This is a genomic window from uncultured Winogradskyella sp. (genome assembly GCF_947495255.1).
Classification (GTDB): domain Bacteria; phylum Bacteroidota; class Bacteroidia; order Flavobacteriales; family Flavobacteriaceae; genus Winogradskyella.
The window spans coordinates 57672-288357 of sequence record NZ_CANLYI010000004.1; the positions used below are offsets into that span (position 1 = coordinate 57672).

202 protein-coding genes, 2 tRNA genes and 1 CRISPR repeat array (2 of these 205 only partly in view) are annotated in these 230686 nt (G+C 31.6%); of the genes, 85 read left to right on the top strand and 119 right to left on the bottom strand.

Annotated features, from left to right (window positions below; genetic code table 11):
* A protein-coding gene (locus Q0807_RS07120) for a DEAD/DEAH box helicase family protein (RefSeq protein ID WP_299108033.1) crosses the window boundary here: on the bottom strand, window positions 1–2471 show its 5' portion. 166 nt of this gene lie to the left of the window's left edge; the window shows 2471 of its 2637 coding nt (coding positions 1–2471); the start codon lies at window positions 2469–2471; the stop codon falls past the left edge of the window.
* 112 nt (window positions 2472–2583) lie between these two features.
* Between Q0807_RS07120 and hemB the strand changes: the two genes are divergently transcribed.
* Together hemB and Q0807_RS07130 are read left to right on the top strand one after the other, a co-directional pair.
* The gene (gene hemB, locus Q0807_RS07125) at window positions 2584–3576 is read left to right on the top strand and encodes a porphobilinogen synthase (RefSeq protein WP_299108035.1); all 993 of its coding nucleotides are present in this window, start codon (window positions 2584–2586) and stop codon (window positions 3574–3576) included.
* A gap of 86 nt (window positions 3577–3662) precedes the next feature.
* Entirely contained in the window at window positions 3663–4070 is a 408-nt protein-coding gene (locus Q0807_RS07130; RefSeq protein ID WP_299108037.1) for an Lrp/AsnC family transcriptional regulator, read from the top strand.
* A 2-nt stretch (window positions 4071–4072) separates the two neighbouring features.
* Here Q0807_RS07130 and Q0807_RS07135 read toward each other — a convergent pair whose 3' ends face one another.
* Entirely contained in the window at window positions 4073–4801 is a 729-nt protein-coding gene (locus Q0807_RS07135; protein WP_299108038.1) for a GLPGLI family protein, read from the bottom strand.
* Between the two features lie 132 nt (window positions 4802–4933).
* On the opposite strand from Q0807_RS07135, the gene Q0807_RS07140 reads away from it, so the two are divergent.
* The 6 genes from Q0807_RS07140 to Q0807_RS07165 are packed head-to-tail and all read left to right on the top strand — an operon-like array spanning window position 4934 to window position 9405.
* Window positions 4934–6052, top strand: a complete 1119-nt coding sequence (locus tag Q0807_RS07140; RefSeq protein ID WP_299108040.1) for a CNNM domain-containing protein — start codon at window positions 4934–4936, stop codon at window positions 6050–6052.
* Complete coding sequence (locus Q0807_RS07145) at window positions 6052–6525, top strand: methylated-DNA--[protein]-cysteine S-methyltransferase (protein ID WP_299108042.1); 474 nt, start codon at window positions 6052–6054, stop codon at window positions 6523–6525. The genes Q0807_RS07140 and Q0807_RS07145 overlap by 1 nt, the downstream gene beginning before the upstream one ends.
* A gap of 6 nt (window positions 6526–6531) precedes the next feature.
* Complete coding sequence (locus Q0807_RS07150) at window positions 6532–7053, top strand: DUF4442 domain-containing protein (protein ID WP_299108044.1); 522 nt, start codon at window positions 6532–6534, stop codon at window positions 7051–7053.
* A gap of 20 nt (window positions 7054–7073) precedes the next feature.
* Window positions 7074–8213 (top strand): serine hydrolase, encoded by a 1140-nt coding sequence (locus Q0807_RS07155; protein ID WP_299108046.1) that lies wholly within the window; start codon window positions 7074–7076, stop codon window positions 8211–8213.
* A 9-nt stretch (window positions 8214–8222) separates the two neighbouring features.
* On the top strand, window positions 8223–8702 hold the full coding sequence (locus tag Q0807_RS07160; protein ID WP_299108048.1) for a hypothetical protein: 480 nt from the start codon (window positions 8223–8225) through the stop codon (window positions 8700–8702).
* Entirely contained in the window at window positions 8692–9405 is a 714-nt protein-coding gene (locus Q0807_RS07165; protein ID WP_299108050.1) for a 3'-5' exonuclease, read from the top strand. Before Q0807_RS07160 ends, Q0807_RS07165 begins: the two co-directional genes overlap by 11 nt.
* A gap of 59 nt (window positions 9406–9464) precedes the next feature.
* Here Q0807_RS07165 and Q0807_RS07170 read toward each other — a convergent pair whose 3' ends face one another.
* Window positions 9465–13463, bottom strand: coding sequence for an immunoglobulin-like domain-containing protein (locus Q0807_RS07170; protein WP_299108053.1), 3999 nt, complete (start codon window positions 13461–13463; stop codon window positions 9465–9467).
* Between the two features lie 155 nt (window positions 13464–13618).
* Here Q0807_RS07170 and Q0807_RS07175 point away from each other — a divergent pair, with 155 nt between their 5' ends.
* Window positions 13619–15310: an ABC transporter ATP-binding protein gene (locus tag Q0807_RS07175; protein WP_299108055.1), complete on the top strand. Its 1692-nt coding sequence runs from the start codon at window positions 13619–13621 to the stop codon at window positions 15308–15310.
* Here Q0807_RS07175 and Q0807_RS07180 read toward each other — a convergent pair.
* From Q0807_RS07180 to Q0807_RS07225, 10 genes are all read right to left on the bottom strand, one after another.
* Window positions 15305–15430 (bottom strand): hypothetical protein, encoded by a 126-nt coding sequence (locus Q0807_RS07180; RefSeq protein ID WP_299108057.1) that lies wholly within the window; start codon window positions 15428–15430, stop codon window positions 15305–15307. The two genes, Q0807_RS07175 and Q0807_RS07180, sit on opposite strands and share 6 nt — an antisense overlap.
* Window positions 15431–15651: 221 nt before the next feature.
* The gene (locus tag Q0807_RS07185) at window positions 15652–16305 is read right to left on the bottom strand and encodes a CoA transferase subunit B (RefSeq protein WP_299108059.1); all 654 of its coding nucleotides are present in this window, start codon (window positions 16303–16305) and stop codon (window positions 15652–15654) included.
* Window positions 16306–16307: 2 nt separating this feature from the next.
* Window positions 16308–17009 (bottom strand): CoA transferase subunit A, encoded by a 702-nt coding sequence (locus tag Q0807_RS07190; RefSeq protein ID WP_299108061.1) that lies wholly within the window; start codon window positions 17007–17009, stop codon window positions 16308–16310.
* A gap of 94 nt (window positions 17010–17103) precedes the next feature.
* Complete coding sequence (locus Q0807_RS07195; RefSeq protein ID WP_299108063.1) at window positions 17104–19461, bottom strand: transglycosylase domain-containing protein; 2358 nt, start codon at window positions 19459–19461, stop codon at window positions 17104–17106.
* Window positions 19462–19466: 5 nt separating this feature from the next.
* Window positions 19467–19970, bottom strand: a complete 504-nt coding sequence (locus Q0807_RS07200) for a gliding motility lipoprotein GldH (protein ID WP_299108065.1) — start codon at window positions 19968–19970, stop codon at window positions 19467–19469.
* On the bottom strand, window positions 19954–21207 hold the full coding sequence (locus tag Q0807_RS07205; protein ID WP_299108067.1) for a regulatory iron-sulfur-containing complex subunit RicT: 1254 nt from the start codon (window positions 21205–21207) through the stop codon (window positions 19954–19956). The genes Q0807_RS07200 and Q0807_RS07205 overlap by 17 nt, the downstream gene beginning before the upstream one ends.
* Window positions 21208–21367: 160 nt before the next feature.
* The gene (locus Q0807_RS07210) at window positions 21368–21598 is read right to left on the bottom strand and encodes a ferredoxin (protein ID WP_299108069.1); all 231 of its coding nucleotides are present in this window, start codon (window positions 21596–21598) and stop codon (window positions 21368–21370) included.
* Complete coding sequence (locus tag Q0807_RS07215) at window positions 21598–22842, bottom strand: peptidase U32 family protein (protein WP_299108071.1); 1245 nt, start codon at window positions 22840–22842, stop codon at window positions 21598–21600. The genes Q0807_RS07210 and Q0807_RS07215 overlap by 1 nt, the downstream gene beginning before the upstream one ends.
* A gap of 6 nt (window positions 22843–22848) precedes the next feature.
* Window positions 22849–23922 carry a rhodanese-related sulfurtransferase gene (locus tag Q0807_RS07220; protein WP_299108072.1) on the bottom strand — a complete coding sequence of 358 codons (1074 nt, stop codon included), beginning with the start codon at window positions 23920–23922 and terminating at the stop codon, window positions 22849–22851.
* Window positions 23923–24340: 418 nt separating this feature from the next.
* Window positions 24341–25384 carry a T9SS type A sorting domain-containing protein gene (locus tag Q0807_RS07225; protein ID WP_299108074.1) on the bottom strand — a complete coding sequence of 348 codons (1044 nt, stop codon included), beginning with the start codon at window positions 25382–25384 and terminating at the stop codon, window positions 24341–24343.
* Between the two features lie 109 nt (window positions 25385–25493).
* Here Q0807_RS07225 and recA point away from each other — a divergent pair, with 109 nt between their 5' ends.
* The 4 genes from recA to Q0807_RS07245 all read left to right on the top strand — a co-directional run bounded on the left by recA (window position 25494) and on the right by Q0807_RS07245 (window position 29356).
* Window positions 25494–26498, top strand: coding sequence for a recombinase RecA (gene recA / locus Q0807_RS07230; RefSeq protein WP_299108076.1), 1005 nt, complete (start codon window positions 25494–25496; stop codon window positions 26496–26498).
* 102 nt (window positions 26499–26600) lie between these two features.
* A complete protein-coding gene (locus tag Q0807_RS07235) occupies window positions 26601–27053 on the top strand; it encodes a hypothetical protein (RefSeq protein ID WP_299108078.1) in 453 nt (150 codons plus the stop codon).
* Window positions 27054–27077: 24 nt separating this feature from the next.
* Window positions 27078–27623, top strand: coding sequence for a sigma-70 family RNA polymerase sigma factor (locus Q0807_RS07240; protein WP_299108080.1), 546 nt, complete (start codon window positions 27078–27080; stop codon window positions 27621–27623).
* Window positions 27623–29356: a hypothetical protein gene (locus Q0807_RS07245; protein ID WP_299108082.1), complete on the top strand. Its 1734-nt coding sequence runs from the start codon at window positions 27623–27625 to the stop codon at window positions 29354–29356. Before Q0807_RS07240 ends, Q0807_RS07245 begins: the two co-directional genes overlap by 1 nt.
* Window positions 29357–29437: 81 nt before the next feature.
* On the opposite strand, the gene Q0807_RS07250 is transcribed toward Q0807_RS07245, so the two are convergent.
* A complete protein-coding gene (locus Q0807_RS07250; RefSeq protein ID WP_299108084.1) occupies window positions 29438–30175 on the bottom strand; it encodes a 1-acyl-sn-glycerol-3-phosphate acyltransferase in 738 nt (245 codons plus the stop codon).
* A 124-nt stretch (window positions 30176–30299) separates the two neighbouring features.
* Between Q0807_RS07250 and trpS the strand changes: the two genes are divergently transcribed.
* Window positions 30300–31268: a tryptophan--tRNA ligase gene (gene trpS, locus Q0807_RS07255; RefSeq protein ID WP_299108086.1), complete on the top strand. Its 969-nt coding sequence runs from the start codon at window positions 30300–30302 to the stop codon at window positions 31266–31268.
* Window positions 31269–31447: 179 nt separating this feature from the next.
* Here the strand turns inward: trpS and dprA are convergent, their stop codons facing one another.
* Entirely contained in the window at window positions 31448–32551 is a 1104-nt protein-coding gene (dprA, locus tag Q0807_RS07260) for a DNA-processing protein DprA (RefSeq protein ID WP_299108088.1), read from the bottom strand.
* 329 nt (window positions 32552–32880) lie between these two features.
* On the opposite strand from dprA, the gene Q0807_RS07265 reads away from it, so the two are divergent.
* Window positions 32881–33822, top strand: coding sequence for an SPOR domain-containing protein (locus Q0807_RS07265; protein WP_299108090.1), 942 nt, complete (start codon window positions 32881–32883; stop codon window positions 33820–33822).
* A 108-nt stretch (window positions 33823–33930) separates the two neighbouring features.
* A complete protein-coding gene (locus Q0807_RS07270) occupies window positions 33931–34440 on the top strand; it encodes an acyl-CoA thioesterase (RefSeq protein ID WP_299108092.1) in 510 nt (169 codons plus the stop codon).
* Here Q0807_RS07270 and Q0807_RS07275 read toward each other — a convergent pair.
* From Q0807_RS07275 to Q0807_RS07385, 24 genes are all read right to left on the bottom strand, one after another.
* The gene (locus Q0807_RS07275; RefSeq protein WP_299108094.1) at window positions 34437–35660 is read right to left on the bottom strand and encodes a murein hydrolase activator EnvC; all 1224 of its coding nucleotides are present in this window, start codon (window positions 35658–35660) and stop codon (window positions 34437–34439) included. The two genes, Q0807_RS07270 and Q0807_RS07275, sit on opposite strands and share 4 nt — an antisense overlap.
* Window positions 35660–36454, bottom strand: a complete 795-nt coding sequence (locus tag Q0807_RS07280; RefSeq protein ID WP_299108096.1) for a DUF4292 domain-containing protein — start codon at window positions 36452–36454, stop codon at window positions 35660–35662. Before Q0807_RS07280 ends, Q0807_RS07275 begins: the two co-directional genes overlap by 1 nt.
* Window positions 36455–36460: 6 nt before the next feature.
* Complete coding sequence (locus Q0807_RS07285) at window positions 36461–37801, bottom strand: lipopolysaccharide assembly protein LapB (protein ID WP_299108098.1); 1341 nt, start codon at window positions 37799–37801, stop codon at window positions 36461–36463.
* A gap of 10 nt (window positions 37802–37811) precedes the next feature.
* Window positions 37812–38117, bottom strand: coding sequence for an antibiotic biosynthesis monooxygenase (locus Q0807_RS07290; RefSeq protein WP_299108100.1), 306 nt, complete (start codon window positions 38115–38117; stop codon window positions 37812–37814).
* A gap of 50 nt (window positions 38118–38167) precedes the next feature.
* Window positions 38168–39187, bottom strand: a complete 1020-nt coding sequence (locus Q0807_RS07295; RefSeq protein WP_299108102.1) for a sugar phosphate nucleotidyltransferase — start codon at window positions 39185–39187, stop codon at window positions 38168–38170.
* An 86-nt stretch (window positions 39188–39273) separates the two neighbouring features.
* A complete protein-coding gene (dut, locus tag Q0807_RS07300; RefSeq protein WP_299108104.1) occupies window positions 39274–39708 on the bottom strand; it encodes a dUTP diphosphatase in 435 nt (144 codons plus the stop codon).
* A gap of 48 nt (window positions 39709–39756) precedes the next feature.
* Entirely contained in the window at window positions 39757–41217 is a 1461-nt protein-coding gene (locus tag Q0807_RS07305) for an oligosaccharide flippase family protein (protein ID WP_299108107.1), read from the bottom strand.
* A 175-nt stretch (window positions 41218–41392) separates the two neighbouring features.
* Complete coding sequence (locus Q0807_RS07310; protein WP_299108109.1) at window positions 41393–42352, bottom strand: hypothetical protein; 960 nt, start codon at window positions 42350–42352, stop codon at window positions 41393–41395.
* 106 nt (window positions 42353–42458) lie between these two features.
* Window positions 42459–42917 carry a hypothetical protein gene (locus tag Q0807_RS07315; RefSeq protein ID WP_299108111.1) on the bottom strand — a complete coding sequence of 153 codons (459 nt, stop codon included), beginning with the start codon at window positions 42915–42917 and terminating at the stop codon, window positions 42459–42461.
* Between the two features lie 102 nt (window positions 42918–43019).
* Entirely contained in the window at window positions 43020–43880 is an 861-nt protein-coding gene (atpG, locus tag Q0807_RS07320; protein ID WP_299108113.1) for an ATP synthase F1 subunit gamma, read from the bottom strand.
* Between the two features lie 78 nt (window positions 43881–43958).
* Window positions 43959–45539: a F0F1 ATP synthase subunit alpha gene (atpA, locus tag Q0807_RS07325; RefSeq protein ID WP_299108115.1), complete on the bottom strand. Its 1581-nt coding sequence runs from the start codon at window positions 45537–45539 to the stop codon at window positions 43959–43961.
* Window positions 45540–45596: 57 nt separating this feature from the next.
* Entirely contained in the window at window positions 45597–46133 is a 537-nt protein-coding gene (atpH, locus tag Q0807_RS07330; RefSeq protein WP_299108117.1) for an ATP synthase F1 subunit delta, read from the bottom strand.
* A gap of 5 nt (window positions 46134–46138) precedes the next feature.
* The gene (locus Q0807_RS07335) at window positions 46139–46639 is read right to left on the bottom strand and encodes a F0F1 ATP synthase subunit B (protein WP_299108119.1); all 501 of its coding nucleotides are present in this window, start codon (window positions 46637–46639) and stop codon (window positions 46139–46141) included.
* A gap of 98 nt (window positions 46640–46737) precedes the next feature.
* The gene (gene atpE / locus Q0807_RS07340; RefSeq protein ID WP_013993139.1) at window positions 46738–46926 is read right to left on the bottom strand and encodes an ATP synthase F0 subunit C; all 189 of its coding nucleotides are present in this window, start codon (window positions 46924–46926) and stop codon (window positions 46738–46740) included.
* 40 nt (window positions 46927–46966) lie between these two features.
* The gene (gene atpB / locus Q0807_RS07345) at window positions 46967–48145 is read right to left on the bottom strand and encodes a F0F1 ATP synthase subunit A (RefSeq protein ID WP_299108655.1); all 1179 of its coding nucleotides are present in this window, start codon (window positions 48143–48145) and stop codon (window positions 46967–46969) included.
* An 87-nt stretch (window positions 48146–48232) separates the two neighbouring features.
* Window positions 48233–48625 carry a DUF6168 family protein gene (locus Q0807_RS18930; protein ID WP_367180238.1) on the bottom strand — a complete coding sequence of 131 codons (393 nt, stop codon included), beginning with the start codon at window positions 48623–48625 and terminating at the stop codon, window positions 48233–48235.
* Window positions 48618–48839: an AtpZ/AtpI family protein gene (locus Q0807_RS07350; RefSeq protein WP_299108121.1), complete on the bottom strand. Its 222-nt coding sequence runs from the start codon at window positions 48837–48839 to the stop codon at window positions 48618–48620. The genes Q0807_RS18930 and Q0807_RS07350 overlap by 8 nt, the downstream gene beginning before the upstream one ends.
* Window positions 48823–49251, bottom strand: a complete 429-nt coding sequence (locus tag Q0807_RS07355; RefSeq protein ID WP_299108123.1) for a polymer-forming cytoskeletal protein — start codon at window positions 49249–49251, stop codon at window positions 48823–48825. The genes Q0807_RS07350 and Q0807_RS07355 overlap by 17 nt, the downstream gene beginning before the upstream one ends.
* Before the next feature lie 17 nt (window positions 49252–49268).
* Window positions 49269–51887, bottom strand: coding sequence for a tetratricopeptide repeat protein (locus Q0807_RS07360; protein ID WP_299108125.1), 2619 nt, complete (start codon window positions 51885–51887; stop codon window positions 49269–49271).
* Window positions 51888–52076: 189 nt separating this feature from the next.
* The gene (locus tag Q0807_RS07365) at window positions 52077–52799 is read right to left on the bottom strand and encodes an ABC transporter ATP-binding protein (protein ID WP_299108127.1); all 723 of its coding nucleotides are present in this window, start codon (window positions 52797–52799) and stop codon (window positions 52077–52079) included.
* Window positions 52800–52813: 14 nt separating this feature from the next.
* Window positions 52814–54292: a DUF5687 family protein gene (locus Q0807_RS07370; RefSeq protein WP_299108129.1), complete on the bottom strand. Its 1479-nt coding sequence runs from the start codon at window positions 54290–54292 to the stop codon at window positions 52814–52816.
* A gap of 51 nt (window positions 54293–54343) precedes the next feature.
* The gene (locus Q0807_RS07375) at window positions 54344–55033 is read right to left on the bottom strand and encodes a hypothetical protein (protein WP_299108131.1); all 690 of its coding nucleotides are present in this window, start codon (window positions 55031–55033) and stop codon (window positions 54344–54346) included.
* Complete coding sequence (locus Q0807_RS07380; protein WP_299108133.1) at window positions 55030–55749, bottom strand: hypothetical protein; 720 nt, start codon at window positions 55747–55749, stop codon at window positions 55030–55032. Before Q0807_RS07380 ends, Q0807_RS07375 begins: the two co-directional genes overlap by 4 nt.
* A gap of 3 nt (window positions 55750–55752) precedes the next feature.
* A complete protein-coding gene (locus tag Q0807_RS07385; RefSeq protein ID WP_299108136.1) occupies window positions 55753–56085 on the bottom strand; it encodes a PadR family transcriptional regulator in 333 nt (110 codons plus the stop codon).
* A gap of 149 nt (window positions 56086–56234) precedes the next feature.
* Here Q0807_RS07385 and Q0807_RS07390 point away from each other — a divergent pair, with 149 nt between their 5' ends.
* On the top strand, window positions 56235–57293 hold the full coding sequence (locus Q0807_RS07390; protein WP_299108138.1) for a ferredoxin--NADP reductase: 1059 nt from the start codon (window positions 56235–56237) through the stop codon (window positions 57291–57293).
* Window positions 57294–57479: 186 nt separating this feature from the next.
* Here the strand turns inward: Q0807_RS07390 and Q0807_RS07395 are convergent, their stop codons facing one another.
* Both Q0807_RS07395 and Q0807_RS07400 read right to left on the bottom strand, forming a co-directional pair.
* Window positions 57480–58496, bottom strand: a complete 1017-nt coding sequence (locus Q0807_RS07395) for a glycosyltransferase family 9 protein (protein WP_299108141.1) — start codon at window positions 58494–58496, stop codon at window positions 57480–57482.
* 46 nt (window positions 58497–58542) lie between these two features.
* Window positions 58543–59151, bottom strand: coding sequence for a DUF4254 domain-containing protein (locus Q0807_RS07400; RefSeq protein ID WP_299108143.1), 609 nt, complete (start codon window positions 59149–59151; stop codon window positions 58543–58545).
* Window positions 59152–59223: 72 nt separating this feature from the next.
* On the opposite strand from Q0807_RS07400, the gene upp reads away from it, so the two are divergent.
* Window positions 59224–59883: a uracil phosphoribosyltransferase gene (gene upp / locus Q0807_RS07405; protein ID WP_299108657.1), complete on the top strand. Its 660-nt coding sequence runs from the start codon at window positions 59224–59226 to the stop codon at window positions 59881–59883.
* Here the strand turns inward: upp and Q0807_RS07410 are convergent.
* Entirely contained in the window at window positions 59872–60789 is a 918-nt protein-coding gene (locus tag Q0807_RS07410) for a DUF6427 family protein (RefSeq protein WP_299108145.1), read from the bottom strand. The genes upp and Q0807_RS07410 overlap by 12 nt on opposite strands.
* A 74-nt stretch (window positions 60790–60863) precedes the next feature.
* On the opposite strand from Q0807_RS07410, the gene Q0807_RS07415 reads away from it, so the two are divergent.
* Window positions 60864–61091 (top strand): uracil phosphoribosyltransferase, encoded by a 228-nt coding sequence (locus Q0807_RS07415; protein ID WP_299108148.1) that lies wholly within the window; start codon window positions 60864–60866, stop codon window positions 61089–61091.
* Window positions 61092–61104: 13 nt separating this feature from the next.
* Here the strand turns inward: Q0807_RS07415 and purD are convergent, their stop codons facing one another.
* Window positions 61105–62376, bottom strand: coding sequence for a phosphoribosylamine--glycine ligase (purD, locus tag Q0807_RS07420; protein ID WP_299108150.1), 1272 nt, complete (start codon window positions 62374–62376; stop codon window positions 61105–61107).
* Between the two features lie 85 nt (window positions 62377–62461).
* On the opposite strand from purD, the gene Q0807_RS07425 reads away from it, so the two are divergent.
* Window positions 62462–63769, top strand: coding sequence for a phenylacetate--CoA ligase family protein (locus Q0807_RS07425; protein ID WP_299108152.1), 1308 nt, complete (start codon window positions 62462–62464; stop codon window positions 63767–63769).
* Here the strand turns inward: Q0807_RS07425 and Q0807_RS07430 are convergent.
* The 13 genes from Q0807_RS07430 to Q0807_RS07490 form a co-directional block, all read right to left on the bottom strand.
* Entirely contained in the window at window positions 63759–64532 is a 774-nt protein-coding gene (locus Q0807_RS07430) for a glycosyltransferase family 2 protein (protein WP_299108154.1), read from the bottom strand. The two genes, Q0807_RS07425 and Q0807_RS07430, sit on opposite strands and share 11 nt — an antisense overlap.
* Before the next feature lie 8 nt (window positions 64533–64540).
* Window positions 64541–65839, bottom strand: a complete 1299-nt coding sequence (locus Q0807_RS07435; RefSeq protein ID WP_299108659.1) for an exopolysaccharide biosynthesis polyprenyl glycosylphosphotransferase — start codon at window positions 65837–65839, stop codon at window positions 64541–64543.
* A gap of 123 nt (window positions 65840–65962) precedes the next feature.
* Window positions 65963–67219 (bottom strand): hypothetical protein, encoded by a 1257-nt coding sequence (locus tag Q0807_RS07440; protein WP_299108156.1) that lies wholly within the window; start codon window positions 67217–67219, stop codon window positions 65963–65965.
* Window positions 67179–67958: a glycosyltransferase gene (locus Q0807_RS07445; RefSeq protein ID WP_299108158.1), complete on the bottom strand. Its 780-nt coding sequence runs from the start codon at window positions 67956–67958 to the stop codon at window positions 67179–67181. The genes Q0807_RS07440 and Q0807_RS07445 overlap by 41 nt, the downstream gene beginning before the upstream one ends.
* Window positions 67951–68991, bottom strand: a complete 1041-nt coding sequence (locus Q0807_RS07450; RefSeq protein ID WP_299108160.1) for a glycosyltransferase — start codon at window positions 68989–68991, stop codon at window positions 67951–67953. The genes Q0807_RS07445 and Q0807_RS07450 overlap by 8 nt, the downstream gene beginning before the upstream one ends.
* Window positions 68992–69000: 9 nt before the next feature.
* Window positions 69001–70242 (bottom strand): O-antigen ligase, encoded by a 1242-nt coding sequence (locus tag Q0807_RS07455; RefSeq protein WP_299108162.1) that lies wholly within the window; start codon window positions 70240–70242, stop codon window positions 69001–69003.
* On the bottom strand, window positions 70220–71371 hold the full coding sequence (locus tag Q0807_RS07460) for an O-antigen ligase family protein (RefSeq protein ID WP_299108164.1): 1152 nt from the start codon (window positions 71369–71371) through the stop codon (window positions 70220–70222). The genes Q0807_RS07455 and Q0807_RS07460 overlap by 23 nt, the downstream gene beginning before the upstream one ends.
* Window positions 71364–72383, bottom strand: a complete 1020-nt coding sequence (locus tag Q0807_RS07465; RefSeq protein WP_299108166.1) for a polysialyltransferase family glycosyltransferase — start codon at window positions 72381–72383, stop codon at window positions 71364–71366. Before Q0807_RS07465 ends, Q0807_RS07460 begins: the two co-directional genes overlap by 8 nt.
* A complete protein-coding gene (locus Q0807_RS07470) occupies window positions 72380–73813 on the bottom strand; it encodes a polysaccharide biosynthesis C-terminal domain-containing protein (protein WP_299108168.1) in 1434 nt (477 codons plus the stop codon). The genes Q0807_RS07465 and Q0807_RS07470 overlap by 4 nt, the downstream gene beginning before the upstream one ends.
* Window positions 73810–74442, bottom strand: coding sequence for an HAD family hydrolase (locus Q0807_RS07475; protein WP_299108171.1), 633 nt, complete (start codon window positions 74440–74442; stop codon window positions 73810–73812). Before Q0807_RS07475 ends, Q0807_RS07470 begins: the two co-directional genes overlap by 4 nt.
* A complete protein-coding gene (locus Q0807_RS07480; protein WP_299108173.1) occupies window positions 74443–75117 on the bottom strand; it encodes an acylneuraminate cytidylyltransferase family protein in 675 nt (224 codons plus the stop codon).
* Entirely contained in the window at window positions 75117–76667 is a 1551-nt protein-coding gene (locus Q0807_RS07485) for an aldolase catalytic domain-containing protein (protein WP_299108175.1), read from the bottom strand. The genes Q0807_RS07480 and Q0807_RS07485 overlap by 1 nt, the downstream gene beginning before the upstream one ends.
* Before the next feature lie 7 nt (window positions 76668–76674).
* A complete protein-coding gene (locus Q0807_RS07490) occupies window positions 76675–77193 on the bottom strand; it encodes a hypothetical protein (RefSeq protein ID WP_299108177.1) in 519 nt (172 codons plus the stop codon).
* Window positions 77194–77325: 132 nt separating this feature from the next.
* Here Q0807_RS07490 and Q0807_RS07495 point away from each other — a divergent pair, with 132 nt between their 5' ends.
* Window positions 77326–78732, top strand: a complete 1407-nt coding sequence (locus tag Q0807_RS07495; RefSeq protein WP_299108179.1) for an MBOAT family protein — start codon at window positions 77326–77328, stop codon at window positions 78730–78732.
* A gap of 4 nt (window positions 78733–78736) precedes the next feature.
* Window positions 78737–80404: a DHHW family protein gene (locus Q0807_RS07500; RefSeq protein WP_299108181.1), complete on the top strand. Its 1668-nt coding sequence runs from the start codon at window positions 78737–78739 to the stop codon at window positions 80402–80404.
* Window positions 80405–80425: 21 nt separating this feature from the next.
* Here Q0807_RS07500 and rfbD read toward each other — a convergent pair whose 3' ends face one another.
* The 8 genes from rfbD to Q0807_RS07540 form a co-directional block, all read right to left on the bottom strand.
* Window positions 80426–81277 carry a dTDP-4-dehydrorhamnose reductase gene (rfbD, locus tag Q0807_RS07505; RefSeq protein WP_299108183.1) on the bottom strand — a complete coding sequence of 284 codons (852 nt, stop codon included), beginning with the start codon at window positions 81275–81277 and terminating at the stop codon, window positions 80426–80428.
* Window positions 81271–81819 (bottom strand): dTDP-4-dehydrorhamnose 3,5-epimerase, encoded by a 549-nt coding sequence (rfbC, locus tag Q0807_RS07510; protein ID WP_299108185.1) that lies wholly within the window; start codon window positions 81817–81819, stop codon window positions 81271–81273. Before rfbC ends, rfbD begins: the two co-directional genes overlap by 7 nt.
* 1 nt (window position 81820) lies before the next feature.
* The gene (gene rfbA, locus Q0807_RS07515; RefSeq protein ID WP_299108187.1) at window positions 81821–82684 is read right to left on the bottom strand and encodes a glucose-1-phosphate thymidylyltransferase RfbA; all 864 of its coding nucleotides are present in this window, start codon (window positions 82682–82684) and stop codon (window positions 81821–81823) included.
* A 95-nt stretch (window positions 82685–82779) separates the two neighbouring features.
* Window positions 82780–83793, bottom strand: coding sequence for a dTDP-glucose 4,6-dehydratase (rfbB, locus tag Q0807_RS07520; protein ID WP_299108189.1), 1014 nt, complete (start codon window positions 83791–83793; stop codon window positions 82780–82782).
* Window positions 83786–84838 carry a hypothetical protein gene (locus Q0807_RS07525; protein WP_299108191.1) on the bottom strand — a complete coding sequence of 351 codons (1053 nt, stop codon included), beginning with the start codon at window positions 84836–84838 and terminating at the stop codon, window positions 83786–83788. The genes rfbB and Q0807_RS07525 overlap by 8 nt, the downstream gene beginning before the upstream one ends.
* 3 nt (window positions 84839–84841) lie before the next feature.
* Window positions 84842–86533: a hypothetical protein gene (locus Q0807_RS07530; protein WP_299108193.1), complete on the bottom strand. Its 1692-nt coding sequence runs from the start codon at window positions 86531–86533 to the stop codon at window positions 84842–84844.
* Between the two features lie 27 nt (window positions 86534–86560).
* On the bottom strand, window positions 86561–88063 hold the full coding sequence (locus tag Q0807_RS07535; RefSeq protein WP_299108195.1) for a GH3 auxin-responsive promoter family protein: 1503 nt from the start codon (window positions 88061–88063) through the stop codon (window positions 86561–86563).
* Entirely contained in the window at window positions 88063–88932 is an 870-nt protein-coding gene (locus tag Q0807_RS07540) for a M23 family metallopeptidase (RefSeq protein WP_299108197.1), read from the bottom strand. Before Q0807_RS07540 ends, Q0807_RS07535 begins: the two co-directional genes overlap by 1 nt.
* 113 nt (window positions 88933–89045) lie before the next feature.
* Between Q0807_RS07540 and Q0807_RS07545 the strand changes: the two genes are divergently transcribed.
* Window positions 89046–89228, top strand: a complete 183-nt coding sequence (locus Q0807_RS07545) for a twin-arginine translocase TatA/TatE family subunit (RefSeq protein ID WP_299108199.1) — start codon at window positions 89046–89048, stop codon at window positions 89226–89228.
* Window positions 89229–89325: 97 nt separating this feature from the next.
* Here the strand turns inward: Q0807_RS07545 and Q0807_RS07550 are convergent, their stop codons facing one another.
* The 3 genes from Q0807_RS07550 to pgk all read right to left on the bottom strand — a co-directional run bounded on the left by Q0807_RS07550 (window position 89326) and on the right by pgk (window position 93154).
* A complete protein-coding gene (locus Q0807_RS07550; RefSeq protein ID WP_299108201.1) occupies window positions 89326–90309 on the bottom strand; it encodes a DUF4837 family protein in 984 nt (327 codons plus the stop codon).
* Window positions 90310–90333: 24 nt separating this feature from the next.
* Window positions 90334–91893, bottom strand: a complete 1560-nt coding sequence (locus tag Q0807_RS07555) for a lytic transglycosylase domain-containing protein (protein ID WP_299108202.1) — start codon at window positions 91891–91893, stop codon at window positions 90334–90336.
* Window positions 91894–91966: 73 nt separating this feature from the next.
* Window positions 91967–93154, bottom strand: coding sequence for a phosphoglycerate kinase (gene pgk, locus Q0807_RS07560; RefSeq protein WP_299108204.1), 1188 nt, complete (start codon window positions 93152–93154; stop codon window positions 91967–91969).
* A gap of 263 nt (window positions 93155–93417) precedes the next feature.
* Here pgk and Q0807_RS07565 point away from each other — a divergent pair, with 263 nt between their 5' ends.
* Entirely contained in the window at window positions 93418–94572 is a 1155-nt protein-coding gene (locus Q0807_RS07565; protein ID WP_299108206.1) for an ATP-binding protein, read from the top strand.
* Window position 94573: 1 nt separating this feature from the next.
* On the opposite strand, the gene Q0807_RS07570 is transcribed toward Q0807_RS07565, so the two are convergent.
* The 8 genes from Q0807_RS07570 to Q0807_RS07605 all read right to left on the bottom strand — a co-directional run bounded on the left by Q0807_RS07570 (window position 94574) and on the right by Q0807_RS07605 (window position 105005).
* Window positions 94574–95716: an MFS transporter gene (locus Q0807_RS07570; protein WP_299108208.1), complete on the bottom strand. Its 1143-nt coding sequence runs from the start codon at window positions 95714–95716 to the stop codon at window positions 94574–94576.
* A 79-nt stretch (window positions 95717–95795) separates the two neighbouring features.
* On the bottom strand, window positions 95796–96341 hold the full coding sequence (locus tag Q0807_RS07575) for an OmpH family outer membrane protein (protein WP_299108210.1): 546 nt from the start codon (window positions 96339–96341) through the stop codon (window positions 95796–95798).
* Window positions 96342–96597: 256 nt separating this feature from the next.
* Window positions 96598–97458, bottom strand: a complete 861-nt coding sequence (locus Q0807_RS07580) for a class I SAM-dependent methyltransferase (RefSeq protein ID WP_299108212.1) — start codon at window positions 97456–97458, stop codon at window positions 96598–96600.
* A gap of 33 nt (window positions 97459–97491) precedes the next feature.
* Window positions 97492–97962 carry a hypothetical protein gene (locus tag Q0807_RS07585; protein WP_299108214.1) on the bottom strand — a complete coding sequence of 157 codons (471 nt, stop codon included), beginning with the start codon at window positions 97960–97962 and terminating at the stop codon, window positions 97492–97494.
* A 101-nt stretch (window positions 97963–98063) separates the two neighbouring features.
* Window positions 98064–99935, bottom strand: coding sequence for a tRNA uridine-5-carboxymethylaminomethyl(34) synthesis enzyme MnmG (gene mnmG, locus Q0807_RS07590; protein WP_299108216.1), 1872 nt, complete (start codon window positions 99933–99935; stop codon window positions 98064–98066).
* Between the two features lie 79 nt (window positions 99936–100014).
* On the bottom strand, window positions 100015–100428 hold the full coding sequence (gene ybeY / locus Q0807_RS07595) for an rRNA maturation RNase YbeY (protein WP_299108218.1): 414 nt from the start codon (window positions 100426–100428) through the stop codon (window positions 100015–100017).
* Window positions 100421–104059, bottom strand: a complete 3639-nt coding sequence (locus Q0807_RS07600; RefSeq protein ID WP_299108220.1) for a DUF4175 family protein — start codon at window positions 104057–104059, stop codon at window positions 100421–100423. The genes ybeY and Q0807_RS07600 overlap by 8 nt, the downstream gene beginning before the upstream one ends.
* Before the next feature lie 22 nt (window positions 104060–104081).
* Window positions 104082–105005 carry a hypothetical protein gene (locus tag Q0807_RS07605; protein ID WP_299108223.1) on the bottom strand — a complete coding sequence of 308 codons (924 nt, stop codon included), beginning with the start codon at window positions 105003–105005 and terminating at the stop codon, window positions 104082–104084.
* A gap of 213 nt (window positions 105006–105218) precedes the next feature.
* On the opposite strand from Q0807_RS07605, the gene gltX reads away from it, so the two are divergent.
* Window positions 105219–106733 carry a glutamate--tRNA ligase gene (gene gltX / locus Q0807_RS07610; protein WP_299108225.1) on the top strand — a complete coding sequence of 505 codons (1515 nt, stop codon included), beginning with the start codon at window positions 105219–105221 and terminating at the stop codon, window positions 106731–106733.
* Window positions 106734–106790: 57 nt separating this feature from the next.
* Window positions 106791–107774 (top strand): SGNH/GDSL hydrolase family protein, encoded by a 984-nt coding sequence (locus tag Q0807_RS07615; RefSeq protein ID WP_299108227.1) that lies wholly within the window; start codon window positions 106791–106793, stop codon window positions 107772–107774.
* A gap of 10 nt (window positions 107775–107784) precedes the next feature.
* Here the strand turns inward: Q0807_RS07615 and Q0807_RS07620 are convergent, their stop codons facing one another.
* On the bottom strand, window positions 107785–108462 hold the full coding sequence (locus tag Q0807_RS07620; RefSeq protein ID WP_299108229.1) for a hypothetical protein: 678 nt from the start codon (window positions 108460–108462) through the stop codon (window positions 107785–107787).
* Between the two features lie 96 nt (window positions 108463–108558).
* On the opposite strand from Q0807_RS07620, the gene Q0807_RS07625 reads away from it, so the two are divergent.
* Both Q0807_RS07625 and Q0807_RS07630 read left to right on the top strand, forming a co-directional pair.
* A complete protein-coding gene (locus tag Q0807_RS07625; RefSeq protein ID WP_299108230.1) occupies window positions 108559–109491 on the top strand; it encodes an SPFH domain-containing protein in 933 nt (310 codons plus the stop codon).
* Window positions 109484–109999, top strand: a complete 516-nt coding sequence (locus tag Q0807_RS07630) for a hypothetical protein (RefSeq protein ID WP_299108232.1) — start codon at window positions 109484–109486, stop codon at window positions 109997–109999. Before Q0807_RS07625 ends, Q0807_RS07630 begins: the two co-directional genes overlap by 8 nt.
* A 61-nt stretch (window positions 110000–110060) precedes the next feature.
* On the opposite strand, the gene Q0807_RS07635 is transcribed toward Q0807_RS07630, so the two are convergent.
* Both Q0807_RS07635 and Q0807_RS07640 read right to left on the bottom strand, forming a co-directional pair.
* On the bottom strand, window positions 110061–110552 hold the full coding sequence (locus Q0807_RS07635) for a DUF1761 domain-containing protein (protein WP_299108234.1): 492 nt from the start codon (window positions 110550–110552) through the stop codon (window positions 110061–110063).
* 116 nt (window positions 110553–110668) lie between these two features.
* A complete protein-coding gene (locus Q0807_RS07640; protein WP_299108236.1) occupies window positions 110669–112678 on the bottom strand; it encodes a glutamine--tRNA ligase/YqeY domain fusion protein in 2010 nt (669 codons plus the stop codon).
* A 154-nt stretch (window positions 112679–112832) separates the two neighbouring features.
* On the opposite strand from Q0807_RS07640, the gene Q0807_RS07645 reads away from it, so the two are divergent.
* From Q0807_RS07645 to Q0807_RS07655, 3 genes are all read left to right on the top strand, one after another.
* Window positions 112833–113033, top strand: a complete 201-nt coding sequence (locus Q0807_RS07645) for a zinc ribbon domain-containing protein (protein ID WP_299108238.1) — start codon at window positions 112833–112835, stop codon at window positions 113031–113033.
* Window positions 113034–113110: 77 nt separating this feature from the next.
* A complete protein-coding gene (folB, locus tag Q0807_RS07650; protein WP_299108240.1) occupies window positions 113111–113473 on the top strand; it encodes a dihydroneopterin aldolase in 363 nt (120 codons plus the stop codon).
* A 129-nt stretch (window positions 113474–113602) separates the two neighbouring features.
* Window positions 113603–113676 (top strand) — tRNA-Cys (locus tag Q0807_RS07655).
* A 64-nt stretch (window positions 113677–113740) separates the two neighbouring features.
* On the opposite strand, the gene Q0807_RS07660 is transcribed toward Q0807_RS07655, so the two are convergent.
* The 6 genes from Q0807_RS07660 to rnr all read right to left on the bottom strand — a co-directional run bounded on the left by Q0807_RS07660 (window position 113741) and on the right by rnr (window position 118603).
* The gene (locus Q0807_RS07660; protein ID WP_299108242.1) at window positions 113741–114283 is read right to left on the bottom strand and encodes a hypothetical protein; all 543 of its coding nucleotides are present in this window, start codon (window positions 114281–114283) and stop codon (window positions 113741–113743) included.
* A gap of 21 nt (window positions 114284–114304) precedes the next feature.
* Window positions 114305–114988 carry a LysE family translocator gene (locus tag Q0807_RS07665; protein ID WP_299108244.1) on the bottom strand — a complete coding sequence of 228 codons (684 nt, stop codon included), beginning with the start codon at window positions 114986–114988 and terminating at the stop codon, window positions 114305–114307.
* Window positions 114989–115032: 44 nt separating this feature from the next.
* Window positions 115033–115704: a head GIN domain-containing protein gene (locus tag Q0807_RS07670; RefSeq protein ID WP_299108246.1), complete on the bottom strand. Its 672-nt coding sequence runs from the start codon at window positions 115702–115704 to the stop codon at window positions 115033–115035.
* A 10-nt stretch (window positions 115705–115714) separates the two neighbouring features.
* Window positions 115715–115951, bottom strand: coding sequence for a hypothetical protein (locus Q0807_RS07675; RefSeq protein WP_299108248.1), 237 nt, complete (start codon window positions 115949–115951; stop codon window positions 115715–115717).
* A 2-nt stretch (window positions 115952–115953) separates the two neighbouring features.
* A complete protein-coding gene (locus Q0807_RS07680) occupies window positions 115954–116253 on the bottom strand; it encodes a heavy metal-binding domain-containing protein (RefSeq protein WP_299108250.1) in 300 nt (99 codons plus the stop codon).
* 103 nt (window positions 116254–116356) lie between these two features.
* Window positions 116357–118603: a ribonuclease R gene (gene rnr, locus Q0807_RS07685; RefSeq protein ID WP_299108252.1), complete on the bottom strand. Its 2247-nt coding sequence runs from the start codon at window positions 118601–118603 to the stop codon at window positions 116357–116359.
* Window positions 118604–119537: 934 nt separating this feature from the next.
* Here rnr and rpiB point away from each other — a divergent pair.
* Genes rpiB through Q0807_RS07700 form a run of 3 tightly spaced genes read left to right on the top strand, consistent with a single transcriptional unit; the run spans window position 119538 to window position 121327 of the window.
* Window positions 119538–119972 (top strand): ribose 5-phosphate isomerase B, encoded by a 435-nt coding sequence (gene rpiB / locus Q0807_RS07690; RefSeq protein ID WP_299108254.1) that lies wholly within the window; start codon window positions 119538–119540, stop codon window positions 119970–119972.
* Entirely contained in the window at window positions 119973–120884 is a 912-nt protein-coding gene (locus Q0807_RS07695) for a cation diffusion facilitator family transporter (protein ID WP_299108257.1), read from the top strand.
* Window positions 120884–121327, top strand: coding sequence for a GNAT family N-acetyltransferase (locus Q0807_RS07700; protein ID WP_299108259.1), 444 nt, complete (start codon window positions 120884–120886; stop codon window positions 121325–121327). The genes Q0807_RS07695 and Q0807_RS07700 overlap by 1 nt, the downstream gene beginning before the upstream one ends.
* 7 nt (window positions 121328–121334) lie before the next feature.
* Here Q0807_RS07700 and Q0807_RS07705 read toward each other — a convergent pair whose 3' ends face one another.
* The 3 genes from Q0807_RS07705 to rnpA form a co-directional block, all read right to left on the bottom strand.
* A complete protein-coding gene (locus Q0807_RS07705) occupies window positions 121335–122171 on the bottom strand; it encodes an OmpA family protein (RefSeq protein WP_299108261.1) in 837 nt (278 codons plus the stop codon).
* Between the two features lie 63 nt (window positions 122172–122234).
* Window positions 122235–123869: a S41 family peptidase gene (locus tag Q0807_RS07710; RefSeq protein WP_299108264.1), complete on the bottom strand. Its 1635-nt coding sequence runs from the start codon at window positions 123867–123869 to the stop codon at window positions 122235–122237.
* A 74-nt stretch (window positions 123870–123943) separates the two neighbouring features.
* Entirely contained in the window at window positions 123944–124354 is a 411-nt protein-coding gene (rnpA, locus tag Q0807_RS07715) for a ribonuclease P protein component (RefSeq protein WP_299108266.1), read from the bottom strand.
* Window positions 124355–124565: 211 nt separating this feature from the next.
* Between rnpA and Q0807_RS07720 the strand changes: the two genes are divergently transcribed.
* A complete protein-coding gene (locus Q0807_RS07720; protein ID WP_299108268.1) occupies window positions 124566–126560 on the top strand; it encodes a DUF3352 domain-containing protein in 1995 nt (664 codons plus the stop codon).
* A 72-nt stretch (window positions 126561–126632) separates the two neighbouring features.
* Here the strand turns inward: Q0807_RS07720 and Q0807_RS07725 are convergent, their stop codons facing one another.
* From Q0807_RS07725 to Q0807_RS07735, 3 genes are read right to left on the bottom strand one after another with little or no spacing between them, the layout of a single operon-like run.
* A complete protein-coding gene (locus Q0807_RS07725) occupies window positions 126633–128435 on the bottom strand; it encodes a M1 family metallopeptidase (protein ID WP_299108270.1) in 1803 nt (600 codons plus the stop codon).
* A gap of 21 nt (window positions 128436–128456) precedes the next feature.
* Window positions 128457–130055, bottom strand: coding sequence for a S8 family peptidase (locus tag Q0807_RS07730; protein WP_299108272.1), 1599 nt, complete (start codon window positions 130053–130055; stop codon window positions 128457–128459).
* Window positions 130056–130073: 18 nt separating this feature from the next.
* Window positions 130074–130934: an MBL fold metallo-hydrolase gene (locus Q0807_RS07735; protein WP_299108274.1), complete on the bottom strand. Its 861-nt coding sequence runs from the start codon at window positions 130932–130934 to the stop codon at window positions 130074–130076.
* Window positions 130935–131104: 170 nt separating this feature from the next.
* Here Q0807_RS07735 and Q0807_RS07740 point away from each other — a divergent pair, with 170 nt between their 5' ends.
* Window positions 131105–131446: a DUF202 domain-containing protein gene (locus Q0807_RS07740; protein ID WP_299108276.1), complete on the top strand. Its 342-nt coding sequence runs from the start codon at window positions 131105–131107 to the stop codon at window positions 131444–131446.
* Window positions 131447–131452: 6 nt separating this feature from the next.
* Here Q0807_RS07740 and Q0807_RS07745 read toward each other — a convergent pair whose 3' ends face one another.
* Both Q0807_RS07745 and Q0807_RS07750 read right to left on the bottom strand, forming a co-directional pair.
* Window positions 131453–133648 (bottom strand): SulP family inorganic anion transporter, encoded by a 2196-nt coding sequence (locus Q0807_RS07745; RefSeq protein WP_299108278.1) that lies wholly within the window; start codon window positions 133646–133648, stop codon window positions 131453–131455.
* The gene (locus tag Q0807_RS07750) at window positions 133645–134493 is read right to left on the bottom strand and encodes a universal stress protein (RefSeq protein WP_299108280.1); all 849 of its coding nucleotides are present in this window, start codon (window positions 134491–134493) and stop codon (window positions 133645–133647) included. Before Q0807_RS07750 ends, Q0807_RS07745 begins: the two co-directional genes overlap by 4 nt.
* Before the next feature lie 128 nt (window positions 134494–134621).
* Here Q0807_RS07750 and Q0807_RS07755 point away from each other — a divergent pair, with 128 nt between their 5' ends.
* Entirely contained in the window at window positions 134622–136472 is a 1851-nt protein-coding gene (locus tag Q0807_RS07755) for a sodium:proton antiporter (protein WP_299108282.1), read from the top strand.
* A gap of 16 nt (window positions 136473–136488) precedes the next feature.
* Complete coding sequence (locus tag Q0807_RS07760) at window positions 136489–137214, top strand: hypothetical protein (RefSeq protein ID WP_299108284.1); 726 nt, start codon at window positions 136489–136491, stop codon at window positions 137212–137214.
* Window positions 137215–137325: 111 nt separating this feature from the next.
* On the opposite strand, the gene lepA is transcribed toward Q0807_RS07760, so the two are convergent.
* Entirely contained in the window at window positions 137326–139122 is a 1797-nt protein-coding gene (gene lepA, locus Q0807_RS07765) for a translation elongation factor 4 (protein ID WP_299108286.1), read from the bottom strand.
* A 231-nt stretch (window positions 139123–139353) separates the two neighbouring features.
* On the opposite strand from lepA, the gene Q0807_RS07770 reads away from it, so the two are divergent.
* Window positions 139354–141699: a TonB-dependent receptor gene (locus tag Q0807_RS07770; protein ID WP_299108288.1), complete on the top strand. Its 2346-nt coding sequence runs from the start codon at window positions 139354–139356 to the stop codon at window positions 141697–141699.
* Between the two features lie 39 nt (window positions 141700–141738).
* Here Q0807_RS07770 and Q0807_RS07775 read toward each other — a convergent pair whose 3' ends face one another.
* Window positions 141739–142854 (bottom strand): hypothetical protein, encoded by a 1116-nt coding sequence (locus Q0807_RS07775; RefSeq protein WP_299108290.1) that lies wholly within the window; start codon window positions 142852–142854, stop codon window positions 141739–141741.
* A 151-nt stretch (window positions 142855–143005) separates the two neighbouring features.
* Between Q0807_RS07775 and Q0807_RS07780 the strand changes: the two genes are divergently transcribed.
* The 3 genes from Q0807_RS07780 to Q0807_RS07790 all read left to right on the top strand — a co-directional run bounded on the left by Q0807_RS07780 (window position 143006) and on the right by Q0807_RS07790 (window position 145453).
* Entirely contained in the window at window positions 143006–144250 is a 1245-nt protein-coding gene (locus tag Q0807_RS07780; RefSeq protein WP_299108292.1) for a M28 family peptidase, read from the top strand.
* A 238-nt stretch (window positions 144251–144488) separates the two neighbouring features.
* Window positions 144489–144818 (top strand): hypothetical protein, encoded by a 330-nt coding sequence (locus Q0807_RS07785; RefSeq protein WP_299108294.1) that lies wholly within the window; start codon window positions 144489–144491, stop codon window positions 144816–144818.
* Window positions 144819–144859: 41 nt separating this feature from the next.
* Complete coding sequence (locus Q0807_RS07790) at window positions 144860–145453, top strand: hypothetical protein (RefSeq protein ID WP_299108297.1); 594 nt, start codon at window positions 144860–144862, stop codon at window positions 145451–145453.
* Between the two features lie 37 nt (window positions 145454–145490).
* Here the strand turns inward: Q0807_RS07790 and Q0807_RS07795 are convergent, their stop codons facing one another.
* Genes Q0807_RS07795 through Q0807_RS07810 form a run of 4 tightly spaced genes read right to left on the bottom strand, consistent with a single transcriptional unit; the run spans window position 145491 to window position 148378 of the window.
* Window positions 145491–145703: a hypothetical protein gene (locus tag Q0807_RS07795; RefSeq protein ID WP_299108299.1), complete on the bottom strand. Its 213-nt coding sequence runs from the start codon at window positions 145701–145703 to the stop codon at window positions 145491–145493.
* Between the two features lie 2 nt (window positions 145704–145705).
* On the bottom strand, window positions 145706–147097 hold the full coding sequence (locus tag Q0807_RS07800; RefSeq protein WP_299108301.1) for a radical SAM protein: 1392 nt from the start codon (window positions 147095–147097) through the stop codon (window positions 145706–145708).
* Entirely contained in the window at window positions 147087–147830 is a 744-nt protein-coding gene (locus Q0807_RS07805) for a prolipoprotein diacylglyceryl transferase (protein ID WP_299108303.1), read from the bottom strand. The genes Q0807_RS07800 and Q0807_RS07805 overlap by 11 nt, the downstream gene beginning before the upstream one ends.
* A 14-nt stretch (window positions 147831–147844) precedes the next feature.
* Window positions 147845–148378 (bottom strand): hypothetical protein, encoded by a 534-nt coding sequence (locus Q0807_RS07810; RefSeq protein WP_299108305.1) that lies wholly within the window; start codon window positions 148376–148378, stop codon window positions 147845–147847.
* 141 nt (window positions 148379–148519) lie between these two features.
* Between Q0807_RS07810 and Q0807_RS07815 the strand changes: the two genes are divergently transcribed.
* Both Q0807_RS07815 and dusB read left to right on the top strand, forming a co-directional pair.
* Entirely contained in the window at window positions 148520–149173 is a 654-nt protein-coding gene (locus tag Q0807_RS07815; protein ID WP_299108307.1) for a hypothetical protein, read from the top strand.
* An 11-nt stretch (window positions 149174–149184) separates the two neighbouring features.
* Window positions 149185–150180: a tRNA dihydrouridine synthase DusB gene (gene dusB, locus Q0807_RS07820; protein ID WP_299108309.1), complete on the top strand. Its 996-nt coding sequence runs from the start codon at window positions 149185–149187 to the stop codon at window positions 150178–150180.
* 52 nt (window positions 150181–150232) lie between these two features.
* Here dusB and Q0807_RS07825 read toward each other — a convergent pair whose 3' ends face one another.
* Both Q0807_RS07825 and rbfA read right to left on the bottom strand, forming a co-directional pair.
* Window positions 150233–151435, bottom strand: a complete 1203-nt coding sequence (locus Q0807_RS07825; protein ID WP_299108311.1) for an ABC transporter permease — start codon at window positions 151433–151435, stop codon at window positions 150233–150235.
* A complete protein-coding gene (gene rbfA, locus Q0807_RS07830) occupies window positions 151436–151834 on the bottom strand; it encodes a 30S ribosome-binding factor RbfA (protein ID WP_299108313.1) in 399 nt (132 codons plus the stop codon).
* Between the two features lie 144 nt (window positions 151835–151978).
* Here rbfA and mce point away from each other — a divergent pair, with 144 nt between their 5' ends.
* The 5 genes from mce to Q0807_RS18935 all read left to right on the top strand — a co-directional run bounded on the left by mce (window position 151979) and on the right by Q0807_RS18935 (window position 153703).
* Window positions 151979–152383 (top strand): methylmalonyl-CoA epimerase, encoded by a 405-nt coding sequence (mce, locus tag Q0807_RS07835; protein ID WP_299108315.1) that lies wholly within the window; start codon window positions 151979–151981, stop codon window positions 152381–152383.
* A gap of 81 nt (window positions 152384–152464) precedes the next feature.
* Window positions 152465–152538, top strand: a tRNA-Ile gene (locus tag Q0807_RS07840).
* 134 nt (window positions 152539–152672) lie between these two features.
* The gene (locus Q0807_RS07845) at window positions 152673–152993 is read left to right on the top strand and encodes an alpha/beta hydrolase (protein ID WP_299108660.1); all 321 of its coding nucleotides are present in this window, start codon (window positions 152673–152675) and stop codon (window positions 152991–152993) included.
* A 2-nt stretch (window positions 152994–152995) separates the two neighbouring features.
* On the top strand, window positions 152996–153349 hold the full coding sequence (locus Q0807_RS07850) for a hypothetical protein (RefSeq protein ID WP_299108317.1): 354 nt from the start codon (window positions 152996–152998) through the stop codon (window positions 153347–153349).
* Between the two features lie 126 nt (window positions 153350–153475).
* Entirely contained in the window at window positions 153476–153703 is a 228-nt protein-coding gene (locus Q0807_RS18935) for a TMEM175 family protein (protein ID WP_367180239.1), read from the top strand.
* Between the two features lie 672 nt (window positions 153704–154375).
* Here Q0807_RS18935 and Q0807_RS07860 read toward each other — a convergent pair.
* From Q0807_RS07860 to Q0807_RS07900, 9 genes are read right to left on the bottom strand one after another with little or no spacing between them, the layout of a single operon-like run.
* A complete protein-coding gene (locus Q0807_RS07860; RefSeq protein ID WP_299108319.1) occupies window positions 154376–155671 on the bottom strand; it encodes a TRAP transporter large permease in 1296 nt (431 codons plus the stop codon).
* A gap of 1 nt (window position 155672) precedes the next feature.
* A complete protein-coding gene (locus Q0807_RS07865; RefSeq protein ID WP_299108321.1) occupies window positions 155673–156134 on the bottom strand; it encodes a TRAP transporter small permease in 462 nt (153 codons plus the stop codon).
* Window positions 156134–157114 (bottom strand): TRAP transporter substrate-binding protein, encoded by a 981-nt coding sequence (locus Q0807_RS07870; protein ID WP_299108332.1) that lies wholly within the window; start codon window positions 157112–157114, stop codon window positions 156134–156136. Before Q0807_RS07870 ends, Q0807_RS07865 begins: the two co-directional genes overlap by 1 nt.
* Window positions 157115–157134: 20 nt before the next feature.
* Entirely contained in the window at window positions 157135–158544 is a 1410-nt protein-coding gene (gene uxaC, locus Q0807_RS07875) for a glucuronate isomerase (RefSeq protein ID WP_299108334.1), read from the bottom strand.
* Window positions 158541–159710, bottom strand: coding sequence for a DUF4861 family protein (locus Q0807_RS07880; RefSeq protein WP_299108336.1), 1170 nt, complete (start codon window positions 159708–159710; stop codon window positions 158541–158543). The genes uxaC and Q0807_RS07880 overlap by 4 nt, the downstream gene beginning before the upstream one ends.
* Window positions 159711–160505 carry a gluconate 5-dehydrogenase gene (locus Q0807_RS07885; protein WP_299108338.1) on the bottom strand — a complete coding sequence of 265 codons (795 nt, stop codon included), beginning with the start codon at window positions 160503–160505 and terminating at the stop codon, window positions 159711–159713.
* Window position 160506: 1 nt separating this feature from the next.
* Window positions 160507–161346: a 5-dehydro-4-deoxy-D-glucuronate isomerase gene (kduI, locus tag Q0807_RS07890; protein WP_299108340.1), complete on the bottom strand. Its 840-nt coding sequence runs from the start codon at window positions 161344–161346 to the stop codon at window positions 160507–160509.
* A gap of 28 nt (window positions 161347–161374) precedes the next feature.
* On the bottom strand, window positions 161375–162556 hold the full coding sequence (gene uxuA, locus Q0807_RS07895) for a mannonate dehydratase (protein ID WP_299108342.1): 1182 nt from the start codon (window positions 162554–162556) through the stop codon (window positions 161375–161377).
* A 12-nt stretch (window positions 162557–162568) separates the two neighbouring features.
* Entirely contained in the window at window positions 162569–163396 is an 828-nt protein-coding gene (locus tag Q0807_RS07900; RefSeq protein WP_299108344.1) for an SDR family oxidoreductase, read from the bottom strand.
* 344 nt (window positions 163397–163740) lie between these two features.
* Here Q0807_RS07900 and Q0807_RS07905 point away from each other — a divergent pair, with 344 nt between their 5' ends.
* Window positions 163741–167847, top strand: a complete 4107-nt coding sequence (locus tag Q0807_RS07905; RefSeq protein ID WP_299108346.1) for a hybrid sensor histidine kinase/response regulator transcription factor — start codon at window positions 163741–163743, stop codon at window positions 167845–167847.
* Between the two features lie 270 nt (window positions 167848–168117).
* Complete coding sequence (locus Q0807_RS07910; protein WP_299108348.1) at window positions 168118–169470, top strand: sialate O-acetylesterase; 1353 nt, start codon at window positions 168118–168120, stop codon at window positions 169468–169470.
* A gap of 65 nt (window positions 169471–169535) precedes the next feature.
* On the opposite strand, the gene Q0807_RS07915 is transcribed toward Q0807_RS07910, so the two are convergent.
* Window positions 169536–170447 carry a polysaccharide lyase gene (locus Q0807_RS07915; RefSeq protein ID WP_299108350.1) on the bottom strand — a complete coding sequence of 304 codons (912 nt, stop codon included), beginning with the start codon at window positions 170445–170447 and terminating at the stop codon, window positions 169536–169538.
* A gap of 297 nt (window positions 170448–170744) precedes the next feature.
* Here Q0807_RS07915 and Q0807_RS07920 point away from each other — a divergent pair, with 297 nt between their 5' ends.
* The 14 genes from Q0807_RS07920 to Q0807_RS07985 all read left to right on the top strand — a co-directional run bounded on the left by Q0807_RS07920 (window position 170745) and on the right by Q0807_RS07985 (window position 190037).
* Entirely contained in the window at window positions 170745–171785 is a 1041-nt protein-coding gene (locus Q0807_RS07920) for a T9SS type A sorting domain-containing protein (RefSeq protein WP_299108352.1), read from the top strand.
* A 76-nt stretch (window positions 171786–171861) separates the two neighbouring features.
* On the top strand, window positions 171862–173877 hold the full coding sequence (locus Q0807_RS07925; protein ID WP_299108354.1) for a T9SS type A sorting domain-containing protein: 2016 nt from the start codon (window positions 171862–171864) through the stop codon (window positions 173875–173877).
* Window positions 173878–173993: 116 nt separating this feature from the next.
* Complete coding sequence (locus tag Q0807_RS07930; RefSeq protein WP_299108356.1) at window positions 173994–176222, top strand: DUF2334 domain-containing protein; 2229 nt, start codon at window positions 173994–173996, stop codon at window positions 176220–176222.
* 26 nt (window positions 176223–176248) lie between these two features.
* The gene (locus tag Q0807_RS07935; RefSeq protein ID WP_299108358.1) at window positions 176249–179287 is read left to right on the top strand and encodes a TonB-dependent receptor; all 3039 of its coding nucleotides are present in this window, start codon (window positions 176249–176251) and stop codon (window positions 179285–179287) included.
* A 27-nt stretch (window positions 179288–179314) separates the two neighbouring features.
* On the top strand, window positions 179315–180823 hold the full coding sequence (locus Q0807_RS07940; RefSeq protein ID WP_299108360.1) for a RagB/SusD family nutrient uptake outer membrane protein: 1509 nt from the start codon (window positions 179315–179317) through the stop codon (window positions 180821–180823).
* Window positions 180824–180950: 127 nt separating this feature from the next.
* A complete protein-coding gene (locus Q0807_RS07945) occupies window positions 180951–182129 on the top strand; it encodes a glycoside hydrolase family 88 protein (RefSeq protein ID WP_299108362.1) in 1179 nt (392 codons plus the stop codon).
* Window positions 182130–182136: 7 nt separating this feature from the next.
* Entirely contained in the window at window positions 182137–184551 is a 2415-nt protein-coding gene (locus tag Q0807_RS07950; protein WP_299108364.1) for a glycoside hydrolase family 2 TIM barrel-domain containing protein, read from the top strand.
* A gap of 264 nt (window positions 184552–184815) precedes the next feature.
* The gene (locus Q0807_RS07955) at window positions 184816–185496 is read left to right on the top strand and encodes a hypothetical protein (RefSeq protein ID WP_299108366.1); all 681 of its coding nucleotides are present in this window, start codon (window positions 184816–184818) and stop codon (window positions 185494–185496) included.
* A 156-nt stretch (window positions 185497–185652) separates the two neighbouring features.
* Window positions 185653–185952 (top strand): helix-turn-helix domain-containing protein, encoded by a 300-nt coding sequence (locus tag Q0807_RS07960; protein WP_299108368.1) that lies wholly within the window; start codon window positions 185653–185655, stop codon window positions 185950–185952.
* A complete protein-coding gene (locus Q0807_RS07965; protein ID WP_299108370.1) occupies window positions 185949–187145 on the top strand; it encodes a primase-helicase family protein in 1197 nt (398 codons plus the stop codon). The genes Q0807_RS07960 and Q0807_RS07965 overlap by 4 nt, the downstream gene beginning before the upstream one ends.
* A 346-nt stretch (window positions 187146–187491) precedes the next feature.
* Entirely contained in the window at window positions 187492–188352 is an 861-nt protein-coding gene (locus Q0807_RS07970) for a toprim domain-containing protein (protein WP_299108372.1), read from the top strand.
* Complete coding sequence (gene mbpA, locus Q0807_RS07975; RefSeq protein ID WP_299108374.1) at window positions 188330–188842, top strand: mobilization protein MbpA; 513 nt, start codon at window positions 188330–188332, stop codon at window positions 188840–188842. Before Q0807_RS07970 ends, mbpA begins: the two co-directional genes overlap by 23 nt.
* Window positions 188839–189708 (top strand): relaxase/mobilization nuclease domain-containing protein, encoded by an 870-nt coding sequence (locus Q0807_RS07980; protein WP_299108376.1) that lies wholly within the window; start codon window positions 188839–188841, stop codon window positions 189706–189708. Before mbpA ends, Q0807_RS07980 begins: the two co-directional genes overlap by 4 nt.
* Before the next feature lie 17 nt (window positions 189709–189725).
* Complete coding sequence (locus Q0807_RS07985; protein WP_115811682.1) at window positions 189726–190037, top strand: DUF6730 family protein; 312 nt, start codon at window positions 189726–189728, stop codon at window positions 190035–190037.
* 19 nt (window positions 190038–190056) lie between these two features.
* Here the strand turns inward: Q0807_RS07985 and Q0807_RS07990 are convergent, their stop codons facing one another.
* From Q0807_RS07990 to Q0807_RS08000, 3 genes are read right to left on the bottom strand one after another with little or no spacing between them, the layout of a single operon-like run.
* Complete coding sequence (locus Q0807_RS07990) at window positions 190057–190383, bottom strand: hypothetical protein (RefSeq protein ID WP_179353269.1); 327 nt, start codon at window positions 190381–190383, stop codon at window positions 190057–190059.
* A gap of 10 nt (window positions 190384–190393) precedes the next feature.
* Window positions 190394–190738 (bottom strand): hypothetical protein, encoded by a 345-nt coding sequence (locus Q0807_RS07995; RefSeq protein ID WP_299108387.1) that lies wholly within the window; start codon window positions 190736–190738, stop codon window positions 190394–190396.
* The gene (locus Q0807_RS08000; RefSeq protein ID WP_299108390.1) at window positions 190735–191901 is read right to left on the bottom strand and encodes a HEPN domain-containing protein; all 1167 of its coding nucleotides are present in this window, start codon (window positions 191899–191901) and stop codon (window positions 190735–190737) included. Before Q0807_RS08000 ends, Q0807_RS07995 begins: the two co-directional genes overlap by 4 nt.
* A 194-nt stretch (window positions 191902–192095) precedes the next feature.
* Between Q0807_RS08000 and Q0807_RS08005 the strand changes: the two genes are divergently transcribed.
* From Q0807_RS08005 to Q0807_RS08045, 9 genes are all read left to right on the top strand, one after another.
* Window positions 192096–192317 (top strand): helix-turn-helix transcriptional regulator, encoded by a 222-nt coding sequence (locus Q0807_RS08005; protein ID WP_179353262.1) that lies wholly within the window; start codon window positions 192096–192098, stop codon window positions 192315–192317.
* A 334-nt stretch (window positions 192318–192651) separates the two neighbouring features.
* Window positions 192652–192828, top strand: coding sequence for a Fic/DOC family N-terminal domain-containing protein (locus Q0807_RS08010; protein WP_299108395.1), 177 nt, complete (start codon window positions 192652–192654; stop codon window positions 192826–192828).
* A gap of 12 nt (window positions 192829–192840) precedes the next feature.
* On the top strand, window positions 192841–193110 hold the full coding sequence (locus Q0807_RS08015) for a hypothetical protein (RefSeq protein WP_299108397.1): 270 nt from the start codon (window positions 192841–192843) through the stop codon (window positions 193108–193110).
* Window positions 193111–193772: 662 nt separating this feature from the next.
* Entirely contained in the window at window positions 193773–198191 is a 4419-nt protein-coding gene (gene cas9 / locus Q0807_RS08020) for a type II CRISPR RNA-guided endonuclease Cas9 (protein WP_299108399.1), read from the top strand.
* A 3-nt stretch (window positions 198192–198194) separates the two neighbouring features.
* Window positions 198195–199094, top strand: coding sequence for a type II CRISPR-associated endonuclease Cas1 (gene cas1 / locus Q0807_RS08025; RefSeq protein ID WP_115808384.1), 900 nt, complete (start codon window positions 198195–198197; stop codon window positions 199092–199094).
* A gap of 86 nt (window positions 199095–199180) precedes the next feature.
* The gene (gene cas2, locus Q0807_RS08030; protein WP_115808383.1) at window positions 199181–199528 is read left to right on the top strand and encodes a CRISPR-associated endonuclease Cas2; all 348 of its coding nucleotides are present in this window, start codon (window positions 199181–199183) and stop codon (window positions 199526–199528) included.
* Window positions 199529–199787: 259 nt separating this feature from the next.
* A CRISPR array of direct repeats spans window positions 199788–200517; the repeat unit is 46 nt; unit sequence CCTGTAAATGCTATACTAAAATAGTAATCTGAAAGCAATTCACAAC.
* Window positions 200518–201494: 977 nt separating this feature from the next.
* The gene (locus Q0807_RS08035; RefSeq protein ID WP_299108407.1) at window positions 201495–202028 is read left to right on the top strand and encodes a sigma-70 family RNA polymerase sigma factor; all 534 of its coding nucleotides are present in this window, start codon (window positions 201495–201497) and stop codon (window positions 202026–202028) included.
* A gap of 486 nt (window positions 202029–202514) precedes the next feature.
* Window positions 202515–203282 (top strand): type IV toxin-antitoxin system AbiEi family antitoxin, encoded by a 768-nt coding sequence (locus tag Q0807_RS08040; protein ID WP_299108410.1) that lies wholly within the window; start codon window positions 202515–202517, stop codon window positions 203280–203282.
* Complete coding sequence (locus Q0807_RS08045; protein ID WP_299108414.1) at window positions 203275–204174, top strand: nucleotidyl transferase AbiEii/AbiGii toxin family protein; 900 nt, start codon at window positions 203275–203277, stop codon at window positions 204172–204174. The genes Q0807_RS08040 and Q0807_RS08045 overlap by 8 nt, the downstream gene beginning before the upstream one ends.
* A 279-nt stretch (window positions 204175–204453) precedes the next feature.
* On the opposite strand, the gene Q0807_RS08050 is transcribed toward Q0807_RS08045, so the two are convergent.
* From Q0807_RS08050 to Q0807_RS08060, 3 genes are all read right to left on the bottom strand, one after another.
* The gene (locus Q0807_RS08050) at window positions 204454–204630 is read right to left on the bottom strand and encodes a histone H1 (RefSeq protein ID WP_299108416.1); all 177 of its coding nucleotides are present in this window, start codon (window positions 204628–204630) and stop codon (window positions 204454–204456) included.
* Between the two features lie 170 nt (window positions 204631–204800).
* A complete protein-coding gene (locus Q0807_RS08055; protein ID WP_299108418.1) occupies window positions 204801–206009 on the bottom strand; it encodes a site-specific integrase in 1209 nt (402 codons plus the stop codon).
* Window positions 206010–206283: 274 nt separating this feature from the next.
* A complete protein-coding gene (locus Q0807_RS08060) occupies window positions 206284–207315 on the bottom strand; it encodes a LacI family DNA-binding transcriptional regulator (RefSeq protein ID WP_299108421.1) in 1032 nt (343 codons plus the stop codon).
* A gap of 131 nt (window positions 207316–207446) precedes the next feature.
* Between Q0807_RS08060 and Q0807_RS08065 the strand changes: the two genes are divergently transcribed.
* The 11 genes from Q0807_RS08065 to Q0807_RS08115 all read left to right on the top strand — a co-directional run bounded on the left by Q0807_RS08065 (window position 207447) and on the right by Q0807_RS08115 (window position 224052).
* Window positions 207447–210113, top strand: coding sequence for a TonB-dependent receptor (locus Q0807_RS08065; RefSeq protein WP_299108423.1), 2667 nt, complete (start codon window positions 207447–207449; stop codon window positions 210111–210113).
* Between the two features lie 88 nt (window positions 210114–210201).
* A complete protein-coding gene (locus tag Q0807_RS08070; protein WP_299108425.1) occupies window positions 210202–211512 on the top strand; it encodes a trehalase family glycosidase in 1311 nt (436 codons plus the stop codon).
* 9 nt (window positions 211513–211521) lie between these two features.
* On the top strand, window positions 211522–212121 hold the full coding sequence (locus tag Q0807_RS08075) for a GNAT family protein (RefSeq protein WP_299108429.1): 600 nt from the start codon (window positions 211522–211524) through the stop codon (window positions 212119–212121).
* Window positions 212118–213824 (top strand): sodium/solute symporter, encoded by a 1707-nt coding sequence (locus Q0807_RS08080; protein ID WP_299108431.1) that lies wholly within the window; start codon window positions 212118–212120, stop codon window positions 213822–213824. Before Q0807_RS08075 ends, Q0807_RS08080 begins: the two co-directional genes overlap by 4 nt.
* A gap of 11 nt (window positions 213825–213835) precedes the next feature.
* Entirely contained in the window at window positions 213836–214960 is a 1125-nt protein-coding gene (locus Q0807_RS08085; protein ID WP_299108433.1) for a glycerate kinase, read from the top strand.
* Window positions 214961–215932, top strand: a complete 972-nt coding sequence (locus Q0807_RS08090) for a type I phosphomannose isomerase catalytic subunit (RefSeq protein ID WP_299108435.1) — start codon at window positions 214961–214963, stop codon at window positions 215930–215932. It abuts the gene before it with no gap.
* Window positions 215933–216340: 408 nt separating this feature from the next.
* Entirely contained in the window at window positions 216341–218563 is a 2223-nt protein-coding gene (locus Q0807_RS08095) for a glycoside hydrolase family 3 protein (RefSeq protein ID WP_299108437.1), read from the top strand.
* Between the two features lie 19 nt (window positions 218564–218582).
* Window positions 218583–219434 (top strand): prolyl oligopeptidase family serine peptidase, encoded by an 852-nt coding sequence (locus Q0807_RS08100; protein ID WP_299108440.1) that lies wholly within the window; start codon window positions 218583–218585, stop codon window positions 219432–219434.
* A gap of 11 nt (window positions 219435–219445) precedes the next feature.
* Window positions 219446–220405 (top strand): SMP-30/gluconolactonase/LRE family protein, encoded by a 960-nt coding sequence (locus Q0807_RS08105; RefSeq protein ID WP_299108442.1) that lies wholly within the window; start codon window positions 219446–219448, stop codon window positions 220403–220405.
* Window positions 220406–220432: 27 nt separating this feature from the next.
* Window positions 220433–222709 carry a glycoside hydrolase family 3 N-terminal domain-containing protein gene (locus Q0807_RS08110; protein ID WP_299108445.1) on the top strand — a complete coding sequence of 759 codons (2277 nt, stop codon included), beginning with the start codon at window positions 220433–220435 and terminating at the stop codon, window positions 222707–222709.
* On the top strand, window positions 222709–224052 hold the full coding sequence (locus tag Q0807_RS08115) for a GntP family permease (protein WP_299108447.1): 1344 nt from the start codon (window positions 222709–222711) through the stop codon (window positions 224050–224052). Before Q0807_RS08110 ends, Q0807_RS08115 begins: the two co-directional genes overlap by 1 nt.
* On the opposite strand, the gene Q0807_RS08120 is transcribed toward Q0807_RS08115, so the two are convergent.
* From Q0807_RS08120 to Q0807_RS08130, 3 genes are all read right to left on the bottom strand, one after another.
* Window positions 224049–227333, bottom strand: a complete 3285-nt coding sequence (locus Q0807_RS08120; protein WP_299108449.1) for an FG-GAP-like repeat-containing protein — start codon at window positions 227331–227333, stop codon at window positions 224049–224051. The two genes, Q0807_RS08115 and Q0807_RS08120, sit on opposite strands and share 4 nt — an antisense overlap.
* Window positions 227334–227425: 92 nt before the next feature.
* Window positions 227426–228967, bottom strand: a complete 1542-nt coding sequence (locus tag Q0807_RS08125; RefSeq protein WP_299108451.1) for a RagB/SusD family nutrient uptake outer membrane protein — start codon at window positions 228965–228967, stop codon at window positions 227426–227428.
* Between the two features lie 17 nt (window positions 228968–228984).
* Window positions 228985–230686, bottom strand: partial view of a TonB-dependent receptor gene (locus Q0807_RS08130; protein WP_299108454.1) — the 3' portion only. Its footprint extends 1328 nt past the window's final position; only the last 1702 of its 3030 coding nucleotides appear in the window; the start codon falls outside the window, past its right edge; the stop codon is at window positions 228985–228987.

Here is a 230686-nt window from a genome sequence, read left to right on the forward strand (position 1 = left end):
TTTTTATCACCAAATAATTCTGGGATAGGATAGAAATTTTCAACATCGAAATGCTTTCTGAAAAGATTCGTTTTTATTATTAAATATCTAGGTGATTCAATGGGTTCTAAAAGCTCACTCAAGGCTTTGGTGAATAATGAATTTTCTAGCGCATTGGCACCAACTAAATAACAAACCACATCGCCTTTTCCTAACAAATAAGAATTGACTATAATGTCGTTTCTGTTTGAAGTGATATATCTCAACTCATTTAGAGTATCAAGAATGGCTAATCCCATTTTTTTAATTTTCTTATACAAATAGCCATGTCTTACGAAGAGTTTTAAGGCTTTATACAGCTTATAGCCAAACATAGCCACAAACGCAGCAACAAAAGCATAGACAAAATAAAGTACACCTCTTTGTAAAATGAGATTGAAACTATTAACTATAAATTCTACATAAAAAAGCGTTATGGTAATTAACAATTCCATCACAAAAAACCGAAGTACATCAAAATAATAGATTTGTTTTTGTCTTTTAAATGGTCGCTTTCCTTGATGTAAAATCTTTACTTCTTTGGTTAACTTCGTGCCTTTTCCTATAGCATTATTCCATTTTTCGGTAATTAAAATTCGCTTTGTTGCAACATTTAATGTCGATTCATTTAATGCATCAATAGATTCTACAGGAATCTCATCAGGAATATTCAACCGTTCAAAGCCATTAGAAATAAGCGGAATCGTACTGTTTGTAACACCTACAAAAGCTTCAAACCGTCGCTTTAAAGTATCTACTTCTTTTCCGCCGTCTAAATCGGTTGGGTCCACACAAGCTAAATGCCAAATGTTTCCGGTTTTTTTAGGCGAATCTAAATCTTTCCGAATCGCTCTACCTCGCATTTGGTTAGACGATACAAACGAACCAATAAACGAAGCCAGAATTAAACTGTTTATAGATGGCGCATCCCAACCTTCGCCTAACAAGGATTTTGTACCGACTAAAACTCTAATATTTCCAGCTTCAAAAAGTTGTGTAATAATGCTTACTATTGAGTTTTTCGGTTTTCCTTTCGCTGTAACCAATAAAAACGAAGCATCGATTTGCAATGGTGAAAACGAAAAATTATCTAAAGATTCAATCGCTTCAAAAGCATTTAAAATGGATTGATGAATAATTACAATACTGCCAGAAAGCACAGCTAATTCTTCAGGTTTATTGCAATAATGTCTTATATATTGAAAAATAGGAAGCACACCAATTTTATCGATATTTTCTATTTCTTCAGTTGTAATATTTAAAAATTCCTTTCGGATATAATCCGTTAGAATCACGCATCTTAAATCTCGTTTTAAGCTTTCGCGTTCTGCCTTAACAATACTAACGATGCTTTTCAATTTGCTTGGACTGTTAGACAAGGATTTGTAAAGTAGTTGTTCGCCAATAAAATCGACTGAATTCCGCTCAAAAACATTAAGCTTTCGTAATCGTTTCTCTAATGTTAAAATGTACTTCTCTTGCTCTATTAATTGTTCTCTATCGGAAACTAAGATATTCTGAAACAAAATACCAAGCCAATGCAAATTGAGCTCTGGAAACTGAATCATTTCCTTTTCATCGAAACCAAGAACTTCTAATTTTTGATGTTCTATTTCAAAGCCACAGGCATCCAAAAAGATGAGAATAGCAGAAAAATATTCGGTATTAGAATAGAGTTCATCTAAATGCCAATTTGGGTTTTTATAAAAACGATGTTCAATTAAAAAATTGATAAAGGTTTCATCCTTTAATAATTCATCTTTAAAATCTGAAATATTTCGTCTGTAATCAACGATAAAATTTATCTCTAAATCTTCGGGTTTTGAGAAATAAACAAAATCTTGATGTGGACTTAAATCCCCTTCGCGCACTAAATTTGGCACTGCAATTTCATCATCAACTTCGCCACAAAGCGTAAAATATTTAGACACTTCTGCTCTACTGCTATCATAAGGTGGTGTTGCGGTTAATGCTACGATGTAAAACTCAGAATTCCGTTTTAAGTCCATTAAGCAGTTCCACCATGCATTTTTTAAATGATGCGCTTCGTCTAAAACTAAAGTTTCAATATTGTGTTTTTTAAAGAATTGATAATAATCGGTTTTATCTTCAAAGGTTTTATAAAATGCATGAAGCGATTGATAGGTAGAAAATGTAACATCACTTGGCTTTTTAATATCGAATGAATAGGTTTCAAAATCGCAATTCTCAGTAAAAAAAGATTGTAAACGGTCTTCCCACTGATTTCTTATGGTCAACGTTGGCGCTAAAACCAGTGTTTTCTTTCCTAATTTTCTAACGATTTCTAATCCTAAGATGGTTTTCCCAGAACCTGGAGGTGCAATTACATGAAAATGATTATCTGCAATATGACTGCTAAAATGTTTTAAAAGTTCAGCCTGATAGCTTCGCCAAGGAAAAATAAATTCTAAATCATCTAAGGATTTGAGCACTTAAAAATGGGTTTAAATCGTTAACTTTGTATTTGATAAAAGTAATCATAATCCTCATACATTAAAACCCGTCAGGTTTCTAAAACCTAAAAGGTCTACAAAATATAAAATCATGTTTCCAATTAGAAGAAATCGAAGACTAAGAACTAACGACGCTATTAGAAGTTTAGTTAGAGAAACTTATATTACACCAAATGACTTTTTAGTACCACTTTTTGTTGTTGAAGGAAAAGGGATAAAAGAAGAAATTGCATCGATGCCAAATTACTATCGCTTCAGTTTAGATTTACTGAAAGAAGAAGTGAAATTATTATGGAGTTTAGGTTTAAAATCAGTTTTACTATTTGTAAAAGTTGATGATAGCTTAAAAGACAATAAAGGGACAGAAGCTTGGAACCCGAATGGCTTAATGCAACGTGCAATTAAAACCGTAAAAGAGGTTTGCCCAGGAATGTTAGTAATGACAGATGTGGCTTTAGACCCATACTCATCTTACGGACACGATGGTATTGTTGAAGGTGGAAAAATTATAAACGATGCAACCGTTGAGGCGTTAGCTGAAATGAGTTTGTCTCACGCAGAAGCCGGAGCCGATTTTGTAGCACCAAGCGATATGATGGATGGTAGAATTATAGGTATTAGAGAAGCCTTAGACCAATCTAACCTTATTGATGTTGGTATTATGAGTTATTCGGCTAAATATGCATCTGCATTTTATGGCCCTTTTAGAGATGCTTTAGATTCTGCACCAGTGGATTTGGCAGATGTTCCGAAGGACAAAAAATCTTATCAAATGGATTTTGCTAATAGAGACGAAGCTATTAAAGAAACCGAAATGGATATTAATGAAGGTGCAGATATTGTAATGGTAAAACCAGGTCTTTGTTATTTGGATATCGTACGCGATATTAAAAACAATTTTAATGTTCCTTTGGCTGTTTATCAAGTATCTGGTGAATATGCGATGCTAAAAGCTGCAGCCGAAAAAGGGTGGTTAGACCATGACGCTGTAATGATGGAGCAAGTGACTGCTATTAAGCGTGCTGGTGCGGATATTATTGCTAGTTATTTTGCAAAGGATGTGGTTAAGCTACTTAATAAATAACGAATACAGAATACTAAACAAATTATTTTTACTATTTTCAGTTTCGAATCAATCGAATAACCAATAAATTGATTTCGAAACTAAAAATGGACAACATTGACGAAAAAATCATAAAAATGCTCAGTGCAAACGCACGAGAGTCATTTGCAACCATCAGAAAATCCGTAGATTTATCAGCTCCAGCTGTTGGAAAACGCGTAAAACAATTGGAAGAAAAAGGTTTTATTTTAGGGTATTCGCTTCGTGTTAATCATGAAAAATTTGGAGTTAATGTTAAGGCTTATATCAATCTAAAAATCCATCAATCTAGTACTTTAAAAACAGCCTCTAATCAAATTAAAAATATAGATGAAGTTCAGCGTTGTGATCGCGTTACAGGCGAAGATAGTTTATGTATTCTTGCTTATTTTAAAAGCAATAAAGACTTGGTCTTTTTATTAGAACGTATTTCTCAATATGGTGTACCAAATACCAGAATAATTCTAGAAAGTTAAAATTAATCTTCAGCAAAAGGATTACCACAGAACTCTGTAAATTCTTCTTTGGTCATTAAATCGCCTTCATCTGGTTCTATAATATCATCAGCTTCTGGACTTTCAAAATCTATTTTAATGGCTTTCCATAAGTAAATAACGTCTTCAATTTCCATAATTAAGCCTGGTAAACCAAGAAATCCTTTTGGTCCATGTTTCACTGGTATTTCGGGTGTATACCATGCCTTTAGCTTTTTATCATTAAGCTTATCAATTGTGGCTAAATAACAGGTGTAACCATCAATAACTTTAGATTCTTCGGTAAGTGTCCACTCTTTAGGTTTTTGAATCACTCTTACCGTTGGACCCATTATTTCATTTTGTGTAATAGAAAAATCACGACTCATATCATTATAATATGTAGAATTACCGCCTGCCAAAAACAATGACATATTCATTTTACTTCTCGTTATTACAAGACCATCACTACCATTATTCCATCCAGGAATATCAATCTTTGGCTCTACCATATAAATAGAAACACTATCATTAAAGACTAAATAAGCTTCTACAGGCTTAGAATCTTTAAACATTTGTAACGCCTTATTTTTGGCATCTGTGTTTTCTAAATTTTTAAAAGGCTGTTCAATACTATCCATAATAGCTTGAATTCGGTAGGTTACTTTTCCCTTATTTTGAGCAGATAAGGCGTAGGTTCCTATTAAACAGATTATTAAAATAAAATTTTTCATGCTTCAATTTACAAAATATATTAATTCGGTGTTTACTACTAAAAAATATAACTTGGTAATAACTAAAAAAATAGCTAGCCATATTTAAGTATTCATTTTGTAACTTTGTACATCTAAAACTTCAAAATATTAATGGGCTTACTCATTTTTTACGCTGTCATATCGATTTTCTTTTCATTTCTATGTTCTATTCTAGAAGCCGTACTTTTAAGTATTACACCAACTTTTCTTAACCTTAAAAAGAAAGAAGGCAAAGCTTATGCTGAAGAATTAGAGGAACTAAAAAAAGATGTCGATCGTCCACTAATCGCCATTCTTACGCTTAATACCATTGCGCACACTGTTGGTGCTATTTTGGTTGGTGTACAAGCCAAAGTGGCTTATGCAGAACTTTATGGTCGTACAAAACAAACGTTTTTAGGTATAGAATTTACTGAAGATATTATGGTTGGTGTTGTATCCACTTTAATGACCATTTTAATTTTGGTCGCTTCCGAGATTATCCCAAAGACCATTGGTGCAACACATTGGAAAAAGTTAGCCAACTTTACAACTAAAGCACTTAATATTTTGATATTTCCTTTAAAATGGACTGGTATTCTATGGTTACTTCAACTCACCACAAAATTAATTGGAGGTAAAGGTCATGGCAGTGTTTTAAGCAGAGAAGGTTTTGTAGCTATGACAGAAATTGCGCATGAAGAAGGTGTATTTGAAGAAAATGAAAGTAAAGTCATAAAGAACTTACTTAACTTTAAAGAAGTAAGAGCTAAAGATGTAATGACGCCTCGTACAGTTGTAAAAACTGAAAATGAAAGCATGACGGTTGAGGCTTTTTTTAATGCTAATTCTAATATTCGTTTTTCTAGAATTCCTGTTTTCACAAACGAAGCAGATAATATCACTGGTTTAGTTTTAAAAGCTGAAGTATTTAAAGAAATGGCACTTGGTAATGGTTCTAAATTATTATCAGAAATTAAGCGAAGTATTATAATTGTAGATCGTAATTTACCTATTCCGACGTTATTTGAACAACTCATTGAAAGTAGAAATCATTTGGCTTTAGTTGTTGATGAATACGGTACTTTAAGTGGTTTAGTAACTATGGAAGATGTTATTGAAACCTTACTTGGCCTTGAAATTATGGACGAAAGTGATAATGTTTCGGACTTACAAATGCTTGCCAGAAAAAGTTGGGAAACTAGAGCTAAACGTTTAGGCATTATTGATAACGATAAGCCTGTAGAATAATGCATACATGCTATATTGAAACACCTCTTGGACATGCCAAAATTGTAGGAAACGAAAATGGTATTGCTTCAGTTTCAATATTAGATACTCAAGAAGAATTATCAGATACCATTCCAGAATCTTTATTAGATTGTGTGATTCAGCTTAAAGAATACTTTAACGAAACACGCCAAACTTTTGACTTAAAATTGAATCCTGAAGGGACTACCTTTCAGAAAAAAGTTTGGAATCAATTAGAAACCATTCCTTTTGGAAAATCTATTTCCTATCTTCAATTATCTAAACAATTAGGCGATGTAAAAGCCATAAGAGCTGCTGCCAGCGCTAATGGTAAAAACCCTCTTTGGATAATAGTACCTTGCCACAGAGTGATTGGCAGTAATGGAAGTTTAACCGGTTACGCTGGTGGATTACACAGAAAACAATGGTTGCTTAACCATGAAAGTGATTACAAACAACAATCTTTATTTTAGCTTAATATGTACAAAATTGCAACCGAATTTTTAAAACGGTTTATGAAGGTGTCTACCATTTACAAATATGGTTTTAATTGGTCGCCAATGTATAGACGCACCACGGCAAAACTTATAGACGTTAGTGATGATTTACATTTTGTAAAAATTAGATTAAAACTTAATTGGAAAAACCGCAATTACGCAGGAACACTTTTTGGTGGTAGCATGTTAGCAGCCACTGACCCAATTTATATGATACAACTTATTCAAATACTTGGTGACGATTATGTAGTTTGGGATAAAGCAGTTGAAGCTCATTATAAAAAACCAGCAAAATCTACTATTTATGGAGAATTCATCTTTTCGGCTGAAGAAATTACAACTATAAAAGAACTAGTTTCAAAAGACCAGAAAACTGATATTATCAAAACCATGAACCTCGTTGACGACAAACAAAATATTATTGCTACTTTTAAAAAGACGTTATACATTGCTAACAAAGCCTTTTATAAAGAAAAGCTAAAAGCAATGAAATCAAAATCATAAATTCTTACCACAATAAAAATATGAAATTCATTAAAAAACTATTAAAATGGCTCATCGGAATTATTGGTGTGCTTGTTATAGCATCTTATATTTTTGATTACGACTACATTCTAAAAGGCATTAGAGTTGTTTACTTTACAGGTCATACTACAGCTTATATTGATGACTATCCTAATTTTGAAAATGACACTATTAAAAAAGGAGCACATACTGATGTTTGGCCATTACATAAAAATTATAATTCTGTTAATGCTACAAATGGATTAAAAGCAATAAATGAAGAGTATGGCACAGTTGCTTATTTAATTATAAAAAACGACAGTATTTTTTATGAACAGTATGCTGAGGATTACAGTAAAGATTCTAAAACCAATTCATTTTCAATGGCCAAAAGTATAACTACCTCATTACTTGGTAAAGCTATAATGGATGGTTATATTAAGAGCTTAGACCAACCTGTTAGTGATTTTTATCCGCAATTTAAAAACTCTAAAACTACTGTTGGCGACTTATCTTCAATGTCTTCTGGCTTAGATTGGGTAGAATCTTATACAAGCCCATTTTCGATTACTGCAAGAGCGAATTACGATGATGATTTAGCTGAAACTATTTTAAATCAGAAAGTCATAAAAACACCAGGTAAAGATTTTGAATATTTAAGTGGAAGCACACAACTACTTGGTATGGTTATTAAAAAAGCTACCGGAAAACAATTAGCAGACTATCTTTCTGAAAGTTTATGGCAACCACTAGGAGCTCAAAGTGATGCCTTGTGGCAATTAGATGATGATGAAAATAAACTAGCAAAAGCCTTTTGTTGTATTTCTAGTAATGCTCGCGATTTTGGTCGTTTTGGCAAACTTTATAAAGACCATGGAAAATGGAATGGCAAACAAATACTTGATTCTACTTTTGTAGCCACAGCAACCAAGTCTAGATTTAGTGGTCAACCTTATGGTTATGGCTTTTGGGTTAGTGATTATAATAATAAACACACCTTTGCAATGATTGGTATTTTAGGACAATATGTAATTACAATTCCTGAAGATAACGTAATCATTATCAGACTAGGACATCACAGAAGTCCTGAAAAAGTTAATTTTTTCCCTTCGGATTTTTATGTTTATATTGATGAAGCTTATAAAATGATGGGAGAATAATTTTAAAATTTGGATAAATTAATAACAAAACAGCATCTACTTTTTTTAGTAGTGGGAGGATTCAGCATTCTATTAACTGCTGAATTAGCATTCTTTGTAGGTCAAATTACACATCAATTATTTATTATAACCAATCAAAATCCACTGTTTACAATTATAGCTAAGGAAATTGTTCAATTAACAGTATTTATTATTTCCGTTTTTATCATTTTAAAACTAATTACAAAACAAAAAGTATTCAATCAAAAACATCTCAAAAGGCAAATAATTTGGCTGATTACCATCTATTTTATAGTTCAAATTTTACAAGTTCTTTATAATATATATGGTATATCCTCTTTTGAAGGTTATAATGATGAAATAAAAACTTATAGTGAATTTATAAAAGAAAACTATCTCATATTAATTAGTTCATCAATTGTATATTATCTGCAGTTGATATTTTTTGCCTTTATTATAATAAATTATTCTATTAAAGATGATAAATAAACTCAACCTAGAAAATATTCTATTCTTAGATATAGAAACCGTTCCGGAAACAGAAAACTTCTCTGATTTAGATAAAACCAAGCAAGACCTTTGGGATGCGAAATCACGTTACCAACGCAAAGACGAGTTTACAGCTGAAGAGTTTTACGACAGAGCAGGCATTTGGGCAGAATTTGGTAAAATAGTTTGTATTTCTGTTGGGTATTTTAAAATGGAAGGCGAATCTAGAAGCTTTAGAGTTACTTCGTTTTATGGAGATGAAGTAAAACTATTAAAAGACTTTAAAAATCTTCTAATTTCACATTTCAGCTCAAATAAGCATTTACTTTGTGCTCATAATGGTAAGGAATTCGACTTTCCGTATATCGCAAGACGAATGATTATTCACAATATAGAATTACCATACAAATTGAATCTCTTCGGTAAAAAGCCTTGGGAAGTTCCTCATTTAGATACTTTAGAACTCTGGAAATTTGGTGATTATAAAACGTATACTTCTTTAAAACTATTAACCAACGTCCTAGGTATTCCATCTCCAAAAGATGATATCGATGGTAGTGAAGTTTACAGAGTCTATTACAAAGAGAATGAAATAGACAGAATTATAATCTATTGCGAAAAAGACACAATTGCTGTCGCACAGATTTTCTTAAGATTACGAGGTGACGAATTACTTCATGAAAACGAAATAAAACACATATAAAAAAAGTCCTGATATAAAATCAGGACTTTTTCATTACTAACTACAATACTAAGGACCATTTATTCCTTAATAAAACGTTTTACCTGTTTCTTTTCTCCAATATTTAATTGTAAAATATAAACACCATTTTCAAATCTAGACACATCAATTACAGACGTATATCGTCCTTTTGAAACGGTCTGTCCTAACATGTTTTTAATTTCAAATGTTTGTGCTTCATAGCCTACCAAATCAACATTAAGAGTTTCCTTAACAGGATTTGGACGTACTTTGAAAAATTGATCAGGGTTTTCTGAAATTATACTAGGATTACTTACAAATGCTGTACTCGAATTTCCTAAACAGAAATTTGTAGTTTCAGAACTGGTAAAACTAGCTCCTGAAGCCAATATTATACCTGTATCAGTGCTTGTTAATGAATATGAACCATTTCCATAAGAACAGCAAATACCATCACCATAAACATCTGTAATTATAAAATCATAACAACCATCATCTAAACATCCTACAGCAACAGTTAAAGTAGACCCATCTGCTTGAGAAGCATAAGTTCCTCCTGAAGCTATTGTACTACCTGAAGCGTTAACAATACTCCAAGCCGTTTCTTCTGGGTAATTATCAAACGTAATAGATAATGAAACATCAGAACATGTAGTACCTGATCCACCACCTGTAGATAGATTTACAGCATCTACTGCCATATCTCCTTGCCAAGTTGTACCAGTAATACCATTAAAACGTAATTGAACTGAACTACCAACATAAGCAGCTAAATTAACAGTCGCTGTTAACCATGAGTTTCCTTTGTTACCAGATTCGCTCCAAATACTTGTCCAAGATGCACCATCATCATCACTTAATTCTAAAGCCAAACTTCCCATTGCTGATGTGCCATACATATGATACTTAAATTCGAAAGTTGCTTGAGACGCACTACTCAAATCAAAACAAGGTGAATTTAAAATCGCTCTTTTAGTTGAATAATTAGGTGAAGAAGATTCCATATAAATATAATATGTACCGTCATCTGCACTAGATGGACCTGTATTACTAGAAGGTGTAGACCCACTTTGTGTTGTCCAATTAAAATCATCTCCTGTCCCTTGAGTCCATGCACCTAAAGTGTTTTCGAAACTTTCAGAATAAGGGAATGTAGAAATACCACTTGTACATCCGCTTCCCGTAGAAGGCTCTGTTACAATAATTGATCGTGTTCTTTGCGTTGCGGCATTTCCAGCTGCATCACTTACATTATAATACTTTGTATATGTGCCTGCAGAACTCGTATTTACTGTTCCTGTAATTACAATACTAGATGTTAAGTTACCATCTATATTATCTGTGGCTGTTGCACCTAATTCACTATAAGTATCACCAACTTCTAAATTAATTGTAGATGCTCCTGTTAGTGTTATTACTGGTGCTGTTGTATCTGCTGGTTGCGTTACATTTACTGTTCTCGTTACTTGGCTAGCTGAATTTCCGGCTGCATCACTCACATTATAATACTTAGTGTATGTACCAGCTGAATTGGTATTTACCGTCCCTGTAATTACAATACTAGATGTTAAGTTACCATCAATATTATCTGTGGCTGTTGCACCTAATTCATTATAAGTATCTCCAACTTCTAAATTAATTGTTGATGCTCCTGTTAATGTAATTACTGGTGCTGTTGTATCTGGTGTACCACCTAATAAATTTACAGTATAATCCTCTACTTCACCATAAGTAAATGATTGACATTCTGTTGGCACTGCATTATAACTCATAGAAACACGCATTCTAGTATTCCCTGCATAAGTTCCTGTAGGAATTGTAAAATTACCACTAACAGGTGTGTTTTGAGTTGCTACTTGAGACCATACTTGTTCTCCAGAATCAGCAAAGTCACCATCATGGTTATAATCTATCCAAACTGAATAGCCTTCTGCATACGCAGTTCCGGTCCAAGTTGGAGTTACGGTAATCGAATAACTCTGACCTTGACTTAATGCTGTTGACAGATTAGTGAAATCTGAATAAAACTGAGCACCTGATGTATTATCTATAGTGCCTAATTGTACACGACTAATATATTCATCGTTAACATTACTACTTGTAGATGTACAATAGTTTAGTTGCACTTCGGTAGTTGTAAAGTTTACAGAATTAGTATACGATGATGTTGAATTATCAGCACATATACTTCTTAATTGAACTTCATAAGATGTCTCAGGTGTTAAACCAGATAAAGACGTTGAAGTTCCAGAAACTGAAGATGTTGTCCACGTTGATGTTCCTACTTCGCGATATCTAAAATCATATGATGCTCCTGGTACAGCATCCCAAGATACAGTTGCTGTTGATGACCCAAAACCATCAATAGATAATCCTGTTGGTGTAGTTGCGCTACAAACTATTGGTGTACCTGATAAACCTGTTACAATTAATGAGTAGTTTTGGCTTCCTCCAGTTAATGAACCTTTGTGAGTAATAGTAATTGTATAAGTTCCGGTAGCATTAGCCACATCTACTCTTTCATAAGGATCCTTAGAGTTATCACCTTGTCCATTAGTAGTTACGCCTGTTAAACGCCAAGGATTATAAGTCGTTCCTCCTTGAGTTACTCTAATATCTAAATCATTAACTAAGACAGCTGAATTAGAATTAGCTGTAGTTGTAGCAGTTCCTGCTCTATCTGTCCAAGAAATGGATGCATATAAATCATTAACACCATCAGAATCAACCGTAATTTGGTATGATTGTCCATTTGTTAATGTTAATTCCTCTATTTTAGATTCATTTCCATTATTTGTAATGGCTTCAGCAGCACTTTTTGTATTCATTAATCCCCAACCATAGACAGCATCTGGTCCATTAGACCCAACATCATCAGCTGTGTGAAGCGCTAAACCTTTTAACGTAGAAGCTCTTAAATAACTTCCATTTACATTATTAGCATGTTGTTGTAATAACAATAATGAACCAGCTACATTAGGAGAGGCCATAGATGTACCAGTTATACTATTATAAGCTGAATCACTAGACTCATATGTAGAATACACCGAAGTTCCGTTACCAGTAATATCTGGTTTAATTCTATAATCATCAGTTGGTCCTTCACTACTACTACTGTTAATAGAAACACTTACTAAGTTTCCGTTGGTATCTATATTTGCATCATTTGCATTAGCAACAACCATATTGTTTTTTGCCGTAGCATGACCAGAAAGTTTATCATAAGAAGAGTTTCCGTCTAAAGGAGACCCATTTGCAGAATTATCAGAACCATCATTACCTGCTGCTACAACCATTAAATAATATGGTGCATTAAACATAATTTCATCCCAATCTCTAGAATCGGTAATATAGCCTCCAAAATAATAGTCAGGTAATTGTGCTTGACCTGCTGAATTTCTTGCAGCATATCCATAAGAATGATTAGATACTAGCATTCCATTTCCTGCAGCACTTGTTGCTTCAGATGTATCATTATTCCATTCATAACCAACTGCACTTGCTTGAGGAGCCATCCCTTTAGCATTGGCAACAACACCAGATGCAATAATAGTACCTGTAACGTGAGCAGAATGGTAATTTAAGGTTGTAGTTCCGTCACCAATTGAAAATCGGTTGTTACCACCTGCTCCATCGTATTCTTGATGTGAAGCACGAGCCAAACCACCATCCCAAACATGAGCTGTCATATTTTGACCGTCTAAACTTAAACCCAAAGAACCGCCAGAATTTAAATGATTGGTTCTTGTAGATTTTGAAGCAGCAACATTAAATGTAGTATAATATATTGGTGTCCCTTCTGAAGAGATTTTTTGAAGTTCTAAATACGAATTTTCATTCTTTATAATTAATGGCCAGCCTTTTATTAACGCCATATTAATAGCTTCAGCCTTTTCTACTTTTGCTTGTTCATTGAATTTTTCAATTAAATCTTGAATTGCTTCCGAATCATAACGACTTACAATTTGCTCTTTTTGAAGATCTGTTTGTGAATAAGCTGGTAAAATACACAACATAAACAACATTAAACAAACACTATTTAAATAGTTTTTTCTCATACCTATTATCTATTTTTTAAGTTAATTATTGTTAAATATTTACTGAAATTATTAAAATTTTGTTAATTCCGAAAACGTTTTCAAAGAAATACAGCCGAATTTTTAGAGTTACGGTTTTACCACAACACTATTGAAGAAATTGACTACATTTACCTATGGCAAACAAAAATTTACTCGTTGTTGACGCTTTAAATATTTCGTTTTTTAAGAATAAAATAGAGAAGCATATAATTAAGAATATCACATTTCAAATTGAGACTAATGAAATTGTAGCTGTTGTTGGAGAATCTGGTTCAGGTAAATCCATATCATCCTTAGCATTAATGGGATTATTACCAAAACAGATTTCTAAAATCACCTCTGGCTCTATATTATTTGAAGACAAAAATCTTATTGAGTATTCTGAAAAAGAATTTCAAACCTTAAGAGGAAAAGAAATTGCCATGATTTTTCAAGAACCTATGAGTTCCTTAAATCCTTCTATGCGTTGTGGTAAACAGGTTGAAGAAATTCTGAAACAACATTTTAAATTATCATCTTCAGAAATTAAATCTGAAGTACTAAATCTCTTCGAAAAAGTAAAACTTCCAAGTCCAGAACGTATTTACAAAGCCTATCCTCATGAAATATCTGGAGGACAGAAACAACGTGTAATGATTGCGATGGCAATTGCCTGTAAACCAAAACTACTAATAGCAGATGAACCAACAACTGCTTTAGACGTTACTGTACAAAAAGAGATTTTAGAATTATTGAAAGACATACAAACCGAAACAAAAATGAGTGTGCTATTTATTTCTCACGATTTATCTTTAGTCTCTGAATTGGCAGATCGCGTTTTAGTAATGTATAAAGGTGAAATTGTAGAGCAAGGCACAACTAATGAAATTTTTAACGCACCAAAACATAACTACACCAAAGCATTAATAGGAGCGAGACCTTCAACAGAGTATCGTTTAAAAGAGTTACCGACCATTTCTGACTTTATGAATGATAGTGTTAGCACAGCAATTATTTCTGATGCTGAGCGAGAAGCAAATCATAAAAAATTATACAACCAAGCCCCTTTATTAGAAATCATTGATGTAGAAAAAACATACCTATCTAAAACAGGTTGGTTTACAAAAGACCTAGAGTTTAATGCTGTTGATGGTGTGAGCTTTAGAGTGTTTCCTGGTGAAACCTTAGGTTTAGTCGGTGAATCTGGTTGCGGTAAATCTACTTTAGGAAACGCTATTTTACAACTAGACAAAGCTACTTCAGGTAAAATTTTATACAAAGGAAATGATATCACAAAGTTAAAACCATCGCAGATGCGTGGTTTAAGAAAAGAGATTCAGATAATATTTCAAGACCCTTTTGCTTCTTTAAATCCTCGCTTAACTGTTGGTAATGCTATTTTAGAACCTATGGAAGTCCACAATATTGGCAGTTCAAATAATACAAGAAAAGAAAAAGTAATAGAAATATTAGAAAAAGTAGGATTAGATGCTTCAGCTTTTGATCGTTATCCACATGAATTTTCTGGAGGACAACGTCAACGTGTTGGTATTGCAAGAACAATAGCATTAGAACCACAACTTATAGTTTGTGATGAATCTGTTTCTGCATTAGACATTTCTGTACAAGCACAGGTTTTAAACTTATTGAATGATTTAAAAGCGCAATTTGGATTTACCTATATATTTATTTCACACGACTTAGCCGTTGTAAAATACATGGCAGATCAACTGCTTGTAATGAATAAAGGAAAAATTGAAGAAATTGGAGATGCAGACCATATTTATGCATCACCTAAAGAAGCTTACACAAAAAAGCTAATTCATGCTATTCCAAAAGGCTTATAGCATGAATACTTTTTTGGCTAACTTTAAAACACCTGAGACTAATTCAAATGTGTTTTCTAAAATTGAAAATTCTTCATCTTCATTAAAAGTAGGTTCTGGTAGATTAGAATTCATTTTCATAATTCATGGTAGATTTGGAACAAAAAGGTAAATTAATTTGGGTTAATCTATTCGTTTCGTTTGGGACTGCAATATGAAACATATTTTGAATTAATCTGCTTAAATACACTATTAATCGTTGAAATACATATTTTTTTAACACTTAACGTCTTTATCAAAGAAATTACGCACAAAAAAGTCGCTAAAAGTTAGCGACTCATATAGTATTCAGAAAGATTATTTTAGATATTCATTTCAGGAATTTCACCTTCAATAATCAAATCTCCTTCTGTAGCATTTTTAATTTCATCTACAGAAATCCCAGGTGCCCGTTCTAAAAGTTTAAATCCTTTAGACGTTACTTCTATAACAGCCATGTTAGTTACAATTTTCTTTACACAACCAACTCCAGTTAATGGTAGAGAGCACTTTTTTAATAATTTAGAAGCTCCTGCTCTATTAGTATGCATCATAGCGACAATGATATTTTCTGCACTTGCTACTAAATCCATTGCGCCTCCCATTCCTTTAACCATCTTTCCCGGAATTTTCCAATTGGCAATATCTCCATCTTGTGATACTTCCATTGCTCCAAGTATAGTTAAATCTACATGTTGACCTCTAATCATTGCAAAACTTGTTGCAGAATCAAAAAAGGAAGCACCTGGCAAAGTGGTAATGGTTTGTTTACCTGCATTAATTATATCGGCATCTTCTTCACCTTCAAAAGGAAATGGTCCCATACCTAAAACGCCGTTTTCACTTTGAAATTCAACTTCAATATCATCTCTTACAAAATTGGCTACCAAAGTTGGTATTCCTATCCCTAAATTAACATAGTAACCGTCTTTTACTTCTTGTGCGATACGTTTCGCTATTCCGTTTTTATCTAACATAACTATGCTCTTTTTCTAACTGTTCGTTGTTCTATTCGTTTTTCAAAATGCACACCTTTAAAAATACGTTGCACAAAAATTCCTGGAATATGAATTTGATTAGGGTCTAATTCTCCAACAGGTACTAATTCTTCAACCTCAACAACGGTTACTTTAGCTGCACCGCACATATTAGGATTAAAGTTTCTTGCTGTACCTTTAAATATTAAATTTCCGGCAGCATCACCTTTCCATGCTTTAATAAAAGCAAAATCCGCTTTAAATGCATATTCTAATACATGCATTTTACCATCAAATTCTCTTGTTTCTTTTCCTTCTGCGACTTCCGTTCCGTAACCAGCAGGAGTATAAATTGCTGGAAAACCAGCTTGTGCTGCTCTACATCGTTCTGCTAAAGTGCCTTGAGGTATTAATTCTACATCTAATTCGCCAGAAAGCATCTGACGTTCAAACTCATCATTTTCGCCAACATAAGACGAAACCATTTTTTTGATTTGCTTTTGTTGTAATAACAAACCTAAACCAAAGTCATCTACACCTGCATTATTAGAAATACAGGTTAAACCTTTTATATTAAGTTTTACTAAGTGGGCAATTGCGTTTTCTGGAATTCCGGACAAACCGAAACCACCAAACATAAAGGTCATATTATCAGCAACACCTTGTAATGCTTCTGAAATATTCTCTACTTTTTTATTGATCATATTGTTTAAAAATTTAGCTTTTTAAAAATACGAAACTAAGTACTTACTTTATAATTTAATGGTGTTAAATACAGGTGTGACTATTGCTAGATTATTAGAAATCTACATCAACATTATCTTCAGGTTGCTCTGAACCACCTAAATCCCCTTCGTCTCTTGCTTCACAGTTAATATCAATTTTTAAGTTTGAAGGTTTTTCAAATTTACCCTCTGAGACATCTAATGTTTTATCAGCATAACAGGCTTTCATGTACAATCCCCAAATTGGCAAAGCCATTGAAGCTCCTTGGCCATAGTGAATTGATTTAAAATGGGCCGCTCTATCTTCTGCTCCTACCCAAACACCTGTAACTAAATTAGGCACCATTCCCATAAACCAACCATCACTTTGGTTTTGCGTTGTTCCTGTTTTACCAGCTATAGGGTTTTTTAATTCATAAGGATAACCAGTCATTATTTCCTTGTAAACAGCAGATTTTGCTAACCAATCTGAATTATGTCTAAGTCGCTTTCCGGAACCTGCTTGCGTAACCCCTTCCATAAGATTTACAGTAACATAAGCAACTTCTTCACTCAGTACATCTTTACTTTCTGGTTTAAACTGATACAATACAGTACCGTTTTTATCCTCTATACGTGTTACCATTACTGGTTTATTATAAACACCTTTATTGGCAAACGTAGAATACGCAGCAACCATTTCATAAACACTAATATCTGGTGTTCCTAAAGCAATAGCAGGTACTGGTAGAATCTCTGAAGTGATTCCTAATTTTTTTGCCATTTCAACCACAGGTTGTGGTCCAATTTCATTCATTAAACGAGCCGTAACCGTATTAGTAGAACTTGCCAATGCATCCTTTAAAGTTTGCTTACCAGAGTATTTTCCGTCTGAATTTTTAACAGTCCAAGGTTCTGGATTACCATATTTATTGGCTTCAATCGTAATTTGTGTTCTAGGAAAAGAATCACAAGGCGAAAATTGTAATTGATCAATAGCTGTAGCATAAACAAATGGTTTAAATGTAGAACCCACTTGCCTTGCACCTTGCTTAACCATATCGTACTGAAAATGCTTATAATTCATTCCACCAACCCATGCTTTTACATGACCAGTTAAAGGATCCATAGACATCATTCCAGGACGTAGAAAAGATTTATAATAACGCATAGAATCAATAGGTTTCATAACCGTATCTACTTCACTAGCTTTACCATCTATCCATTTAAACACACGCATTTCTGTAGGCTTCTCAAAAGAAGCTCTAATCTGTTTCTCTGATTTTCCTTGGTTTTTAAGAATTCTCCATCGCTCACCTCGTTTCATAGCATCATTCATTAGTTTAGTAACCTCTGATTTATCTAAATCTACAAATGGTGCTGTTTTATTTCTATCTGGTGTGTTTTGGTTATCAAACTCTGCTTGCAATCTTGGCATGTGCTGAGAAATAGCATCTTCCGCATATTGCTGCATCCGAGAATCTATAGTTGTAAAAACTTTTAGACCATCACTATACAAATCGTACTTGCTTCCGTCCGGCTTTCTGTTACTTTCCTTATTAGCCCATTCTTTCATAAAACCTCTAAGGTATTCTCTGAAGTAGGTTGCAATTCCTTCACGATGGGTTTCAGGAGAGAAGTTTAAATCTAATTCTGTTTTTTGAAGTGAATCTTTTTCGCTTTCGCTAATATATTCATACTTCATCATTTGAAATAAAACAACATTACGTCTGTTTTTTACACCAATAGGATTTCTTTTAGGAATAGGATTATATAATGAAGAATTCTTTAACATACCTACAAGCATAGCAGATTCCTTAATATCTAAATCCTTTGGTTCTTTTCCAAAATAAATTCTAGCTGCAGAACGAATTCCATCTCCATTATTACCAAAATCATAAATATTTAAATACTGCGCTATAATTTCCTCTTTGGTATATTGACGCTCTAAACGAATAGCAATAATCCATTCTCTTACTTTTTGAGAAAGTCTTTCAATAATATTTTTAGAAACTTGTTTTGTAAATAAATTTTTTGCTAATTGTTGAGAAATCGTACTCGCTCCTCCTCCTGCACCTAATTTATAAATAGCTCTAAGCGTACCTCTACCATCGATACCTGAATGCTCATAAAACCGAACATCTTCAGTTGCAATCAATGCTTCTACTATGTTTTCTGGTAAGTCTTCAAAAACAATAGGTGTTCTATTATCATCAAAATAGAATTTACCCAATGTTTTATCATCTGAAGAAATAATTTCCGTTGCTAAATTTGTCTCAGGATTTTCTAACTTAGTATGATCTGGCATTTCACCTAACGCTCCCAAAGAGGCTAATAGAAAAATCAAAACGATAGCTACTAAACCACCTAAAAAAAGTATCCAAAACCAACGTACGTATTTTGTATAATCTAAAGTCTCTGTTTTAGACTGTGTTGTTTTCTTTTTTGCCATATTTACTACTTTTGAGCCTGTTCTACTCTAAATCCAATATCTGTTATTCCTTGTAAATTTTCTACACCATTTACTTCGCCATTATTTCTCATGGCATGCTGTATATTAACAGTGTAGTCTCCTTCTTCGCTAAACTTAAAAGGCGTTTTAAAACCTCTAAACCACAATTTATTTTCTTTAATATCTGAAAACCCTGTTCCTAAAAGTTCACCATTTGGTGCTGCCATTTTATACTCTAAAGTATCTTTTACAGCTTTTCCGTTAGGATAATTTAATTCTACAAGAAGAAATAAATTACTAAACTTATAAGCATCTGTATTCCTTAAATTAACATACAAATTGTAATTATTAATAGTATCTGGAGCTTTAAAATTAAAACTGGCAACGGAATCTTTATTCCACTCATTAGGTACTGATTGATACTCATCAAATACAGCATTTGAGTCGCAACTTGTAATTAAAAAACAACTGAGTACAACTAAAAATAACCGATTAGTCTTTTTTAGCATTTGGTTTAGCATTTGTTTTGGCTTTTGGTTTTTGATTGCGGTTTCGATTTTGAGATTTATTAGTGTTTGTATTACCCTTATTGTTGTTTCGGTTTTTGTTATTTCTGTTACTCTTATTGTTTTTACGTTTCTTATTCGGTTTTGGACTATCGAAACGTGTTAAACTATCTTGACCTACAACGTTCTCAAACTCATTTTTAGTGTCTTCTATGTGCTCGGCAGCATATTCTTCTAGACTTGCTACTTTTTCTCTCTTCTTATTTTTCTCTATGATTTCATTGGCTTGCTCTGTAGTAATAATGTGCCAATTCATCCATTCACCTTCATATGCATACCACATTAAACCTTTAAAAATGTCAGTTTTTTGACAAACCGCATTTCCTTTTTCAGTGTATAGTTTAATGTCAGATTTAGGAAACGCTTTTAAGGCATCTAAATATGAATCTAACTCATAATTAAGACAACATTTTAGCTTTCCACATTGTCCTGCAAGCTTTAATGGATTTAAAGATAATTGCTGGTAACGGGCCGCAGATGTACTGACTGATCTAAAATCTGTTAACCATGTAGAACAGCATAATTCCCTACCACAAGAACCAATACCTCCAAGCCTTGCAGCTTCTTGTCTAAAGCCAACTTGTTTCATCTCAATACGCGTTCTAAACTCACGTGCAAAGACTTTAATTAACTCTCTAAAATCTACACGTTCTTCAGCTGTGTAATAAAAAGTTGCTTTACTTCCGTCACCTTGAAATTCAATATCCGAAATTTTCATTTTCAGATTTAAATCTATAGCAAATTGACGGGCTCTTACCTTCATTGGTTCTTCCTTATCTCTAGCAGTTGACCAAATATCAATATCTTTTTGTGATGCTTTTCGGTATATTTTTAAAACGTTTTCAGCGTCGTCAAGTCTCACTTTTTTACGCTTCATTTGTATACTTACTAACTCACCAGTAAGTGTAACCATTCCAATGTCGTGACCAGATTTTGCCTGAGTCGCAACAATATCTCCAATACTAAGTGTAAGGTTTTCTGTGTTTTTATAATAGTGTTTTCTTCCGTTTTTAAAACGTACTTCTACACCAATAAACGGTTTTTGTCCGTTTGGAAGCGACATGTTTGCTAACCAATCAAAAACAGTGAGTTTATTACAGCTATCTGTGCCGCAAGTCCCATTGTTTTTGCATCCTTTTGGTTGGCCATCTTCTCCAGTTGCGCAACTGTTACAAGCCATAAAAATTTTATATATTAAATCTAGACTCTTTAAAATACTAGATATCGGATTCGTAAATAATTAATGAGTAAAGATAAGATTATTTCTTTAGCTTACTAAGACCCAAACTTTATTGTTTTTATTCTGAACAATAAAGAAGCAACGGTCAATAAGGCTTTTATTATATATTTTTGACTGAAATAATTTTTACAGGACAAGCTTTTGCAGCATTTTCGCTTGGTTCTAAAAGCTCATAATCCTTAGATTTAAGTGTAAAAAAGCCTTTTTTTTCTTCGGAATGAAGCAAAACTGATTTACCATCTTTTTTAGACATTTGAAACTGATTTGGTGCTAGCTCCACACAGTAATTACAACCAATGCATTTTTGTCGTTGTAAAGTAATAACAACCATTAGGCTTCCACTTTATTTTCTACAATTTTATATAACTTATCTGATGGTCTAATTCTAAAATCTAAAGGAATTGTAATAGAATCGCCTTTAGTTCCTTTTAATAATTGCTCATCATTAACCAACATTTGCTTTAATTGAAACTCTTTGGCTCCTGTTGTTGGACCTGTAATTAAAATAGTATCATCTATAGAAAGGTCATACGCTTCAATTTTAAATTCTCCTACTTTAGCTTTAGGGTAAAAATGAACCCCTTTACCAATATAAACTTTCTTTTGTGTCGCATGGCTACCTGAACCTTTACTCCATTCACCTAGTTTCTGACCTAAATAATAACCGCTCCAAAAACCACGATTATAAACCTTTTCTAATTCTTGCACCCAAGAAATAACTTGTTCTTTAGAATAATTATCAATGGCTATGCTATCGATGGCTTCTCTGTAACATTTTATAACTTTAGCAACATATTCTGGCGCTCTACCTCGACCTTCAATTTTTAAAACTTTAATACCAGCACCTGCAACTTGGTCTAAGAAATCTATAGTACATAAATCTTTAGGCGACATAATGTACTCGTTATCTAAGTCCATTTCCACACCAGTTTCCTGATCTATTACGGTATATTTTTTTCTGCAATTTTGCTTACAAGCACCTCTATTTGCAGATGAATTGTGCGAATGCAAACTCATATAACATTTGCCAGAAACAGCCATACAAAGTGCACCATGACCAAAAATTTCGATTTCAATTAATCTGCCAGATGGTCCCGTTATCTGCTCTTTTTCAATTTGTTCTGTTATGTATTTTACTTGGCGTAAGCTTAACTCTCTACTCAATACCATAGTATCTGCAAAGAGTGCATAGAATTTTACGGTTTCAATATTTGTAATATTAATCTGTGTAGAGATATGCACTTCCATATTGTGCTCTCTTGCTACAGCAATTACAGCTTGATCCATTGCAATAACAGCAGTAACGTTTGCTTGTTTTGCTTGCTTAATCAATGTTTTTACAATTGATAAATCATGATCGTAAATGATGGTATTTAAAGTAAGATACGTTCTAACGTTTTTTGCTTCGCATCGTTTTACAATTTCTGGTAAATCTTCTAATGTAAAATTAATTGTAGCTCTCGCTCTCATATTGAGTTGCTCTACGCCAAAGTAAATTGAATCTGCACCATTATCTAAGGCTGCCTGCATAGATTCAAAATTTCCTGCAGGTGCCATTAACTCTATATTTTGCATAACTAATTAGATATTGTTAGGCTTCATGGTTTCAAAAATATTACGCAAGTCCTTTTTAAAAGGCAAATGGTCTGCGCGTCCTTTTTTGAAAATATCGTTACTATTACCCTGTCCTTTTCTTAACGCTTTTTGCTCTTCAAAAGGCAAACTATGTATTTCCATACAGTTTGTTGAACAGCAATTTTCCATCTTTTCTTTGCAGTCTTCACATTGAATAAACAATAAATGACATGCTTCGTTTGCACAATTAGTATGCATATCTGCAGGATTACCACATTGATGACAATTGGCAATGACATCATCAGAAATTCGCTCTGAACGTCTTTCGTCAAAGACAAAATTCTTACCTAGAAATTTATTTTCTAAACCTTCGGCTTCAATTTGACGCACATAATTAATGATACCTCCTTCAAGCTGAAATACATTTTTAAAACCCTTATGCTTGTAATACGCACTTGCTTTCTCACAACGAATTCCGCCCGTGCAATACATTACAAGCTTTTTATCTTCTTTATGCTCTCTTAAATCCTCTTCAATTAAATCTAAAGATTCTCTAAAGGTATCTACATCTGGAGTTACTGCATTTTTAAAATGACCGATTTCACTTTCATAATGATTTCTCATATCTACCAAAACAGTGTTTGGGTCTTCAATGAGTTCGTTAAACTTTTCGGCATTAACGTGAACACCTTTATTGGTCACATCAAAAGACGCATCATTTAATCCGTCTGCGACTATTTTATTACGCACTTTTACTTTTAGCTTTAAAAAGGCAAAATTATCGTGCTCTACAGCAATGTTTAATCTTACATTTTCTAAAAATGAAATGGTGTCTAAATGATTTTTGAAATGTTCAAAATTTTCGGCTGGCACAGATAGTTGTGCGTTAATACCTTCGTTTGCCACGTAAATTCTTCCTAAGACATCAAATTGGTCCCAAGCTAAATAAAGATGGTTTCTAAAAATTTCGGTATTATTAATTTTAGCGTACTTGTAGAAAGAGATGGTTAAGCGTTCTTTTCCGGCTTGTTCAATAAGCTCGGCTCTTTCTTTAGAACTTAAGTTGTTGTACAGTTGCATGCTATACTAATTTTAAGGTTAAAGAATAATTGAATAACAAAGGTATTGTTTTTAATGGAATGAGTCAATTACAAAAACAAAAAAGCACTTTGATAAATTCAAAGTGCTTTTAGATTAACTTACTAACTTAAAACAAACTTAAAAAGTTAATCTGCATCGGCTTCACAATTGTTGAGGGATTAACTACAACTGAAACACCTAATGTTTTACTAACCATTTTTTAACCCGCTAATCATTTCTGATTTAATGAATTATCAAACCGAGAAGATTAAATGGCTACAAAACTCTAAAGCGTACCTTAGAGTTTGTTTGTAGCGCATTTCATAGCAATTATTTCCTTTTTCATTTAGTAGATGCAAAAAGTGTAAAAGGGTTGCGTTAAAAATTTCAAAAAATTAAAATAAATGTTTGTTTTTAATTATTCTTTGAAGAATTTTAACGAATCCCCATTTTCAAGTTTAAAAATATAAAAACCAGATATAAGGTTACTAATATCAATTTCCTCTTGATTAGAAATAATTCCACTTTTAATTTTTGACCCTAAAACATTAAAGATTTCATAATTTTTATTGAATTCTAAACCTAATATTTTTATAGTATGTTTTGCAGGGTTTGGATATAATACTAATGACTTTTTATTTAGATACTCATTGATTGACAGGGAAGAAATATCAATCTTTGAAACTTTGTTCCCAAAATCTTCAGATATATATAGTTCATTATTTTTAAACACAAGTCCTGACGGACCATTGAGATCTGTTACAACATCTTCAACTGAATTTGAGGGATTAGTAATATCGATTTTAATAATTTTATTTGTGGTATACTCACTTATATATAGATCATTCCCATTTAATGCCAAAGCTGTAGGATTATTTAAGCCCGTTACAACATCAGTGGTTATTGGATTGGCTGAAGAAAGGTCAATCTTTAAAATCTTATTTGCGCCATAATCAGCAATATAAAGTTCGTCATTAAAAATTAACAAACCTGAAGGATAAAACAAACCAGTTACAACATCAACAACGGTTGGTGGGTTTAATGTTGTATCGATTTTTGAAATCTTACCATCTGTCTGACTAGAAACATAGAGGTCACTACCATTTAACGCAAAATATGTAGCGCGATTTATACCTAAAGCTACATCAATAATTATTGGATTATTTGAAGAAATATCAATTTTTGAAACTTTGTTTTCACTTTGTTGAGTGAAATACAGTTCATTACCTATAAAAATTAATCCCAAAGGATTATATACATCTGTAACAACATTAACTACTGTTGGTGAATCTGATGCAGTATCGATTTTTGAAATTTTATTAGCACCAAACTCACTGATGTATAGCTCACCTCCATTAAATATTAATCCAATTGGCCGATTCAATCCTGTAACTACATCTATCGTTTGTGCTTTAACTACATTAAATAAAAAGATAAAAAGTAAAACGTAAAAATTTTTCATAGTATTTTTCTTTTAAGATGCTATTAACATAAAATGGTTGCGTTATAAAATTGAAAAAATTAAAATAAGTGGTATTTTTGATGTTCATAATTAAGAAAAAATAGAAGAGATGAGCAGTGAAAAAGACGCAAAACTAAAGGCTTTAAAATTAACCTTAGATAAATTAGATAAAGCATACGGTAAAGGAACCGTAATGAAAATGAGTGATCAGGCTGTAGTAGATGTAGAGGCTATTTCTTCTGGTTCTTTAGGTTTAGATATAGCTTTAGGCGTCGGTGGATATCCAAGAGGGCGTGTTATTGAAATATATGGCCCAGAATCTTCTGGTAAAACAACGTTAACACTTCATGCAATTGCAGAAGCACAAAAAGCTGGAGGTATTGCTGCATTTATTGATGCTGAGCATGCTTTTGATCGTTTTTATGCTGAAAATTTAAATGTTGATATTGATAATTTAATTATTTCTCAACCAGATAATGGTGAACAAGCTTTAGAGATTGCTGATAACCTAATTAGATCTGGTGCTATTGATATTGTAGTTATAGATTCTGTTGCCGCCTTAACTCCAAAGAGTGAAATTGAAGGTGAAATGGGAGATTCTAAAATGGGCTTACATGCACGTTTAATGTCTCAAGCACTTAGAAAATTAACAGCTTCGATTAGTAAAACTAATTGTACTGTAATTTTCATTAACCAATTACGTGAAAAAATTGGAGTAATGTTCGGGAACCCAGAAACTACAACTGGTGGTAATGCACTTAAATTCTATGCATCTGTTCGTTTAGATATTAGACGTTCTACTCAAATTAAGGATAGTGACGGAAACGTAATGGGTAACAAAACCAGAGTAAAGGTTGTAAAAAACAAAGTAGCTCCACCATTTAGACTTGCTGAATTTGATATTATGTATGGTGCAGGTGTTTCTAAAGTTGGTGAGATATTAGATTTAGCTGTAGACCATGAGATTGTTAAAAAGAGTGGCTCTTGGTTTAGTTATGGAGACACAAAACTTGGTCAAGGACGAGATGCTGTTAAGCTTTTAATAAAAGATAATCCTGATCTTATGGATGAACTAGAAGAGAAAGTAAGGACCATTATTAAAGAGTCTAAATAACCAAATATTTAAAAATCCTGATTTTTCAGGATTTTTTTTAGTTTTAGACGCAACCCTTTTACACTTTTTGCATCTATATAGTGAAATTGATTATAATTAAGTATGAAAAAAATTGCCCTATTAGCATTTGTATTCATTTTAACCTTCTCATCTTGTAGCCTTGATGATAATCCGGCTGAAACTTTTTATTTAGAAGTTTTACCTATTGAAAGTGTTGAAATGCCTGAATATTTTGTGCACGGAGAAACGTATGAAATTTTAGTAACATACACCAAACCTAATTCTTGTTATTACTTTAATGATTTTATTTACGAAATAGAAGACCAAGAAAGAACGGTTGCCATTGTGAATACAGTCTATTTAAACAGTACAACTTCTTGTGATGGCGAACCAGAACAAGTAACTGTTAGTTTTGATTTTCTTGTTAATGGAAACGAAACATACGTATTTAAGTTTTATCAAGGTGAAGACGAAGATGGAACTGACCAGTATTATTTGGTAGAAGTACCTGTTATGGACGGAAGAGGATATTTTGATCAAACTGCGAGAGACTAATTATTAATTAATTCCGAGAATCATGTGAGTTTAGACAAGCTCATAAAAAATTGTATTAAACAAGATGCTCTAGCACAAAGCCAATTATACAAGCAATTTGCAAGTAAATTATTTTCGGTTTGTCTTAAGTACTCAAAAAACTATGCACAAGCAGAAGATAATCTGCATGATGCATTTATAACTATTTTTAGTAAAATAGAACAGTACAATAATAAAGGTTCTTTTGAAGGTTGGCTTAAGCGCATTGCAATAAACACATCATTGCAACGCTATAGAGAAGATGTTGGCGTTTACGATATTACTAATGAAGGGAATATTGAAGACGTATCGGTAGATATTAATGAAGATGACGTAAGTATTGATTATTTATTAAAAATAATTCAAGAATTACCAGACAGATACAGATTGGTATTTAATTTGTATGTCTTAGATGGTTATTCGCATGTTGAAATTAGTGAATTAATAAATATTTCAACCGGAACGTCTAAATCGAACCTAGCGCGAGCGAGGTTAATTTTAAAAGATAAAATAGAAGATTATAACGCGAATTCAAATTCGCACTCAGTATAATGAACGATAAAAAGAACATAGACAGACTTTTTCAAGAAAAGTTTAAAGATTTTGAGGTAGCACCTAACGATGCTATTTGGGATCGTATAAACGAAAGTCTTCCTAAGAAAAAGAAAAAACGTAGAGTTATTGCACTTTGGTGGCAACTTGGTGGTGTTGCAGCTGCTATTGCTATTATGCTAACTGTTGGTGTTTCTGTATTTAATAATGACGGAATTAATTCTGAAGATTTACCTATCGTAAATACGGACGAAAACAATGAAACTAATTCTGAAATTGACAACACTAACCAATCAATAGAACAAGAAAAAATCGACTTAAATTCTATTAAAGATAGTAATTCTAAGGTAACAGATTCAAATATTGAAAACATACAAGAACCAACCTCAAAAGACGCAACAAATGAGGAACCTTACAAATCCAATCCTTCAAATCAATTAAGGTCGCCTAATCATTCTGTTAATACGTCTAATGCAGTTGCTAATACAAATAATAAAGAAACAATCCGTTCTTCTCAAAACAGCAATAAATCTTCTATAATTTCAAACAAAGAAGAGCGTAGTAAAGTAGCGAATCAAAAGACCTCAAACGAAACTTTAGAGTCTGAAAACAAAACACAACTTAAATCTGAAACAGAACGAAAATCTGCCGTTAAGAAAGCTATTAACGAAAGTGAAACAGCTGTTGTGGTAAACAAGACTGCGAAAGAAACCAAAAAGGAGGTGAATTCAAACACAACTGTAGAATCTAAAAATAAAACACAACTTAAATCTGAGACGGAACGAAAATCTGCCATCAAGAAAGCTATCAGTACAAATAAAACAACTATTGCAGAGAATAATACCTCAAAAGAAATCAAAGGCAGAGAAAATTCAACCTTAACTGATGGAACAAATGCTGAAGGTTCTGATGTTGAGAATTCATTGATTGAAGACCCAATAAAAGAATCTATAGAAAAAGCTATAGCAGAAAATAATGAAACTATTGATGAAGAAGAAAAAGAAGATGACCAAAGCAGGTGGAGCATTGCACCAAATGTTGCGCCTGTTTATTTTAATTCCTTAGGTCAAGGCTCTTCATTAGATAAACAATTCAACGAAAATGACAAAAGCAGTGATGTTAATATGAGTTATGGTATTGCTGGTAGCTATAACATTACTAAAAAACTAAAAATTAGAGCTGGTATTAACCGTGTTAACCTAAATCAAACCACTTCTGATGTTTATGCATTTACGGGAGCAGAAACGGCTGCAAGAGGTGTTGATGCGGAGTTTAATAATATTTCATTTAACGGTAGCGAACAACACGTGTCATTAATGAGTTCTACTATGATGAATAGATCTTCTACTCCAGAATTATTCAACACTAAAATAGCAGGTAAAATTGATCAAAAATTTGGTTTTATTGAGGTACCTGTTGAATTAGAATACAGATTATTAGATAGAAAATTTGGAATTAACGTGATTGGTGGTTTTAGTACGTTCATCTTAAACAACAATGAAATTTACGCAGATGTTAATGGCGCAACTACATTAATAGGTGAGGCAAATAATATAAATGATACTAGTTTTAGTGCCAATTTTGGTTTAGGTATGGATTACAGTTTATCTAAACAATGGAATCTAAATTTAGAACCAACATTTAAGTATCAAATTAACACATTCAATAATACAACAGGTGATTTTAAACCTTTCTTTATTGGTGTATATACAGGATTAAGTTATAAGTTTTAGGTTAGGTTATTGCAACAAAAAAGCTATGATGAATGCAAATGCAATGATTATAAGAGCTACTCTTGGTTAGGGTAGCTTTTTTTATACTCTTACAGAACTTAATTCATTCCAAATTAGAGTTCTCGTTTTTTCATTTAAAGGTTTTGTGTCTTTTGTTGTTAAACCTTCCGTTGGAATAAATCTATGAATCTTAGCACGCATTTTGCCTGGGCTTCCACTAAAAAAAGTATAAGAAAATCGCTTCTTATTATCGTAAAATGTAATTGGAACTATAGGAATTTGATGATTAATCGCCAACCTAAAAGCACCATCTTTAAAATTATCTAACAAAACATCTTCTTCTGGCACACCACCTTCAGGAAATATACAGATACTCACACCTTGTTTTAAACGTCTTTGTGCTCTTAAAAACACAGCTTGTCTACTTTTAGCACTACTTCTATCAACTAAAATACAAGTGCGTTTGTAAAAGAAACCAAATAATGGAATCTTAGCCAATTCTTGCTTACCAACAAAAACAAATGGATTCTTTACAGCAACCAACATTAGCATAATATCTGCCATAGACGTATGGTTGGCAACAAACATATAACTTTTGTTTGGATCCGGAATTTCCTCTCTTTTAATTTTATAACCAAAGCCCATACCAATTAATATAAACTTAGACCAAATACGAGCAAGTTTAAAAAACAAAGGATACCATTGCTCTCTCGAAATAGAAATTATAAGAATAGGGAACATTACAATAATCGGAATGGCTACTAAAACATAGAACCAAATACGATATAAAACCCAAAATGGATATTTAAAAATTGCCATAGCACCAAAACTAACTATTTAAATTAAATCGCTTCTTATAGTTATGCTAAAAAATTTACCTTTGTTCTTTATTTAAGACGGAAGATTAACTTTAAAGAGATTCCTGCTTTTGCAGGCAATTAACATGGCAAGAATATTAACAGGAGTACAAAGTACAGGAACACCACATTTAGGAAATATATTAGGAGCAATATTACCAGCAATAGAAATGGCAAACGATGCTAAAAACGATTCGTTTTTGTTTATTGCTAACCTACATACATTAACTCAAATTAAAGATGCTGAAGCATTGAGAAGTCATACGTATTCTGTAGCTGCAACTTGGTTAGCTTTTGGCTTAGATATTGAAAAAACAGTATTTTACAGACAAAGTGATATTCCGCAGGTAACAGAATTATCTTGGTACTTAAGCTGTTTCTTTCCATATCAACGTTTAACATTGGCACATGGATTTAAAGATAAAGCGGATCGCTTAGAGGATGTAAACTCTGGCTTATTTACCTACCCAATGCTTATGGCTGCAGATATTTTGTTGTATGATGCTGAAATAATTCCGGTAGGAAAAGACCAATTACAACATATTGAAATGACACGAGATGTTGCGTCTCGTTTTCATGCAAAAATGGGTGAAGCTTTTGTATTGCCTGAAGGAAAAGTACAAGAAAACGGTATGTTAATTCCTGGTACAGATGGTGAGAAAATGAGTAAAAGTAGAGACAACTTTATCAATATCTTTTTACCAGAAAAAAAATTACGTAAAAAAATAATGTCTATCGAAACCGATAGCACACCTCTAGAAGAACCAAAAGACTGGAAAACATGCAACTGCTTTGCTATATTCAGCTTATTAGCTTCTAATGACCAAATTTCAGAAATGAAAACCAACTACGAAGGTGGCAACTACGGTTATGGACACGCAAAACAAGCTTTATACGAATTGGTTTTAGAACGTTTTGCTAAACAAAGAGAACGTTATGCATATTATATGGATAATCTTGAAGAAGTTGATGCTGCCTTAGCTAAAGGTGCAGCTAAAGCAAAAATTGTTGCTGACGAAGTCTTAGGCCGTGTAAGAGAAAAGGTTGGGTACTAAAAACAGCTTCAAATTGAATATAAATAAATCACCGCTTAGTTCAGTACTTGTTATTATCGCAATGATATTAATTACAATTTCAAGATTAAAGGATAACGGTTCTATGGATTGGCTGTGTTATGCAGCAATTGCAGTGCTTATCGCCAATGTTTTAAAGTTAATTTTCATAGATAAGAAATCTAAATAACCTCAAACAACTTACCAGGTAAAGGCCTCACAACACCTTTCAATTCCATATTAAGTAAAATGCCAGCAATTTTATAGGTTGGCATTTCACATTTAATAGCAATGACGTCTAATAATTCTTTGTTGTTTTCTTTTAGAAAATTGTAAATAATCTTTTCATCGGGTTCTAGCTCTACAAATAATTGTTGCTGTACTACCGGTTTTTTGTTAGACTCTAATTCCCAATTTAGCATGTAAGGCACATCTAAAGGGTTAGATAATAAATGGGCTTTTTGGAATTTTATTAAATTATTACAACCCACACTTTGGCTATCCGTAGTTCTACCAGGTACTGCAAAAACTTCTCTATTATAAGAATTAGCAATATCTGCGGTAACTAAACTACCACCTTTTTCTGCAGATTCTATAACAATCGTTGCTTCACTAAGTCCTGCAATTATTCTATTACGTTTTAAAAAGTTATTACGATCAAAATTATCTGAGCTCCAAAAATCAGTATAAAACCCACCATGATTTTCAATATCCGCAACATACTTTTTATGGACTTTAGGATAAATTTGATTGAGTCCATGCGCTAAACAACCTATAGTTTGTAAATTATGTTTTACAGCTGCTCTTTGTGCTGTAATATCTGTACCGTAAGCAAAGCCTGAAACAATTATTGGATTAAATTGAGATAGAGCTTCTACTAGTTTTTCACAGAATGCAATTCCACTCGTTGTTATTTTACGTGCACCAACAATACTAATGATACGTTGTTGTTTTATATTTATGTTTCCCGATTGAAACAATACAATAGGACCATCAATACAGTGTTTTAAACGCTCAGGATAGGTGTCTTCTGTAAAGTAATGGGAAATAATATTGTTTTCTTTTATAAATTTTAATTCGAGTTCAGCTTCTTCCAAATGAGTTTTATCAAAAAGACCTTGAATAGTAATGGTACCAATACCATCGATTTTTAAAAGTTTAGAATGTTTCTCTTTTAAAACTGCTTCTGCAGAACCACAATGATTTATTAATTTTTTAGCCGTTGTTGCACCAATTTTTGGAACGTGTTGCAAAGCTAAAGCGTAAATAAGTTGTTGGTCTGTCATTGAAAATTAAGCAGTTGAAGACATTATTCTTCTATTTACGAATATAATTATTTAATTCTGAATGCATTTAAATTTCAAAAAAATATCAATTTATTGTCTATTTTGTTTCGTCATTCAAATACGACTTCAACCTCCTTATCACTTAAGAAATTTGAAGTTTTATGACAATAATTATTAGCTCGTTTGCAACATAAAAAAATAATTTTAAACAAAATTTTTACTGCGAATTAGTAGTAAATCAAACATATATAAAATATTTTTTTTAGATGTTAATAACTAAATCTCACTTAATTTCGTTCAGAAATAAAAATTTTTAACTTTGCCTTCATATGCAGTTAGAGACTTACATTAGCGACCTTTTATACCGTTACGATTGTGTTACTGTTCCTGGTTTTGGAGCATTCTTAACACAGCGTGTTTCGGCCAAAGTGCACGAATCCACAAATACATTTTATCCTCCTAAAAAGGCATTGTCTTTTAATGAGCAACTACAACAGAATGATGGATTGTTGGCTAATTATATTGCTGAGGTTGAAAAACTACCTTACACAACAGCTCTAAACAACCTCTCTAACAAAATAAAATCTATAAAGACTTTATTGGCTGATGGCGAAACTATTCAGCTTAAAAATATAGGTGAGTTAGTATTGAATGCTGATGGAAAGATTGAATTTGACCCATCTCGTCATATCAACTACTTAACCGATTCTTTTGGTTTATCTCATTTTACATCTGCTGATGTTGATCGTGAAATACATTTAAAGAATGTTGAAAATATAGAAGTACATGCTCCTATAATTTTAACTCCAGAAAAACGTGCTAACCGTAATTGGATAAAATATGCTGCTGCAGCTGTATTTGTGCTAGGTTTAAGTGGTTTTAGTGTTGCAACTTATTACAATAACAACACTATTAAAAATCATAATCAATTAGCGCAAGAGGAAGCTAATGAACAACTTGATGCCAAAGTACAAGAAGCAACTTTTGTGATTAGTAATCCTTTACCTGCTGCTACTTTAAATATAGAAAAGCAAGGTGGTAACTACCATATTGTAGCTGGTGCTTTTAGAGTAGAAGCTAATTCTGATAAGAAAGTAAATCAACTTAAAAACAAAGGTTATAAAGCCAGAACAATTGGTGTAAATCGTTATGGTTTGCATGAAGTTGTTTACGGAAGTTATAACTCTAGAGAGGAAGCTCAACAAGAACTTTTTAAGATTCGTCGTGAGCATAATCGTGATGCTTGGTTGTTAATTAAGAAACCTAAGTAATCTTTCACTAAAGCTTTAAGCATTTCGCTAAAGGTGTTTTTCTACTTTTTACTAATATTATACATCTCATTCTAAAATCGCTCTATCTTTGCACAAATTTTAAAATTTATGCAATCTAGAACTGCTTCTCAGTCTAAAACAATAGTTACCGATTTAGTTTTACCAAGTGAAACTAACCCTATCAATAATTTATTTGGTGGTGAACTTTTAGCACGTATGGATCGTGCAGCGAGTATTTCTGCTAGAAGACACTCTAGACGCATTGTTGTAACTGCTTCTGTTAATCACGTAGCTTTTAATAGAGCTGTGCCCTTAGGAAGTGTTGTAATGATTGAAGCAAAAGTGTCGCGAGCTTTTAAATCTTCTATGGAAATTTACATGGATGTTTGGATTGAAGATAGAGAGTCTGGTGAACGCGTTAAAGCCAATGAAGCTATTTATACTTTTGTCGCTGTAGATGACATGGGAAGACCTGTTAGAGTACCAGAATTAGTGCCTGAAACCAAATTAGAAAAACAACGTTTTGATGCTGCTTTACGTCGCAAACAACTGAGCTTACTTTTAGCTGGTAAAATGAAACCTGCAGATGCTACAGAACTTAAAGCACTTTTTGATTAATATTTAGCTAACCAAGGTTCTGGATTAAGAACTTGGTCATTTTTATAAATTCTGAAACCAAGTAGTGATTCTCCTGATGATTTGTTAGAAAATACCTTTCCTATAACTTGACCTGTGACGACTTTATCACCTTTCTTTACATTCACTTCAGAGAGATTAATATAAGCAGAAATATAGTTTCCGTGTCTTATAAGTATCGTTGGGTTTCCACGTTTCATTACATGAATTCCTGTAACAACTCCATCAAAAATAGCTTTAACATCTGAGTTGGCATTCGTAGCGATGTAAATACTCTTATAATTTTGAGTTATAGTATTATCCGTTAAAGAACGTCGTTTACCAAACTTACCTTTTATAACACCTCTCGCAACAGGCCAGCCCAATTTCCCTCTGTTAGCTTCAAAACTCGAAGATAATTTTTTAGCTTCTGGTGTTAAAACAAATTTACCTGTAGAAGATTTTTTTCCAGCCTCTTTATTAGATGCTGCAATAGCATCTTTTATCAAACGATCAATCTCTTTATCTAATAGTGCAGCTTCTTGCTTTTTCTTTTTAATCTGAGCAGAGAATTTTCCCATTTCAGATTTAATAGATGCCATTAAAACTTCGCGTTCTTTTAATTCGCCTTCTAATTCGCGCTTCGCAATACGGTTTTCTTCAATTAGTTTTTGCTTGTCTTCCTTCTGTTTAGACAATTCAACATTCAATTTCTCTAATTCTTTAGTCTTAGATTTTATAGCTTCACCTTGCTCCTTTTGGTAATTAGAATATTGCTTTATATACTGTAGTCTTTTATAGGCTTGCTGAAAGTTGCTAGAAGAGAGTAAAAACATCACTTTACTTTGCTCAGACTTGCTCTTATAGGATTTTACGACCATGGCAGCATAATCTTCTTTAAGCTCTTTTAATTGCGTCTTTAAGCTTGAAATTTCATTTTGATTGCTATTGATTTCTCTTGTAAGCAAATTAGCTTGTTCGTTAGTAATTCTAATTAAATTTTTACGAACATTCACTTTGTAATTAATGTCTTCAATCAGTGTTATGGCTGATTTTTCTTCTTTCTTTTTAGTGAACAATAAAGCATTTATTTGCTTCATTTCTTTTAAAACCTGCTGACGTTGAAGCTCAAGTTTCTTTTGCTTATCGCTTTGCGCAAAAAGTGAAGAACAAGACAGCAAAAGTCCTATTACAAGTGTGATATAAAAACGATTAGTCCTCATTATTTTAAAACTATTTCTTTATAGCCTGAAGGGATTTTAAACGGAAACCGAACCTCATTATTCAAAGATACGGATTTAAACTCCATAGAAACGGTAACTTCATCTGTATCATCTACAGCAATTATACTTATATTTTTAGGAAGAATTTCCTTATCAACTTCTTGGTACGTTGCGTAATCTACCTGAAGCATTCGTTTTTTAGAAAGCTGTTGCAATTGTAAACTGTCCATTTTAAAATGAGACGGGTTTATTAAATAAAACAACTCCATTAACACATCTTGATCTTTTGGACTTACAGCATAAGAGTTTCCGTTTACAGCAACCTGATGTGGTTTTGCTTTAAGATCATAAATTGCTTGACCTAAAAGAATGTTTTGCACTTTAGTAAAATCTAAATTAATACCAACAACATCACTTAAAAGCTTGTAGTCACCATCAAAATATTGATTGTCTAATTTGTTGTAGAATCTAACTTTATCTGGCGTAATCATCATACGAGCCATACCCAAAATAGATTCGCTTAACCATATTACTTTATCTTTTTCTATACGCAGTGTAAAACCAGCGCCTTGCGTTTTGTTATTTTGAGTAATATCTATTTTAACCCTAGCTTTTAAGGTTTTAAAATCACTGCTATTTTTCTCGTGCTGTTTTATAACCTGTTTTACAGAAAGCTTTTCACTCGCTTTACCAGACGCAATAACATTTTTAGCAGAATTACAACTAAATGCTAAAAGGATAAGTAAAGCACCAAGAGTAACTTTGGTGATTTTATAGAATTGAGGTATTTTCATTTATTGTCACAGTTTAAGGGCTTTTGCCTTTTTAGCAAACGTTTCAGATTTACTAATATTATTTAAGGCTTTGTAGGCTATGCTTAATTCAGAATAAAAATCGGCTTCCATGCTTGGGTTATCAATTAAATAATCTAATCCCATTTCTAGGTATTCAATCGCTTTTTTAGAATTCCCTAATTTATTATGAGCAACACCTGTTACTAAATACAACATAGGTTGTGCAGGATATAACTCTAAAGCACTTTCTCCATCGTTTACAACCGCTTTATAGTCTTCTATATCTAATTGAAGTAGTAATACGTCTTTTATTAATTTAAAGTCGTTAGGATTCTGTTTTAAAGCTTCTTTAAAGTTTGAAAGCGCTTTTAACTTATCACCTGCTTTTAAATAATAATGCCCTAAATCGCTATGAGTTTGTGCATCCTTATTTTCGTCGATTAATGAAGTGACATCAATTAAATCAGCTTCGTACTCGGGATTTCTTGCTACAAATGCTACGAAGTCTTTAAGAACCTTGGCTTTGGCGTCTGCATTAATTTCTGGACTCGTTAAAACCGTTTTTACAGAATTAATAGCATCATCTACTTTTCCATCCTGGAGATAAAACTTATACAATGCTAAATGCACAAATCTAGAATCTGGCTTTGCTTTTAATAAATTTTTAGCTGCTTTATATGCGTTTTTCCTATCTCCAGTTTGGCTATATCTGTAAATGAGTTTTAAGTAATTATCTTCATTATTAGGATTATTAACTATACGTTGTTCTAAGTTTTCAATACGATCGTCTGCATTACCAGTAATACTATAGATATCATTACGCATAGCATCTCTAGATTCGCTCAACCCAAATTCAGCATCTAACTCATCTAAGATATCTAAAGCTTGTTTGTACTTTTCTTCTCTAACATAAAGTGATGCCAAATCTTCTTTATAATCTGGGTGATATTTCACCAATTGCTTTATCGTTTTTAAGGCATTTTTAATATCATCTTGCCGAAAATACACATCGTAAAGCTCATCTAAAAACCAAACATTGTCTGGTTGCATAGCAATAGCTTTCTTTAGGTTATCTTCTGCTGCACCAAAATTTTTAAGCTTGTTATAATTTTTTCCAAGTTCAAAATAAATAACAGGAAGCTTACTATTAAGATTTAAACATTTAAGAAGTTCATCTACCGCACGATCATAATTTTCAATTCCCTTTTGTTTTAAGGCTTCGAAAAAATGTTCTTGAAACTCGTCTTCATAATTTCCTAAGTCGTCATCTGGCCTTTTGTTGAAATCAACTTGGGCATAAATCCTCTGAGGAACACTTATCATTCCGAAGAGAAAAACTAATATCAAGATAAATTTCTTATTCACTTTGTTGTTCTTTAAGCAAGTCTTTAATTACTTCTAACTTTTCTAGCACTTCAAATTTTTCGCAAGTTGATTTCATTATATTTCTATAATGATTTGCTTCTTCTGGCAAACTTCCGCCAGCATTATCAAAAGCACTTTGATTAGGCCATTGTGCATATGCCATATAATTTAATGCATCCTTTTTATGTAATCTTGATCCTAAACTACCTTCATATTTATAGATTAAAGATGTTAAGCCTTCCCAAGATTCAATAAATTTTTCTTCTTGGTTAGGTTTTAATAAAAATGAATATATCACAACGTACATACTTGTTTATTTCTATTAGAATGATAAATCTAATTCAATAACTATTCCATAATGGTATAATCACCAATACTAATCTTAGTAAACTCGCCATTATACTTTACGTGATTACCAATCATAGCCTCATCTAACTTGGCATTTTTAATAGTGCTTTGGTTTTGAATTAAGCTATTTTTTATAGTTGAATTCTCAATGACACAATCTTTACCTATTGAAACATACGGTCCAACCGTAGTATTTCTCAATATAGTGCCTTTACCAATATAACAAGGCTCAATAACTTTTGAATTTTCTAAAACGACCGAATCGTCAATTAATTGCTCTTCGTTATCGGCTGTTAAGAAACCTAACATTTTGGCATTTGTTTCTAAAGTAACGGCTTTGTTTCCGCAGTCCATCCACTCGTCAACAGTTCCGGTTTTAAAGACTCTTCCGTCAGCCATCATGCGTTTAATACCATCATTAATTTGGTATTCGCCTCCATTCATGATGTTTTCATCTAAGATTTCCTGTAATTTTTCTTTTAAAACAGCAACATCTTTAAAGTAATAGATACCAATAACAGCTTGATCGCTCACAAAAGTTTCTGGCTTTTCAACTAACTCAACAATATTTTTATCGTCGTTTAATTTTACCACACCATAGGCTTCAGGATTCGCTACACATTTTGTCCATATTACACTATCTGCAGTTGGATCTAAATCAAACTCCGCTCTAATTAAAGTATCTGCATAAGCAATTACTGCTGGTCCAGAAAGTGATGGCTTAGCACTCATAATAGCATGACCAGTTCCTAACGGTTTATCTTGTCTGTAAATAGATGCTTTTGCTCCTAAACCTTCAGCAAGTTCAGTTAAACTTTCTACGACTTCATCACCAAAAAACGCTGGATCACCTAAAACAAAGGCTATTTCTTCAATTGGTTGTTTTAAAACTTTTGCAATATCCTTTACCAAACGATGCACTATAGGTTGACCTGCAACTGGAATTAAAGGTTTTGGTACTGTTAAACTATGTGGTCTAAGGCGAGACCCTCTGCCTGCCATTGGTACAATTATTTTCATGTTTTATGCCTGCGAAAGCAGGTGTCTTTTAATGTTAAACTTTATTTATTTTATTTTGAGACTCTTTATTTTATTAAGACTCATTTTTATTTTATGCCCGTACTTCCAAAACCGCCTTCACCTCTATCTGTATCAGATAAAATTTCAACTTGTTCCCAATCAGCACGCTCATGTTTTGCAATAACTAGTTGTGCAATACGTTCGCCATTATTTATAGTGAAATCTTCATTAGAAATATTCACCAATATAACTCCTATTTCGCCTCTGTAATCTGCATCTACAGTTCCAGGTGCGTTGAGTACTGAGATTCCTTTTTTGGCAGCCAAACCGCTTCTTGGTCTTACCTGTGCTTCTATACCAATAGGTAATTCTATAAATAATCCTGTACCCACAATAGTTCGTTCTAATGGTTTTAAAATCCTAGATTCCGATAGGTTAGCACGCAAATCCATACCAGCTGAAGCTATGGTTTCGTAATGTGGTAAAGCGTGACTCGATTTATTTATTATTTTAATTTTCATGTTAAATTCTATTTAATGAGATTCTTCGCTATCGTTAAGAATGACGCATTAATTTCGTTTTAATAGTTGTTTTAGTTCGTTCTTTTCCAATATAATAACTATTCCCAAAAATACAATTAACATTACACTTCCAATAATATAATTCTCTCGATAGTTGTAGAAAAAGATAAATGAAAATAGAATGGATATAATGAGATACAAGCCTATTTTCTTTAAATCATAAGGAATGGGATAGTATTTTCTACCGAAGTAAAATGATAAAATCATCATTATTGAGTATGCGGAAAGTGTTGCTATTGCTGAGCCTTTAAATCCGATTCTAGGAATTAAAACAAAATTTAAAACCAAGGTTACAATCGCTCCAAATATTGAAATATAAGCACCAAACTTAGTTCTATCCGTAATTTTATACCAAACGGAAAGATTGTGATAAATACCTAAACAAAAATTAGCTAATAAAATAAAAGGTACAATCCACATGGCTTCGTAATACGCTTCACTTAAAATAATATATGGTTTTAAGAGGTCTGCAAAAACAACCACCACCAAAAGAATAACTGATCCAAAAGCTACAAAGTATTCTAAAATTTTAGCATAATTTTTTTGTGGGTTTTTGGTTTTAGAATGACTAAAAAAGTAAGGTTCTATACCTAATCGGAATGCTGTTGCAAACAAGGTCATAAATAAAGCGAGCTTGTAACATGCTGAATACATACCAATTTGTTGGTCTGCAACATCATCTGGTAATAGATATTCTAATAAAATACGATCAAAGGTTTCATTTACAGAATACGCAATACCTGCAATAAGCACTGGCATTGCATAACGCATCATTTTTCTCCACAAAACAGCATCGAATGTTAGCTTTATTTTGGCGTAGAACGGTAATAATAAAAGTAGTGTTAATGCACTTGCAATAAGATTAGAAATAAAAATATAACTAATTTGATAATCTGGAATATATAAACTGTTGAAAAATGAATTGACCTCAGCAAGATCTTTTAAATACAGCAACAAGAATATATTTAACCCTAGATTAACTGCAACATTAAAAATTTTAATAATTGCAAACCGCATTGGTCTTGCAGTTGCTCTTAACCAAGCAAAAGGAACAATAACTAAAGCATCTAAAAGTAAAATTATAAATATTAAATTAAGATACTTAAGATCTATATTTATGAGTGTTGAAATCTGATTTCTAAATAGAAAAGCAATTCCCATTAATGCGAAAGAACTTATAATTAAAGAGATTGCAGATGTACTAGTTACTTTATCTTGATTCTCTTCTTTATTGAAAAACCTAAAAAAAGCGGTTTCCATTCCGTAAGCCAATACCACATTAAAAATTACAAAATAGGCGAATATAAATGATACTCTACCATATTCCTCAACCGATAAAACAGAAGGATTTGTGTAAAGTGGTACCAAAATAAAACTTAACATTCTAGGTAATACAGTTGCTAAGCCGTAAATGAAAGTTTGTTTAAAAAGTGATTTGAATCCGCTCAAGAGTATTGTTAACAGTAAAATTCAAAAGTATTAAATTAATACGTTTTAGTATCAACTAGCTAAAGAATTAATCTTAAACCATTAAAAACTTAATTAAGCATGGGTGTTTTTCACTTTTGCTTATAATGATTACGTAACAAAAACGAAGGAGATTGCTTTTACTTTAATCAACTTTTCATTGATGGAATGCAATAACATCTGTTGTAGTTTTTCTTTGATAAATGTCAGGTGGACCATTTTTGTAATAAACCCCCTTTTTCTCACTAATATCAGACACTTTTACATATTTTACTTCACCATTTTCAATAAAGCTAATAGCACATTCATTGTCCTCTAAAGTAAATGGAAAATCATCATCTTTTTCCGCCTTTTTAAAGGTATAATAGGGTGATTTATTTTTTAAAACTGCAGTATACCTTCCAGAATTCTCAACCAACTTGGCTTTTAGGTTTCTAAAGTATACGCTATCGATTTTAATATTATCTTCTTTATTTACAATTGGAACAAAAACATTCATACCTGTTCCTCCTATTTTTATGCCAGCATACCATTCTTGAAAAGAAATAGTTTTCACTTTAAAGGTTGTAGAAGGTTGAAACTTTGGTGTCGGATTTAAAGCTGAACCTTCACCAGAAACAATCATAGCTTCTCGTCGTCTTTGATATGCTAAAGGGGGACCATCTTTGTAATAAATTCCTTCTTTTTCAATCACATCAGTGACTTTATGGTATTTAACTTTACCATTTTCCACATATCTAATAGCACATTCGTTATTTGATAAAGTGAATGGATAATCAATTCCTTTGTCTGATTCTTGATGGATATACCTAGGAGAGTCGTTTTTTAAAACTGTAGTATATCTGCTGAAATTTCTAACAAGCTGACCTTTAAAGTTTCTGAAATAGATACTATCTATTAATATATTATCTGCTTTGTTAGTTATTGGCACATAAATATTAATACCAGTGGTTTCTTCATTAACACCAGCATTCCATTCTTGAAAAGAAATCGTTTTAACTTTAAAAGAAATTGGTTCTGTTGTTTTATTAGTTACTCTTGAACTCGAACACTGGAAAGTTAATGATGAAATAACACATACAATTATAGCGAATAATGCCTTTCTAAGATGCTTCATTTTTATGTAGGTTAAAGATTTGGGTGTGCAATATATAAATAAATCTATAAAACACACAATAAGTCCGATAAACTACGCTAATTTGTACGTAATTAGGTAAAAATTGTTAAAATCTAGAAGAATCACCAGGATAATTTAGAGTTTTTCTCATTTTAACGTTTACAATTCTATAATACTTCAAGGTGTTGTTTTTAAGAAGTTTATAGCTAATTAAGCATTCATTGTCCTTAATTTGAAATGGAAAAAAGGAAGATTCAGCTAACTCATTATATATCTGATTGTTAAAGCTAAACCGACCTATATACAATAAGCTGTGATTAGAACTCTTACTGAGTATAGATAATTGCCCTCTAAAATACACACTATCTAGTATAATAGGATTGTCATGTAATCCTATGTATAAATCCGTTCCTGAACCACCATCTTTTAATCCAGAATTCCAATTTTGATAATAAGCCTCTTTTAAAGCCTCAGGAGCATGATTAGTTAGTTTCGACACAGAAGCACATTTAACAAAAATTAATGCAAATACAAGTGTAATTATGGCAATTTTGAATACTTTCATAGCTTAAATATAAGACTTAGAAAAATAACGGCATAAAAAAACCTAACTCGTAAAAGTTAGGTTTTCTATTTTATGTGAAAAAGATTATTCCTTTCTCTAAAATTAATTATTTAAAGCTTCTGCTCCACCAACAATCTCCAAGATTTCGTTAGTAATAGCAGCTTGACGTGCTTTGTTATAAGTTAATTTTAATTGATCTCTTAATTCTGTTGCATTATCTGTTGCTTTATGCATTGCCGTCATACGTGCACCATGCTCAGAAGCAAATGAATCTCTAATCCCTTTGTATAACTGTGTCTTTAATGACTTAGGTATTAATTCTTCTACAATTTCTAACTTTGAAGGTTCAAAAACGTAGTCTAAATTTACATTTGTATCATTATCAACAGGCACAATTGGTAAAAATTGCTCAGTTAATACAATTTGTGTTGCAGCATTCTTAAAGTGATTATATACCACTTCAATCTTATCATACTCACCACCGACAAATTTCTCCATTAGCATTTCAGCTATTACAGAAACATTATCAAAAGTAAGATTATCGAAAACTTTACTTTCGTTAGCAATCACTCTATTTTGCTTAGCAAAAGCGTCGTTTGCTTTCTTACCAATAGCTAAAACAGAAACGTTTTTAGTTGGATAAACATCATTAATCAAATTATTAGTTTGCTTAATAATATTAGAATTAAACGCACCACATAATCCTCTATTAGACGTTACCGCAATGATAAGTACATTTTTAACTTCGCGTTGATCCGCATACTTGCTTCCAGAATCTGCGTCTAACGTTGCGCTTAAATTCTGAAGCAACTCCGTTAACTTATTAGAGTAAGGACGCATCGCAGTAATAGCATCTTGGGCTTTCTTTAACTTTGCAGCAGATACCATTTTCATGGCACTAGTAATCTGCATCGTTGAGGATACCGATGATATTCTGTTACGTATTTCTTTTAAATTAGCCATTCTTTATATTATAAAGACTCTTCTGCACTTAACTTACGCATTACGCAAGAGTACCTTAGAGTGACATTAGTTTAATGATTAAGCTCTATACTTTCCTGAAAGATCTTTTGCTACACTTGTTAATGTATCAATAACCTCATCAGTTAATTTACCTGCTTTAAGTAAATCTAGAGTTCCTCTATGCTTTGCATTTAAAAGCTCTAAATAATCGCGTTCAAATTCTTTTACTTTCTCTACAGGAACATCTTTTAATAAGTTCTTAGAACCAGCATATATAATTGCAACTTGATCTTCTACTTTAAAAGGATCATTTTGTGCTTGCTTTAAGATTTCAACGTTACGTTTACCTTTATTAATTACATTCAAAGTAACAGCATCTAAATCAGAACCAAACTTAGCGAACGCTTCAAGTTCACGGTATTGAGCTTGATCTAATTTTAAAGTACCAGATACCTTTTTCATAGACTTAATCTGAGCGTTACCACCAACACGAGATACAGAAATACCTACGTTAATTGCTGGACGAACACCAGAGTTAAATAAATCACCATCTAAGAAAATCTGACCATCTGTAATAGAAATTACATTGGTTGGAATATAAGCAGAAACGTCACCTGCTTGAGTTTCAATAATTGGTAAAGCTGTTAATGAACCACCACCTTTAACCATCGGTTTTAAAACGTCTGGAAGATCATTCATTTCTTGAGCAATAGCATCATTATTAATAATCTTAGCTGAACGCTCTAATAATCTTGAGTGTAAATAAAATACATCACCAGGATATGCTTCACGTCCTGGAGGACGACGTAATAATAAAGATACCTCACGGTAAGCAACAGCTTGTTTTGATAAATCATCAAAAACAATTAAAGCTGGTCTACCAGTATCTCTAAAATACTCTCCAATAGAAGCACCTGTAAAAGGAGCATAAACTTGCATTGCAGCCGGATCTGATGCATTTGCAGCGACTATTGTTGTATAAGCTAAAGCGCCTTTTTCTTCTAAAGTTTTAGCAATTAAAGCTACTGTTGAAGCTTTTTGGCCAATAGCAACATATATACAATAAACAGGCTCACCTGCATCGTAAAATTCTTTTTGATTTAAGATAGCATCAATACAAACGGCAGTTTTACCAGTTTGACGGTCACCAATAACCAACTCACGTTGTCCTCTACCTACAGGAATCATAGCATCAATCGCCTTAATACCTGTTTGTAATGGTTCAGTCACTGGCTCTCTATAGATAACACCTGGTGCTTTACGCTCTAACGGCATCTCATAAGTTTCACCTGCTATTGGTCCTTTACCATCTATAGGGTTACCTAAAGTATCTACCACACGGCCAACAATACCTTCACCTACTTTCACAGATGCAATACGGTCAGTACGTTTTACTGTAGATCCTTCTTTAATTCCTACCGAAGTTCCTAAAAGTACAATACCTACGTTATCTTCTTCAAGGTTAAGTACGATTCCTTCTGCACCACCATCGAATTCAACTAATTCGCCATATTGCACATTAGCTAATCCGTAAGCACGTACAATACCATCACCTACAGTTAATACTGTTCCTACTTCGTCTAATGAAGCACCTGCTTCAAAACCTGAAAGTTGTTGTTTTAAGATTGCTGATATTTCAGCTGGTTTTACTTCTGCCATCTTATTTTAGATATTAGATTTATAGTCACTTCAACGAGTTCAGTGAACAAAATCAATTTAGTTTAATGTAAATTCTCTTTTTAATTTATCGAGTTTATTTGAAATACTAGCGTTATACTGTATATCTCCTACTCTTAATATGAAACCACCTAAAATGCTTTCATCTATAATATTTTTTACTTCCGCTTCTTTACCAGTAAGTTCTTTAACCTTAGCAATTACTTTAGTCTTTAAATCATCACTTAATGGTACCGCAGTTGTTACTGACGCTACTTGACTATCTCTTAACTGATTATACAACTCAACATAACTAGAAGCAACATTATTTAATAATGGCAATCTCTTGTTGGTGATTAACGTATCAATTAAGTTTGTAGTAGCAACATTTGCATCTTTAAATACGGCTGTTAATACTGCTTTTTTGTCTGAAGATCTTACTACAGGACTTTGAAGCATCTGATTTAAATCTTCACTTTTAGCAATAGCTTTAGTAATAGATTTCATATCACTATTCACCGCTTCTGCAGATTTATGATCTGTCGCTAAACTTAAAACTGCTTTAGCATATCTAATGGCTGCTCTTGATCCTGACATTTATCTTAGTTTAAAGTTGCTTCACCTAACATATCTTCAACCAACTTAAGTTGTTTGTCTTTGTTAGATAATTCGTTACGAACTACTTTTTCTGCGATATCTAATGATAAACCTGCAACATGACTTTTTAATTCTGCCATAGCTGCTTTCTTTTCACTAGTAATTGCTTCTTGCGCTTGTGAAATCATTTTATTTGCTTGTGATTTTGCTTCTGCTTCAGCATCTGCAATCATTTTGCTTTTTAATTCACGAGCTTCTTTAAGCATTGTTTCTCTTTCTAAACGTGCTTCTTGCAATAACTTTTGGTTATCTGCCTGAAGATTCTCCATTTCACGCTTCGCTTTTTCAGCTGCATCTAAAGCACCTTGAATACCTTCTTCTCTTTCATTTAATGAAGTAAGAATTGGTTTCCAAGCAAACTTTACCATAAGTGCTATTAATGCCAATAACAATATTGTTGACACTACGAATAAACCTGGTGAAAAATCGTTTAATAACTTATCCATATTATTAAGTAATTATGTGTTTTGTCTTTTTTTTAATTTAAAACACGTCCTGTAACCAACCGTTACAGGATAGTGTTTTTGTAATTTTGATTTGGCTCTTATTTCCCTAAGAATAAAGCTCCAAATGCTAAACCTTCTAAAAGTGCTGCGATGATAATCATCGCTGTCTGGATTTTACCAGTCGCTTCTGGCTGACGAGCAATACCTTCCATTGCTTTTCCACCAATTTGACCAAGTCCAATACCTGCTCCGATTACGATTAATCCTGCTCCAATTAAATTGTACATAGTAAATAAATTTATATAGTTAAATTAAAAAAAACTCTTATTAAATGAAATCTCCTCTTACGTCTTGCGCATCAGGGACTTCGTGACCATGATCATCGTGCTCATGCTCGTGATCATGTTCTGCGACAGCCATACCAATAAATAACGCTGAAAGCATTGTAAATATATACGCTTGTAAAAACGCAACTAATACTTCAATTAGTAATATAAAAAATGATAATACAAATGATAAACCAGTTGCACCTACAACACCTAATGATTCTTTTAAGGTGAACATAATAGCGATTAAGCTCATTACGACAATGTGACCTGCCGAAATGTTAGCGAATAAACGTACTAATAACGAGAATGGTTTAATGATTAAAGCACCTGCTAATTCAATAATAGCTAATACAGGACGAATTAAAACTGGTACTCCTGGCATCCACAAAATGTGCATCCAATAATCTTTATTTCCGCTTACCGTATATATTACAAGTGTAAATATTGCTAAACATGCCGTAACTGCTAATTGACCAGTAACATTAAAACCTAAAGGCGTTAAACCTGCTAAATTTAAAAACCATATAAAGAAAAATACAGTTAAAAGATATCCTGTAAATTTACGGTAGTGCTTTTCACCAATATTTGGTCTAGCGATTTCATCTCTAACGTAAAGCACTAAAGGCTCTAATACACGTCCAAATCCTGTTGGTATTTGTTTCTTCTTATATTGTCTTGCTAAACTAGAAAACCAGAACAACATTAATAATCCAATTACTAAAACACCAAACACACTTTTAGTTATAGAAAAGTCTAAAACTTTATGACCATTTGTAGCGTGATGTTCTGCATCGAAATTTACAGCAGACGCATCTGCATCTAGTTCGTAAATTTTTGAGTGAATCTTGGCGAATTTAACACCGTCTTTTTCTACAATTACATGTCCATCATCATTGTGATGAAATTCAGAAGACATAAATGTTCTTAATCCATCTGAAGACCAAAGTATCACTGGTAATGGAAACCCAAAGTGCTTACGCTCTCCTTCTTCACTTGTATAAGAAAATAATGAGAAATCGTGAGAATCTTGAATGTGATGCAGAATATAATCTTCCACCTCCTTTTTCGTATCTACCTGACCACCATCTCCTCCTTCATTAAGAGCAAAAATGGATACAGGAAGAAACACTAATAATACTAGTGCTAAACTTTTAAAACTTTGTTGAAATATCTTCATCATTATAAAATCAAAAAAAAATCGTCTCAAATTCCGTGCAAAAGTACGTAATTTATTAAAATAACAATACCTTTTTATATTTAAAATTCAGACCTCGTTTTTAGAAATGATTTTTACGACAAAATACACCTCTAACCCTAAGAATAAGAACAATGGAATTAAAAGATTTAATCGTTCAACTATTGACAATACGTCTAAACCAAATACAGAAGATTGAAATATGATAAAAAATAAGATCCCTTTAATAAAAAGGGTTGGTAGATAAATAAAACCTAATTGTGGTTGTAAGCTTTTTTTTAATGAAAAGAACTTAAGGTGAAAACAAATTACCAAAGAAGATATTGTAAAAAACAAATTGGTATCCCAAAGGTTGTACCTAACTGTAAAATTAAAATAATTGAGAATAGAATCTTGAAAAAAATGAACCACTAAAAATAATACCATAAAAGATATTATATAAACCATAATCGTTTTAATCATCTTCTTTAGATACTTTTATAACTTGAGAAATTACTAAATACATAGAAGCAAATACTGATAAAAGGGTAATTGTAGTTTCCCAAAAATCTTTATCGTATTTAGCATCTAACCATTTCCCCAAATAATTACCAAGAAAAATTGTGCCTCCCATTTGAAACGCAACAGATGTAAATCGTAAAAATTTACTTGGTCCTTTTTTATTTGCTTTGGGCACTTTGTGCTTGTTGTGGTCTACTTGCCTCATTAGATAATGACTTAACGGTCCCTTTCATACTACAAGTAGCATTAAAAGTTGCTCCTGGTTCTACAGCCAATTTAGTAATATGAACTTCGCCTTCAATGTGAGCAGTAGACTTTAATGTTAAAGTACCAGACAAAATAAGTTTACCTGAAAATTTACCTTCAAAATCAGCATTTTCACCTTGTAAAGTACCTTTAATATAACCTGATTTACCCACAACCACTTTACCAGAAGTCTTTACATTTCCTTCTACGGTTCCGTCTATTCTAAATGGACCTTGACTAGCTATATCACCTACAATTTTAGTGCCTTGTGCTATTATATTCTGTTGTGTAGTTGCTTCCATGCTTGAGTTTTTTTGTTTTTTTTTGTCTGGAGAAAACATGTTGATTTGGTTTTAAATTACTGTAACTTTAAATACGCATTTAAGTTTTTATGTCTTTGAATTATAGCATAATTCGGTGATGAAATTGCAAAATAAGTTCGCGTAATTTTAGGTTTAATAGGACGTCCTCTTTTGTCTTTTTCTTCTGTTCTAAGCAGTTCTGCAAATCCATTTGCACCACCAATACTTTTTAATCCATGCACTACTACAAAGGTAGTGTTTTCGTCGTAAACATCTTTAGAGGTAGTGAGATCAAAATATGTAATTTTAGCAACCTCTTCATCTAAAATTTTAATAAAGGCATCTACATCTTCTCCTGAATTATTTTCGAATTGAAAAATCACATTGAATTTATCAGAATCATCATCAGCTACAAATTCTTTTTTAGCTAAAACAGGTAAAGCATTATCAATAATGTCTTGTGCTTTTTTACCTTCTTCAGTATTAACATAAGTTAAAGCGATATAATTAATAGCTTCCTTATAAGCTTCAAAACCATAAAGCCTTCCTTTTGCTGATGCTTTTAAAATTTCGAATTTAGGAACATAATCATCACCTTCTAATCGTTTAATCTGTGTTTCTGCTTCGGCAATTACAGCGGCATAATCTTCATCATTAAACTGATTATAAAGTTTTGTATATATAGCTTCTGGACTATTTTCATCTTTAGATAATTCAGACTGTGGATTTAAAAGAATTTCAGCATAACGAGAATCTGGATACTCCTTAATAATAGCTAACTTCATGGCTTCAGCCTTTCTACTTAATCCCAATTCTAAATAAATACGATATAAGTTATATTTTGAAGGTAGAATTAATCGGTCTTCAGGATTGTTACCTAAAAGACTTTCGAGTTTTGATTTTGCTAATTCTAGTTCTTTAAATTTCTCTTTATAAATAATCCCTAATTGATAATATGCGAAATTTCGTTCTTTAGCAATACTATCTAATTCAGTTTGTTTTGTTGGTAATGACGCTAAATATGTTTCAGGATTAAAACGAATATCTTCAACTGTAGAATCTGTTAAAGTATCAGTTTTTGAAGTATTTGTTACATCTGCTCTTTGGTTTGAATGTCTCCAATTATCTTGAAGTTTTCTTTCTCCCCAAATTTTTAAAAATTCACTTTTGCCATAAGCAACTGTTGTTGTATTATAAAAGTAGAAATTACTACCACCTTTGCTCGTTGTTTTTGTTTGAAAACCGCTTCTTGATGCGCCAGGAGGACCACTTAAACTTCTTTGGTCATTATTTATTGAAGTTGTAGGTGCTGATTGGTTCTTCTCTCTCCTTAAAGCTTCTTCTTGTTCTTTTTTTGCCTCAATTTCCTTTAGTCTTTGATTCTCTGCGAATTTTGTATAAATAGCCAGTTGCTCTGCTTTTGGTAAACTAACCATTCTAAGAATACTGTCGTTAGTTTTAGCAATACCCTCATAATAAATAACATCATCAAGATTTTCGCGTTTCTTTTTTATAATTCTATATGGCTTAGTATTAACAACCATTGCTGTCATTGTAGAATCATAATATGCACCTGCAGTTTTATATACATTTTTATCAAAATACATATTACCTAAGGTTTCATAACTAAGTGACCTTAAATATCTATCTGAAGTCGTTTTTCTAAGTGATTTATTATAATACACTTCTGCAAGACTGTCTGACATTTTATTGCGATGATATTCTGCAATACGGTAATAAATTTTGTCTAAAAACGGTCTGTTTTCTCTATTCTCTTCTAAATCCGTTAGATATTCTTGAAACTCAATATCGTCACCGCTTGAAGCATCAAAATTATAAGATTTTTCAAGATGAGCATTGATGTAAAAAGATCTTGGAACTTGACGATGCATTTCTATAACAGCATCGAACTCTAAATTAGCACTATCCTTTTTTCCGAATTCATTATAAAGTTGCCCTTTTATAAAATGATAACGCGCTTTCTCTCTTTTAATTTTTGTGTTTTCTGCTGCAATGGTTAATTGAGCAATAGCACTATCATTAGATTTTGTATTTAAGTAAGCTTGAGCCAAAGCTGCAGAAGCATCTGCTAAATCCTGTCCCTCAATAGCATCTTGCTCTTCTTCGAGTAAACGTTTTAATTTTTCAATAGCACCTGCATCATTATCTAAACGCATACTTGTTTTTTCGCGCCAGATTTTAACCTGATTGATTTTATCGCTTGTAGGATATTTATTTAAAATATTATTAAATGCTGCCATAGCTGGCACAAAGCGTTGATCAAAGTAACGTGCTTGACCTAAAAGCAAATAAGCTTCGTCTATTTGAGGATTTTTTTCCTTGCCTCCTATATTCATTCCGTGTACCTGAATCGCTTTAATAGCTTTTTCTTCTGCACGTTCAAAATCTGCATTTTTAGTTTGTCCTGGTAGAAAAATATCTTCAGAAACACTCATTCTTTCAATAGGTAGAAGTTCCCAGAAATTTTCCGTAAACTCATTGTTTACACCTTCAATTCCTCGTTCTAAAGCAATATTACCATTATAGAGTACATTGTATTTTGTTGCTGTAGCGTGAAACTTTTTATTTAAGAATTTATCTTTTTTACGAGAACAACTTTGAGTAATCAAAGCTATACAAGATAAGAGTAATATGATTTTGTAATAGGTTTTCAAACGTTGGTTCTATTTGGTTAATAGATAACTGAAAAACACACTGTTTAGTGTGTTACGTGGTAAAAATACGTATCTTTTTGAATTTTTGAGTTTATTTCAAGGTTTTTCGAAATAATCGCCAACGTTAAAGCATAAAAAAGCTCGCAACAAAATTAGTTACGAGCTGTAAAATTATAAAACATTTTATTCTTATTCTTCCTCCTGAGAAACCGTTGCACCACTAGCAAAATGTACTTCTAATTCTTTTAATGTTTCAGGATTAGTTTCTAAGTCTTTAATTACATTTCCTTTTTCTAACACAACTATACGCTCACATACATCTGTAACGTGCATAAGATCATGACTAGATACTAAAACGGTTACACCTTGTTTTTCAGCTAAATCTTTTATAATCTGTTTTAGTCTTATTTGTGTGGTTGGGTCTAAGTTAGCGAATGGCTCATCTAAAATTATTACTTCAGGATTACCAATTAGTGCTGCTACAATTCCGGCTTTCTTTTGGTTTCCTTTACTTAAATCTCTAAGATATTTTTTCTTACCTATAATTTCTCCGTTAAAGAAATCTTCAAACTTAGACGTTAAGCTATCTACATCAGCCTTATTTTGCCCACGTAATTCACCTATGAAATAAAAATATTCTTCTGGTGTTAGGTAGCCGATTAAGAAACTTTCGTCTATAAAAGAAGAGGTAAAAGGTTTCCAATCTTCACTTTCATTTACAACAACACTATTGCTTGTGATGTTTCCGGTTGTTGGTTGAATTAAATCGAGTAATAAACTAAAATAAGTGGTTTTACCTGCTCCATTATTTCCTACCAAACCAAAACTTTGGCCTTTAGGAATGGTTAATTCTTCAATATTTAGAACCGTTGTTCCTTTGTATGTTTTTGAAAGGTCTTTTGTATATATCATAATGCGATGTATTATTAGTTGTCTTGACTAAAAGCGTCAATCATTTTGTATTTAGAATCGAGGTATTTTTTTGTAATGCCTTTCATTAATTTTTTATGAAACACAATACCTACAACACCAAGAACGATTAATAAAGCTATTGCGGCAGCAAAACCAGCGAGCCAGTTTACAAGTCCAAACAATGCCATTGGCACCAACATTAATGGAATACCAATTAACCACTGTACAGCTCCTGTACCTTGATAATTAAAGGCTGCTTTTTTATCTAAATCTATTTTTTTACGGTTAAAGGATCCTCCCCAAAGTATCACATGCGTATTTACACCAATATTGTAAATAGCAGCAGCAAAGTGTGCTATTAAGATTTTATATCCGAAATACACGTAAGGAATTCCTAGGACAAAAAGTAGCACAACACTTATCACCATTAAAATAAATTTTGAACGTAAATATTGCTCGTATTTAATATTCTGACTCATTAATAGTTTGTAATAGCCACTATCCCAAGCCGGAATAAATTGCCCGAAATTGATTAGAAAAAATCCTGTTGAAACTATTCCAATTAATGCAAACATAAATACCATGTCAGCATACACTGGGTTTGGGTAAAAGAACAAACCATAAAGCACGCCAATCAATAATAAAAATGCCATAGATTTAGTACGTTTGTTTCTCCAGATGAGTTTTAAATCTAACTGCATAAATGGTGCAACATCTCCAAAACGTTTTGTCCATGATAAATCTGCGGCATTTACCTCAGCTACTTTAGATTTTAGTGAGCTATCTAAATACAGTTTGCTTTTTAAAATTTTAAAGTTGAAAGCATAACATGCCGCCAAAATTACTATAGGAATTATAATAAGAATAGGATTACTCGCTATGGCTAATAATCCACTACCTATTAAAGTCGTCATTGAAAGAATTTCGAAATGATTTAAGGCAAATAAAACTCCAACAACAGTTATAATAGGAAGAAAAGATAATTCCGAATCTGCTGAAAACGCTTCAATTATAAAATTGAAAAAGTTAATAATGAGCACTAGGATTATCATGGTAAAAATCCACGTGATTATCATAGATGTTTCATAGCCATCAAAAATTAACATAATACCAAAAGGTATAATTGCAAATAATGGTAGGAAATTAAAAAATGATACCACCGATTTTCCTAAAACAAAGTTCACAACTGTTGAGCGTTTAATAGGAAGTGTCAACAATGGCTTTACGCTCATTACAGGAAGTTTTTGCATAAAGAATCGCATAAGTAAGTCTCCCATAATCCAGAAAAATATAAATCCGTTTGCAAATACAAATGGATCTTCATCTGGAAAAAACTTTTTTAAACCTGGTAAAAGTCCAAAGCCTAAACTTAAAAACATGACAACAAAATAAAGCGCAAAAAATACCAGTAAGATATTTATAGCCATATTTTTTTGCCAATAAGACGAACGGAAATATTGTTTCCACTCGAGATTGAAAAAATGTTTTATCATAGTGTTATGATGGGTTGGTTTATGAGATAAGTATTAAAAACCACAAATTTGTTACAAACTAAATTCTGGATAGGTTTCACTAAGTAGTTTTTCTGCTTTGTTTGGGATGAGTTCAAAGCTAATGTAATATATTAAAGCAATTGCTGTAAAGGCAATTGACAGAATGAAAATTACATATGGGTTAGATAAAAAATCACCAGTCATTATATGAATATTATAAATCTGTGATAAGAATACGAGAGAAGTACCTCCTGCTTGTTTAAAAATCATTTCTTCTAACAGCCATTTCTTTTTAGATGCTTTTTTTCTTCGTTTAAACTGTCTGTTAAGTAAGAAGCTTTTAGTAATAGACCAAATAACCACTATAACATAGTATGCTATTGCCAACTCAATTGCAAAAGAAGACGTGAAAGACAAATAAAAGAGAAGAAACAGACATAGGGTTGCAAATATCTGAGGAATCTCAAACCATTTTTTAAGCTCGTTCCACAAATATTTCATGTAACGCCTGTTCATTGCTTTTCCTTTTTGCTCAATAGCATCCATAAAACCAAATATCCCGAATTTTTTGAAGGCTTTGTTTTTAGCGTCTTCAAAAGTGAGTTTCGGTTGCTCTTGCCATTGCGTTTCAATATCATTGGCTAAATGGTCTACAAGTTCGGTTTGTAAATCGTAGTGCTCTACAAAATGTTGTCTTGTAAAAGCGTAAAGTTCTTGTATTTGAGTTTCGGTTAGTTTCATGACATTAAAAGTGCAAAGCGTTCTTTATACGTTCTATAAATACTAATGTAATTATTTAGACCATGCCTGCTCATTATAACTAATAAGGTGAAAATCACGAATAATATATAATATGGTTTGGACTCAACACCTTCATAATGATAATTGAATAACATCATTATCCAAAAAGGAATCTGAGTCATTAATAAAGATGATGCAACTGCCATTTGAATGTTTAATGATTTTGATTTGAATTTTTTCAAACCTCCATAAAATAATTTAGTGAACTCTGAAATTATAACTCCTGAAATCAAAACTAAAAGACCAGATTTAATACTGTATTGATACCCTATAAAAGTAAAAAGGCCTAAAACTAGAAACTCCATTAAAAATCTAAATGAGAAAACAAAAGGTAAAAATGTTCTCCAATAGGTATTCCAATGTTTTCTTCTAATTTCTTTCTGTTTTTTTAGTGTAAATTTTTTAAAACCCTTATTATCAATAAACAAACCCTTATTAAAATCAAAGCGATATGTGTAGCCATTACGAATCCTATTACCAAATTTGTGGTGAACCTCCAACAAAGCTTCATTAAAAGAAACACCTTCGTTAGTCATTTTATCTTCAACCGCAGAAACAATGTGGTCTAGTAATTCTAAACGCACATCCCAATACTTCACCTCGTTTTTAATGAGGTAGTTGTCTATGAATTGTATTTCTTGTTTGGTTAGTTTCATAGCTTAAGCTAATTTAGGATTCATCAAAGCTTGCATCGTTTTAATATACTCAGCTAATTCTTCAAGTTTATTTACGGTTTCTTTGGTTCCGGTTTCAGTGAGTTTATAATATTTACGCAGTCGGTTGTCTACTTTTGCAACCTCAACATCTAACAAACCTTCTGCTTCTAGTTTATGCAACGCAGGATATAATGCACCTTCGGTAATTTTAAGTTCGCCTTTTGTTAATGCTTTTACCTTTTGGGTAATCTCGTAACCATACATTTTATCGTGCTCATTTAAAAGCTTTAAAATAATAGTCGTTAAACTTCCTTTATATAATTTTGAATTGCTCATCGTATTACAAATATATACATAATTTTCTTATGTATAAGAAACTTAGGTATGTGTTTTATCATTTTTTAGACCTACAAGGATGGTAAAACCTTGCAGGTCTTTGTCAGGTCTGTAATAGAAATGTTTATCTTTGCAAAAAATTATTTATAATGTCACATTTTCATTCACTCACCATAAAATCAGTTGATAAAGTAACAGACAATTCGGTTGCCATTACTTTTGATATTCCAGATAACCTTAAGGAAAAATTCAGCTTTAAAGCCGGACAATACATCACCTTAAAAACCACCATTAATGGTGAAGACATCCGCAGAGATTATTCTATATGTGCTTCTCAAAATAGCGGAAACGTTACTGTTGCCGTAAAACAAGTTGAAAACGGAACATTTTCTGTTTATGCTAATAACTCATTAAAAGCAGGCGATATATTAGAGGTTGCAGAACCAAATGGCCGCTTTGTGTTTGAAGCTAATGCTGCCAAAACTAGAACTATTGCTGCATTTGCTGCAGGTAGCGGAATTACACCAGTTCTTAGCATTGCTAAAACACTTTTAGAAGAAGAACCTTTTAGTAATTTCATCTTAGTTTATGGTAATAAAACGCTAGCAGATGCCATGTTTGTAGATGAATTACTTCAACTAAAAAAACAATACGATAATCGTTTTCATGCCCATTTCATTTACAGTCAGGCTCAAGAAGAAGATGCCTTATTTGGACGTATTGAAAAAAGCACGGTTAACCTCATCGTAAAAAACAAATACAAAGGTGTTACTATAGAAAATTTCTATCTCTGTGGACCAGAACAAATGATTCATACTGTAAAGGATGTTTTAGTTGAGAATGGTGTAAAAGAAAAAGTTATTAAATTTGAGTTATTTACTGCTCCTGTTACAACTGAAACTGAAGTTTCAACTGATTTACCTTCAGGTGAGACTAAAATCAAAGTTACTGTTGATGAGGAAGAGTTTGAATTTAACATGTCACAGAAACAAACTATTCTCGATGCTGCTTTAAAACAAGATATTGACGCACCATACTCTTGTCAAGGTGGTATTTGTAGTAGTTGCATAGCTAAGCTTACAGAAGGTACTGCAGAAATGCGTCAAAACAATATTTTAACAGATAGCGAAGTTGCAGAAGGGTTGATTTTAACTTGCCAAGCACATCCTACTTCAGCGACTGTTGCAGTTGATTATGATGATGTTTAAAAAAGAACAAAGAATTTAGACCGCTTCGCTTATAGAACAAAGACATTAGACCTGTTAGAATTAAGATTTTGACAGGTCTTTTTATTTCAAAAGGTTTTCGATACAAAATGCTGAAAAAAAGAATTTCACTCGAACTGACGTAAAGTAAGTGATTTTTGAGGCATAAAAAATTTTAAATAAAAGGTACTAAATAACCGCTTTTATTTTTGAAAGAATAGTTTGTTCAGAAACACTACTTGCTGCATTCTCGTAACCTTCTGGAAATTTATTTCCGTAAATTGATGTTGGTATTAGCGGAAAATGCTCTCTGTCTGCCGTCAATGCAAAATCTTTAGGTTGCTCAAAAGGCGCAAAACCAGCAAAAGGATGCGTAACTCCCCAAATTGTTATCACTTTTTTGCCTAACATAGCAGCAATATGTGCGTTACCAGAGTCCATGGTTAGCATAAGGTCTAAATTTGAAATGAGGATTAACTCCTCTTCTAAATTTAATTTACCTGCTGCTGATTTTACGTTATTGTAGTTAGCTTCAAACTGATTTAAAACTTCTATTTCTTTTTTTCCGCCTCCAAATAAAATGACATTGTAGTTTTTAGAAAGTGCCTCAATTACCTTTTCCATTTGAGCTAATGGATACATTTTACTTTGGTGTGCTGCAAAAGGTGCAATTCCGATTGTTTTAAAGTCTTTATTTAAAATGAAAGATTTTAAGTTTTCCGATAACAATTTTGGTTTAGAAAAAATAGGTTGTGATAAATCCACTGAATACCCTAAAGCCTCAAAAACCTCAGCATAACGTTGATGAGTTGTTTTTAATTGCTGAAAATTTTGCCCTGAAGTCAAAGCCTTCTTTTCTTCTCTGCCTTTATCTAATTGCACTACTTTTTTTCCGAAGAAAAAGAACTTTAAAATTTTACTTCGTAATACGTTGTGTAAATCAGCAACAGCATCAAATTGCAATGCTTTTAATTCTTTAGATAGTTTGTAAAGTCCTAAAACGCCTTTGTGATTTCCTTTAAAATCAGCCTCATTAACACTAACATTTTTTAAACCTTGAAAAAATGGTTTAAAAAATGCTCTAGTAACAACTGTGATTTTTAATTCGGGATATTGCGCTGTTAATGCTCGCAAAACAGGAACCGTCATTGCCACGTCTCCCATTGCAGAAAACCTAAGGACTAGTATGTGTTTTGGTTTTGACATTCTTATACAAACCTGTCAGGTTTTAGAAACCTTAAAGGTTCATCAATTATTTCTGTCCTCTTAAAACAGGATTTAATTCATCGTCATTGTACATTTTCATTTGCTTATAAACTTTCATGTACTTATCTCCATTAGAGATATCGTTTAATAAATCGTCAATGGCAGTGCTTAAATCTACTCGTTGTTCTAACAATACATCTAACTTCTTTTGGCAAGCTGCTTTATGCTTATCACTTGCATCATCTCTAACAGTTTCGAGGTGCATGTGGTAAATTTTAAGGGCTAAAATAGATAGTCTATCAATTGCCCAAGCCGGACTTTCAGAATTGATTTTAGCTCCAGGTTTAACCGCAACATCTTTATATTTATCTAAGAAATAGCTATCAACATATTCTACTGTATCTGTTCTGTCTTGATTAGAAGCATCTATCATTCGCTTTAGCTTTAAAGCCGCAACTGGATCTATATTTGGGTCTCTAATAATATCTTCGTAAGCCCATTGAACAGTATCTATCCATGACTTTCTGTATAATAGATGAGCGATTAAATCGTCATTTTTATCATACTTATTTGTAAAAGGTTGATCTACTGTATTTAAAACTTTATAGGTTTTAATAACATCTTGAAAAATTGCGTTTGCTTTTTGCGAAAACATAATGAAATCGATTTAATGTACACAAATATAATAGGAATTATTAACTTTAACGACAGAACTAATTTCCATATTATGCAAATTCATAACCTATCTGATACACCTTCTATTTTAAATACTTTTATGTCTGAGTTAAGGGACAAAAATGTCCAAAAAGATAGTATGCGTTTTCGGAGAAATATTGAACGCATAGGTGAAATTATGGGTTATGAATTAAGTAAATCGCTACAATTTGAGCCTCACAATATTGAAACACCTTTAGGGACTTCTAAAACTTTGTTACATAAAAAAGACATTGTATTGTGTTCTATTTTAAGGGCAGGTGTTCCGCTTCATAATGGGTTATTAAATTATTTTGATGCAGCCGAAAACGCTTTTATTTCGGCTTATAGACATCATAAACATGATCCAGAAAGTTTTGAAATTATCGTTGAGTATTTAGCTTGCCCAAGTTTAGAAGGTAAGACCTTAATTTTAGCGGATCCAATGTTAGCCACAGGACAATCTATGGTTGCTACTTTTGAAGCCCTAAAACCATTTGGAATACCAAAAGAAATTCATTTAGTTAGTATTATTGGTGCTCAAGAAGGCGTGGATTATGTGTCCAAGGCTTTCGATACTGATGTTACGCTTTGGATAGCTGCTATAGATGATAAACTAAACGAAAAAGGATACATCATTCCTGGATTAGGAGATGCTGGTGATTTAGCTTTTGGCAATAAACTACAGCATTAAGCCAATAATTGGTGTTATAATTAATAGAGCGACAAAGACTTCTTTAAACCATCGTTCTGAAATAACCTCTATATAATTCGCCATTATTATAGAAAACGGAGCAAATAAAAAGAGATATTCACTTCCGTTTTTTATTGGTGCTATGATTGCTACTAAAACTGCAATAATAGAAGCCCAAGCAATTATAAAATAAGAAGGCTTTAGCTTTTTATTTTTATCAGGAATATTCTTAAAATAATAAATAAGTGTCCACACAAACGATGCAAATAATACTGTAAGTTTAAGAATGCTTTTTTTAGAATTATATGCTGTATAATCTAAACTTGCAAAACGCTGAAAGTCTGTTGTTCTAAAATACTCATCATACATTACAACATTATAAATTAATAGTAACATTACTGCTGTAATAACACCTGTAAATGGAATAATTATATTCTTAAAATCGTTTTGAGAATAGTAAATCAATGCCACTATCACCAAAGCAAAAAACAAAATTGACCAAAAAAAGAAAAAGGATGCTATTGTTATCCAAAATGCAGCATCAAACAACTTCTTTTTAATGTTTAGTTTGGTGTGTAAACTTATAAGTCTACGTAAAGCAAAAAACACAAATAAATTAGATATTAGTAAGTCTAAATGGGTCATCGCTTCTGGAAAAATTCCTAAAAGCAAACCAAAAGTCATTATAGCATAACTGTTTCTCTGTGAAAGGTTATTTTTAGCCACAACAAAGTCTAGTAAAAAAATCAAAAATAAGGTCATTACCCATTTAAAAAGTGTTGAAAAAGCGGCATTTAAGTCAGAAAAAAGTAACGTGTACGTAGTAATCACAAAAAGCAACGATACATAAACTGCAACAATTATGAAGTTTATAGGCTTAGATTTACTAAAAACACTTGTAATCATGAACTCTTTTTGTATTTTTGCTATTCGATTCCAATTCGATATAAAAATTAGAATTGGTGTAAATTTATAAAGTTATGAATGATTTCTTTAACGGAATAGCGGATTTATTTGTGAATGTATTATTCGCACCTTTTGATGGCCTTAGAGCATTAGAATTAGAAAGCTGGTTTGGCGCTAATTTTATGTCTTGGATTTTTATGGCTATAGGATTTGTTGCAATGGTTTATTGGATGTTACAACTTAAAAAACATAGCGATAATAATGAAGAAGACAAAAGTATTTCTTCTCACTCTTATTTATAAATCTCTTATTGGTTTATAAATCGAAACCAATATCCTTACGATAATTCATCTTATCAAAGTTTAGTTTATCTATACTTTGGTAAGATTTTTTTATGGCCTCTGGATACGTATTCCCGTAAGATGTAATTGCCATTACACGACCTCCTGAAGTTACCACTTTACCATCTTGGTATTTTGCTCCTGCATGAAAAACTATAGAATCTGTTACAGTTTCTATTCCTGTAATTTCTTTGCCTTTCTCATAAGCTTCAGGATATCCACCAGAGACTAATACCACTGTTGTAGCAGCACGCTCATCAATTTCAATATCAATATTAGATAAGGTTTGGTTTGCCATAGCTTCAAAAATGTCTACCAAATCTGTTTTTAATCTTGGTAAAACAACTTCAGTTTCTGGATCACCCATTCTTACATTGTACTCAATCACTTTAGGTTCATCACCTACTTTAATTAATCCTATAAAAATAAAGCCAACATATGGTAAATTATCTTTCTTTAAACCTTCAACCGTAGGAATTACGACCTGGTTTTCAATTTTATCTAAAAACTCTTTAGTTGCAAAAGGTACTGGTGACACAGCTCCCATTCCGCCTGTATTTAAACCTGTATCGCCTTCTCCAATGCGCTTATAATCTTTTGCTGTTGGTAAAATTTTATAATCTTTTCCATCAGAAAGCACAAAACAACTCAGTTCAATACCATCTAAAAATTCTTCAATAACGACTTTAGTACTTGCCTCTCCAAATTTAGAATCTACAAGCATGCTTTTAAGTTCGTCTTTAGCTTCTTGTAAATCATTAAGAATTAATACGCCTTTGCCAGCAGCTAAACCATCTGCTTTTAAAACGTATGGTGCACTTAAGGTTTCTAAAAATTTATATCCATCTTCCACATTAGCTTTTGTAAAACTCTCGTAAGCCGCTGTAGGAATGTTATGGCGAACCATAAATTCTTTAGCAAATTCCTTACTGCCTTCTAACTCAGCTGCTGCTTTCTGTGGTCCAATAACTGAAACATTTTTTAAAGCTTCATCTTGTAAAAAGAAATCGTGAACACCTTGCACTAATGGATCTTCTGGTCCAACAACTACCAAATCAATTTTATGTTCTAAAACGGCAGATTTAATCGCTTCAAAATCAGTAACACCAATATTTAAATTGGTAGCAATAGCTTCTGTTCCTGAATTTCCTGGAGCAACAAAAATCGCCTTGCAACGACTACTTTGAGCTAATTTCCATGCAAATGTGTGTTCTCTTCCGCCAGAGCCAAGTACTAAAATATTCATGATAAAAAATTCTTTGGACAAAAATAATTGGTTTTAAGCTTAAAAAACAATTATTTTACACAAACCTTAATAGCAGAAACAAACCTTGCGACTATTCGATTTTTCTTTAAAAGTTAATGGCTTTAAAATAGACGAGGCTAAAGCTGCTCTGTCTAAAATTCAGGCTAAAAACGATTCTGATTTTAAAGCTTATATAGAGCAACAAAAACAATCTATTATTTCTTATCATTTAGAACATAATTTGTTTTACAAAACTCTAGGGAGCTCTATAAATATAAATGATTGGGATTCTGTACCTATTATAACCAAACGTCATTTACAACAACCTATTGAGCAACGTTTAAGTGATGGTTTCACAACTAAAAATGTCTATTTAAATAAAACATCTGGCAGCTCAGGAGATCCTTTTATTTTTGCCAAGGATAAATGGTGCCACGCGATGACTTGGGCTCAAATTATGGATAGATTTGCTTGGTATGGCATTGATTTTAATAGCTCTAGACAAGCGCGTTTTTATGGGATTCCGTTAGATAAAAAAGGCTATTATAAAGAACGATTAAAAGATTGGTTTAGTAATAGATTTAGGTTTTCGGTTTTTGATTTAAGTGATGCTGCTTTTGAAACAACTTTGACAAAGTTTAAAACTAATAAATTTGATTTTATTAATGGCTACACAAGTCCTATTGTGCAATTTGCTAAATATTTAAAGCAAAAAGATGTTGTTTTAACCTCTGTTTGCCCTACTCTAAAAGTTTGTATTGTTACGTCAGAAATGTTATTTGATGATGACAAAACGTTAATGGAAACTCAATTTGGTGTACCTGTGGTTAATGAATATGGAGCTTCAGAATTAGATTTAATTGCATTTCAGAATACTAATGATGAGTGGCAAATAAATAATGAAACATTATATGTTGAAATCCTCGATGATAACGGAAACGTTTTACCGTTAGGAAAAGAAGGCCGAATTGTAATTACATCATTATACAATAAAGCACATCCATTAATAAGATATGATGTTGGTGATATAGGAATCCTTTCTGAAAAAAGTACTTTAAGAAAGCCTATTCTAAAAAAACTAGTAGGAAGAACAAATGATATTGCCATTTTACCAAGCGGAAAAAAAGCAGCAGGATTAACCTTTTACTACATTACTAAAAGTGTTATTGAGAATGATGGCAATGTTTCAGAATTTGTAATTGAACAATTGGCTTTAGACCATTTTATAATTCGTTTTGTGAGTAGAACAGAACTTTCTAATGAACAAAAAGAAATTATTACAACAGAAATGGAACGTTATTTAGAACCTGGAATTAAAGTGGATTTTGAACGTGTTTCTCAACTAAACAGAACTAAAGCCGGAAAATTAAAGCAGTTTATTTCTAAACTATAGACTTAATTAATCGCTTTTTAATTAATAAATGTTCAAACAAAAATTGTACTAAATACAACGAAGATTTTATATAAGAATACCCTAAGCCTTTATAATACACATTGAAATTGTGTTTTATTAAATTGGTTTTATTTGAAGATAAGGAACCTTCCGTAATACGATAATACGCAATGGTTTCTTGAATACTAATTGCTGGTTTATCACTTCGCTTTAAAGCCTCCAACCACAACAACCAATCTTGACGTTTTTTTAAATCTTTAGTGTAAATTTTACCAAGTTTTTTACAGTTGTAGATTCCTGTTAAATTGCCGACGTAATTTGCTTTAAGTAATTTGTTATAGGTTAATTGTTTTAAGGCTTCTACCCTTTTGTTTAATGGTTTACTTTTAGAATCAATCCATTCATAGGTTCCGAAACTAACATCTGTAATATTATTAATTAGTTGACTAACCTGAAGCTCTAGTTTGTTTTCTTTCCAAAGGTCATCTGCATCTAAAAAGGCTATGTAATCTCCTGTTGCCATTTTAGTGCCTAAATTACGTGCTTCTGCTGCGCCTTTGTTTTGATTGTGTTGAAATAGTTTAATCCGTGAATCGGATTCTTTAAATAGCTTTAAAATAGCTATAGTTTCATCTGAGGAGGCATCGTCAATTAGAAGTAACTCCCAATTGCTGTAAGTCTGATTAATAACACTTGTAATCGTCTCAATAATAACATTAGCGTTATTATACATTGGAGTTATGATAGAAACTAGCGGCTGCATTTTATAATTTAATAAGCTTTATCATCACCTTTTACAGCATTAACAAAAGTTTGAAAAATAATCTTCATATCTAATAAAAGTGACCAATTTTCGATATAGAAGATATCAAATTTTACTCTTCCTATAATATCCTTATCTGTCTCAACTTCGCCTCTGAATCCACTAGTCTGAGCTAGACCTGTTATTCCTGGTTTCACAAAATGTCTCACCATGAATTTATCGATTCTTTTAGCATACATAGTTGTATGGCTCACCATATGAGGTCTAGGGCCAACAACAGACATGTCACCAAAAAGAACATTGAAAAACTGAGGCAATTCATCTATACTTGTTTTCCTAATGAATTTACCAACTTTGGTTACACGATCATCGCCTCTTGTGGCTTGATAAAGATGTGCATCTTTATTTGGCATCATTGACCTAAACTTAAAACAATCAAATTCTTTGTAGTTAAAACCATTTCGAGATTGTTTAAAAAACACAGGGCCTTTAGATTCTAATTTAATTAAAATAGCGATTATTGGTGTTAGCCACGATAGGACAAAAACAATCATAAAACTGGAAAACAAAATATCAAAACCTCTTTTTAAAAAAGTATTAACCGAATCTTCAAGTGGAATATTTCTAAGCGTTAGAATTGGAATATAATCGTAATACTCGTATTGTAGTCTTTTTGCGTAAATTTCTTTACTGTCTGGTATAAACTTTAGGATTTTTAAGTTGTTATCTGCAAAATCTACTGTATCTGCTATTTGTGCATTTGTTAATTCGGAAATTGAACAATAAATTTCGTCTATGTTTTCAGCTAGCACATATTGAAAACATTCAGCTAAAGAATGTTCTTTTTTCTTAAAATCAAAGGTTTTTTTATGTGAATAGCCATATTCTGGATTCTTATTAAAAAAATTGTCTAACGCAATAGTTTTTTTATTTAAACCAAATATAACAGTAGTTCTATAATTACCGCCAAAGGAAGTTCTATACTTCTGCAACAAATAATAGATTGCAAACTTAAAAATAGTTATAAATAGAAAACATAAAAGTAAGTATTTTACAATGGGTCTTGGATATATATCTAACTCGTGATACAGCCCAGAAAATGCAAATACTAGTAATAGAAATAAAATGAACTGTTTTACTGTTAGTGATAAAATACTTATCGGCCTGGTGTATCTATATACTTCATAAAATTGTGAATAAACAGATAATAAAACCCAACCCATTGAAATAAAGATTGAAAAAATAATAGAATTCTTCTCGCTTAATAAATATATTATAGCAATACTGTTGATAACACTTAAATCAATTATATATGAAATAGGCCTTAAGTATCCTGAATATCTTCCCTGTTTAAATAAACTCAATTTTTTTATTATCTAGAAATAGAATACAAATGTATCGTTTACAAAAGTTACGACAAAGATATGTATCTACAATTGTTTTTGGATTGAGTTTTGATAAAAACTAATAGTTACGGCATAATAGAATATTATCAAGTATGGTAATATTGGAACATTGGTAAAAAAACTACCAGAAAGCAATCCACACAATAAAAATGCAATCATAGGAAACCTTAATTTTTTTATTCTCAATAGCTCAGAAAGGATTTTATTATAAAATATTTTTAAATATATAAAAGTCCCTAAAAAACCTAAGAACCAATACAAATCCACGATTTCAATCTCTGTTCTGAAGTTATTAAATTCAGCACCACCGAAAATATAGTTAATGACACTCCAGTTTTTATGAATATAGGGTACAAAACCATCTGTTACATTTATATCTCGATAGCTAAATAACATTGTTAAAATCCCATGATTTTGGTAAACTTTATGAAGCACATAAAAGTTATCTTTAAAAATTTGAATGCCAAAAGAGTAAGTGAACATTATAAATATACCAATAGCGAATAATATAAAAAGCGCATAAATTCGTTTTACAGAAGTATAAAGTAAATACAATAAGAAAAGTAAATTGAATAAATAAATTGTTTTTGTACCAATCATAAAAGAAAAAACAATTGAACACAATAGAAAAATAAAATTAATGTTGGTTTTCTTATTTAAGTAACTGGCAAAGAAATACATTATTAAAATGATATATATATAACTTGAATGACTAGCGTGTAAAAAAAGACCATTGTAACCAAACCTATTAGAGAACCCTATATAAGTTTTAAATAAATCTAAATTAAAAATAAACCCAATCAGAATTGCAAAAGCATTTATTATAAAAATACCTTTAATTGTTGTGTCTAAATAACTCAATTGTTTTTTTGCAATTATTCTGTCAGTTTTGTTTATAGGCTTAAAGGCATAGTACAAAATGAAAACAAAAACATATGAATTAAGCGTATATAAATTTAAAACGAGTCTGTTTAAAAAACTTTCCTTTAAAAGAAAAAATTGTCCCAGTATATAAAACATAGTAAATAGAACTATGCCTTTTAATAATTGTTTACTAAATTCTTTCTTATAAATAAAAATATATCCACATAAAAAAATTTCAACTAAAAGCTTAACAACCCCTGAGACTCTAGTGAAATCAAAATTACTAAACTTTAGATATTTACTTATAAATTCACTGAAGTAAAAAGCAAATAAAATAAGAGAAGGTAATACTAACTTTATATCAAATGAATTAAAGTCAATCTTTTTTTGATCGAAGGATTCTATAGTATTTAACATTCCATTTTATTGTAAACTTTATTATACTTTTTATATTCCAAAAATTATACTTACTAAAAATATTTTTTGAACTAGTCTCATTTAAGTGATGAAATACTATCGCGTCTGATACTGCAATAATTTTAAACCCTTTATTATGAGCTTCAAAACAAATATCAATATCTTCGCAATATAACCTATATCTTTCGTCTAAAAGACACTCATTTTCTTTGAGTAATTTATCGCTAATTAACATACATGCACCAAGACACCAATCTATTTCGGGTCCTTGCATTTGTGATTCGTCTAAAGCTTTTAAAATCCCTAATCTCTTTTTAAATACATTGATAAAATTAGGAAAATGTTTCCAAGTCTTTTGGAGTCTTCCGTCTGGATATTTTAATAATGGTGTAGTAATAGCAATTTTAGGATTGTTTTGCATGGTTTTATATAGAATATCTATAAAATCCATTTCAAAATAAGTATCCGGATTTAATAATAAAAAATACTTTGTTTTAAGATTGAAGTGCCTAATTAGATCATTATTGTTCTTAGAGAACCCTTCTAATTTCTTTTTAATTAAAACAGAATTACTGTAGGAACTATTTAAGAGTATCTCTGCAGTGTTATCACTAGATTTAGCATCACAGAAATAAACGTTTTTTATATTAAAGCGTGTTAAAGAGTTTAATAATTTTTGAATAAAGTCTCCGTGATTATGAGTAACCACAAGAATACTAATATTTCCTTCTTTAGCCATGAAAAGTAATTTTTTTTAGTTCCTTTATATAATCAGCAAACGAATAATTACTAAGATAGGTACGTCTTACAATAGGTTTAATTTCTTCTTTAGTTCTCGAAAACTTATTAAACAATATTTCGAAATTATCTAAATCGTTATTTAAAACTTCAGCTACATTATCATCACAAAGATTTTGCGATACAACTTGTTCTGTTGTGAATACGGTTAGTCCACTCATTAGAGCCTCTATATAAACCAATGGAGAAACTTCATAATTTTCATCACTTAAAAATAATAATGCATCATTTTGCTGTAATGCTTCAAATTTATCATTTTCATTTAGTAAAGGTCCATAATAAGTAAGAAATTGATACTCTTTGTTTAATGCTTTAATCAATGTCTGGTCTTTATCACATAAAATACCACCATAGATATTTAGCTTACATTTAATGCCTTTTGCTTTAATTAATTGTGCTAATTTATCGATTCTATAAATTCCTTTTGCTTTAGAAATATTAGATAAAAAAATAAAATTTACCTCATCAGATTGGTTATATCTCAAAGGTTTAGATGTATAGTAATCTGGCAACGCATTAGGTAATAAAAAACAACTTAGTCCTAATGCTTCAATAATTTTGAATTGAGCTTTATTTATAACAATAATTTTTGTTTTTAAAAACAACCTTTTGTTATAAAACTTAATTTTATCCTCCAATCCATTTGCATGAATATGAATCGTAACATTTAAGGTTTTAAAATGACAAACAAATAAGATGATTAAATCGCGATAAAAAGCAAATCCTTTTGGTGTAAAATTAAGATAGACACTGTCCTTTTTTCTAATTTTAAAAAGTCGTTTAATGACCTTTAAAAGAAACGATATTTTACTAAAACTAAACTTACCAAAATTATCATAGTCCTTGGCTTGTGCTGTATCTATTGTATTAATTTCTATTTCATTATCTAATTCAAGAGCATCTTTTATATGCGTAGATATAACCTTAACACCATTGTTGGGTCCAGAAATCGGAAAAACAAAGAATAGACTCATTTAGCGTTTTCACTTAATTTTTTGATTATTATTAAAATTCACATTTACGAGTAAACATGTAAAAAAGACAAAGAAAATAATTCCTTTATTTCTTACCAAAGCAGACTCTGTTAAATTAAAACACAAATATATAAACCCTATCGCAATTAAAAGCTTATTATGACTTACAAGTCCCTTTTTAAATATAACGAAGAATAGCGAGACTAATACTAAAAACCCAAAAACACCTGTATATATAAACTCAGTTAGATATTGATTATGTGAATTAAACTTTTGGGTTTTTCCATGAATAAAATTATTCTTTTCGTAATACTTCATCAATTCATCAATCTCATCTCCTGGAGAAACTCCTGTCCAAAAATTATTTGATATAAGATCTATTGAGCAATAATATTTAGCAACTCTTGCTCTAACAGCAGTAAAATTAGAGCCAGAAAAATCGCGAGATGTAATATCATTTTTTATATCTATACCATTTAATTTATCTACTACAAATAGTGATGAGAGCGAGACACTAACAAGCAATAAAGCTGCAATAAATAATTTAAATTTAGTATGCTTTTTTAGTAAAAACCCAAAATAAACTATCATTATTAAAAACAATCCCGTCAATAAAAATGAATTAAGAAAAAACAATAACACTGTTAAATATAGAGTTAGCGTTAATCTAAGCGCCATATTTATGTTTAATATTCCTTTTGACTCAATCCCATCATAACCAATAATAAATAGCGCAAACAACACTTGAGTTCCAAAATAAATAGGGTGTGTACCTTCTATAACTTTTGTCAGCTCCATATATGAGAAAAAATTACCATTAATCTGGTTAAATGGATTTGGAGATGCATAATACAAGGTTCTTAAAATAGCCGCACTATAAAAGATAAGACTTGCCAATAGAATTGACAAAACATACCATTTTAAGGTTTTAAAGACGAGTTTTTTATTAATAAAACCAGAAAACAAATAACAAATTATAGGTATTACTAAGAAAACAATACGGTGCTCTAATTTTTTAAACCCTCTATCTAAATTATTTGTGTATAACAACGCAATGACCATTAAAGCAAATAACAATATAAGCGGTGTATATAAAGGTTCCCACTTCTTTACAGACATTCTATTTGTTGCAGAATAGACAATCGCAGTAACCAGAGTTAAAATAATAGCAATATTGTTAGCTAACATCCAAAATGGAATCGTAACTGCAATAGTTATGAATAAAAAATCAACTACTTTTTCGTACTTCATAACTTTCTGGTTGTAGACTGTAATATATTATCAATAGATAAAAGATAAAAAGTGTATCAAAATAGATAAATACATTATCTGACAAAAATAAGAGATTCATAAATATTAAAAGAGGAATCGCCTTTTTGCTCACTAAGTTAATTTTAAAAAAACCAAAAACCCATATTAAGTAGGAAACAAAACCCATTTCCACTATTATTTTTAGAATATCAGAATGTAAGAAACTAATATTCTCAAAATTAGCAGACAAAAATAAATTAGTAGAACCTAACGAATTACCAAAGAAAATATTAGATGAAAAATGATTAATTGTATCTGTATAAACTCTTAATCTTCCTTGTGTAAACCAATTGGGACTAATACCTGTGATATCAGTTATCAACTGGTCAAAATTACCTTGTATAAAATTATATATTATTATTAATAACGTAAAATTGAGAAATATAAACCAATAGTAAACATTTTTCTTATTTGAAGCTTTTTTATTTCTAATACTAAAAAACCAGTATACAGCCAACCCAAGCAATGCGCCTACTATTGAAATTCTTTTAAAAGCCAACAAAAATAAAATGATAGACACAATTGTTCTCACTTTTCGTTTTTCTATAATATAAAAGATCATAAACAAACCAAATGGGAAAGCCATCCAAGATTCTGTTTTTAGGGATGATGTTTTTAGCGCTAGGATAAAATCATTTATAATATTAACATTAAAGAAAAAGCTAATATTGGTAATAATAAAAATTATAGCATAGACAACAAATAGTGAGTCTAAAATAACACCTACCGGCTTTTTAATAACTGTGGTTATTAAAATTATGGATAAAATAGGTAACAATATTAAAAGCGCCTCTTCAAAAAATCGAAAAGACAAATCGTAACTAACTATAGAAACAAATAAGTTAAGAATAATTAAACCCGAAAAAAGCAAAAGGTTTTTTAAAGGCGTCGCATAAATTTTTAATTTTCTAATCCCAGAAAATGCAAATAATAAAAAAATAGGCGGTATCAAATATTTGGTATAGCGTAAAACCGAACCATAGTTAGTTGAAATAGCGGATACACCAACCAACAGGCACAAAAACCATAGTAATAAAGAATCTTTTTTTACTATTAGTTTTTTATCCATTTAAAAGTCTTTCTAAATCAAAATTATTTTTTTCTCTAAATGTTTTAAATAGTAAGTCGTTATCTAAATAATCTTCATAAGAAAAAACCTCACAACCATATTCACTCGCATAAAACAATAATGATGTTGTAAAACCATAAACTTTTAAGCCAGAATTTGTTAAAATAATTTGCTCAAATGCAATATTATTGGGTATAACTTCTGTGTTTATGTTGTGTTGTTTAATTAGGTTTTCGATTTTAATACAGTTCGTTTTAGATTGTGCAGGATGAAATTTTATATAAATTTTACCGGCTGTAACATCTTCTAATATTCTTTTTATTCCGTTAAGCATTGTGCTTAACTTCATATTGCCTTGCTCAACAGCTCCTTCTAAAACTAATACAGAGCTCCCAGAAATGTCATAATCGATATGATTAGATGGTAGCATTTTTATTCTTTCTACATGATATGGTAAACCCTGAAATCCTTTTGAAGTAATTGAATAAAAAATTGAAGGTGTCTTTTTAGCAAATCTTGTTAAATCAAAAGTTTTGACAAAAAAGATACGTTTTTTTCCAATAAACGGTAATGCATTTAAAGTACTCTTAACCAATTCCTTTACGATGCTCTTGTCATTATTATTCATTAAGTATAATGAATAGGCATTTACACCTTCTTCTATAATATGAAGTTCGTCGCATTGATTGTGAGTTACTATAATCTGCATTGCAGGATGAAATACATGTGGCAAATACGCTCTAAACTTTATACCATCTCTAAATTGATTAGTTAATAGTTTATCAATCTTATTAATCTGCTTATGTTTTTTGTAAAAATTTGTGAGTCCAAAAGAATCTAAATCATCATGTATATCAGTAATGTCTATTATTGTGAAGTTACTAATTTCATCGTTTTCATAGTTTCTAGAAATCACAAATACAATATCCTCATTTACCAAATGAAACTTTTTAATAATCGCTTTAGTCACATAATAAGTTAAATGGCTATGTATATAAAAGAGATTTTTCATTTAAACTTATTCACTAGGTTTTTGAAGAATTTACGCTCTAAAATTATTAAAATAATCAAATAATAGAATATAGACAAAGGTACAATGTAATACTTTTTTTCATCTGCTATAAATAAATCTTTTGCTATAAAATAGAATGGTAAAGCTACTAAAGTAGATACTATTATTACTTTAAGAATTTGAATAATTGGGAAGTATGAGAACAAGTTTGTTGATAGCCTTCTATTAATAAATAAAATAGGAATAATTACGGTAGTATAGCTTGCTATTAATGTTGCAATGACAGCTCCAATATTTCCATATATTGGAATCAAAATCAAATTACAAATAACATTCACCACAGCACTCGCAACAACATGGATTGGAGCTAAGTTTTTTAATCCAATTATACCCATAAAAATACTAAACGGAAAAACTGATATTAAAAAACGTAAGGTGTATATTTTAAAAATACTTCCTGATTCTTCAAACCGAGAACCAAATAGTAGAATGATTATCTCTGTAGAAAACAAAAAGCAGAATACTATAATTGGAAGTAATAAAACAGAAATTTGTTTCGTCGTTGTTTTAGTAAGTTTTAGTGTTTTTGTAATATGGTTATCTCGTAATAGTTCTGTTATTTTAGGGGTAATCACGGTAAATAACGATGTTGTAATCACTGCAATAAAAGGAATATTAAATGCACCAACTTGATAGAAAGCAAATACCTCTGGAGTTTCTATGGCAGAGATCATATATTTATCTATTTGCATATTTAGTATGCCTGCTAAAACCAAAAATATAGTTGGCAACACAAATTTTAATTCTTCATTCTTTAGATTAACATCTGTTTTAAAATTAAACTCTTTAAATGATTTAGCAAAAGGAATACTATACACTAAAAACTTCACCACTTCGTATATTAAGAAAAACTGTAAGATTTCAGTAATTGTAAACTCATGGGTTCCGAAATAAAAAAAGCCAGCTAGATAACTTATTAAAAACAAAAAGCTAGTTACGTTTAAATAATTGAGCTTATCAGAGAATAAGAAGAAATTAGAGAAAAAAGTATTCGTTATTTTAAACAAAATAATAAATACAAAATAGACAATATAGATTGGAAAAAAATCATTTTCGAACCATAAAGCAAGCTTGTCCTTTAGTACAAAAAAAAGAAATGCGGCTAACATGGAAAAGAAAATCATACTAAAGAAAAAGCGCTTGTATAGCGCGTTTTTCTCTAAAAAGGTATTGTATTTACTAATATAATAATTGAGTGTTGTCGGAAACGCAGATGCGACCGTTACCGCAAAGGTTAGGATAACGAAAAACTGCTGAAGCTTACCAAATTCAGAAACGTCTAAAATCACTCTAGCTAAACCAATGTTTAAAACTAAAGTCTCTAGAAGTCTAATAAAATTACTTGCACTATATTTTAATTGAGTTTTCAATTCAGTTTTACGGCATCTTGACTAAATGTAGAAATATAATTTGGGCTTACCTCCTTTAGGCTTTGGTTATTATAACCATAAAAAGAGATATCATTATTATCAGCGGCTTCAAAATCATTTATAGAATCACCTATTAAACACGTACTCTGCTTTTCGTAGTTATGTTTACTAATAATATCTTTAACCAACTTGTTTTTAGCTGTTGGCGAACCTTCAATAGATAAGAAATATGCAGATAAATTTAATTCCTTACATAAAAAACGAAGCTCTTCTTGATCAGATCCTGAGACAATGTGAAACTTATAATTACTATAATTTTTTTCTATAAATGAAACACTATCTTTTATTAGATTTTTTTGGTCTATAAGAGATTCTCTCATAATAACAGAAAAACGATTAGCATAATCCAAAATTTCCTCTTCAGTTGTTTCTCTACCAATTATGTGTTCAAAAAAATATCTTATTTTAACATATCTAGAAAGACCACCATTATATCTGTGATAATCAACAAGCTTATCAACTTCTAACGGCTTAAAGTCTTTAAAGATCTCTCTAAACCCAAAGTCTCTAACTTGCATGGAGTCTAATATAACACCATCGAAATCCCATAGAATTGTTTTAAATTTCATTTAATTAAGGTGTTTATATATTAATTCTGCCATATCAAAATCGTCCGGCCAGTCAATATCAAATGATGCATAACCTTTTGTTTCATATAAAAACGGTTTGTTTCCAATTCGATCTAATGTTTCAATGTATTTAGAAACGGAATTTATAAAAATACCACTATTTATCTCATAAAGCTTTGGTAACGTTTGAGTTCTTGGCCATTTTTCTTTATTCCTATCGTAATTAATACTTCCGTTTTTATCCCATAAAAACGTTTGTAAGTTATTTACAGACATTAAACTATCAAATGTATCTTCTTCTAAATTTTTAAGATACGTTTTTATAGCTAAATCATAATGTTCTGCTTTTAAAAATGGTGATGTGACATGTGTCCATAATACATGGCCAGATTTTATTATTTTAGGCACATATTTAATTAGATCATCTGTACTAGTAGAGGATGATGCTAGATGCTCTGGTCTATTGTCTACAATAATTTTATCACCAAAGCGCTCTACAATTTTCTTTACTTCATTATCATTTGTAGAAACAACTATAGTGTCAACTAGCTTAGCTTTTAATAATTCTTTAATCTTTAAAAATAATAATCCTCCTTCTACTTCAGCAAAAGGCTTCGTGTTTTTATTAGGAACTCTTTCACTACCTGCTCTACATGGTAAAAATACTGTAATCATTATATTAGACTATGAATTGAAGATGTTGATAAATTCTTATATTTTGTAGGTGTTAAGGCTAATACATTTAAGTTTTTAATTAATAACAAATCGTTAATAATAGCCTGATTTTCTTGTGCTAATATCTGTTGTGTTTGGTTAATTAAGGCATCATAACCATCAAAACCGACTAAATATACATTGTGGACTCCAAGATCTAAACCTATTTGAATAGCGATAGTTAGAGGTGATTCCGTGGATGATTTAGTAAAGCTTATAGAAGAGAGTTCTTTAGATATTGATTTAATCTCTTTGGGAATAACCGTACCCATTACTCTAGGAAATGGCGGATATATGCACGTTTGAGATAGTTTTGTGTGGTCATTTATGTTACTTAATAACTTTTCGCTCTCAAAGCCAGATAAAGCATAAAACTGATCACATTTCACGTCTAAATAATCCGATACATTCCGTGCGCCAGCATGTATTAAACATACACTCTTTTCTTTTTTTATTAATTTTTTAATCGCAGTGTTATGATTTCTTGCTGATTTTCCTCCTCCCAAAATAATAGTAGTTTTGTAAAACCTCTCTTCTTTTTCTAGAATTGGTAATTTAAAATTATCCTCAATATCTTCCTTTTGGTTTTTTAATGCATTTACCACACTACTCATAGGATATCTATTCATCCCAACCCATTCCATCACTTGCTTTTGAGGAAGTGAAAAAGCACCAGAAAACATATATGGTAAATTTGTTCCCCAACCATGTTTCTTTTTCATGTCTTCAAATGAAGCAACGACTTTACCTAATTTAGTATATTCTATTTCTATGTTTTTAGCTTTATTTAAATAAGTTAAAAAAAGTTCTGTTTTTAGATTACCTGCTCCTCTTCCCATTCCTGTAATTGTACAATCTACAATCTCACAACCTTCATTTATAGAAGTAATAGTATTAATGAGTGCCATTTCTAAATTATTATGTCCGTGAAAACCAAGTTTTACATTCGTTTTTGATTTTACTAAGGTCATAATGTCTACAACATCATTTGGCATGATACCTCCAAAAGAATCTACCATATAAAAATAGTCTATAGTATCTTCTAGTCCTTCTAAGTCATTTAAAAAATCAGAATCTTGTTTCCAATTAGACATATACATAACATTAAAAGCGACCTCAAAACCCATCAACTTTACGGCTTTTGCTAACTCTATTGCTCTTTTAAAGTTTTTTGGGTCTATGGCAATCCTAACCATAGCAATATATTTAAGGCATGGCTTTAATAAATCTTCTACATGATGACCTCTTATATCCTTTTCATTAAGAATTATAGCCAGTTTTTTTGAAGGCATTAACGCTTTCAATTCTGCCATTACATGTTCTGGGCAATAAAAATATTCTCCTAAATACCCATTTAAAGGAATGCTTCGGTAGCCAATTTCTACATATTCAATGGGAAGAACCTCTATGGCCCTACAATAATCATGTACAAGGTCTTTATTAAAGTCCCAATTAGTATAATAACCACCATCTCTTAATGTACAATCTAGTGTCTTAAATTTTTTTTCCATAGCTCTACTAAAATAATCCCATTACCATCTCTTCAATATTTATTGTAACAAAGAATGGGTCATAAAAATTATTTATTGTTTGTCTTTTATACGTGTTAATTCCGTCTGTTTTTTCTAAGTACTTGTTTGGTTTAAAAATTAAATCGAACTCGTTAGAGTTAATTATCTTTTTTTTATTGCCAGTAGAAAAAACGACTTCATCAATTTTAATAACGGTATTATGTTCTTTAGCCCCAACATCTAAACGCAGTTTTATTGGGTATATTTCTTTAGGAAGATTAAAAACTAATTCTTGAGTATTGTTACCTCCTTTAACCTTTAAACTTACGTGCTCGTCTGGGTTATATTGACTTAAAATGTGCTCCGAAAAAAACAAATCAAAAGTATCATCTTCTACAACAATAGCTTTCACTGTAACTGTTAAGAATTCTTGTTTTGCTTTAGCGTTGTCAATAATAGTTGGTTTATTTTTTTCCTCACAACAAAAAAGTGTTAGCAAAACAAAAACTACTAATACTTTTCTCATTAAAAATTTGTTTTAAAATCAATAAAACAAAGATACAATAGTAATCTAGTATACCAAGTAGTCTTATTTTGAGAATGTCAGTGAAAAAATAGAATTATTACGACTATCTTTGAGTTTAATCAATCAGTTTCAATGGTATTTAGTTCTACTGTATTTCTATTCCTTTTTCTCCCCATTTTTTTAACAATACATTTTATAATCCAAAAAAAATACCGAAACATTTTCATTCTGTTTTCAAGTTTGTTCTTTTATGCTTGGGGCGAATTTTATCTTGTGTTTTTAATGATTTGCTCTATTTGCGTGAATTATCTTATTGGCTTAGGACTCTCTCGTTTTGAAGGCAAACAAAAAAAAACCATACTTTTACTAGGTGTTTTAGCTAATTTACTCGTCCTAGTTTATTATAAATATACTGGATTTATTATTGACAACCTTGCAAATATTGGGCTAAATATACCTGTGAATGCTGATAGTATTATTCTTCCTATTGGTGTTTCGTTTTTTACGTTTCAAAATATCTCCTACCTCGTAGATGTTTACCGTAAAGAAGTACCTAGTCAAAAAAATCTTGTGCATTTAGGTTTATATATCTCACTTTTTCCGCAATTAATTGCTGGTCCAATTGTTAGATATGCAGACATTCACAAAGAGATAAAAAACAGAAAAATTGATGCGGCAATGTTTGAATCTGGTATTCAAAAATTTATTAGAGGTTTAGCAAAAAAAGTGCTTATCGCTAATAGTTTAGGTTTTATTGCTGATAAAACTTTTGAAATTGCACCATCAGATTTATCTTCAGGTATTGCTTGGCTAGGCATTATATGTTATTCTCTTCAAATATATTTCGACTTTTCGGGTTACTCAGATATGGCTATAGGATTGGGTCGTATGCTAGGCTTTAATTTTAAAGAAAACTTCAACTATCCTTACATTTCTAAATCTATAAAAGAATTTTGGAGAAGATGGCACATTTCATTATCGTCCTGGTTTAGAGATTATCTTTATATTCCTTTAGGAGGAAATAGAAAAGGAAAACAACGTATGTATTTAAACCTCATCATTGTATTTTTAGTAACAGGTTTGTGGCATGGTGCAAGTTGGAACTTTGTTGTTTGGGGACTATTTCATGGTTTTTTTATTCTGCTCGAAAGAAATATATCTTTTCCATGGGCTAAAAAATTTACATTTCTAAGTCATTTTTATCTTTTACTCACAGTATCGATAGGGTGGGTTTTCTTCAGGTCCGAAGACTTAACTTATGCTGTATACTATATTGCAAAACTATTTTCCTTTTCTAAAGGAACTGATATTTCGCCAATTATGTATTTAAACAATTATGTTGTTTTTATCTTAGTTATCGCACTGCTTTTTTGCACACCAATAAAGACATTTATAAAAAATAAAATATCAGCACTAGTTATTAATAATTCGACCTTGAGCAATTCATTAGGACGAGTTTTTTATTTAATACTATTTGCTTTTACAATTTTAGAATTGTCTCAAACTACTTATAATCCTTTTATTTATTTTAGATTTTAATATTATGAGTAAGAAAACATCTTTTATTATTTCAATCCTTGTTTTTATTCTAGGCTATTTTCTCTTAAGCTTAAAAAAAACTAAGCCTAATGAGATTGAAATAACCATTGAAGCTAAGGTATTAGAAAATGATAATTTTCAAGTTTTCTATTCTGAATCTCAAAATTTTAATCAAGAACAAAGTACTAGAATTAATGTTTTTGGCTCTAATGATTCTCAAAATATTAATTTTAAAATACCTCTTCAAAACATAGAAAATTTAAGATTAGATTTAGGTATTAATAAAGCGCAAAAAAACATTGAGTTAAAAAGTATAACGCTTAAAACCGAGACTGATAAAGTCGTCTATAATGCAGGTGATGTTTCAACTTATTTTAGTCCTAATAAATTTATTAACATCAATAAAGGCATATTAACATTAAATGAAGTTGCTAATGTTTATGACCCTTACTTAATCTCTACAGAATTAGTTACGGCAGATATCGCTAAAATATCACAGATTAAAAACTATATTAGTCCATTAATTGCTATAGTTATTTCCCTTATTATAGGACTTTCAGTTTTCTTTTTTTGCGTGACGGGAATCAAGAATTCAGTACCTTATAAGCCATCACAAATTATTTTTATAACCATTTTTATCGTAGCTCTATTTTCACCTCTAATAGTTAAATTGTTAGGCGTTAATCCTAAAACTAATTTTGTAGAAAAAAGAGAATTAAATACTTTTCCTGATTTTGAATTTTCAAAAGTTTACACGAAGAAATTTGAAGCTTATTATAATGACAATTTTGGACTAAGAAACTTCTTTGTTAAATATTCTGGACTAACCAAAATATACTTATTTAAAACATCTCCTGCACCTGATAGAGCTATATTTGGAAAAGACCATCATATGTTCTCAGGAAGACCTTATGTTTTAAATCCTAAGTTATTTTCTCATTCAGATTTAAAATATAAATGTGAAAGTATCATTGCAAGAAAAACGAAACTCAACAAACAAAACATTACTTATATAGCAGGTTTTTGGCCTAATAAACACTCCATATATCCAGAATTGCTACCAAGTAATGTATATATATCTTTTAAAGATAAAAAAGCCATTAGCGATCAAATGGTCGAGTACTTTAAGGATAAAGACTTTAACTTTTTTGATGTAAGAGAGGATTTAAAGGCAAAGAAAAATGATTATAATTTATATCAAAAGTTAGATGGACATTGGAATGAATATGGTGCATATTTTGCTTATCGTTCTTTCTGTAAACAAACAAAAAAAGAACTTCAACTAACCGCATTTGATTTAGATAAGTTTAATGTTGAAGAAAACACCATATATGGAGGTGATCTTACAAACATTATTGGTGTTAATAGAATTGATGGTTATTCAGATATTTTACCAAAATTCTCTTTAAAAAACCCATCAGAAGGCTTCATGTATTTAGATACAAATGGTTTTCCGCCTCAAACAGTTAGAACAAAAAACACAAACTGTAATAACAAACTGAAAGTATTAGTTTTTAGAGATTCTTATACTATTAACTTGGTTCAATTTCTATCTCTGCATTTTTATGAAGTAACTTATATTTGGAAAACGTATGATGAAACTTATGTAAATAAGTTAAATCCAAATATTGTTATTAGCGGTAAATTAGAAGGCAGCGTTAAGTATATCTAATTTAGAAAAAACTGGTTTGTACTATAATTTTGAAATAGCAATCACCAAACTCTCTTTCCAATTAGGAATCTCAAGACCTAATGTTTTCGTTATTTTTGAAGTCTCTAAAACACTGTACTTTGGTCGTTCTGCTTTTGTTGGGTAATCTTTAGTTTCTATTTTATTTAACTTAACGTTGCTTTCACTTATTCTAAATATTTCCTTAGCAAAACCGTACCAGCTGATAACACCTTTGTTACTGTAATGATAAATGCCATAAGATGTGTTTGTAGATGCAATTAAACGAAGAATAACATTTGCCAAGTCTACAGCATAAGTTGGACTACCAATTTGATCACCAACTACACCTAACTCATCTCTAGTGCTTCCCAAGCGCAACATGGTTTTTAAGAAATTATTCCCAAATTCTGAATACAACCAAGACGTTCTTAAAATAAAATGATTTTCTAAGGTCTTAGAAATTTCTATTTCACCTTTTAGCTTTGTTTCGCCATACACTCCAATAGGTTTCGTATTAGAGTTTTCAGTGTATGGTGTGCTTCCTTTTCCGTCAAAGACAAAATCTGTAGAGATGTGGACTAAAGTTACCTGATATTTAAGACATGCTTCTGCTAAATTTTTAGCCCCTATTACATTAATTTTATAAGCTAATTCTGTTTCTGTTTCTGCATTATCTACATTTGTATATGCTGCGCAGTTTATACAATAGTCATATTGTTGAACACTAAGAGCAGACTCAACTTTAACTTTATTAGTAATATCTAATTCTGAGGATGCTTTAAAGTCAAATTCTAGATTAGGATATTGATGTGCAACGCTCTTAATACATTGTGCTAATTGACCGTCCTTTCCAGTAACCAGTACTTTTAACATTTCTCTGCATTTTTAAATTGTGGTAATACTAAATCTTTTTCGGATAGAATAAAATCAGAAACTGGTAATTGCCAATTAATATTCAAATCTGTATCGTTATAGATAACTCCTGCTTCAGATTCCTTATTGTAAAAATTATCGCATTTATAACTAAAAATAGTTTCGTCTTCTAAAACAATAAATCCATGAGCAAAACCTCTAGGAACAAATAATTGGGTTTTATTAGCTTCCGTTAGTTCTATTGAAATATGTTCTCCAAATGTTTCTGAGTCTAACCTCATATCTACAGCTACGTCTAAAACACTACCCTTTACAACCCTAACTAATTTCGCTTGAGCATATATGCCTGATTGATAATGTAAACCTCTTAAAACACCTTTAGATGATTGAGATTCGTTGTCTTGCACAAAACTAATATCTAAGTTTAATTTTGAATTAAATGTCTTTTGGTTAAAAGATTCTATAAAATAACCGCGTTTGTCGCTAAATATGCTAGGCTGAATTACATAACAACCTTTTAATTTTGTTTCCTTTACAGTCATTCTATTCCGATACTAAACTTAATAAATGTTTTCCGTAGCCGCTTTTTGTTAATGGCTCGACTATTTTTTTAAATTGATTTTTATCTATATAGCCCATTTTGTATGCGGCTTCTTCTATTGCACCAATCTTTAAACCTTGTCGTTCTTCTATAACTTGAACAAACTGTGAGGCTTGCATAAGAGATTTAAACGTTCCAGTATCTAACCAAGCTGTTCCTTTGTCTAATACACTAACCTTTAAGTTTCCTTGATTTAAATACGTCTTATTTATATCCGTAATTTCTAATTCTCCCCTTTTACTAGGTTTTATGTTTTTAGCGATTTCAACAACAGAATTATCATAAAAATAAATTCCAGGAACGGCATAGTTAGATTTTGGTGTTATAGGTTTTTCTTCGATTGAAATTGCAACATCATTTTGATCAAACTCTACAACGCCATAACGTTCTGGGTCATGAACATGATAAGCATAAATAATTCCGCCATTTGGATCGTTATTTTGTTGCAATAAATCAGCTAAACCAGATCCATAGAAAATATTATCACCTAAAATTAAAGCTACTTTATCGTTACCTATAAATTCTTCTCCAATTATAAAGGCTTCAGCTAAACCATTTGGGGATTCTTGCACTGCGTATTGAAAGTTACAGCCATAACACTTTCCATCTCCTAATAATTTTTGAAATAAAGGTAAGTCTTGAGGTGTTGAAATAATTAAAATCTCCTTAATCCCAGACAACATTAGTGTAGAAATCGGATAATAAATCATCGGTTTATCGTAAACAGGCATTAACTGCTTACTTACGGCTAAGGTTAATGGGTGCAATCGGGTGCCTGATCCACCAGCCAAAACTATTCCTTTCATGTGATTATATTTAATGTTTTTTAAGGTCACATAGTGTTCTCTATTAATCATATCCTTGAATGATAAACTTTAGAACTTGCTCTTTTCGTGCTCTTTTAATTTTTGTACTTATCTAAATACCACTGAATTGTTTTTAATATCCCTGTTTCAAAATTTTCATCAGCTTTCCAATTAAGTTCCTTTTCAATTTTAGAGGCATCAATAGCATACCTAAAATCATGTCCTGGCCTATCTTTTACAAAAGTAATTTGTTCAGAATAAAGATTTGTATTTGGTGATAATTCATCTAATATATCACAAATTTTATGTGCTATATATAAATTATCGCGTTCATTTTTTCCTCCTATATTATAAGTTTCTCCTGCCTTTCCATTTTGAAATGCTAAATCGATACCTTTACAATGATCTTCTACATATAGCCAGTCTCTAATGTTTTTTCCATCACCATATATTGGTATAAGCTCATTATTAATCGCTTTTCTAATAATAGTTGGAATAAGCTTCTCATCATGTTGTTTAGGACCATAGTTGTTGCTACAATTTGTGGTAACCACATTCATTCCATAGGTATGGAAATAACTTCTCACAATAAAGTCTGATGACGCTTTTGAAGCACTGTAAGGGCTATTAGGCGCATAAGGTGTTTCTTCTGTAAATAAACCTGTTTTACCTAAAGTTCCATAAACCTCATCTGTAGAAATATGTAGGAATCTGTTTTCTTCACAACCCTCTTTAACTGAAAAAGGAGCATCCATCCAATGATTCTTTGCCGTATTTAATAAATTAAATGTGCCATAAACATTTGTATTGATAAATGTATCTGGATTAGTAATAGAATTATCCACGTGAGACTCTGCTGCAAAATGAATAACACCAGAAAATTCATACTTACCAAAAAGACTTTTCACTAATTTTTTATCACATATATCTCCTTTTACAAAAGTGTAATTAACGTTCGTTTCTAACTCCTTTAAATTTGAAAGATTACCAGCATACGTTAACAAATCTAAATTAACGATTTCAATTTGTCTATTAGTATTTAACAAATAAGAGATAAAATTAGAACCAATAAAACCCGCACCACCAGTTATTAAGATTTTTTTACTCATAATCTTTTATGAATTTGAATGCCTTTAAAGCCAAAAAGATCAAAAAGAAAAAGATCAATGTTAACAGAGGAAAAAGTAAAGAATAGCGTTGCATAATATTATTATCCGTCTTACCAATTTTATCAAAATTAGATAAAACATCATAATAAGTATTTTCTTCCGCAACTATTTGATTTAGCTTATTCAAGTTTCTTCTAAGTTCTTGCTCTTTTAAAAACAGTTCATACTCCTTTGTTTGCGTTTTCTCAATTTGGAGAGGTAATGCTCCTCCTAATCCAAGCGATAAATTTGGTTTTTTTGAATCATTTTTAATGGCTTCTAAATACGTTTTTTGAATGCTATCTAAACGTTCTAATTGCTTATTTAGTGATTCACGTTCAATATATGCCAATGTATCTCTTACCTTTTTTTGGTGCTCAGAAAAACCATTCTCAAACGTTTTTCTAAACCCTTCTGCTAACTTAGGAAAAATATCAATTTTAGAAGATTTTGCCTTAATAGCAAACAACCTACCAGACATTAAATCCCTATTTTTTAAATAGTCTACATAACTTAATTCGTCAACTAAAGACGTGTCTATTGACATTACATACTCATCATATTCCACAAATAAATCGTTCTGCGTTTCTGGACCAGCTAAAAGCTCAAAACCGACTAATACTTCAGCATCAGATTCATCAATTTCAAAAACTTCAGATAATTCACTTAAGTTTTTAGAACCAATTAATGAATTAAAATAACCGATATTACTAGCGAGTTGGTATTTAGAATCAAAATGAGGTTTAACTACCATTTCAGAAAAATAGATAGGATCCTTAGACTTTTCAAATACATAACCTAAAACAGCAGTGATAACAAGTGCTGCTGCAACTATCTTAAAATTATCAACTAATGGTTTTATGGCGTGAATTATCGCAGAGAAAATCCCTTTGAATATGCTACCTATAAAAGCAAATAACTTCTCAAACAATTTACCAATTGCATTAAATAATTGCCCTAAATCAACCTCTTCGTTATTTGGTTGTTGTGGTAATTTTTCACTCATGTGTTATGAATTAAATATTTGTTCTAGTATCTTTTTTGTAATAACGTAAGTTGGTTTTACACCAGATGTCCCTAAACCACCAGAAGCTAAAGTACTCCCTGTTTCTAATGGGTTATCACTTGCATAATATGCATATCTTACTTTTACATCTTTATTAATACTGCCTCTTACTCGAGATGCTGCTTGTATTGCTTTTTGGTAATGTGCACCTTCCATTTCTAAGCCAATAACGTTCCAAGTTGAATTCTTAAAAAACTTCAATATCTCTTTATTTTGAAGCGAAGTACCTAATACTGTAACCATTGTGCCTTCATAAACAGAAACGCCACAATCTAATAAATCATCTTTACTAAGTTCATTTTTAAAAGGATAATTATCCGCAGTACCCTCAAAAATATGTGCATTCGGAATCATTACATCACCTTTTCCACCTTCTAAAATTCCAGCTTTTCCCATTATTGAAATAGACTTCACATCTAAATGAACATTCTTCCCATTAACTTTAATAGGTTTTAAAAATTCATCTAAAGTTTCATAAGCCTGCTCTCCAAAGGCATAATCCATAACAAAAATTACCGCTTTGTTTTCTTTTACTTCTTCCAAATACTTAAATTCTGAATTAGAAAAGTCTATCTTGTCGGTATCAAAAATCTGAACATCAATATTGGTCCCAGAACTATCTTTTATTGGAATCATTCCACTTTGCAACGCTGATTTTTCAACTTTATTGCGTAAAACCGAGTTTTTAGAATCACTTAAAGCTTCATAGGTTTCAAAAATATCTTTTTTAGCATCAGCACCTTTCAGTGTTCCTTTTGCAAACAAAGAATTCATTACACTATGCATATTAGCACTAATGATGTGAATAGGTCGCTCTAACAATCCGTTTTTGTGTAATGCTGATTTAATAGTATCAGCCCACATTTCGCCATGGATATGGTGGCCTAAGCGTTCCCTTAAAACCGGACTAAAAGTAATTGTGCGCTTATTGTTATTAATTGTTTCTTCAATCGCTAATTTACCTAACCAGTAAACAATGTGTAATAAACGCTCTGGTTGGGTATCGGTAGCAAATTTTGGATAAGCTTCCGTTAATTCATTAAACGTTCTACCTAAAATATTCGCTGTATGTGTAATTGCAATTTCGCGTTCTTTCTGTGTCAGTTTTTTAGTTGAAGAAACGGCATTTTCTAATTTCTGCCAATCTCTAACCGTTGTCCCTTCCTCATCAATAATGACGCGTTTACTAATTTTATGAGACTCAACAAACAAGAATGTAAGATGCGTTAAGATATCGTAAATCTCAGAACGGCCTCTTGTAATTTCTATATTCATTTGCTCATCGTCAATACGATAGCAGTTACGTCTTCTTTTTGGTGGAATTATAGCTTTAAAATGTGAATTACCATAACCTTCATCACTAGTTAAGTTAATAAATGTACACTCTTCAATGCCTTGTGGTAAACGGTCTACAACATATAGTAACCCTTCTAATTCTGCTTTTTCCTCTCCAATTGAACCATAAATTTCTGGTCGTAAAAGCAATAAGGCTTCACGTAATGTTTCTCCAGAAACACCCATTGGTTTATAAAACCCACGATTAAAGAGGTGACGCATTGTAATATACATGCGTTCTATGGCACTAGAACTTTCTTGAGCTCTAGTTCTTTTATCTATTTTTTTCATTGTACTCATACGTTACTTTAACACACAAATATAGCTTTATTTAGTCAGATTAAGTTGGTGTAGACTGTCAGCTATTTTTCGGTCGTTAGATAGTCTCGGAATTTTATTTTGTCCACCTAACTTCCCTATTGATTTCATGTAAGATTGAAATCCATCTTTCTTTATTTTTGTAATCTTTAACGGCCTTAAAACTTTACCATCAATTAAGTCTAAATAATAAGAGTTTTGTTTTTTTAATGAGGTCTCTAAGGCTTCAAGTAATTCAGCTTCATTTTCTGGTTCATTTTCAAATTCAATTAACCATTCGTGGTATGGTAAGCCTTCTTCTGGGTTTATTTGAGGTGCAACCGTAAATTCGTTAACCGAAATAGAAGTGTTTTCAGTCGCTTCCTTTAAAGCCAGTTCTACTTCTTTCCCAATAACATGTTCACCAAAGGCTGAAATAAAATGCTTAATTCTTCCACTTACAATCACTCTATATGGTTTTAATGATGTAAACTGAACAGTGTCTCCTATATTGTATGCCCAAAGTCCGGCTGTAGTAGAAATAATCATTACGTAATTTACGTCTAACTTTACATCTGCAATGGTGATACGTTTTGGGTTAACTTCAAAGAAATATTCTGCTTCTACGAATTCATAAAAAATGCCAGAATTAAGCTGAAGTAACATGCCCTTTTCATCCTGTTTATCTTGAAATGCAAAAAATCCTTCACTAGCAGGATACAGTTCTATGCTATCTACTTTTCTTCCTATTAAATTTTCGAATTTGGCTCTATAAGGTTCATAATTTACACCTCCAAAAATGAAAAGGTTAAAATTCTTAAAAAGGTCACCAACGTTTTTACCAGACTTTTCAATCAGTTTTTCAAAATACATTTGCACCCAAGAAGGAATACCAGAAATTATGCTCATATCCTCATTTATGGTTTCATCTACAATGGCTTCAACCTTAGTTTCCCAATCATCAATGCAATTTGTTTCAAGACTTGGTAATCGGTTTTTCTGAAGATATTTAGGAACATAATGTGCTACAATACCTGAAAGTCTACCTAATTTAATACCATTCTTTTCTTCTAAAATAGGGCTCCCTTGAAGAAAAATCATTTTACCATCTACGAACTTTGCATTTCCTGTTTCGTTAATATAAAGTAGAATCGCATTTCTAGCCGCTTCTATGTGTGTTGGCATGCTTTCCTTAGTTATAGGAATGTATTTTGCGCCAGAAGTTGTACCAGAAGTTTTAGCGAAGTAAATTGGTTTCCCTTTCCAGAGAATATCTTCTTCACCTGCAACAACACGTTCTACATATGGTTTTAATTCTTCGTAATCTCTTATGGGAACATTATTCTGAAATTCTTTAAAAGAGGATATAGAACTAAAATTATGGTCTTTACCAAATGTTGTATGTTTAGCTTCAGAAACTAAATTATCAAAAACCTTTTGTTGGGTCTCAACCGGATTGGATGACCATTTTTGAATTCGTTTTGCAATATATTTTGCAAATGGTTTTGAAAGAGCGGCTTTAATTGATGGCATTATTCAAAATCTATAAAATTTGTTGGGTTTACAGGATAACCTTTACTCCATAATTCGAAATGAAGATGTGGTCCTGTGGTTAGTTCACCACTATCACCAGACATGGCAATAACTTCACCAGACTTCACTAAATCTCCTTGTGACTTTGTGATTGCTGCATTGTGTTTGTAAACAGAAATTAACTCTCTGTTATGTTCTATAATGACTACGTAACCAGTTTCTACAGTCCATTCTGCAAAAATCACGGTTCCGTCTGCTGTTGCTTTAACTGGTGTGTTTTCTGGAACAACGATATCTACAGCAAAATGCTTCTCTTCTAAATTGTAACTTTCTGAAATAGTACCATTTACAGGTGGAAAAAGCACATAACTAGAATGGTCACCTGCAATTTCAAATAAATTGTATTTATCTTCTTTACCAACTTTTTCTCTTAATAATGAATCTTCACGACTCGTTGGTACTTGTAAAATATCGAGGTCATTTTTAGCTGCTTCTATTAAAGAATCTCTATTAAAATCTAGCGTAGAAACATCTCCTGTTAGTACTTTTCTAATAGATGCAAAATACAATTTATCGACTTCTAATTTCTGAACTAAAGAGTCTGTTTTATAATTTAACAACGTAGCTTCTTTTTTCAGTTTTGCAGAAGAATAACCAGGAATATACTCTCTTAATGGCGTAAATGCAATCAGTAGAACAGTAAGAAAAACAAGTGAAATAGCAGAAATTGACGTCAAAATAAAAACATTGAGACGCGTTAACTTAATTGCAAAGCGCTCTTCAAAAGTATCTTCGTTTAAGATGACTAAACGATACTTATGAAGCAGCTTTTTAGCTAATTTCTTTTCCTTTTTTTTCTTTTTTGCCATTAAAACAAAATTAGTTAAAATACTCAAATAGCACCATTATAAAGTCCTAAAGTTGCTATTACAACGCTATAATTAAACTATAATTACTAACTTTGCAATCTAAATTAAAAGTTATGAGTTTAAACATTGTCCCATTAATGATTGGATGGCCTCAAGTAATTCTTATTGCTGTTGTTGTTTTATTGCTATTTGGTGGTAAAAAGATTCCAGAATTAATGAAAGGATTAGGAAGCGGTTTAAAAGAATTTAAAAACGCTAACAAAGATGATTCTGTTGACGCTAAAGAGAAAGAATAGCAAATAAACAACGGGAAAACCCATTGTATAAAAAAGGTCTTCTAAAACAATTGTTTTAGAAGACCTTTTTTTGTCTCATAATACGACTTAATAGCGATTATTTAATCACAATCGATTTAATAATCGCCTCTAATTCAAAAATATAGTCTCTCTTTGGTAATGATGGCGCATAAACATAGCCATCTGCTACTAAATATCTGTTGTTAATTTTATCTTCTATAGCATATGTTATAAATGGTCCACCCATACTGTAACCTTGCATATCCCACATTCCTCTTACTTCGTAAGCTGGTTTGTTATCTATGATTGCATTAAATAAAGATGGCGCATAAGCTTCTTCAACAGCCATATAAATACCATCTTCACCAAGAATCTTAGCTTTAGTAATATTATTACGCATTTTTACAATATCTACAATTGTACTATCACCTTTAGAAATCGTTTCCATTGGCACTTCGTAAAGCATTAAATCAATAGTCTTTGTATTTGATAAACTTTTTCTAATCCAGAAGAAATCGTCTTCAGCTTTACCAATTCTATAAGCAGAAGGCATATCTATTGTAATACCCAACTTATCCTCCATTGCTTTATCATCTAATAATGAAAGGTTGATCCTTCTTAGATTCTCCTTAACTTCTTCCTTATTAAAAGCATCAATAATTTTATCTCTATTTTCAGTTAATTGTGCAATAATATCTTTATCCGTTTTACCTCCTACAATTACAACAGTTTGCGGTTTAGCAAAAGCTTCGTGTACTATTTTAGTCGTTGCTTCTACGTTGCCTTTTTCTATTTTTAACACTATTCTACTCCTAGCCGCAAAACCATCGAAAACTTGTGGCGGAATTTGTCTCACATTATACATTGGCTCTTCTGTTGGTAAACCATTTAATGGTGCTGCGAAAATCTTTCGGATATTTTCTCCAACATTATCTTCCCATAATATGTTATCTACAACAACTGAAATTGAATTAAGATTACCATTAGAATCTGGTAAATAAATCTTATTCTCGTCCTTCTTAGTTGTTTCGCCACAAGACAATAACAACGCACAAAATAATACAGTATAAAACGCTCTCATAAATTTAAAATTTTGTTGATTTATCTATTTTGAAACAATTAATGTTGTTCCTATTTTGAGTTTATTACTACTAATATCGTTCCAATCTTTAATATTTTGAACAGAAACTCCAGGAAATTTTTGGGCAATGGTCCAAAGCGAATCTCCAGAGCTCACAATATAGGTTTGTTTTCCTTCGGTATTAATTACTTTTTTGGGAGGTTTAGACTGGCTAACTGCTCCATGATTTCTTGGGTAAATTGTTAAACGCTGTCCTATTTTAAGGTTATTACTTCTTAAACCATTCCATTGTTTTAACTGACTTACTCTTACACCATGTTTTCTAGCAATTTTACCTAAGTAATCACCATTTGCTACCCTATACCTAATTTTCGTATCTGAACTAATAACTTCTGGTAAAGGTTTTTCACGCTGGTTAAACTCGGCATTAGCAAACTCATAAATACGATCTTCGTTTGTTACAAATTTACCAATAGCTTCACGAGGTAACCGTAATGAATACGTTTTGCCTTCAACCTTTGGAATTATATCTAATTTATAAGATGGATTTAAAAACTGTAATTCTTCAATTTTAATTCCTGTAGCTTCAGCAATGTGGTCTAAAGAAATCATTTGCTTTACATGAACAGTATCGGTTTGAATCAATTGAAAAGGTGGACGTTCAGGTTTAAAACCATGCTCTTCAGCATATTCAAAAATATACATCGTCGCTAAAAATGCAGGAACATAGCCAGCCGTTTCTCTAGGTAAATTACTTCTTATATTCCAATAATTCTTAGAACCGCCAGATCGTCTAATCGCTTTATTTACGTTTCCTGGACCCGAATTATAAGCTGCTAAAGCCAAATCCCAATCACCAAAAATGCGATACATTCTTCCTAAGTACTCTGCTGCAGCTGTAGTAGATTTTATTGGGTCACTGCGATCATCTACATAACTACTTACGTCCAAATCGTGCTCTTTACCAGTGCCATACATAAATTGCCAAATACCAGTTGCACCAACTCTAGAGCGTGCTCTTGGTTTTAAGGCAGATTCTACAATCGCTAAATATTTCATTTCTAATGGAATATCATGATTGTCAAATTCTTGCTCGAACATTGGAAAATAAAAATGGCTTAATCCCATTAAACGTTCCATTGATGTGCGTCTATGTTTTAAATACCCTTTTATAACACTTTCTAAAGACGTATTGTATTCTACGTTAAAAGGTGTTCTGGCATTAAGTCTTGCAAGCCTTGCTTTTAATGTATCCGTAGAAAGCTCAGGATAATAAACTGGAGCATAATCTAACTCAGTTACCGATTTGTAAATAGTATCATAAAGTGAATTACTATAAAGTTCCTCTAGCCACTTTGCATCTAGTTCCGCAGCTTGTGGTAGGTCCTTTAAACTCTTAACACCTGACGTGTCTACTTTGGCTTGTATTTTTTTTCCTGTTGAAAAAAGCTTACCGTCTAAAACTTCGCCTTTAGTTGAATCAACTTGAGAGGAATTATTAGAAATGCTATCTGATTTAGTTTGAGAAAACCCACTAAATATAGACAAGCAAAGACAGGCCAATAAAAACGTTTTTAATGTCATGGTTTACAAATTGATTCTTAGTAATCAACGTTATATAAACGTTGGAATCTTTAAAAATAGTGTTTTTTTGCTATTAATCTAATATAGCAGCAATTCCTGGTAAAGTTTTACCTTCTAAGCTTTCTAACATTGCACCACCACCTGTACTTACGTAACTTACTTTATTTTCAAAACCAAATTGTTTCACAGCAGCAACAGAATCACCTCCACCAACTAAAGAAAATGCTCCGTTTTTAGTAGCATTTGCTATAGAGTTTCCAAGTTCAATTGTACCATTTGCAAAACTTTCCATTTCAAAAACTCCTAAAGGACCGTTCCATAGAATCGTTTTACATTGGTTAACAACGGCATCAAAGTTTGCTATAGATTTTGGACCAGCATCCAAACCTTGCCATCCATCAGGAATATGCATAACATCACAAACTTTCGTATTTGCATCGTTACTAAAAGCATCAGCAGCAATAACATCTACAGGTATATGTATTTGTACACCTTTCGCTTTGGCTTGCTTTAAGATATCTAAAGCTAATTCCATCTTATCATCTTCGCAAATAGAATCTCCAATACTTCCACCTTGTGCTTTAATGAAGGTAAATGTCATTCCTCCTCCAATAATTAAATGATCTACTTTATCTAAAATATTCTCAATAACCGTAATTTTTGAAGATACTTTTGCACCACCAAGAACAGCTAAGACCGGTTTTTCACCGTCTTCCATCACCTTTTTGATACTATCAATTTCTTTAGCTAATAAAAGTCCAAAACATTTGAGTTCTGGGAAAAATTGAGCCACAATTGTTGTAGATGCATGTGCTCTATGTGCTGTACCAAAAGCATCATTTACATAAATATCTCCTAATTTAGATAATTGTTCTGCAAAGGCTTTATCGCCTTGTTTTTCTTCTTCATGAAAACGTAAATTTTCAAGCAATAAAATCTCTCCTGGCTGTAAGGCATTAGCCATTTCTTCTGCTTCAGCGCCTACACAATCACCTGCAAATTTAACTTCTACACCTAAAATGTCTTCAATCTTATTTACAATATGCTTTAAAGAGTACTCATCTTGTACTCCTTTTGGCCTTCCTAAATGCGACATTAAAACACAGCTTCCACCATCTTCTAAAATTTTAATAATTGTTGGTTTTGCAGATACAATTCTTGTTGCGTCTGTTACTTCAAAACTATCATTTAATGGTACATTAAAATCTACTCGAATTAATGCTCTTTTATTTTTAAAATTGAAATCGTTTAATGTCTTCATGAGAATATAAATAAGATGTGAAAATATTTTATTTTGAATAACAAATATAAAGATTAGTAAGTTATAAAATATACTTTAATGAATCACTTTTTAATAATCGCATGCCTTTATTTACGATAACCTTTTCGCTTATCTACAATATATATATTTTAGATTCAAATAATATAATTGAAGTATAATTTTAATTCTCTAGTTTGAAAATAATGATGAACTCGAATTAAAAATTAAAGAATAGATTAATAAAAAAAACATAGTTTTGCTTTATGCAATTTTCTGAAGTTTTAGGTCAAAAACATATTAAAAAACACCTTACCACAAGTGTTGATGCTGGTAGAATAGCACATGCACAATTATTTGTTGGTCCTGAGGGTTCTGGTACACTACCAATGGCATTGGCTTATGCCCAATACATTTTATGTAGCAACGTAAATGGTGAAAATACAGGCGGAAAGGATTCTTGTAATATAAAATTTAAGAATTTTTCGCACCCAGATTTACATTTTGCATTTCCGGTAACCACAAGTGATAAAGTAAAAAGTAAACCTGTTTCTAGTTTCTACTTAGAAGAATGGCGACAACTTTTAGACCAACAACCTTACGGAAACTTATTTGATTGGTACAAAATGCTCGGTGTTGATAATAAACAAGGGCAAATTGGTGTTGAAGAGGCCTTACAAATTGTAAAATCACTAACTCTTAAATCTTACGAAGGTGGTTACAAAGTAATGCTCATTTGGATGGCTGAAAAAATGAATACAGCAAGTGCCAACAAACTTTTGAAATTAATTGAAGAGCCACCAGAAAAAACGATATTCATACTTATTGCCGAAGACGAAGAGCAGATTATAAATACCATCCGTTCGCGTTGCCAGATATTACATTTTCCACCTCTTGCAGAAGAAGCTATTTCTGAAGCTTTGATTAAAAACTATCAGATTGAACAATCGGTAGCTACTAAAATTGCCCATCAGGCTAACGGAAATTACAACAAAGCTTGTGACCTTATTTATCACGATAGTGAAGATATACAGTTCGAAAAATGGTTTGTTATATGGATTAGATCAGCCTTTAAAGCTAAAGGTAACAAAGCTGCAATTCATGATTTAATTTCATGGTCAGAAGAAATTGCCAAAACAGGTCGAGAAACTCAGAAGAAATTTCTCAATTTCTGTCTAGATTACTTTAGACAAGCTTTACTTCTTAATTATCAAGCAAATGAATTGGTTTATTTAGAGCCAAAGTCAAACGATTTTAAGCTCGAAAAGTTTGCTCCTTTTGTACATAACTCTAATATTATGGAAATTTCAGAAGAACTTCAAGATGCCATATATCATATAGAGCGTAATGGTAATTCTAAGATTGTTCTCACTGATTTATCCATAAAGCTAACGAGATTGTTGCATAAGAAATCAGAATAGTCTACAAATTATTTTTTTGAGTTTTAAAAAATAATTGAGAAATAGGAATGAACATTAACCCGCAAACGACTAGCGTAAAAAAAGCGTTTTTTAGTCCAAATGCATGCGATAAATAACCAATAAGTAGTGGTCCAATAAACATACCTACAATAGCATAAGTCCCAATAATAGAAATAGCCATTCCTGCAGAGTATTTTTTTGATTTACCAGCTAAAATATAGGTCATTGGAAAAATGGCAGAAACACCTATTCCTACTAAGCAGAATCCAATTAATGCCGTCCAAAATTGTGGAAATAAAATAGTTGTTAATGTACCTGTTGAAATCAACAAACCACTAATAATATATAGTTTTGGCATGCCAATTTTATCTAATACTTTATCTAAGAAAAATCTAGACGTCGCCATAAAAACCATAAATAACAAATAACCATAAGTGAAGACATCCTCTTTAACAACCTCTTTAAAATAGATACCACTCCAATCAAACATACCACCTTCGCATATCGCAGCAAAAAAGATAAGTAAACCTAAATAAAATATAAAAGGGTCTGGTTTGCCAATAATGAGCTTATTTCCAGTTATAGACTTGTCTTTTGTTAGTGAATATTTATAAGCAATTATAGTCGCTAAGATTGTTATTAGAGCAATAGCTAAAAAGTGATTTTGAATAGTAACATTAAACCTTACCATAAACGTAGAAAAAACTACGCCTACGACTCCTCCAAGGCTCCATACACCATGAAAAGAACCAATAATTTTTTTCTCATACAGTGCTTGCAACGTAATAGACTGAGCGTTCATTGCTATATTTAATACTCGCATACAAATAGAAAATAGAGCTAATACAATTATTAATAAAACGGAAGTTTTAACTAAACTAATTCCCAATAATGAGAGGGAGAAAAAAAGAAAAGAAACCAGGAGTAAATCTCTATTGTTAAACTTAGAAATTAACCAACCAGACGTTACTGTGCCAATTAAAGCTGCAAATGGCATTACCAATAAAATACTACCTAACTGAGCATCATTTAAATTAAAATACGCCTTTAAGGTTGGAATACGCGAAGCCCAAGTCGCAAAACACAAACCTGAAAGAAAAAAATAGCCACTTAAAGCAACACGGTTAACCTGTTTTGTATTCAACCTTATTTAATTTTTTTTATTTAACTAAAAAGAGTCAGGCTTTATACCTGACTCTATTCTAAATTTTATAATACATTAACTATTCCTCTGACTTAGGCTCTTCTTTTGAACCACTCGCTTTGTAAGCTTCATTAATTTCTTTAGTTACAACTTCAGTTATGTCGTTAGCTTCAATTCCATAAACAACACTACCTGCTTGATTCTTACCTAAAATAAAAGTATAACCGTTCTTTTTTCCGTAATCTTCTACAAATGCATTCATTTTTGAAATTACAGAATCCATTTCTACATTAAACATTTGCTCCATTTGTTGTTGTTGCATTTGCATTTGTTGCTGAACTGGTTGCCATTTTTGAGAAAAAGCCTGAGACTCTTGTTGTTGTTTTTGTGGCGATAATTTACTTATACGTTGTTGTATAGATTGCATTTCCATTTGGTAAACCATAGCAATACTATCTCTCCTTTTAGAAAAGATTTCATTTTGAGTTTTAAACTTACCCTCAGTATCAATTTTCATTTGATAATCGTTAATCACTTCACCATTATCTATAAATGCTATTTTTTGTTGTTCTTGGCAAGAAGCCGCTCCAACCAAAACCATTAAACCTAAAATTACCTTCTTCATTTTTTTTTGTTATTTAATTATTTACGAAATCTCAAAACTCTCATGTTTGCGTTTCAATTTAATTTTTGCAAATGTATAAAAGTTCAGTTTTGTTTTCATGAATTTTTACACTATTGATATTTTCTATACTATTTTATGTGTCATATTTTTAAAATCTATCAAAAACAAAGCCATATAAAGCGATTTAAGCACGTTTTAAAATTTCGACTTGTTATTCCGTATTTACAATTAAGATACAAAAACAGTGTTGCTTATATTACGATTCAGCGTTCTTTAAGACATAAATATGCGAAGAATACTCCTCAGAACGATTTGCTTTGCGATTAGATTGCCATCCTATCCAAAATGCTTTGATGGGATTCATAAATCCAGATTTATATTTTTCTGAAAGTAAACAGACATAATAAGCGTCAAATTTCATTGGTAAGGTTTTTACCAATGTCATATTCTTAGTTTTAAATATTTCTGAAATTGAAGTTTTAGAAAAATGCCAAAGATGTCTTGGCACATCAAAAGCAGCCCAAAAATTTTTATAATAGTCTGCATCATAACTTTTATAATTGGGAACAGCAATTACCAAAGTACCATTTGGTTTTAAAAGTGATTTAAATAAGGTAGTATGCATTTCTAAATCTGGTAAATGTTCTAAAACATGCCAAAGTGTAATAACATCAAAACTATTAGGTTTAAGCTTCTTTAATTTTTCAGTTTCAAAAACCGAATTACTAGTTTTTGAATTTGCTATTTTACGCGCGCTTTCGTTTGGTTCAATCCCTGTAACCTTCCAATTATCATTTAAAGCCGTTTGTAAAAAATCACCTGTTCCGCATCCAATATCTAAAAGTGATTTAGTTTCTGACTCAAAAGAATTAATTAATTTCAATTTTCGCTTTAGAGAAATTTCCCTCACCTTGTGGTATGCAAATTCTAATAGATTTCGCTTCGTATCTGTATGCGAAATATAGTCTTCACTTTTATAATATTCAGATAACTTTTCTCCCTTTGGTTGAGGAAAAGTTTCTAACATATCAAGTTCCTTATTGTATAATAATTGGAACTGGTCGCCAGAAACTGAATGGTCTTTTAGGGTTAGGTATGTTTGTTTATTGTTTGGCACGAATTCTATTTACATTTTAAATAATTTACAATATCAATGATATAATATTTCTTCAATTTGTCTAACAAATGAAACATTATCCTTTTTTGAAATGAAAAATGCGGAAGGATTAAGTGCACCTGTAAGCGCCAAAACCCCATAATTTTCATTAAATAGGGTGGGTTCTATTCCATCAACTATTGGATTCTTCATCTTATAACAATCAAATGAATTTCCTTCTGAATCGGACAATACTTTTAATTTATCTACTTCATATTGAGAGCCAATATCAAAACTCAAAATTTTAGAATTCAAATTATAGCCAATCTTTAAACTTCTTGACAAGTCTGTTTCGCTAATATAATTATACATAATTACTGAATCTGTAATTGTTTTACTTAGTCGATATTCAGTTCTTAGTTTTAAAGAATCATTAAACAATCCATACAAATACCGTGTTTCAGAAATGGTAGGATTTTGTACAAAAGTCTGTTCATTATATTTTTCTTGGACATCACTTAGCATATAAAAAGTAAATCCAATCGTTGACAAAACAATAATTGCGAAAACAAAAATCAGTATGTCTTTAGTTTTATTCAAATGATTGTTTCACGTGGAACATTATTTTATCTTCCTAAATAAACCAATAAAACAGAAATATCATTAGGTGAAACTCCACTAATTCGAGATGCTTGAGAAATGGTTACTGGTTTAATTTTATCTAATTTTTGCCTAGCCTCTATACTCATGGATTTCAATTTTGAATAATCAAAATCAGCAGGAATCTTTAAACCTTCTAATCGATTTAATTTATCGGCATTGTTTTTTTCCTTCTCAATATAACCAGCATATTTTACTTGAATTTCAGTTTGCTCTATTACTTCATTATCTAAATCATTAGCCTGAATATAGTTTTCTACAGCTTCAAATTTACGTACATCATCTATTGTAATATTTGGTCGAGCATATAACTTAAACATTTTATCTTGCTGCTTAACAGTTGCAGAATTCTTAGATTCTAAAACAGGATTAGCTTCATCTGGTGTTATACTTGTATCTTTAAAAAACTGCACAAAGGCTTCAGATTTAGATTGCTTTTCTTCCATACGTCTTAATCGTTTTTCCGATGCTAAACCTAAACCATAACCTTTTGGTGTTAACCTAAAGTCTGCGTTATCTTGTCTTAAAAGCGTTCTATATTCGGCACGAGATGTAAACATTCTATAAGGCTCTTCAGTACCTTTTGTAATTAAGTCATCTATTAAAACACCAATATAAGCTTCATCACGCTGTAATGTAAACGCTTCCTTTTCTTGCACTTTTAAACTCGCATTAATACCAGCCATCAAACCTTGAGAAGCTGCTTCTTCGTAACCCGTTGTTCCATTTATCTGACCAGCGAAATATAAGCCTTCAACTAACTTAGTTTCTAATGTGTGCTTTAATTGTGTTGGTGGAAAATAATCGTATTCAATTGCATAACCTGGTCTAAAGAATTTTACGTTTTCAAAACCTACAACAGAACGTAAGGCTTTAAATTGAACATCTTCTGGTAATGACGTAGAGAATCCATTTATATAATATTCGCACGTATTCCACCCTTCTGGTTCTACAAATAATTGATGTCTATCCTTATCAGCAAACCGATTAATCTTATCTTCAATTGAAGGACAATAACGAGGGCCAACACTTTTAATTCGACCATTAAACATTGGCGAACGGTCAAAACCTTCACGCAATAAATCATGGACCGCTTCACTCGTATAAGTCAAATGACAAGAACGCTGATGTGTTAGTGGTTTTGTAATATCCAAATATGAAAATTTTTCAGGATTCTCATCTCCTGGCTGTTCAACCATTTTTGAAAAATCTAAAGAACGACCATCAACTCTTGGTGGTGTTCCTGTTTTCATTCTTCCAGATTCGAAACCTAAATTTACAAGTTGTTCTGTAATTCCGGTTGCCGCTCTTTCACCTGCTCTTCCTCCTCCAAAATTCTTATCGCCAATATGAATTAATCCATTTAAAAAAGTTCCGTTAGTAAGTACAACTGACTTTGCTCTCACCTCAACTCCGAGTGATGTTTTTACACCAACCACTTTGTGATTTTTAACAATAAGACCAGATACCATCTCTTGATAGAAGTCAAGATTTTCGGTTCCTTCTAAAAGCATTCTCCAATCTTCCGCAAAACGCATTCTATCAGATTGCACTCTAGGACTCCACATTGCAGGTCCTTTAGATTTATTAAGCATCTTAAATTGTATCGCAGATGTATCTGAAACGATTCCGCTATAACCTCCAAGCGCATCAATCTCTCTTACAATTTGCCCTTTTGCTATTCCTCCCATTGCAGGATTACAAGACATCTGAGCGATGTTTTGAAGATTCATGGTAATCAATAATGTTTTGCTTCCCATATTTGCAGCAGCCGCAGCAGCTTCACTTCCTGCGTGACCTGCACCAACAACTATAACATCATATTCCTCGTTAAACATATTGAATTTTTATTTTGTTCCACGTGGAACAATTAAATTATTAAAATTTTGGATTTGCAAATATACGCTGAAATCGTGACTATAGATTTCGCTTTGCTAAGTAATAATCCTCTTTAGACCTCATCATCTTTTCATCGTCTTCCGATTTATCTTTGTAACCACAATAATGCAACACACCATGAATGATTACTCGCGCCATTTCATCATTAAAAGATACTTTAAAATCTGAAGCATTTTCCTTCACTCTATCCACTGAAATATAAATATCACCATGTAGTTCTTTTCCTACTGAATAATCGAAGCTAATAATGTCCGTTAGTGTATCGTGATTTAAGAAATCAACATTCAATTTGTGTAAATAATCGTCTGAACAAAAAATGTAATTTATCTCTCCTTCTTTACAATGTTCTTCTAAAATGGTATTGCTAATCCAGTCTGAAAAACCTTGTTCTTCGTCTAAATTAAAATCGGTTTCGTAGTTAAAACTAATCATTGGTTTTCTTAAAATACTCTTGAATTTTTTTCTTTAAATGATTTTGCAAAGGTAATGCTTGACGATTTAAAATTTCAGTTGTATTAAAATATTGTTTTGCCGTAGGAATCTGACTTGGATTATTTTGATTAAATTCTTCTTTATTAGTTTCAGATTTACGCTTGGTGTCTTGACCTTGCATAAAAGTCGCGTTCTCCATCTTTAATAATTTATGTTGTACATCCATCATTTTTTGAAGCGTTTGGTTTGTAAATCCTGTATTCAACAAATCGAGTTCAATCTCTTCCATTTGCTTTATTAGTTGTCCGGCAGATTCAATTCTTCCTTCCTTACCAAGTCTGTCTTCTAGTGCTTGACGCAATAATTGTTGTTTCTGATAAATCTTAAATAATTCTCCATTCTGCTCCTCACTTCCACCTTCACCATAACCGTCATTTTTTTCGCCTTCACCTTCGCCATTGCCAGCACCACCATTTTTACCATCTTTTCCATTCTTGCCCTTACCTTCTCCATTTTTACCTTGACCATCACCTTCTTTCTGTCCACCTTCATTGCCCTCATCTTTCTGTTCACCATTCTTACCAGACTTTCCACCTTTTCCACCTTTTCCTTGTCCTTCTCCACTCTTACCGTTATCACCGCTTTTACCGTCATTTCCTTCTTTTCCAGCTTTACCCTTATCCCCTGGTTTTTCACCTTCACCTTCTTTTCCATCTTTACCAGGTTTCTGTCCTTCACCTTCCTTACCCTTATCGCCTTCTTCACCCTTTTCTCCTTCTTTACCCTCTTCACCTTTCTTTACGCCTTCTTCCATCTTTTTATTGAGTTCTTCTTGACTCATAATAATATCTTCCAATTGAGATTCTCCTTCGCCTTCACCTTGAGACGGATTCATATCCATTTCCATGTTATCTAAAACATCACTTAAAAAACTCGCTAATTCATTAGTAGAAGTTACTGCGTATTGTTGTGCACCAACGCCTTGGTACAAACGATTTTCTGAGAGCTGTTCTAGGGCTTTATCGATGTTAAAATAAACCTCTGTAATTTGCGAATTCACTTTTTCAGAAATCTTAGGTTGTCTTAAGGATAACGCAAACAAACTATCATCTATATGTTCAAAATGTTCTCTTAAATTACTTTGTTCAATAATATACTTTCCGTAGTTATTATTATTGATTCCTATACTTTCAAAAGTTTCCATAAGAGCCTCTTGGTCGAAAGAATACAGTAACGAATTTTCTAATATTTGACGTAACGCATCAATATCTTCTGCCGCTTGGTCTCCTCCTCCTCCTCCTCCAGCCGCAGCTTTCTTAAGCATATCACTGATTTCCTTCATTTTCTGAGCAGCTTGCTTTTGCTTCTTTTTAGCCTTCTCTTGCTGTTCCTTAGCTTTTTCAGCATCTTCTTTAGATTCACTATCTTCTTTCTGTTCTAAGGCTTCTTTGGCTTCCTTTTGGTCGAATTTTATCTCATCTTCTAAAAATTCATCTCTAGCAATCTTCATAGGTTTTTGAAGTTGCCTGTCTTCGCGTTTTAAATCTTCTAAATCTTTTTGAAGTTTATCAAAATCCTCATTCAATTTTTCTTGAGCTTCTTTGGTGTTTTCTTTTTCCTTTTTGGATAACTCGTCTTGTTCTTCTGACAGTTTTTCTAATTCACTTGAAACTTTCTCAGCCTTCTTCATCACATAAAAACGTTTCGTCAACTCTAAAAGTTGCTTCATGCTACGTTTCTTATTCTTGTTTTGTTTGGCTAATTCTTCAAGCTTTTGTGTGAACTCTTCCTTGTTGATTTTATCCTTTAATTCTTCAAGCTCTTTGAGTAATTCTTCGTCTTTCTTTAATTGTTCTTCATTCTCTTTTAAACGTTCCTTTAAATCTTCTTTAAATTGGTCGTCTTTCTTTTCGTCTTTTTGAAATTCTTCTAAATTATCTTGTAGTTTTTTGTTGAAATTTTTCATCAACTGTTCCTGATTTTTCTGACGTTTTAAGAACTCTTCAAATTTCTTCTTGTCATTAAAATTTAGACTTTCTTTTTCCTTTTGGGTTTTAGATAATTCTTCGAGTTTTTTATCTTGCTCTTGAAGTTTATCGAACGTTTTACTAATATCTTTTATAGTTTCATTTTGCTCGTTAAGCTGCTTCTGCTCTTCTTCATCTTTAGTCAATTTTCGGTAACTAAATGTTGAACTTTTTGTACGCTTATAATTATGTAATGCATCGTTATCAAAAACCTCAAAATACAGTTGGTAACTTACACCATCTTCTAGGTTGAACTGATTAGGAAACGCACTAACAAACTCACTAAAATTAGACTTTGAAATATTAATAGGCTCTACTACTTTTTTTGATTCATCTTCACTAGGATAATACACCAATTGTAGCTTTGTTAAACCATAATCATCACTTGCTTGACCATAGAAATACAAACTTTGTTGGTCTATTGAATCTATTTGAACCTTGATATTCAACTCTGGATAAATATCCTTTACTACATTAATATTGTACGCCAAATTCTCGTAATCTTTTAAATCACCATTACTTGTTGTAATACTGTAATTGTAATTTTTATAAAGTTGTTTTGACCCTTCAAAATTACCGTTGTCTTTAGACTTAAAACTTAAGGTATCTTGAGCATAAATATGAACACCTGTGGTGGATTTTGTCTTTGCTTTCCAGGTGATTTTAGTCCCTTCAGGAATAACAGCAGAACCTGTACTTTTTAAAACTTCATCTTGTTTTTTGGTGTGTGATGGGTAATCTAATACCATTTCAAAATTCACCAAATTTGGTGTGTTCACCACAGTTAATTTATACGGTTTTGATGTGACATCATTTGCTGATAAGGTAAACTCAACCGCTTCTTTGGGTAAACTGAATGTGTACTGAAATTCGCCAGCTGCAATTTGTTGCAAAAAGTACGATTGACCGTTAAATTTAATTTGTGCGTTCTCAGGAATTACATTTCCTGCAGTTGAAACTTGTAACCTAAAATCTTTATTTTCTATAGCTTGAAGCGATTCATTCAATACAAAAAACTGAAAAGGTGCTGGTGGCTCGTATGCCGTTTTGTAATTAACAACACGTTCGTAACTATCACTAAACCAATTTATTTTTCCGGTAACAAACGACAACAATAAAATAGCAATAGGAATAGCTGCATATTTTAAATATTTGGTATTTGATTTAAAATTAACGGCTGATTTAAAAGGAATGGGTTGTAACTCTTGAGACTTCTGCTCTATACTTGCTAATAGTAAATCGGATTGTTGAGGGCTTTGATTAAGTTGAAGTACGTTTAATAGTTTATCGTTCACTTCTGGAAAATGATTTCCTATAAGTTTTGAAGCCGTTTCAAAATTGATACCTTGTCTTAGTTTGAATAAATGTGACAACGGAATGGCTATGAATTTAACGAAGAGTGCTAATTCTACTGCGATAAACGTCCAAAATAATATCGTTCTAGCTGTTGGATTAAGCCATAACACATATTCTACTAATAATGTAATTATAAGATATAACAAACCAATGGCGAAAAATAAGATAGCACCTTTTAGTAGTTCATTGGTATAATACCTTTTAATGAATTGCTCTAGCTTTTGTTTTATAGTTTCGAAATTGCTCATTTAGCCAATTATAATTCTTCTTTTAACTCCAGTTTATCAAATTATCTTTATCAACAATAGACCAACTGTGCGGATGACGCTCTCCATTAGAACGGTAACCTTTATTTTCTGTTGCAATATACTGCACGTCTTTAAACCCAAAATCCTTCAAAGATTCAGATAGGCTTTTTATATAATATGCATTCATTTCATCATATTTAGCCATTGTTCTTTCTTTCCACCAAAGCGTATCTGGTTCTGTATAAAGTCTAATTCTTGTGTTTTTTAAGTTTTCTATATTATCAAAATTATTCGTCTCTGACGTAAACACAGCAAACGCTTCATAGTTAGAAATGTTTTTATGAGGATTACCAAATTCTTTTCTTAATGTTTGCAGTATCCATGTGCTTTCTTCCATTGTAGAATTAGACAAATTACGCTTTATGTTTTTTTCTGAAGTCTTATACAAAGCTACTAAATCAATAGGCGAATCAACAATAAAAACACCTTCTGGAACTAAATTAGAATTTCCATTAGTCATGTAATCACTTATTAAAAGTGCCATATTTCCACCACTAGAAAATCCACCTATAAAAATATTATCTTCAGGCAATTTATGCTCATTAAAAATAAATTGAAGTTCCTTAGTTAGTTCTTCTAATTCACTTTTTCCGAGCCATAATTTTCTATTATAGTTCATATACAAAACGGCAACGTCATTATTTTTAGCGTTTTCAAGTATTTTAAATTCTCGCTTTACATCTTTAGCCGTTTCAGGAAAACCTCCAAAAAGCACTAAGCTTGCTTTTATATTTTTTGTTGGTTGATGTAATTCATAATTATCGCGTTTTATCTCTATAAACTTTTCTTCTACTAAGTTTTCTGTTTCCTCTTTTACCTCTTTCACTTCATTTTTACATGAGATAAAAACAGTAATTATTAATAGTATTACTAAAAGCTTCTTCATGGATTCAATTGTAAAATAAAAAATGCTAAACTACACTCTATATTACCTTTAACTGACTAAACTACAAATTTATTTTAATCGAAAATAGTTGAAAACTAATAAGATTCTGTTAATATAGAAGAATTAACGCTTAAATACGGTAAAACTTAACAACTGCTTATTTTCTTTGTTCTAAAAATCTATCAAACTATCTTTGCGCTTTAATATACAATTATGTCTAAAAAAGTACGTGTGCGTTTTGCACCAAGTCCAACAGGACCATTACATATTGGTGGTGTAAGAACCGCTTTATTCAACTATTTATTTGCCAAAAAACATGGTGGTGATTTTGTCCTCAGAATTGAGGATACAGACCAAAATCGTTATGTTGAAGGTGCTGAAGATTACATCGTTGAATCATTAAATTGGTGTGGCATTTCTTTTGATGAAGGCCCAAATAAAAACGAAAAATTCGGTCCTTACAGACAAAGTGAGCGTAAGGATTTGTATAAACAATATGCAGATGAATTAATAGCAAGCGGAAATGCTTATTATGCTTTTGATACTGCAGAACAATTAGATGCTGAGCGTAAAGGACATGAAGAAAAAGGTAAAACTTTTATTTACAACTGGCATAACCGTGAAAGAGGACGTTTAGTTAACTCTTTAGTTTTAACTGAAGACGAAACGAAAGCTAAAATTGATGCTGGTGAGGATTTTGTAATTCGTTTTAAATCGCCTCAAGATGAAACGTTACATCTTACAGATATTATTCGTGGAAACATAAAAATTGATACCAATGTTTTAGACGATAAAGTGTTATTTAAAAGTGATGGCATGCCAACCTATCACCTAGCGAATATTGTCGATGACCATTTAATGGAAATTACACATGTTATCCGTGGTGAAGAATGGTTACCATCTTTAGCATTGCATAAATTATTATATGATGCATTTGGTTGGGAAGCACCAGAATTTGCACATTTGCCATTGATTTTAAAACCAACAGGAAAAGGAAAACTAAGCAAGCGTGATGGAGATAAAATGGGCTTTCCTGTATTTCCTTTAGAATATACAGCACCAGACGGAACGGTTTCTAGAGGTTATAAAGAAGATAGCTATTTCCCAGAAGCGGTTGTAAATTTCTTAGCCTTTTTAGGATGGAATCCTGGAACGGAACAAGAGATTTTCAGTTTAGAGCAATTAGTTGCTGATTTTGATTTAGCAAGAGTAAATAAAGCTGGCGCACGTTTTGACCCAGATAAAACCAAATGGTTTAATCATCATTACATGCAACAGCAATTAGATTTAGATTTAGCTGAGCAGTTTAAAGCTATAAGACCAGAATTATCAGACATTGATGTTAATTACATCGCTTTAGTTGTTGGGTTAATTAAAGAACGTGCAACGTTTGTTAATGATTTTTGGGATTTGAGTCACTTCTTTTTTACAGCGCCAACAGCTTATGATGAAAAAGCGTCTAAAAAAGCTCTAAAAGAAGGAACAGCTGATGTAATGACAAAGGTTATTGAACTTGTTAATGCTACTGATGACTTTACGGTTGAAAATCTTCAAACCAACATTAAAGGTTGGATTACTGATAACGAAATTGGTTTTGGTAAAGTTATGATGCCTTTAAGGCTCGCTTTAGTTGGAGCATTACAAGGACCAGATGTTTTTGATATTATGTATATGATTGGTAAAACAGAAACGGTTAGTCGAATTGAAGCTTTAATCAAGCAAGTTTAGTGTACCAACTAAGACCTGTCAGGTTTTAAAAACCTGACAGGTCTGAAAATTATATATATGAAGTCCAATTTTTTCATTTTAATCTTTGTTTTAACGCTAGTTACTTCATGTAAAAGTGAAAAAAAATCAGAAATAGATTTAGTGACTAAAGAATTGCCTTTACACAATAAACGTGTATTAATTTTAGGTAATAGTATTACGCAACATGGTCATTATGTAGACTTTATAGAATATTATCTACGTAAGCAATATACTGATAATCAATTAGATATTATCAGTATAGGCTTATCTAGTGAAACTATTTCTGGGACCTCAGAAGACCAACGTGAGTATCCTAGACCAAATGTTAGAACACGATTAGATAAGGCTTTAACTGAAATTAAACCAGATTTAGTTATTGCGTGTTATGGGATGAATGATGGAAATTATCATCCACTAGATAGCCTTAGATTTCAAGAATATAAAACTGGCATTTCAGAATTAAAAACTAAGGTTGAAGGCATCAATGCTCAATTAATTTTGATGACACCAACTATTTTTGACCCAAATCCTATTGAAGAACGCGTGTCAAAAGATGGTGAAAAACATGAATATTGGCACCCATATTATAAGTATAATGATGTATTAGAAGCGTATGCTGATTGGTTGTTGAGTATAGAAACTGATGCGCTTCAAGTTATAGATTTACACCATCACCTTGGTCCTATTTTGGCTGAAATGAAAACGATTAAAGCAGATTCTACTTTTATTCCAGATGGTGTTCATCCTAATAAAATTGGACATTTATATATGGCTCAAAAAATTTTAAAAGATTTATATCCTGAAATTTCTATTGAACATCCTATTGCTGAAATAGAGTTTTTAAAAATAGATTCGCTTTATAGTTTAGTTAGCAAAAGACGCGAACTACGTTCTGAAGGTTGGCGCAATTACGTTGGTTATACTAAAAATGGTGAGACTATAAAATGGGATTCTATTTCTGCTACCAAAACGGAAGTAGAAAAATTAGATAAAGCCATTGAAAACTTAATGAGTAAATAGGAATTTATTACTACAATGTAATATTTAAAGTTAAAGCCATTAAAGATTGATTCCCTTTAAACTTATCACTAGTTCCAATATTTAAATCTTGGTTATTTAATTTACCTAGCATATTTGTAAAGCCATAAATATATTGCGCTCTAATAAACAAACGTCTTACACCTAAAGTTAAACCTACAGCACCATTGGCATTAAAGTTTGATATTTTTCTGATATCTTCAGTCAATAAACTATTATAACCTATAATAATATAGCCTTCTTTACTTTCGTCCTTAAGTTCTAATTCGCTATTATATTGTAGAATAGGACCCACATCTAATGTTAGGTTATTACTAATTAATTTTATGTGAAACAAGAAAGAAATGTCAGCAGTAAACATTTTGTATTCTACAAACTCATTAGTTAAAAGTCCAATTTTAGATGCATTAATATCTACATGGTTCTGAGATAATTGCATAGTATAACTAACATTATACCATCTATGAGGAAGGTCTACTGAAGCAGACATTCCGCCAATAAAACCAGTATTAGCTTTAGTTTCAAAATTATCTGTCAGAATATCAAATTGTGTAACGCCTCCTTGTAAACCAATACCATTTTTGATTTTATAATTTTTGCGTTGTGCGTAACTTATTGTAACAAAAAGGATACAAATGACGACTAATAGAATAGATTTTGTGTTTTTCATGCTAATAATTAAAAGCTGATAGAGACAAACCTAAGTAAAATAATTAATATTACTTACTTTTAGAGTCTCGTATTATTTAACCTTAAAAAACGTGTTATGGGTCAATTTATTCTAGTTCCAATTATATTTTTTGGAATAATCATTTTAATTTCATCCTTTTTTGTGGTGAAACAACAAACCGCAGCCATTATAGAACGCTTTGGTAAATTTCATAGTATTAGACAATCTGGTTTACACCTTAAAATTCCTTTAGTAGATAAAGTAGCCGGAAAACTGAGTTTAAAAATTCAACAATTAGATGTTATTATAGAAACTAAAACATTAGATGATGTATTTGTTCGTCTTAAAGTTTCTGTTCAATATAAAGTGATTAGAGAAAAAGTTTATGACGCATTTTACAAACTAGATTATCCACATGATCAGATTACATCTTATGTATTTGATGTTGTGCGTGCTGAAGTTCCTAAAATGAAATTAGATGATGTATTTGTGCGTAAAGATGATGTTGCTATAGCAGTAAAAACAGAATTAAATGATGCCATGATGGAGTATGGTTACGATATCATTAAAACCTTAGTAACTGATATTGATCCAGATGCACAAGTAAAAGCTGCTATGAACAGAATTAATGCTGCTGATAGAGAAAAAACAGCTGCTCAATTTGAAGGTGATGCTGCAAGAATTTTAATTGTAGAGAAAGCAAAAGCTGAGGCAGAAAGTAAACGTTTACAAGGACAAGGTATTGCAGATCAAAGACGTGAAATAGCACGTGGTTTAGAAGAGTCTGTAGATGTTTTAAATAGAGTTGGTATTAACTCACAAGAAGCATCTGCACTTATCGTTGTTACACAACATTATGATACGTTACAATCCATTGGAAGTGAAACAAATAGTAATTTAATATTGTTACCTAATTCACCACAAGCAGGAAGTACAATGCTTAACGATATGGTGGCAAGTTTTACAGCTAGTAATCAAATTGGTGAAGCAATGAAGGCCTCTAAGAACAAAAAGAAAAACGATGAATAAATTAAAGAATATTCTATTATTAGTATTATTAGTGAGCAGTACAATTGCATTTTCCCAAACTAAAGAAAGTGCTATAAAAGATGCTACAGCAACAACAAAAGCCAATATAGACATGGATTTTGATACTGTAATAAAACACACTTTACCTGCTGTATTAGACATGATGGGTGGAAAAGATGCTGCTTTACAGGTTTTAAAATCTACTATGGAAGGTGCAAAAGCACAAGGTTTAGTATTTGAAAAAGCGGAAGTTATTAAGGTATCTGAACTAACTAAAGAGCAAGGTCAATCGCGCTGTATAGTTGAAGGCTACACACAAATGACCATGTCTGGACAACGAGTAAAGACTAAAATTCATTACATTGGAATATATAATGATGTTGATAAATACTGGTGGTTTGTAGAAGCAAAGCAATTGAATAATAAAGTTTTGGCTAATAAAATATTACCAAATTTTGAAACTGCTCTTGAGATTCCTGAAGATGATGTACAGGTTGAAAAGATTTAATTAAGTATTATACTATAAAAAAAGCCCTCTAGCATTTTAGAGGGCTTTTTTTATTTTAAGTTTATTTTAAACCACATAGAATACTTCCCATTACAGTTAAAGTTACAATCCAATACCCAACATTTACAAAAATATACTTTACGCTTTTACGCTCAAATAGTGCAATAGTCCCAATAATTGGAAGTGCACCAAGTACGCCAAACATAGCACCATGTAATGCACCATGTTTATAAGTTCTAAAAGTATTTCCGTAATCTGCCATAAACGCTTTAAACGATGGTTCTGCTAACTCTGGTTCTGCTCCTACCATGCTTAAAGCTCCCCATTGATGGTTTGTAAATTGCATTAACAAGAAACTCAACATTGCCGCAAAAATTAAGGCTAAACCAAAAATAATAGCAATGTTTCCACTTTTCATACGTTCTTCGGTCATTCCAGATTCGCGCATCCAAGTAATCCCAAATCCAAATTTAGGATTGTACCATAAAGCTCCAATAAATAAGGCCGCAACAGCTGCAATTGGTATCGCAATTAGATTGATAGGTAATTCCATAATGTCTTTTGTTTTATTAGTTAGTTTGAATTAAAAGTACAAAAAAACCTCTAAACGCTAACGTTAGAGGTTTATGACTTAAAGATATACTCAAATTCAGTATGTCAAATTTTTAACTAAATTTCTGAAGCTTCAGCTACTAAAATCTCGTTTTTATCTTCTTTTGCTTTTTCAATGAAATCATTAATTGCTTCATTTTCTTCTAAGCCATTTTTAAGCAACACTTTTAACGCAATTAAAACTGCGATGCGAGTACCTGATTTTTTCACTGCAGTGCAAAATAATGGCTCTAAATCATCATAAGCAACATCTTTAGCTAACGCTTGTATTTCAGATTTAACTTTTTGTTGTTTTTCCTCTGGCAAATTGGTGTATTTTTTACCAAATTGCTGAATAACACTAATCGCAGAACGTTTTTGTTGTTGCGGTTTTGGTTTATTCTGGTTTTCATTATTTTGAGGTTTAGGCTTTTGTTTTGCCCAACTATCTCTTAACCCAACCGTTTTGTTGAATACTAATTTTTGAGGTGTAGAATCATTGTCTACATTAAAATAACCTAAACGTTGAAACTGAAACTGCTCTCCTACTTCAACATCTGCTAAACTTGGTTCTAAATAACCTGTTTTTATTGTTAAAGAATTCGGGTTTAAGAATTCCATAAAGTCTTTATCCTTATCACTATCTGGTGATTCGTGCATAAACAAACGATCGTATTCTCTTATCTCTGCGGTAATAGCATGTTTAATAGATACCCAATGCAACGTTCCTTTTACTTTTTTAGACGTATCTTCATCATACGTACACTGAATTTCTAATATATCTCCATTTTGGTCTTTTACAACCTCATTAGCTTTAATGATGTACGCATTTTTTAAACGAACTTCACCACCAAGTTTCAACCTAAAATATTTGTTTCTGGCTTCTTCCTTAAAATCGTCTCTTTCGATATAAATTTCTCTTGAAAAAGGTACTTTTCTAAATCCAGCTGAATCATCTTCCTGGTTATTTTCAGCTTCTAACCATTCCTCTTTATCTTTAGGATAATTGGTTATAACTACTTTTACTGGATCTAAAACAGCCATTACTCTATTAGCTGTTTTATTTAAATTCTCACGAATACAGAACTCTAAAAGCGATACATCAATAATATTTTCGCGCTTAGCAACACCTACTTTTTCAATGAATTTACGAATAGAATTTGGTGTATAACCACGACGACGTAAACCAGAAATCGTTGGCATACGAGGATCATCCCAGCCAGAAACTATACCTTCTTCAACTAAACGTAATAACTTACGCTTACTCATTATGGTATAACTCAAATTTAAACGTGCAAATTCACGTTGTTTAGGTGGTAATGGAAATTTATCCTTACTGTATTCATAAACATTATCTCTAAACCAATCGTAAAGCTTTCTGTGAGGTTTAAATTCTAATGAACATAGTGAATGCGAAATTTGTTCTAAGTAATCACTTTCTCCATGCGTCCAATCGTACATTGGGTAAATACACCAATCATCACCAGTTCTATGATGATGTGCATACATAATACGATACATAATTGGATCTCGCATTAACATATTTGGATCCTTCATGTCAATTTTAGCACGCAATAAATGTGTACCTGCTGGAAATTTTCCGGCTTTCATACCTTCAAATAATTCCAAATTTTCTTCAACACTACGATCTCTATATGGACTATTTGTACCTACTTGTGTTGGTGTTCCTTTTTGTTTCGCCATCACTTCAGAAGATTGAGAATCTACATAAGCTTTACCGTCTTTAATCATTAAAACTGCCCAATCGTATAACTTCTGAAAATAATCTGATGAGTACAATTCATTTTCCCATTTATAACCTAACCAAGCAATATCGCGTTTTATAGCATCAACATACTCTTGCTCTTCTTTAGCAGGATTGGTATCATCGAACCTTAAGTTTACAGGTGCATCATACCGCTCTCCTAAGCCAAAACTAATACCAATGGCTTTGGTATGCCCAATATGTAAATAACCATTTGGTTCTGGCGGAAAACGAAAACGAAGCTTATCTTTTGGTAAACCGTTTGCTAAATCTTCTTCTATGATATGCTCAATAAAATTGAGTGACTTTATTTCTTCTGACATGTTTTAGGTATTCGCTGTTGGCAATTAGCTGTTGGTAAAATCTATACACAACAATAAAACTCAACATCATTGTTCCAGTTGGTAAAATTAAACAAATTGTAACATTAATTTACTTTTTTAGACTGATAGTATGTATCAATAATCTTATACAATTATGAATTATAAATGTCCAAAATGCGATAACACAACTTATGAAGTTGGCGAAATGAGAGCCACAGGTGGTAGATGGTCTAAAATATTTGACATTCAGAATAAGAAATTTAGTTCTGTTACGTGTAAAAAATGTAGTTATACTGAGTTTTATAAAGCTAAAACAAGTGCATTGAGTAATATTTTTGATTTGTTTACTAATTAATTATTTCTTCTACTCAACTCAGCAAGCATATAGCTATAAACTGATTAAAATTCATTAAGAAATATTACTTTTGAATTATGGGAATAATAAAAGTTGAAAATATAAGAGTATTTGCAAATCATGGTTGTTTAAAAGAAGAAACAGCGATTGGTAGCGATTACAGAGTAGATTTAGAAGTTAAGGCCAACTTAAAAAAGTCTTCAAAAACTGATGAACTACATGATACTGTAGATTATGTATTTTTAAACAAAGTAGTTAGAGAAGAAATGGCAATACCTTCTAAACTTTTAGAAACAGTTGCTAAGCGTATTTTAGATCGTGTTTTTAAAGAAGACTCATTAATCACTAAAGCCAAAGTTGGTGTTAGTAAAATAAACCCTCCAATTGGTGGTGACGTTGAAATGGTTACGATAAAAATGACTCAAAAGCGAAAAAAGTAATACAGCTTTTTACTACAAATAGATTGAAACATCAAAACATAGCTTAAAATATAATTGTTATAACGTATATAATTTTTATATTTGCGCTCTCATTAAATTAATGAGATTCCTAATTTACTAGGAAAATAAGGTGTCGTGGCCGAGTGGCTAGGCAGTGGTCTGCAACACCATCTACAGCGGTTCGAATCCGCTCGACACCTCCAAAAGAGTTACTTTTTAAGTAGCTCTTTTTTTTGTTTAAATTTTAAGAAAGTTTATAAATAATATTTAATTCTCATTTAACTGTTTAGCATTTCTATCGATTAAAAAATAATCATATATCAATAGAATGCTCATTAGTAAAATTCCAGTAGTAAACAATAATGCGCCATAAGGCCAATGTTGAATTTTAAATAATATTCCGAAAAACAAAGCAAAGATAGTCATTGAAATTAAAAGAAAATAGAAAGCCTTAAGGAATGCATTCTTCTTGTATTTTCTATTTTTAAAATAATAGATACCTTCAAATATAAACCAGTAAATAAAGAGAATTAGTAATGCTATTTCAAATATATAAGGAATATTAATAGCATGAAATGCACTGTTTAAGTAACTAAAAATCCAAAGTAAAATCATAGCAAGTTTTACATAATCTAAACTTTCTTTATTCCTTTTAAAAATAAAACGAAAGGTGTATAATAATCCAACTAAAATACTTCCTATAAGCATTAAAATATTTGCATAAGGCCAATACATTATTTTAAACAACGCACCAAAAATTAAAATAATAATTGATAGACGTAAAGGAAAGGTTAAAATCTTATTTTGCATTTATATAGTTTCCATTAAAGTTTAGTTAATAGGATTAACCTTCTCAATTTGCTCAATACTCTTTTCATAAAGTTCTGGAAACAAACCTTGACTTAAAAGAATAATACCGAAGATTAAAATTACCAAAGACACAATTTTCTTAGTCTTAAAAATACGTCGAGGTGTGAGTTTATTTCGTAATCGTTTTGCAGCAGCAATTTTTACTAAATCAGTTAAAAAATAAGAGATTAACATAGTTGCAATAAAAATCATTACGCCATTTTTAGAAGTTGTTATAGATGTACCAATAACTATAAAGCCTAACCAACCCAACAGTACACCAATATTAATAAAATTGAGTAAAAATCCTTTAATAAAAAGTTTACCGTAATCCTTTTTTGGTAACTCTATTCTGTGATGCTCTTTAACAATAGAACGGAAAGATTTAGAGGTTTTTATAAAGCTTATAAGGCCATATATAAAAAGTAAAACACCACCAAAAACTAATAATTTTGGATCATCTTTAATTTTATCTAAAAGGGAATCTGTACTCTTAAAAATAACGAAGATAAAAACGATATCAGCGAAAATAACACCAAGGTCAAAAATAATAGCACTAGTAAAACCTTTGGTTGCACCTGTTTCTAATAATACAAAAAAAACAGGACCAATGGTAAAGGCTAAAATAATTCCAAACGGAATCGCTGTTAATATATCGTCTAACATCTATAATCTTGCTGTTTACACAAATGTAACAAACTAAGCCGAATTTACATACGTTTTATTCTACCTCCAAGAAGTGTGTTTTCATTAATTTCTTTTGGCTTACCATAAATAAATACATCTCCACCTGCTTTAATACGTACATCTACAGTTTCAGTAGCATTTACATAAGCTTCACCAGCTGCATTAATACTGACTTCTGTATTTTCTGTAATAAATTCTTCACCATTAAAAACACCACCAGTGTAAATCGTAATATCTTGATTTTTAGAACTGCCTGTAATATTAATTACTCCACCTGTAACAGCTCTAAAATTTGCATATGTAGATTCTAGTGATAAAGTGATTTCTGCGCCTTCTTGTGTCCTTAAATCAACCTCATATTGCTTTAAAGTTTCTTTTAACGTAACTTTAGCACCTTCGTTAGCATCAATAATATCTACTGAAGTAAAATATAACTCAACTACTGTATCATTACCATCGTAACTTTCTTCAAGATTCATACGTATTTTAAGTTTTCCGTTGTTGTTTACAACTTCAACATCCTTTCTGTTTTTTCCTGAAATAATCACTTTATTCTCATCTGACTCAATCATTTTTACATGAATTAAATCAAAGACTTTTACGGTTGAGAATTCACCTATTGTTTTCTCAATAGTGTCTTGAGCGTTTATTGTAAAACCTATAGTCATTAGGATTATTAAGCATATATTTTTCATAATTAATAATTTATTTTAAGGTAATTACTTTATTAATAAATAACCATTTGAGTTGAATTTCGTCTCCAGAACGTTTTTTAACAATACGTCTTTGTGGTGATAATAACACCGTTATTACAGCAGAAATTGCTGTTAATAAATACCTGTTAATATCACTGTAAACCAATTGAATTCCGAATCTTATTACCAGATAAGTCACAAAGAATATTAAAAAAACGTAGATGCTTGCTTTTGTAGATGTCTTCATAATTAAACGGCAACTTTTACTGCTGTTCCTGTTACTGAAACCATAGCATAATTAGATGTTGTTAACTCTATTTCAATTTTAATACCAACAACAGCATTTGCATTTAATTTTGCAGCATTATTTTGTAATGTTTGAAAAGCTTCTTCCTTTACAGCTTCAATACTATTCTGTAATTTTGTATAATATTTTGAAGCACTGAAACCCATAGAAACAACTTCTTTATTTAGAGCAACACCTGTTACTATACCTAAATAATCTATTATTTTATGGTCTTCTATAGAATTAGTTGTGGTGAGTATCATAATTTGAATATTTTCTTATTAGTAATTTTATATACCGTAAAGTTACAATTCTATTCGCTTTCAATGAATTTTAATATGCCTTCATAAAAAACGAGAACTGTTATTACTCACTATCAACTTCTGGTTTCCCAACCATATAAAAATCAAGATGTTTCTTGGTTAAATCTGCATTTTTAACTTTTACAATAACTTCATCTCCTAGTTGATACATGATACTAGATTTTTTACCAACCATAGCATATTGATCCTGGTCAAACTGATAGTGATCATCTTTCATATCTCTAACACTTACCATACCTTCACATTTATTAGAAATTATTTCTATATAAATTCCCCAATCTGTTACACCAGAAATAACACCCAAAAATTCTTCGTCTTGATGATCTTGCATAAAACGAATTTGCATGTATTTAATAGAATCGCGCTCTGCTTTAGTTGCTAAATATTCCATATTACTAGAATGTTTACAACGTTCTTCGTAAATTTCTTCGTTAGCTGATTTTCCACCATCTAAATACAATTGTAATAAACGATGCGCCATTACATCTGGATAACGACGAATAGGCGATGTAAAGTGACTGTAATACTCAAAAGCTAAACCATAATGACCAATATTATGTGTTGTATACTCGGCTTTAGACATGGTTCTAATCGTTAATGTATCTACTAAATTTTGTTCTTTTTTACCAACAACATCTTTTAGTAAGTTATTTAAAGATGATGCAATACTACCTTTATCTTTAAAATTTAATTTATGTCCAAAACGTGCTACAACCGTTTGAAGTTGTGCTAGTTTTTCATCATTAGGTTCATCATGCACACGATACACAAAGGTTTTCTTTTGTTTTCCAACAAATTCTGACACCTTTCTGTTAGCTAATAGCATAAATTCTTCAATCATTTTATTCGCATCTTTACTTGTTTTAAAGAATACGCCTACTGGATTTGCTTCTTCATCTAAATCGAATTTTACTTCAACTTTATCAAAAGAAATGGCTCCATCTCGCATACGTGCATTTCGCATTTTACGAGCCAATTGATTCATTTTTATAGTTGCTTGTGCAATATCTACATCAGTTTGATATTCTTCTCCAGTTAATGAGACCTCTGCAGGAATTGTAGTATCAATCTTTTTCTTATGCTTTAAAACATCAACTTCGTTAATTGTTGCGTTGTTTTCAATGATAGCTTGCGCTTCTTCATATGCAAAACGTGCATCAGAATAGGTTACTGTTCTACCAAACCATTCGTTTTTAATTTCGCATTTTTCATTCATTTGAAACACTGCAGAAAACGTATATTTTTCTTCGTGTGGGCGTAATGAACATGCTCCATTAGATAAAACTTCTGGCAACATAGGCACTACTCTATCTACTAAATAAATAGAGGTTGCACGCTCATAAGCTTCATCATCTAAAACAGTTCCTGGTTGCAAATAATGCGATACATCTGCAATATGTATTCCTATTTCATATAAGCCATTATCTAACACTTTAAAAGATAAAGCATCATCAAAATCTTTAGCATCTTTTGGATCTATGGTAAAGGTTAAATCTTTACGCATATCTCTACGCTTTGCAATTTCTTCTGGTTTAATTTCTAAATCAATGTTGTTGGCATAATCTTCTACCTCTTTAGGAAACTCCATTGGTAATCCATATTCTGCCATAATAGAGTTAATCTCAGTACCATGTTCACCTGGTTTACCAAGTACTTCAATAACTTTACCGTTTGGTGAATCTGATTTTTCTGGCCAATCTTCTAAAGAAACCAATACTTTATCACCATCTTCGGCTTTATTAATTTTATTGATAGGTACAAAAATATCAGTGTACATTTTGTTGCTATCTGCTACAACAAAGGCAAAATTCTTTTTCTCATGAATTTGAATAGTACCAACATATTCCGTTTTTGCACGTTTAATAATATTGGTAATTTCTCCTTCTTGTTTGCCTCTATGACGTCTCTTATAAGCGTAAAATTCTACTTCATCACCATTTAAAGCTTTATTAATATTGTTTGAAGCAATAAATACGTCTTCTTCAAAATCATCGCAAATAATATAACCGTTTCCTTTAGCAGCTAAATCTAAAATACCTGTATGATATTCTGTATTTACTATAGCTTTAAATTTACCACGATCCACTTCTTCAATCTCTTGTTTTGCTTTAAGTTGTTGAAGTTTCTTTATAATTTGATTGCGACTACTAGCATCATTAACGCCTAGTTTAGCTGCAATTTGTTTGTAATTAAAAGTTGAGTTTCTTTCTTTTTTTAAAATACTAAGAATTGTATTTGTAAGGTTGGAAATCTTGTTATGTGAAGGTTTCCTGTGTTTCTTTTTTGTCATTTAATTTGTAATCATATTCATTTCCTATAAGTGATAGGAATTCTAATTTAAAACTTAATTAAGGCGAAGAGAGGTTATTAAGTTTAATACAAAGTTACGTTTTAATTTTTTAATGGTGTTTATAGAACGTTAAATTAATGAAAAAGCACTGTAAAATTTACAGTGCTTTAGGTTAGAATTATAATATTAAAACTAGTTTATAATTAACTTTTTAGACCGTTTTCCTTTGTTTGTTTCTATTTCTATTAAGTATAAACATAGTATTAATTTGAGTTATTCACTCATTAAATAGAGAATTTATATTTTACTAAAAGTATATTATTATAAAACAGATTTTAATACCATTTACCTATTATTCACTAAAATTTACAGTTATCAACATATATATACATATAATCAGTTTTCTTTTAAAATTTTAAAAAATAAATGGTGGTTATTATAGTATGTTAATAGTGACTATAACTTTTTGAAATTTTATTTTGATTAACCGTAGTTTACATTTTACAACATTTTAGTTAACATTAAATTTACATATAACTACTTCATTTTAAAGCTAAATTAAAAAGCTATTAACAGTTGTTAATAACAGATGTTAATAGAAATAACTGATATGTTTATTTATAAATCTTGTTCATTTCACTACAAATGATCTTTAATAACTATCTCTAAAAAAATAGCTAACTAATTAGGTTATCTCATCTGTTTTTTGGTTTGGAAAAATAAGTGGATAAACCTAATTTTAGTTTTAAAGAGTTGTGAACAGTTATTAACAAGTAGTGATCATTTTTAGTTGTACTTATGAACAGTGATAATAAAAGCTTATAAAGAACTTAAGTTTCAAACTTAAAATTTATGAATAAGTATGCCGTTATAAGTTATGCTTACTTATAAGCAATTATTAACTTTGATGTTTAATAACAAAACACTTTTTATTATGAAAATTTCTATAGGTAATGACCATGCTGGACCAGATTATAAATTTACTATCGTAAAACATTTAGAAGCTAAAGGCTATACAGTTACAAATTACGGAACAGATACGTTAGATAGTGTTGATTATCCAGATTTTGTACATCCTGTTGCTAAAGATGTTGAAGCTAAAAAAGTAGATTTTGGTATCTTAATTTGTGGAAGTGCAAATGGTGTAGCAATGACTGCTAATAAGTATCAACATGTAAGAGCTGGTGTTTGTTGGACTAACGAAATTACAGAATTAACACGTTTACATAATAATGCTAACATTATATGTATTCCTGCGCGTTTTACATCAATTCCACAAGCCATTAAAATGGTAGATACGTTTTTAGAAACAAAGTTTGAAGGTGGTCGTCATCAAAATAGAGTAGATAAGATTCCAGCATCATGTTAAATGAGTCACTCACATAATCATTCACATAATCATAAAGATTTACAAGGACAGAAGTTATTAATTTCAATATTCTTAAATATTGTTATAACAGTAGCTCAGGTTATTGGCGGACTAGTTTCTGGAAGTTTATCTTTACTTAGTGATGCCTTACATAATTTTAGCGATGTTATTTCTCTGATAGTAAGTTATGTAGCTTCTAAATTATCTAAGCAAAAAGCATCAATAAATAGAACTTTTGGTTATAAACGAGCAGAAATTCTTGCTGCTTTTATCAATGCAAGTACGTTAATAATTGTAGCTGTATTATTAATAATTGAAGCCGTAAAACGTTTTAATAACCCGCAAGAAGTAGAATCTAATCTTGTAATTTGGTTATCTATTATTGCAATTATTGGTAATGGCTTAAGTGTTTTATTATTAAAAAAAGATTCTAAAAATAATATAAATATGCGTTCTGCATATCTGCATTTGCTTACAGATATGTTAGCAAGTGTTGCTGTATTAATAGGTGGATTATTAATGAAGTATTACCAATTATTTTGGGTAGATAGTTTATTAACATTGTTAATTGCTTTGTATTTAATTTGGGTTGGATATGATTTATTAAAGGTCTCTACGAAGATGCTTATGTTGTTTACACCAGATGATATCAATATAAAAAAGGTAGTAAGAGCTGTCAATAAACTACCTAAAGTAAGTAAGCTTCACCATGTACATATTTGGAATTTAAGTGATGACGAATTACATTTAGAAGCCCATTTAGATTTATCAGAAGATATTACGACTACAGAATTTAATAATTTGCTTTTAAAAATTGAGACTATTTTACACAACGAGTTTAATATTAACCATGTCACTATTCAACCAGAGTTTAATAAAGAAGATCCTAAGGAGGTAATTGTACAAGACTAATGCTAGATATATTCACTAAAAAATTCAATGAATTAACAACACAACAACTCTACGAATTGCTTCAATTAAGAAGTGAAGTTTTTGTAGTAGAACAAGATTGTGTATACCAAGATATTGATGGTAAAGATCAAAAAGCGCTTCATATTTTAGGTTATAAGAATGAAAAATTAGTGGCTTATACAAGACTATTTAAACCAGGTGATTACTTTAAAAAATCAAGTATTGGTAGAGTAGTAGTTTTAAAAACTGAAAGGCAACATAAGTGTGGTTATGATATTATGGAGGCTTCAATTGAGGCTATAAAAAATCATTATAACGAAACTGAAATTAAGATTTCAGCACAAGTTTATTTGAAGAAATTTTACAATAACTTAGAATTTAAAGAAATAGGAGAGGAATACTTAGAAGATGGTATTCCTCATATTGCGATGATGCGTTCTTAACAGAAATTTATTTCTTCTCGTAAATCTTAGTTACCAAAATTTCTACACGTCTGTCTAATTTAGGTTCGCCACCAAGTGGTGCTTTACGTCGCATACCAGCAAATTTCATACGGTAAGGTTTTACACCTGCTTTTACTAAATAATCATATATATATTTAGCACGTGCCATAGAAAGGTTACGTTTTTTAGTCTTACGATCAATGGCATCTCTTGTACCTTCTGTACAGCATACATGACCTTCTATAGTGAAATAAACATTGGTACGTTCTACTAAAATTTCTGCAATGCCATCGAGTACCAATTTAGATTCTTTGGTTAAATAACTGTAACCGGTTCTAAATAAAAGATTTTCGAGTAAAATTTTATCACCTTCTTTTAATTCACCTTTTAGAATTTCTTCTGTATTTGGTGTTTTTGGTTTTTCTTCTTTTGGTTTTGGAGGATAAACAGGTGTTACAATAATTTCTACTTTACGGTTTAAACCACGTATTTTACTTAAATTTTCTTCGTGAATAACATTTACTAAGATTTCACCTTTACCATCAACATTGGTGATTACAGATTCATCAAATTCGTTATTAGAGAATACTTCTTTAATAGATTCTGCTCTATTTTGAGATAATACAAGGTTATAATTATCACTACCTCTATCATCCGTAAAACCATAGATAGATATTTTTTGGATATCAATATCTTCAATTTCAGTTAAAAAGAGTAATAATCTACTGTGTTCTGTTTCGGGAATATCGTGTTGATCGGTTTCGAAATAAACTTCGTGTTTCAATTCTTCCTGAGAAAAAGAGAATTGAAAACATAAGCATAAAAGGATAACTAGGGACTTCATTTTATAATAATTTTCTTACTAACAGAAAATGTTTATGATGATAAATATAGAAAAAAATTACGTTTATCTCAAAATACTCGTGTATTGTGTTGGATTATTGAGGATATTTAACGCTTTCTTTATTTCATTATTATTTGCGGTATAATAAGTATATAAACCTTCACTGTAAAAATATCGTTTAATAATTTCGTCTGTTAGTAATGATTTTAATTGTTTTTTATTGCTATCAATAGCACTAGATTTATAAGATTGTAATGCATTAGTTAAGTCATTGTATTCTGATTTAATCACGGCATCTAGTTCTTCTTCTTTTGCTACATTAATTGCATTTGTTAAAGCTATTTCGGTTTTAGTTTTAAAATTAAAACCACTTGTTTTTATATAGTTTTTAAATTTTTTAAAGTCTGAGTCTGATAATTCAAAGCCTTTTAAATCTTCAACTTTATGATCGTAATAATATTTTGTTGCAAAATTAAATACTAGATTTTCATTTGATATTGCTTTAGAAATAGGTGTTTGTTTTGAAAATTCTACTTCAATATCTGGTTGTACGCCTCCACCATCATAAACAGCTCTACCGTTTTTTGTTTTAAAGGCATTATAATTTTCTTCTTGTGTTCTTGTTGCTTTTCCGTTTTCGTCTCTATTCCAATAATCTAATGCTTGAATACAGCGACCAGAAGGTGTATAGTATCTAGAAATAGTTATTTTCATTTGTGTACCATATGTTAATGGTTTTGGTCTTTGTACTAAGCCTTTTCCGAAACTTCTGGTACCAACCACAACTGCTCTATCCATATCTTGTAAAGCACCAGAAACAATTTCACTGGCAGAAGCACTGCTTCCGTCAATTAAGACTACTAGTGGGATTTCGGTATCAATAGGTTCACGTTGTGTATGATATGTCTTATTATATTTTTTAACTTTAGATTTAGTAGTTACTACTAACTGATTTTTAGGCACAAAAATGTTAGTGACATTGACTGCTTCATGCAATAAACCACCAGGATTTCCTCTTAAATCTAAAATAAGTTGCGTTGCCCCTTGATTTTTTAAAGCTTTAATAGCTCTAATAGTTTCTGAAGATGCTTTATCATTAAATTTTCTTAGTACTACATAACCCGTTTTCTCATCTACCATAGAATAATGAGGTACTGCTTTAATATCTAAAGACTCTCTAATAATTTTTACTGTATTGGTTTTACCTTGACGTTTGTAAGTAATAGAAACTTCAGTACCTGCAGCACCTTGTAGTAAATTAGCAGCATCATCTTTAAAATCTTCTACTGTTACTTTATCTACTTTTATAATTTCATCACCTGCTTTTAAACCTGCTTTATCAGCTGCATAATTTTGGTATGGCTCAACAATCACCAATTTATCTTTTAGCGTTAAAACTTTTGCTCCAATACCTGTATAATCGCCTGCATTATTTATTCTAGAAGCTTCTACATCTTGTTCGTTATAAAATTGTGTATAAGGATCTAAATCCTCTAACATGCTCTTAATAGCCGTATCCATTAAATCACCAGGATTGGTATCATCAACGTAATTCATGTTAATTTCTTTAAAAAGCGTTGTAAATATTTCTATTTGTTTTGCAATTTCGAAGAAATCATTTTTAAATGCTGTGGTACTAAAAAAGATAATTACTGCTACAGCAGGAAATAGTATTTTTTTATGTAAAAGTCTTTTCATGAGTCTGCTTATAATGTTTTTGAAGTCGCATTGAGACTTCAATATATAAAATTACAACTTTAATACTTTAGACCTTATGCGTCTGAAGTATTAGATTTTGTATTTTCTACCAAAAGTTCATTTTTGGCGATGAATTTTTTAAACAACAATTTCATACTATGATTAAGTTTATCAAAAGTTGTTCCATCTTTACTAAGATATAAAATCATAAACGCAAAAGAATGAGAACTATTGTTAAAATAAAGCTGTTTATTAAGCCTGTACGCTTCACGTAATAAACGTTTAATTTGGTTTCTAGATACTGCTGTTTTATGTAATCGTTTACTAACAGAAACACCAGTTTTTAGCTGCGAACCATCTTCAAAATCGGTTTTAATATATATAAGTTTAAGTGGGTAAGCTGTTACTGCCTTCCCTTCTGTAAAAAGTTGCTCTATGAGCTTTTTACTTTTTAATTTATCCTTTTTAGAGTATTTAAAAGACATTTTAAGAAATTATGCTTTTAGTAAAGCTTTAAAAATTTACGGTATAATAAGTTAACAAAGTACGTTTAAATCTAAGCAATACTAAAGCTTTAGTGCCAAAAGTTTAATAACCTTAGTAAATGTATGTCTAAATTTTATTAGCAGTTTATTTACAATAATATTAAGTTATTTTTGTTGTTAAGATTTATTTTAACCCAAATCTACTAGTACAATGACAAAGAAGAAATCTCTGTTTGTTATAACCTTACTCATTTTAGGTTTTGCTTTATACTCATTTTACACGTTTTATATAGACAATAATGATAATTTGAAGTCTATATACTTAGTGCCAGAAGATGCGGTTTATATCATAGAAACTCAGGATCCTATTGATAATTGGAATGACATTAGCAAAAGTGATATTTGGAAACACCTTAACACCAATTCTTATTTTAATGAATTAGCAGAAAGCCTTAATAAAATTGATACCATTTTTAAACAAGAAAAAAGTATTTTTAATAGAATTGGGAATAGAGAAATTTTAATATCTGCACATGTTTATAAGCCTAAGAAATATGATTTTTTCTATGTAGTAGATTTACAGAAAATCGCAAAATTAAATATTCTAAAAAATCATTTAAACACCTTTACAAATAGTAATTATAAGGTGAGTAAGCGTAAATATCATAATCATGAAATTATAGAAATTTATGATGTTATAGAACGCGAAACTCTACATATTAGTTTTATTAAAAACCAAATGATAGCGTCTTATGTGCATTCTTTAGTTGAAGCATCTATAGATCAATATCTAGAACCTAAGATTGGTAGAAATTTAGATTTTATTGAAGTTGAAAAAGAGGTTGGATATGGTGATATGTTTAGATTATACGTGCAGTACCAATATCTAGATGAGTATTTAAAAGTTTTTACTAACGATTCTGGTTCCTTAACAAAAACGCTGAGTAGTAGTTTACATTTTAGTGGGTTTAATTTTGATGTGGATGATAATTCCATCACAGCAAATGGCATCACCAATTTTAATGAAGAGGTTAGTTTATATTTAAAATCACTTCAGAATTCTGGAAATAGCTCTAGAAGAATTACAGAAATAGCACCAAAACAAACGGCCTTTTATTTAAGTTTTACTTTTGATCGTTTTGATAAATTCTACACAAATTTTGAAAACGTTTTAAAAGAAAAACCAGAAGAATTTAAAGCTTATTTAGATGGCACAGAACAAATTGAAAATTTCTTAAAAATAGATTTAAAAAAGCATTTTATAAGTTGGGTAGATGATGAAGTAGCCTTAATTCAATTACACTCAACGGTTACAAATTCTAAAAAGGATGTTGCTTTTATTTTAAAAACAACGGATAGTGATGATGCTAAAAAGAATCTACAATTTATTTTAGAACAGATACGACGAAAAAGTCCGGTAAAATTTAAAGAAGTCAGTTACAAAGGGCATTCTATTAACTTTATGGACATTAAAGGTTTTTTTAAAATCGTATTAGGTGATTTATTTAAGGAAATTGATAAACCGTATTTTACTATTATAGATGATTATGTAGTGTTTAGTAATCACCCAAATACATTGAAGAGTATAATTACCAGCTACATTAATGACGAAACACTTGCAAATTTTGAACCTTTCGAAGATTTTGATAATAATTTTGATAGTAGGTCTAGTGTTTTTGCATACATCAATTCACCAAATTTATATAATAGTGCCTATAACTTTGTAGATGCTAATACAAAAAAGGAATTGAGGAATAATAAGGATTATTTTATTTGTTTTTCTCAAATTGGCATTCAACTAAAATCAGAAAATGACCTTTTTGAAACTAAAATTGTGGTAGACTATGAGGACCCTAAAATTGTAAAAACTAAATATACATTTACAGATTCACCAATTAGTAACAAAGGAAACACAACGAGTAAACAAATAGAAATAACAGAGGAGACTATTAATAAAGAAACCGTTTTTAATATTAAAGAAATTTTCCCTTCAGATTTAACGGCTAAAAAATTTGAAAAGAAATACTACAACGGTAAACCAAGATTCTCTGTAGAGCTTAAAAATGGATTAAAACAAGGCGACTATTTAGAGTATTACAATAATGGAAAATTAAAAATAAAAGGAAAATACAAACGAGATAAACAAGATGGTACTTGGCGTGTTTATAATTACAAAGGCGATGTTGTATTTAAAAAACGATTCTAAGCTAAGAAACATAAAATAAAAAAGAGCACAACCAATTAGTTGTGCTCTTTTTTAATTAAGATGATTAATGATTTACTCTAAAGTAAATACATTATTCGCTCTGTTTACATCTGCCATCATTTTAGAATGGTCAATTTCAACAGATTTTACAGCTTTTTTAGCATCAAAAGAATAGGTTGGCATTGCCCAAGCCCAATCATTGATAATAGTAGCTGAGGTTGGCTTTTCGCCACGCATCATTTGTAAAGGAATGTAAAAATCTTCAGTAGTTCCGTCTGTATAAGTTACAGAAAGATCAATAGGCATTGGCATTAAACCAATACGATCTAAAGTAATTGTGTTTCCTTCAACTGTATTTATACCATAGTCAATAGTGTTTGTAGTTTGTGCAAAATCTATAAAATACCAATCGAGTTCAAAATCTGTAACACGTTCTGCAGTTCTAATAATATCAAATGGTTTTGGGTGCTTAAAAGAAAAATCATAAAAATATTTTTTAATGGTTTTATCTAAATTATCATCGCCAATTACATAACCTAATTGCGCTAAGAATACAGCACCTTTACTATAGGCAGCAGCTCCATAAACCTGATTGAATTTGTAACGGTCAGAATGTGTAGTCAATGGTTGTTCATAACCAGAATTAGCTAAACCAATGTAACCTCTATAAGAACCTGAAAGCGGATTAGGATTTTTATCATCCTTAAGCGAGTTCATTGCTAATGCAGAAATGTAACTAGTAAAACCTTCATCCATCCACTCATGTTTAGACTCGTTAGATGCTAACAAAAACTGAAACCAAGTATGTGCTAATTCATGCGCTGTAACGCCTAATAAGCTACCGTATTTACGTTTTCCAGTAATTAAGGTGCACATAGCATATTCCATTCCACCATCACCACCTTGAATAACCGAATACTGTTTGTAAGGATACTGACCAACATGAGTACTAAAGAAATCCATAAGTTTTGCTGTTTCAGCCGGTAACTTTTTCCAATTATCTAAATACGCTTGCTCTAAATCTTTTTTATAGTAGAAGTGAAGCAATGGACCATTTGGCATCTGAAACGTATCATGTATAAAATCTGGATCTGCAGCCCAAGTAAAATCGTGCACATTAGGTGCTTTAAAATGATGGGTTTTCTTTCCAGATTTTTTTGTTGGTTCACCTTGTAAATAGCCTGTACCACCAACAACATAATTTTTGTCGATTGTAAGCTTTACATCAAAGTTTCCCCAAACACCATGAAATTCTCTTCCAATATATGGATCTGCATGCCAACCTTCGTCATCGTATTCTGCTAATTTAGGATACCATTGCGACATTGATAAAGCAACACCTTCCTCGTTATCTCTACCAGAACGACGAATTTGAACAGGAACTTGAGCATCAAAATCCATATCAAAAGTTACTTTTTCACCTGGTTGAATAGGTTGATTTAATTTCACCTCTAAAACCGTTCCTACAGTTTCGTAAGAAATAGAAGTTCCATTTTGCTTTAACCCATTAACTTTAATATAACCTATTTCATTAGGTTGAAGTTTGCTAATACGGTCTGCAATTTTTGGACTAGGATCCTTGATTGTACGTGAGCGCACATCCATTTCACTTCCAGGTTGAAAGGCATTAAAAAATAAATGATAATAGACTCTATTCAGTACATCTGGCGAGTTGTTAGTATAAACTAACTTCTGTTTGCCTTTGTACTGATAGTTGTTAACATCCATATCAATATCCATAGAATAATCTACGTGTTGTTGCCAATAACCATTTATTGAATCTGCTACCTTAGTTATTCCTTTTGTAGATGGGTTTGAAGCACCACAAGAAGATAAAACTAAGAATGAGAAAAGGCTAAAAATGAAATGTTTCATGTAAAAATATATTTTATAGAATTATAACTTTGAAGCCATAATTAAAGCATTATAAGCATTAACTATTCTTCCGGTTTTAGACAATTCTGAAAATGGTTTCACATCAGAAGCATCACCACCTACAACTACTTTAGTTGTTAATGCTAAGCCAGATTCTAAAATCACTTGTTTTACCTGAGAAGCAGTTAATTTTGGATAATAAGAACGCACTAAAGCTGCAACACCAGCAACGGCAGGAGAAGCCATAGAAGTTCCACTTATACTCTTATAATCGTTTTCTGGGAATGTAGAATAAATAGCAGAACCTGGAGCAAATACATCTACGTTGTTTTTTCCGTAGTTAGAAAAACTAGAAACTAATTTAGATCCGTATTTAGATGTTAAAGAACCCACTCTAATGTACGTATTTGAAATCTCTACGAAATCAACATTATCATCAGGGAAATTAGGTTCAACATCTATGTTTTCACTAGAGTTACCTGCTGCATGTACAAATACAACATCGTTATCTGAAGCATATTTTATAGCATCTCTTACCCATTGAGAATGTGGAGAAAAAGATTTACCAAAACTACCGTTAATTACTTTTGCACCATTATCTACAGCGTAACGTATTGCTAAGGCAACATCTTTATCATATTCATCGCCATTTGGTACAGCTCTAACAGACATAATTTGTACATTGTTTGCTACACCATTTGCACCTAAACCATTGTTACGTTCTGCACCAATAATACCAGCAACGTGTGTTCCATGAGATTCAGATTTTTTTACAGGTTTAACGTTTCCGTTACCATAACCTTTATCAGATAAATCGTTAATATCGTCTCCAGTTTTACGACCATTAAAGTCTTTATTTAAGTTAAAGTTTAAACGTTCGTTAATACTTTCTAATGCACCATCAATTTCTACAGTAGCTTCTGCTAAAGTTAAACCATTATCGTTCATACCTTGTGCTACTTGAATAGCTTGCGCTAAAGTTTCATCTTCAGTTTCTACAGTATTAACTTCTTTAATCGTATAATCACTTTTTCCGAAGTGTTTAGTTAAAGTTTTATGTGCATTTTTTACAGCTTGTGCAATTTGATCGTACTGTGTTTTACGACCTGTCCATAATTGGTAATCTTTATCGTACTGTGCTTTTGCAGCAGTAAAACTTGGGTTAGAGGTATCACCAGAAGCTAAAATACGTACAAATTCTAATTGCTCATCGTAAGCATCTCCTAAGAAATTCCATCCATGGATATCATCTACATAACCATTTTTGTCATCATCAATACCATTGTTTGGTATTTCTCCTTTGTTTGTCCAGATAACACCATCTAAATCTTCATGATCAATATCAATACCAGAATCTATAACGGCAACAATTACAGTTTTACCTTTTTTATTATTAATGATTTCAGCATAAGCTTTATCAACACTCATACCAGGAATCGTATCTTTTACAAGATCTAAATGTCCCCAATTATTCTTTTCTGCATCTGTTAGTTCTGTTACTTTTAACGGTGAAGTATCTATATTTTCAATTGGAGTAGAAATAATATCTCCTGTACCACAACCGAAAAATAGTGTTCCCGCAAATCCTAAGTAAGCAACTAGTTTGTAATTAAATTTCATTTTTTTTGTTTTAAAGCTTTAGTTAAATAGTGAGTTTGTTGTAAATGTTTCGTTTAGTCGTACACCTTTTTCAGTGTGTTTAACTGTTATAATTTCGTTATGAGCATCGTGTTCTAAAAACAGATAGAAGTTGTTATCTGCAGCCATGTTCAAAAATAATTCTTTTTCGTCTAATGTTAATAAGGGTCTTGTATCATAACCCATTACAAACGGTAACGGTAAATGACCAACAGTTGGCAATAAATCTGCCATAAAACAAATGGTTTTTCCTTTGTAGTTTATCATAGGAATCATTTGTTTATCTGTATGTCCATTGGCAAAGAAAATATCAAAGCCTAATGCCGAATTTTTTAACATATGCTGATTAGGTACATCAGTAAATTTCAGTTGTCCACTTTCTTCCATAGGGAGTATATTCTCTTTTAAAAATGAAGCAACTTCACGTCTGTTCGGTTTTGTTGCCCAATTCCAATGATCTTGGTTACTCCAAAAGTGTGCGTTTTTAAAAGCAGGTTCATAACCTGTTCTATCTTTATTCCACTGAACACTTCCACCACAATGGTCAAAGTGAAGATGCGTCATAAATACATCTGTAATATCATCGCGATGAAAACCATAAGACGCTAAAGATTTATCGATGCTATCATCTCCATAAAGAAAATAGTAACCAAAAAATTTATCGCTTTGTTTGTTTCCCATACCTGTATCAATTAAAATAAGGCGATCACCATCTTCAATTAATAAACAACGTGCTGCAATATCAATCATGTTGTTATTGTCAGCAGGATTGGTACGTTGCCACAAGGATTTTGGAACCACACCAAACATGGCTCCACCATCTAATTTAAAATTTCCGGAATTAATAGGATATAATTGCATAGACAAGAATTTATAAAGTCTTGCAAATTACTAAAAGCTTTAAAACTAATTGTTGTTAGTTACAATTAATTACAGGATTTTTAACAAATTAGAACCAGATAATCTTATATCTATTCTCAAAAAATAATTACATTTATCTATTAAGCTTTATAAACGATTTATTCAAACTCATGAAGACACCCAAACAGAAATCTAAAAAAAAGTATTTATTGAGTTTTGGTCGTGATTTTAATCCGGATCAAAAAGTAATTTTAAGAGATTATTTAGCTATAGAACGCACACGTTTGGCTAATGAACGTACCTTATTATCTTACATTCGTTCTTCGTTGTATTTATTACTTGGAGCAATTGCGTTATATCAACTAAAGGAGTTTGCTAATTTTGAATATTTAGCATTAGTAGCGTTAATATTCAGCGTTATCTTTTTTATAATTGGTGTGTATCGTTTTTCACTTTTAAAGCGAAGTTTAAAACGATTATACTATAAAACAGAATCGCAAGAAGAGATGTAGTTTTGGTTACTTAGAAATTGCCTGTTTTAAACGTTTACCATAATCAAATAAGGCCTTAACTTCTTTTGTACTTGCTAAACGTTCTTTACTAAAAACCAACAAACATTTACCATTAGATTCTACGTGGTAATAAGGATTGCTTTCAAAGAAATGAGTGATTTCATCATTAAAAAGTGATTTAATAGCCGTTTCATTTTCTCCCAATAAATAGAAACGTTTGTTAAAATCTGAATGTTCTTGAATAGGAATATCCTTATAGCCAGCTAAAGCATATACTTTTTCAAGAAAACCTTCACGATCTAGAGTGAATTTAGGAATGTTTTTATCTAATGTCATATACAACATCGTAGTTCGTATGGTTTCTTTAGCTATAAATTCACCTTCAGAAAATTCGATATCAAAAATGCTAATAGCATCATTTTTAGTGGTTAGTTTATTATAAATATGACCAATAGTTTTTGTTCTAAAAAAATGGAATTTATCTAAAAAGTGAGTTTCTTTTTCGTTCTTAGAATGATAGGATAATTCATAATTTTGAGCAAAATCTTCAAGTGTATTTTGGCGTTTTGTTAAACCGCTTTTAAGAATACCAGGAACGGGTAATAATCGCCTAAGTGCAAATGGATGCTTAGAATCTGAGTCGTGTAAATCTAAACCAATGACATCAAAATGACCATCTCGTTTTATAAACAAATCGCGATAGTTATTAAGGTTTTCCATCACTGTATGATCTACAAATTTGCAAAGTGAAAAATCAATAATGACATCACTATTTTCTGGTACTGCATCTAGCTTTTCTTTTAACCTATAGAAATTTAAAAAGCTACAAAAGTGTTTTACACTCACATAGTAATTTCCATTGTCTTGTTCTTGATACATTAAGACATTGGGTTTTAAAACATTTCTAAAGAATAGTGAAGCACTTTTATTAATAACGATATGAATTAAAAATGTAACAATTACACCAGAAAGAATTCCCGTAATAAGACCAACTTTTAAGGTTACAAATAATGTGACTAAAAATATAATAACCTGTTCTTTACCTATCGAAAATATTCTTTTAATGGTTGTTGGTGATGCTAATTTGTAACCTGTAAATACTAAAATTGCCATTAAAGCAGGTAAAGGAATCCGAGTTAACTGTGTACTAAATAATACAATAAAGATGACTAAAAACGTAGCATGAAAGAAGTTTGAAGACCGATTACTTGCGTTGTTATTAACGTTTACAGAACTTCTTGCTATTACAGTAACGACATTTAAACCACCTAAAAAACCACTACCAATAGTTGCTAAGCCTAATGCTTTTAAATCTAAGTTTACGTTAGAGCGTCTTTTCTCTGGATCTAATTTATCTACAGCTTTTATACTTAGTAGAGATTCAATACTAGCAATTAAGGTTAAAGCTAAAACACTAGACCAAAAAGGAAATGTACCAGCTTTTCCAAAATTTACAGTTGGCAATTGTGCTATGATATCCTTAAATTCTGGTATACCAGAAATCATGTATAACGAAGAAATAGGATTGGTTTCATGTGCAACCAATTCAAAATAATAACTGAATCCAACAGATAGAATAACAATCCACATTGGTGCAGGTATAAGCTGTAAATACTTGTTTCTAATTTTAGGATAGAACACCATAATAATTAAACTTAAAATACCTGCAGCTGCAGCATAAATTAAACCGGTTTTATCATAATGAAGTGCATCGTTTATGGTAAATGGAATTTCTATAAGATAATCTATAGTATCTGCACGCTTAATTTTGTGAGCGAGCATAATATGAAATTGTTTTCCTAATATAATAAGTCCGATTGCAGCAAGCATACCTTGTATAGCAGAAGAAGGGAAAAAATCAGCTAGTTTTCCCATTCTTAAAAATCCTAATACAGCTAAAAGAATTCCAGAACAAATAATAGCAGCATAAGCACTCTCTAAACCTAGTGTTGTTATTGCTACTAAAAGAACACCAACCAATCCGTTACCAGGACCAGCGATGGTAACATTACTTCCACCGAAAATAGAGACTACAACACCTCCAACTACTGCAGCTATAATACCTGAAATCGGTGGAGCTTCACTTGCCATTGCCAAGCCTAAACCTAATGGTAATGCGATAAGACTTACCACAAAACCCGAAAAAATGTTTTTAGGTAATGCCTTAAAAAATGCTTTTAATTTATTTGGTTTTGGGCTCATTGAATAATTAAAACGTCTGTTGGTAGTTCTGTTAATATGTGTTCAATATCGTGAGGGAAAAGACGATCCCAAAAGGTCATTTTACTAGGTGAATTCATAATTAATAAGTCGGCTCTTGCAATTTGAGCGTAATGACCAATGGAATACCCTTTTTTACCAAAAATGGGTTGAGATTTTATAATAACATCTTTTGTGTGATTCTCCGGAATATCCGCAATTATGGCTTTTACACGTGCATTTTCTCTAAGTTTAATACGTTCTTTAACAATATTTGCCATTCTTAGAGATTTATCATCTTCTACTTTTACGGCTAATTCATCTTGTGTTATTTCTTCAACAATTGTCACCTTATTAACACTTAAAGCATTTGCAACATAAAATGCAGAAGCAATAGTTTCTTTAGTTTTTGGGTCTTTTAATCCGTTAACTACAATATGCTCACAAGGAATTCTTTCTACAGACGGTTTTATAAGCAATAAAATAGAACATTTAGCTTGTCGTGTAATTTTTCTGGCAATAGAGCCTACATAGTATTTTAAGAAATTTTCGCGCTGTAGTGCACCTAAAATCAGTAAGTCAATATGTTTTTCTTCTGAAGTTGATAGAATAACATCAACCGGATCTCCTGGCTTAAATACAATTTCTACGTCTAAATTATCATTTAAAAAAGGTTCTAAAATAGCATTGAATTTAGCTTGCTTTTCAGAGGATTTATCACCAACATGAATTAAAACCAAACACGTTTTAAGCATTTGCGATAACCTTGCAGCTTCATAAATATTAGCTTTGAGATTTGGTGAGAAAGTGACACCAATACCTATGGTTTTAAAAGGTTTTAAAGACAATTTAGTTGTTATTGTTTAGTTAGTCAGTTTTGAAAGATAGTAAAATTTAAAAACCTTTAAGTTATAAAACCAATTACTGCACTTTAAAAACTGTATTTATTTAGTATTTTCACAAAAAATGTAATTAGATGTTAGAATTAGCAGGAATCATTATACTTGGCATATTAGCACAATGGGTTGCATGGAAATTTAAAATTCCAGCAATTTTACCATTGATATTAATTGGGCTTTTAGTAGGACCAATTGCAGCAGAGTTTTTAAGTGAAGATGGTACGAAATGGATTGAACCTATTTGGAATGGAACCGAAGGATTATTCCCAGGAGAAAGTCTATTTTATTTTGTTTCTCTTGCCATTAGTATTATTCTTTTTGAAGGTGGTTTAACACTAAAATTAAACGAAATAAAGAACGTTGGACCCGTAATTACAAAGTTAATCACTATTGGTTCTATCGTTACTTTTTTTGGAGCGTCTTTAGCAGCTCATTTCATTTTTAATTTAAGTTGGGAAATTTCATTTTTATTCTCAGGACTTATTATTGTAACGGGTCCTACGGTAATTACTCCGATTTTAAGAAACATACCTTTAAAGAAAGATGTATCTGCCGTTTTAAAATGGGAAGGTATACTTATTGATCCAATTGGTGCTTTAGTTGCCGTTTTGGTATTTGAATTTATTAGCGTTGATGCAGGTGGAGAATTCACAAAAACGGCGTTAATAGAATTTGGTAAAATTGTATTATTCGGTTCTACATTTGGTTTCACTTTTGCACATGCTGTTAATCTTATTTTGAATAAAAAATGGGTGCCACATTATCTTATAAATGTATTCTCTTTAGCCGCTGTATTAGGTGTTTTTGTTTTATCAGATAGTTTTGCTCATGAGTCTGGTTTATTAGCGGTAGTTGTAATGGGAATGGTTTTAGGTAATTCTAATTCTCCTCATTTAAAGGATATTCTATATTTTAAAGAATCACTTAGTGTTTTACTAATCTCAATTCTGTTTATTCTTTTAGCTGCAAATATTAATTTTGAAGAGTTATTATTAATCTATAATTGGAAAACAGCTGTACTTTTCTTAGTCATAGTATTTTTAATACGACCAATAGGTGTGTTTTTAAGTACCTATGGTTCTACATTAAAACTAAATGAAAAACTATTTATAAGTTGGGTAGGCCCTCGTGGTATTGTTGCCGCAGGTATTGCTTCACTATTTGGGTTAAAGTTGGCTAGTAAAGGTGTTACAGGAGCAGAGTATATTACACCTTTGGTATTTGTAATAGTATTAGGAACCGTTTTATTAAATGCCACAACAGCACGATTATTTGCGAGATTAGTTGGTGTATTTTTAACAAAATCTAACGGAATATTAATTGTTGGCGCTTCTAAAGTATCGCGATTATTAGGTCATTATTTAGAAAGTAACGGAAGGCATGTCGTATTAATTGACAGCAACCAAAGCAATATTAATAAAGCCAAAGAATTAGGCTTAGAGGCTTTAAGTACTAATATATATTCAGATTCTTTAACGGATAATATAGAATTAAATGACGTTGGTTATTTAATGGCAATGACAGGAAACTCAGACATTAACAAATATGCTATTAGTAAATTTAGAAAGCAGTTTGGTGAGAATGGATCATTTAGATTAGTGACTCCAGACGAAATGAATAATCCAGAAGATAATCCTAGTGAAGGGTTATTTTCTCAAACAGATGATTTTATTCAACTTTCTGAAGTAACTAGAAAATACCCATCAATTCAAGAAATACCTTTAGAAGACAAAGCACATTACCTAAGTCTTATTGATATTACTAATAAAAATGAAGACATGATTCCTTTATTTTTAAAAGATGAAGATGGTGAGTTACATATTATATCTTCAAACAATACCAATATTGATAAAATAGGAGAAGACTATAAATTGGTTTATTTAGGAAAACCTTTTGATGTTGAAAAAGTTATTTTAGAAGATGCATAATTTTTAGAAAAATAAAATGAGTAATAGCGAAAGTTTAAGAGTAGATTATTCTAAATACCAAGTAGATGAAGTATCAGAAACTATTGCTGATGCTTTATTTTTTCCGCTCTATATAGGTAAAGTCTTAGGTACCAATTTGGCTATATTTTGGGTTTTACTAACTCTTTTTTGTATATTTTTTATAGATAATACGTTTTTAAGTGTATTGTTTTGGGTGCTCACTTTTGTAATATCAATTCCTTCAATATTGTTGTTCTCAATAATTAGGTTGTTTAGCACCATTAAGAATGATATTGATAATGTCTTTAAAATTACTCTAGAAACCACAAAGCATGTCTACGAAGATGCTGGATTATTAAAAGATCAACGTGCAGCTAATTTACCATTAAAAGCAACATTCTCAGATGTTTTTAAAGGTGTTGCAATGTATGTTATAAGACCATCATTAAAAAAAGTACTCGAAAAACGAATAAAATATTTTGCTTGGCCATTGACGTTTTTAATAGATTTAATCTTTAAAAAAACGGTAATAAATGGGTCTCCAGAAATAGGAGTAGAGTTAGATAGTGAAGATCATATTGTATTAAAAGATAACACAACGCTAGGCAAAATTAATAAAGGAGGTGAAAAAACAACCTCAGTAGCTTTTACGGTCGTTAAGTTTCCGTTTCGCTTAGCGCTAATAATTTATGGTTTGGTAAATTATACAATAGTTTATCTGTTGTATTTATTGTTTAGGTAGCTAGCAAATTCCTGCGAATGCAGGAATCTATTTGTTAGATTTCTATAATTAAGATTAAGTAATAAAATTAATAGAACAGTTTATGAGATTCCTTTTTTCAAAGGAATTGCTTTAATCATTCAACTTCAATACAGCCATAAACGCTTGTTGAGGTATTTCTACATTACCAACCTGGCGCATACGTTTCTTACCTTTCTTCTGCTTTTCTAATAACTTACGTTTACGAGAAATATCACCACCATAACATTTAGCTGTTACATCTTTACGCAAGGCTTTTACAGTTTCACGAGCAATAATTTTTGCTCCAATCGCTGCTTGGATAGGAATATCAAATTGTTGTCTTGGTATTAATTCCTTTAACTTCTCACACATTTTTTTACCAATATGGTGAGCATTGTCTGCGTGAATTAATGCTGAAAGCGCATCAACTGGTTGCGCATTTAATAAAACATCTAAACGTACTAGTTTTGATGCTTTCATACCAATTGGATGATAATCAAAAGAGGCATAACCTTTAGATACCGTTTTTAAACGATCATAAAAATCGAATACAATTTCTGCTAATGGCATTTCAAAAATTAACTCAACACGCTCTGTCGTTAAATACGTTTGGTTAACAATCATACCACGTTTTTCAATACAAAGGCTCATTACATTACCAACAAAATCAGATTTAGTGATAATAGTTGCTTTTATATATGGTTCTTCAACACGGTTAACCGTTGTTGGTTCTGGTAAATCACTAGGATTATTTACTATAAATGCTTCGTCTGGGTTCTTATTGGTGTACGCATGGTAAGATACGTTAGGTACTGTTGTAATAACCGTCATATCAAACTCACGCTCTAGACGTTCTTGAATGATTTCCATGTGTAACATACCTAAGAATCCACAGCGGAATCCAAAACCTAACGCTGCAGAACTTTCTGGTTGAAATACCAATGACGCATCATTAAGTTGAAGCTTTTCCATAGAGTTTCTCAACTCTTCGTAATCTTCTGTATCAACAGGATAAATACCAGCAAAAACCATTGGTTTTACATCTTCAAAACCTTCAACGATATTAGTTGTAGGATTTGCAAAATCTGTAATAGTATCACCTACTTTTACTTCTTTAGCCGTTTTAATACCTGTAATTAAATACCCAACATCACCAGCTTTTACACTTTGTTTTGGTACTTGATTAAGTTTTAAAGTTCCGACTTCATCAGCAAAATATTCTTTTCCTGTCGCAACGAATTTAATTTTTTGACCTTTTTTTATTTCACCATTAAAAACTCTAAAATACGTTTCAATACCTCTAAAAGTATTATAAACTGAATCGAAAATTAAGGCTTGAAGCGGTTCATCTACATTACCTTTTGGAGCAGGAACTCGTTCTATAATTGCTTTTAAAATATCACCAACACCAAAACCTGTTTTTCCACTGGCATGAATTACTTCTTCTGGATCACATCCTAAAAGATCAACAATATCATCTGTAACTTCTTCTGGGTTTGCACTTGGTAAATCTACTTTGTTCAATACCGGAATAATCTCTAAATCATTCTCTAAAGCCAAGTATAAATTAGAAATGGTTTGTGCTTGTATACTTTGGGCAGCATCAACAATAAGTAATGCACCTTCACAAGCCGCAATTGATCGCGAGACTTCGTAAGAGAAATCTACGTGACCAGGTGTATCAATAAGGTTTAATACATATTTTTCGCCTTCAAATTCATAATCCATTTGAATAGCATGAGATTTTATAGTAATACCACGTTCGCGCTCCAAATCCATACTATCTAATAGCTGAGCCTGTTGCTCTCTAGCAGTAACTGAGCCAGTAAAATCGAGTAAACGATCGGCTAATGTGCTTTTTCCGTGATCAATATGTGCAATGATGCAAAAGTTACGTATGTTCTTCATGTCTGTTTATAAGGCAATGAACTTAAAAAAAAGTTCTATATGTAATTTGCAAATATAATCGATTTCTTGTGCTTTAAACTATCTATTATTACAATTAAAACAGTGGTATTTACGTTAAAACCACAGTGAAAAGTTAAAAACAATTAATATATTGCCATACAATTCTTGCTAATGATATTTAGTTTTCGTTATTATTTTTGTTTTGTGTGTCTCGCGATATCTTCAGTAATCTTGGCGCAAGAATCGTCTATTTCTGGTAAAGTTGTGGACGCTAATAATAACCCTATTTCATTAGCTAACGTAGTAATATTCAGTGAAGATGGTGGTTCGTTTTTAAAAGGTACATCTACTGATGACCAAGGTTTATTTAGAATTAGTAACCTTTCTACTAAAATGTATTTAGTAAAAATTAGCTTTATTGGTTTTGAAGAATTTCAGCAAAAAATTATCCTAACAGGAAATTTAGATTTGGCAGAAATTCGGCTAAATGAAATTTCTGAAAATTTAGATGAAGTAACAGTAATTGCTAAAAAACCTACCATAACTCGTAAGCCAGACCGCTTAGTATTTAATGTAGAAAACACAGCCTTAACAGAAGGTTCTACACTGGGAGTATTAAAAAGCACACCTGGAATTATAGTTTCAGAAGGAAGCATTAATATTAAAAGTGCACCTGCAACAGTTTTTATTAATAACAGACGTGTACAATTAACCTCTGATGAGCTTATTAGTTTACTAGAAAGTGCACCTGCAAATAGTATTAAATCGGTTGAGGTGATTACAAATCCGCCTGCAAGTTACGATGCAGATTCTGGATCTGTAATCAATATTGTAATGAGTAAAAACTTGGTAACGGGTTATAGAGGAAGTGTGTTTACCAATTATACGCAAGGTGTTTTTCCGAGATATAATGGAGGCACAAGTCACTATTTTAAAAATAATAAAATCAATCTTAATTTAAACTATAGTTATTCTCAGAATAAAATAAATAGAGATCAAGATGATACCGTTAATTATTTAGATAATTCTGATGAAATTGAGCAGATTTGGAAATCTAATATCAACAGAAATACATGGTCTCAAACACATAATTTAAATCTTAATTTTGATTATTATATCAATGATAATAACACGATAAGCTTAACAAGTACAGGTTTATACATACCATATTTTAAATACCAAATAAAGAACAAAACCAATATTACAGATCAAAACTTAGATTTCTTAGGTCGTTTTACCGCAGATAATTTATCTAGAGATAACAAGTATAACATTGGAACGGATTTAATTTTTAGACACGATTTTGAAAATAGTGCAAGTCTTACAGTGAATGCACATTATACAGCATACGATTACAAGCGTAGTCAAAACGTTTTCATTGATAATTTTGATGCTGATGACGTATTTATAAATAGTTCAGAATTTAATACTGATGCCGATCAAAAGACCAGTATTATCAATGGTAAAATTGATTATAATTTACCAATAAATGAGACGTCTAGTTTTGATGTAGGAGCAAAATACTCTAACGTAAATACAGATAGTGACATTACTAGGTTAGATATTATTGGTGGTACCGAAGTTATAAATACAGATAATACAGATGCTTTTAAATATGACGAAAAAGTATTAGCAGCCTATTCTAACTACACCAAATCATGGGATAAGTGGGATTTAAGCTTTGGGCTTAGAGTAGAACAAAGTAGTATAGAAGGTAAATCTGTAACCTTGTCTGAAGCAAATACTCAAGATTACTTAGATTGGTTTCCTAATGCTAGTTTATCGCATCAAATTTCAGAATCTGTAGGTATTACAGGAAATTATAAGCGAAGCATTTCAAGACCAAGTTATACTAATTTAAATCCTTTCACTTTCTTTTTAAATGAGAATAACGTAGTTCTAGGTAACCCTAATTTAAATCCAACCTATAGAGATCATTTTTATTTAGGAGTTAATTTTTTAGAATACTTTACGGTTTCTTCATACTACGATAATTACGATGGTGATATTGTGGAGTTAGCTCGTCAAGATAACGATACCAACATTATTGCTTACACACCAACCAATCTCGACAAAAAAGTAGAGTTTGGTTTCGATTTTGAATTTATCTATGCACCTACAAATACATGGGACTTATATTTTGTAACTTCTTTTTACAATATTGCTGAAGAGGCTAATTTTGAAGAAGGCTTTGTAGAACAAAACCAATGGTCTAATTATAGTATTTTGTCCAATAGTTTCTCTTTTTTAGAAGATCGAAGTTTAAATGCTAGTCTCACATTTACATGGGTTGGTAAAAATTTACAACAATTTCAAACTATTGATAATAGGTTAGTTTCAGAATTAAGTGTCTCTAAAACTATTTTAAAGAAAAAGGGAATTATCACTTTAGCTGTAGAAGATTTTTTCAATTTACAAGATTATAAATCTAGAACGCGCTATTTAAATCAATCAAGTTTTGGCAATGTAGATGTAGATAACAGATCCATTAAGTTAGGTTTCCGTTACAAATTTGGTAACACAAAATTATCTACCAATGAGCGCACTACTGATGCAGAGGAACGCGAAAGGCTATAAGTTTTAGATGATAAAGAGATTTCTATTTACAGACAATATTTAATCTTGCCACTCAGCAATAAACAAGTTAGTATCTCTTCCTCCTCCATTATTTCTATTAGAAGAAAACGCTAAATACTTACCATCATTAGAAAAAACAGGGAAGGCATCAAACGTTTCACTATGTGTTACACGCTTTAAATTTTTGCCATCAATATCAATTAAATATAAGTTGAAAGGAAAGCCACGTTCAGATTCAAAATTAGAAGAGAACAATACTTTATCCCCAGAAGGATGAAAAAACGGACTCCAATTAGCGTTTCCTAAATCGGTTAATTGTCTTAATTCAGAACCATCTGCATTACAAATGTAAAGTTCCATTTCTGTTGGTTCTACTAATCCTTCAGCTAATAAATCTTTATAGTTTTTAATTTCTTTTTCAGTTTTAGGACGAGAAGAACGAAAGATTAATTTACTACCATCTGGTGAAAAGAAAGCGCCTCCATCGTAACCTAATTCGTGTGTAATTTGCTTAACATCGCTACCATCAATATTCATAGTATATAATTCTAAATCACCACTTCTAGTTGAAGTAAATACAATTTTGTCCCCTTTTGGAGATACTGTTGGTTCTGCATCATAACCAACTTCATTGGTTAATTGCTTTACAATATTACCCTCTAAATCAGCAACAAAAATATCGTAGCTATCATAGATTGGCCAAATATATTTACCATTTTTCTTAAGAGGTGCGTCAGGACATTCGTCTTGTACTAAATGCGTAGAAGCGTAGATTATATGTTTGTTATCTGGTAAAAAATAAGCACACGTCGTTCTACCTTTTCCGGTACTTAACATTGGTGGTGCAATACTATCTGTAAAAGTTTCATTGGCATTCATTAAAAACATTTGATCACAGCCAACTCCCCATTTTACATTATTAGATTGAAACACTAACTGTTTGTCATCAAAACTCCAATAAGCCTCAGCATTATCGCCACCATAAGTGACTTGTCTGATAGATTTAAAGTGCGTTTCTTCTGGGTAGATTAACGAATCGTATTTTTTAGTTGCTCCAGAGGTTGTATCTGTAGAGTAACCAGAAGCGTCAGAGCTCTCATTTTTACAAGAAGAAAATGTAACAAGTAGAATTAAAATAACAGTGATTCTGTTCATAATAAAGAATTATAATAAATGGCTTTTAATGCCTAATTTTGTGTAAAAGTAAGATTTAGTGACGAAATGAGCGACTCACAACACTTAAAAATTGACTTGATTTTTAATAGTGAACTACATTTTACTGAATTAATTAAATAGATATTTTGAAATGAAAAATTGGATATTTTTATTCGTTTTAGTCGGATTGTTATCTTGTAAAAACGAGCCAAAAGTTGCAGAGAATAAGATAAAAGATGATGTTGTCTTTTTAGCTGATGATAAGCTTGAAGGTAGACAAACAGGTACACAAGGTGAAGTCTTGGCTTCAGAATATCTGATAAAAAGGTTTGAATCTATTGGACTCCAACCAAAGGGAACAGAGGGGTTTTTGCAATCATTTTCGTTTAAACCTAAAACGGATCCACATAGTGAAGTTGTATTTACAACCAATGCAGACAGTACAATTACAGGTCATAATGTTATTGGTTTTATTGATAATAAAGCTAAAACAACCATTGTTATAGGTGCGCACTACGATCACTTAGGTTTTGGTGGTGAAGGATCTTTATATCGTGGAGAAGATAAAGCAATCCATAATGGTGCTGATGATAACGCAAGTGGAGTAGCAGTGCTTTTAAATTTAGCAAGCCGATTACAAGTAAAGAATGACCAAGCTGAAATTAAAGATAAAAATAACTATTTGTTTATGGCATTTTCTGGAGAAGAAATGGGATTGTTAGGTTCTAATTATTTTTCTAAAAATCCAACTATTGATGCTACATCTATTAATTACATGATTAATATGGATATGGTTGGCAGAATGAAAACAGATAGCACATTAGCAGTTTATGGTACGGGAACGTCACCAATGTTTAAACAAACTTTAAAAGCAAATAACGATAAATTTAAAATCGTTGAAAACGAAAGTGGAGTAGGACCAAGTGATCACACCTCTTTTTATTTAATTGATATTCCTGTGTTACATTTTTTTACTGGGCAGCATGAAGATTATCATAAACCAGGTGATGATTCAGAGAAGTTGAATTACGACGGAATGAACCTTATTTCGCATTACATTTTTGATATTATTACAGATTTAGATGATAATGGTGAATTAGCCTTTAGAAAAACGAAAAATGAAAGTGAGGAATCGCCGCGATTTAAAGTAGGATTAGGTGTTGTGCCAGATTATTTATATGACGGTAAAGGGATGCGCATTGATGGTACTAGAGAAGAAACTCCAGCATTTAATGCTGGCCTAAAGAAAGGCGACGTTGTCTTAAAATTAGGTGATAGCACTATAACTGATATGATGAGTTATATGAGAGCTTTATCTGTTTTTGATAATGGTGACGAAGCAGCAATAACAGTAAAACGAGGAGAAGAAATTATAAATACTAAGGTTAAGTTTTAAAAAAGCCCATATAAACCCTTCCCAAAAAGAAGGACTTTTACTAAATGTTTATTACATAAAATAATAACTTAAGATTCTATAGAAGTCAATTAATATGTTGAAAATAATTCGAATAGTTTTCTATCTAGTATTGTTCTTTTTTATATTAGATATATTCAATTATTTTCAAACTAAACTTAGCTTTTTTAAGACCTTAATTTATTACAGTGTTTTTTTATTCCCAATTCCGTTACTGGTTATGGAATTTAAAGCAAAACAAGGTATAGCTGAACCCATTTTAAGAAAAGCAATTCCCGTAGTAACCATCATTGGATTAGTTTATTTAAATCCTTTAAAAATTCTATTTCACGCGCAACCATGGAGAACTCAATCAGTTGAACTTATTAATAAAAACAGCAAAAACCATAAGGTCGAATTTCAAAAAAAGGATATAGGAGCTTTAGGATATGCCAAGCGAAACGCTGAAGTTTATTATATAACCAAGCATTTTTATTTTGTATTATCTGAGGATTATGACGACAGAAATTTTATTGGAACAAACTGGAAAAGAATAGACTCAAAAAAATAATGTAGATTTGTGGTTCAACAAATAATTAATTCCCAAATAATATGAAAAAACTTTTATCTCTATTCTGTCTTTTTGCTTTATTAACAGCTTTTACGTGTGAAGATGAACCATTAGACGATGGTATAGATACTGGCTCTAATAATGGTGATACTAATGTTGCGCTAATTGGGTCTTGGGACTTAACAGATTTTGATGTAACGCTAATAACATCTACTGATTTTGATGGACAGAGTATTTCGTCTGATATTGATATACAAAGTACAGAAGAAAACTATGTACTAACTTTTACAGAAAGTAATTTTACTACTAATGGCAGTTATACATATAATTCTAACGTTGTAGTTAATGGAGTAACAATGTCTTCAGAGCCATATACTTTAGAGAATGTTAGTGGAAGCGGAACGTATTCTACAAGCGGAAACGTAATGACAATTGATGGTTCATTTTTTGAATTTGAATTTGAAGGAATGGATGAAACGTCATTACAAGGAGAGCAAACAACAACATTTTCAATTTCTGCAGATGGGCAAACACTTACGTTTTCTCAAAACGAAACGGTTACTCAAACTGAGCCAACAACAGGTGCTGTTATAACTAGTACTACAAGTGGAGGTTCTGTTTGGACTAAACAGTAAGCTTTTAATCAACATTTAGGGATTGATTTTAGTATAATTACATCATCATACTACCACAAATTCCTAAACTTATTATAACATACGTGGCAGCTAGAATAAATAAAATTTTAGCTGCTTTTTTGTTTTTTTTAAGCACTGCGAATCCAATAATTGTTAAAATAATAGCTGGTAAAAACATAATGGCTACAATAACAATGACTATGCCACTTAAGTCCATTCCTCCTGTTGCTTCAATGAGTAAATTTGTCATAGTTATATTTCATTTCTAAGTTCTTCTAATCGTGCTTTTTTGTCATCCCTATAAAAGAGATTCATCGTTTCAAAAGGAATAATTTTATTGTCCTTACCTACAATATGTACACAAGATTTTTTAATCGCTCTCACATCAAAATTATAAGCGTCAATAAATTGCATAATAATCACTCTAAACAAGTTGTCGTAACCCAAATTTGGTGCATCAATATTGGGCAAGCAGCACATAATAGACTTTAAGTTTTCTTCAGCAACCTCAACCGAATTCCCTGTACTAAACAACTCAATCATTTTATCTTGAAGCTGAGAATCCTGCTCATAAATAATGGTATTTTTACTATTGTCTAATAAATCGTTCGGATTAATATAACGCGTTAATGGTAACACTTCATCACCTAATTTTAAAGCATAACCCATTACTAACGCATCTGGGTTACAAGGTACAGGCAATAAATCATCAGGATTAAAAATATTCGTTTGCTCCATAATTTTGCGACGCACTTCCGTTAAAGTCATGCGATCCGTTTCTGGATTAAAATTATCTAAGCGACCAGCAATTTGAGTGGGTTGAAGCGTAACACCTCTCACACATTTCTGTTTTAAAGCAAAGTCTATTATTTTTCCTATTTCGTTATCATTTAAACCTTTTTGAAGCGTAACCACCAAAGTTGTTGATAGGTTTAGTTTATTGAGATTTTCTATCGCTTGCTTTCTTATATCATTTAAATCTGCTCCTCGTAATTCACGCAATACACTATTTTCAAATGAATCAAATTGGAGATAGATTTCAAAATCTGGAGCGTAGGTTTTCAGTCTTTCAGCAAAAGCGAAATCTTTAGCAATTTTAATTCCATTGGTATTCAACATTAAATGTCTAATAGGTAAGGATTTTGCATAGTCCATAATTTCCCAAAACTGTGGATGTATGGTTGGTTCACCTCCAGAAATTTGTACCACATCTGGTTCCTTTTCATTCTTTACAATAGTGTCTAACATGGCCTTAACTTCTTCGAGTGTGCGATGTCTTCCGTATGTTGGAGAAGAGCCAGCATAACACGTTGGGCATGTTAAATTGCAACGATCTGTTACCTCAATAACCGTTAAGCAACTGTGTTGCTCATGGTCTGGACACAAACCACAATCGTAAGGGCAACCATAATCTGTTTTGGTATTGAATTTATATGGCGTTTCACTTGGTTTATTGTAGTTTCTTATGTTTTTGTAATACTCAATATCGTCTGCAATTAACACCTTAGAATTGCCATGTTCTTTACAGCGTTTTAGCATGTAAACATTATCATTTTCAAATACTATTTTAGCATCAATACGTTTTAAACATTCAGGACAAAGGCTTAATGTAAAATCGTAATAAGTGTAGTTTCTAACTGGCATTCTTAAGGCTTTGAAAGATGAATTTATAATAGTATATGTAACAAATTACACATAATAGTTGAATGCTACTTAGTCCGAAGACATAAAATACATTCGGCTTTAAAAATTCTATAAAAAAGCGAAACCCAAAGTAGCTTAACATAAAGAGTTTAAAAAGGTTTCCATTTTTTAAGTTTGAATTCTTTTTAATATGGTTTAAAATAAAAAATAGAAGGATTAAAAAAGTGAGTTCATAAAGTGATGTTGGATGACGGCTTATACCATTGCCTAAGTCCATTCCGAAAATTGAAGTGGTTTCACTCCCATAGGTGAATTCGTTTATTCCAGATAAGAAACAGCCAATGCGTCCTATAAAAATCCCAAGCACAATAGGAAAGACAAAAAGGTCTCCAGAAGATTGTTTTTCGCCAATAATTTTCTTCGCTAATTCTACGCCAAGTAAACCACCAAATAAACCACCTATTATGGTTTTTGTATTAAGTAATTGAAGCAGATTTTGTTGCGTGTATTCAACAAGTGGGTTTTCTAGTATACCAACTAAGCGAGAACCAATTAAAGCACCTAAAGCTGCACCAAGAATAATTGATAAACGATTATTAGAAGAGATAACATCTTTTTGCCTTCGTTTTAAGAAAATATAATATCTAAAACCAAGAAAAAACGCAGCATACTCTAAAATTAGATGTATGTTAATATGGTAACCAAATATTATAGGTTCAAAAGGAATTTGCAAATTGCTTCTTTAAATTAAACACCTAAAATTTTAGCATCTACTCTAAATTTAGTGTCAATAATAATATCATGAGTTTCACTAATCGTTTCGTCTGTAACGGTTTTTACACGTAAATTAAAATTATCTTTTTTAATATATGCTTTCAGTTCTTCTCCAAGAACATTTAATTCAACAAGGTTAGAATTGGTATTTTCTAAATCGAATACATTGGCAATTTCTAATTCTTCTAAATCCTCAGCTTCAATATAAATATGTACTTCTTTCAAGAAATTGAAATTACCGCTTTCTGGAGCATCAATAGTAAGTTTTAAGTTCTTTAATTTAATGCTTTCAATTAAGTCTTTATGCGTGTTGTTACTTTCAAAATTTGAATCTGATTCTGTTGTAACATCTGGAGTATCTAAACTAAAAGGTGTGTTTATTATGGTTGTCGCTGCAACGGAATAATTAGTCTGATAGTCTAAATCGAATTTGGTTAAATCATCCACAACATCGCAACTATTGAGGACAACAAATGCTAGGAATAATGTAAGTAGGTTGTTTTTCATAAAAAATAGATTTGGACGTAAATATACATTTTATAGTGAAACCACATTATAACACTCAAAAAAACAATACAAATTCTAAATTATTGAGGTTAATAAGGTTCATTGTATATTTGCAGCCAAATTAATCTAATTTTAAAATTCATGTTAAAAAAATCACTTACTATACTTTCGTTGTTTTTAGTACTTTGTTCTTGTTGGAAAGATAAAAGTCCTGAAGATTTAATTCGTTTAAAAGATAAGTTTAAATCTCAAGTTTCGGATTTTGAAAGTAAGAAAGAGGTTGCCAATAAAAAGGTATCTCAAGGTTTAGAATCTTTAGGTGAGTTAAAATTAGCTTTAGAAGATGCTAAAAATGAAGACAAGGAATTTGCTAAAGTTTATGGTGATTGGGAAAAAGTAGATAAGCGCGTTAATAACTTAAATAAAGAGTATGAAGATTTAAAAACTAAAGCTTCAAATTTATTTACAGCAATGGAAACGCAAACCAACAGCTTAAGTGATGAGAAAAGTAGAAACACCTTGTTAAAAGCGATAAATAAAGCCAAAACAAAGTATAATGTAACCTTAGAAAATACTTCTGAGGCTATTGGTAAATTAAGATTATTACATAAAGATGCTGTTGAAGTGGTTAAAGCTTTAGAAGTGGCAGCAGCTTTAAATTCGTTCGATTCTATAAACGGACAAATGAAAAGTATTGAAGATAGAGTAGATGGCATTATGCAAGAATTAAATGTTGCAGTTGTTGAGAGTAAAAAGCTCTACGAGAAAAAAATAACTGAATTAGACAACGACTAAAAAGAGACAACTTGGTTAAAATAGGCGACATAGAATTACCAGACTTCCCATTGCTTTTAGCACCTATGGAAGATGTAAGCGATCCTCCATTTAGAGCATTGTGCAAAGAGCAAGGCGCAGATGTGGTGTACACAGAATTTATTTCTAGCGAAGGCTTAATCCGTGATGCTGCAAAAAGCGTTATGAAATTAGATATCTACGAAAAAGAACGACCAGTTGGTATTCAGATTTTTGGTGCCAATATGGAAAGCATGTTGCAGACCATTGATATTGTAGAGAAATCTAATCCAGATATTATTGATATAAACTTTGGTTGTCCTGTTAAAAAGGTAGTGTCTAAAGGTGCCGGAGCAGGTATCTTAAAAGATATCTGTTTAATGGAACAGCTCACTGCAGAAATGGTAAAAAGGACCAATTTACCAGTTACTGTGAAAACACGTTTAGGTTGGGATCACGATTCGATAAGGATTGTTGAGGTTGCAGAACGTTTGCAAGATGTTGGTTGTGCTGCTATTTCTATACATGGCAGAACTAGAGCGCAAATGTATAAAGGTGATGCAGATTGGAAACCTATTGCTGAGGTAAAAAATAATCCACGTATGCATATTCCTGTTTTTGGAAATGGAGATATTACGTCGCCAGAAAGAGCAATGGAAATGCGAGATTCTTATGGATTAGATGGCGCAATGATTGGTAGAGCAACCATTGGAAATCCGTGGTTTTTTAAACAAGTAAAACACTTTTTCGAAACAGGAGAACATTTAGCACCAATATCATTAGCAGAACGAGTAGAGGCTGCTAGACGTCATCTTCAAATGGCAATTGATTGGAAAGGCGAAACTTTAGGTGTTTTTGAAACCCGCAGACATTATACCAACTATTTTAGAGGTATTCCACACTTTAAAGAATATAGAATGAAAATGGTTACTAGCGACGATTCTAAAGATGTATTTGCTGCTTTTGATGAGGTTTTAGATAAGTTTTCAGACTATCAGTTTACGTCTTAAGTATTTTTAAAGGCTCCAAAGTTGAAACGTCAGAAAGGTTTAAAATTCGTTTTTAGCTCTTAATTAGACTAGGTGTAATACGTTGAGAAGCAATTTTAGAAGCTACAATTCCTAGAGCAAAAATCGTTATTAAAACCACAATAACATTAAAGAAGTTAAGACGCACAGGATAAGCTAAATCTGGCGTTAGCATTACAAACTCAAAATTCTGCTGTAAAAACACTACTAATAAGCCAATTGTAACGCCAATAAGTCCACTTACAACAGTCATTAAACTACCTTGTAAAAAGAAGATGGACTTAATGATTTTAGTTTCTGTACCTAAGTGATATAAGGTGTTTAGTGATTTCTTTTTATCTAAAATCATCATAATAATGGCGCCAATAACATTAAAAAGTGCTATAACAATGACTAGAGTAAAGATGAGGTAAATGGCAAGGTTTTCGGTGTTTAGCATCTTAAACAAAGCATCATTTAATTCAGCTCTATTTTTAATGATAAACTTATTTCCAAAGGACGCTTCAAGTTGCGCTCTAATGTCATTTTCGTTACTATTAGGTTTCAATTTAAGTTCGATAGCACTTAATTGTCCGTCAGAATAGCTTAGTAAGCGTTTTGCTAATTCAATATCAGAAAAGATATATTTGTTATTCAATTCTTCATTGATTTCAAACAAACCAACATTATTTACAAAAACCGAATTATAATAACCTTTAGGTGTACTCGCTTGTCCTACGCCTACTTTTGGTACATAGAGCGATAAAGGTTTAAGATAATTTATAATACCAAAAGAGAGATTGTTAGAAATTCCCCAACCAGAAACCACTTCATTACTTCCTGGTGATATCCAATTACCTTTGGTTACCATAGAATCAATATTAGTTACTTTTAGGTAATTAGCATCTACGCCTTTTAAAGTAGCAACAAGATTTTTGTTATTAGATTTTATGAAGATACGTTCCTCTATAATTTCAGAATAAGAAGCAATACCTTCAATTTTAAGCAATGTTACTTTATCATTTTCTTCCCATTGAAACGATTTTCCTTCCGATGGTATTATTTTTAAATCTGGATCTACAAATGAAGAATACTGAAGACTAAAATCCTTTAAGCCAGCGAAAACAGACAATACAATAAAAAGTGCTGCAGATGCAATAATGACGCCTCCAGAAGCAATTAATGTCATTATATTAATAGCATTATTACTGCTTTTAGAAAACAAATATCGTTTTGCTATATATAAAGGAAAATTCACTTAAGACTTTTTACGCTTACCTAATAAATCTGGATCTTCTAATGGGTTGTCTTCGCCTTTTAGCGAGCGCTCAATACCATCAATATATTCTAGAGAATCATCAATAAAAAACTCTAATTGTGGCATACGTCTTAATTGGTGACGCGTACGTTGAGACAACTCGTGTCTTATAAGTGGTTTATTAGACCTAATACCTTCTAGTAAAGGTTGTGCTTCTTTATTTGGGAAAATACTAAGATATACCTTAGCCACAGATAGGTCTGTAGTAACATTTACCTTACTCACAGAAATAATTACACCACGCAAACCACCATCAGTTGCTGCTTTTTGTAATACTTGTGCTAAGTCTTGTTGGAGTATACCTCCTATTTTTTTTTGTCTTTGTGTAAATTCTTCCATAATGCCTTTTCTAACTAATCGTCTGCAAAAGTAGATGATATTTAAGGATTATCTTATTTTTGATAGTAGAATTTGACTTTAAGAGTCAATAACATGAAGATTTAAGTCACAATTTAAAAGATAACTGCGCTGGCAGGCATAAACATGAAAAAAATTGAACACATTGGCATTGCTGTGAAAGACCTAGAAAATTCTAATCACTTGTTTAAGGCTTTATTTGGGAAAAAACATTACAAGATTGAAGATGTAGAGAGTGAAGGTGTTAAAACATCATTTTTTAAATGTGGACCTAATAAAATTGAATTGCTTCAGGCAACAAATAAAGAGAGTCCTATTGCTAAATTCATTGAGAAAAAAGGAGAAGGTATTCACCATATAGCATTTGCTGTAGATAATATTGAAGCGGAAATAGAACGCTTAACAGGTGAAGGTTTTACAATGATTCATGCAAAACCAAAAAAAGGAGCAGATAATAAGTTAATCGCTTTTTTACACCCAAAATCTACAAATGGAGTTCTTATTGAGCTATGTCAAGAGATTAAGGAATAAAAATTCTTGTAGAGTTTTAAAATATGTAGTAATATTGCACACTCTTTTAAATAAGAGATAAAATTAACAGCAATGTTAATTGGTCCCATAGCTCAGTTGGTTAGAGCACCTGACTCATAATCAGGTGGTCCTTGGTTCGAGCCCAAGTGGGACCACTTTAATAAAGACAAGCCTTTCGAGAAATCGAGAGGTTTTCTTTTTTTATACCAGTACAACATATGTACAACAATTGGCCTTTCTTTTGTTTTTATTTATTCTTAACTCTAAAATCACTTAAATAATCTTTATACTGACGTTCTCCAATGGAGCTAATATTGCTGGTTCAACATTAGTGCTTTATCCCGATTTTTTATATGGATCTATTTTGTTTAGGCCTATGCTTCCTTTTAAGAAAATGCCAGCATTTCAAACGACTAAAAAGGTTCCTGTTTTTATTAGTTCAGGAAATTTGGATGGCATGGTTAGTACGTCAGAAATTAAAAATTATACAAATTTATTAGAAGAGAATCAATTTAATATAGAGCATCATCAATTAAATACAGGACATAATTTAACGGATGAAGATGTGGTACTGGCTGTAAAATGGGTGCATAATAATTTCAAATTATAACTATGGATTTTAAAATCACAAGGATATATTCAGATACCAGAGGCGAAACACACTTTGAGGATCTGAATATTCCTTTAAATAATAAAGGAGATATAGGGTTTCTATCTGAAGCTCAAAAAGCAAATTCCATTATTTTTAGAAAAGTAACAGAAACCTATGATTATAATTTTCATGTATCACCTTCCCGTCAATATGTTATTTTGTTGGATGGTATAATAGAAGTTGAAACGTCTTTAGGAGATAAGCGCATTTTTCAATCTGGAGAAATCTTATTGCTTGATGACACAACAGGCAAAGGACACAAAACTAAGAATATACAAACTCAAGTTAGATCGTCATTATTTATTGAATTATAAAAAAAATAAAAGCAGATAACTAAGTAAAATTGGTTTAAACGAAGAACGAAGCGAAAATTGGAGAAATGTTAAATGATTAACAGAATAGATGATTAAGAAGGAACAAATAATAAATTATTAAAGGATATGAGAACAGGACGATTAGAAGCATTTAGTGATGGAGTATTTGCTATCATAATTACAATAATGGTACTTGAGCTTAAAGTACCTGAAGGCGACACTTTAGAGGCTCTAAAACCTCTACTGCCAACCTTTATAACATATGTATTAAGTTTTATTTATTTAGGGATCTATTGGAATAACCATCATCATTTATTGCATGCTTCTAGTTTGGTTAATGGTAAAGTCCTTTAGGCCAATTTACATCTTCTCTTTAGGTTGTCATTATTTCCTTTTGCGACTGGCTATATGGGAGAAAACCATTTTCAAAAGCTACGAACAGCATTGTATGGATTCGTACTTTTTATGGCTAGTATAGCTTGGTTTATTTTGATTAAAGTGTTACAGTCAACACATACTAGAGAGACTATATTACATAAATCATATAAAAATAAATCAAAGGATATTCTTTCTATATTAGCTTATGGTTTTGCAAGCATAATCAGCTTTTGGGAACCTGTTTATTCAGTTATAATATACGTTATGATTGCAATTATTTGGTTTGTACCAAATAAGGATTTAGAATAATAGAGGATTGTAGTTATCTAATTAACTTTAAAAGAAATATAATTAAAAGTAAAGGTGTTTTCTGCTAATAATCAGGTGCTTATTGATTCGAAACTAAGTGAGACCACTAATAAAATCAAGTCTTACAGAGATGTAGGGCTTTTTTTATCCCAATATTTTATAATTATTATTTAGCTTAAATGTGAAAAATGTTTAAACCTATAGAAATTATAAATTTTCTCTATTTTTTTTGTCTAAAGGGGTAGATTATTTGAATAAACTTAAGGTTTTATAAGATTTAGACAGACATTTAAATTCATATTCTGAAAGGAAATATGAATTTTTGATGACTATAAGTTATTATAAATTAAACAAACTTGGTAACCATAGTGTTAATTGCGGAAAATAGGTTACTAAAAACAAAGCCACTATCATTGCTAAAAACAATGGTAATAAAGGTTTCATAACTTTTTGTATGGTGGTTTGAGCGACACCAACTCCTACAAATAAGACGGAGCCAACAGGTGGAGTACATAGCCCAATACATAAATTAAGAACCATTATTATACCGAACTGAACAGGATCCATTCCTAAATCAACTACAACGGGTAAAAAAATTGGTGTAAATATTAATACAGCAGGAGTCATATCCATAAAAATTCCTACAAATAGTAATATTAAATTGATAATTAATAAAATGATGATTTTATTATCACTTATTGCCAATAAAGATGAACTAATATTCTGAGGTATATTCTCATAAGACATCACCCAAGACATACTCATAGAAGCACCAATTAATAACATTACAACCGCGGTTGTAACTGACGAATCTAATAGAATTTCTGGTAATGACTTCATGTTTATTTCCTTATAAACGAACCCTAAAACTAAAGTATAAAATACAGCAATTGCAGAAGCTTCTGTAGCCGTAAAAACACCTGTAACAATACCTCCAATTACAATTACCAAAAGGAATAAGCTTGGTAGAGCATCAATAAATGTTTTAAAGACTTCTTTAAACGAACTTCTTTTACCTAGTTTATATCTCTTTTTTTTTGCCCAAAAGGAGGCAACTATCATTAAAAATAACCCTGTTAAAATTCCAGGAATATAGCCTGCTAAAAATAAGGCAGCAATAGAAACTCCACCACTGGCTAATGAATACACAATTAACACATTACTAGGTGGAATTATAAGACCGGTTGTTGCAGAAGTAATGTTTACGGCTGCTCCAAATTCTTTAGAATATCCCTCTTTTTCCATTTCTGGTCCAAGAATACTTCCCATCGCAGAAGCAGAAGCCATTGCCGAACCTGCAATTGCGCCCATCAGCATAGCACCGATAACATTAATTAACGCTAAGCCACCAGGCAATGATCCAACTAAGGTTTTTGCAAATGCAATGAGCCTGTGGGCAATTCCACCTTTGTTCATTAATTGGCCTGAGAGTATGAAAAAGGGTATAGCTAATAGGGCAAAACTATCTAAACCAGTACCCATCCGTTGAGAAACTGTTGTAAATGCAGGTAAAGCTGGAATACTTACTAACATCGTTAACACTGATGAAATGGAAATACTCCAAGCCACAGGTGTCCCTATTGAAAGCAGACACAGAAAACTAAATATTAAAACTAAAATAGGTATATAATCCATACTACTTAATATTTATAATGTCTGAAATTTTATAATAAATGATTAATAACCCACTTAAAGGAATAGCTAGATAAACCATAGCTAAGGGTATTTGTAATGCTGGAGATTGTTGGTCTAATACATATGTAATATAAACTAATCTACTACCTCCCATTACCATAGCAAACAATGCAAATACAACAATAATTACATACACTACTAATTTTAATTTTTTTTGAGTTTTTACAGTTGCTTTCTGTGGTAAAACATCAATAGCGACATGCATATTTTTCCCAGATACATAAGCAGCACCCAATATGCCTAACCATATCATTAAATAACGCGCCAACTCATCTGTAAAAGAACTTGGTGTACCCACTATAAACCTTGTAAATACTTGCCATAAGACATTTACAACCATTATGCCCATTATTAAAATAAGCAACTTGCTTAAAATGCTATCTATATTTTTTCTGACTGCCATTAGTTGTTATTTTTAATGCGACTTATTAGATCGAGCATATCTTTATCTTCTTTATAGGAATCATAAACAGTGTTAACATTATTAGAAAAGGCCTCTTTATCCGGCCTTATAATTGTTACTCCAGCTTTTTTAACCTCCTCTATTGCTTCTTTTTCTGCTTCAGCCCAAAGTTTACGTTGATAGGTAACTGAATTATTAACTGCTTCTTGTAACCATTTTTTTTCTTGATCTGATAGTTTTTTCCAAATGTGAGTTCCTATAATTAATACATCAGGTAAAACAGTATGTTCATCTAATGAATAATATTTACAAACTTCGTAATGTCTAGATAAGTAAAAACTCGGTGGATTATTCTCTGCACCATCAACAACACCTTGTTGTAACGAAGTGTATAACTCTCCCCAAGAAATAGGTGTAGCCGAACCGCCAAGACTTTTTACCATATCCATAGCAGTAACGCTTTCCATCACTCTAATCTTTAGACCTTTTAAATCTTTAGGTGTGTATATGGGTTTGTCTTTGGTATAAAAACTTCTACTACCAGCATCATAATAGCATAGTCCTTTTACCCAATACTGAGTTCCTTCATCTAACAATTCTTGTCCAGTTGGACCATCTAAAATACTGAAAGCGTGTTGTTTATCTTTAAATAAATATGGCAAACCAAACACTTTCATTCTTGGTGCAAAGTTTTCCATAACGCCTACAGAAACTTTTGTCATATCTAGGCTTCCTATTTGAAGTAACTCTATACATTCACGTTCAGTTCCTAATTGTTGACTGGGATAAATTTCTAAAGCCATTTTACCTCCAGAAATTTCTATTAAATCCTCACCCATTTTAACCATAGCCTTATGAACTGAATGATTAACATCTAATCCATGTGCCAATTTAATAGTTTGAGTTTCATCTAAATCCTCGCAACTAAAAACTAAACTAAACACAGCTAAAGCGAATACTATTTTCTGCAATATTTTCATATAAAGTGAGCTTTTAATGTTTATAAAAAGTTGAAATATGCTTTTGCGTTATTATAGCTAATGTCTGAAACCATTTTGCCTATACATTCCATTTCCTCTTTTGGTAATTCGCCACGTTTAACCTCATCACCCAATAGGTTGCATAAAATGCGTCTAAAATAGTCGTGTCTTGGAAAGGATAAGAAACTGCGTGAATCGGTTAACATTCCTATAAAACAACTAATCAACCCCATGTTTGACAAAGCGTTTAATTGTTTGGTCATACCATCTTTTTGATCTAAAAACCACCAGCCAGAACCAAATTGGACTTTACCCTTAACACTGCCATCATTAAAATTACCAATCATAGTGGCCATTACTTCGTTATCTGCAGGATTAAGATTATATATAATAGTTTTACATAGTTTATCCTTACTATCTAGGGTGTTTAAAAATGCTGAAAGCTTTTGTGCTTGCGGATAATCACCAATAGAATCCCAACCTGTATCCGGACCTAAAATTGAGTGCATGCGTTTATTATTATTACGCAATGCACCAATATGAAATTGCTGAACCCAACCAAACTCGTAATAGGTTTCACATAAAAACAATAGGATGGCTGTTTCAAATTTTAAAACTTCAGTGTGTAATAATATTTCACCTTTTCTTTTCTTCTTGAAAATAGTATCTATTTCATTTTCTGTAAAGGTTTCAAAAACCATTTGGCTTATACCATGATCACAAAGTCTACAACCGTTAGTATGAAAGTATTCAATTCTACTTCTTAAAGCATCTTTTAAATCGCGATACGTTTCAATGATTGATCCTGTTACTTTGGCTAGGCTATCTACATAAGCATTGTAACCTTCATTGGCAATTAAGAAGGCCTTGTCTGGCCGAAAAGCGGTATTTACTTTAACTTCAAAATTACTTTTCGCTAATGCTTTGTGATGTTCTAAGCTATCGATAGGATCTTCCGTTGTACAAACTAATTCAACATTAACTTTACGAAGCAAGTTTCTACAGCTATAAGCGCTGCTACTTAATTGTTCTGAAGTTGTTTCGTATATTTTTTCAGCTGATTTTTCGTTTAATAAATCAGTAATATCAAAGTATCGAGATAATTCTAAATGTGTCCAATGATACAATGGATTGCGCATAGTGTAAGGCACTGTTTTTGCCCATTCCATAAACTTTTGTTTATCTGACGCATCACCTGTAATAAACTTTTCCTTTACACCTAAAGTACGCATGGCACGCCATTTATAGTGATCACCATTGATCCAAACTTTAGTTAAATTATTATATATTTTATCTTCTAAAATCTCTTGAGGTGGTAAATGATTATGATAATCTATTATAGGTTGATTTTTAGAGTAGTTATGATATAACTCTTCAGCATATTGATTTTCTAAAAGAAAATTACCGTGTATAAAATTTTTATTTATCATTTTTGAAATTCAATGATTAAAGGTGTTTTTAATTTTTTTGAAAAGTTACTTAAGTAAGCATCCCATTGTTGTTGAGTATTAAATTGCCCATTTTTTTTCCAACCAAATCCCGCATAATAAACGACTGTATTATTAGCCACGGTTAACTGAGCATATAAATTACTTTCATCATTCTTGGAAGTGATATATTTATCAAAGTCTTTGATGGTATTTATTGCAACTAAACCTAAACCTAATTCAGAATCATCAAAGGGCTCCCAATAACTCATCCAACCTTCATTTAGGTTGGTTTTACTGATGCCATCTTGTTTATGTAATGTTATTCCTGCAGAAATTGAATCGGTTCCAGAAAGGTGAATTTCAAAACGCGATAGGTTTTGACCATAATCTAAAGAAATGTGTTTTGTTTCCTTTATTTCTTTTCCATTGGCAGACCAAGTTGCATATTCTAAGATAAAACTAGTTCGTATTGGTCCTGAGGTTATTGTTTTTGATGAGATGAAATTTTTAGAAAAAGCATATGTACTGTCTGTTTTTACGGCAATACCACCTATGCCGCGACTTGCTCCAACATGAAAATTATCTAAACCTTCACCTGTGTCTTTATGATATGATCCAATGCCAGACGTATGTTTTTTATACCATTTGTTAATAATTGGGTATTCTACTCGTTTTAACCAAGCGTCTATTCCGCTAGACAGGGTACCGCCTTTAACGCTATCTTCAATCATTTTTTGAGCTGTTGGCCCATAGGTTCTAAAAGCAACTTTATTGTTTTCCCAAGCGTAATCATCCGTGCGTTCTGGTACAAAACGCGAATAACAACGTATTAAAGTACTGTCTTGTATTTTATTAGTATTTACACCAATAATTTTATAGGTCTTTGTACGATTTGCAGAAATTTTCGGTTGAAAAAGTAAAACCTCATTAATTCCATCTAGATTATAATCAACCGTTTGAGAAATAATTTCTTCTTTGGTTTCAATATCAATAACCTTGTAAAAATCTGATTTTATTGTTGCTAAAATTTGTTCGCTGATTTCAACAGTTTCAAAACTTTTATCGATATCTAGGGTGTTTTGCACAGTAAAGAGAATTTCTTTTGATTCTTTTTTATCACATGAAAAACAAATAATAGTTAATAAAATGTATAAGATTTTTTTCATTTATAGTTCATTTGAAGGTTTTCCTATTGTTGCTAAAATTCCACCATCAACATATAAAATATGACCATTAACAAAGTCACTTGCTTTAGAACTTAAGAATATGGCTGCTCCTGCCAAATCCTCTGGGTTTCCCCATTTGGCAGCAGGTGTTCGATTTACAATAAAATCATTAAATGGATGTCCATCTACTCGTATTGGTGCTGTTTGAGATGTGGCAAAATAGCCTGGCCCAATTCCATTAACTTGTATATTAAATCTAGCCCATTCTGTGGCCATATTTTTAGTCAACATTACTAAACCACCTTTTGCTGCAGCATAAGCACCAACCGTATTTCTTCCTAATTGACTCATCATAGAACAAATATTTATGATTTTACCTTCTTGGCGTTCCATCATACCTTTTACAACATGTTTGGACACTATAAATGGACTTACCAAGTCAATATTTAAAACGTGTTTAAAGTCTTCAACTTCCATTTCTGCTAAAGGTGTGCGTTTTATAATCCCTGCATTATTAACTAGGATATCAATAAAACCGACTTCGTTTACAATTTTTGCTAAGTTTTTAATAACATCAGCTTCATCTGCAACATTAAACTTATAACCGATAGCCTTAACTCCTTCTTTTTTATAGTGAGCAACAGCAGTGTCAATTTTTTCTTGGGAAGAATTTCCATTTACAATGATGGTTGCTCCTGCTTTTCCTAAACCCATGGCCATGGCCATACCTAAACCATGTGTACTTCCGGTTATAAGGGCGATTTTTCCTTTTATATTAAATAGTTCTTGCGACATATTATCTTAAGTCCGTAATTTTTGCAACATCCATATCATTATAATCTAGATTTTCACCAGCCATTCCCCAAATAAATGTATAGTTTGAAGTACCAGAACCTGAGTGAATAGACCATGGTGGTGAAATTACAGCTTCATGGTTATGCATCCATATGTGACGCGTTTCCTGTGGTTGTCCCATAAAGTGGCAAACCGCTTGTTCTTTGGGTACATCTAAATAGAAATAGATTTCCATTCTGCGATCATGGACATGTGCTGGCATTGTATTCCAAACACTTCCTGTTTTTAATTCTGTCATTCCCATTTGTAATTGGCAGGTGGTAATTATTCCTCCAATTATCATTTGGCTAACAGTTCTATGATTAGCTGTTTCTAAACTTCCTAATTCAATTTTATTGGCTTCAGCTAGACTTGTTTTTTTTGTTGGATAGGCGTTGTGTGCTGGTGCAGAATTCATATAGAATTTAGCAGGATTACTACTGTCATCACTCATAAATATCACCTCTTTTGCTCCTTTACCAATGTATAAAGCATCTTTGTGATTTACTTTAAAAATGTCTCCATCAACAGAAATACTTCCACTACCACCAACATTAATAATTCCAAGTTCGCGACGCTCTAGAAAGTAATCAGCTTTTAAGGGATCTATGGTTTCTAGTTTTAAATCTGATGTTGGTACTGCTCCTCCTGCCATATAACGATCGTAATGCGTGTAAACGAATTTTACTTTGCCGGTCTGCATTAAATCTGGAATTAAAAACTCATCTCGTAATTGTTTAGTGTTGTATTGTTTTACCGCTTTTGGGCTTGATGCGTAACGTGTTTCAAATATTGTTGACATATATATTATTTCTTAAATTAGTATAAATTTATAATGAACGTCTTATTCCAAGCTCCAAACCACGTAATTCGGCAAGTCCGCGTAAACGTCCGATTCCTGAATAACCAGGGTTTGTTTTCTTCTTTAAATCATCAAGCATTTTATGACCATGATCTGGTCTAAATGGCATCCGCAAATCTTTACGACCAGCGTTTACGCGCTTTTGTTGTTCTAAAACCAAAGCTTTAATCACAGCATACATATCTACGTCACCTTCTAAATGATCTGCTTCATGAAAGTTTCCTTCGATATCACGTTTTGTTGCACGCAAATGAATAAAATGAATACGATCTCCTAACCGCTCAATCATACCTGCTAAATCATTATCGCTTCTAACACCGAATGAACCTGTACAAAATGTTAATCCATTATTCGGACTTTTAACCGCATCGTACAAATCGACTATATCTTGCTCAGTACTTACAACTCTTGGTAATCCTAATATTGGAAATGGTGGATCATCTGGGTGAATGCACATTAATATTCCAGCACTTTCAGCCGAAGGAATAATTTCAGCCAGAAATGAAAACAAATTTGCTTTTAGTTCTTTTGGTCCTATATTTTCATATGTAGCTAAAATTCTATTAAATTCCTCTAGCGTATAACCCTCTTCCGCTCCAGGTAAACCTGCAATAATATTTTTTATTAATTGTTGTTTTTGTTCACCTTCAAGGTTTTCTAGATAAGCGATAGCTTTCATTTTCTGTTCTTCCGTATACTGGTTTTCAGCACTTGGACGTTTTAATAGAAATAATTCGAAAGCAGCAAAAGCAGCAGATTCAAAACGTAATGCTGTTGACTTATCTTCTAACTCATAGTCTAAGTTGGTACGTGTCCAATCTAAAACAGGCATAAAATTGTAGCATACGATATCAATATCGCACTTGCCAAGATTTAAAAGTGTTTGTTTATAGTTTTCTATGTATGTTTTATAACTGCCTGATCTGGTCTTTATGTTTTCATGAATAGGAACACTCTCTACTACAGACCACGTTAATCCAGCGCTTTCAATTTCAGCTTTCCGTTTTTTAATATCATCAATTGTCCAAATCTCACCATTTGGAATATGGTGTAATGCAGAAACTATGCCTGTTGCACCAGCTTGTTTTATATTTAAGAGAGACACTGGGTCTTTAGGGCCATACCATCTCCAAGTTTGTTCTAATTTCATATTTTATATATTTTAAACACCACTATATGCTGCAAAGCCTCCGTCTATTGGCACTACAACACCTGTAACAAATTTTGAACCTTCACCACATAACCAAAGGGTTGTTCCCACTAAATCTTCGGGTTCTCCATAACGATTCATTGGTGTTTGATCAATAATTTGCTGACCTCTATCAGTTAAAGCACCATCTTGATGTGTTAAAAGTGAACGATTTTGATCAGTTAAGAAAAATCCAGGAGCTAAAGCGTTAACACGAATTCCAACTTTTGAAAAATGAACTGCTAGCCATTGTGTAAAATTAGATACTGCTGCTTTTGCACCACTATAAGCAGGTATTTTGGTTAAAGGAGTAAAAGCATTCATTGATGAAATATTTAGAATACTACAGCCATCTCTGCCAACCATATCTTTAGTAAATATTTGTGTAGGTAATAATGTTCCTAAGAAATTTAAATTGAAGGTAAATTCTATGCCTTTAGGGTCGAGGTCAAAAAAAGTTTTGAAACCATCGGTGGTATTATTAAGATCTTCCATTTGAAAAAAAGGATTACTTGTTGTTCCCAAGGGATGATTACCACCTGCTCCATTTATTAAAATGTCACATTTTCCGAAGGCTAAATTAATTTCTTTTTTGGCTTCAATTAGTGAATTTTTTTCTAAAACGTTGGCTTCAATTCCAATAGCGTTTCCACCGTTTTTTATTATTTGATTAGCAACTTGATTTGCAGCTTCTTTTCGTAAATCTAACACTGCTATACGGTAACCTTCTTTTGCCAATGCTTCTGCAAGTGTACTGCAAAGTATACCTCCAGCACCAGTTAATACAACGACCTTTTTCATTAGTAGATAGTTTTATAATCTTTTTAATTAAGAAATTATTTTATAAATTAAATTTATGGTTAAATAGAAAAACAACAATACGTAATGAGGGGTTTAAAAGTTCATCTTTCTGTTTTTCAGAATATTAGGCTTAGCTAATGTTTTGTTTTTAATTAGGCTATTGATTTACTGGTATTATTATTGAAAAATGTAAAAGCATTATATTTTTAAGTTTTATGTAAAAAAGGACTATTGTATCACTTAATTTGAATTATAAAACAATACGATTGAATAACTTTGAGTATTTTACACTTGTTATAATTTTTTAAATGAAAAGGTCTTTTTTAAATTCAAATTTTACCTATATGATTAGAGCCTTTTATATAGGTGTATTGACTTTTGCATTAATGAGCAACGTTTATGCTCAAAATTCGAATTATAAATTTAAACAAATATCAACTTCAGAAGGCCTTTCTCAGAGTTCGGTAATAGCCATACATCAAGATAAAATTGGCCAAATGTGGTTTGGTACTAGAGATGGTTTAAATAAATATGATGGAAGCAATTTTACTTTATACAGAAATATTAACAATGATTCGCTTTCAATAAGTAATAATGATATTTTATCCATAAAAGATGATAGTGAAGGTTTTATTTGGATTGGTACTTATAATGGGTTAAATAGATATAATCCTATCCAAAATAACTTTACTAGATATTACCGCAACAGTAATAACAATTCTTTACGTAGCAATACGGTATGGTGTCTTGAAGAAATTGAAAATGAAATTTGGGTTGGTACGACGAATGGTTTATCAATTTATGATAAATCGAAAGATCAATTTAACACTATAGTTTATCCAGACAATGAAACGGTTAATTTAAGTAACACTTTTATTACTAAGATATTAAAAACCAAAAAAGGAGATGTTTGGGTGGCTACTACAAAAGGGCTTCATAAGCTTTTAAAAAGAGACGCAAACGATTTTTATTTTAAATCTTATCACTTACAATCAGTTGCAAAAGAACCCAAAAGTGAATTAATGATTCAAGATATTTTAGAATCTAAAAATGGTAAGATTTGGGTAGCTACTAAGAATGAAGGCATACTTTTTTATAATTATAAGACAGATGCTTTAGAAAAATTAAACAATAAAGCCTTTAAAGAACTTGAATCGAATGATTTTAGAGCATTATCCATTGATAAAAAAGGAAACCTATGGATGGGTGCGAATGATGGTATTTATATATATGATTCCAATAAAGAGGTAAAACTACTATCTGGACAACAGAATATAAGTAAAGTTAAATCTTTATACACAGATTCTAGTGGATCTATGTGGGTTGGTACGTATTATGGTGGTTTAAGTTTATGGGATGAACATAATTTGAATTTTGCAAATTTACACTATAATGATATAGGTAAAACGCTAAACTATAATGTGGTAAGTTGCATTGTTACAGATAATAAACAGAATGTGTATTTAGGAACAGAGGGAGGTGGTATTACTATTTTAGATTCTCTTAATAATAGAAAAAACGTAATAAATCAAGATATTTTTAAAGGATTAAAAAGCGATAATGTTAAGTCTTTATTATTTTTAGAAAAGGACTATTTATTAATAGGAACTTTTGGAAATGGATTAACAATTTTAGATTTAAAATCGAATAAAATTGTTGAAAATTATATTCCAAACAAATTATATAAACTCATAGAAAATGAAAGTGTTTACTGTATAAAAAAAGGATATGATAATACCATATGGCTAGGTACTTTTGGACAAGGTTTAATAAAATTAAATATTGAAGACAAATCTTTTAAGGTTTTTAAAAATAAATCTAATGATTTAGAGTCTTTAACTAGTAATAGAGTAAGGGCAATTTTGGTCGATTCTAAAAAGAGAGTATGGGTTGGTACGCAAAAAGGCTTAAACTTAATGTCGGGTTCAAGTCAGTTTAATAGTAATTCTATATCTCATTTCTTTTTTAACGAAAACACAAATTCTGGAGATGACATTCTTACTATTTATGAAGATAGCCATAATACTATTTGGGTAGGAACTAAAGCTCAGGGATTATTTAAATATAATGGTAGTAATTTTAATAGAGTTAAAATTATTAATAAGGATAACAAGGTTGAAATAAAATCAATTCATTCAATAGTTGAAGATGATAATAATAATTTATGGTTAGGGTCAAATCAAGGCATTGCTAAGTTTGAGATCAAATCAAACAAAACGGTTATTTATAACCAAACTGATGGTTTATTAGGTAAAGAGTTTAATGATAATGCAGTACTAAAGATAGCAGCTAATAAATTTTATTTTGGTGGACCATCTGGTGTCACTTATTTTGAAGCCAATAAAATTCATATTAATGAAAATAGCCCACAGGTTATTTTAACCGATTTTAAAATTAAAAATAAGTCTGTAAGCATTGAAGATAATGGAATTTTAAAAAAGCATATTTCTTTTACAAAATCGATTTCTTTGACCTATGATAATGCAAACTTTTCAATAAATTTTTCAATACCCAATTTTATAAACTCTGATAACAATCTTTATTCTTACAGATTAATTGGTGTTCAAGATGATTGGCTAACTACAAAAAAAAACGAAGCTTTTTATACGATACAAAAACCAGGAACATATGTGTTTGAAGTAAAAGGCGCTAATAATGATGTCGTTTGGAACGAGCGGCCGACAAAATTAGAAATAATAGTAAGTCCTGCACCTTGGAGAAGTTGGTGGGCATTTACAATATATGTTTTATTAATAGTGGCTTCCCTTATGATTTTGATGTGGTTTTTAAAATCTAGAACCAAGTTAAAACACGAGTTAGAGTTAGAGCATGTAGAAAGTGAGCGGAACGAAGAATTAAACCAGGCAAAATTAGAATTTTTTACAAATATCTCTCACGAATTTAGAACGCCTTTAACACTTATTCTCGGTCCTTTGCAACAAATTTTAAACGATTACAGAGGTAGTAATAAAATGCATAAAAAATTACTAGTTATTGAAAATAATGCTAATCACTTACTGCATTTAATTAATAGGTTGATGAATTTTAGAAAGCTAGAAAATAATCAATCAAAACTACAAGCGGCAGAAGGTAATATTGTTAAGTTTTTAAAGGAGATATATTTTTCTTTTACCGAACATGCAAAAAATGGTGGTTATGAGTACACTATAGACACAAATAGTGAAGAGATTTTCGTTTTTTATGACCGAGTAAAATTAGAAAGAGTTTTTTATAATCTTTTATCAAATGCTTTTAGATATACAAAAAAAGGAGGTATCATAAAACTTAATATTCTAAAACAGAATAATCAACTTGTGGTAGAAGTTGAAGATAATGGTGTTGGAATTTCCGAAGAATATATTGAAAAAATCTTTGACCGTTTTTTTGAAGTACCAATTCATAACGAACCTCAAAAGAATTATAACAAAGGCTCTGGAATAGGACTTTCAATCGCTAAGAACATTGTTAAATTGCATAAAGGAACTATAACAGTTAAAAATAAAGTTAATGGAGGTGTGGTTTTTAAAGTAGAATTACCTTTAGGAAGACTGCATCTTTCTGATGATGAGATAATTTCTGATTTTAAAATTAGCGACGATATAAGTCAGTATAAACCACAATTATCGCAACTTGAGATAAGTTTAGATGATTCTATTGATGATCAAATTATCGATGCCAATAAATTAACACTACTAATTGTTGAAGATCATGAACCATTACGTTCTTTTATTAAAAAGCTTCTCAAGAAAGACTATAATGTTTTAGAGGCCGAAAATGGAGAAGTAGCAATGAAAAAAGCTTTAGAAGCTATACCAGATTTAATTGTGAGTGATGTTGTAATGCCTGTAATGGTTGGTACAGAACTCTGCGCAAAGATTAAAAGCAACATTAAAACAAGTCATATACCTGTAATTCTACTAACCTCTAGAACATCTTTAATTTATAGATTGGAAGGATTAGAAAGTGGCGCAGATGAGTACATTAGTAAACCATTTAACATAAAGGAGTTTTTACTAAAAATAAATAACATTCTAGACTCTAGTGAAAGGTTGAAAGATAAATTTTCAAGCGAAGACTACCTAACACCTAGTGAAATTACAATGTCATCAATGGATGAAAAACTATTGAAAAAAGCGTTTGATATTGTAAATAAAAATATTTCAAACGAGCAATTTGATATTTCTACTTTTTGTTCTGAGCTTGGTGTCAGTAGAACAATGTTATTTACCAAAATAAAAGCATGGGCTAATGTAACACCTAATGAATTCATTCAGATAACGAGAATGAAAAGAGCAGCTCAGTTACTAGAGCATAATAAGCTTAATATATCTCAAATATGTTATAAAGTTGGTTTTAAAAATCCAAAATATTTTAGTAAAACGTTTCAAAAAAGATATGGTTTAACACCTACTGATTATAGAAATAAGTTTTTTGATGATAATTTAGACTAAGATACTTTTAACGTACCACTTTTGAATTTCTATATCCGTTTTAGCTATTATTTTTATGGTATGAAATCTAAACATAAAATAAATTCAGTTATGGCTATTCTGATATTAGTAATTATCGGTCTAAGTGCATGGATTATATATTTAATATAGATTTATTATTTATAATTAACGATTATGGTATTAAGCAAGAAAATTATTTTTATCCTTTTTTTAATTTTAAACTTTTGTTGTTTCTCTCAAACTACGTTACCTGTTTTTTTTAGTGATAATATGGTGTTACAACAAAAAGATGATGTTGCGATTTGGGGAAATGATAAGCCAAACACAGTGGTGCATATTGAAACTGATTGGGGAATTATTGATTCTACAAAATCAGATAATAAAGGCAATTGGAAAATTGAGATTAAAACGCCAATTGCTTCCTATAAAAATTATAGTATTAATATATCAGGAAGTTCTACAATTGCATTAAAAAATGTCTTAATCGGTGAGGTGTGGTTTTGCTCAGGTCAATCTAATATGGAGATGACCATGCGTGGTTATTCTAATTCTCCTATTAGAGGATCAAATGAGTTTATTTTAAATTCAGAAAACAAAAACATTAGACTTTTTAAAGCCAAACGGCAAGCAAGTTTAAACCCGTTAGATAATGTTGTAGGCGATTGGAATGAAGCAACACCATCTGCAGTTTATAATTTCAGTGCAGTAGGCTATTTATTTGCAAAAAAAATGCAGAAAATACTTCAAATACCTATAGGTATTATTTCCTCTAGTTGGGGAGGAACAAAGATAAAAGGATGGTCTTCAAAAGAAGCATTAGAAAAGTATGATTTCATTACGTTTCCCACTGAATTACCGGAAAAAGGTAAAAAGGAAAGAGAAACACCAACGCTGCTATATAATGGAATGATTCATCCATTTCTTGGGTATAATATTAAAGGCATTTTATGGTATCAAGGAGAAACGGATAGATTTGAATATGAGAATTATAAAGAATTATTCCCTAACATGGTTAATTCATGGAGACGAGAATGGAATTTAGAAAAAGAAATTCCGTTTTACTATGTTCAAATAGCACCTTATGATTATGCCACTAGAGATAAAACAGATAAGCCTAATAGTGCCTTGATTAGAGAGATACAAATGCAATCTTTATCTAAGATTAATAATGCTGGTATGGTCGTTACTGCAGATGTTGGGGATTGTGAAAATATTCATCCATCAGAAAAGAAAACTGTCGCAACTCGATTAGCATATTTAGCTTTAAAAAACAACTATGGTTTTACTCAAATTGGTGCACAAAGCCCTATTTATAAAGAAATGAAAATAGTTGGGGAATTTATAGAAATCATTTTTGATGATGAAACAGCAAAATCTGGTAATGGGTTGTCGAGTAATCAAAAGGAACTTAGCGGTTTTTTAATTGCTGGTGAAGATAAAATATTTCATCCAGCTACGGTAATAATAACTAAAGATAGAACTTTAAAGGTTTTTAGTGAAAAAGTAAAATTTCCTATAGCGGTGAGGTATGGTTTTGACAATTGCTTTAAGGCATCTTTATTTAATACTACAAACTTACCAGTTTCGCCATTTAGAACAGATCAATGGGAAATAAAAGATTAATCTTCTCAGAATAAAATAGTCTAAATACATAATAACCAAATATTTTATTCTGAGAAGAGATTAATTTAATTATATAAATACCATTTTAAATTATCAAAGTAAATAGACTGTGTACCCAAAGAACCACTCCAATCACTATTTCCGCCACCCCTGAAAGTACTAAAATAAATATTAGTTATTTTTCGTTTCCATTCCGAAGTACTTCCAGACCATCTCATATTAGAGTCTTCCCATACAGTAGTATAATTTGTTCCATAGTTAGTGCTTACTTCCATTTTACCATATCCATCATTTGCGTTTCCAGCAGAGTTTGATTTTATAGTTAACCTAACTCTATAATTTGTATTATCCGTTATATTAAATTGGTTGGTGTTTAGTAATTCATTACCATAGGTTCCTGGCATATCTGCATGATAAATATATGGGAAAAGATAAGTTGAGCCACCATTGTTGGTGTACCACATTATTCTAAAACTACCTCCTTCGTGATTTTCAGTAGCGTCTATAGAATTACCACCTGTAACTCCTCGTCCAATTGCATAACCAAAACCCAATTTGCCGCCTCTAGAGAAGTCAAAACCACTTTGAAATTTAACATCAAAATATAATTGATACCCAAAAGTGTTAGAAACATCAATATTTGCCTTCATACCCTGTCCATAAGTTTCGGGTAATTTAAAATTTAACCTCCCTTTGTCTATAGCGTACATTTCTACGCTAGCTAAACCAGAGTCCCAGCCATTAATATCATTATTAAATTCTGCCTCAGCATCTAAAGTGGTATTGAGGTCATGATTAAAAGTATTAAAATTTACATTTCCTGTATTGCTAATTGATTTGGCAACTATAATATCTTTTTCATTTTTTTTATCTGGCTCGTTATTGTCATCTTTTTCGCAACTAAATACAAGAGTAAATAATGAGATTAGACATAGAGCGCTTAACATTTTGGAACTTCTAATTTTCTGTGATGTCATAATTTTAGATTTATAAGTTTATGGTTTAAAGCTAAGATGATTTTAGATTTGAATAATTCAAAATCAGGCAAGTAAATGTTCAAGTAAATTTAATTTGGTTAAGTATTTTAAAAATTTGAAGAAATAGTGATAACTCTTTCGTTAAACACTAGTCAATAAATAATTTCAAGCAACTGTAATTCAGTATCTTGTATTATTTTCGCCCTGTTTTTGAACTATTGTAATTGCGTTGCAGATTATTTTTATGAAAACTAATTATATGGTTTTATAAGCAACCATTAAAAAAAATAAAAAATTATGAAAGCAAAACTACAAACAAAGTTTTTTTTACTTTTCTTATTTACAGTACTGATATCACATGCTCAGCAAGTCTCTACTTTGCCTGCCTATGAGAGTTTTGATTATGACATTGGAACTCAATTAATAGCAGATGATGCTACAATTGGTTTAGGGTTTTGGAGTACTACGGGTCCAAGAGCTGGTGATGTAATCGTAGCTAGTTCACCTACATGGTCTACAATCACTGGTATTGATTTACCACAAGGAAATGCTATAGAATTTGCAGGCTCTGGGCTTAAGCCAGAGTTTTTATTTACACCTCAATTAGATTCTGATGATACTACTTATACATCTTGTTTAATTAAAGTAACTGATTTTTCTTCAATTAATGCTTCGGCATCTCGGTTTTTTGGTTTAGGAAAATTGAATAGTGGTGGTACAGTTTCTGGTGCGACTCACGTTTTTGTCAGAATCGACGCATCAGGAAATGGTTATAATTTAGGGTTTAATGCAAGTAATTCTAGCACAGGAGTTACTTGGGATTCTACAGTATTTGTTGCAGATCAGGAAGTTATGTTAGTTCTTTATCATGACAACACCAACTCTGCTACCGATTCAAAAATATGGATTAATCCAGTTGTTAATGGAACAGAACCAACCCCAACTTGGGTAGGAGGGCCAAGAAACTTAACTGTAGATAGAATTCAGATTTACCAACATAGTTCTACAAACACTCCTGCTATGATTTTAGACGAATTAAGAGTTGGTGAAACTTGGGGTGATGCCACTAAACCATCCATTTTAGGTGTTTCTGACTTAGAGTCTTCTTCTGAATTAAGAATATATCCAAACCCAGTTACAAGTGCAAGAGAATTGTTTATTGAGTCTTCTAATGAAGATAAAAAAGAGGTAAATATTTATAACCTTCTCGGACAAGAAGTTTTACAGAAAAGTATAGTTTCAGAATCAATTAATTTAACAGATTTAGCTTCAGGAACGTACATAATTAAAATTACAGAAAACAATACAACAACCACAAAGAAGTTAGTTCTTCAATAGTATATATAATACATAGTTGCTAAAGACACATTATTTTTATTAATAATGTGTTTTTAGTTTACTATTACTTATACAAATGAAATTTTCAATCAAGAATTTTTTAGCATTTTTAGTATTACTTATTAGTAATATTACTTATTGTCAAGTTAATTTAACGGCAGATGGTGTGGGTAATACCTATGAGTTAATTAACAACGTATTAGCGTATGGTTACACCTCTGTAGAAACGCCAGATTGTGGACATAGTGAGTATGGTAGGCATATTGAAGAAGTCTGGGACACAGACTTAGAAAAGTATGTTTTTAAGTTTACCATGCATTTATCACCAGATAATGATCGTTGTATTAATTTTAATCGTCAAAGAGTAGAAATAAAAACGTATTCTCCCTCTCCCGAAAACCTCAAGGGTACAATTAACGAGACTATAACTTATAAATGGAAATTTAAACTCGCTAATAATTTTCAGCCCTCATATAATTTTACACATATTCATCATATAAAATCAGTTGGAGGAGATGATGCTTTGCCTCTTTTTACTTTAACACCACGTAAGGGTTCTCCTAATAAGTTAGAGCTCATTTATATAAAAGATGAATTTTCAGGAATAGATAAAAAAGCAATTGTAGATTTATCTAATTTTGAAGGAGAATGGGTAGAGGTTGTTGAAAAAATCAAAGTAGGCGAACATGGATTTTATTCAATTGTAATAGAAAAGGTAAGTGATGGAAATATACTTTTGTCGTATAATAACGCTGATATAAGTACAATTAGAGCTGATAACAATTTTATTAGACCAAAATGGGGGATTTACAGAGGTCTTAATACACCTGCAGATTTAAGGGATGAATCTGTGCTTTTTGCGGATTTTTCTATAACAGAAGCTCCGAGAAAAATTTTCTTAAAACTAGACGATGTGGTTGTAAATGATCACTCTGCAATGGCTTCGTCAACTCTTAATTATCTTAGAAATAATGATATAAAAGCAAGTTTTGGTTTAGTAGCAGATAGAAATGATGCATCTACGCTCAGTGTATGGAGTGAATATTTAAATGAAAAAGATGATAATGGTAACAGGTTATTTGAAATTTGGAACCATGGCTTTGATCATTTAAATCCTGAATTTGATGGAACTTCTTATGCCTATCAGAAAGCGCATTTTGAAAGCGCAGATAGTATTATGAATAATCTACTAAGGTTAAGAATGCACACTTTTGGTGCACCATTTAATCATAATGATGCAATTACAAATTTGGTAATATCTGAAAATCCAAATTATAAAGTAACATTTTTTAATAACCCAGCACCAGATCCAACTATTGGAATAATAAACCTAACTAATAGGGTTAATATGGAAAATGGAACTGGTAATCCTCAATACAATTTTTTTGTATCAAATTATAACACTTATAAAAATACATATATAGATTATATGGTTTTACAAGGTCATCCAAATGTTTGGGATAGTAATGACCTAATTGAGTTTCAAAATATCATTAATTTTTTAATATCCGAAGGATGTGAATTTATCTTACCGTATGATTATTATTTAGAGTTGCATCCAGATGTTTCACAGCCTAATTTATCTCAAAATATTGTTTTTCCAGATATACCGCTAAAGGCTTTAAATGATTTAGATTTTTCCCCAGAAGCAATGGCAAGTTCTGGTTTAGATGTTCTGTACAATAGTTCTAATCCTGAGGTGGCTATTATTCAAAATGGAGAAATCCATATTGAAAATGTAGGTTCTTCAATTATAACAGCTTCTCAAATGGGAAATGGCACTTATAAAACTGCAAATTATGTTTCTAGAGTTCTTAATGTAGAAGAGGGTAGCTTAAGTAACACTGATATTATAGAGAAAGAAAGAATTGTTTCATATTTTCCTAATCCTACAGATTCAAATCTATTAATTAAAAGCTCTATTCCAATATTATCTGTTAAAGTATATAATCTTTTAGGGCAAAAACTTTTAATATCTAATTTTAATGATACTAATGTAAAGGTAGATTTACGAATATTACCTCAATCAATATATCAGATAGTAATAGAAACAATAAGAGGAAAAGAAATATTCAAGATAATTAAAGAATAACAGTGTAACAAAGGCTTTTTTGCAATGAAAAGTACTATTTCACACCCATTTCTGTACTATAAAATTCCTTAGATACTCTAGCTTTGAAAGCACAACAATTATTAAACAATAATTAAATGAAGATTAAATTTATCATTTCTATATTACTGGGATGTAGCTTATTATTAAATGCTAGCGTTTATAACTGTAAGACAACTGACGATATTATTTCTGCTTTAAAGACGGTAAAGGCAGGAGATGAAATAATAATAGAACCAGGTACATATATTAAGAAAAGCTTATACAAAAGCGCTTATTTTTATTCAGATGCAAATGGGACACTTAACTCACCTATTGTAATAAAGAGTAGTTCAGAACTAATTAAGCCCAAACTACAAGGTAATGATATTAAAAAAGGAGCTGTGTTAAGGATAATTGGAGATAATTGGGTGATAGAAAACTTGGATTTTTCGGTTGGTCTAAAGGGGTTGGTTTTAGATAATTCAAATAATAGTACTATTATTAATTGCAATGTACACAAAATAGGCAATGAAGCTATTCACGTTAGAGATGGTTCTGATTTTACAGTTATAAATAATTGTAAAATATATAATACAGGGAATGAAAATTCGGGCTACGGAGAAGGTATTTATATTGGAACAGACAGAAAAGGTTGGGACAAATTTAATCCTAACTGTGATAATACAGTAATTAAAAATTGTGAAATAGGACCATCTGTTAGAGCAGAGGCCATAGATATTAAAGAGGGTACTCAAAATACCACAATTAATAATAATATTTTTAATGGAGAAGGTATTTCGGGAAGTAATTCAGCTAGCTCATTTATTAGTGTTAAAGGAGCAAAAACCAATATATTCGATAATGTATTTTATGCAAATAACGAATTAAACCTTTCTAATGCTATAACAGCAGTTTTTCGAGACACACCATTATCAGGCTATGAAAGTTGCATATATAATAATATATTTAATATGGACGGTGTACAGGGTAATATGGTACAGGCAAATAATGGCACATCTGATATATGTGCTTGGGATAATGTAAGGAATCCAAAAGGAAATAACTATAGTAAAAAGGTATTAAACTATAAACCAACTTGGTATAACAATGAGGAAGTTGTGGTATATGAAGATAATTTCGATGCTGCTAAATTCAGGTTCTTAGGTTCAGCATTAAAAAATATTAATATTTCTGCTCCAAAAAAAGGGGAGGTTAAATTAGAAATGAAACCTGGTACTACATTACCGCCATATAGTCCAATAATGTATAGGTTTCCTTCTGCAATTGATTTTTCTAAATCATTAAAAATTGTTGTCAGAGTAAAATCCTCTGAAAGTTTTAAACTAAGATTTGATTTGCATGATGGCAACAAAGCAACAAATGGAAAAAACGGAAGAGTCTCTCAAACAATACCATCTGGTTTAGATAAATGGACAGATTTAGAATTTACATATTCAGATGTTGCTTTTCTAGATAATAGAGTCAACAAATCAGGTATAGAACGTATAAATATTCAATTAGATTCTGGGAAAGAAAATTTCCCTAGTGCTTTATATATTGATTTTATAAGGATTATTGAAACTTCTACTTCGAGATCAATACCAACTAACGACACTAAAGAGAGCACTAAAGTAAATAAACACGTGATTTTAAAAATGGATGACCTTAGAGCAAATAAAAAGTTATCATATAACGATAATTGGCAAAGGTTTGTTAATACAATTCGCAATCACAAAATAAAAGCTGCTCTTGGTATAGTTGGGGAAGATCTTCCCAAGGCTTCAAACAAATATAAGGATTCATTAATGTCATGGCATAGTAGCGAAAATTTTGAAATTTGGCATCATGGCTGGGATCATAAAAGAAAAAATCATCCTCCAGAAAATAGTAATGTAGGTGAGTTTAGTGGTACTCCTTATGGTTTTCAAAAAGAACATTTTGAAAGAAGTATAAAGTATGCTAAATCCGAGTTAGGAATTGACATGAAAACTTTTGGAGCTCCATTTAATCAAACAGATGAAACGTTCGCAAAAGTTTTAGAAGAGAACCCGGAGATAAAAGTATGGTTGTATGGTAAAAAGAATACAACGTATTCTGGATTAGTGCTTTCAAGAGGTGCAAAAAACCGGTTAGAATCCTCAACGGGAGTTGTTAGTTTTGAGAGTTTTTTAACAGCTTATGAAAGTAGTAAAACTCCATATATTGTGCTACAAGGACATCCTGGTAAATGGGACGAACAAAGCTTCATTGAATTCGATAAAGTAATTCAATATTTAAAAAAGATAGAGGTCACTTTTATGTTACCATATCAATATTATGAAGAGTTAAATAAAAAAATAAACTAACTAAACAATAACTAAACAATAACTAAATGAGAACTAAAAAGAGTAAAATATTTATTACTGTACAAGTAGTTTTATTGCTGTTTTGTGTTAATTACGTCAGTGCACAAAAAACGGTTACAGGAACAGTAATGTCTAAAGATTTAAAGCCTATACCAGGTGTTAATATTCTTTTGGAAGATACAAATACTGGTGCAACTACTGATTTTGATGGTAACTATAGTATAACAATTAATAAAAGTAAAGCGTTTTTGGTTTTTAGTTATTTGGGATATGTTACTCAACGTGTGGCTATTGGTAGCAAAAGAGAACTTGACGTGATCTTGTTGGAAGATACTGAAGCACTAGATGAAGTGGTGTTGATAGGTTATGGGTCTAGTCTAAAGAAAGATCTAACTAGCTCTGTTTCAGTTATAGATGTGAAGGATTTATCAACTGGACAAACACCTCGTTTTGAGCAAATGTTAACGGGTAGAGCTGCAGGTGTAAATGTTTCAAGTGTAAATACTGAGCCCGGCGCCGCTTTAAAAATAAGAATTAGGGGAAATAATTCATTAACTGGTGATAATAGCCCATTATTAGTTGTAGATGGTGTTTTAGGAGGAGACTTTGAAGCTCTCAATCCTAATGACATTGAATCTATGCAAATTCTAAAAGATGCCTCCGCTACTTCAATTTATGGTTCACAAGGTGCTAACGGTGTAATTATAGTAACTACAAAACAAGGGAAAATAGGGAAATTATCTATTGGTTTTTCATCTACTGGAGGAGTGCAGAAAGTGAGAAAAAAATTGGATCTTCTGACAGCAGAAGAGCATGTTGCTATATTGCAAGACGATCCTAATTTTGATTTTCCGGGAGATATTGATGGCTTAACAAATCCAATTTTATCAGGAGAAGGAACAGATTGGCAGGACGAAATATTTCAAACAGCTTCTTATCAAAATTATCACATTGATGTTAAGGGAGGTGTGGGCAATTTAAGGGCTTACACATCCATAGATTATCTGAATCAAGAAGGCGTTATTAAAGGGTCTGACTACAAAAAATTAAATGGAAGGGCCAACATTAGTTATAGAGCTTCTAATAAATTAACTGTTAAAAATAATCTTGCTTTTTATAATACAGAATCTAATCAGGTAAGAACTAATGAAGGTTATGGTTCTCTTGGTGGTCCTGTTACTATAAATGCAGCTTCTTTTTCGCCTATAATCCCTGTTTTTGCGGAAGATGGAACCTATAATGGACCTTTAAACACAGCTTCAATAAGAGATAACCCTGTAGCGCTTGTTGATAATTTAGATGATTTATATACCCAAAATTATTTTAGAAATGTTTTATCTACAAAATGGAAAATGTCTAAAAATTTAACATACGATTTTTCATATACTTTTTCAAACAGAACAATTGATAATAAACGTTATACAAGTAAAATATTACGAAGAGCACTTAATTTAGGTGAAGCAAGATTAGATAATAGGCAAATTAACACATGGCAATTAAGAAACTTATTGACGTATAAGAAAAATATTGATAATCATAATTTTAGTGTTCTCTTAGGTCATGAAATGTTAGAAAACAAATCTTTTAGAACGATAATTGAAGCTTCTGGTTTTCCAACAGATGCTTTAGGATATAATGCCATACAACTGGCAGACCAAATTTTAGAGTATTCAACTACAGATTCTGTCAACAGTTTACTTTCTTTTTTTACTAGATTTACTTACGGATATAAGGATAAATACCTTTTATCTTTTTCAGCCAGAGCAGATGGGTCAAGTAAGTTTGCAGCAAACAATAAATGGGGATATTTTTCAGCAGGTTCATTGGCTTGGGTAGCTAGTGAAGAACCTTTTCTAAAAGAGAACTCTACCATTAATTTCTTAAAGTTTAGAACAAGTTATGGCGAAACAGGTAGTCAGGCTATTAATCCATACCAATCATTAGCAGCATATAGTTTAGGGCAATTATATTCAGATGGTTCTGGTAGTCTGAATACTAATGGAGCAATCATAGATAGAGTAGCAAACCCTAATCTAAAATGGGAAACTACAGTTCAATTTGATTTTGGTTTAGATTTAGAATTGTTTGATGGTAAAATAGGAATTGTCGCAGATTATTATAATAAACAAACAACAGACCTTTTATTTAATAGAAGGTTATTGCCACATACAGGTATTGCGGATCAAGTTCAAAATATTGGAAGCATGGAAAATATTGGATATGAATTTGCTTTAGACGCAGTAGTATTTGATAAAGATTTTAAATGGAATACCTCTGGAAATATAAGTATTGTAAAAAATAAAGTTTTAGACCTTGGTGGGGAAGATGATTTGTTTTTAGTACCACCTAGTGGATCAAGAGGGTCGGGATTTAGTACAACAGGTATTTTAAGAGTAGGAGAGCCTATTGGTAATTTCTTTGGATATGTAGCTGATGGTATTTTTAGATCACAAGAAGATTTAGATGCTATTGATCAACCAGGCGGTGTTATAGGTGATGTTAGATATAAAGATATTAGTGGTCCAGATGGAGTCCCAGATGGTATAATTGACGACAACGACCGAAAAATTATTGGTAATGCATTACCTGATTTTACATTTGGTTTTAGTAATGATTTTAGATATAAAAATTTTGAGTTGAATGTTCTAATGCAAGGTTCTATAGGCTTTGATGTTGTAAGATTCGATAAAGGAAGGATTTTAAATAAAGAAAGATTTGATGGTTGGAGAGAAGATAATACCGATACCAATATTCCACGAAATGGTTTTTTAGGTAATGTTGCTAATTCAAATTATGTTGAAGATGCTTCTTTTGTTAAATTTAAAAACATATCCATAGGATATAATTTTTCTACATCAACAATTGAAAAACTAGGCCTTAGTTCTTTAAAAATATATGTGTCTGCAATAGACGCAATTGTATTAACCAAATACACTGGTTATGACCCAGAAATAAATTCTTATTCAAGTGGAGATAATTTCCAACAGAATGTTTCTATCGGCTACGATTCTGGTGGTTATCCAGGTATCAGTCAGTATGTAATGGGTTTAAATTTATCCTTTTAATAAAAATAATACTTAAAATAAACACACATGAGAAATTTTGATTATAAGACAATTTTTAAGGTATTAGTTGTTTTTACCTTTATAACAATGTTTATGGGATGTGAAGATTTTTTAGAAGAAAACCCTGAAAGTAATTTAGGGCCAGAAAATTTTCCTCAATCGGCAGAAGATGCAGATTTAATAGTTGGTGGTATGACAAGACCATTATATCGTTCTGTTTTTGCGAGTAGAGCTTTTGTTTTTGTTGCAGGTGTTTCTGATGATGAAATGACTGTTTATAACACAAGTGGTGATAGATATGATATGGATCAATACACTTATACTACAGATAATATTCATATCCGACAAGTTTACGAAACTTGTTATCAGGTGATTAATCAAGCTAATTCACTTGTTGCGTACTTGCCAAGTGATCAGGAATGGGCAAAACCTTATATTGCTACTGGCAGGTTCTATAGATCTTGGATGTATTCGTATTTGGTTCGTTTGTATGGACCTTCAATATTGCGTGACACGCCAACAGAAGAGATAGATTTTGATGAAGAAATCACAAAAGCATCAGAAGAAGAGATTTATAATTTTATAATTAATGATTTAGAGCAAGCTCAAAATGATTTGCCGATAAACTGGACGGGTAATGATTCTAGAGATGATGGTAGGCCTACTCAAGGTGCTGCAAAAATGTTATTAGCAAAAATGTATATATCATCTGCAGGTTACCCTGTTAATAATTCTGAAAATTGGGTAAAAGGGTTAGATAAAGCACAAGAGGTTATAGATTCTGGTGTATATAGCTTAATGCCAGATTTTGAAGACATGTTTTTAATTGCAAATCAAAACAGGGAAGAAAGTATTTTTTCCATTCAAGTACCAATAACAGAGGGCTTATTGAGCATGTCTTTTAGACCTCGACAAAGAACTAGTGGTATTATTGATAATCAAGGTTGGTATTTGTTCTGTGGATCGGAAGATCTTTTGGATACTTTTTCAGATAATGATGATAGAAAAGAAGGAACTTTTTTAATAAATCTTGAGCAAGAACCAAGCCCTCCTGCAAATTACTTAGATTTTCGTTACAATAGTGCGTATGGACAAGTTCCTGGTGTTCAAAAATATCAAGATTTTGATAGAGATAACATTTCTGATTATGCATTTAGGTCAGCAATGGGTATTAAAATTTTTAGATACGCAGAGGCTTTTCTAATAAAAGCAGAAGCAGAAAATGAAGTTAATGGACCTACAGCAGTAGCAATTGAAGCTATAAATGCATTAAGAAGCCGAGCCAATGCAGATCAAATTTCTATTGGTATTTCTCAAGATGAACTTCGCGAAATTATACATGAAGAATGGACATTTGAGTTTGCGTATGAATTTAAAAGAAGATTCAATATGTTAAGATGGGGTATTATTGATGATGTTTTAAGTTCAGATACTAGAGCAATTAATGGTTATGCTCCTTATAAAAAATACTTTCCAATTCCACAATCAGCTTTTGATTCTGGACTTGATCCAAGTTTACAAAACCCAGGATATTAAAATTAACCTTTTGCAATTTCTTTTTATTAGTTAATAGTACCCATTGTTTAGATATAGGCTTTTTGTGCAAAATTTGAGTTAGTGCACAAAAAGTCTAAAGGGTTATTATTATATAAAACATAAATTAATGTCTAAAAATTATATTATAACAATACTTTGTTTTGCGGGTTTATTATGTGGTGTAAGCTGCAAGAAAGTTGACGAAGAACAGTTTGATAAACAGACGAAAACAGATTTACTGGACACAAGGTATAATAGATTTTTGCAGTACCCTTTAGATTCTTTAGCGTTTCCCAGAAGTGCATCACTAAATTCACAAAAAATAAAAAAAGTGTCTTCCAGTGATTGGACAAGTGGATTTTTTGCAGGTAATTTTTGGCAAATGTATCAGCTAACAGGTGATGAAAATTTTAAAAATAAAGCAAAAAAATGGACAGCTTTTATTGAAAAGGAAAAGTTTAATGATCATACGCACGATATGGGTTTTAAAGTTTATTGCAGTTTTGGTAAGGGCTTAGAAGTTGAAGAAAATGAAGATTATAGACATGTTATAGTAAAAAGCGCTCAAACGCTTTCTACCCGTTTTAACAAGAACATGGAAGTCATAAGGTCTTGGGATTTTAATAAAGATAAATGGCAGTTTCCAGTTATAATAGATAATATGATGAATCTAGAACTGCTGTTTGAAGCCACAAAAATCTCAGGTGATAGTTCTTTTCACAAATTAGCCGTAAAACATGCTAATACAACTTTAAAGAATCATTTTAGATCTGATAATAGCACTTGGCACGTCATAGATTATGACACTATAAATTATCAACCAAGATTAAAAATTACACACCAAGGATATAACGACGATTCATCTTGGGCTAGAGGTCAGGCTTGGGCTATTTATGGTTTTACTATGGCGTATCGTTATACTAAGGATTCTAATTATTTAGAACAAGCAATAGCTACAGCTAGTTTTTATCTTAATCATAAAAACTTACCAAAGGATGGAATTCCCTATTGGGATTTTAATGATCCAACAATTCCAAATGCTCCAAGAGATGTATCAGCTGGTGCAATTGTAGCTTCTGCATTTGTAGAATTATATTCTTATACAAAAAATGAGATTTACTTAGACTATAGCAAAAAACTGGTTAGTAGTTTAACATCTGTTGATTATATACTAAAAGACTCAATTAAAGCGCCCTTTATTCTTGATCATAGTACTGGTAATTGGCCTAAAAAAGATGAGGTAGATGAGCCAATCGTTTATGGTGATTATTACTTTTTAGAAACCCTTATTAGACTTAAAAATTAAACCTACAATGAACAAAATTTCAGTATTAATTCTATCACTATTTTTAATATTTTCTTGCGAAACGGAAAAAACCGAAGGTAATCAATCGCGCAGTAAAACCAACTTAAATAATCATTGGCAATATTCAGAAAGCGATATAAAGGATATTAGTCAGATAAAAGATAAGGGTGTATGGCAAAATATAAATTTACCACATACTTGGAATGCCGTAGACGCAACTGATTTAGATCCAGGTTATAGAAGAAGCACTAGTTGGTATAAAAAAGACCTAGAAATACCATCAAAAGTATCTAACCAAATTTATCAACTCTATTTTGAAGGCGTAAACATTACAAGTGAAGTATACGTTAATGGGAAGAAAATGGGCAGCCATTTAGGTGGTTATTTAGGTTTTAATATCGATATTACTGAAGCTGTTACAACAGGTTCTAATGAAATTATGGTGAGAGTTGATAATAGTTATAATCCTGAAATTATTCCTTCTCAAAAAAATGATTTCTTCATTTTTGGTGGTATTACAAGAGATGTTTGGTTACAAACATTGCCAGTTCAACATATAACTGATTTAAAAATAACGACACCCAACGTTTCTAGTGATAGTGCAGAATTAAATACAATTGTTTCTATTGCAAATGCTATTGATAATAGCTCATGCAAAGTAAGAGCAAGTTTAATTGATAACGAAGGGCTTAGGGTCAGAACAGATATTTTCGATATAGTCAATGAGACTTCTAAAATTCAATTTAAAGACATAAAAAACCCAAAACTTTGGGATACAGATAGCCCTAATTTATACACTTTAAAAGTTGAACTCATCGAAAATGAAATCATAAAAGATGAGTTTTCTGAAAATTTTGGCTTTAGGTGGTTTGAATTCAAAGAGCATGGTGCCTTTTATCTCAATGGGAAAAGATTATTGTTAAGAGGAACGCATAGGCATGAAGAGCACGCAGGTGTTGGTGCTGCGATGAGTAATGAACAACATCGCAATGATATGGAACTCATAAAAGAAATGGGAGCCAATTTTGTGCGTCTAGCTCATTATCCTCAAGACCCAGAAGTATATAAGGCATGCAATGAGCTAGGAATATTAGTTTGGGATGAGCTACCATGGTCTAGAGGAGGTTTGGGTAATGGTCGTTGGAAACAAAACACCAAAACAATGCTAAAAGAAATTATAGAACAAAATTATAATCATCCTAGTATTATTATTTGGTCGTTAGGAAATGAGATTTATTGGTTGCCAGATTTTGAGAATGGAGATGATGTAGAAAAAATAAATTCTTATTTAAGTGAGCTAAATGATTATGCTCATCATTTAGATCCATCTCGAAAAACTGCAATTAGAAAATACTATGAAGGAGCAAATATTGTCGATGTTTTTTCTCCATCAATTTGGTCGGGTTGGTACTCGGGTAGTTATAAGAGTTATCAAAAAGCAATTGATCAATATAAAGCTGAGTATAAACATTTTTTACATGCAGAATATGGTGGGTCCAGTCATTTAGGTCGTCATACTGAAAATCCTATAACTGGTGAAGGAAAAATTAATGCAGATGGTTGGGAGGAGGCTATTGTACAAACAGATGTTGCAAATATTGCCCAAATTGGAGATTGGAGCGAAAATTATATTGTAGATCTATTTGATTGGCATTTAAGAATTTCTGAAAACGATTCTACATTCATCGGTAATGCACAATGGGCTTTTAAAGATTTTGGAACTCCACTTAGACCCAATAATGCTATTCCTTATATAAATCAAAAAGGTATTGTAGATAGAGCTAATAATCCTAAAGATGCTTTTTACGTATTTAAGAGTTATTGGAATAAAACAGATCCATTTACCTACATAGAATCGCATACTTGGACAGAAAGACAAGGACCAAAAGACGAGTCTAGAGATATTAGTGTATATAGTAATTGCCCAGAAGTTGAACTTTTTTTAAATGGAAAAAGTTTAGGGACTAAACAACGAAATACTAAAGTATTTCCAGCAATGGGTTTAAATTGGGCATTAAATTTTAATGAGGGTGAAAATACATTAGTTGCAATTGGTAAAACTAAAACTGGTAAAACAGTTAAAGATAGTCTTGTGGTTAGTTATAGATACACTAAAAATCTAAAACCAAAAGAATTAAAGTTAGAATATAAACGACTTGAAAATGGTAATTATTTAATTACTGCTACTGCTATTGATACAAATAACTTACGCTGTTTAGATTACGAAGACAAAGTTTACTTTCAATGTTTATCTGGAGGAGAATTGCTACGGTATCAGGGAACTCCATATGGATCAGATGTTATTGATATGGCAAATGGAAAAGCAAGTATTGAGTTAATCCCAAATAAAAACACATCAACTATAAATGTAACAGTTTTAAATCAAGACTTTAAAGGGACTTATTTAGAAATAAAATTGTAAAAGTTTATTTCGTCAATGATGCCCTAACCATTATAAAGAGATAATATTAATTAACACTTTTTTTGTGTTTTGAACTTAAGTCTATATTATGCAATGTGAGTCAATAATACGCTTTATTAGTCAAATAGTTTAAAAAGAAGTGGGACCACTGCAATAAAGACAAGCCTTTCGAGAAATCGAGAGGTTTTCTTTTTTTTGCACCAGTACAACATCTGTACAACAATTGGTGTTTCTTTTGTTTTCATTTATTCTTATCTTTAGAATGTGGAACGATTAGGTGAAATATTCGCGAATTGGTTATATCAAAGTAGAAAGGAATTTAAACTTCTCTGGGTAAGATATGGCTTGTTAACCACTGACAAACTTTCTATTGTCGTTTTAATATTATTTTGCATAATACCATTAACGCTTTATTTTTTAATTTCTACTGTAGCTTATTCCTTGATGCAAATTATTGCAAGCTACATTTTCGTTACATTATTATTTAGTTTGTCATTGTTGATGGTGATTACTTGGTTTAAATCTGAAGAATTGTTCAAAAACAATATACAAGGTTTTTCTTTTTTAATGTTGTCTCAATCAAGAATCGATACCGTTTTTTTTGATTTTGATAATAATGATGTTGAGAATCTTTTGAGGTTAATCAATGGGCTCCCTGCAGTGCAAAAAATTGTAATAAGAGAAACTCCTAAGAACAAACAATCTGGAAACATTCGTTTTTTATTTACTTTTTTGGATTTGATAGTGCGTGGAGGGATCTTTAGAATGGAAACCAAACCCAAAGAGTCATTAAATATCCTTATGTCGAAACGCTTTACGTTTCAAGACTCAGAAATAAATCAAAATACGCTTCCTTCGAGTTACTCCAAATGGTGTTCTGCGACCGAAGAAGGGAGTTATGATGATATGCGAAGGGACATTTCAAATGCGTTGGGTATCTCTTAATATTTATAATCTTTCAATTTATAGGGAAAACTTAGGGCAATCCTAAAGCAATCGTCATTTCTCTATTGTTTTTACTGTATTTAACGTCATATGTTTGTTCTGTACAATTAAAGTGAAAGGCCTTTTACTCATTATTAATTCTTAAACATAAAGATTATGAATGAGCAAGAAAATGTTGTGGAGTTATTGCAGGATATTAAAGGTCTGCTTTCACACAGCAAAAAAGTATTGAATGTCAATGACCTTGTCAAATACACAGGTTTGTCCAAGAGTAAAATATACAAACTCTCGCAGTTAAAACTCATACCAACAGGCAACAACAAATACATCCGTCAACTATTCTTCAGTAAAGCAGAGATTGATGAATGGCTTTTAGGAGAACCCAATCTTTCTGATGAATTCTTGGAATTGCAGTTTAATAAACAGATGCTACGAAATAGAAAATCAGGATTATGAATGACGCAACATACATCCGAGTGGGAACGTCTTATTATAAATCGGTACAAGTGCCAACTATTGCTGGACATTTTAATGAAATCATTGTACCATGGACTTTGGAAACAATTCGACAAGATCATGGAAGAAGTTTTATTGGTACCATAAAAAAATATGATGGGTTCACCTGTCTTCCAAGTCATATTGACTTTCAAAGGGAATGTTATGGTTTCTACAATACGTATGCTCCCTTGCCTCATAAACCTGAAGAGGGTGATTTTCCTTATACTTTAAAACTATTGGATCATATTTTTGGTCAGCAGTTGGATATAGGAATGGATTATTTACAGTTATTATTCGAAAAACCCATCCAGATACTACCCATCTTATGTTTGGTGTCCAAGGAGCGTTCTACAGGTAAGACGACCTTTCTAAAATGGCTAAAAATGATTTTTGACAATAATTTGACTTATCTGACCAATGATAGCTTTAGTAGCCAATTCAATGCAGATTGGGCCAATAAGCTTTTGATTTGTATAGACGAGGTGCTTTTTAATAAAGAAGAATTGACAGAGCGGATTAAGTACTTGAGCACAACCAATTTTAATAAAATTGAAGCTAAAGGAAAAGACAAAAGAGAAGTAGAATTCTTTGGGAAATTTATACTTTGTAGTAATAACGAGGATAACTTTATTAAGATAGACAACAATGAAACCCGTTTTTGGGTATTGAGAATACCTTCTTTAAAAAAAGAGGAAACACGATTTCTTGAATACTTGGAATCCGAAATTGCTGCATTTCTTTACCATTTACAACATCGTGAATTGATTAGTGTAAATAAAACTCGAATGTGGTTCTCTCCTTCGCAAATTAAGACCAAAGCTTTGGAAAACTTAATGCAGAACAACCGAAACCGTGTAGAGAAAGAGCTTGCTAGTATTCTTCTTAGTGCCATGGAGACTTTGGAGACAGAAGAAATATGTTTATGTCCACTAGATGCCCTTCAGCTATTGAGCCGCACACGTATCAAAACGGATCTTACCCAATTGAGACATATTCTTAAAAGGGACTGGAAGTTAGTGAATCAAGATAACTCGATGTCTTATAGTAAATTAATGATTTGGCAAGACGGAGGATTGGGGTGGATGGATGCCAAGGGGCGATACTATTCTATACATAAGGATTTTCTAACGGAATATTTCTGTGAAGCTTAGAAAACGATGAAATGATGATAAAATGATGATGTGGAAATCTATTATTTACAGGTATTCCAAGAGGTTATGATCAGTTCTCGTAAAAAAGGCAGATGAAAAGAAAAACACATTACCATATTAGACTTTTTTTGATGAAACGATGACAGATAGTGCTAAAGCTAGTAAAAGCAAGGGATAAGGTTGTCATCAAACTGTCATCATTTTGTCATCAAAAAAATAATGATGACCGATTACTGTAAAAATACACGAATAGTGAAATGTGATTAAAACGATAATACCTAGACCTAATAAGAATAGGTCTTGAGGGTGTTGTTATCATATAAAATATTTTAAAACATATTGGCTTATGAAAAGAAAAATAAACTGTGAAAGAGCCCGAGCTTTTTCCATCGAAAAAGCGCTGGCAAAACTCGGGCACTTTCCAAAAAAGACAACGGAAAAAGAAGCTTGGTTTCTAAGTCCTTTCAGGTCAGAAACCCAAGCCTCTTTTAAAGTTTCTAAAATAAGGAACCGATGGTATGATCACGGCGAGGGTGTAGGTGGAAACGTAATAGACTTGGTTTGCAGAATTTTAAAGTGTTCAATTAAAGAAGCTTTGGTATTCTTGAGTGAAAATATAGCGACTAAATCACTCTTATTAGACGAAATTTCAAATGAAGAAGTTTCATGTATTGTAGTCACAAACGTAAAGAAGATAACACATCCTGCTTTGATCCAATATTTAAATAATAGAGGTATTCCATTGAGAATTGCCAAATTCTATTGTAAAGAAGTTTGGTACATGTTTAATAACTCCAAGTTTTTTGCCATTGGTTTAAAGAACAATAAGGATGGTTGGGAATTGCGTAACAAGATTTTTAAAAATAGTTGCAGCCCAAAATTCTATACATATCTTCAAAGAAATAAATGTCAATTAATCATGTTGGAAGGGATGTTCGATTTATTATCCTTGGCGGTTTTAAATGAAACACTATTAAAAGATTCTGATGTGTTGATTTTAAATTCCATTTCATTTATAAAAAATATAGAGACGAGAATTTTGAATTATCAAGCTGTTCATCTCTACTTAGATTGTGATTCAGCTGGACAAAATGCGGCTCAATATTTAACGACAAAATACAGTCATGTTAAGGACAAAAGTGACTTCTATAAAAACCTTAAAGACTTAAACGAATTTTTGTGCCATGAGAAAAGAAGAAATCATTAGTTCAGTTGATCAACAGAAGCAGGATCTAAAGATTCCTACTGAATTACTAAAACATTCTGATACTTTGGATTTGGATTTAAAAATGGATGCAACCGGTAGGGAAATTGTTTTGGGTAGGAATTCAAGATGTGTGTCTGTGGACACATTCTTGTTTGCTCCCGATGGTCGCAAAGAAAAAAAAGGAGTGTTTACGGCGAAAAAAGCCCTCGTTAAATTTAGATGTTCTGTATATGAGAAGAAGCTTTTAAGTATTAAAGCAGCAGCAGCAGGATTGAGCCTGAGTGAGTATATCCGACGTGCTGTATTTGAAAAGGAAATCAAAGAACGTTTTAAGGAAGAGCATATTGCAATCTATAAAATGCTCATTAAGTATCATAACAATTTTAAGGCCATTGGAAATATGTACAGAAAACGAAATCCCAAGTTGACAGAAGCGGTCTATGATTTGGCGAATGAAATAAAGACTCATCTTAAAAAAATTCAACAATGATAGGAAAGGGTAAAAGTATATCACATACCAAAGCATCGATGTCTTATGGTTGGAATCAAGAAAAGGATGCAGAAATTGTATTGAAAGAGTTTCTTCATGGAGATTCACCAGCTGAAATCACTCAAGAATTTAAAATGCTCCAGGACCAAAATTACCATTGCTCAAAAAACACGTTATCATTTGTAATAAGCCCGACCATAGACGATGGGAAAAAATTGGATAAAGCGAAATTACATAACATCACAAAACAGTTTATCAACGAAATGAAGCTTCGAGAACGACAGGCTATAGCTTTTGTTCATCAAGATAAAGATCACAAGCACATTCATTTGTATGTCAATCGTATTGATTTTAAAGGTGTAGCTTATAATGATAGTTTTATAGGAAAGCGAAGTCAATTAGCAGCAGAAAAAGTAGCTGAATATATGGGCTTAACTACGGTAAAGCAAGTGCAATTTGAAAAGGAATTCAATCTAAAAGAAATACGAACTGAAATCAAACGTAGACATGATCTAAGCATGAGACAGTTTAAACCGAAATCTTTTGATGACTATATAAAGGCAATGGAGACCAATAAGGTTAAAGTCATTCCAACGATAAACAATCAAAACAAATTACAAGGGTTTCGGTTTGAATTTCAAGGACATAATCTAAAGGGCAGTGAAGTGCACCGAAACATGTCTATAGGTAATGTAGGGAAGCAAATAGCAGGCATTGAAGGTGCGCAAATCTTAAAGGGTACAACGGCAGGTGTTCAAATAGCAGGTAAAATGGTTGATCTCACGCCAAACATCGCTTTAAAATTGTCCAAATTCATATTGAAAAAAGTAATTAAGAAGGCGATACAAATAGGCACTTCATATTAAATTAAAAAGATAGAATCATGAAAAAACTAGAAGAACAAATGACACTAATGGTTAATGAGATTAACGATTTTAGAAATGGTGTAGAGCAGTTAGAAAAAATAAAGGATCAATTGAAAGCAACCAAAATCAAAATGGATTTAGCAGACTATAAAACTACTATTGAAATCCATAAGCAGCAAATGACATCTTGCTTAAAATCTATAAAAAGCTTTGAAAACCGTTTTGAGAATACGATTATGCAGGCTAAAATTTATCCGAACTGGGCTGTGGTGATGTTCGTTGTTAGTGTTATAGGCAATGTAGTACTAGTTTTATATCTGTTTATGTAGTAATTCACATTAATATAGGTTATCTTATTGAGTCTTTATGCTTCAATAAAATATTCACATTATCTAAAAACTCACCTTCATCAAAGGGCAGTAATTTATTGGCTAATTGTAAGGTCTTACGAATATCCAATCCATCATCTTCAGTTCCATTAGAGTTATTGACATGACTGGCCATTATACAGACATTAATTAACGATTCAATGGTAATAAATAAATCGAGATAGCCGTCGAACTGTAAAAAAGAGGCTTTAAACTTACCCGTTTGTACATTAGAAGGTTCTAATGTTATTAATTTATATTTAGCTGATCTTATCAGCTTTTCAAGGTCTTTTCTTTTTGGTTTCATATCGTCGTATTTAAGGTTTCGGTTTTTTGAGTTCCTGTGCAGAAAGGATTTCAGTGATCTTATCCAAACAGAACATTTGGTCGTGAGGCAAGAGATCAATAACCATCTCTAGCACCTTGGTTACGCTAGTTGTTGGCGTCCTATTGCTATGTTTAGGAGATACGAAAACCCCATTGCCATCTAGTGCGTAATAGCACAATTCTAAAAGTGCAGAAATACTGCTGGTTATGTCCTCATGGTCAGAGACCTCAAAACGTATGGTCTTTCTTGTTCTATTGCCATGTGGATCTAAACTTACTCCAGGGAAATTTTTAATGTGCTTCTTTATTGCCTTTAATTTCTTTTTTTCTTTCATAAGCTGTTCCTTTTCGGGTTTAAAACTATATCCTTAATGCCATCCAAAACTTCCATTTCATTATGGGGTATCATGTCTAATACATATCCTAAAACTTCTTTGATATTATGCTCTGGATTGGGAATGGATCGTGTAGAGCAGTGGTCTGTATCCATAGCTGTGATACATACCTTTAATAGATTTGAAATCATGAAGGATGTGTCCAAATAACCTTCAGTTAGGACATCGATAGTATATAGCCCTTTTTTATGAGGATAGGGTTTTAGGGTTGAAAAGTCATTTATAGAAAGTGAATTAATAAACTTAGACAATTCTGTATCATTTGGCTGAGAAGATTCTTTTTTCGGAATACTAACATCGTTTGGATTTAATTCGTGCTTTATACAATCGTCCAACTTATTTTTAAATAACAACGTGGCTATTAATTCAATTTTAGTAGCTTTCTCTATTATTCTATGAATTTGTTCATTGTTAATATGGTAATTGTTTTCATAACGTGTAGTGATATAGGCATCATCCAATAATTTTAAAAGGTGTTTCTCTTCTTCTATTTCCGTATTGAAAAGATTACCAAGTTCAGCTGAAAATGTTTTTAGATATGTTTGAAGCTCTTTGAGACTATGACTTTTTCGTTCTTTACCCATTAAAATAAGGGCAGTGTAGCGAAACCACAATTCTATATATTGGTGGAGCATAAAAGCCGCTTGATGAAGATTACTTTTTTCGACAAAAAACTTAGCACCATCCATAAATGCAGCCATTTTATAATGTTCTTTTTCGAAAATTGACTGTATCTGATTTAGCGTTTTTCCTGTTGCATAATACTCATGAAAATTATCTAATTCTGAATTTGGATTATAGAAGATTTGTTTTTCCCATGAGCAGCCATGAACAAAGAATAAGTTTTCTTCTTTTAACTGGTGATGGGCATATTCAAAAGAAAATATTCGGTATAAGAATTCTGTTTCCTCTTGAAATATTTTAGCAACCATCGCTGATAATTCTTTGGTTAAGGAAGAACAATTTCCTTGCAGTATTATAATTAATAACGATTTGAGATATTTTCCTCCTTCGACTTTTGATTTATATACATACCTAATTTCTAAAAGAGATTTTAGTTTGTCTATGATGTGTTTTTGTTTAGTTTGAATTTTAGCATACATAATTCTCTCTCTTTTTTTAGTTATCTAAGACGATTTCTCATCACTTTATAGTATAAAATAGTATCTATTAATTACACGTTAGTATTGAAAATCATTACTAATGTATTTAAAATAAATCCAAATTCAAAACAAAAGTGTAATTATTTTATACAAGAGTATATACTTTCTATATTTAAATATTCAAAAGATGTGTTATGACTAATCTAGGATTATATTTAATTAAAAAATCTATAAATAAGGCTGAAGTGGCTAGAAGAACAGGTATAAGCAAATCTCGATTGAGTCAATTAAGTGGAAATGAATCAACTAAATTGCGAGCAGATGAGCTTTACTTAATTGCTTTAGCTATTGATGAAGACCCATGTGAATTATTAAATGAGGTATGTAAAGACCTTAAACTTCCGAAAGAATGTTGATCAATAGATCATGGTGAGTTAAACCTTTTTGTTGTCTTCTTCATAGGATTGGCTAATGATTTAAATGAGCCGCTTTATTTTTCGTGCTTGATTTAGAAGTATCACAAATTAAATCCACTCTACATAACGCGAGTAATCTTTACGCTTAAGTTAAAAACGAGAGTAATTTTTCGCTATAATTACCTTTGTTAATAAAACAAACGTAATCATTACCCTTGTATAGAATGACAAAATTTAAGAACCTTCCTCTATTACCTCCACAGGCAAGCTTAGAAACGACTAAGGTATTGCGTAAAACGATAGAGGTTAGTAGGCATTAGCACAACTAAATGGAATGCTAACTAATTTGCCAAATCCTACGTTGTTTTTAGACACCATTCATTTGCAAGAAGCCAAGGCGAGCTCCGAAATAGAGAACATTATTACAACTAATGATGATTTATATAAGTCTTTGGTAGCAGACAAAAAGTTTGATAATCCTGCCACAAAAGAAGTCATTTGCTATAAATAAGTCTTACGATATGTGCTAGAAAACGGTATCAAAAAACGTGGTGGTGACGAACTAGGTAAGACTATAATTTTTGCTAAAAATAGAAAGCACGCTCAGTTTCTAAAAGACACCTTTATGGACCTGGACAAAGAACAGTTTCGTTTGGTGCAATTCATTATATCATTAATCGGATTAAGTCCCGAGAAATTAGATGCTGCTTTTGCAATATTCATCAATGATTATAAGCTACATGCAGTACAAATAGAATTTTTAGATACAATTAAAAAAATCTTAACCTCGTAATGATAAGATAGAGCCAAGTAGGTTATACGATGCACCATTTAAGAATTATCATAGTATGGATATAGAGCCAAAAAACAGTACATAAGCAAAATATCATATGTCGTTATCTACAACAAACCAGCCAATTGTTCAAGAAAGTACTCATAAAGAACGTCATTATACTTTTGCAAAAGAGTTGTTTGAAAATTTAGGTTGATATGTTTCTTAATTGCCGTAATGCCATGCTAGTTGTTACTTTATGGTAAAACAAATAGTTAACTTTATAGGAACAACTATAAAGTTGTAAATGTTGATAACTAGTTTCTTTAGTGTTTTTATTTAAGAGGTTGATATGCTTGTGTTTATGTGGGGATAAGCAGCCAGCAACAGGTTTTTTATTTTTATAGAGATGGCTGTGGTAAATAAATGTAAACAAAGACACTTTTAAAAGCTTGTAACAAAAAAAGAGAGAGGGTGGTATTATTTTAGTCTCCTTTTAGAATAAAAAAAATGCCCCGTATAAAAGACGAGGCGACTTAAATGTTTTCACAACGGAATAATCCTTATTGTGAATTGCTTTCAGATACTGTAAATATAGGGTTAAATTTTAAACTTTGCAATGAGTAAAACCGTAAGGTTTTGTAAAAAGATTATTGTAATTTTCTTATCTAAAAGATTTATATATGAAACGAATTTTAGGTTTAGATTTGGGAACCAATTCTATTGGTTGGTCATTAATACAAAATGATTTCAAAAATAAGACAGGTGAAATTGAGGGTGTTGGGGTAAGGATAATCCCAATGAGTCAGGATGTTTTAGGTAAATTTGATGCAGGTCAATCAATCTCACAAACAGCAGAAAGAACAAATTATCGTGGTGTTAGAAGATTATATCAAAGGGATAATTTACGAAGAGAAAGGCTTCATCGTGTATTAAATGTCTTAGGTTTTTTACCAAAACATTATTCTGAAAGCATTGATTTTAATATTCGGTTAGGACAATTTAAAGATCAAACTGAAGAAAAAATAAATTATAGAAAAAATGAGTTAGATAAATATGAGTTTATATTTTTTAATTCATTTCAGGAAATGGTTAAAGAGTTTCAAGAAAAGCAACCTCATCTTTTTTATCTTAAGAAAAATGGAGAAATCACTAAAATCCCATATGATTGGACACTTTATTATCTTCGTAAAAAAGCCTTAAGTCATAAAATAACTAAGGAGGAACTGGCTTGGTTGATACTCAATTTTAATCAAAAAAGAGGGTATTATCAATTAAGAGGTGAAGAAATTGATGACGATAAGAATAAGCAATTTGTTCAGTTAAAAGTAAAAGAGGTTATTAATTCGGGAGAGTCAGTTAAAGGAAAACCTTTGTATAATGTGGTTTTTGAAAATGGATGGCCATACGATAAACAAATTACTAAAACTGAAGATTGGATTGATAGAACAAAGGAGTTTATTGTAACCATTTCAACTTTAAAAAATGGCGATACTAAATATTCATATAAAATAGTAAATTCAGAACAAGATTGGGCGGCTATAAAAGCGAAAACAGAACAGGATGTTGAAAGGTCAGGGAAAACGGTTGGAGAATATATTTATGAGAGTTTACTTTTAAATCCAACACAAAAAATCAGAGGGAAATTAGTAAAAACAATAGAGAGAAAATTTTATAAAGCAGAGTTTAAAAAAATTCTTTCAAAGCAAATAAGTTTACAGCCAGAATTATTTAATAAGGAGTTATATAAAGCTTGTATTTTGGAATTGTATCCAAGAAATGAAGCACATCAAAACAATATAAAAGATAAAGGATTTGAATATTTGTTTACAGATGATATTATTTTTTACCAAAGACCTCTTAAAAGTAAAAAATCAAATATTTCAGGATGTCAGTTTGAAGTAAGAAAATTCAAGAAAAAGAATCATGAAACAGGTGTTTTAGAAGAAGTTGTTGAACCTGTAAAAGCAATTTCAAAATCACACCCATTGTTTCAAGAGTTTCGATTATGGCAATGGCTTCAAAATCTAAGAATTTATAAAAAAGAAATTAAAGAAAAAGATATTACAAATTCTCTTTTAAAAACAGATGTAGACTGGACAGATTTATATGATTTTCTTACTACAAAACAAGCAGTAGAACAAAAACAAATTATTGACTATTTCATTAAAAAGAAGTTTATAAGTAAAGATGAGAAAGAAAATTACCGATGGAATTATGTTGAAGATAAAAAATATCCTTGCTGTGAGACAAAATCACAATTCGTTTCAAGATTAAGTAAAACTGAGGGGATAACTAGTGCTCATGAATTTTTAACTGATAATATAGAAGAGCAATTATGGCATATTATTTATTCTGTAACAGATATTAAAGAGTATGAAAAAGCTCTTAAAAAGTTTGCTAATAAACAACATATAGATGAAACTTCTTTTATAGAACATTTTATCAAATTCCCACCTTTTAAAAGTGATTATGGTAGTTTTTCTAAAAAAGCAATTGAAAAATTATTACCATTAATGCGAATGGGTAAATATTGGAATCTAGATAAAATTTCAAATCCTATAAAAGATAGAAGTATTGCTATCATGGAGCGTGTTAGTCAATTAGAGCTTAGTGAAAATTATACGTCTAAAGAATTAGCAGAAGCATTAATAGATGTTAGTGACGATGATATACCTAAACAACTTATAAAAAGTTTTATTTCTTTTAAAGAAAGAAATCCCTTAATGGGATTAAATACCTACCAGGCTTGTTATTTAGTTTACGGTAGACATTCTGAAATAGGAAATATACAACAATGGAAATCTCCTCTCGATATTGAAAAATATTTACTCTCGTTTAAACAACACTCTTTACGTAATCCTATCGTAGAACAGGTGGTGACAGAAACGCTTAGAGTTGTACATGACATTTGGAAATATAAAGGAAATGGATCTGAAGATTTTTTTGATGAAATTCACGTAGAACTTGGTCGAGAAATGAAAAATCCTGCCGATAAACGTAAACAGATTTCGCAAAAAGTATCTGAGAACGAAAACACAAATTATCGTATTAAGGAAGTCCTAAAAGATTTGATGACAGATCCCTTAGTTGATGGAGGTGTGAGATCCTTTTCTCCTAGTCATCAAGATTTATTAAAGATTTATGAAGAAGGTGTTTATCAAAATCCTAATGCAAGATACGATGCTGTAAGTGAGGACGAAATTCAGAAAATTAGACGTAATAATAATCCGTCTAAAAATGAAATTACACGATATAAGCTTTGGTTAGAACAAGGCTATATTTCTCCTTATACAGGTAAGCCAATTCAGCTTTCAAAACTTTTTACTACCAATTATCAAATAGAACATGTTATACCACAGTCTCGGTATTTTGATAATTCTTTAAGTAATAAAATTATTTGTGAAAGTGAAGTAAATGAAGATAAAGACAATAAAACGGCTTACGAATATTTAAAAGAAAAAGGCGGAAGTATTATAAACGGCCATAAACTTCTAAAAATAGATGAATATGAAGCACATATTAGTCGTTATTTTAAAAATAACAGAACAAAACTAAGAAACTTGTTAAGTGAAGATATTCCTGAAGGCTTTATAAATAGACAACTAAATGATAGTAGATATATAAGTAAATTAATTAAAGGTTTATTAAGTAATATAGTACGAGAAGACAATGAAAAAGAAGCAACTTCTAAACATATAGTACCTGTAACAGGTAGTGTTACAGGTAAATTAAAAAACGATTGGGGATTAAATGATAAATGGAATGAAATAATAGCACCACGTTTTAAACGATTAAATACATTAACAAACTCAGAAGATTTTGGTTTTTGGGATAAGAAAATAAATGCTTATCGTATTCAAGTTCCAGATGAAATCAGCAAAGGATTTAATAAGAAAAGAATAGACCATCGCCATCATGCATTAGATGCTTTGGTAATAGCATGTGTGTCTAAAGAGCATATTAATTATTTAAGTGCATTAAATGCCGAAAAGAAAAATTATGGATTAAGAGATAAACTCTTAGTTAAAAATGATAATGGGCATTATACTAAAATCTTTAAAATGCCTTGGAATAATTTTTCTGTTGAAGTAAAAAATGCTATTGAAGAAACAGTTATTAGTTTTAAACAGAATACAAGGGTAATTAACAAAACGAATAATAAGTTCTGGTCTTATAAAGATGAAAAAGGAAATTTAAATCTAGGAAAAGATGGAAAACCTAAAAAAATACTTAGAAAACAAATAAAAGGTGATAATTGGGCCATAAGAAAATCGTTACATAAAGAAACTGTTTCTGGTATTTACGAAATAAAAACACCTAAAGGGAAAGTTGCAACTTCTGTTAGAGGAGTGCTAAGCGAAATAAAAAACGAAAAACATCTAGCTAAGATAACAGATAGTCAAATTCGAGATGTTATTTTACTAAATCATTTAAAAAATTATTTAGATGAAAAAGGAAAACCTCAATTTGCCTTAGCCTTTAGCGATGAAGGTATAGAAGATTTAAATAAAAATTTAGTTCAACTTAATAATGGCAAAAAACACCAACCAATTAATAAAGTTAAATTTTTTGAGATTGGTAGTAAGTTTCAAATAGGAGAGAGCGGTAATAAATCCTCAAAATATGTAGAAGCAGCAAAAGGAACTAATTTATTTTTCGCAGTCTATTGGGATGATAAAAAGAAGAAAAGAAATTTTGAAACCATTCCTTTAAATGAAGTGGTAGCGCATCAAAAACAAGTTGCTCATTTACCTAAAGAAGATAGAACCCCTATACAAAGTAACCCCGAAAAAGGGAAATTCTTATTTACACTTTCTCCAAACGATTTGGTTTATGTACCAACCGAAGAAGAAAGAGAAAACCCTAATTTAATCGATTTTGATAATTTAAATAAGGAGCAGGTCAATAGAATATATAAAATGGTGAGTGCTTCTAATTCACAATGCTTTTTTCTTTTATCAAATGTATCAACTACCATTAAAAATAAATTTGAATATTCTGCTTTAAACAAGATGGAAAAAGATATTAATGGAATTATGATAAAAGATATTTGTTTGAAACTTAAAGTAGACCGTTTAGCGCATATTTCAAAAATTTAATTTATGATAAAACGCACACTATTTTTTGGTAATCCAGCCTATTTAAGTACTAAGCATGAGCAGTTGGTAGTTCGTTTTCCTGAAGACAATAAAAAAGAAGCCGTTGTTGCAATTGAAGATTTGGGCTATGTGGTGCTAGAGCATCCTCAAATTACCATTACCACAGGGTTATTGATGAAATTGGTACAAAATAAAACGGCTGTCATTACCTGTGATAAACAACATATGCCATGTGGATTTTTACAACCTATGGTGGGGCATACAGAACAGACAGAGCGCATGCGTTATCAATTAAAAGCCAGTGTGCCTTTAAAAAAACAATTGTGGCAACAAACAGTTGTCGCTAAAGTAGATAATCAAGCCAATCATTTATTAGAGCAAGGTAAAAAGGCTTTAAAATTAAAGCGTTGGATAAAGGAAATAAAAAGTGGTGATCCAGGAAATATAGAAGCGATTTCTGCCGCCTACTATTTTCAAACCTTGTTTAACGCGTTAGATGGGTTTAGTAGAAACCAGAAAGGAGTTGCACCCAATAATTTATTAAATTATGGCTATGCCATACTAAGAGCGGTTACCGCCCGTGCTTTAGTGAGTAGCGGACTATTGCCTTCGGTTGGGATTTTTCATAGTAATAAGTATAATGCATTTTGTTTGGCAGATGATGTAATGGAGCCTTACCGTCCCTATGTAGATGCCTTGGTCTATGATATGGTGGAAACAGGGTGTAATATAGAAGACTTAAATAAAAATATAAAAACAGAATTATTAAAAATCCCGGCATTAGATGTTGTTATTGATGGAAAAAAGAGTCCGTTAATGGTGGCTATGAGTCGTACAACGCATAGTTTACAAGAATGTTTTTCTGGAGTTAGCAGAAGGATATTATACCCGGAATTTAGTTAATATGTTACGTGTCATCTCGAGCGCAGACGAGCGGATGAAAAAGATAAATTTAACATTGGTCTCCACTGCGCACAACCTGCCATGCCATGATTCAAAATCGCTTTTCTAGATTAAATCAATATAGAAGTATGTGGGTATTAGTATTTTTTGATCTACCAACGGAAACAGCAACAGAACGAAAGGTTGCAGCTCGATTTAGAAAAAAATTACTAGACGATGGCTTTGTTATGTTTCAGTTTAGTATTTATATGCGGTTTTGTGCCAGTAGAGAAAATGCAGCAGTACATATTAAGCGAACTAAAAGTAATTTACCCAAGAAAGGAAAAATATGTATTATGGAAATTACGGATAGGCAATTTGGTATGATGGAGTTATTTCATGGGCAAAAAGAAGTTGATCCCGAAACACCAAGTCAGCAATTAGAATTGTTTTAGGATTAAAAAAAAGATTTCTAGCTTAAGTTGAGTAGAAAAACTGGGTTACTTTTTTATAAGCTAATAAGTGTTTTAAAAAACAGGATACCAGCTTTTTATGACGGGTATCCTGTAAATGCTATACTAAAATAGTAATCTGAAAGCAATTCACAACAATGTTGTCAGTAAACTCTTCTTGCCATGACCTGTAAATGCTATACTAAAATAGTAATCTGAAAGCAATTCACAACAAATAAGTAATACATTAAAATTCTATTTCCCTGTAAATGCTATACTAAAATAGTAATCTGAAAGCAATTCACAACGCGAACCGGTTGTGTATTTTAATGACCAAACCTGTAAATGCTATACTAAAATAGTAATCTGAAAGCAATTCACAACACACCTCGTAAGGCGTTAATTTATTACGTCCCTGTAAATGCTATACTAAAATAGTAATCTGAAAGCAATTCACAACGCCACTAAGCACAAACTCGATAAGTTTTTTCCTGTAAATGCTATACTAAAATAGTAATCTGAAAGCAATTCACAACGTTATAATAATGACCACCAGAACCAGTTAACCTGTAAATGCTATACTAAAATAGTAATCTGAAAGCAATTCACAACACTAACCGCGAGCATTTAGAAGCACCAGAACCTGTAAATGCTATACTAAAATAGTAATCTGAAAGCAATTCACAACAGATATTGATCAGAAATTCTTCTTTGATTTCCTGTAAATGCTATACTAAAATAGTAATCTGAAAGCAATTCACAACATATAACACCTTATTTACTGAAGGCTTATTCCTGTAAATGCTATACTAAAATAGTAATCTGAAAGCAATTCACAACCCAGCAGAACGTTCCTTTTTTTTAGCCATTCCTGTAAATGCTATACTAAAATAGTAATCTGAAAGCAATTCACAACCCACTAGAAGATTTTACATCTAATTAAAATCCTGTAAATGCTATACTAAAATAGTAATCTGAAAGCAATTCACAACAAGCTGACGAGGAGCAAAAAATGTCTTTATCCTGTAAATGCTATACTAAAATAGCAATCCATTTAACCTTGAGAACCTAAATTGTGAAGTTACCGTTGTAAAATTAATTAAAAGAAAACAAAAAACTACACCCAATTTACACCTCATAACTCGGAAGATATAGTGTTTAATAGAATAGTTATATATTGTATCAAGCGTAAAAAGTAAAATATTTGTATGTAAATTTATCTTTAGGTTTATAACCTCGGAATTTGAAGTTTATTCAGGTATGTTTATACCATACATAAGTTCGAACTCTTTAAAGAATTTTTTTAAGGAATACTTTTCATGTCTACAAATATTATAGATCGTAGTCATTGGAATATCATACCCATCCGAACTTTTTAACTTGCTTAGAGTTGATGAAGATAAGCCACATAAATACGCATATTTGTTTTGGGAAATCGAATTCCCACTTTGGTCGTAATATGATTGTAAGAATTTTTCAGATATGAAGTTGCATAAATACTTATTTACTAAAGTATTAGCTTTATTTAGTTCATTCTTATTTCTTTTACCTTCAATCATGCGTTCGTATTCACTTCAAATCAAATGAATAATCAAAAAATAACTGTTCGCTTTAGCGAATGATTAAATATTTTTATTATTTTTATACCTGAATACCTACATTTGCGATTCTTCGAATAGAAAATACTTGAAGTCATCGCTTAGAGTCTCTGAATAGAAAACTGGTAATTTTTACAATGGAGATGATAAGTAGATTGGCTCACGTTCAGGGCGTGGACTCTCTTATCATTGTAAAGTACTTCAGTACTTTTACTTCGTTAAGTTGAGTATCGCGCCCTTTGTTTTATGGACGCTTATAGCTTTGGGCTGTTTCACTAAATGTTTGGTAGGCTTCCGTAATAAACTGTAAAGTTTGGCGCTCAATGGTTACTTGGGAAAATCTAAACCATTCCCGTTAAATACTATGGAATATGTCCAAGGATAAAATACATCCAAAATGCATTGAAGGGTATAGGTCGCTTTTTGATACCCTTTATCCGCCTTTGTGCCTGTTTGCTAACAAATACCTTAATGATATTGATACGTCTAAGGATATTGTACAAGAGGTATTTATCAAGATTTGGGAACGAAAAATCGAATATCCAAACTTTTTTGCTATAAAATCCTTACTGTATAAATCAGTTAGAAACCGTTGTTTAGACTATCTTAAAAGTAAATATCATAGAAGTATGGTTCAATCTCCTGATATTGACTTTGACCATATGTTAAGTGATGAATTTTTCTATACCCAATTAACACTTATTGATACCTATGACCAGCTAGAGACCGCCATTAAGCATCTGCCCAAAAAAAGTGAAGCTGTTATTAGACTAACTCTAAATGCCTATACTAATAAAGAAATAGCTGAAGAACTCTCTATAAGCAAAAACACCGTTAAATCCCAAAAGCGTATTGCTTACAACAAGCTAAGGCAGTCTCTTGGAAGCCTATTAAATTCATTTTGATTTTTGCTAATGGCTTATAATCTTAAAATATAAGCTGTAAATTCAATACATATAATTTTTATGCTTAATTATTTGTACTTGTTGTCTTTTTATTGATTAAATTAACTCTTTTTCTATCACATTTGTAACACACATAAAGCCTTAACCCCTAGCAATAGTATAGTGTAATATTTTGTATCGAAAATTAAGACCATATTAAAAAAGAATGACCCTGACCATAATTAAACAGCTGAATAGATCATAACCTTTATAAGACTGGGTTAATTGATTTCTATGTAAAAATGAAGTCATTAATAAATGTTTAATATCACACCTTCTTTTGTCATTTCATTCAAATTTACACTTCAACCCTTTGTTAAATACTTATAAGACACATGAGAGATAATAGTTTAAATTTAATCAATGGGATAAACTATTAGTTTCTTTATTTTGGTAATTATAAACTAGTTTATATCTTTGGTTTATATTTGTAAATAATACTACACTATGAGTTTAGAAAAAGAACATAAAATAAACTCTCTTTTGCGTGGTTGGCCACAAAACGCTGTGTATCTTACATCGTGGTTAGTGGAAAACGGATATTCTCATCAGTTATTGAGCCGATATAAAAAGAGTAATTGGATTACTTCTCTAAATAATGGAGCATATGTGAGAAGTGGAGATTCAGCAACCATAGAAGGAGCTGTTTTTGCATTACAATCACAAAGTCATGTTAGTATTCATCCGGGCGGAAAATCAGCTTTAAATCTATTAGGAAAGGCTCATTATCTGGAATTTTCAAGACAACAGTATATTCTTTTTGGAAATGAAAACGAGCGAATTCCTTCTTGGTTGACAAATTATAATTGGGAAATGAAGTTAAACTATTATCCTACATCATTCTTGCCTGCTGATTTTGGTTTTACAGAAGTTGAAATAAATGGATTTTCTATAAAAGTATCAGGTGCAGCACGAGCAATAATGGAGTGTTTGTATTTAGCTCCTAAAAAGCAAGATTTAAAGGAATGCTATGAACTCATGGAAGGTTTGAATAATTTGCGTCCTAATCAAGTACAGCCATTGCTCGAAGCTTGTAAATCAGTAAAAGTAAAACGATTGTTTTTATATCTGGCTAATAAGTGTCGACATCCGTGGTTAGAATTTGTAAGCGTTGAGAACATTGACTTGGGAAAGGGGAAACGACAAATTGTCGCCGATGGCGTATATGATCCAAAATATAAAATTACAATTCCTAAAAATTTGGTGGATGAATAATTATAAGCATCAAGTGCGATTACTTCTAAGTGTAATTCCTGAAGTAGCAAAAGAAAAATGCTTTGCTCTTCATGGGGGTACGGCTATCAATTTATTTGTAAGGGATATGTCTAGGTTGTCAGTTGATATTGATTTAACATATATACCTATAGAAAATAGAACAACTTCTTTTTCTAATATTAATAATGCCTTAGGAGAAATAAAGAAACGCTTGAATACAATTTTTCCAAATTTATTGATCGAACATCAAAAGGACAAGCTAAAATTACAGATAAGTGATAAAGGTGCTTTAATTAAAATTGAAGTAAATCAAGGCATCAGAGGTTTATTGGGTGATACGAGTACTTTGGTTTTATGCAATAAAGCGCAAGAAGATTTCGATGTCTTTTGTTCAATTCAAGGAGTTTCGTTTGGACAATTGTATGGTGGAAAAATAGTTGCTGCGTTGGATAGACAACATCCAAGAGATTTATTTGATGTAAAGGATTTGTTAGACAATGAAGGGTTTACAGAAGAAATAAAAGAAGGTTTTATCTTTACATTGCTGAGTAGCAAAAGACCTATTAAAGAAGTATTATTTCCAAATTTAATCAATCAAGAACAAGCTTTTGAAAACCAATTTATGGGTATGACAGAAAGGCTTTTTTCGTATGTGGATTTTGAGCAAACAAGGGAAAAGCTAATTGAAAATATACAGGAAGAACTAACCGAAAGTGATAAGAAATTTATTGTGAATTTTGAAAACACGTCTCCGGATTGGAGCGTTTATGATTTTGAAAAGTTTCCGGCCATACAATGGAAACTTCAAAACTTACAATCACTTAAGGAAAGTAACCCCAAAAAGCATACTTTCAATATGAAGGAACTGAAAAGATTACTTATCAATTATTAAATTCCTTAAGATAAGTTTGTGAGAGGCTGATATTTTGATGGCCCATAGATTCGCTAATAATATTGGTAGCTACCCCTTTTTATTTTAAGTATTCACCAGCATAATAATGTGCGGAATGTTCCGAATGAAAATTCAATTTTTCAATAGCTCTTGAATTAAAGAAATTTTGTGTTTTAGTATTGTTGTATTCTCAAGGTTTTTTTAATACTTGTGATATTTTCAAAGTTGCTTATAAAAAAAGCCCTCTAGAAAATCAGAGGGCAGTTTGTTTGCGGCTATTTATTTTTTAGCATCTTCTATAGAGACTTTTCTAAATTCTTTTAATAGTTTTTCTAGTCCTAAAGTTGATTTACGTGCTCTTGGCCCAGCTGCTTTTACTCCATTTTCAATTAATGAAGTTGATTCTTTTTTGAATGTTTCAATTTCTGTGTTGATTTTTTCAATTAATTCTTTCATGATTTTTTTTAAATTAGAGGGCAAAAGTAGTGTGTTTGTTTTTGAAATCTAAAAAGATTAGTGTTAAAATAGGATTTTTTAGTGGCTACTGAAATCTATCAATTTTCATTATGAATTGCCACAGTTAAGTCCTTACAAATATTGGTCATCTTGCAAAATTAAATTCACCTTCAAACCAAAATTTCGATCGCATTATCTAAAACTGAATTGTCAAATTCTTTAAGATAAGTTTGTGTGATACTGAGGTTTTGATGGCCCATGGATTCACTAATAATATCGGTCGCTACCCCTTTTTGTTTTAAACAGTTAGCAAAACTATGTCTGGCGACATAGCTGGTTATGGGTTTATCAATTCCACATATTTCGGCAATCTCTTTTAATTCTTTGTTATAGCGCTGAAGGGTTTTATGTTTTCTGTTTTCCAATTGTGGAGGGGTCAAGTTGTTTTTTAAAAGAATAGGAAATACATATTTAGTATCAATTGCAAAGGCTTTATAATAATTCAAAATCTCTCGAACAGGGGGTAGAATTTTAATTTTGAAATTCCCTTTAGTTTTAGATCTCGTATAATATATTTTATCATTGTTAATTGCTTTCCACTCAAGTTTCATCATATCCACAAAGTTCATTCCTCTAGTGTAAAAACTAAATATGAAATAGTTTCTGGTATTGACGTACCGTGGATATCTTGCTAAGTCGAAATCTCTAATTTGAAGGATTTCTTCCATTCTTAAAGCCTTTTTGAGATTTTTACCTTTTAGTTTTGAAACCTTATAAATTTTAAAGGGATAGTCCTGTTCTTTAGCTATTTTTCTTTCAATAGCAAAGTTATATAGTGCTCTTATGGTTCTCATTCGCACACCTATGCCACCATCGCTTCCTCCTCTTGACCTTAAGAAGGCTTCATATTTATTTAAAAAGGAAGGGGTGATGTCTTTAAAATTAAGTCTAGTGCTTTTATGAAATAAATTTAAAGAAGCGAACACTTCTTTATTTACGCGTGCATTGCCTGTTCTTCCTGCATAGATCATTTCACTAATAATTTCATCCCAAAAATAAAAAACATTTTGATATACTGGATTAGACACAAGTCTAAAGCGATTTTCAAAATCTTTTAGTGTGAAATCACTTTTTTCCATTTCTAAGTCGGAAAGAATTTTTAACGCTCTATCCTTGAATTTAAGAAGTAACCTGTTATTTTGGATATTATTTGAATTCTTACTGGTAAAGCTCCCTGTTGTTTGATTCCACTCCATCGGGAATGCTCTAAATATTGTTTTAAAATATTTCGATTTTCTATCTTTCGACACTCTTAAAGAGATGGGATAACTACCATCAGCAAGTACTGTTTTTCTCAATACGGTTTTTACGGTTGACATAGACTTAGATTTAATCAGTACAACATCTGTACAACAAATTGCCTTTTAAAGGTAAATCATATGCAAATAAAAACAAAACAAAATCTTATAAATAACTGATAGTGAATACATAAGGTGCTAAATATTGCTAAATGAAAACTAAAATAATCCGTCTCATAATCAGGTGGTCCTTGGTTCGAGCCCAAGTGGGACCACAACTTAAAAACCTCAATAATCATTATGATTGTTGAGGTTTTTTTATTCATGTATAGGACCGTTTCGTTCTTAATTTACATTAAGCGATGTTAAAAGTTGAATCTCTCACAATTAACTCTGTTTTAATTTCTACAGTTTTATTTACAGGAATTTCATCTACAGCGTCACTTTCAATTTCTTTTATTAAATATTTTATAGCCGTTTTGCCTATTAAATTTCCTGGTTGATTTATAGTTGTTAACTTCGGTTCAATAATCGTGGAGTTAATAGAATTACTAAAACCTACTACAGCAATATCTTCAGGAATTTTTATGTTTAGCTTTTTTAATGTTTTAATAACACCAATAGCAGCAGTATCTGTTATTGCAAAAATGGCGTCTGGCTTTTTTTTGAGACTTAATAAAATGTTAGTCATTCTTTTGCCTTGTATTAATGAAATATCATCAACACTTATAATTATTTTTTCATCAACTTCTATTTGGTGTGCTTTTAAGGCTCTCAAATATCCAGCATATCTTTTTTCAGAGGTATAAGAAAACTCTCTTTCTTTAATAATTGCAATTCTCTTTTTACCAATATTAATAAGATGTTCAATGGCTTTAAAAGCGGCTTCTTCATCATTGATAGTGATTTGCGTACAAGGTATTTTATTAGATACTTTATCAAATAGAATTAAAGGAACGGTATTAATGATTGGCAATATGTGATCAATTTCTTTTGTCATTTTCGTTAAAGAAGCCAAAATACCATCTACGCCAAACTGCAACATAGTATTAAACATGTCCTTTTGTTTAATTACATCATTATTCGATTCAGAAATAATAACACGATATCCAAGTAAAGACGCTTCCTCAAGAATACCACGAATAATGGTTGAGGTGAAATAGTGTGTAACGTTAGGAACAATAACACCAATAATATTCGATTTATGATTACGAAATCCTTTAGCAAAAATATTTGGAGTATAATTCATGGTTAGCGCTAATCGCTTTACCTTTTCTTTTGTTGCACTGCTAATATCTGGATGATCATTTAGTGCTCTAGAAACTGTTGAGATTGATAGTTCTAGGTTTTGAGCTAGCATTTTTAGTGTTGTGACTTTTTTTTTCATATCATAAATTAATAAAAACAGCATTGCAAACGTTACCGCAAACGTTTGCTTAATGATTTCGTAATTTTTATAGAACAAACTTAACGATTTGACAATAAATTTACCATATAAACAACAAAACTATATTACCAATGAAACAATTATTACTCACAATTGCACTCGCTCTAAGTGCATTCTCTGCTTTTTCGCAAACGGAAATAAGCGGAAAAGTAACAGATGCATTAGATATGCCTATTATAGGTGCTAATGTTATTATTAAAGGAAGTACTTCTGGTACTGTAACTGATTTTGAAGGAAACTTTAGCTTTTCTACCGATTTAACAGGTGAACACATTATTCAAATTTCTTACGTAGGTTTTGAGACGTTTGAAAAAACTATTAACTGTACAGGTAGTGACCTTACAGTAAATGCCAAATTAAATGAAGGTGGTAATGCCTTAGATACAGTGGTCTTAACAGCATCATCAACGTTTAGATCGCAAAAAGACACACCAATGTCTATTAGTTCTTTAAAACAACAAGAAATTACAAAGTTGTCTGCTAATAGCCAAGCGGATATTTTAAGAAGTATTCCTGGTATTACTGCTGAAGGTGGTGGTGGTGAAACAGCGACCAATTTATTTGTTAGAGGATTACCTTCTGGAGGTCAATACGTTTTTAATCCACTTCAGTATGATGGAATGCCCTTAATGAGCACATTTGGTTTAAACTCATCTGCGCATGATGTGTATGCACGTCCAGATATTGGATTTAAAGGTGTAGAATTTGTTAGAGGTGGAGCTGCTGTACTTTATGGAGCAGGTTCTGTTGCTGGTATTATTAATTACACAAGTAAAACAGGTGATACCAACGAAGAAAATATTATTAACTTAGAATATGGAGATACCGGAAGATTAAAAACCGATTTCTATTCTGGAGGTAAACTAGGTGGTGAAGATTCTAACACCTACTATGCTGTTACTGGTTTTGTAAGAAAAGATAGAGGTCCTATCGATACAGGTTTAGATACAAGAGGTTTTCAATTAAGAGCAAATATTAAGCAAAAATTTGAGAATGGTTCTTTCACTATTCATGGACAATTTATTAATGATAGAGCACAATTCTTTTTACCATTACCATTAGAAGGAGGATCAAGAGACCGTATTGCTGGTAATGATGGAGAAGATGTTGAACAGTTATTATCTGGCGAATTAGCCAATACATCATTTTTAACTCCAGGAGGTGTTTATAACAGTCCGATTGATGATGGTGTACATACAAAAGGTGGTTACCTTTTAGCTGATTTTGATTATAACCTTAATGATAATTTAAAGTTTAAATCTAAAGTTAAGTACGCTAACTATCAACACAATTTTGCTTTATATGTAGGCGGAAACGGCACTTATGGTAATCCTATTACACTTAATAATTATATAGCTGCTGTTGCACCAGGTAACCTTGGAGCTAACGCAACATACCAAGGAGGTTCAGGTGAGCAAATAAACGGTAACGATTTAGTTATTGAAAATTTACATGTAGACCGTTTAAGACCAATGACAGATTATTCTGGTGAAGCTAGTTTAATCTTAAATTCAGATAACGGCAATCATACTTACACTGTAGGTACGTTTTTAGCTAGTACTGAAGCAGAAGATGTAAACTACCAATATAGAGTGCTTTCAGAATTTAATAATAATCCACGCTTAGTAAATTTAAGTTACACAGACGTAGGTGGAGCAAATGTTATTTACTCCGACGGAGGATTGTATAACAGAATTGGTATGACATCTAATAACTTTTTAACACAAAGTAGAAGTGCGTTTTATATCACAGATGAAATGAAGTTTGATAGATGGCGTTTTGATGTAGGTTTACGTATAGAGTCTACAAAAGGTACGTTTAGAAAAGGAAGTATAGAAGAATCTGAAGTTTATGGTAATACAGAATTAACAAGTGCATTACGAAATGTTCAATTTGCAGACGGAAGTTTCGTAACGGGAGAAATAGAAGCTACAGATTGGGCACTATCATTAGCTGGTTTATATGAGCTAACAGATGTTACAAATTTATACGCAAACTTCTCTCGCGGATTTTTCTTTCCTCAACAAAGAGGATTTGCACCAACACCAGGAATAAGAGATACTAATTACGAAGCAGAGACTATTTTACAAGGTGAATTAGGAGCTAAATTTGGGACCTCTAAATTCTCAGGGTCTGCAGCAGTTTATTATGTAGGCTTAAGTGATCGTATTCGTATAGATCAAGCAATTTCTGGAGGACAATTAGTTGACCAAGCAAGAAGTGAGCAATCTACGAGAACCATTGGTTTAGAAGCTACAGGTAATTATAGATTTACTGATGACCTATCAGCATCTGCAACACTTACTTATCAAAACCATGAAATCACAACTAACCAAACTGAAGATTTAGTAAATGGTGGTATTGTAACAATTAACGAAGGAAATGAGATTGGAAGACAGCCAAAATTTTTAGGTTCTCTTGGTTTAAACTATGATAACCAAAAGTTTGATGCTTTATTTTCTTTCAACCATACAGGAGCAAAATTTACAGATGATTCTAACAACGTAGAGTTAGATGCTATTACAATAGCAAGGTTAGGTGCAGGTTACACTTTTGAAACACAAGGAAATAATAGCCTTAGAGTTGGTTTCTCAGTCTTTAATCTTTTTGATAGTGCTGGTCTTACCGAAGGTAACCCAAGAGCTGGTATTGCAGGACAGTCTGGTGACGGAGATTTCTTTGTTGGACGTCCAATTTTACCACGACGATTTTTCCTAACAACAACATTTAATTTTTAAGATTGATTAGTTTAGTTTAGTTCGGAAGCGTTGGCATAGATTGATTAGATTTTATGTCAATGCTTTCTTTTAAAATTCACAATTTACAATGATAGATAATAGCTTAATTAAGAAGGCAGAAGAAGTTCTCAATAATAATTTTAGAGAAGACAAAGGTTTTACAATACCATGTGAAGGGTTGTATCCTTTTCAATGGAACTGGGATTCTGGTTTTATTGCTGTAGGATTTGCACATTATGATACTAACAAAGCCAAACGAGAGGTAGAAGCTTTATTAAGTGCACAATGGGAAAATGGATTTATACCACATATCATTTTTCATAACGATAGTGATACTTATTTTCCAGGGCCTGAATTTCATCAGTCTAAATTACATCCTTTAGCTTCAAAAAGTCACAGAACTACAGGTATGACGCAACCACCTGTTTTAGGTTTTGTGTTAAAGGAAATGTATGACATTATTGAAGACAAAGCTGATATCCTCAATTTCATAAAGCAAAATATAGATAAGGTATTTAATAATCATCAACATTTCTATACACATAGAGACCCAAACCAAGAAGGTTTAGTTTTTATTTATCACAATTGGGAATCAGGTACAGACAACTCACCAATTTGGGATGATATTTGGGATACAATGGATCCACCAAATTATAAATTTGAACGTAGAGATACAACCCATGTTGATGCGGCACAAAGACCAACAAACAGAGAATACGATTACTATTTGCACCTTATAGAAATTGCCAAAGCGCATAATTACGATGAAGCTAAAATAGCAGAGCTTTCACCTTTTTTAGTTCAAGACCCACTTTTTAATGCCATGTTAATTAAATCTAATGCCGCATTAATTGAACTTTATGAGCTGATTGGTGATTCTGAAGATAAAATAAAAACATTACGTCAGTGGCAAACAAAAGCTATTGCAAGATTTAATGAAAAGTTATTTAATGAAAAACTTGGCGCATATGTGCATTACGATCTTAGAAACGAAAAGCAGATAGAGTTTTTATCATCATCATCTTTTGCACCGATTTTTGCAGACATTCCTAATCAGGAAAGAGCAGAGATTATTGTAAAAACAATGATGGATAAATTTGGTAGTGAAGATAGATACTTATGTGCATCTTTTGATCCAGATAGTGATAGATTTAATCCTAAAAAATATTGGAGAGGACCAGTTTGGATCAACCTAAATTGGTTACTTTTTAAAGGCTTAAAATCTTACGGTTTTTATGATATCGCAAATCGTGTGAAAGACGATTCTATTCAATTAATAGAACGCTATGGTTTTTACGAATATTTTGATTCAAGAAAAGAAATAACCGAAAATGCAGGTTATGGAGGTAATAATTTTTCATGGAGTGCTGCTTTGTTAATCGACTTATTGAAGCGTTAATTTTTTAATATGATGATTCTTAACTTTTCTGAAGATTATATTTTAGAAAATGAAAGAGTAAGGTTGTTACCCTTACAAATATCTCATATAAAAGAATTAATTAAAATTTCAAAAGAAGAGAGTATTTGGATTCATTTTTTTGAAAAAGGAAATAATATCGAATCATTAACAAATTATGTGATTTCTGCGATAAATTATAGAAATCTAAAAAAGGAGTATCCATTTGTAATTTACGACAAATCAAAAAAGCAATTTGCTGGTTGTACAAGACTTTATGACTATTCTGAAGAATTAAATACTATTAAACTTGGGCATACTTGGCTTGGTAAAGATTTCCAAGGAACTAAATTGAATAAAAACGTAAAGTATTTATTATTCGATTTTGCTTTCAATAAATTGCAAGTAGAAAGGATAGGTTTTGGAGCCTATAGTGATAATGAAGTAAGTATAGCAGCAATGCTTAGTGTTGGCTGCAAAAATGAAGGTGTATTACGAAATATGTTTCCAAGTATAGATGGCATCGGAAGAACTGATGCTGTGTTAATGAGTATTCTAAAAGACGAATGGAAAGATTCAATTAGAGTACAGTTAAAAAATAAATTAACATGAATTGGTTAGATTATACAATAATTGCAATTTACCTCATTGGCTTTATGGCTATGGGTTATTTTTTTAAGGAAAATAAGAATTCAAAAGATTATTTTCTAGGAGGCAAAAGCCTTGGATGGTTTCCATTAAGTTTATCTACAATGGCAACGCAATTATCTGCTATTAGTTTTATTTCTGCACCAGCATTTGTTGGTCTAAAAGCTAATGGTGGAATGAAATGGTTAACTTTTGAGTTTGGTGTACCATTAGCTATGATTGGTATTATGTTCTTTATAATTCCGCCATTATACAAATCAGGAATTGTAAGTATTTATGAATATTTAGAACGTCGTTTTTCAAAATCTACAAGAAAACTTATAAGTGTTGTTTTCCAAATTAGTCGTGCTTTAGGTACTGGAGTTATGGTTTTTACTATGGCTTTAATTATTCAGTCTGTCGTTGGTATAAGTTTTCATTGGACGTTACTTATTATAAGTGTTGTAACACTTGTGTACTCTTATCAAGGCGGAATGAAAGCTGTGGTTTGGGGAGATGCTATACAGATGATTATTTTGTTTTCGGGCTTAATAATATGTCTTATTGTTGGGTATTCATTAATGAAAGATACCGGAACTTTTAAAGGTTTTGATCCAGAACGACTTCAGGTCATTGATTTTTCTAATCTTGGTTTTTTTGATGGAGAAGAATATGGATTTTGGCCAATGCTTTTAGGTGGTTTATTTTTATACCTATCTTATTATGGTACTGACCAAACACAAGCACAACGTTTGCTTTCTGCAAAAAATGAAGGGACTATAAGAAAACTATTATTAGCAAACGGACTGCTTAGGTTTCCGGTAGTTTTAGTGTATTGTATTATGGGATTAGTGATTGGCTATTTAGTAAGCAACGTTCCAGAATTTTACGAAAGTATTAAAGAAACAACACGTATTCATTATCCTGCAGAATATGCAAAATCTGGTATTAAACCAGACTTAATGGTTCCTGTTTTTATAACTAAATATTTACCAAATGGACTTATCGGAATATTAATGGTTGGTATTATGTCTGCAGCAATGTCATCATTGAGTTCCACAATTAATTCATTAAGTGCTGTGACTATAGAAGACTTTTTTAATAGTGGAGAAAAGAAACTTTCCGAAAAAAAATACATGCTTTTATCAAAAGGTTTGGTGGTATTTTGGGGAGTTGTCTGTATTTTGGCAGCCTATCTTTTCGGTAATAGTGAAAGCACAGTGATTGAGTTAATTAATGCTATTTCATCTTTATTTTATGGACCAATATTGGCAGCTTTTGTGATTGCAATCTTTTTAAAGAAAGTAAACCATATTGGGATGAATGTAGCAATAATAACAGCTGTGGTTGTCAATCTAATATTTAAATACTTACCAGAGTTAGTGTATTTCTTTAGTCAAGGAAATTTCTATTCTGGCGATGGTTCTATTCATGTAGCTTTAGCTGAATTAGGTATTAATAATATTCCCGATTTGTTTTGGATTTGGTATAACCTAACAGGCTTTGTTATAGCTATAGTAATGGCAATAATAGTGAGCAAATTAACGAGTAAAATACCAGCTAAGAAAATGGATTTATCGTATTCGTTTAACACAAAAGATTTATTGAAGAAAGAGAGCGTTATTTTAATGTCATTTTTCATCTTAATTCTTGTGGTGAGTTATTTTCTTCCAAGCATGTTAAGTTAGATGTATCATTCATGAAAATTATTTTAGCACCAGACAAATACAAAGGCTCACTTACAGGACTTGAATTCTGTAATATCATTGAACCAATTTTAAAAGCTTCATTAAACGCAGAAGTTATAAAAGTACCATTAGCCGATGGTGGAGATGGTACAATTGAAGTTGTTAACTACTATTTAAAAGGAGAGGCTATTCAGACCGAAGTTATTAACCCTATTTTTAAGCCTGTTATAGCCTCTTATTTATATTCAGAAGCCACCAAAACGGCTTTTATAGAAATGGCAGAAGCCTCAGGAATGAAGCTTTTACATCCCAAAGACCAAAACTGTATGGAAACAACAACTTTTGGCACCGGAGAATTAATTCTTAATGCTATAAATAGAGGAGCTCAACATATTATTTTAGGGATTGGTGGAAGTGCCACAAACGATTGTGGTATTGGTATGGCGAAAACCTTAGGTTATCGGTTTTTAGATGAAAATGACAATGAAGTGAAGCCAATTGGTGGAGAACTTGCTAATATTTATAAAATCGATGAATCTCTTAAAGATAAAAGGTTAAGTACTATTAAGTTTCAAATTGCTTGTGACGTTACTAACCCACTTTACGGACCAAATGGAGCTGCATATGTCTATGCAAAACAAAAAGGAGCTTCTGATGAAGAAATTAAATATTTAGATTTTGGATTACAAAAATTCTCAAAAGTTTTAGACAAACATTTTAGCATTCAGACTCAAAATATTGAAGGTGCAGGAGCAGCAGGCGGAATGGGAGCAGGTGCTACAGCTTTTTTAAAAGGAGAGCTTTTACCAGGTATTGACCTCATAAAACAGATAGCAGATTTTGATGCAAATATTAAGACTGCAGATTGGATTATTACAGGCGAAGGTAAATTAGATGACCAAACCTTGTCTGGTAAAACGATAAGTGGTGTTTTATCTTCTGCAAAGAAACATAAAATAAAAGTAGCTGCTTTTTGTGGAAGTACCGATTTACAATCTGATGAATTAAATGCAATGGGAATTAATTATAGCGATTCTATTATGAGTCTGGCAAAAGACCTAGATGATGCTTTGACAAATACATCACAGTATTTAGAAAATATGACTAGAACATTTATTGAAAAAATTAAAAAATAAATGGAATTATACCCTTTAAAATTTAATCCAGTTTACAGTTATCGAATTTGGGGAGGAGACAAACTAAAAACAGTTTTGAATAAAGATTATACGCAAGATTCTATTGGTGAATCTTGGGAAATATCTGATGTTGAAAACAATGAAACATTAGTGAGTGAAGGTCCTCTAAAAGGAAAATCGTTAAAAGAATTAATCACTGAGTTTAAAGGAGAGCTAGTTGGCGATAACGTTTATAAAACTTTTGGTAATGACTTTCCATTGTTAATTAAATTTATAGATGCAAAAACACCACTGTCAATTCAGGTACATCCTAGTAACGAATTAGCAAAAGAGCGTCACAACTCGTTTGGAAAAAACGAAATGTGGTACGTTATGGAAGCTGAAGAAGATGCAGAATTGATTATTGGGTTCAATAAAACTACCAATAAAGACAACTATCAAAAGCATCTTAATAATTCCACACTTCGTAATATTTTAAATATTGAAAAAGTAGATAAAGGCGATACATTTTATATTCCCACAGGTAGAGTTCATGCTATTGGAGCAGGTGTTTTGTTGGCGGAAATTCAACAAACCTCTGATATCACATATCGCATTTATGATTATGATAGAATAGACAAGACTACTGGAAAAAAAAGAGAATTACACACAGATTTGGCATTAAATGCTATAGACTTTAATTTTTACGAAGATTATAGATCGAGATATTCAAAAGAGATTAATTCAGAGAATGAATTAGTGAATTCACCATATTTTAAAACCAATTTTCTTCATATTAAAGGTGAAATGTTTAGGGATTTAAAGGAGCTCGATTCTTTTGTAATTTATATATGTGTAGAAGGTATTTTACAAATGAACGATAAGAATCAAAATATAAGTCTTAAAAAAGGTGAGACGATACTGATTCCGGCAAATACGGATGGTTTAAAATTTACTTCTAAAAATGCTAATATTTTGGAGGTATTTCTATAATTAGACTTGGTACCATATAGCTGGTATTAAAACCAAAATTATTTAAAAAAGACTTTAGTTTTTAGCTAAGGTCTTTTGCTTTTAAAATAGGGAAGCTAAAGACTTTTATTATTATTCAAATTAAAAAATGAGAAACTTTTAGGTTTATTTTTAATGAATAGCACTGTTTAATTGTTGTTTCAAAAATCTAATCAATTAAGTGTTTTTTTATTATGTAAAATTAGAGGATGTGCGTTATACCCATTAAACATTGAGATTTAGCTGATTTATGCAACAAATGTATTAATGTTCGCATCATTAGTTTTACTGTAAAATTTTCATTTCATATAGCTTTACTTTCACTAAGAGTTTAATCTTGTTCTCATTTAGAATTAGATTATTTTAAACCTAATTAACTAAATATTTTATATGAATTTTGTTTCTAAATATTGCAAAATAGCATCATGCCTTTCCCTAATAGTTTTACTTCTTAATTGTGAAAACAAAGACTCCAAAAAATCAGATAGTAACGTTTCAGATTTTAATCAAATAGAAGCTAAAATAGATTCTATAATTCCATTATTAACTTTAGAAGAAAAAGTGGCTATGTGCCACGCACAATCAAAATTTAGTACAAAAGGGGTTGAGCGTTTAGGTATACCAGAAATTTGGATGGCAGACGGACCACATGGTGTAAGAGCTGAGGTGAGTTGGGATGATTGGGCTTATGCTGGTTGGACAAATGATTCTATTACAGCATTTCCTGCATTAACATGTTTGGCTTCAACTTTTAACCCTGAGTTAGCTAATAAATATGGTTTTAGTCTTGGAGAAGAGGCACGATATAGAAAAAAGGATATCATATTAGGACCAGGTGTAAATATTTATAGGACACCAATGAATGGTCGTAATTTTGAGTATATGGGTGAAGATCCATTTTTAACATCTACTATGGTTGTACCATATGTAAAAGGTTTACAATCTACAGGTGTTGCAGCATGTATAAAACATTTTGCACTCAATAATCAAGAACGTTGGAGAGATAAAGTAGATGTTTATGTAAGTGATCGTGCCTTACACGAAATCTATTTACCAGCCTTTAAAGCAGTTGTTACGGAAGCAGATGTTTGGGCCATAATGGGAGCTTACAATAAGTTTAGAGGACAATATACAACGCACCACGAATTGTTAACCAAAAAGATTTTAAAAGGAGATTGGGAGTATGATGGTGTTGTTGTTAGTGATTGGAGTTCTGCCCACACTACAGATGAAGCAGCTTATTTTGGCCTAGATTTAGAAATGGGAACAGGTACAGATGGTTTAGGACTTACAACGGCTAATCATTATAGTCAATATTATTTAGCAACGCCATTTTTAGAGAAATTGAAGTCTGGTGAGATTCCTGAATCTGTGGTAGACGAAAAAGTAAGACGTATACTAAGGCTAATGTATCGCACCAATATGAGCGAAAATCGTCCTGTTGGTCGTGCTAATACCAAAGCACACCAAGATGTTGCTAGAAAAATAGCCACAGAAGGTATTGTACTTTTAAAAAATGACAATAATTTTTTCCCTATTGAAGATAAAAAAGAATTAACCATTGCTGTAATAGGTGAAAATGCAACACGATCTATGACTGCAGGTGGTGGATCTTCTGAATTAAAACCAAAATTTGAAATTTCACCATTACAAGGGTTACAAGAGCGTTATAAAAATGCAACGATTACGCACGCATTGGGTTATCATTCTGGTAAATCTATATATGATGAAATTGTTCCTTCTACTTATAATGCAGATTCCTTAAAGTTAGAAGCTATACAAGTTGCTAAAGAGGCAGATATTGTATTGTTTGTTGGTGGTTTAACGAAAAGCCATTTACAAGATTGCGAAGGTGATGATAGAAGACAATACAAATTACCATTTGGTCAAGAAGAATTATTAAGTGCGGTAAAAGCGGTTAATAAAAAGGTCGGTTTTGTATTAGTTACAGGTAATGCTGTTGAAATGGAATGGTTAAATCAGGTCGATGGCGTTATTCAAACATGGTACTTAGGTTCTATGGCTGGCCATGCCATTGCTGATGTTATTAGTGGAGATGTTAATCCTTCTGGTAAATTACCATTTTCATTTCCAAAAAAATTAGAAGATAATGCTGCAATGTCATTTGGAGAAACATCTTATCCTGGTGTAGATATGAAGCAAGAATATAAAGAAGATATCTTAGTTGGTTACCGTTGGCACGATACTAAAAATATAGAATCTCAATATGCTTTTGGTTACGGAATGTCTTACACCTATTTTAAGTTTGATAACGTTTCTGTAGATAAAGAAAGCTATATAAAAGATGAAAAAATAAAGATATCATGCCAAGTTTCTAACACAGGAAATCGTGAAGGTGCAGAAGTAGTTCAGATCTATATTGGTAAATCCGATTCTAAAGTGAAACGTGCTCTAAAAGAACTTAAAGGGTTTTCTAAAGTTAATTTAGAACAAGGTAAATCAGAAACAATTGAAGTTTCTATTGATGTGAATAAACTTGCTTTTTATGACGAATCAATTTCAGATTGGAATTTAGAGAAGGGAGATTATAATATATACGTAGGTAACGCCTCTAATAACATTTTTGAAACATTAAAAATTAATATAAAGTAAGGTTGTGCTAAGTCTATAAATGAAAATAGTTGTTATTCTTTTATTCTTATGTTTTGGTTGTAATAACGGTTCTAATGAAACGTTGCTTACTCCTGAAAAAATAGATGAATTATTAGTAAAAAACACGTTTAAGGCGAGTAACAATTTAGAGTTGCCTTATCGTTTATTTAGCCCATATAATCAAAGTGTTGAGAAAAAACCTCTCATTGTGTTTTTGCACGGAAGAGGAGATAGAGGAAGTGATAATAGTCCTAAGACATATCATGAGTTTGGATTTGTTACAAATCTAAACTCTCTTGTCTCAAAACAATTACAATCTAAATATCCAAGCTATATAGTAGTACCACAATGTTCTGCTAAAACTGAAAATGAAGAATGGGCAAAATGGGTTGGCAATAGTCCCGAAACTCCTTTTGATGGCTTAGGGGAAGATGGTTCATATATTTTAAATGACGAATCTTCTGCATCTGGACAAGCGGCTTTACAGCTTATAGAAAATCTAATTGAAAATAAGAATATCGATAAAGACAGAATATATATAATAGGCTTGTCTATGGGAGGATTTGGTGTTTGGGAATTTACAGCACGAAAACCAAATTTGTTTGCAGCAGCTGTGCCAATGGCAGGTTACTCAGACCCTTTTCAAATAGAAAACATAAAGCATATTCCCTTTTGGATTTTTCATGGAAGCACAGATAAATGGAACCCTGTAGAAGGATCAAGAACTATGTACAATTTATTATTAGAACAGGATGCAGATGTTACCTATACCGAATATAAAAACACAGGTCATGGAGACGCATTTAAAAAAGCATTTAATGAGCCAGAATTATTGTCTTGGCTTTTTTCAAAATCAAAAAACAGCAATTAAACCATAACTTTATGCTAAAATATTTTCTCTATGTTTTACTTTCCGGAACTTTATTAGGTTGTGGAGCTATGAGTGATAAAATGAATACTACAGAAGAAAACAAAGTTATTTTAGCCTACCAAACAAAAGCTGAATTAGGTGAAGGTGCTATTTGGAATTATAAAACCAAAGAGCTTTATTGGATAGATATAGAAGGTAAATCTTTAAATATTTACAACCCAAAAACTAATTTAAATAAGGTTTTAGAAACACCATCTAGAATAGGAACTGTTGTTCCAAAAAACAGCAAAGAGGCTTTAATAGCATTAGAAGATGGTATTCATACTATAGACTTAGAAACAGGGACAACTTCTATATTTTTAAACATGAAAGACGCCTTAAAAGGTAGAAGGTTAAATGATGGTAAGTGTGATCCTTCAGGCAGGTTTTGGGTAGGTTCTATGCATTTTAGTCAAACCAAAGGAGAGGCTAAACTTTTTTGTATTACTAATGAACCTAATATTGAAACCAAAATAGATAGTGTTACTATTTCTAATGGTATTGTTTGGACAGCAGACAAAAAAACAATGTATTACATAGATACACCAACATCACAAATTAAAGCGTATGATTTTAATAATGAAACAGGTGAAATATTTAATGGAAGAGTTGCTGTTGAAATTCCTGAAAATTTAGGTTTTCCTGACGGAATGACTATAGATGAAGAAGACATGGTTTGGGTTGGTATGTGGAATGGCAATGCCGTTATTCGCTTTAATCCAAAAACAGGAAAAGTACTTCAGCGAATTCAAGTTCCTGCTCATAACATTACATCTTGTGCCTTTGGAGGCGACAAATTAGAAACACTTTATATAACCTCAGCAAGATTAGATATGACGGAAGAAGAATTAAAACAATACCCATTAGCAGGTTCGGTTTTTAAAGTTGTACCTGGCGTAAAAGGCGTGAACAGCACCTTTTTTAAAAATTGATTAACAATCCAAGTACATATATCAACTATGAAATCACCATTCAAAACCCTAACCTTATTATTCGCTTTTATTTGTTTTTCGGCATGTACTGATAAAGAAACAAAAAGCGCATCGACCTCTCAAAAGGAAGATAGAATAGAATCTCAAATTAATGAGATTTTATCTAAAATGACACTTGAAGAAAAAATTGGACAAACTAATTTAAGAGGTACTTCTAGCAGAGTAGAAGGCGAATTACCAGAAGACTTAAAAACAGCAGTAAGAAACGGACAAATAGGTGCGTTTTTAAACGTAATGAATTTAGATTACGTAAAAGAATTACAACAAATTGCTGTTGAAGAAAGTCCAAATGGTATTCCATTAATTTTTGCAAGAGATGTGATACATGGCTTTAAAACTATTTTTCCAATTCCGTTGGGTATGGCAGCGTCTTGGGATACTGAGGTGGCAAGGAAATCTTCAGAAATAGCAGCTTTTGAAGCAAGTTCTGCTGGTATTAGATGGACATTTGCACCAATGTTAGATATTGCTAGAGATAGTCGTTGGGGACGCATAGCAGAATCACCAGGAGAGGACCCTTATTTAGCTTCTGTTTTAGGTAAAGCTTACGTAGAAGGTTTTCAAAGTGACGATTTAACCAATCCTACAACAATGGCTGCTTGTGCTAAACATTATATTGGTTATGGCGCAGCAATTGGAGGTAGAGATTATAACACCGTAAATTTATCGGAGCCTTTATTAAGAAACGTGTATTTACCTCCTTTTAGGTCAGCCTTAGATGCAGGTGCAGCAACCGTAATGAGTTCTTTTAATGAAATTAATGGTATACCAGCAACAGGAAATGAGTATTTATTAAAAGATGTTTTAAGAAACGAACTAAATTTTGATGGTTTTGTGGTGAGCGATTGGGATTCTACAAAAGAAATGATTGCACATGGCTATGCAAGAGATGATAAACATGCAGCAGAATTATCGGCTAATGCAGGTTTAGACATGGAAATGAGTAGCACAGTTTATGAGAATCATTTAAAAGAGCTAATTGATGAAGGAAAAATTTCAGAAGACCAATTAGATGAATTTGTAAAAAATATACTTCGAATTAAATTACGATTAAATCTTTTTGAAAATCCATATCTTCCAGAAGATCATACAGGTAATTTATATGCAGAAGCACATTTAAAAGAAGCTAAAAAAGCAGCTATTAAAAGTGCGGTTTTACTTAAAAACGAATCCGTATTGCCATTGTCTAAAAACACAAAAGTTGCTGTTATTGGCCCATTAGCAAACAAACCACATGAGCAGTTAGGTACATGGACTTTTGATGGTGATAAAACACATACAGTAACACCTGTTGATGCATTTAAAAAAGCAGAAGTTAATTTTCAATTTGTAGAAGGCTTAACGTATAGTAGAGATAAAAGTACTAACGGTTTTAATGAGGCAGTTAAAGCAGCGAAAAATTCAGATGTTATTTTGTTTTTTGGTGGTGAAGAAGCTATTCTATCTGGAGAAGCGCACAGTAGAGCAAATATAGATTTACCAGGTGCTCAAATAGAATTATTAAAAGCCTTAGCTAAAACGGGGAAACCGATTGTACTCGTTATTATGGCAGGTAGACCAATAACAATTACCAATGTAATTAATGATGTAGATGCTGTATTAATGGCTTGGCATCCTGGTACAATGGGAGGAGAGGCTCTACATGATGTAATTTTTGGGTTGAGTCAACCAGAGGGACGATTGCCAGTTTCATGGCCAAAAGATGCCGGACAATTACCATATTTCTATAACCATAAAAACACAGGTAGACCAGCAGAAGTAGATCAGTTTGTGCAAATGGATAGTATTCCTATTGCTGTTTGGCAGAGTTCTCTAGGTAATGATTCTCATTATTTAGATATTGGTTATACACCTCATTTTCCATTTGGTTATGGTTTGTCTTATACCAATTTTAAATATGAAGATGTTTCTGTTTCTAAAGACACAATTAGCTTTAATGAAGATATTACGGTGAAAGCCTATGTTAAAAACACTGGTAAAACGTCAGGCAAAGAACTTGTTCAACTTTATATCCAAGATGTTGTAGGTAGTATTACTAGACCAATTAGAGAACTAAAAGGATTTGAGCATGTTTACTTAAAACCAGGAGAGATTAAAGAAGTCTCATTTACTATTAATTCAGACGATTTAAAGTTTACCAATTCTAAACTGATAAACGATGCAGAAGAAGGAGCATTCAATGTTTGGATAGCACCAAATGCAGCCTCAGGTTTAAAAACATCATTCTATTTGAAAAAAGAGTAATGATAGATTACACTCTTATTACTGCAGTGATTGCTGGTATTGCCATTTTATTGGTGCTTATCCTTAAGTTTAAAATTCAAGCGTTTATATCATTGTTAATAGCGAGTATTACTGTTGGTATACTTGCCGGAATGCCTCCTGGAGATATCATCTCTACCATGAAACAAGGTATGGGTAACACTTTGGGTTTTGTTGCTGTTGTGGTAGGTTTAGGTGCAATGTTTGGTGCAATTTTAGAACATTCTGGTGGTGCAAAAGCTTTAGCCACCTATTTATTAAAAACTTTTGGTGAAAAAAATGCTTCTTGGGCGATGGTAATTACTGGGTTTTTTATAGCCATACCAGTGTTTTTCGACGTTGCTTTTATAATTATAGTTCCAATTTTATATTCACTTCAACGTAAAACAAAAAAGTCGTTACTCTTATATGCCATTCCGTTGTTGGCTGGTTTAGCAATTACCCATTCGTTTATTCCGCCTACACCAGGACCTGTTGCTGTGGCAGATATTTTGAATGCAGATTTAGGTTGGGTAATTTTATTTGGTTTTATCGTTGGTTTGCCAACAGCTGTGGTTTGTGGTCCATTATTTGGAAAATATATTGCCAAGAAAATTTTTGTTGAAGCTCCAGAGCTAGAGGCAGAAGCTTTGTTGGTAGAAAACTATCCTTCGGTTAGATTGATAATGGGAATTATTGGAATTCCGATATTACTAATCGTTGGTAATACAGTTTTAAACAGTGCTTTATTTGATAAAGGTACAATTTCTCAAGATTTAAAAGAATGGTTAGGTATGATAGGTCATCCGTTTTCTGCCTTAATTATAGCTAATTTAATTGCATGGTATTTTTTAGGTATTAAACGAAATTTCACAAAAGAAAAACTACTAGATATTACAACTAAATCTATGGGACCTGCAGGTATCATTATTCTTTTAACAGGTGCAGGTGGTGTTTTTAAACAAGTGTTAGTTAATACAGGTACAGGTGAAATGCTAGCCAACTACTTTGCAGACAAAGGTGTGAGTATTATATTGTTTGCATTTTTAGCTGCTGTAATTGTGCGTGTTTTACAAGGGTCTGCAACAGTTGCTATGATAACAGCAGCAGGTATTACAGCGCCACTTTTGGCAATAGGTATATCTGAAATAGATAAAGCTTTATTGGTTATTGCAATAGCATCTGGTGCATCGATTGCATCTCATGTTAACGACAGTGGGTTTTGGTTAGTAAGTAAATATTTAGGCTTAAACGAAAAACAAACTTTTAAAAGCTGGACAGCAATGACAACCTTACTTGCCTTAACTAGTTTTAGTGTTGTAATTGTGTTATCAATTATATTTTAATTCATTTTTATAAATTGTAAGTAATCATTGTTTTTAGCAACGATGATATAGTCGTTATTTCCAATTTTAATTTTTGATAAATCCTTAGTATCACCTTTTATAAAAAGACCACTTTTTCTTGGTTCAATCGCTTTAAAATCACCTTTACCATTACCTTTAAAATAATAACCAAAACTACCATCATTTCTCGGTGTCTCTACTTCAGAGACGTAAAGATTTCCTGCTATTGTAATATCTAAGTTCCCATCGTTATTAAAATCCTTTACTAATGTTTGGTTTATTGATGAAAACTGAGCTTCAACAGGTAGATTATGACTAATAAACTGCCCATCTTTATTTTCTAAATAGATACTAGCAAAAGATTTTACTTGGTAATGCAATGATTGTTCTAACTCTTCTTCTGTATAGACATCAACCAATGTGGCTTTAGAGAAGCTGTTGTAGTCTTTAAATTTGCTTTTTATTGCAGGTATTTGTTGTGAAGAACAAGATCGTCCTCGTAAAGGTACTTGTTTACCTTCGCTGTAATAACTGAGCACAATATCTTCAGAATTGTTATTATCAAAATCTTTGACATAGATATCAAAAGTTTCGTCTTGGGTCGCTTTATATTTATAGTTTAATCCGTTATTACCTACTATAAAATCTTCATCGCCATCATTATCAAAATCACCAGCTTTGATACTCCACCACCAACCAGTACTGTTGTCTTTATTTAATCCCATTTGCGAGGATACCTCTTTAAAATGAGTTTTATTATTTTTAAAAACTTTGATTGGCATCCATTCTCCAACTACAATAATATCTAACCATGTGTCATTATCAATATCGGTAATTACAGCACTTGTCGCCATCCCCAAGTTTATAAATTCTTTAGCCATGTTTTGTGTTTCATCCGAAAATATTACTTCATTCTCAGTGCTATTATTTAATAAAATATAGCTATTTGTTGGATAAGGATAATGCCCAGCAACTTGTCTGCCAAGTACTAAAAGGTCTTGTTTTCCATCTTTATTAAAATCTGCATTATAAGCTTTTGAGCCACTTATATGCATAGTAGGAAGTGTGCTTTTTGTGAATTTACCTTTACCATTATTTAAGTATAACCGATCTTGAAAATATTTTGAATTAGCAGAAAATTCATAACCTCCACTCACAACATATAAATCGTTGTCACCATCTGCATCTGCATCAAAAATAAGTGCACCTACGTCTTCGCTTAATTTATCGTCTTGTAAAAACTCTACTGAGGCTTCCGTAAAATCATTGTTGGTTTGAAAGTATAATTTACCAGTATGACCATGAGAACCACCAATAAAAAAATCGTCTAAACCATCATTGTTGAGATCTCCAACAGCCAGCGCAGGACCAAAAGCAGACATTTTATGAGGCAATAAGACTTGTTTTATAAAATCGTCATAATCGTTTTCTATATGTTTGTGCTTAGGTAGAGAAGGACTCTCTATGGTTTTAAATAAAGTATTCGTTTTCACAATTTCAACATTTTCTTCACTTGAATCTGCATGGTTTAGTATGAGGTTTTGATTAACCTTTACATTTTTTAATATTTGAGTTTTACCATCTGTCCAAACTACTTTTAGTTTATCTATGGATTTATTTTTGTTTAAACCAAAGTGAAGTCTTGGTGCTACTGAAGATTGAAACCCTCTAGTTAAAGTTAACTCTTGCATTTGAGTTTCATCTTTAGTAGTAATATAAACACGGTTTCCTAAACCAAATTTATTTTTACGTTCACCTATAAATTCAATTGAAATATAATTACTAATATCAGAACTTGTATTCTCATAAATTGAGGCGTAATCATCTACATTGTTGGTTATAATTTCTAAATCACCATCATTGTCTAAATCTGCATATGCAACTCCATTAGAAAAGCCTTTATGTTCTATTCCCCATTCTTTATTGGCTTTTTTAAAATCTAAATTACCGTTGTTTTTAAACATGAAGTTGTCCGTTTTTTCTGAAGGTATTTTTAGGCTTTTTTCGAGGTCAGTAAGATGTGTTGTATTATTTTTAGAATATGTATTAAAGAAGTCTGTGTTGTTTATTTCTCGCCTAACACCATTGGTAATAAATAAATCTTTGTTGCCATCATTATCAAAATCTGCAAAAACGGGAGCCCAACTCCAATCGGTAGATGAGGTGCCTGTTAATCTAGAAATGTTGGTAAATTGTGGAACTCCATCTTCTAAAATTCCGGTATTTAATTGTAGACAATTGTGCATGTATTGGTAATGAAAGCCCATAAAAATAATCTCTTTAAAAGCTTCAGGATTCATACTGGACATATTTGCTTTTTGGCGTCTACTACTTTTAGAATCCATATCTGCTTGAAAAACATCGAGAAATCCATCATTATTAATATCGGCAATATCTACTCCCATTCCGTAAAATGATGTATGGCTTGTGGCTTCTTTTACAACGTTTTTAAATGTGTTATCACCATTATTAATATAAACGTAGTCTGGTATGCTGTAATCACTAGAAATGTATAAATCTTGCCATCCATCGTTGTTAATATCTCCTGCAGTTACACCTAACGAAAATCCATAGCTTTTTACACCTGCTTGTTCAGAGACGTTGGTAAATTTATCACCATCATTTCTATACAGTTTATCAGACTCTTGGTCAGTGACATGCTTCATTCTATTGCTGTATGTGAAGTTAGATGTGTTTACATTAGAGATTGGATAATTAGCGACATAGAGGTCTAAATCACCATCGTTATCATAATCGAAAAAGGTGCCTTGCATAGAATTTGCGCCATCGTTAACGCCATAGGCTTCACCCATTTCAGTAAAGGTTGCATCACCATTATTTATATAGAGTTGGTTACGTCTCTCTTTAGCAATACCAGCTACAGAACAATAAATATCTAAATAACCATCACCATTTACATCTGCCATTGTTGCGCCTGTGTACCACCTGTTATCGCCTGCAATATGTGCAGTTTCTGAAATGTCTTTAAACTGAAGATTTCCTTGATTTAAAAATAGCCTATTTTTAACTTGGTTACCAGTAAAAAATAGGTCTGTTAAGCCGTCATTGTTTATGTCGCCTGCAGAGACGCCTCCTCCCATATAAATGGAAGTGTAGTTAAAATAATTCATAGAGTCAGTTTCTACGAGTTTATTTATAAAGTCAATTCCTGTAGATTTGTATTCTAATTTGCTAAAAATTTTATTGTCTTGTTGAGGTTCGTTTTGACTACAACTCATAACAAAACTTAAGATTAAAATAAATACTATTCTTGATGACATCTTAATTTTATTTTAAAAATGAAAAAACAACGTAGTAAAAATACCACGTTGTTTTAAAAACTAATCTACAAACTATAATCTATTGTTTAATATTAATAACCAGGGTTTTGATCCTCAATAGTCATCAATTCGTTTTTATCAATTTCTGTTATTGGAATAGGGAATAAATCATTCTTTGACGTATAACCAGTACCAGCTAATTCTGTTGCTGCTTTTCCCCATCTTACTAAATCCCAGAAACGTTGTCCTTCATGAGCAAGTTCTAAGAATTTTTCGTCAACGATTGCCTCAAATAAGTCGTTACCCGATATTGAGCTGTCAATATCTAATAAACCAGCTCTGTTTCTCACTTTATTTAATTCAATTCTTGCTAATCCATCTTGGGATGATTTATTATAAGCTTCTGCAGCTAATAATAAAACCTCAGCATATCTAAATACTCTAAAGTTAGTTGAGTAGTTTAATTCAGGAACACCGTTGTTACTAGTATCTTCTGTTTTAGTTGCATATTTAATTCTAATTGCACCTTCATAATCTTCAATTACACCACCTGTAGCAGCTGTTGGATCTACAGATCCTCCACCAGCAATTAAGTCTGCTTCTGACATAACCGTAGCGGCTTTTCTATTGATATCACCAGCAGCGTCAAATGCATTAACTAATTTACTAGAAGGAAGGTTAAAACCCCATCCGTTTATTAGTTCTGTTCCTGTTAAGTCAAAAATACCGTCACCTCGAGGTCCCATTAACTGAATATGTAGGTTGCTTTCATTACGTCCACCCCAAGCTAAATTTCCCCAATCTCTTGCAGTTGTAGAAACATAACCAATTTCTAATAAAGACTCAATTCCAAATTCGTGGTTAATATTCCAAACGTCTTCTGGGTTAGCTTCTAAATCATGAGATGGATTACTTATTACACTTTGAAAATAAGGTAATGACTCTGAATATTTTTCTTGAAAAACAAGAACCTTACCCATTAAGGCTTGTGCAGCTCCTTTAGAAACTCTGAAGTTATCTGCTAAAGCTGATTTCTCTGGTAAATTTGTAATTGCATCTAAAAGGTCAGCTTCAATTTGAGCATAAATATCTGCTCGAGAAGATTTTGAAATTGGGAAATCTTCGGCACTACTTGGAACAGATACTCTTAAAGGTACCTCACCAAACATAGTGGTTAATTCAAAATGACACCAAGCTCTAAAAAATTTAACCTCTGAAACTACTCTATCCTTATTGCTAAGGTCGCTGTCTTGTACGTTTTCTATAATTAAATTTGTTAGTGCAATTGTTCTATAGAATAAGTCCCAGTTACTTGTAATAGATACATTAGATGATGATACTGTATTGTAATCATCTATATCATGCAATTGTTGTTGATCACTAGGTCCACTGCCTCCTGCGCCAGCATCATCCCCTGGAAGTAGTTTAACTAAAAATACACTGCTCCAATCTTTGGCATAATTAAACTGCATTAAATCATACACACCAATTACGGCTTTTTCAACGTTATCTTCTTCAAGAAAGTAGGTGTCTAAATCCTGACCATCTAGTCTAGGGTTATTTGTAAAGTCATCATCACAGCCTACAAAACCTAGAAGTGCAATACATAAAAATGTTAAATATGTTCTTTTCATAATAGTCTATTTTTTTATTAAAAATCTAATGCTAGTCCAAATATTGCTTTTGCTGCAGTAGGATAAAATCCTCTATCAACACCTATAGCATTAAAACTAAAGTTTCCAATTTCTGGGTCTAAGCCTGTGTATTTAGTAAATGTAAAGAAATCGTCTAATGATACGTAAACTCTAAAGTTATCTAATTTCAATTTATCACTAAAACTTTGAGGTAAAGTAAATCCAAGTTGTATTTGCTTTATTCTCATATAAGAACCATCTTCTACTACTAAATCGGTATCATAAGAGTTTGCTACATTAGCCGCTCCTGGCATACTTGCATTATCACCTGGTTGTTGCCATCTATCTTCAAAGAAATGAATAGGTTTGTTTGTTATTGCTCTAGAAGGTTGGTGATAAGTAGCAATAATATCATTACCTATAGTTCCTTGAAATTGAAGATTAAAATCGAAGGCTTTGTAACCTAAACTTATATTTCCTCCAAATAAAAGATCTGGATGCGGAGAACCTATCATTGTTTTATCTGCATCTGTTATGTTACCATCATTGTTTGTATCTGCAAATAGAATTTCACCAGTATTAGAGTCTATTCCAGTAGTTTCATAACCATAGAAGTACCATGCAGGTAAACCTTGAGAAAATCTTGTAATTCCTTCTGCATTTTGTGGCGCTCCTGCTCCTGTTAGATAACCACCTTCTCCAACATAAAGAATCTCTGTAACTTCATTTTTTAATGTTGATAAGTTGGCATTAATATCATAAGTAAATCCACCTTCTGTTGTGTCACTATATCCAAGTTCAAATTCAAAACCTTGATTTACTATAGTACCAGCATTAAATGCTTGAGAATTAAAGCCGGCAGAACCAGGTGTAATTAAGCTTCCATCATCAACAACAGCATCTCTTGTTGTTTTTTTGTAATATTCTGTTGTAAATCTTAATTTATTAGAAAGTGCTCTAAGGTCTATACCAAAATTTAACTGTTCAGAGGTTTCCCATACCAAATTTTGGTTTGAATATCCTGTTATTTGAGCACCTGTATTCCCAAGATAATCTATACCTAAACCATTTAATGCTTCAATGATATATGTTTTGTCAGCGTTTCCTGTTAAATTACTTCTACTACCGTTTTGACCCCAACTTGCTCTAAGCTTAAAATAACTAATAGGTGAATCATCACTCCAAAAATCTTCGCGAGAAGCTAACCAACCACCAGAAAATGCAGGAAATACAGCTGTTCTGTTTGCTTCAGGAAATTTATCAGACTTATCAGCTCTTATTGAAGCTTCAAATAAATACTTACCGTCATAATCGTAAGATAATCTACCAAAAGTTGATACCATATTATCTAAGTAAGGTAGTGGGTTTGAAACATTGGTGTTAAATCCAGGTAAGTTAAAATCGAAGCCTGTAAATTCATCAATACTCACTGACCCGCTTGTAGCTTTTAACGTAACATTGTCTCTGTCTTCAGCAGAATATCCGGCAAGTAATTTAAAGTTATGATTTTTAAAAGACTTATCGTAAGTAATAAAATTCTCCCACAACCATCTTTTGTTTTCATATTTAGTATGAGATCCCGTGTAAGCTGTATTAGAAGCTTCAGATGACACATAATATGGATTTATCATATTTTTTACATCTATTCTACCTGTTTCTTTACCAAATCTAGTTGTAATACTTAGTCCTTCAATAATTTTCAATTTTAAATATGCTGAA

Coding starts and splice junctions, on each gene's coding strand:
- Q0807_RS07410 (WP_299108145.1), bottom strand. CDS start 60,789: ATGATTACAAGTGTTTTTAGTAAATCTAAGCCTATAAACTTCATAATT.
- Q0807_RS08080 (WP_299108431.1), top strand. CDS start 212,118: ATGAATTGGTTAGATTATACAATAATTGCAATTTACCTCATTGGCTTT.
- Q0807_RS07495 (WP_299108179.1), top strand. CDS start 77,326: ATGGTATTTAGTTCTACTGTATTTCTATTCCTTTTTCTCCCCATTTTT.
- Q0807_RS07695 (WP_299108257.1), top strand. CDS start 119,973: ATGAGTCACTCACATAATCATTCACATAATCATAAAGATTTACAAGGA.
- Q0807_RS07540 (WP_299108197.1), bottom strand. CDS start 88,932: ATGGCAAAAAAGAAAAAAAAGGAAAAGAAATTAGCTAAAAAGCTGCTT.
- Q0807_RS07780 (WP_299108292.1), top strand. CDS start 143,006: ATGAAAAATTGGATATTTTTATTCGTTTTAGTCGGATTGTTATCTTGT.
- Q0807_RS07915 (WP_299108350.1), bottom strand. CDS start 170,447: ATGACATCACAGAAAATTAGAAGTTCCAAAATGTTAAGCGCTCTATGT.
- rfbD (WP_299108183.1), bottom strand. CDS start 81,277: ATGTTAAAAGTACTGGTTACTGGAAAGGACGGTCAATTAGCACAATGT.
- Q0807_RS07710 (WP_299108264.1), bottom strand. CDS start 123,869: ATGAAAAGACTTTTACATAAAAAAATACTATTTCCTGCTGTAGCAGTA.
- Q0807_RS07200 (WP_299108065.1), bottom strand. CDS start 19,970: ATGCTAAAAAAGACTAATCGGTTATTTTTAGTTGTACTCAGTTGTTTT.
- Q0807_RS07705 (WP_299108261.1), bottom strand. CDS start 122,171: ATGAAGTCCCTAGTTATCCTTTTATGCTTATGTTTTCAATTCTCTTTT.
- Q0807_RS07990 (WP_179353269.1), bottom strand. CDS start 190,383: ATGAAACCAAAAAGAAAAGACCTTGAAAAGCTGATAAGATCAGCTAAA.
- Q0807_RS07900 (WP_299108344.1), bottom strand. CDS start 163,396: ATGAAAAAGGTCGTTGTATTAACTGGTGCTGGAGGTATACTTTGCAGT.
- Q0807_RS07480 (WP_299108173.1), bottom strand. CDS start 75,117: ATGATTACAGTATTTTTACCATGTAGAGCAGGTAGTGAAAGAGTTCCT.
- rbfA (WP_299108313.1), bottom strand. CDS start 151,834: ATGGAAGAATTTACACAAAGACAAAAAAAAATAGGAGGTATACTCCAA.
- Q0807_RS07245 (WP_299108082.1), top strand. CDS start 27,623: ATGAACGATAAAAAGAACATAGACAGACTTTTTCAAGAAAAGTTTAAA.
- Q0807_RS07135 (WP_299108038.1), bottom strand. CDS start 4,801: ATGAAAAATTTTATTTTAATAATCTGTTTAATAGGAACCTACGCCTTA.
- Q0807_RS07640 (WP_299108236.1), bottom strand. CDS start 112,678: ATGTCAGAAGAAATAAAGTCACTCAATTTTATTGAGCATATCATAGAA.
- Q0807_RS07605 (WP_299108223.1), bottom strand. CDS start 105,005: ATGAAGAAGCTTTTAGTAATACTATTAATAATTACTGTTTTTATCTCA.
- Q0807_RS07850 (WP_299108317.1), top strand. CDS start 152,996: ATGGATTTTAAAATCACAAGGATATATTCAGATACCAGAGGCGAAACA.
- Q0807_RS07865 (WP_299108321.1), bottom strand. CDS start 156,134: ATGGCAGTCAGAAAAAATATAGATAGCATTTTAAGCAAGTTGCTTATT.
- uxuA (WP_299108342.1), bottom strand. CDS start 162,556: ATGAAATTAGAACAAACTTGGAGATGGTATGGCCCTAAAGACCCAGTG.
- Q0807_RS07250 (WP_299108084.1), bottom strand. CDS start 30,175: ATGGCAATTTTTAAATATCCATTTTGGGTTTTATATCGTATTTGGTTC.
- rnpA (WP_299108266.1), bottom strand. CDS start 124,354: ATGTCTTTTAAATACTCTAAAAAGGATAAATTAAAAAGTAAAAAGCTC.
- Q0807_RS07525 (WP_299108191.1), bottom strand. CDS start 84,838: ATGAGTGAAAAATTACCACAACAACCAAATAACGAAGAGGTTGATTTA.
- Q0807_RS07215 (WP_299108071.1), bottom strand. CDS start 22,842: ATGCAAAATATAGAGTTAATGGCACCTGCAGGAAATTTTGAATCTATG.
- Q0807_RS07925 (WP_299108354.1), top strand. CDS start 171,862: ATGAAATTTTCAATCAAGAATTTTTTAGCATTTTTAGTATTACTTATT.
- Q0807_RS07985 (WP_115811682.1), top strand. CDS start 189,726: ATGAAAAAACTAGAAGAACAAATGACACTAATGGTTAATGAGATTAAC.
- Q0807_RS07630 (WP_299108232.1), top strand. CDS start 109,484: ATGAATAAATTAAAGAATATTCTATTATTAGTATTATTAGTGAGCAGT.
- Q0807_RS07670 (WP_299108246.1), bottom strand. CDS start 115,704: ATGAAAAATATATGCTTAATAATCCTAATGACTATAGGTTTTACAATA.
- Q0807_RS07475 (WP_299108171.1), bottom strand. CDS start 74,442: ATGAAATTTAAAACAATTCTATGGGATTTCGATGGTGTTATATTAGAC.
- Q0807_RS07140 (WP_299108040.1), top strand. CDS start 4,934: ATGGGCTTACTCATTTTTTACGCTGTCATATCGATTTTCTTTTCATTT.
- rpiB (WP_299108254.1), top strand. CDS start 119,538: ATGAAAATTTCTATAGGTAATGACCATGCTGGACCAGATTATAAATTT.
- dprA (WP_299108088.1), bottom strand. CDS start 32,551: ATGACAGACCAACAACTTATTTACGCTTTAGCTTTGCAACACGTTCCA.
- Q0807_RS08105 (WP_299108442.1), top strand. CDS start 219,446: ATGCTAAAATATTTTCTCTATGTTTTACTTTCCGGAACTTTATTAGGT.
- atpH (WP_299108117.1), bottom strand. CDS start 46,133: ATGTCAGGATCAAGAGCAGCCATTAGATATGCTAAAGCAGTTTTAAGT.
- Q0807_RS07725 (WP_299108270.1), bottom strand. CDS start 128,435: ATGAAACATTTCATTTTTAGCCTTTTCTCATTCTTAGTTTTATCTTCT.
- Q0807_RS07155 (WP_299108046.1), top strand. CDS start 7,074: ATGAAATTCATTAAAAAACTATTAAAATGGCTCATCGGAATTATTGGT.
- Q0807_RS07615 (WP_299108227.1), top strand. CDS start 106,791: ATGAAGTCCAATTTTTTCATTTTAATCTTTGTTTTAACGCTAGTTACT.
- Q0807_RS07185 (WP_299108059.1), bottom strand. CDS start 16,305: ATGTTAGATAAAAACGGAATAGCGAAACGTATCGCACAAGAAGTAAAA.
- Q0807_RS07950 (WP_299108364.1), top strand. CDS start 182,137: ATGAACAAAATTTCAGTATTAATTCTATCACTATTTTTAATATTTTCT.
- ybeY (WP_299108218.1), bottom strand. CDS start 100,428: ATGATTAGTTTTAACTACGAAACCGATTTTAATTTAGACGAAGAACAA.
- Q0807_RS07455 (WP_299108162.1), bottom strand. CDS start 70,242: ATGAAGTACGAAAAAGTAGTTGATTTTTTATTCATAACTATTGCAGTT.
- Q0807_RS07905 (WP_299108346.1), top strand. CDS start 163,741: ATGATTAGAGCCTTTTATATAGGTGTATTGACTTTTGCATTAATGAGC.
- Q0807_RS07600 (WP_299108220.1), bottom strand. CDS start 104,059: ATGAGCAATTTCGAAACTATAAAACAAAAGCTAGAGCAATTCATTAAA.
- Q0807_RS07545 (WP_299108199.1), top strand. CDS start 89,046: ATGAGTTTAAACATTGTCCCATTAATGATTGGATGGCCTCAAGTAATT.
- Q0807_RS07465 (WP_299108166.1), bottom strand. CDS start 72,383: ATGAAAAATCTCTTTTATATACATAGCCATTTAACTTATTATGTGACT.
- Q0807_RS07315 (WP_299108111.1), bottom strand. CDS start 42,917: ATGAAAGTATTCAAAATTGCCATAATTACACTTGTATTTGCATTAATT.
- Q0807_RS07170 (WP_299108053.1), bottom strand. CDS start 13,463: ATGAGAAAAAACTATTTAAATAGTGTTTGTTTAATGTTGTTTATGTTG.
- folB (WP_299108240.1), top strand. CDS start 113,111: ATGGGAATAATAAAAGTTGAAAATATAAGAGTATTTGCAAATCATGGT.
- Q0807_RS07370 (WP_299108129.1), bottom strand. CDS start 54,292: ATGATAAAACATTTTTTCAATCTCGAGTGGAAACAATATTTCCGTTCG.
- Q0807_RS07735 (WP_299108274.1), bottom strand. CDS start 130,934: ATGCAATTATATCCTATTAATTCCGGAAATTTTAAATTAGATGGTGGA.
- Q0807_RS18930 (WP_367180238.1), bottom strand. CDS start 48,625: ATGATTAAAACGATTATGGTTTATATAATATCTTTTATGGTATTATTT.
- Q0807_RS07585 (WP_299108214.1), bottom strand. CDS start 97,962: ATGCTAAGTGATGTCCAAGAAAAATATAATGAACAGACTTTTGTACAA.
- Q0807_RS07575 (WP_299108210.1), bottom strand. CDS start 96,341: ATGAAGAAGGTAATTTTAGGTTTAATGGTTTTGGTTGGAGCGGCTTCT.
- Q0807_RS08060 (WP_299108421.1), bottom strand. CDS start 207,315: ATGAAAAAAAAAGTCACAACACTAAAAATGCTAGCTCAAAACCTAGAA.
- Q0807_RS07195 (WP_299108063.1), bottom strand. CDS start 19,461: ATGGCAAAAAAGAAAACAACACAGTCTAAAACAGAGACTTTAGATTAT.
- Q0807_RS07375 (WP_299108131.1), bottom strand. CDS start 55,033: ATGAAACTAACCGAAACTCAAATACAAGAACTTTACGCTTTTACAAGA.
- Q0807_RS07730 (WP_299108272.1), bottom strand. CDS start 130,055: ATGAAATTTAATTACAAACTAGTTGCTTACTTAGGATTTGCGGGAACA.
- Q0807_RS08125 (WP_299108451.1), bottom strand. CDS start 228,967: ATGAAAAGAACATATTTAACATTTTTATGTATTGCACTTCTAGGTTTT.
- gltX (WP_299108225.1), top strand. CDS start 105,219: ATGTCTAAAAAAGTACGTGTGCGTTTTGCACCAAGTCCAACAGGACCA.
- Q0807_RS08000 (WP_299108390.1), bottom strand. CDS start 191,901: ATGTATGCTAAAATTCAAACTAAACAAAAACACATCATAGACAAACTA.
- Q0807_RS07415 (WP_299108148.1), top strand. CDS start 60,864: ATGAATGATTTCTTTAACGGAATAGCGGATTTATTTGTGAATGTATTA.
- rnr (WP_299108252.1), bottom strand. CDS start 118,603: ATGACAAAAAAGAAACACAGGAAACCTTCACATAACAAGATTTCCAAC.
- Q0807_RS08005 (WP_179353262.1), top strand. CDS start 192,096: ATGACTAATCTAGGATTATATTTAATTAAAAAATCTATAAATAAGGCT.
- Q0807_RS07310 (WP_299108109.1), bottom strand. CDS start 42,352: ATGAAGCATCTTAGAAAGGCATTATTCGCTATAATTGTATGTGTTATT.
- Q0807_RS07380 (WP_299108133.1), bottom strand. CDS start 55,749: ATGAAACTAACCAAACAAGAAATACAATTCATAGACAACTACCTCATT.
- Q0807_RS07490 (WP_299108177.1), bottom strand. CDS start 77,193: ATGAGAAAAGTATTAGTAGTTTTTGTTTTGCTAACACTTTTTTGTTGT.
- trpS (WP_299108086.1), top strand. CDS start 30,300: ATGGCAAGAATATTAACAGGAGTACAAAGTACAGGAACACCACATTTA.
- purD (WP_299108150.1), bottom strand. CDS start 62,376: ATGAATATTTTAGTACTTGGCTCTGGCGGAAGAGAACACACATTTGCA.
- Q0807_RS07995 (WP_299108387.1), bottom strand. CDS start 190,738: ATGAAAGAAAAAAAGAAATTAAAGGCAATAAAGAAGCACATTAAAAAT.
- Q0807_RS07810 (WP_299108305.1), bottom strand. CDS start 148,378: ATGAAAAACAACCTACTTACATTATTCCTAGCATTTGTTGTCCTCAAT.
- Q0807_RS07800 (WP_299108301.1), bottom strand. CDS start 147,097: ATGCCAGTTAGAAACTACACTTATTACGATTTTACATTAAGCCTTTGT.
- Q0807_RS07550 (WP_299108201.1), bottom strand. CDS start 90,309: ATGAGAGCGTTTTATACTGTATTATTTTGTGCGTTGTTATTGTCTTGT.
- uxaC (WP_299108334.1), bottom strand. CDS start 158,544: ATGATAAATAAAAATTTTATACACGGTAATTTTCTTTTAGAAAATCAA.
- Q0807_RS07930 (WP_299108356.1), top strand. CDS start 173,994: ATGAAGATTAAATTTATCATTTCTATATTACTGGGATGTAGCTTATTA.
- Q0807_RS08035 (WP_299108407.1), top strand. CDS start 201,495: ATGTCCAAGGATAAAATACATCCAAAATGCATTGAAGGGTATAGGTCG.
- Q0807_RS07335 (WP_299108119.1), bottom strand. CDS start 46,639: ATGGATAAGTTATTAAACGATTTTTCACCAGGTTTATTCGTAGTGTCA.
- kduI (WP_299108340.1), bottom strand. CDS start 161,346: ATGTCAACAATATTTGAAACACGTTACGCATCAAGCCCAAAAGCGGTA.
- Q0807_RS07450 (WP_299108160.1), bottom strand. CDS start 68,991: ATGAGTCTATTCTTTGTTTTTCCGATTTCTGGACCCAACAATGGTGTT.
- Q0807_RS07795 (WP_299108299.1), bottom strand. CDS start 145,703: ATGACAAATTTACTCATTGAAGCAACAGGAGGAATGGACTTAAGTGGC.
- Q0807_RS07365 (WP_299108127.1), bottom strand. CDS start 52,799: ATGATATATACAAAAGACCTTTCAAAAACATACAAAGGAACAACGGTT.
- Q0807_RS08065 (WP_299108423.1), top strand. CDS start 207,447: ATGAAACAATTATTACTCACAATTGCACTCGCTCTAAGTGCATTCTCT.
- Q0807_RS08055 (WP_299108418.1), bottom strand. CDS start 206,009: ATGTCAACCGTAAAAACCGTATTGAGAAAAACAGTACTTGCTGATGGT.
- atpB (WP_299108655.1), bottom strand. CDS start 48,145: ATGAAGATATTTCAACAAAGTTTTAAAAGTTTAGCACTAGTATTATTA.
- rfbC (WP_299108185.1), bottom strand. CDS start 81,819: ATGACTGTAAAGGAAACAAAATTAAAAGGTTGTTATGTAATTCAGCCT.
- Q0807_RS07945 (WP_299108362.1), top strand. CDS start 180,951: ATGTCTAAAAATTATATTATAACAATACTTTGTTTTGCGGGTTTATTA.
- Q0807_RS07180 (WP_299108057.1), bottom strand. CDS start 15,430: ATGAAAATGAATTCTAATCTACCAGAACCTACTTTTAATGAAGATGAA.
- Q0807_RS07860 (WP_299108319.1), bottom strand. CDS start 155,671: ATGGATTATATACCTATTTTAGTTTTAATATTTAGTTTTCTGTGTCTG.
- Q0807_RS07980 (WP_299108376.1), top strand. CDS start 188,839: ATGATAGGAAAGGGTAAAAGTATATCACATACCAAAGCATCGATGTCT.
- Q0807_RS07130 (WP_299108037.1), top strand. CDS start 3,663: ATGGACAACATTGACGAAAAAATCATAAAAATGCTCAGTGCAAACGCA.
- Q0807_RS07910 (WP_299108348.1), top strand. CDS start 168,118: ATGGTGTTACAACAAAAAGATGATGTTGCGATTTGGGGAAATGATAAG.
- Q0807_RS07680 (WP_299108250.1), bottom strand. CDS start 116,253: ATGATACTCACCACAACTAATTCTATAGAAGACCATAAAATAATAGAT.
- mbpA (WP_299108374.1), top strand. CDS start 188,330: ATGAGAAAAGAAGAAATCATTAGTTCAGTTGATCAACAGAAGCAGGAT.
- Q0807_RS08090 (WP_299108435.1), top strand. CDS start 214,961: ATGGAATTATACCCTTTAAAATTTAATCCAGTTTACAGTTATCGAATT.
- Q0807_RS07485 (WP_299108175.1), bottom strand. CDS start 76,667: ATGGAAAAAAAATTTAAGACACTAGATTGTACATTAAGAGATGGTGGT.
- Q0807_RS07700 (WP_299108259.1), top strand. CDS start 120,884: ATGCTAGATATATTCACTAAAAAATTCAATGAATTAACAACACAACAA.
- atpA (WP_299108115.1), bottom strand. CDS start 45,539: ATGGCAGAAGTAAAACCAGCTGAAATATCAGCAATCTTAAAACAACAA.
- Q0807_RS07960 (WP_299108368.1), top strand. CDS start 185,653: ATGAATGAGCAAGAAAATGTTGTGGAGTTATTGCAGGATATTAAAGGT.
- Q0807_RS08070 (WP_299108425.1), top strand. CDS start 210,202: ATGATAGATAATAGCTTAATTAAGAAGGCAGAAGAAGTTCTCAATAAT.
- Q0807_RS07790 (WP_299108297.1), top strand. CDS start 144,860: ATGAAAAAACTTTTATCTCTATTCTGTCTTTTTGCTTTATTAACAGCT.
- Q0807_RS08040 (WP_299108410.1), top strand. CDS start 202,515: ATGAGTTTAGAAAAAGAACATAAAATAAACTCTCTTTTGCGTGGTTGG.
- Q0807_RS07940 (WP_299108360.1), top strand. CDS start 179,315: ATGAGAAATTTTGATTATAAGACAATTTTTAAGGTATTAGTTGTTTTT.
- rfbA (WP_299108187.1), bottom strand. CDS start 82,684: ATGAAAGGAATAGTTTTGGCTGGTGGATCAGGCACCCGATTGCACCCA.
- Q0807_RS08010 (WP_299108395.1), top strand. CDS start 192,652: ATGCTAACTAATTTGCCAAATCCTACGTTGTTTTTAGACACCATTCAT.
- Q0807_RS07165 (WP_299108050.1), top strand. CDS start 8,692: ATGATAAATAAACTCAACCTAGAAAATATTCTATTCTTAGATATAGAA.
- cas2 (WP_115808383.1), top strand. CDS start 199,181: ATGATTCAAAATCGCTTTTCTAGATTAAATCAATATAGAAGTATGTGG.
- Q0807_RS07445 (WP_299108158.1), bottom strand. CDS start 67,958: ATGGCTAAAGAAGGAAATATTAGTATTCTTGTGGTTACTCATAATCAC.
- Q0807_RS07535 (WP_299108195.1), bottom strand. CDS start 88,063: ATGCCATCAATTAAAGCCGCTCTTTCAAAACCATTTGCAAAATATATT.
- Q0807_RS07210 (WP_299108069.1), bottom strand. CDS start 21,598: ATGGTTGTTATTACTTTACAACGACAAAAATGCATTGGTTGTAATTAC.
- Q0807_RS08115 (WP_299108447.1), top strand. CDS start 222,709: ATGATAGATTACACTCTTATTACTGCAGTGATTGCTGGTATTGCCATT.
- Q0807_RS07175 (WP_299108055.1), top strand. CDS start 13,619: ATGGCAAACAAAAATTTACTCGTTGTTGACGCTTTAAATATTTCGTTT.
- Q0807_RS07440 (WP_299108156.1), bottom strand. CDS start 67,219: ATGTTAAATACTATAGAATCCTTCGATCAAAAAAAGATTGACTTTAAT.
- hemB (WP_299108035.1), top strand. CDS start 2,584: ATGTTTCCAATTAGAAGAAATCGAAGACTAAGAACTAACGACGCTATT.
- Q0807_RS07355 (WP_299108123.1), bottom strand. CDS start 49,251: ATGTTTTCTCCAGACAAAAAAAAACAAAAAAACTCAAGCATGGAAGCA.
- Q0807_RS07385 (WP_299108136.1), bottom strand. CDS start 56,085: ATGAGCAATTCAAAATTATATAAAGGAAGTTTAACGACTATTATTTTA.
- upp (WP_299108657.1), top strand. CDS start 59,224: ATGCAAATTCATAACCTATCTGATACACCTTCTATTTTAAATACTTTT.
- Q0807_RS07645 (WP_299108238.1), top strand. CDS start 112,833: ATGAATTATAAATGTCCAAAATGCGATAACACAACTTATGAAGTTGGC.
- Q0807_RS07775 (WP_299108290.1), bottom strand. CDS start 142,854: ATGAACAGAATCACTGTTATTTTAATTCTACTTGTTACATTTTCTTCT.
- Q0807_RS07745 (WP_299108278.1), bottom strand. CDS start 133,648: ATGAGCCCAAAACCAAATAAATTAAAAGCATTTTTTAAGGCATTACCT.
- mce (WP_299108315.1), top strand. CDS start 151,979: ATGAAAAAAATTGAACACATTGGCATTGCTGTGAAAGACCTAGAAAAT.
- Q0807_RS07970 (WP_299108372.1), top strand. CDS start 187,492: ATGAAAAGAAAAATAAACTGTGAAAGAGCCCGAGCTTTTTCCATCGAA.
- Q0807_RS07190 (WP_299108061.1), bottom strand. CDS start 17,009: ATGATCAATAAAAAAGTAGAGAATATTTCAGAAGCATTACAAGGTGTT.
- Q0807_RS07965 (WP_299108370.1), top strand. CDS start 185,949: ATGAATGACGCAACATACATCCGAGTGGGAACGTCTTATTATAAATCG.
- Q0807_RS07760 (WP_299108284.1), top strand. CDS start 136,489: ATGAGTAATAGCGAAAGTTTAAGAGTAGATTATTCTAAATACCAAGTA.
- Q0807_RS08100 (WP_299108440.1), top strand. CDS start 218,583: ATGAAAATAGTTGTTATTCTTTTATTCTTATGTTTTGGTTGTAATAAC.
- Q0807_RS07235 (WP_299108078.1), top strand. CDS start 26,601: ATGAAAAAAATTGCCCTATTAGCATTTGTATTCATTTTAACCTTCTCA.
- Q0807_RS07555 (WP_299108202.1), bottom strand. CDS start 91,893: ATGACATTAAAAACGTTTTTATTGGCCTGTCTTTGCTTGTCTATATTT.
- Q0807_RS07145 (WP_299108042.1), top strand. CDS start 6,052: ATGCATACATGCTATATTGAAACACCTCTTGGACATGCCAAAATTGTA.
- Q0807_RS07740 (WP_299108276.1), top strand. CDS start 131,105: ATGAAGACACCCAAACAGAAATCTAAAAAAAAGTATTTATTGAGTTTT.
- recA (WP_299108076.1), top strand. CDS start 25,494: ATGAGCAGTGAAAAAGACGCAAAACTAAAGGCTTTAAAATTAACCTTA.
- Q0807_RS07205 (WP_299108067.1), bottom strand. CDS start 21,207: ATGGCTTGTAACAGTTGCGCAACTGGAGAAGATGGCCAACCAAAAGGA.
- Q0807_RS07565 (WP_299108206.1), top strand. CDS start 93,418: ATGCAATTTTCTGAAGTTTTAGGTCAAAAACATATTAAAAAACACCTT.
- Q0807_RS07530 (WP_299108193.1), bottom strand. CDS start 86,533: ATGAGTACAATGAAAAAAATAGATAAAAGAACTAGAGCTCAAGAAAGT.
- Q0807_RS07430 (WP_299108154.1), bottom strand. CDS start 64,532: ATGCAGCCGCTAGTTTCTATCATAACTCCAATGTATAATAACGCTAAT.
- Q0807_RS07500 (WP_299108181.1), top strand. CDS start 78,737: ATGAGTAAGAAAACATCTTTTATTATTTCAATCCTTGTTTTTATTCTA.
- Q0807_RS07880 (WP_299108336.1), bottom strand. CDS start 159,710: ATGAAAAAAATCTTATACATTTTATTAACTATTATTTGTTTTTCATGT.
- Q0807_RS07265 (WP_299108090.1), top strand. CDS start 32,881: ATGCAGTTAGAGACTTACATTAGCGACCTTTTATACCGTTACGATTGT.
- Q0807_RS07660 (WP_299108242.1), bottom strand. CDS start 114,283: ATGCAAAATAAGATTTTAACCTTTCCTTTACGTCTATCAATTATTATT.
- Q0807_RS08120 (WP_299108449.1), bottom strand. CDS start 227,333: ATGTCATCAAGAATAGTATTTATTTTAATCTTAAGTTTTGTTATGAGT.
- Q0807_RS07815 (WP_299108307.1), top strand. CDS start 148,520: ATGTTAAAAAAATCACTTACTATACTTTCGTTGTTTTTAGTACTTTGT.
- Q0807_RS07400 (WP_299108143.1), bottom strand. CDS start 59,151: ATGTTTTCGCAAAAAGCAAACGCAATTTTTCAAGATGTTATTAAAACC.
- Q0807_RS07755 (WP_299108282.1), top strand. CDS start 134,622: ATGTTAGAATTAGCAGGAATCATTATACTTGGCATATTAGCACAATGG.
- Q0807_RS07920 (WP_299108352.1), top strand. CDS start 170,745: ATGAAAGCAAAACTACAAACAAAGTTTTTTTTACTTTTCTTATTTACA.
- Q0807_RS07395 (WP_299108141.1), bottom strand. CDS start 58,496: ATGTCAAAACCAAAACACATACTAGTCCTTAGGTTTTCTGCAATGGGA.
- Q0807_RS07870 (WP_299108332.1), bottom strand. CDS start 157,114: ATGAAAATATTGCAGAAAATAGTATTCGCTTTAGCTGTGTTTAGTTTA.
- Q0807_RS07635 (WP_299108234.1), bottom strand. CDS start 110,552: ATGGAATTACCTATCAATCTAATTGCGATACCAATTGCAGCTGTTGCG.
- Q0807_RS08050 (WP_299108416.1), bottom strand. CDS start 204,630: ATGAAAGAATTAATTGAAAAAATCAACACAGAAATTGAAACATTCAAA.
- Q0807_RS08045 (WP_299108414.1), top strand. CDS start 203,275: ATGAATAATTATAAGCATCAAGTGCGATTACTTCTAAGTGTAATTCCT.
- cas1 (WP_115808384.1), top strand. CDS start 198,195: ATGATAAAACGCACACTATTTTTTGGTAATCCAGCCTATTTAAGTACT.
- Q0807_RS07885 (WP_299108338.1), bottom strand. CDS start 160,505: ATGTCGCAAGAACTATTTAATATAAAAGGAAAAATCGCCCTTATAACC.
- Q0807_RS07625 (WP_299108230.1), top strand. CDS start 108,559: ATGGGTCAATTTATTCTAGTTCCAATTATATTTTTTGGAATAATCATT.
- Q0807_RS08075 (WP_299108429.1), top strand. CDS start 211,522: ATGATGATTCTTAACTTTTCTGAAGATTATATTTTAGAAAATGAAAGA.
- Q0807_RS07675 (WP_299108248.1), bottom strand. CDS start 115,951: ATGAAGACATCTACAAAAGCAAGCATCTACGTTTTTTTAATATTCTTT.
- Q0807_RS07270 (WP_299108092.1), top strand. CDS start 33,931: ATGCAATCTAGAACTGCTTCTCAGTCTAAAACAATAGTTACCGATTTA.
- Q0807_RS07280 (WP_299108096.1), bottom strand. CDS start 36,454: ATGAAAATACCTCAATTCTATAAAATCACCAAAGTTACTCTTGGTGCT.
- cas9 (WP_299108399.1), top strand. CDS start 193,773: ATGAAACGAATTTTAGGTTTAGATTTGGGAACCAATTCTATTGGTTGG.
- atpG (WP_299108113.1), bottom strand. CDS start 43,880: ATGGCTAATTTAAAAGAAATACGTAACAGAATATCATCGGTATCCTCA.
- Q0807_RS07150 (WP_299108044.1), top strand. CDS start 6,532: ATGTACAAAATTGCAACCGAATTTTTAAAACGGTTTATGAAGGTGTCT.
- Q0807_RS08110 (WP_299108445.1), top strand. CDS start 220,433: ATGAAATCACCATTCAAAACCCTAACCTTATTATTCGCTTTTATTTGT.
- Q0807_RS08095 (WP_299108437.1), top strand. CDS start 216,341: ATGAATTTTGTTTCTAAATATTGCAAAATAGCATCATGCCTTTCCCTA.
- Q0807_RS07220 (WP_299108072.1), bottom strand. CDS start 23,922: ATGCAACTGTACAACAACTTAAGTTCTAAAGAAAGAGCCGAGCTTATT.
- atpE (WP_013993139.1), bottom strand. CDS start 46,926: ATGTACAATTTAATTGGAGCAGGATTAATCGTAATCGGAGCAGGTATT.
- Q0807_RS07295 (WP_299108102.1), bottom strand. CDS start 39,187: ATGAAAATAATTGTACCAATGGCAGGCAGAGGGTCTCGCCTTAGACCA.
- dut (WP_299108104.1), bottom strand. CDS start 39,708: ATGAAAATTAAAATAATAAATAAATCGAGTCACGCTTTACCACATTAC.
- Q0807_RS07225 (WP_299108074.1), bottom strand. CDS start 25,384: ATGAAAAATTTTTACGTTTTACTTTTTATCTTTTTATTTAATGTAGTT.
- Q0807_RS07275 (WP_299108094.1), bottom strand. CDS start 35,660: ATGAGGACTAATCGTTTTTATATCACACTTGTAATAGGACTTTTGCTG.
- Q0807_RS07460 (WP_299108164.1), bottom strand. CDS start 71,371: ATGGATAAAAAACTAATAGTAAAAAAAGATTCTTTATTACTATGGTTT.
- pgk (WP_299108204.1), bottom strand. CDS start 93,154: ATGAAGACATTAAACGATTTCAATTTTAAAAATAAAAGAGCATTAATT.
- Q0807_RS07720 (WP_299108268.1), top strand. CDS start 124,566: ATGACAAAGAAGAAATCTCTGTTTGTTATAACCTTACTCATTTTAGGT.
- rfbB (WP_299108189.1), bottom strand. CDS start 83,793: ATGAGTAAAAAAATCTTAATAACTGGTGGTGCGGGTTTTATTGGTTCT.
- Q0807_RS07665 (WP_299108244.1), bottom strand. CDS start 114,988: ATGTTAGACGATATATTAACAGCGATTCCGTTTGGAATTATTTTAGCC.
- Q0807_RS07620 (WP_299108229.1), bottom strand. CDS start 108,462: ATGAAAAACACAAAATCTATTCTATTAGTCGTCATTTGTATCCTTTTT.
- Q0807_RS07935 (WP_299108358.1), top strand. CDS start 176,249: ATGAGAACTAAAAAGAGTAAAATATTTATTACTGTACAAGTAGTTTTA.
- Q0807_RS07390 (WP_299108138.1), top strand. CDS start 56,235: ATGTCACATTTTCATTCACTCACCATAAAATCAGTTGATAAAGTAACA.
- Q0807_RS18935 (WP_367180239.1), top strand. CDS start 153,476: ATGAGAACAGGACGATTAGAAGCATTTAGTGATGGAGTATTTGCTATC.
- Q0807_RS07785 (WP_299108294.1), top strand. CDS start 144,489: ATGGAATTTAAAGCAAAACAAGGTATAGCTGAACCCATTTTAAGAAAA.
- mnmG (WP_299108216.1), bottom strand. CDS start 99,935: ATGTTTAACGAGGAATATGATGTTATAGTTGTTGGTGCAGGTCACGCA.
- Q0807_RS08085 (WP_299108433.1), top strand. CDS start 213,836: ATGAAAATTATTTTAGCACCAGACAAATACAAAGGCTCACTTACAGGA.
- lepA (WP_299108286.1), bottom strand. CDS start 139,122: ATGAAGAACATACGTAACTTTTGCATCATTGCACATATTGATCACGGA.